The following is a 206576-nucleotide window of genomic DNA, read 5'->3' on the forward strand; positions in this document are numbered from 1 at the left end:
GCCGCGGCAAAGAAAGTAAGTGCCGCCCCGCACAGGGGCAACACCAATAGACCAATAAGATAAAGATAAGAAATGAAAAAACCCAAACACCACAGGCAAACCAAGAAAACAAAACCCGCCAAAGGCAAAAAAAACCTAAATCAAAGCCACAACCTCATCCAAAGAAGGCGCATGCCCGCCCGCATGCCGACAAGCCGCCGCGCCAGCGGCCAAAGCAAACGCGAGATGCTCCCCCCACGCTCGCTGCGGAGCAGTCATCAAGCTAAACAGCAAACCGCCAATCGACGCATCCCCAGCCCCAACCGTATCGACCACCTCGACCCGCGGCGGCCGCGCCTCAACCACCACCGCGCCGTCGATCAACATCGCCGTATCGGCACCACGCGTCACCAGCACCGTGGCAGTCGGATTCATCGCCTTCAGTTCGGCCAGCGCCGCGGCCTCATCGTCGGTCTTGAACAGCAGTCGCAAATCCTCATCCGATACCTTGATCAGATCCGCGAGCGCGGCCATCTTCCGCAAAATCGGCTCGTACCCGTGTTCCATCAGATTCCGATAATTCGGATCGAAGCTGATCTTCACTCCGCGCGAACGCAACTCGGCCGCGAGCGCCGCCAAGGTATCGCCGAGCGGCTGACGCACGAGACTGATGCAACCGAAGTGTGCCCACCTCACATGGTCGGCCCAGCCGGCCGGCAGGCGCGACGGATCGAAAGCCAGGTCGGCACTGTTCTCACCCATGAAAAAGTACGCGGGCGGATGCGTCTGATGCACCACCGCCAGCAACGGCGGACGCGCCACGCGTTGCATGAAACGCATGTCGAGACCGGCGGCGACACTCGCGTTCCACAGATCATCCGAGAAGTTGTCGACGCCGAGCGAGCCCACGCACGCCGTTGGCAGTCCGAGCCGCGCCACGCAGCGCGCCACGTTCCAGCCGGCGCCGCCCGGCACTGACAACCATTGCGCGGCGCCGGTCCGCACGAGATCGGTGAGGATGTCGCCGGCCGAAATGAAGACCGGGAATTGATTGTTCGCGCTGACGTTGCTCATTTTGCGTACTCCGCGGATTCGGACTGTGCAGCGGCGCTGTCCGGCAGCGCGTGCGCCAGCACTTCGTAACACGCGCCCATCGTGTGATAGTCGGTCTTGCCGGCCGGGCTCTTTTCGTCGTTGTACTTGCGGTTGTCGCACGTGAGGATGCGATACCACGCGCCGTACTGGTGGTCGACGAAATGCGCCCAGCTATAACGCCAGATCTCGTCGTACCAGTCCCAGAAACGCTCGTTGCCGGTGCGCTTGCCGAGCAGCGCGGCCGTCGCGAACGTCTCGGCCTGCACCCAGAAATACTTGTCGTGGTCGCACACCGTGCCGTCCGGGCCGAAGCCGTAGTACAGGCCGCCGTGATCTTCGTCCCAGGCGTGGGTCATCGCGGCGTCGAACAGTTCGATCGCGCGCGGCAGCAGCCACGGCAACGGGCGGAACCGCTCGAGAATCAGCAGCAACTTCGCCCACTCGGTCTGATGGCCGGGCTGGAAACCCCACGGGCGGAAAATGTTGGAACTGTCTTCTTCGTTGTAGTGCCAATCCACCGACCAGTCCGCGTGAAAGTGCTCCCACACGAGCCCTTGCGACAGTTTCGCCTGGCGCAGCGTGATGTTCGACGCGACCCGTTCCGCGCGATCCAGATAGACGAGGTGGCCGGTCGCCTCATGCGCGGCGAGCAGCGCCTCGGTGGTGTGCATGTTCGCGTTTTGCCCGCGATATGAATTCACGCGCCAGTCGGGCGTCGCTTCGTCGGCGTAGAGACCGGCGGCGGCGTCCCAGAAACGGTGTTCCATCAGCTCGAAGGTCGCGGCGATCATCGGCTTCGCTTCTTCGATGCCGGCCATCGCCGCATGCGAATACGCGAGCAGCACGAAGGCGAGGCCATAGCAGTGACGCGTCGCGTCGAGCGTGCGCTTGGCGCCGTCACGCCATTCGAGTTCCCAGTCGTAGCCTTCGTGCTGCGCGTCCCAATGCACTTCGCGCAGGAAACGCAAACCGTGGCGCGCGTACTCGAGATGCTGCGGATCGCCGAACTGCCGGTACGCCATTGCGTAATTGAACACGTAACGGCAACTGCTCACCAGATGCCGCGTGGTCCGGTCGTAGATCGACCCGTCGTCGCGGAAAAAATGGAAGAAGCCGCCGCTCGGATCGAACACGTTCGGCGCGTAAAAGCGCAGCGTATCCTCCACGTGCGAGAGCAGGAAATCGCGGTTGCGATAACTCTCGACGGGCGGCACGTGCGGGTTCGCGGACGGAGGGGTGGGTTGCAAAGAGTCGGATTGCGTCATGGCGTTTTCACCAAAGTACTGGCACGGGCGATGAGATGAACGGGCAGGCGGACTTCGAGTTCGGTGGGGTCGTCTTCGAGCAGCAACTCGACGCCGCGCCGGCCGAGCGTTTCCTTGTCGATGGCGATCGTCGACAGCGGCGGCGTGGCGTGAGCGGCGGCGGGAATATCGTCGAAGCCGACGATCGCAATGTCCTCGGGCACACGCAGGCCGCGCGCGAGGCACGCGCGCAGCGCGGCGAGCGCGGCGGCGTCGTTATAGGCAAACACGGCGTCGGGGCGCGGGCCCGGCGCGTCGAGCAACTGGTGCATCGCGCGCGCGGCGCCGCTGTCGGGATCGAGGCCGGCGTCGATGGTCGCCTCTAGCGATGGATCGAACAGCAAGCCGGCTTCAAAAAACGCGCGCCGGTAACCGAGCGCGCGCTGCGCGATGCTGAAATGCGCGAGCGATCCGCCGATGAACGCAATGCGCTTGCGCCCCTGTTCGAACAGATGACGCATCGCGAGCTGGGCGCCCATCGCGTTGTCGAGATTCACCGAGCGCAAGCCGGGCGCCCACAGGTCGATCAGCACGAGCGGGCGTTGCATCGCGACCAGCGTGGCCAGCGTCTCCGGTTCGACGAAGCCGGCGATCGCTATCGCATCCGGCGCATGCACGCGCATCTGCTGGATCACGTCTTCGGTCGGACCCGCGGTCAGCACGGAAGGCACGATGCCGCGTTCGCGGCACGCGTCTTCCACGCCGTGCAGCACGTGCGAGAAGAACGGACTGACCGCGAAGTTATTGTGCTGGCGATGCAGCAGGAACGTGAGACGGCGGATGCGCGGGCGCAGTTGCGCGGCGTCGTAGCCGAGTTGCCGCGCCGCTTCGACGACGCGCACACGAGTGGCCTCGGAAAGACCCGGCTGGTTTTTCAGCGCGCGTGAAACGGTGCCGATCGACACGCTGGCGGCGCGCGCGACGTCGCGGATAGTGGTGGCCATTGAAGCTGGCGGCCGCGAAGAGAGGCAACCGCACGGTGTTTGAGTTCGGGCGATTGTATAGTAAAACGCAACACAATCACCCGCTCGAACACGCGGTCGATACCCGGAGATACCCGTAGATGTTGAGGCGGGTGTGGAATTTATTTTTTAGTAAAAATTGCTAAACAGAGCCGGAGCAATGCGCCATCCTGCTTCGCGGCTAGTCCACCGGCAGTGCCGACACCTCGCTTTGTCCACGCAGCAGTTTCACGCTTTCGTCCGCGTCGATCAGCACGAAGCCGCTCGCTTCGTGCTTCGCGCGCCGCTTGGCCAGCGCCGCCACCGACGCAATTTCCTCGCTGCTGTAGAGCGACGGGCCGCCGTCCGACTCGACCCGCACGCAGCCGATCGCCATCGTCACGAAGCCGAAGAACGTCGGATTGCCGCGCCGGTCCTCGCCGTGGATGCCGCCCGCCAACCGGTCGGCCGGTGCGTAGAACCGTTGCGCGCCTTCGTTGAATACGTGAATCGCGCGGAGCACGCGCTCGCGCCAGTCTTCGCTCTGGAACAGGATCAGGAAATCGTCGCCGCCGACATGGCCGAGAAAGTCGCGCGTCGGATCGCACACGTCGGCGAGCACGGCCGCGGCGAACTTCAGCACTTCGTCGCCCTGCCAGTAGCCGTACTGGTCGTTGAAGGGTTTGAAGTGGTTCAGGTCGACGTAACACGCGTAGAAGCCCGCGTCGTTGCCGAGCAGCCGGGCAATGTGCGAGCTGATCGGGATGTTGCCCGGCAGGAAGGTCAGCGGGTTCGCGTAGCGCGCGGCTTCGATGCGCACTTCGGTCACCGCGCGCACGAGGTTCTCGCCGGTGCCGAGACCGGCGTATTTGCCGTTGTCGGTGATCACGAAACCGTCGGCGAGATAGCGCTGGTCGTCGCTCGCGAGGAGTTTGGCCATCTGCTCGACGGTCATCGATTTCTCGATGATCACCGGCGACGCGTTCGCAAACTGCAGGCACGGCCGCTTGCCGAACAGTTCGCGGTGATACGGCAGCGCGTAACGGTCCATGAAACTGCGCCGGTTGATCAGCGCGACCGGTTCGTCGTACTCGACCACCGCGACCGCGTGCAGATCGGGCAGGCGGTTGAACAGATCGAGCACGTCGTTATTGGTGGCGTGGCGCGGCAGCGCGGGCGCATGCACCAGCATTTTCGCCGACGCCATCCCGCCCGACGGCGACGCGCTGCTCACCGTGCGCGTGGTCTCCGGAAACACGGCGATGTGGCCGGCGCGCAGCGCGTCGCGGGCGTCGTCCGTCACCTCGCGGGCCGGTCGCGCATGCGGACGGCCGAAGAAAAAGCCCTGACCACATCCGATCCCCATGTCGCGCACCACGATCAGATCGGCTTCGTTCTCGATGCCCTCGGCCACCAGCCGCGCGCCGCTCGCGTTCGCGAAATGCTGCATCGCGCGCACGGCTTCGAACTTGAGCGGATCGCTGGCGATGTCGTGGATGAAGAATCGGTCGATCTTCACCACGTCCGGTTGCAGGCGCACCCACAGGTTCATGCTGGCGTTGGCCGTGCCGTAGTCGTCGAGTGCGAATTGCGCGCCGGTCGTACGCAGCATCGACACCACCGGGACGAAGCTGGCCACGTCCGGAATCGCATTCTGCTCGGTCAGCTCGATCACGATCCGTTGCGGATCGATGCCGCAATTGCGCAGCAGCGCGAGGATGTCGTTGCGGGCTTCGGCCATCTGGCGGATTGCACCCGCGCTGAAATTGAGGAACAGCTTGCCTTCGCAGTTCATCTGCCCGAACGCCTCGATGCAGGTGCGCGCGGCCGCGCGTTCGAGCGCGATGCCGCAGCCCTCGGCGAACGCCTGCGAAAACAGCGCGAACGGTGTTTCGAGCGGTGTGCCCGCCGGGCCGCGGATCAGGCCTTCGTAGCCGAGAATCGCGCCGCCGTCGAAATCGATGATGGGCTGGAACACGGCGGACAGCTCACGCCGGGCAATCAATTCCTCGATGCGCGGCGTGGCGGATCGGGAGGACGAGCTAGGTTGCATGGCAGGTAGGCGTAGCGATCGACACTCGGCATATCGGCCCGCCCTGCTTGAAGTTGAATGAAGTTTTGGTGACGCGTTGCACCGGGGTGGTGCGGTTTGGATCGGTTGGGACTGTTCCAGGAATCTCCTGGGAATCTCCTGGGAATTGCCTCGGAATCGCCCTATGTCTTCCGGCTGAGGCGACAGCGACTCGTTTTATGCGTGAAATAACAAAAAAGCCGCACGAGGCGGCTTTCTTCAAACGACGCTCAGGGAGGGCGCTTATGAATGTCCTGTTTGCATTGCGCGCGTATTTACCGGCGCGCGACGGCGGCGGCGGGCCGCTCGCGCGCGGCCGCGCGGGTTTCGCCGGAGGTGTCGCGAGCCCCCCAGCGCTGCGCGAGCGCGGCGCACACCATCAACTGGATCTGGTGGAACAGCATCAGCGGCAAGACTACGGCGCCTACCGCATGCGAGGCGAAAATCACCTTGGCCATCGGCACGCCGGCGGCAAGGCTTTTCTTCGACCCGCAGAAGATGATCGTGATCTGGTCCGCGCGGTTGAAGCCGAGCCGCTTGCTGACGACTATCGTCACAGCCAGCGCGAGCGCGAGCAGGACCGCGCTGATCAGCAGCAGGCCGCCGAGCGCGGACAGCGGAATCTGATGCCACAAGCCTTCGGTCACGGCTTCGCTGAACGCGCCGTACACCACCAGCAGAATCGACCCCTGGTCGACGAACTTCAGCACGCCGCGGTTGCGCTCGATCCACTTGCCGATCAGCGGGCGCAGCAACTGGCCGGCCACGAAGGGCACCAGCAGTTGCAGCACGATGTTGCCCACGGTGTGCCACGGCGACGCGCCGCCGCTCGCCGCCTGATTGGTGACGATGAGGCTGACGAGTGCGGGCGTGATGAAGATGCCCAGCAGGCTCGAGGCCGACGCGCTGCATACGGCAGCCGGCACATTGCCTTTGGCGATCGAAGTGAACGCGATCGACGACTGAACCGTCGACGGCAGCGTGCACAGGAAGAGGACCCCCGCATAGAGCGCCGGCGTGACAAGTGGCGAAAGGAGCGGTTTAAGCGCGAGGCCGAGCAATGGAAACAGCGCGAACGTGCTGAGCAGCACTACCAGATGAAGCCGCCAATGCGTCGCCCCCGCAACGATCGCTTCGCGTGACAGCTTGGCGCCGTGCAGGAAGAACAGCAGGCCGACCGCGACGTTCGTCACCCAGTTGAACCCGACGGCGGCCTGCCCGTGAACCGGCAGCAGGCTGGCCAGGATCACGGTGCCGATGAGGCACAAGGTGAAGTTGTCGGGAAGCAGTTTTGGGCGAGCCATGTCGGAATCTCGTTTCGATGAAGCGGAAAGCACGACGGCGCGTGCCGTTGCCTATTTGAACCGGCTATTGTTATGGAAGACCGATTGAAAATGCAAATTCATTTGCCGACTTGATTAATGAAGACTGCGCATCAAAAGCGCGCGACACGGGATAGGCAGGCGAAGAAGAGCCAAGTTCCAGTATTGGTGACGGCACCGGTTTGGTCCACTGCCGTTTCGCCGAATTCGGTGAAAGATTCGCCCTTCATTCGTCATGCTTCGCACTACATCGGTATCCTGAAAATGCCTCTGTGGTGAACGTTTTCAAGGCTTTCACGCAAGGGCTCTGTCGCAAAAAAACGTCGCAGTAACAAGGTGTTACAACACCGCCCCGGGCCTAACACTTTTTGCCTCGACACCCTTGGCCGGCACCCATAAATTACTGTCCACAGGCCATCGGGATGCCCCGCGCCGCACGTTATCCGCGGCGCCCGCGCCAGTCCCAGAACAGGTCCATCGCAGCTCGAACGGTGGGCCTCAGGCAGGTCTTCGGGCAGGTGAGTCACGGGTGAACGGGTTGTCGAGAACGAAGCACTGGGCGTTGGGCGCGGTTATCGCCGCGCTGTGCTCGTTCGCCTATGCAAAAGTGCCTGGAATGCCACATGGCGGCGGGGGCGGGGGATATGCGCATACGTCGGCGCAGGGCTTCGCCGCACGCGGATCGGTCGGCAATGAAGCGCGTTATGACGGTGCGAACGTCAGGCCGTCGCGTGGCTATGGCGGCAATGCCGTGGCAGATCGCAATGCGGCGCGTGGGGCTCGTGGTGGCGTGAACGGCGGCGCGAACCTGGGTGGCGGCTATTACGCGAACGGCTTTGGCGGCTACAACCCGGGCGCTCGTCGTGTCGCGGGTCCCGTTGGCTATTCGGGGTATCAAGGTGAAGGCCGCAGCGGCATGCAATACGCCGGCGCCATTACTCCGGTGAGCGCCGAATCGCGTTCGGTGCCCCGTCCGCCAGCCAATGCGCCGGTTCGTACCGGTTCGATTCGAGCCGACGTCGCCCGCTATAACGAAGAGCGCGGCTCGTCGCGCGTCATGCAGCGTCAAGCGGACGACCCACGTCAGCCGGACGGTTCGCCTTACCGCAATTAGCACCCGCGGCAATGCAGGTGCGCGCGAACCTCATTCGCCGTGCTGAGCATTTGTTCACTACCTCTCCTCCCTCCCGCCTTTCCAAACTGAGCGCCTGCGTACTTTGCACGTCTCCGACCTTCCCGAGCGCGCCATCAACGCGACGCGATGCGTCCCGATGTGACGTTTAGACACCACACTTTTTTGAAAAACGCTCGGCACTGAGCGGCCTCCCGTCGTCAAATTCGATCGGTTATGCGGCGGTGCGTCATCCGCATGTCATCTGAGTCGTTATCACGAGGCGGCCACGTGTTCAGTAACGCTTTGCGCGCTGAGGCGCGAATTGCTGCGGTGCGATTCAGGTGCCTGCAGGCGTGCTGTATCAGGCCGATAAGCGACAAAACTAATCAGACCGATATACCCGCAATAACCAGCGATATTTTTGTTCATAAAAATGGTCCGCAAAGATGGTCCCGCCCAGCTTGGCTCGGTCATCGAACGGACAACAACTACAGGTTCGCGCGAGCTACGTCTTTCGCACAGCCCACCCCTTTTTGACAAAGACAGGAGAACCCATGAAAACGAGCATCAGCGGTGCACTGAAAACCACCCTTAAGGCAACCACGTGCGCCGTTCTGCTGGCCAGTGCATCGTCTGCTTTTGCGCAATCGAGCGTGCAACTCTACGGTCAGGTCGACGAATGGGTCGGCGCGCAGAAATTCCCGGGGGGCAAGAGTGCGGCCGAGGTGTCCGGCGGCGGCATGTCGACCTCGTACTGGGGTTTGAAGGGAGCTGAAGATCTGGGTAACGGCTACAAGGCGATTTTTACGTTGGAAGGCTTCTTCCTCGCGCAGAACGGCCAGTACGGCCGCTTCACGGGCGACACGATGTTTTCGCGTAACGCGTATGTGGGCATCGAATCGCCGTACGGTACCGTCACGGCCGGCCGTCTGACGACGCCGCTGTTCGTGTCGACGATTCTGTTCAACCCGTTCGTCGATTCGTATCAGTTCTCGCCGATGGTCTGGCATACGTACCTCGGCCTCGGCACGTTCCCGACCTACCGGACCGATCAGGGCGTGACGGGCGACTCCGGCTGGAGCAACGCGGTGTCGTACTCGTCGCCGAACTTCAACGGTCTGTCGGCGACCGCAATGTACGCGCTTGGCAATACCACCGAAAACGGCGCGAAGAAGTGGAGCGGCCAGGTGCTGTACTTCCACGGCCCGTTCGCGGCGACGGCGGTGTACCAGTACGTGAACTTCAACAACACGCCGAGCGACCTGGGCAGCTTCGGCACCTCGGGCGTGCCGGGCCTGAAGAGCCAGAGCGTCGCGCAAGTCGGCCTGTCGTACGACCTGAAGTTCGTTAAGTTTTTCGGCCAGTACATGTACACGTACAACGACCAGCAAGTCACGAGCTGGCACGTGAACACCGCGCAGGGCGGCGCGACGGTGCCGTTCGGCCCGGGCTCGGTGATGGCCTCGTACGCCTACTCGCGCGACGGCGGCGGCTTCGACCAGACCCGTCAGACGGCCGCGCTCGGCTATGACTACCCGCTGTCCAAGCGCACCGATGTCTACGCCGCGTACATGTACGACAAGATCTCCAGCCTGTCGAGCGGCAACACGTACGGCGTCGGCCTGCGCGCGAAGTTCTAGGCCGTTGGGTCTGGGCGACACCTGGCCTAGCTTGCCCTGGGCGCAGGCAGCGCAGCGCGCCGCCATTCCACGAAATCCGCCAAGCCCGCTTTCTTACGGAAGGCGGGCTTTGTTGCGTCTGGACGATTCATCCGTGTCACTGGCCCATCTGTTTGCTGACCAGCTTTTGATAAACCCGGCAAAATGACGCGGATTGATTCCTCCAGCGAGCGATTGAGATGGACACTCTGGTCAGCATGAAAGTGTTTCGCCACGTGGTCGAAGTGGGCAGCTTCGTCGGCGCGGCCGAGCGGATGACGATGTCGGCGGCGATGGCCAGCAAGCACGTGATGCACCTCGAACAGCAACTCGGCGCGCGTCTCCTGAATCGCACCACACGGCGCGTCGCGCCGACCGAAGCAGGCCGCGAGTATTACGAGCGGCTCTCGCAGGTGCTGACCGAACTCGACGAAGCCGGGCAGGTGGTGGGCGCGGCGAGCGTCGTGCCGCAAGGGCGGTTGCGGGTGTCGTCGCTGTCGGCATTCGGTTTGAGTCACGTGATGGCGGCGGTGGCGGATTACGCCGCGCAGTATCCGCAGGTCACCGTCGACATCACCTTGTCCGACCGTGTGGTCGAGTTGATCGACGAAGGTTTCGATGTCGCGATTCGGGCCTCGCCGGGCGGGTTGAAGTCGTCGTCGCTGATTGCGCGGCAGATCGCGACCGCGCACCTGGTGCTGTGCGCGTCACCCGCTTATTTGCGGCGGCATGGCACGCCGAAGAGCGTGGCCGATCTCGCTCGTCACAACTATCTGCAATACGCGGGCGTGTCCGCACTCGAACTCGCAACCGGCGACGCCACGCCGCGTGTACGTCTCACCGGCAATCTGATCGTCAACCATCTGGAAGCGCAGCGGGTCATCGTGCTGCAAGGCGCCGGCATTGCGACGCTAGGCACCGAGGTGATCGGCACCGACCTCGCCGCGGGGCGTCTAGTGCCGTTGCTCGTGGATGAAATGCCGCCGCGCGAGTTGCCGATTCACGTGGTGTACGCGAGCCGGCGGCATCTGTCGGCGAAGGTGCGGTCGTTTGTCGACTTCTTTGCCGAGCGCTTCGCCAACGAATCGTTATGGCCGTCGCTCGAGCAGATCAAGGCGCTGGCGGTGAGGTAGATGCCGACGGGGCGACGCACCGATGCACCGGCGCGCCCCCACGCACCCCGCTCAGCGAGCGATGCCGAGCCGCGCTTTCGCGTCGTTATATTCGCGGGTCAAACGCGCAACCAGTTCGTCGACGGCCGGCACGTCGTCCATCAGGCCGACGCCCTGGCCCGCGCCCCAGATGTCTTTCCACGCCTTCGCCTTGTCGCTGCCGAAGTTCATCGCGGTCTTGTCCGATTCCGGCAGCGCGTCCGGGTCGAGCCCTGCGTTCAGAATGCTTTCGCGAATGTAGTTGCCGTGCACGCCGGTGAACAGGTTCGTGTAGATGATGTCCGACGCCGTCGAATTGACGATCGCCTGTTTGTAGCTTTCCACCGCGTGCGCCTCTTTGGTCGCGATGAAGCGCGTGCCCATATAGGCGAGGTCCGCGCCCATTGCCTGCGCGGCGAGAATCGAGCCGCCGTTGGCGATCGAGCCGGACAGCACGATCGGGCCGTCGAACATGCGCCGTACTTCGCCGACCAGCGCGAACGGCGAGGTCGTGCCCGCATGGCCGCCCGCGCCGGACGCCACCAGGATCAGACCGTCGACGCCGGCTTCAAGCGCTTTTTGCGCATGGCGCAGATTGATCACGTCGTGCAGCACGATGCCGCCGTAGCTATGCACTGCGTCGACGATCTCGCGAGCCGGCGCGCGCAGGCTCGTGATGAAGATCGGCACCTTGTGCTCGACGCACACGCGCACGTCGTGTTCGAGACGCGTATTCGACTGATGGACGATCTGATTGACGGCGATCGGCCCGATGATCGCATCGGGATGGGTCGCCTTGTGTTCGGCGAGCTGGCTCTGGAGTTGTGTGAGCCATTCGTCGAGCAACTCGGCCGGGCGTGCATTCAGCGCCGGAAACGAGCCGACGATACCGGCCTTGCATTGAGCCAGCACGAGTTCGGGATAGCTGACGATGAACATCGGCGAGGCGACGACAGGCAGCGCAAGGTTCTGCAGGACGGCGGGCAATGCCATGGTGCAAGTCTCCTGATTGAGCTAGCCGGTACGACGTTCGGGCGCCCGGCTGATGGTGTGAGTGTAGCGGCACGCTGCCTGCGCTGCGTCGCTGTCGACGATGCCAACAACGACGACGACTGGACAAGCGCTCCGGCTGCGCAGGCTGCGACACCGCGGAAGATTTAAGAACGATCGTTCGATTATAGGGGAAGCCGCGAAACGCGTCCGCTCGGATCGTCTGGAACGGTTGGAAGGAGTGTTCAGGTTCTATGCAATGCGTGGGCTATCCCACCCCGCACGGTCACATTGCGCTTTTACAATGCGGTGTCATCCCAACAACAAGAGACGTGCCATGGCCTTCGACGATTTCACGCCCTTTCGTGTCGCCGCGGGCGACGTCGATATCTTCGGAGTGAAGGGTGGAGCCGGGCCGCCGCTTCTGTTGCTGCATGGTCATCCGCAGAGCCATTTGATCTGGGCGCGCTGCGCCGCGCAACTCGCCGGGCACTTCACGGTGATCGCGACCGACCTGCGCGGTTACGGCGCATCGGACAAACCGTCGAGCGACGCCAGTCACACCCCGTATTCCAAACGCGCGATGGCCACCGATCAGGTCGCCGTGATGCGGCACTTCGGTTTCGAACGTTTTCTCGTCTGCGCACACGATCGCGGCGCGCGCGTCGCGCATCGGATGGCGCTCGACCATGCCGACGCCGTCGAACGTCTGATGCTGCTGGACATCGCACCGACTCTCGCGATGTACGAAGCCACCGACCGCACCTTCGCCACTCACTACTTTCACTGGTTCTTTCTGATCCAGCCCGAGCCGTTGCCGGAAACGCTGATCGGCGCGAATCCGTCCGCGTATGTGGACGCGGTGATGGGCAGCCGTCACGCGGGCCTCGCGCCGTTTGCGCCCGCAGCGCTCGACGCGTACCGCGAAGCGCTTGCTCAACCCGGCGCCGTGCATGCGATGTGCGAAGACTACCGGGCGTCGGCGAGCATCGATCTGGAGCACGATCGTGCGGACATCGAGCGCGGTCATAAGATCGGCTGTCCACTGCGGGTGTTGTGGGGCGACAAGGGTGTGATCGAGAAATGCTTCGACGCGCTCGCGGAATGGCGCCATGTTGCGCGCGATGTCAGCGGGCGTTCGCTGTCGTGCGGGCATTACATTCCGGAGGAGGCGCCGGACGAACTGGTCGCCGAGATGCTGTCGTTTTTCGAAGCGCTCGAGTAGTGGATCGTGTGGGCCGTTCGGTTTAAAACCCCGGCCTCGCGCGCACTCAACCCAGCGGCGGCAATCTGCGCGGCAGCGGCGTCGACTTGACGATCGCGGTGCTGGTTTCCGCGCGCTCGGTCACCTTCGTCAAAATCTCGTCGAGCTGTTCGATCGAATGCAGATACAGGCGGCAGATGAAGCAGTCGTCGCCGGTCACCTTGTCGCATTCGACGAACTCCGGAATGCGTCGGATCACGTCTTCCAGCAGATGCAATTGTCCGGGCAACGGCTTGACCCGCACGATCGCCTGCAACGTGAAGCCGAGCGCGCGCGGATCGATCTGCACAGTGAAGCGCTCGATCACGCCTTGCGCTTCGAGCCGCCGGATACGTTCCGCCGTGCTCGGCGCCGACAACCCGATCAGACGCGCGAGTTCGCTGACGGGCTGGCGCGCATCGGCTGCGAGTGCGGCGAGGAGCGCCCGGTCGGTGTCGTCGAGCGGGGTGCTGGACACAGTCGCGGACGAGGTAAGGCGTTTCGACATGATTGCCTTCGATCTTTAGGTGCTATCGCAGATAGGCTTAAGTTTAGCCATGTATTCGAGTAACCGGATTAACTAAACTGCTTGTCACGCAGAAATCAAACCGGGACTCGAATCATGGCTTCGAATGAGATTCGCCGCGGCGCGGCGGAAATGACGATGGCGATGCTGATGTCCGGCACCATCGGCTGGCTGGTGGTGTCGTCGCAGCAGAGCGCGTTCAACGTGGTGTTCTTTCGCTGCATTTTCGGCGGCGCGACGCTCGCGCTCGTGTGCGCGGTGCTCGGTCTTTTCAGACGCAAGCTGTTCTCGTGGAAGATGCTCGGCCTCGCGCTGCTTGGCGGCGCGGCGATCGTGCTCAACTGGGTGTTGCTGTTCGCCGCTTATTCGCGGGCCTCGATCTCGATGGCCACCGCTGTCTACAACACGCAGCCTTTCATGCTGGTGGCGCTCGGCGCGCTGGTGTTTCGCGAGCGCATCAGCGCGTCGACGGTGGCGTGGCTCGCTGTCGCGTTCATCGGTCTCGTGTTCGTCGTGAAGGTCGAACCGGCCGTGCTGGCGGTGCCGGGCCAGTATCTGGCCGGCGTCGCCTATGCGGTGGGCGCGGCGGCGATGTACGCGGTGTCGTCGATCATCACCAAGCGGCTGAAGGGCACGCCGCCGCATCTGATCGCGCTGATCCAGGTGTCGCTCGGCGTCGTGATGCTTGCACCGTTCGTGCATTTCGACGCATTGCCGGCCACCGGCGCGCAATGGCTCGAATTGATCGTACTCGGCGTGGTCAACACGGGGATCATGTACGTGCTCCTGTACGGCGCGATCCAGAAACTGCCGACCGCGATGACCGGCGCACTGTCGTTCATCTATCCGGTAGTGGCGATCATCGTCGACCGGGTCGCATTCGGGCAGACGCTCGCGTGGATTCAGGTGCTCGGCGCGGCGCTGATTCTGCTCGCGGCCGCGGGTGTGAATCTCGGCTGGCGGATCGTGCCGCAGAGACGGCTGCCCTCCACCTGAAGCGATGCCTATGCCACGCGTGTGGCTTAAGCGGCGGCCGTTTCCGTCGAGGCGGAGAGAGTGCAAATGCTACGGATTCCAGAACAACCGTGCGGCAGCATTATTCATAGGGACGGAAGTAAGCTTGCCCCGCGGCAATCGTCAAGAAGCGACGAAGCTGCGTCCCTCCGTCAAGCAGCGTGTAGACGGCTTTAAACCGCGCCGTCAAGGTTCTGTAGGGAAATCACCGATGCGATCAAAAAACAGGCACGCGTATCATTCACCCTGACGCTGATCACGTCCGACAGAATTTCCGCCGCTCGCCTCGATGGTCGAGCGGCTTTTTTTTTGTGGCGACGGATTCATGTGGGCCGCTCAGCGGTATCTAGCGTGCGACGATGCGCGCACCGTCGATTTCCAGCGGCCCGTTCTTCGCGGCCAGTTCCCCGACAATCTCTTGCACCAGCGCCGGCCATTCGCTGCGCGGCTTGAGCATTGCCGCCGCAGCGCCCATCACGGCGGCGTCGTCGAGCATGCGCAGCAACGTGTCGAAGCTCATCTCGCGGACTTCGAGCAGCTTGAACACAATCAGCACTTTCAACGCGTTTTTCGCATTGCGCGCCGGATCGGCACGCAACCATGCGACGCGCGAAAAAGCCCGTTCGAGCGCCTCACCGACATTCGTAAACGGCGCGCCGTGACCGGGAATCACGAGCCGCACGTCGAGCTTCGCGATCGCTTCGAGCACCGCCTGTTCTTCGGCGAAACCGCTTTCGCCTTCCAGCTCGGGAAAAATCACACCGAAGCCGTTTTCCCACAACGCATCCGCGCTGATCAGGATGCGTTCTTCCGCGCAATACAGCATCAGCGAATGCGGATCGTGGCCGGGCGCGCCGAGCACTTCCCAATCGAGCGCGCCGAGCCGCAGATGCGCGCCGGGCGCGATCGTCCCGGAGAAGCCGAAGCGCTCGCAGGTCTGGCCGGTGACGCGAAACGTCAGGCGTGCTTCGTCCCAGTTGCGCACCGCGTCGGCTTCGGATGCGGGGATCGCGGTGCGGCACGGCCACGTTGCCTGCAACAGCGCGTTGCCGCCGCAATGATCCGAATGCAGATGTGTGTTGACGATCAGATCGAGTGGCCGCGCGCCGAGCGCCTGCTGCAGCAGCGCGCGCGTTTGCGGCGCGTGCGTCGCATAGCCGGTATCGACGAGCGCGGCGCAGGCGTCGTCGGTCAACAGCACGTTGTTCGACGAGAGCCAGCCGCGCTCGAACACGCGGATCGACGCGGGTAAATGGATCATCGTGTGCCTATGGACGTGGACGCTTCCGGTTTCGGCATGACCAGAATCGTCGACGCGCCGATCAACATCGTCTCGCCGCGCTGATTCACCGCCGTGCCTTCGAGATGCGTGAGATCGCCGTTCAGGCTCGGCTTCCAGTAAGCGTCGCGCACTCGCCAGGTGAACGTGAGCGTGTCGTTCGCGTGGACCGCCTTCTTCAGCTTGATATCGAACTCAAGTCCGAGCGGCTGCGCGTAGCTCGAAAAATGCGTGGCCAGCAGCGCCATGAAATGCGCGGTCGGCTGCGTGCCGGACGCGATCAGGCCGCCGAAGCGGCTTTGCGCCGCATACGCGTCGTCGTGATGCAGCGGGTTGAAATCGTTGACCAGCGTGGCGAACGATTTCACCGACTCCGCCGACAACTCGAGCGTCGAACTGAACGTTTCGCCGACCGTCACGACGCGCGGCGCGCCGGTCATCGCGGCACCTTTGTCGGGTTCGTCGCGCGGGCTAGCGCCTGGTTCGCCATGAACTCCGCGTGGCGGACCTCGATCGCGTCCCACACCGCGCGTTTCGCGTGCGCGTCGAACGACGACCAGCCGGCGATCTCCTCGATCGTGCGCAGGCATCCTTCGCACCAGCCGGTGCTCGCGTCCATTCTGCACACGTTGATGCAGGGCGACTCCACCGCATCGTCGTGGCTGTTGTCGATGCCGGCTGTCATCGCGTCAGACCGCCTCGCGCAGCGCCACGTCGACCACCGGCGCATTCGTCAACGCAACCAGTTGCTGCGCGGTCAGATTGAACACCGCATGCGGATGACCGGCGGCGGCCCACAGGCTGTCGAGCGCGAGCAGATCGGCGTCGATCAGCGTGACAGGCTCCGTCGCGTGGCCGATCGGACAGACGCCGCCGATCGCATAGCCGGTTTTTTCGCGGACGAATTTCGCATCCGCGCGGCCGATCTCGCCGACTTGCGCAGCCACTTTCTTTTCATCGACGCGATTCGCGCCGCTCGCGACCACCAGCACCGGCGCATCGTCTTCGCGACGGCGGAACAGGATCGACTTGGCGATCTGCGCGACCGAACAGCCGAGGCCGGCCGCGGCTTCGGCGGAAGTCTTGCCGGTTTCCGGCAACATCACGATGCGGCCGGCGTGACCGCGTTCGCGCAACAACAGCGCGACGCGGCGCGCGGAATCGGGCAGCGCGGCGAGATCGTCGGTTTCGGGAGTGGCGTGGTCCGTCATCGTTCAGGTCCTGAGTAGGTTGCAGGGGTCAAGCGCAATGGGCCGCTTCGCTGCGCGCTTTGGCGAGCAGCGCCTTGCCCGCGCGCGACACGTTCGGCCGGCCGATCGACGTCGAGATGAAATCGCCGATCGCGACGACCTGCGCGAGGTCGATGCCGGTTTCGATGCCGAGGCCGTTCATCAGATACAGCACGTCTTCGGTCGCGACGTTGCCGGTCGCGCCCTTCGCATAAGGGCAGCCGCCGAGGCCCGCCACCGACGCGTGATAGATCTCGATGCCTTCCTGCAACGCCGCGTAGATATTCGCGAGCGCCTGGCCGTAGGTGTCGTGGAAATGCCCGGACAAACGCTCACGCGGAAACACCCGGGTGACCGCTTCGAACACTTCGCGCGTGCGCTTCGGTGTGCCGACGCCGATCGTATCGGCGATATCGATCTCGTCGCAGCCGAGCGCGGCGAAACGTTCGACCACGTCGACCACCGACGCCACCGCCACCTCGCCCTGATACGGACAGCCGAGCGCGCACGACACGCTGCCGCGAATCCGCACGCCATGTTCCTTCGCCGCCGCGGCGACCGGCGCGAACCGGTCGATGCTTTCCGCGATGCTGCAATTGATGTTCTTCTGCGAGAACGCCTCGCTCGCGGCGCCGAAGATCACGATCTCGTCCGCGCGCGCGGCCAGCGCGCCTTCGAAGCCGCGCAGGTTCGGCGTGAGCACCGAGTAGATCGTGCCCGGCCGGCGCGCGATGCCGGCCATCACGTCGGCGCCGTCGGCCATTTGCGGCACCCACTTGGGCGACACGAACGACGCGGCTTCGACATTGCGGAAACCGGCCGCCGACAAACGGTCGATCAGCTCGACCTTGATCGCGGTGGCGACGAATTCTTTCTCGTTCTGCAGCCCGTCACGCGGACCGACTTCGACGATTTTGACGTGTTGGGGTAAGGCCATGATGGTGTCTCCTTCCGATCGTATTCAACAGCCGTGTTCGCTTTCCTGCTCGATTCAGTATCCGCGCTCGACGTCTACCACGCCGCTCACCGTCTCGCCGCGCATCAGCGCCGCCATTTTCCGCGTGACCTGCACGACGCTTTCTTCGCGCAACGTGAGCGCGGACACGTGCGGCGTGACGGTGATGCGCGGTTCGCGCCAGAACGGATGATCCGCGGGCAACGGTTCTTCGCGGAACACGTCGAGCGTGGCGGCTGACAGTTGGCCGCTTGCGAGCGCGTCGAGCAGATCCTGCTCGACCAGATGCCCGCCGCGCGCGACGTTGACCAGGTATGCGCCTTTTGCGAGCTTCGAGAAAGTTTGTGCATTCAGCACGTCTTGCGTATCCGGCGTGTGCGGCAGCAGATTCACCAGCAGCTTCACGCCGTCGAGGAAAGCGTCGAATTGCGCGTCGCCGGCAAAGGTCGTGATGCCGCCGATCTGCCGCGCGCTGCGGCTATAACCGCGCACCGGCATGCCGAACGCCGCGAGCGTTTTCGCGACGTGCGCACCGAGCACGCCGAGGCCAAGCACGCCGACCGTAAAGGTGTCACGCGGATGCGCGTCGAGCACCTGCCAGCGGCGCTCGCTTTGCTGCGTCTGATAGTCGTCGAAACGGCGCAGGTAACGCAGTGCTGCATGCGCCACATACTCCGCCATTTGCGGCGCCATACCGGTGTCTTCGAGACGGATCAGCGGCGTGCGGCGCGGCAGCGTGCCGGGCGCGTCGTGTTCGAGCGCGAGAATCGCGTCGACGCCCGCACCGAGATTGAAGATCGCGCGCAGGTCGTCGCGGCCGGCCAGCATCTCGCGCGGCGGCCGCCACACGACCGCGAAATCGGCCGGCGCGGTATCGCCCGGTTGCCACTCGCGCAGGTTGGCCTCGGGCAGCGCGCGTGCAAAGTCGTGCAGCCAGGAGGCGGCGTCGGCGTGCGGCATGTAGAAGAGGATTTTCATGCGTTCCCTGAGATGCGCTCGGCAGCGGATTCGGATTCGTCGGCGAAGAGGACCGCCTGCGAAGGCGGCAAAGCCAGCGGCTTGCCCAATGACTCCGGGCGCACGGGGCTCCTCCTTTTATGAATAGGCTTCATTCTACTTTTTCGACGCCGATCGCGCGCGTTTGCGCACGGGCGTGCAGTTTTGTGTGCTTTCAGCACGGCGAGCCGAAGCACAACGCCGCATATGTCCGCGCATTTGTCCGCGCATTTGTCCGATAAACAAAGCACAAAAACTTCGTTCTCCCTTACAGCGCCCGGCGGGACAATGCTTTCCTGAACTCCGGCAGTGAGGGACAGACATGCTTAACTGCACCAAATCGACATGGCCGCCGCGGCTCGTCACGGTTCCCGGCCTGCATGGCAGTGAGGGCGCGCATTGGCAAACCTGGCTCGAACGGCAATTCGCGCGCTCGTTGCGCGTCGAGCAGGCCGACTGGGATGCACCGGACGTCGCCGGCTGGGCCAAGTCGCTGCGCGATCTGCTCGCACGCGAGCGCGGGCCGTTCGTGCTGGCCGCGCATAGCTTCGGTTGCCTCGCGGCCGCGCATGCATTGCAACAGGCAACCTACGCGAACGACGTGATCGGCGTGCTGTTCGTCGCGCCCGCGAGTCCGCAGAAATTCACGTTTGCCGGGCCGTTCGAGGCGCGGCGCCTCGGCGTTCCGTCGATCCTGATCGGCAGCGAAACCGACCCGTGGATGCCGCTCACCGGCGCGCGCGATCTCGCGCAGCGCCTCGGCAGCGCGTTCGTCAATCTCGGCGACGCGGGGCATATCAACACCGCGGCGGGATTCGGTCCGTGGCCGCGCGCGAAGTATTTCATCGACACGCTCGTGCATTGCGCGGCGCCGCTGCGCTTTCGCGAAGAAACGCTCGATGCCGCCCAGCATGCATTCGTGTGACCTGACGTAAGCGATCCGTTAGAATCCCGCTTCACGCTGCACCTTCGTGCGGCCACCGGTTTTCATCATCGATAGGCGGGGAAAAGATGGCAGGCAACACGGGGACATCGCGCTGGCTCGCAGCCGGCATGACGGCAATCACGCTCGCGCTCGGCGGCGTATCGACGGCGCACGCAGAGGTATCGCTGCTCAACGTGTCGTACGACGTGACACGCGAGCTGTATAAGGACATCGACGCCGGTTTCATCGCCGCGTACAAGCAGAAGAGCGGCGAGACGGTGGCGATCCGCCAGTCGCACGGCGCGTCGAGCGCGCAGGCGCTGTCGGTGCTGCAAGGCTTGCAGGCGGACGTCGTGACGATGAACCAGCCGAACGACATCGATCTGCTCGCCGAAAAGGGGCAACTGGTGCCCGCCAACTGGCGCGCCCGTCTGCCGGACGACAGCGCGCCGTACACCACCACGATGGTGTTCCTCGTGCGCAAGGGCAACCCGAAACAGATCAAGGACTGGGACGATCTCGCAAAGCCCGGCGTGCAGGTGGTGATCGCCAATCCGAAGACCTCGGGTAACGGCCGCTATGCGTATCTGGCCGCGTGGGGTTATCGCAAGCAGCACGGCGGCACTGACGCGCAGGCCATCGACTTCGAGAAAGCGATCTTCAAGAATGTGCCGGTGCTCGACACAGGCGGCCGCGGCGCGACGACCACCTTCACGCAACGCGGTATCGGCGACGTGCTGGTCACCTTCGAGAACGAAGTGGCGCTGATGGATGGCGGCGCGGGTGCGGGCAATTTCGAAGCGGTGTATCCGTCGGTGAGCCTGCTCGCGGCGCCGCCGGTGTCGATCGTCGACAAGGTGGTCGATAAGCGCGGTACGCGCAAGGAAGCGCAGGCGTATCTGGATTATCTGTGGTCGCCGGCCGCGCAGGAAATCATCGCGGAACATCATCTGCGTCCGCGCGACAAGAACGTGCTCGCGAAGCATGCTGCCGAGTTCAAGCCGATCAAGACCTTCACGGTCGAAGAAATGTTCGGCAGCTGGCAGAAGGCGCAGCAAACCCATTTCTCCGATGGCGGAACGTTCGATCAGATCATCGTCGACAAGAGGTAAGGCGCGCCCTCGAAAGTAAAAAGGCTGCCTCGATTGCGAGGCAGCCTTTTTATTACACGCAGCCCTCGCACGCTCTACCCGTCGACTCGCTCAATTCGCCGCGTGCTTATCGCAACCAGGCTCGCAACCGCTTTGATCCAGCGGCATTTGCTGCGCGGCTTCCGCGCGAATGCCGAGTCGTTCGAGCAGCTTGCGGTCCGCTTCCGCTTGCGGATTGCTGGTGGTCAGCAATTGGTCGCCGTAGAAAATCGAGTTCGCGCCGGCGAGGAAGCACAGCGCCTGCAATGCTTCGTCCATCTGTTCGCGGCCTGCCGACAGGCGCACCATCGCGCGCGGCATCGTGATCCGTGCGACGGCGATCGTGCGCACGAATTCGAACGGGTCGATGGCTTCGGTGCCGGTCAGCGGCGTGCCTTCCACTTGCACCAGATTGTTGATCGGCACCGATTCCGGATACGGGTCCATGTTCGCCAACTGCGTGATCAGGCCGGCGCGCTCGCGACGCGATTCACCCAGCCCGACGATCCCGCCGCAGCACACGTTGATGCCCGCGTCGCGCACGCGTTCGAGCGTGTCGAGACGGTCCTGATACGTGCGCGTCGAGATGATCTGGCCGTAGAACTCCGGCGACGTGTCGAGGTTGTGGTTGTAGTAGTCGAGGCCCGCGTCGCGCAACGCCTGCGCCTGATGCGTTTCGAGCATGCCGAGCGTCACGCAGGTTTCCAGACCCATCGCCTTTACGCCGCGGATCATGTCCTTGATCGGTTCGAGATGGCGGTCTTTCGGATTACGCCACGCGGCGCCCATGCAGAAACGCGTCGCGCCGTTTTCTTTCGCGACTTTGGCGGCGGCCAGCACTTCGTCGACCGGCATCAGCTTGTCGGCTTGCAGTCCCGTATCGTGATGGACCGACTGCGGGCAGTACGCGCAATCTTCTTCGCACCCGCCGGTCTTGATCGACAGCAGCGTCGACAGTTGCACGGTGTTGGCGTCGAAGTGTTCGCGATGCGTTTGCTGCGCGCGGAACATCAGGTCGTTGAACGGCAGTTCGTACAACGCGACGATGTCGGCGACGCGCCAGCGCGCGAGCGGCTGTGCGCCTTCGGTGGCGTTGAGATTGGCGTTGTTGCTGGCGGCCGCCGTGTCGGCAAGCGTCGGCGTGAGGTTCAGTTGCGTCATGGGTTCAATCCTCATGGATGGATGCGTGGGTCGATCAACGCTGCGCGTGACGCAGCGTTTGCAGAAGCCGCTCGATGTCGAGCCGGTCTGCCGCCAGTTCGGGCGAAATCGGATTCAGATGCGGCACGATGCCGAGCAAGGGCGCGTCGTGTTCGCGCGCCAGATGCTCGCGGATCGACGCGATGTTTTCGTCGGGGAAATTCATGTCCGGGTCGACGCGATTCGCGACCCAGCCGGCGAGCGTGAGTCCGCGCGCGGCGATCGCTTCCGCGGTGAGCAGCGCATGGCTGATGCAGCCGAGGCGCATGCCGACCACCAGCACCACCGGCAGTTTCAACGCGACGGCGAGATCGGCGGTGTCTTGCGTCGGCGTCAGCGGCACGCGAAATCCGCCGACACCTTCCACCACCACGACCTCCGCCTGCCGCAGCGCCTGCGCATGGCAAGCGACGATATGCGCGAGGTCGAACGTGACGTTTTCCAGCGCGGCGGCGATGTGCGGCGCGGCCGGCTCCTTCAACAGATACGGCGTACGGATAGCGGGCGGCAACAGGATGCTGGATGCCGCGTCGAGTTGATCCGCGTCTTCGTTGTGCAGCACGCCGTTCACTTCGAACGCGCCGGCTGCGATCGGCTTCATCGCCGCGGCTTGCAATCCCGCGCGGACAAAGCCGCGCAACAACGCGGCGGAAACGAAGGTCTTGCCGATCTCGGTATCGGTGCCGGTGACGAACAACGACAGCGCGTTCTGATTCGTGCCGCTCATGCTGCTTTCGCTCCGGCTTGTTGCAGACCGGCTTCGAGCCGGTCCAGGTCCGCATGCGAGTGCGCCGCCGACAACGAAATGCGCAAACGCGACGTGCCCGCGGGTACGGTCGGCGGACGGATCGCCGGTACCCACAAACCCGCGCGATCGAGCGTGGCCGCGATGTCGAGCGTCGCATCGTTCGCGCCGATGATCAGCGGCTGCACGGCGGTGTGCGAGTCGACCGGCAGCCACGGCGTGGCTTTGAGCATCGCGCGCGTGCGTTCGATCAACTGCTGAAGATGCGCGCGACGCGCGTCGCCTTCGTCGCCGCCGATGATGCGCAGACTCGCCGACACCGCATGCGCCGCCGCGGGCACCGACGCGGTGGTGAAAATATACGGACGCGCGCGTTGCACGAGCCATTCGATCACCGTTGCATGCGCGACCACGAATGCACCCGACACGCCCGCGGCCTTCCCGAGCGTGCCGATCGAAATCAGATTCGGCGAGCGCAACGCGGCTTCGGCCACTGCGCCGCGGCCTTGCGGACCGAGCACGCCGAAGCCGTGCGCGTCGTCGACGATCAGCCACGCGCCATGCCGTTCCGCAAGTTCGGAGAGCCGCGCGAGCGGCGCGACGTCGCCGTCCATGCTGAACACGGTATCGGAGACGATGACCTTCACTTCCGCGTCCGACGCGTCGAGCATCGCGCTCAACGCTTCCATATCGCAGTGCGGGTAGATCTGCACGTCGGCGCGCGACAGGCGCGCGCCGTCGATCAGCGACGCGTGATTCAGTGCGTCGGAGAACAGCGTCGTGCCGCGGCCCGCGAGCGCGGTGAGCGTCGCGAGATTCGCCATGTAGCCGGTGCTGAAGTAAAGCGCGCGCGGAGCATCGACGAAACCGCCGACGAATTCCGCGAGGTCGTCTTCGAGTTGCGCATGGGCGCGCGAATGGCCGCCGAGCAGATGCGAACCGCCGCTGCCCGCGCCGTAGCGTTGCGCGCCTTCGGCCAGTGCCGCGATCAGGTGCGGATGCGCGGCGAGGCCGAGGTAGTCGTTACTGGCGAAGCCGATGATCTCGCGGCCGTCGACCGTCATGTGCGCGGCGCACGGCGTGTCGGCGGTGCGGCGGCGACGGCGCAAACCGCGCGCGTCGATTTCCTTGAGGCCTTCAGCGAGGGTGTCGAGCAGATGCATCAGCGGGTCTCCGCGAGCGTGGCTTCGAAAGTTTCGCGCGTGCGCAATGCGAGCAGTGCGATTTCTTCGTCGTCGAGGATGTATGGCGGCATCAGATACACCGTGGTCGAAATCGGGCGCAGCAGCAGTTCGCGCTGCAACGCGTTTTCGAAGAAGCGACGTGAGAAGGTTCTTGCTTGCTGAGCGTCGTCGATCACGGCGTCGAATGCGAAGATCGTCCCGCACTGGCGCAGATTGCGCACCTGCGGGTGATCGGCGAGCGGCGCGAGCGCGGCCTTCAGTTGTGCGGATTTCTTTGCGTTGACCACTAGCACGTCGTCGCTCGCGAACAGATCGAGCGTTGCGAGCGCCGCGCGGCAGGCGAGCGGATTGCCGGTGTAAGAGTGCGAGTGCAGGAAACCGCGCGCGGTGTCGTCGTGATAGAACGCGTCGAAAATTTCATCGCGCGACAACACGATCGAAAGCGGCAAATAGCCGCCGCTGATCCCCTTGGACAGACACAGGAAATCCGGCCAGATACCGGCATGTTCGCTTGCGAAGAACGTGCCGGTGCGACCGCAACCGACAGCGATTTCATCGGCGATCAGATGCACGCCGTAGCGGTCGCACAGCGCGCGCAAGCCGGCGAGGTAGGACGCGTCGTGCATTGCCATACCGGCCGCGCATTGCACGAGCGGCTCGACGATCAGCGCGGCGATTTTCGTGGCGCGTGCTTCGAATAGCGAGCGAACGTGCTCCAACGCGCGTTCCGCGACGTCCACCGCAGATTCGCCGGGTTGCGCGAGCCGCGCATCGGGCGACGCGACGACGTGCGCGTGGCGGATCAGCGGATCGTAAGCGTCCTTGAACAGCGCGACATCGGTGACGCCGAGCGCGCCGACGGTCTCGCCGTGATAACTGTTGGCAATGCAGACGAATTCCTGCTTGTCCGCGAAACCGCGATTGCGCCACGAGTGAAAGCTCATCTTCAGCGCGATTTCGACGGCGGACGCGCCATCGGATGCGAAGAACGCGTGGCCCAACGTATTGCCGGTGAGTGCGCTCAATCGCTCGGCGAGTTCGATCGCGGGTTCGTGCGTGCAGCCGGCCAGCATCGCGTGTTCGAGCGTGTCGAGCTGGTCTTTCAATGCCGCATTGATGCGCGGATTCGCATGGCCGAACAGATTGACCCACCACGAGCTGATCGCATCCAGATAACGATTGCCGGCGCGATCGTAGAGCCACGCGCCTTGACCGCGCGCGACCGGCACGAGCGGCAGGCGCTCGTGGTGCTTCATCTGGGTGCAGGGGTGCCAGACGGCACGCAGGCTGCGGGTGATCCAGTCATCGGGTGTGTTCAATGCCATCAAAGCAACTCCATCTCAGCGCGAACCGCGTGTGCCGCGCTCTTTCCGGCGGCCGCAGCGGGTTTGTGCAGGGCGAAGCGACTTGCGGAGGACGACAAGTTCGCCATGCGGGCCGATACCGGGGAATGGAGATTAGCGCGTTATCTGGCGCATTGCACGCGCCAAATCAGCACTGTTTTTACGGGCCCGAATGCAGTTCGTGAGTGATTCAGGATGGAAAGAACTGTTCGCGCAGGATGGTCCCGAATCGACGCAGATAACGACGACAAAGTCAGGCAACCCTACGGCGGAAGAACTTGCCGCCATCGGCTCACAGTGTGTTTTTCGTAGGGTGAAATATGCGCGGAATAGGCGTGTGTCTGAAGAAGACGGCCGTTGTTGGGGTGCACGCGTTCCATGACAAAAATCTCATTTTCAAGTCATTTGCGCGGAGTTTCCTGCAATTACTCTTTGAACTGTGGCATTGGGTCGCAGACGACAAGCGCGTTCAGGGCGGTCTCTTCTGACTTATTACAAGTACTCGACGCGCTTCCGATATCCAGAGTTATAGGCAGAGGGAAGATGAACCCGCTACAGTTGAAGAAGATCAGCGTCCCAATCGTTCTGTCCGGTGGCCTGTTGTGGTCAACAGCGGCATTTTCTCAAGGCCTACTGACGGATGTTGTCGATACGCTCGGCAGCACCTTGGCGGCCGGCTTCAATATGGTGGCGGCTCCTTTTGAGGCAATCGGGAAAAAGATTTTCGAAACTGCGCTGCCTGTTCTGAAAACGCCTGTCGCCGGCGCGGTAAAGATGCTGACGGATACCGCTCAAGTACTTCCACCCGTCCGCACATTTGCCGATAACAATCCCGTGAAGGACGCGAACACCCGGTACCCAGTGATTTTTGTGCATAGTTTGACCGGATCTGAAAAATTCGTCGGCGAGCTTCCGTATTGGTTCGACATGGCAAGGGAAATCAGGATGCACCGAACGTCCACGCCCGGCGATAAATCGAGTACGACAGCTTCCTCTATTCCCAATCCTTATTTTTCAAACAATACGGAAAATAAGGGAATTTATGAGGCAAACGTTTCGGGATTCAACACCGACGAAGAGCGCGGCGAGCAATTGCTTGCGCAAATCAAGGAAGTGATGATTCGCGAGGGAGCAACCCGCGTCAATCTCATCGGCCATAGTCAGGGTGGCACCACATCTCGCTATGTCGCGGCAATACGCCCGGATCTGGTAGCGTCGATTACGACGATCTCGACACCCCATTGGGGGAGTGACTTTGCAGACTTTATCGTCCAGCAAAAAACGGATTATCCGAAAACGGCTGCTCAGGTCATGCCGTTGGTGGACTATGGGATTGGCATGCTCTGGATGAAACTGGTTGGGGCGAAGGAACTGCCGCAAGATCCGGCGGCCGCGATCAGTTTGCTCACCAGCGCGAAGGCAAAGGAATGGAACAAGCGCTATCCCTCCGCAGGTCTCGGTGACGTGAAGCTATGTACTACCGGGAAGGCGTCTGCAGATGTCGATTACGTAGACGCCAGAGGCGTGAAGCAAGTGGCGATGCAGCGCTACTACTCGATCATCGGGGAGAGCAATAAGCCTCCCAGAACGGATAACGTCTTTGGACTGATGAAGTCGGGTTTGGGGGCGCTTTCGAATCAGGTTTTCAAAGGCGTGCCCATTCTCAACAATTTTGACTTCGCGCTCGAAGATACGAGCTTGGGTGTATTGGATGCGAAGGCGTTTCTCGATCCAACCACGGTGGCGCTGGAACTCACTGGGAGCATCGTGGCCCAGCGCGTGATGGCCGCGCGAAAAGCGGATATCGGATCTGGAGGGGGAGCGCCTGATCCGAAGTTCGCCATCAATGACGGCATGGTCTCGGTGTGTAGTGCGAAGTTTGGGAAGGTCGTAGCGCAGGCCCCGTGGAATCACTTTGACGAAGTGAACCAGATGGCAGGAATCGTAGGGATGAATGCGCCTGATCCGCGCGTAATGATTCTTGACCAGGTACGGCAACTAGCGAAAGACAATCTATGAGCGCGATACGCCTGTTTCGCCTGGCCGCCCCAGTCCTGTTGTCGATCTCTGCCGTAGGACTGGTTTCCTGGTACATGCTGCTGCCGAACTCAACGTTGGTCGGCGCGCGCGATTCCCAGTCCGATCCGGATAAAAAGGCTGCGTTGCCGATGGCAATGCAGTTCAACGCCGGCTCGGACATGTCGACTACGCTCCCTCCGTCCTTGCGCGACCGACCGCTTTCCAGATTGCCCGTCGACGCACAGGGTTACATGGTTTCGTCGCCGCAAGTGGTCGAATATTTCCAGCAGTATCTGATCGCGCGAGGCGAGCTAGGCAGCGATGCCGCACTGGACGCGCTCGTGCGTCAGCAGATCACGACGCAATTGCGAGGTTTGCCGGCAAAAGACGATGCGCTGGCGATATGGAGCGCATACCGGCGCTATCTTGTCGCGTTAGCCGATGAGCCCGACCAATCGGTTGCCGATGGCGGGACGCCGGAAGCCACACTTGAAGCGCAGGTAAAACGCAAAATCCAATTACAAACGAAGTATCTCGGGGATTGGGCCGCTGGTCTGTTTGGCGAGTCCGACCGGGTCCAGATGGTGATGGCTGGGGTGATGAAAATCGAGAGCCGGCAAGATCTGGGCGAAGCCGAAAAGAAGCGGCAGCTCGACCTTTTGTATGCGTCGAACAACTATGTACCGCCGATCACTGCGGGAGTCGATTCGATTGCCAGAATGAAAAGTGCGGGGCTGTCTTCCGAGGCGGTGCGAGCGAATATCGAACAGGTTTTCGGCGAAGCGTCCGTGAAGCGCTACGACGAATTGAACCGGGAAGATCAGGCATGGACCGACAGATATCAGGCTTACAGTCAGTCCCGCAACGTGTTGATGACTCAAGGCCTCTCTGCCGACGAGCAGAATGCGCAACTTGAGCAGTTGCGTTCGAGCTATTTTGGAAATTCTGCCGATGCGGCTAGGGCAGCCGCTCTTGATCGGATCGAGAAAGCGAAGCTTGCTGGCCGATGAATCTCCGTCAGCGAGACGTCGGAGACCTGGCGGGCCCTCAATTCCGGCTCGCAATCGCCCGCTTATCCGCACCCGCGCCAGACGAATCATTCGCCGTCTGCGAAGACTGATTGCCCCACACAACCGAGTTATCCACCGCATACAGCCGGCAGGGCGCGGAGCTCTGCTTCTGGCAATTGTCGATCGCGACCGACATCGGATCGTCGCCGCCCTCGGCCCACGACCAGGCGCCGGAGTCGGAAACCGCAAAGGCGCGGCTCGGATACTGATGCAGGAAGTTGCGGTATCCATTGCGCCCGGCTTCGTCGACGAACGGCACGGCGTCCACCGCGTCGACCGCGGCAAAGTTGGTCGCCTTCGGCGCGGACGGATCCGCAACGCGATACTGAACGCCGGTAGGCATCCCGGCGCGCGCGAGGAACGCCTCGACAGCCGGCCACCACACATGCACGCCATCGCGATCGCCGACCAGACGATGCGCGTCGTTCTTGTAGTTGCCGAAGTCCACCATCTTCGCGCTCGCGCCATGCCCGGTGAACGCGGCATACATGGCGGCGACGAGCGGGGCGTTCCACACGGAATCGTTATCGCCGTACATCCACAGCGACGGCACTTTGGTCTTCTCGCCGTACGCGCCGAACGCGTGCGTCAGATTGCCTTGCCAGTTGTCGCAGGCGTCCTGCCGCAAACCGCCGGAGAAGTTGATCAGAGCCCGCACGCCGGGCGCGGCTTCGGTGCCGTAGGCCATCGTCGCAAGACCGCCGTGCGAGGTGCCGGCGACCACGATATGCGAGGCATCCACATACGGCTGCTTCGACATGTAATCGATTGTCGCGGCGACATCGCCGGCCTGGCTGATGCCGTTGCGTTCGACATCGCAGCCGTCCTGCTGATAAGTGCCGCCGGAATGGCCGAAGCCCTGGCGATTCGGCGCCACCACCACATAGCCGCGCCGCACGAATTCGCGTGCGAACGGCAGCGGGTTGCTGCGTTCCTGCGTACGCGGATCGCCGGGAATCTTGCCGTGGTTGAAGACGATCATCGGGAACGGACCTGCGCCGTCCGGCTTGTAGATCGTCGTTTCGAGGGTGACCGTGCCGGCAGCGTCGACCGGTACGCGAACGATCTGTTCGTTCAGGCCGGCAGCGGGCAGATAGGCGTCGTCGTCGAGCGCGATGCGCGGCACGTGTGCGCGTGACAGCGGCCCGAGTTGGGTGTCGGCGAGCGGGTCGGCATGCGCGAGTGCGACGGCGCACGCCGCCGTTGCACAGACCACCGCACACTTCGTCAAAATCTTGCTGAACACCATTGACGCACCTGCCTCGAAAACGAGTCTTTGCCACCGCGCTATCTGTCTGCCGAAAGTCGTTTCTGACACTTGCCTTTCACGGGCGTTTTCGACAAACAAAAACATACTCGCGTACGTAGTGCGCCAGGCGCACGCACGCTGATCGAGATCGCACGGGATGAACCCAAATGGCCGACGCGACCCCACGCGCCGATGATGAGCGCCACACGTTGCAGCCGGCCACCATCGCCAGGTCAGAACCGCTAGTGACCGGCGAGGCGCCTTCGCAAACTGCGAGACCGATATCGGCCGGTCTTCGCAACGTGGCGTCATGAACCTACGGCCTCATCCTGGCACGACAATTTTGTTTTGTGCAATCAAGGAGAACCCGCGCCGAAAAAATTGCCGCGTTCGAATTGGCGCGCAATGAGGCCGTCGCCATGCGGTGCCGGGGTGTTTGGCTGCACGAAGCAATTGCCGCGGAATCGCTTGCACAGGTGCGTTGTGGTGTAGAGCCAACACGAAAAAAAAGCCCTACTTTGAGGGCCACATGTGACGACGCGATTAAATCCGTTGCGGCGTCATCGAGTGTTTCGTGAGTGTTGGATGTAAGGCGCTGAAAGGGTTGGGCGCGGGCTCGTCTTATTCACGGATATCGCCGTCGACATAGCGCCAGTGTCCGTCGTCGCCACGTACGAAGCGGCTCAGTTCGTGCAGCCGATGTGCGCGTCCGCCGACCTTGTAACGTGCGACGAATTCGACCGTCGCGTGGTCGGGGTCCGTTTCGGCGAACGCCTTGATCTGTAGCCCGAGCCAGCGCGGCGCATCGGGTGCGCCGGGGTCGGCTTCGAGATCTGCGGGGCAAGTATGCGCGGCCCAGGTCGCGCGCAGATAGTCCGTTGCGCCCACCACGTACGCGCTATAGCGTGAGCGCATCAGTTCGAGGGCGCGGGGCGCGGGTTCGCCGCCGTCGATATAACGGCCGCAGCATTGTGCGAAGCGCGGTGCGGCGGCGGTGCTGCGCTGAGTTGGCGCGGCGCCGCCGCATGGGCAGTCGGAGGGTCGTTGCGTTGTCACCAATGGCTCATCGATCGGATGTTCGGACAATCGCGCGTGCGCAACTTCAAATGCGTCACCACTCGAGCGCCGTGCCGTCGTATTGGTAGAAGCGGCCGTTGAACGACTCGCGCGCGGCCGCGGCCTGCGCCAGCACTTCGCGCATGCCGGTGACGCTGCGGGTCGGGTCGATCGCCGCGCCCGCACCGCCCATGTCGGTGCGCACCCAGCCCGGATGCAACGACACGCAAGTGGCACGCACCGCGTCGAGCGACGCCAGCTTCAGCGCGTCGTTCAACGCTGCCTTGCTCGCGCGATACAGCCAGCCCGCGGTGCCGCTCGGATCGCTGATGCTGCCCATCTTGCTGGACAGCACCGCGAACACGCCACCCGCTTCCTCGACGAGCGGCAGCAGGATCGGGATCAACTGCATCGGACCGCGCACGTTGGTATGCATCACGTGATCGAAGTCTTCCGCGGTGATCGTTTCGATCCCTTCGGTGCGCGGGCCGTACACGCCCGAGACGAGCACCGCGGCGTCGAGCCGTTCGCCGTCGAGCTTCCAGCCGAGCGCGGCGATCTCTTCGGGCGCCGCGACGTCGAGCGAAAAGGTCTCCGCGCCGAGCGCCTTCAACGCGTCGAGCGCGGCGCCGTCGCGCGCGGTGGCGAGCACGCGCCAGCCGCTCTTCTTGTACTGCCGGACAAACTCCTGGCCGATGCCGCGCGACGCACCGACGATCAACACCGTCTTCATCAATTCACCTCAGGCTTCAAACGTTTCGATATGACGCATTAAACCAGTTCAATACCCATTGCGGTTGCTTCGCCGCCGCCGATGCACAACGTCGCGACGCCGCGCTTGCCGCCGCGCTTTTTCAGCGCGCCGATCAGCGTGACGAGAATGCGCGCGCCGGATGCGCCGATCGGATGACCGAGCGCGCAGGCGCCGCCGTTCACGTTGACCTTCTCGTGCGGCAGACGGTGTTCTTTCATCGCGGCCATCGTGACCACGGCGAAAGCTTCGTTGACCTCGTACAGATCGACTTCGTCCGCGCGCCAGCCGTTCTTTTCGAACAGCTTGCGGATTGCGCCGACCGGCGCGGTGGTGAACTTCGCCGGCTCCTGCGCGAAGGTCGAGTGACCGACCACGCGCGCGATCGGCTCGACGCCGAGGCGCTTCGCGGTCGATTCACGCATCATCACGAGCGCGGCCGCGCCGTCCGAAATCGACGACGAATTCGCCGCCGTCACCGTGCCGGTTTTGCTGAACGCGGGCTTGAGCGTCGGGATCTTGTCGAGGTTGGCCTTGAACGGCTGCTCGTCGTGATCGATCGTGACGTCGCCCTTGCGGCTTGCCACCTTCACCGGCGCGATTTCCCACGCGAACGAGCCGTCTTCGTTCGCACGCTTCGCGCGATTGAGCGACTCGACCGCGAACGCGTCCTGCGCCTCGCGCGTGAAGTCGAACGACGCCGCGCATTCTTCCGCGAACGTGCCCATCAGGCGGCCTTTTTCGTACGCGTCCTCGAGGCCGTCGTAGAACATGTGGTCGATCACCTGGCCGTGACCCATACGCATTCCGCCGCGTGCTTTCGGCAGCAGATAGGGCGCGTTCGTCATGCTCTCCATGCCGCCCGCGACGATCACGTCGACCGAACCGGCCGCCAGCATATCGTGCGCGAACATCGCCGCGCGCATGCCGGAACCGCACATCTTGTTCACCGTCGTGCTGCCGGTGCTCAACGGCAAACCGGCGCCCAACGCGGCCTGACGCGCGGGCGCCTGGCCGAGACCGGCCGGCAGCACGCAGCCCATCACCACTTCGTCGATCTGTTCGGGCTTCAGGCCCGCGCGTTGCACGGCGGCTTCGATTGCAGCCGAGCCCAATTGCGGCGCGGTCAACGAAGCGAAATCGCCCTGAAAAGCCGCCATCGGCGTGCGGGCCACACCTACGATCACGATCGGATCCGACTTTGTCTCGCTCATGTTTGCCTCACTCTCATTTATAGTTGCCGAGCTCGTCTGCTTTAATCGTACTTCACTCGTGCTTCAGCTCTTTGATCACACCTTTGACGATCGCCGGCACGTCGCCGAGTCGCGCCGCGTCCTCTGCGATCACGTCGTTGTCCGTCTTGTACGAACCGCCGGCCGTCACCGCCGCGACGCAGCTCCGATAAGTCGCATCGAGCTCCGCCGGGTCGCTGATGGTCATGCCGAGATTGCGCACCTTGCCGTCGTGCACGCCGTAGGCCCAGCCGTGCACGGTCAGTTCCTGGCCGCGCGCCCATGCATCGCTGACGATGGTGGTGCGGCACACGTTCATCACCTGCTCGATCGCATTCAGTTCGACGAGGCGCCGATGGCGCGCTTCGCCGAGCGGCCAAGCCTCGAGCAGCGCCGCGTGCTTCGCGCGCACGTCCTGCACGTGATGCAGCCAGTTGTCCGCGAGACCCACGCGACGGCCGTGCAGCGCCGCGGCGACACCCGAGCAGCCGTAGTGGCCGACCACCATGATGTGCTTGACCTTCAACAGGTCGACGGCGAACTGGATCACGGACAGGCAGTTCAGATCCGTATGCACGACGACGTTCGCGATGTTTCTATGTACGAAGACTTCGCCCGGCGGCAGACCGATGATCTGATTGGCCGGCACGCGCGAATCGGAGCAGCCGATCCACAGATACTCGGGCGTCTGCTGATGCGCGAGACGTGAGAAGTACTCGGGGTCTTCGGCCAGCTTGCGGGCGACCCACGCGTCGTTGTTGTCGAACAGATGCGCGAGCGGGTTGGGAGAAGAAGGGTCGTTTGGGTTCATGGTGAGTCTGGGCGGTTGCTCGACCGGTTGACCGGTCGATGTCGTTACATGAGGTTCGGAGCGCGAGGCTCACGCCGCGCGCACGGTGCGCGCTTCGGCCGGCGCGTTCGAGGCGGCCGCGCCGAAGCGCTCCGGATAGCGGACGCTAAAGCGCACGCTGCTGTCGTACGGAAAAAAGTCGGGCAGTTCGCCTTTCAATAGATGATCCTTGTGCCGTTGCCACAGCGCGGGATCGAAGAAGTCCGCGTGATGCTGCAAGAAGGACCGGCGCACGCGTGGGTCGCCGAGCAGAAATGTGCCGTAGGTTTCAGGGAAGATGTCGTGCGGGCCGATCGAGTACCACGGCTCGCCCGACATTTCGTCTTCCTCGTTACGTGGCGCCGGCACCGCGCGCACGTTGCAGTCGGTCAGATATTCGATTTCATCGTAGTCGTAGAACACGACGCGCCCGTGTCGCGTCACGCCGAAGTTCTTGTACAGCATGTCGCCGGGGAAGATGTTCGCCTGCATCAATTCCTTGATCGCATTGCCGTATTCGCGGATGCCGAGATCGACGTCTTCGTCCGTGCCGTTTTGCAGGAACAGGTTGAGCGGCACCATCCGGCGTTCGATATACATATGGCGAATCACCAGGTTGTCGCCGTCGTATTCGATCAGCGACGGCACTTCCTTTTCGAGTTCGCGCACGAGCGCTTCGTCGAGTCGGGATCTCGGCAACGCGACGCTCGAATATTCGAGCGTATCGGCCATGCGTCCCAGCCGATCGTGCCGTTTGACGAGCTGATACTTTTCCTGGATCTGCGCGCGCGTGGTTTCCTTCGGCGGCGGGAAATGGTCCTTGATCAGCTTGAACACGTACGGGAACGACGGCAGCGTGAACACCAGCATCACGAGCCCCTTGATCCCGGGCGCGATGATGAACGGGTCGCTCGAATGTTTCAGGTGATGCAGCAGATCGCGATAGAACAGATTCTTGCCCTGTTTCTGCAAACCCACCGACGTATAGATTTCCGCTTTCGGCTTGCCCGGCATGATGGTGCCGAGAAATTCGACATACGCGGACGGCACTTCCATATCCACCAGAAAGTACGAATGCGAAAAGCTGAAGACGATCAACAGATGGTCGCGCTTGAGCAGCACCGTATCGAGCGCGAGCAGACCGGCAGCCGCGTAACGCAGCGGCACCGCGAACGGCAGCAGCAGATCGCCGTTGATGATCCGCCCGACGATATACGCCGACTTGTTGCGAAAGAACAGCGACGACAGCACGTGAATCTGGAAGTTGGGCGCTTCGTCGAATACGCCGAACGCGTCGTGAATGGTCTGCATCACGCATTCGACGTCGCGCTTCAGATCCTCGAACGGCGGCTCCAGCTGGAAGTTCGTGACGATGCGCTCGAGCGTCGCGGCGAGGCCGTCCTTGCCCGGGTAATACGCACGATAGGTCGGTTTTGCAGCGGGTTCGTCGTTTTCGATGTATTCGGTCGAGATCGCCGGACGCACGAAAATAAAGTCGTTGTTGAAATACGAGCGGTGCAGGATCTTGCAGCACACCGAATTGAAAAACGTCTCCGCGCACTCCGGTTGACGGTGCGTGGTGAGCAGGCCGATGTAGTGCAGCTTGATCTGCTGCCAGACTTCGCCGTCGATGTTCTCCGCGTCGTATTCGTCTTCGAGCAACTCGACGCATTCCTCGACGCGTTCGTCGTACGAGGTAATGCGATCGCGTGCGAGCTTTTGCAAGCCGTGCCAGTCCGCGGTTTCGAAGAGCGTCTTGGCATGGATCGCGGCGTCGCGGAAGATCCGGTAGTGCCGATCGAAGCCTTCGAGCATCGTTTGGGCGACGTCAAAGCCGATCTGCGACGACAACAGTTTCGGAAAGTGATTCATGTCGACCGTGCATTCGTCCCATGTCGTGAAGACACCCGTGATTGTATCGTTCGGGTGGGCTCGCTCCGCCCGGCTCGGCCTCGCGCGCCACTTGGGCGTGGCCGGCCATTCGCCGAGGTTCAGACTATCTCCGTTCAATGTCCTGCTTTGGTCCGGCTTAAGCCGCGCAACTTTCGGTAAAAATATTTGCGCGAATTCTCACTGGAGCCGGCTTCTCCGCCGGCTGGATTTCACGCGGGTCGGGCTTCGCGCGAGCCGCCTTCGAGCAATGCGCGCGCTTGCGCTTCGTATTGCGCGAGGTCTTCGAGCGTCGCGTTCAGGTCTTCCAGTTGACGCTCCAGCACGTCGCGATGGCGCGCCACCGTGGCGAGAAACGCGTGCAGTTGCGGCACGGTGTCGGTTGGCGATTCGTACACGTCGAGCAGATCGCGAATCTCGGACAACGTGAAGCCGAGCCGCTTGCCGCGCAGCGTCAGCTTCAGGCGGGTGCGGTCGCGGCCAGAATACACGCGCCGCAAACCGCTCGAACCTTCACGGCTCGGCGAGAGTAAACCCTGGTCTTCATAGAAGCGGATCGCGCGCGGCGTGACATCGAATTCCCGCGCGAGCTCGGTGATCGTGTATTGCGTGTTCATCGGGGCATTCCGTGGCCGGGCAGAAAATCGGATTGAACGATAGAATCGACGTTTACGTTATCGTCAACTTGATCGGAACGCAACCCGGCGCAACCCAGTGCAATACGACGCATCACGGCGCGCTTCGTTCGCAGGCTCGCCGCAACCACGCTATCCGGCATCGCATACCTCGCCGCGTCGGACGGCCGACGGAGGAAGACACCCACAATGAATGCACTCGAACATCAACTCGATTACCCGTTCAACGACACGTTGCCCGAGGCCGGCCATGCGCTGGAAGTCGCGCCCGGCGTGTTCTGGCTGCGCATGCCGCTGCCGTTCGCACTCGACCACATCAACTTGTGGCTGCTACGCGATGAGATCGACGGGCAACAAGGCTGGACCGTGGTCGATTGCGGCATTACGTCGGACACGATCAAGGAGAACTGGGAGAAAGTGTTCGACACGGTGCTCGACGGTTTGCCGGTGTTGCGCGTGATCGTCACGCATTGCCATCCGGATCACATCGGGCTCGCACACTGGTTGTGCGCCGGCGGCGACAAACAGCGTTGGGATGTTCGCCTGTGGATGACGCTTGGCGAATATATGCAGGCTCGCGTGATGGCTGCCGGCGACGGTTCGAACGCGGGCGGCGAAGGCGCGGCGCGCCATTTTGCGCGACACGGTGTGACGGATCAGGCATCGCTCGACAAGTTGCGCAATCGTAAGAGCTACTACGCGAGTCTGGTGCCGGCGATTCCTGGCCAGTATCGGCGTTTGCGCGAAGCGGACGGCGTGACGATCGGCGGCAAGACGTGGCGCGTGGTGACGGGTTTCGGGCATTCGCCCGAGCACTGCGCGTTGTACTGCGAAGAGAGCGGCGTGCTGATTTCCGGCGATATGGTGTTGCCGCGGATTTCGACCAACGTGTCGGTGTTCGATATGGAACCGGAAGGCACGCCGCTCGCGCTGTATCTGGAGTCGCTCGGCCGCTACGAGACGATGCCGGAAGACACGCTCGTCCTGCCGTCGCACGGTAAGCCGTTTCGCGGCGTGCGCACGCGGATCCGGCAGTTGCGTGAACATCACGACGCGCGCCTGGCTGAAGTGCGTGAGGCTTGTGCGGAGAAGCCGCAGAGCGCGGCGGACATCGTGCCGCTGATGTTCAAGCGCCAACTCGATATCCATCAGATGACGTTTGCGATGGGCGAGGCGCTGGCGCATTTGCATCTGCTGTGGCTGGCGGGGGATTTGACGCGCCACCAGGATGCGGATGGGGTGATCCGGTTTTCGCCGACGTGATTGCCGGGTGGGTTGGTGTGATGTGCGGAGCCCGCGTTTGCGGGCTTTTTAGTTGGCATACCACGATGATCAGATGCGGTTATTTCTCGTCTTGTGTGTCGTCTACTTTGGTGATCTTCCAGTTGCCGTTTTGTTTGCGCAGAAAGGCAAGAATGGTTTTCTTCTCCGTCGATCCGAATGTGACGGGAACCAGCATGACATCGTCAAGCTGGATCGCAGGATGCGTCGCGATGTGCGTGAGCCAATCGTCTCGATCGTAGTCTTGCACCTTTGTGAAGTACTCTGCCTTCTCGGCAAACCTGTTTTGCTTGTATTCGGTTCTTAGAAACTCGACGGTAGATTTGGATATGTAGCGATAGATATCTTTGTCCATCAGAGCGTAGCCGTGGTCCTCCGAGTCTCGCTTGATGAACCATGTATAGAACTCTTTTGTGGCGGCTTCGGGGGTTGTCGGTTGGCGTGCTTGTGCTGTCGCAAGCGGCTGGAAATACGTGATTAAAGTAGCGGTAATCGCCGCAAGGATAACTAAGATTTTTCTGAGCGCCATATGCCTATCAAGATTGTTTGCAAGTGCAGAGTCTCATGAAGGCCTGAGCAGACCAATGAGGAGCCTTACTTCTTATTATCCATCCCCTGAACACTTTCACGAAGCACCAACAAAAAAGCCCGGCGCAAACAGCACCGGGCTTCTTCAAAAGCAGTCTTCGCGCTAACGCATTTACTGCACGGCCACCGTCGCGAAGTTTTGCCGTCCGAACGGACTCACGTGATAGCCGCTCACGTTCGTACGCGTAATCGCCGCGGCGGTCGGATAACCCAGCGGAATCCACAGCGCCTGATCATGAATGATCTGCTGCGCCTGCTCATACGCCTTCGTGCGTTTGGCCTGATCCGGCGTTGCCTTGCCTTCGGCGATCAGCTTGTCCAGATCCGGATCGCAGAAGCGCGCGAAGTTGATCCCCGACTTTACCGCGTTGCAACTGAACAGCGGCGACAAATAATTGTCCGGATCACCGTTGTCGCCGGCCCAACCCATGAACAGCGAATCATGCTGGCCTTGCTTGGCCTGCTTGATCAACTCGCCCCATTCGATCACCTTCACTTCGGCCTTCACGCCGATCTTCGCAAAGTCTGCTTGCAGCAGTTCGGCGCCGGCCTTCGGATTCGGATTCAGCACGCTGCCGTTCGGACGCACCCAGATCGTCGTTTCGAAGCCGTTCGGATAGCCCGCGTCGGCGAGCAGTTGCTTCGCCTTCACCGGATCGTACGGCCACGCCTTAACCGCCTTGTCGTAGCTCCACGTGTTCGGCGGATACGGATTGACGGCCGCAGTCGCGGTGTTGTCGAACACGGTCTTCAGATACGTAGTACGGTCGAACGCCATGTTCAGCGCGGCGCGCACCTTCTGATTGTCGAGCGGTTTCTTCTGCGTATTCAGCGCGACGAACGCGGTCATGAAAGCGGGCGTCTGCACGATCGCGAGCGACTTGTCGCTCTTCGCGTCGGCGATATCCTGCGGCTTCGGCGACAGCGCAATCTGGCATTCGCCCGCCTTCACCTTCTGCGCGCGCACCGTCGCGTCCGGCGTGATCGCATAAATCAGGCGGTCGACCTTCGGCTTCGAACCCCAGTAGGTCGGGTTCACGTCGTAGCGGATCACCGCGTCTTTCGTGTAGCTCTTCAGTTCGAACGGACCGGTGCCGATCGGCTTCGCGTTCAGATCGACCTGCTTGCCGGCCTTGAGCAATTGATCGGCGTATTCAGCCGAATAGATCGATGCGAAACCCATCGTCAGGATCGAGATGAAGGTGGCGTCCGGCGCATTCAGTTCGAACTTGACGGTGTTGTCGTCGACCTTGCTGATCGCCTTGATCAGCTTCGGCAGACCCATCGACTGCGCATGCGGAAAGCCGCTCGCGCCCGCCACCTTGTGCCACGGATTGCTGTCGTTGAGCATGCGGTCGAACGAGAAGACGACGTCGTCGGCATTCAGCGCGCGGGTGGGCTTGAAGTAGTCGGTAGTCTGGAACTGCACGTTCGGGCGCAGATGGAACGTATAGGTGAGGCCGTCGGCGCTCACTTCCCATTTGTCCGCCAGCGACGGCACGACTTTCTTCGCGGCTTCGTCGTACGAGACCAGCGAATTGAAGATCACGTCGGCCGACGCGTTGGTCGTCACGAGCGAATTGAACTGCACGACGTCGAAGCCGTCGGGGCTCGACTCGGTACAGACGGTCAGCGGTTTGGCGAGCACGAGCGCGGGCACCGTGAACAGTACGGCGGCTGCGAGCAGTTTGAAGCGCATAGGATCTCCCATAACGAGCGCAGTCCGGTACTGCGTCTGGTTGTGTGGTTTGTGTTCCGTTGACGGGCGACGGCTCTGCCGTACTGCGGTCGATGCCTGGCGTACCGCTGGGCGGGCGAGATCGTCGTCTTTATTGTGATACGTTTCCGGCGCAGGCGCAGGTTGAGCAAAATCAGCTCACACGTGTGCCGGGCTTCGCGAAAGCTTATCGAAGGGTGGTTGCCGCGACAACCACTTAATCCGAATATCCATATGGGGCATGAATGGATTGGAGTGTGGAGCGTACCGCGGCATGAGGCGACGCGCGTGAATTAGATCGATTGCACGCGCGCGTTGCTGATCGTGATTTACTCGACGACAGCCCGCGGCTTGCGCGGCGCACGCTCGAACGCGCGGTCGTAGAGCCAGCGCGGCAGCACATGCAAAAGCATCGCGGCGATGCGCATCTGCCACGGAAACACTGCGAAGGCGGTTTGCCGTTCGATCGCTCTCGCGACCTTCACCGCGAAGCGGTCGGCGTCCATCAGAAACGGCATGGTGTACGGATTGTGCTCGGTCATCGGCGTGCGGATATAGCCCGGCGCGATCGTGACCACGCCGACGCCGTGCGGCCGCATTTCGACGCGCAGCGCTTCCAGATACTTGAGCGCCGCCGACTTCGACGCGCTATACGCGCCGGAGCCCGGCAACCCGCGCACGCCGGCGACGCTGGCAATGCCGACTAGCGTGCCTCTTCTTGCGGCGACCATCGAAGCGGCGAACGGCTCGAACGTGGCGACCATCCCGAAGTAATTGATGTCCATCACTTCGCGGAAGGTGCGCAGATCGCCTTCGCCGGTCACCGCGCCGCGGCTGATCCCCGCGTTGGCGATGACGATGTCCGGCCGGCCGTGCTGCGCGGCGAACTGCGCCGCCGCTTCGGCGAGCGCCTCGGCGTCGCGCACGTCGACGGAATAGATGGAAACGGTGTTCTGCGGATGGGACTGCTGGAAGGCGGCGAGGGCGCTGCCGCGACGGGCAACGAGGCCGAGAATCGCGCCGCGCCGTGCATATTCGGTGGCGAGCGCGAGGCCGATACCGCTCGAAGCGCCGGTAATGAAGACTTTCAGGGGAGGACTCATTCCGGCGCCTCTGACATTACAGCTTCTTGGCGCGAACCTGCTGCACCAGGTAGTCGAGCACCTGAGTCGTGCCCGGCAGACTGTTGGTCGCAGCCGGACCGGTTTCATACTTGCCCTGTACGGCCAGCGTCGGCACGCCGTCGATCTTGTAGTCTTCCAGCAGCTTCTTGTCTTTCTGCAGCGCGCTTTGCGTCGAGAACGAGTTGTATGCGTCCATGTACTTCTTCGGATCGACGCCCTTCGTCGCGAGGAATTTGGCCTGGTCTTCCGGCGTCAGCAGATAGTTCTTGTTGACGTGGATTTCGTTGAAGACGGTGGGCGTGAGTTGTTGCGCGAGGCCGAGTGCGTCCAGCGCGTGGAACATTTTCGAGTGCGGAATGAAGTCGTCGCGGAAGGCGACCGGCACACGCTTGAACACGACGTCCGGACCTTGTTTCTTGACCCAGGCTTCGAGGTACGGGTCGAATTCATTGCAGTGCGGGCAGCCGTACCAGAAGAATTCGGTGACTTCGATCTTGCCGGCCGGCACGTCGGTCGGCTGCGGCGAGGCGAGGACCGTGTAGTCCTTGCCGGCAACCGGCGCCGTAGGCGAAGCGTGCGCCGTGGCGGCGACGAGACCCAGCGAGAGGAAAAGAATGCTCAGCAGCTTTTTCATGTTGTGTTGACCCAAGTAAGCGGTAAAGCGGTGGCGCCACGCAAATGCCCGTCACCGTTTGATCATCGGCGTTAGACGTTTCTGTCGTCTTCGGTGCCTGTGACACGCGCCGCGCGCCGATAGTTCGGCGGCGGCGCGTCCGGCCAGGCACCGTTTAATTATTGTTTATTGCTTGGTGAAGCGAATCACAGCGGTATCGACGCCCGCGTCCGACAGACGCTGGCGGCTCGAATTCATGTCCTCGAACTTCGAAAATGGTCCGATGCGTACGCGATAGTACGTGACGCCGCCCGCATCGCGCTGCGTGACCTTCGATTCGAAGCCCTGGAACGCGAGGCGCGCGCGCTGCTGTTCGGCGTCGGCCGAGGTCTTGTACGCGCCCACTTGCAGGAAGTAGCCGGTGTTCGCGTCGCCCGGAGCCGGCGCGGCGCTGCCCGGCTTGGCGTTCGCCGCGGTGGCGGACGACGTGCTCTTCGGCGCCGAACCTGCCGCGGTGGCGGCCGGCGCGTTGGGCGTTTGCGGCTTCTTCACCGGCGCGGCGACCGTGCCGTTATCCTGCGCGGCTTGCGGCGCGACCGCCGTGCCGTTCGCATTGCCGTTCTGCGGCGGCACTTCGACGATCTGCGGCTCTTCCAGCATGCCCGACTGCGTCTGCGAATTGGTCTGGCCGGGCGCCGTGTTCGGCGGCGCCGGTTGCGCGGCCTGCGGCACCGGCTGGCCCGGCGTCTTGCCTTGCAGCGGACGGTTCGGATCGTATTGAGGCTGGCTCGCGCCGGAGTCCGACGCCGCCGGCGGCGCGACCTTCGACACGAACGGCGTAGGCGCACGGGTGATATACAGCGCCACCACTACCGCGATCGCAAGGCCGACGATCAGGCCCAGCACGATGCCGAGAAAAGTGCCCCCGGTTTGTTTCGATTGCTTCGTTGTGCGGCGTGGTTTTGCCATCGTATGAATCACCTGCAAAAAGAATCCTGGAACGGCCGTCGATTATAACGACGGCCGCATGCATGTTGCGCCGGAGGACTTACATCTTGACGGGAGCCGAGACGCCGATCGTCGCAAGGCCGTTGGCCAGCACCTGGCGCGTGGCGGCGAGCAACGCGACGCGCGCGTTGCGCTCGGCTGCATCGTCGACCAGCACGCGTTCGGCACGGTCATTGTAGAACGAGTGGAATTCCCCGGCGAGGTCGCGCAGGTAGAACGCGACCGCGTGCGGCGCGAGTTCGTCGGCGGCGTGTTGCAGCATGTCCGGGAATTCGGCGAGCTTGTTCAGCAAGGCCATCGCGCGTTCGCTGGTGAGCGGCGACACGTCTACCCCGGCCAGCGTGGCTTCGTCCGTGCCGTAGCGCGCCTTGCTTTCGGCGATCACCGAGCAGATCCGCGCGTGCGCGTACTGCACGTAATGCACCGGATTTTCGTCGTTCTGCTTCAGCGCGAGGTCGATGTCGAACACGAATTCCGTGTCTGCCTTGCGCGAGATCAGGAAGAAGCGCACGGCGTCGCGGCCGCGGCGAATCGTTTCTTCATCGATCAGATCGACGGCGGTTTCCGAGCCCGGCGTTGCGCCGCCCGACCACTCGATCAGATCGCGCACCGTCACGTAGCTGCCCGCGCGCTTCGAGATCTTCACCTCTTCGCCGTTGCGCATCACCGTAACCATCTTGTGCAGGATGTAGTCGGGATAGCCCTTCGGAATGCCGATGCCGAGACCTTGCAGGCCGGCGCGCACCCGCGCGATCGTGCCGTGGTGGTCCGAACCCTGGATATTGATGACCTTGGTGAAGCCGCGTTCCCACTTGGCGACGTGATAGGCGACGTCCGGCACGAAGTACGTATATGTGCCGTCGCTCTTGCGCATTACGCGGTCTTTGTCGTCGCCGTCGTCGGTGGTGCGCAGCCACAGTGCGCCTTCCTGCTCGTAGGTCTTGCCGGCGGCGACCAGCGCCTCGACGGTTTTCTCGACGCGGCCTTCCTTATACAGCGACGACTCCAGATAGTACTGGTCGAACTTCACGCCGAAGGCCTGCAAGTCCATGTCCTGTTCGCGGCGCAGATACGCGACGGCGAAGCGGCGGATCGCGTCGAGGTTCTCGACGTCGCGCGCGCCGGTGACTGGCTCGCCGTCGCTCGCGGCGACGGTGACGCCGTTCAGATAGTCTTTCGCGATGTCGGCGATGTACTCGCCGTTGTACGCCGACGCGGGCCAGCCTTCGTCGCCGGGGGCGAGGCCGCGGGCGCGCGCCTGGGTCGACACGGCGAGCGTGTGGATCTGCACACCGGCGTCGTTGTAATAGAACTCGCGATGCACGTCCCAGCCTTGCGAGGCCAGCACGTTCGAAAGCGCGTCGCCGAGCGCGGCCTGACGGCCGTGGCCGACGTGCAGCGGGCCGGTCGGGTTCGCCGACACGAATTCGATCAGCACATGTTTGCCGGCGTCGCGCTGCGAGCGGCCGAACGTGTCTTGCTCCGCGAACACGGCGGCGATCACCGCCTGCTTGGCCGCGGCCGCGAGGCGCAGGTTGATGAAGCCGGGGCCGGCCACTTCGGCGGCTTCGACGAGACCCCTGGCGCCCGGCTGCGCAAGCAGCGCATCGACGATCTGTTGCGCCAGTTGGCGCGGGTTTGCGCGCAGCGGCTTCGCGAGTTGCATCGCCACATTGCAGGCGACGTCGCCATGCGCGGCGACTTTGGGACGCTCCAGCGTGATCGTGGGCGACACGAAAGCGGCTTCGCTCTCGCCTTGCGACGTTTGAGCAACCTGCTTCACCGTGTCGGCGAGCAGGGTTTCCAGAGTGTGTTTATGTGCGGGCAGCATGCTTGTTGCGAGTCCAGTGAGGCAATCCGGTGATGCGGAAGAGGCTTAAGCCGCGCGGCGGGCGCGGCCGATTCGTTAGAAGCGTGGAAAGCGGCGATGCGCCCGCCGGGATCGATCGGGTTCATCGGCGGCGCTGTCGGGCACGTTGTCTGCAATGCGTGAGGCGCCCGCGCGCGGCACAGTTTTGGCACGCTTTTCCGTCCAGACGGATTTTAGCAGGTGCTAATATGTTCAATGAGATGCTCACCCATGGGCCGTGGCCGCCGTGCCTGATCGGCGCGTCAACGTGGCGTGCGCCGGCGGTCGCTGCGAGCCGCGCGTGCGTCGATCCAACATAACGAACAAGGGAACAGTCATGCTGATTACTTTCAAGTGCCGCGCCACGCCGGACGTGATGATGCTGGAAAATCTCGCTCAGTATCTCGTCGGTATCGTCGGCAAGCGCCTCGGCGAACGCGGTGTCATCACTCACGACGAACTCGGCCCGGCGATCGAGAAACTCGAAGCGGCCGTCTCGTTCGACAAGCAGGAGCGCGCCGAGCACGACGGCCATTTCCACGAAGGGGAAGACGGCCACGAGCATCATGAGATTCCGCCGGGACTCGCGCAACGCGCGTATCCGTTCCTCGACATGCTGCGCGCGGCGCAGAAGGAAAACGCGGACATCGTCTGGGGGATTTGATTTTATTGCTGCAACGGCCGCGCGAGGCGCGTCGGCTGTCGGGCCTCAAGTTCATGTCTGGCCCGGTTTGAGGTTTGAGGTTTGACGCTTGAGGCTTGAACGCGCCAGCGCTGCCCGGCGGCGATGGTCCGGTCTTCGAGCACAAATGAAAAGAGCCCGCATCCGAGCGGGCTCTTTTCATTTTGACGACCCGGATCTCGCGGGTTGTCCGAACGATCGTTACTGGCTGGCGGCATCCGCCGGAGCCGCTGCCGGCGCCGACGCACCTTTCTTCACTTTCTTCTTCTTAGGCTTCTTGACGTGCTTCGCGACCGGCGGCGAGTAGGAACTGACCGCGCTGGAGCCGGCCGGCGCGGCGGGCTGGGCCAGCGCGACCGAGGCGCTCGCGGCAAGCGAAACAGCGGTCAATAACAGCGTCAGCTTCTTCATACGATTTTCTCCGTTGACGATTGCAATAAATAAGCCGACGCGTTTTGGCCGCGTCTGGCGGGTTGAAACCAAATTCAGTCTACAAAGCCGAAAATTACGCTGGCGCAAATATTCAGCCTACGTGGCCCGATATAGTGGGTTCCCCGCCACACGACGCTTACAGCAACGGCGCCAACGCGCGCTCGGCGTCGGTTTTCGACAGTGCCATGCGCGTTGCGTAGTCTTCCAGCTGGTCCTGGCCGATCTTGCCGACCGAGAAATAGGTGCTGTCCGGATGCGCGAGGTAGAAGCCGGAGACGCTCGCCGCCGGCAGCATCGCCAGCGATTCGGTCACGCTCATGCCGATTTCGGTGGCGTGCAGCACGTCGAACATATCGCGCTTGACCAGGTGATCCGGACAGGCCGGATAGCCCGGCGCCGGGCGGATGCCGTGGTATTTCTCCGCGATCAGGTCGTCGTTCGACAGGGTTTCGTGGTTCGCGTAGCCCCACAGATCGCGCCGCACGCGGGCGTGCAGCGCTTCGGCGAAGGCTTCGGCGAAACGGTCCGCAAGCGCCTTCAGCATGATCGCGCTGTAGTCGTCGTGATCCTTTTCGAACTGTTTTTCCTTCACGTCGACACCGAGACCCGCGGTGACCGCGAACATGCCGATGTAGTCCGCCACGCCCGATTCCTTCGGCGCGATGAAGTCGGCGAGCGAGCGGTTCGGCCGCATCACGCCGTCCACCACCGGACGCACGCTTTGCTGGCGCAGGTTGCGCCATGTGAGCGCGACTTCGCTGCGCGATTCGTCGGTATAGATTTCGATGTCGTCGTCGTTCACGGTGTTCGCGGGCAGCAGCGCGATCACGCCGTTCGCCTGCAGCCAGCGGCCCTGGATCAGACGCGAGAGCATCGACTTGCCGTCCGAGAACACGCGGCGCGCCGATTCGCCGACGATCTCGTCATTCAGAATGGCCGGATACGGACCCGCGAGGTCCCAGGTCTGGAAGAACGGACCCCAGTCGATGTAGTTCGCCAGCTCGTTCAGGTCGAAGTTCTTGAACACGCGGCGGCCGATGAACTTCGGCTTGACCGGCTGATAGCTCGCCCAATCGACTTTGGTCTTGTTCGCGCGGGCTTCGGCGAGCGTGACCATCGGCTGCGCTTTCTTGTTCGCGTGCTGATCGCGGATGCGGTCGTAGTCGGCCTTCAAATCGTCGACGTACTTCGCCGCGCCTTCGTCTGACAACAGGCTCGACGCCACCGACACCGAACGCGACGCATCCGGCACATACACCACCGGGCCTTCGTAATGCGGCGCGATCTTCACCGCGGTGTGCACGCGCGACGTGGTCGCGCCGCCGATCAGCAGCGGAATCTTCTTCACGCGGAAATAGTCGTCGCGTTGCATTTCCGACGCGACGTAGGCCATTTCTTCGAGGCTCGGCGTAATCAGCCCCGACAGACCGATGATGTCCGCGCCTTCGACTTTCGCCTTCGCGAGAATGTCGTTGCACGAAACCATCACGCCCATGTTGACCACTTCGAAGTTATTGCACTGAAGCACCACCGACACGATGTTCTTGCCGATGTCGTGCACGTCGCCCTTGACGGTGGCGATCACGATCTTGCCTTTCGCGCGCACGTCGGCGCCGGCTTCGGCCATCTGCTTCTTTTCTTCTTCGATGTACGGAATCAGATGCGCGACGGCCTGCTTCATCACGCGCGCCGACTTCACCACCTGCGGCAGGAACATCTTGCCCTGGCCGAACAGATCGCCGACCACGTTCATCCCGTCCATCAGCGGGCCTTCGATCACGTTGATCGGACGGCCGCCTGCGGCTGCGATCTTCGCGCGCACTTCCTCGGTATCTTCGACGATGAAGTTCGTGATGCCGTGCACCAGCGCATGCGCCAGACGTTTCTCGACCGGCTGGTTGCGCCACTCGAGGTTCTCCTCTTTCTTTGCTGCGCCGGTTTTGAATTTGTCGGCGATTTCGAGCAGCCGGTCGGTGGCGTCGTCGCGACGGTTCAGCACGACGTCTTCCACGCGCTCGCGCAACTCGGGGTCGAGATCGGCATACACGCCGAGCTGCCCCGCGTTGACGATGCCCATGTCCATGCCGGCCTGGATCGCGTAATAGAGGAACACGGTGTGGATCGCCTCGCGCACCGGATCGTTGCCGCGGAACGAGAACGACACGTTCGACACGCCGCCGCTGATCTTCGCGTACGGCAGGTTCTCCTTGATCCAGCGCGTGGCGTTGATGAAGTCGACCGCGTAGTTGTTGTGCTCCTCGATGCCGGTGGCCACCGCGAAGATGTTCGGGTCGAAGATGATGTCTTCCGGCGGGAAGCCGACTTCGTTCACGAGGAAGTCGTACGAGCGTTTGCAGATTTGCGTCTTGCGCTCGAACGTGTCGGCCTGGCCTTGTTCGTCGAACGCCATCACCACGGCGGCCGCGCCATAGCGGCGAATCAGGTTCGCGTGATGGCGAAACGCCTCTTCACCTTCCTTCAACGAAATCGAATTGACGATCGCCTTGCCTTGCACGCACTTCAGGCCCGCTTCGATCACTTCCCACTTCGACGAGTCGATCATGATCGGCACGCGCGCGATGTCCGGCTCCGACGCGATCAGATTCATGAAGCGCACCATGGCCGCTTTCGAATCGAGCATCGCTTCGTCCATGTTGACGTCGATGACCTGTGCGCCGTTTTCGACCTGCTGACGCGCGACTGCGATCGCGTCGTCGAACTGGTCGTTCAGGATCATTCGCGCAAATGCCTTCGAGCCGGTCACGTTGGTGCGTTCGCCGACGTTGATGAAAAGCGTCCCGGGCGTGACGTTGAACGGCTCGAGGCCGGCAAGGCGCATGGTGTGGTCGGTCATGGCGTTAGCTCGTATATTCAATGTTGGGTTGCTTCGCCTGCAGCGCAGGCAGCGTCACGATGCGGTCGTACCAGTGGCGGAAATGCGGGCATTGCGCGCGAATCCGGTCGAGGCCGATGCGAGCGGCAGCGACCGGGCCGTGGCGGACCTTACGGTAGCGTGGATTAAGCTGTTCGAGACGCTTTGAGGGCGCGGTTTGCGGCGAGTCGTTGATCCATTCGGGATCGGCGACCGCGGCTCGCGCTGCGATCAGCGGTGCGCTTTGCTGTTGCCAGCCGGGTTCGACTTCGCACAGTCGCGCGACGTCGGAGAACAGCAGCGATTCGAATTCGTGCGGCTGGACGTGCGGGATGAAGCGTTCCGGCCGGCAGGCGGCGAACGTCACGACGTCTTCATGCAGCAGTTGTTCGATTCGGGACGCGCGAGCGGCGGGTGGCTGGCCTTTGCTTTGCGCGACGCCGCGAAACGTTTTGTCGAGCCCGTAAAGGTCGAATAGCGTCGTGACGTAGGTTTCGCTGCGCTGGCGCAGCGTATGGCCGATGAACTTTCGAACGCGTTCGAAGCTCAGCGCGCCGCCGCGCTGTTCGCTTGACGTGTTGATCAGGCGCGCGCTCGCATAGATCTGGTTCGCGCCGAGTGCCGGCGCGAGCACGTCGCGCACGAACGTTTCTTCGGTCTGGCCTTCGCCGATGACGATCAATTCGACCATTACGCCGGCCTCCCGCCCAACACGTTCTGTTTCCAGAGGTCGCCGAGCGAATAGTCGTCGAGCCAGTCTTGCAGTTGCGTGGAGTCGAGACGATGGAAGGTCGAGGCGTTGTCTTTGCGGTCGACCACGATCACGTCTTCCGGCTCCAGCCGGTTCAGCAGTTCGACAGATTGCGTCGAGACGATCAGTTGTTTTTGCTCCGATGCGCGTTTGAGCAGATCGGCGAGCAGGTTGATTGCGTACGGATGCAGGCCGAGTTCCGGCTCGTCGATCAGGATCGTCGCGGGCATCAGTTCCCACGGTTGCAGCAGCAACGTGCATAGGCAGATGAAGCGTAGCGTGCCGTCGGATAGCGCATGGGCAGTGAATGGTGTATCGGGGTCGCCGCGTTCGGTCCATTCGAGTTGAATCTTCGAGGACACGTCTGCGCGGAATACGAAATCGTCGAAAAATGGAGCGACGAGGCGGATCGTGTCGACGATCTGGCGATAGCTGGCCACGTGCTCCGTTTTGAGCATGCGCAGGTAGGCGGCGAGGTTGGCGCCGTCTACTTTGAGGCGAAGCGTGTCGTTGAGCGCGTGGGCTTGCTTGACTTTGGCTTTTTCGCCGGTGTCGTGGAAGTGGTAGACGCGGGTGCCTTCGAGCGCGGCGGTGATGTGCGGAAGGCCAATGTTTTCGGCCACCCGCTTTAACTGGGATTCGGCGATAGCATTCGTTGCAAACCCGGCCAATTCTGCCCCTGGAATTGGCTCGACGCTGTTGAAAGATTCTTCGGCGTAGACCAGTCGATTGTCGTTGGTCGCAACCAGATTAAACCGGAAGGTGTATCCGCCGAACACGAACTCGGCATGAATCTCATCCGTCGTCTTCCGCGAAAAATGCATCAACGCATCCGGCCCACCCTGCTGCTGCACATACAACTGCAGCCGCCCCTCATACATTTCCGCCAGCATCCGGAACAAACCGATAAAGTTCGACTTTCCCGCACCATTGGCGCCGATCAACACGTTGAGATTGCGCAACTCGAAATCGCGCAATTCACGTATTGATTTGAAACCCGCAATTGTCAGTTTGGTGACGGCAGCCATCGATCGATCCCCGTTCAGGTACGCGCCCCGATCAAGCCGTTTCGGTATCGGTTTCCCGATAGTTTGCCCACACCCGCGGCTTCACCCCACTCAGCGCTTTCGCTATCGCCGCAATATGCTCGGGCGTCGTGCCGCAGCACCCACCGGCGATATTCACCAACCCCGCCTGCGCGAACTCCTTCAGCAAGCCCGACGTATCCGCCGGCAATTCGTCGAAGCCCGTATCGCTCATCGGATTCGGCAAACCCGCGTTCGGATAGCACGACACATAGGTGTCGCACAGCTTCGCCAGTTCGGCGACATACGGGCGCATCAACGCCGCGCCCAACGCGCAGTTCAGGCCGAACGTAAGCGGCTTCGCGTGACGCAGCGAATTCCAGAACGCTTCCACCGTTTGCCCGGACAGAATCCGGCCCGATGCATCGGTGACGGTGCCCGAAATCATGATCGGCAGAAGCTCGCCGGTATCTTCGAACAGTTCGTCCAGCGCGAATAGCGCGGCCTTCGCGTTCAGCGTGTCGAAGATCGTTTCGACGAGGAACAGATCGGCGCCGCCGTCGAGCAACGCCTTCGCCTGCTCGTAATACGCCGCGCGCAGTTCGTCGAAGGTGATGTTGCGTGCGCCCGGATCGTTCACGTCAGGGGAGATGCTCGCTGTTTTCGGCGTCGGTCCGATCGCGCCGGCGACGAAGCGCGGCTTGTCCGGCGTCGAGTATTTATCGCACGCGGCGCGCGCGAGCCTGGCCGATTCGACGTTCATCTCGATCGCAAGCTCTTCCATTCCATAGTCGGCTTGCGCCACCGTGGTCGCGCCGAAGGTGTTGGTTTCGATGATGTCCGCGCCCGCCGCGAGGTACTGCTCGTGAATCTCGCTGATGATCTGCGGCTGCGTGATCGACAGCAGTTCGTTGTTGCCCTTGATGTCGCGGCCGTAGTCTTTGAAGCGCTCGCCGCGATAGCGGGCTTCGTCGAGTTTGTAGCGCTGGATCATCGTGCCCATTGCGCCGTCCAGGATCAGGATGCGCGACTTGAGCAGCGCGGGCAGCGTCGCGCCACGCGTATAGGCGGCGTCGGGACGGGCTGGCTTGGCGGTTTGAGCAGGCTGGTTCATGGCGGACAAGGGCTTGCGCCGGCTTTTTCGGGTTTCGGGAAACCTGTCATTGTAGCCGCAGCGGCGCGGATGCGCCGGGCCCGCTGGGGCAGGTGGCGCTGTGCTTTTGGGCCGCGCCGTGGCAGGGAAAGGATGCGGGAAAGCGAGCGGGAAAGAAAACGGCCCAGCGAGGCAAGTGCCTGCTGGGCCGTCTAATGCTGCGGACCGCCTTCTGATGACCGCCAGCGGAGCCGGGCGGTGCGGTCGATATACGTCGCCAAACGTGCTGCGGGGTGTTGCGTGAACTAAAACCCTACGATCAGTGAAGAATCACCGGTTGATGCATCAGGCTGTCGAACTGGCCGAGGAATTCGTCGACCTCGTCCAGCGACGGTTCTTCTTCAATCAGCTTCTGTACGTGCTCGCGAAAGCGCGCCGCCATTGCGCCGTCAATGTAGATTTCGCGCTGCATGTTTTTGTCGACGATCTCGTAGCCACCCGATTTCATGGCCAGCGGACCTTCCTGCGGCGGAAATTCGACGACACAGTAGTTGGGGCTGTTGTAGATCATTTGCATGGCGACACTCCTTATTTCCGTTGGCTCCCTGGCCAGTCCTGCGCCATATCTGGAGCTTGTGGTGTGGAATTCAAGGGGTGGGTCCGGATTGACGCTTGTAAAAGTTCCGAACCTACCGGTTAGACCGGCCTTTCAAGAAACGTTTCAAGCAGCGCAGCAAAACGGTGAGATTGCTCGATTGGCGCAAGATGAGCGGCATCGAGCAGTTCGAATCGGGCGCCTTCGATGGCGTCCGCTATCGCCTGCGTATCAGCAGGTGGCGTGCCCGTGTCGTGGCGGCCCGCCACCGCCAATGTCGGACAACGAATGCCTGTCAGCTTACTGCGTACATCGAAATCGCGCAGCGCTTCGCATCCCATTGCGTATCCTTCCGGCAACGTATGGCTCAGTACTTCACGAATTTGCTCGACAGCCTCGGGATGGGCAGCCTGAAAATCCGGCGTCAACCAGCGGTCCAACGTGGCGGCCACGAGCGACGCGATTCCGTCCGAGCGTGCTGCCGCGGCGCGCTGATCCCAGAGTGCGCGGCGTTCGGGCAACGTGCCGGCCGAGGTATCGGCAAGCGTCAGCGAGTCATTCACTTGCATGCGGGCTCCTTGAAGAGGAACGCAGTGGAAAGAGCCGTTCGCGCGGGGTCCGGTTTGTTCCGCTTCACGAAGATATACGCGGAGAGCGGGCGAACGGTTGCAACTCCTCGTGCGAGTGGACCTGGCCGTGGAAGTTTCGTCAATGGCCTCGAAACCTTGTTCGCCTTCAGGGTTTTAACGGCACATTGGCGGGGTTAGTTGAATCGACCGGCGGGGCGGGCGGGGTGCCAGGCGTGAATGTCGAAGCGGCCGGCGCTGCGTTATTGCCGATATCGTCGTTCGCGCCGCTGTTGGCCGGGCCAGCGGCATCCGCGTCGAGTTTGCCTCGCCACACCAGTTCGATCTGCGTGCCGTTCGGTTCGGTCTGCATGATGCGCGCGGGCAACCAGCCCAGCGACGGCGCGAGCCACACGTCGATGCGGCGCAGGTCGCCGTCGTGGCGCGGCAGGCGTTTGAAATGGCGTGTCTCCAGATAGCCTTGCGCAGTGCGGATGGTTTCGTCGCCGATCGTCTCGACGGGCCAGTTCTCGCCGCTGTCGCTATCGATCACGAAGAATTGCCGCGTCACGCCAGGTTTGTACACGCCGGGGTCGCCGCGCACGAGACTCGCAAGCTGCATGACCATGCTGAAACGGTCCTGTGCGCCGTCGGGCAGCGGCAGAGTGGACGGTGTGCGGGTGAAGGCGATCTGTTTGTCGGCGCGGTTGAAGATCGCGATGTCTTCCGCGCGACGGCCGCGCTTTTCGATGTACTGATCCGGCGCGAGGCCGAATGCATCGATGCGGCCATGGCTCGAATACGTGAATGTGCCGACGAACGGTAGCGGTATCGACACGACCATCTCATAGCTGTGCGCGCTGCTGGTCCAGTGGATCGTGCCGGGCTGATTGCGCACGCCGTTGTAGAACGTGTCGTATTGCAATTCGCCGGACGGCGGCACCGAGAACTTGACGCCCGTTGCCGCTTGCGGCGCGCTGCCGGCGGACGGCGCGCTGGCAGCGCCCGTGCCTGACGCGGTGGCAGTGGTGTTTGTGCTGGCGGCATTGCTCGCGGCAGTGGCTGTGCCTGCGGCGATTGCGTCCGATACGGCCGCAGGCGCGACTGCCGGCGCCTGTTTCGCGGGCTGCGTCGCCGTCAGCACATGCTCGCGCGGCTTTGCCGGCGCCGCCGGCTTACGCGCGGGGGCCGGCGCCGCCGCGGCTTGCTGGGCAGCGCTTTCAGGTTTGCGCTCGATACGTTCGGGCGTCAACAAGGCGACCTGCACGGGCACGCGTTCGGCGTCGCGCGCATTGAGGTTGGCGCGGTTGCGCTCGACCCACTGCGCGGCGATCCAATGCACGATGGCCACGACCAGCAGCGCGGCGAGCCAGCGCCCTACGTGCGTGGCGGGCGGCGTGCTCGACGCCCACGACTCACCGCGGCGCCGCACTATACCCAAGCTCATAAGAAAGCTTTTGCGCGCACTCACGCAACGCCGTATCGACTTCACCGCCCCAGCGTATATCGAACGCGCCTTCATGACCCAGCGCGATCAGCCCGAGTGCGAGATCGCCGGTCGAATCGAACACCGGCATGGAGAACGCGTGGATGGTCGGCAGCAACATGCCTTCCACGCGAGCCGCTTCGTGCTGTCGTACTTCAGCGAGCACCCGTTCGACTTCTTCGCGCGTACGCGGTCCGCCCCCATGCGACGAGCGCCGCGAATCGGCGAGTTCCCGTTCGAGCATCGCGGCCGTCTTGCCCGGCGGCAGATACGCGGCAAACAGCAAACCGGTCGCGGAGCTGAGTAACGGCATCACATCGCCGAGTTTCAGCGACGCCTTGGCCGGATGACTCGACTCCATCCAATGCACCATTGTCGGCCCCTGATTGCCCCACACGGCGATGCCCACCGTGAGATCGAGCCGGTCGCGCAATTCGGCCAGCGCGATGCGCGCGAGCTTCACGCCGTCGACGCGCGCAAGCCGTGCGAGCCCCAACTGCAATGCGAACCCGCCGAGCTCGTAGCGGCCCGACAGCGGATCCTGCGCGACGACCCCGAGGCGCAGGAAGCTCACCAGATAGCGATGCGCCTTCGCCGGACTCATGCCGGCGCGCTGCGCCAGGTCGCGCAGCATCATCGCGCGCGGTTCGTGGGTCAGCACCTCCAGCAGACGAAAGCCCACTTCGATCGACTGGATGCCCGAGCGCAGTTTTTCTTCGCCGGCTTCCGTGCTCTCGACGGCTTCGTCGTCGGACTCGGCGGTGTCAGCGGTGTCGGCGGTGCCGGGCGATTCGACAGGATCGGCGTCGGTACGGATCGCGCCGGAGCGGGCAGTTGGAGGCATGAGCGAGGCGCACGGAGCGCGTTCATAAGACAGTGGAAAGGACACTTGCGGCGCGTTGTTTCCGGTTCGTCCCGGATTGCTCGCCGAGGTTCCAAACCGGTCGCTGCGCCCTTGCACTTGGGCCGCGCCGATTCACCATCGTAGAATAGATTCCTTCTATCGTCACCCACCGTCACCGACACGGTTCACTTCTCTATGAAACTTGCCACGCTGAAGGACGGCACGCGCGACGGTCAACTGATCGTCGTGTCCCGCGACCTGCACACCGCGGCGATTGCCGATGCGATCGCGCCCACCATGCAGCGCGCGCTCGACGACTGGACCTTCTACGCGCCGCAACTACAGGACCTGTACGACTCGCTCAATCAGGGGCGCGCCCGCCACACCTTCCCGTTCGATCAGAAAGAATGCATGGCGCCGTTGCCACGCGCGTTCCAGTGGGCCGACGGTTCGTCGTACGTGAATCACGTCGAACTGGTGCGGCGCGCGCGCGGCGCCGACATGCCGCCGGAATTCTGGACCGATCCGCTGATGTATCAGGGCGGCAGCGACGACTTCATCGGTCCGAAAGACGACGTGCTGTGCGCGTCGGAGGAATACGGGATCGACTTCGAGGCCGAAGTCGCGGTGATCACCACCGATGTGCCGGCCGGCGCCACGCCCGACCAGGCGCTCAGACGCGTGCGTTTGATCACGCTCGTGAACGACGTGTCGCTGCGCAATCTGATCCCGGCCGAACTCGCGAAAGGCTTCGGCTTTTTCCAGAGCAAACCGGCCACGTCGTTCGCGCCGGTCGCGGTGACGCCGGACGAACTCGGCGAACACTGGCATGAAGGCCGCGTGCACCGGCCGATGATCGTCCACTGGAACAACCGGAAAGTCGGCCAGCCCGACGCCGGCACCGACATGGTGTTTAACTTCGGCCAACTGATCTCGCACGCGGCGAAAACGCGCAACCTGCGCGCCGGTGCGATCGTCGGGTCGGGCACGGTGTCGAACAAGGACGCGAAGCGCGGCTACTGTTGCATCGCCGAGAAGCGCTGCCTCGAAACCATCGAACACGGCGCGCCGCAAACCGAGTTCATGAAGTACGGCGATACGGTGCGGATCGAAATGTTCGACGAGGCAGGCAAGTCGATTTTCGGTTCGATCGACCAGGGCATCGCGCCGCTGGATTGACGCGAGCGTCGATTTCAACAATCACGCGCCTCGCCTGACGAAAGGGTTTCGCCCGATGCCGCCGCCCCGGTGCGCCGCTACACTGACTGGCGCGGCGGCGCGCCCGGGGTGGGCAGCCGTCGCTTCACCGGAAAGCCGACGGCAGAGCCGACGTTTGGCAACACGCACAGCAGCACCTCGGCAGACCATCAAAACGAAAAACCGACGCGAGGAGACAGCATGTCGCGATTTGAGTCGTTTCAACCTGGAAGCGCAACGGCGTGCGGGCAAGCGCGCGAGAATCGATCGAAACTGAAGCCCGCGCGTGCCGCAGCGGCGTTATGTCCAGCGCTGTTTGTCGCGCTGTTTGCCACATTCCCCGCGCTGGCCCTCGCGCAAGTCAAAATCGGCCTCGTGCTTTCGCTAACCGGACCGGCCGCGTCGCTCGGCATTCCGGCGCGCGACACCGCCACGCTGCTGCCGAAACAGATCGGCGGCCAGAACGTCGAATACATCGTGCTCGACGATGCATCCGACACCACGCAAGCCGTGCAGGACACCAAAAAGCTGATCTCCGAGAATCACGTCGACGCGATCATCGGCTCGTCGATCACGCCGAATTCGCTGTCGATGATCGACGTGGTCGCCGATGGTGAGACGCCGATGATCTCGCTCGCGTCGTCGGCGAAAATCATCGAACCCGTGGATGCGAAACGCCACTGGGTGTTCAAGACGCCGCAAACCGACGCGATGATGGCGTCCGCGATCGCCGAGCATGCGAGCGCGCACAACGTCAAGACGATCGCGTTCATCGGTCAGGCCGATGCGCTCGGCGAGACCTTCTACACCGAGGTTGCGAAGTTCGCGCAATTGCATCACATCAACATGGTGGCGAGCGAACGCTTCAATCGCACCGATCCGAGCGTGACCGGCCAGGTCCTGAAGATTCTCGCGACGCATCCGGATGCGGTGGTGGTCGGCGCGGCCGGCACGCCCGCTGCATTGCCGCCGAAGACGCTCAGGGAACGCGGCTACAAAGGGCTGATCTATCACAATCACGGGGTCGGCAATAACGACTTCCTGCGCGTGTGCGGCGCCGATTGCAACGGCACTTTCCTGCCCGCGAGCCCGGTGCTGGTCGCCGCGCAATTGCCGGCGGATCATCCGGCGAAGCGTCTTGCGCTCGACTACATCGCGCGCTTCGAGGCGCTACGCGGACCGGGCAGCGTGTCGGCGTTCGGCTCGTACACATGGGACGCGGGCCTGCTGCTCGGCCACGCGGTGCCGATCGCGCTCAAAACGGGCGCGCCCGGCACGCCGGAATTCCGCCGTGCGTTGCGCGATGCGCTCGAAGCGACCCGCGGTCTCGCGGACACCAACGGCGTCGTCAACATGAGCGCCACCGATCACCTCGGGCTCGATCAGCGCGCGCGCGTGATGGTCGAAATACGCAATGCGAAGTGGGTTTACCAACCGCGCTGAACGCACCTCGCGGGCAGCGCGGTTTCAACAGACAGACGGATAGACGGATAGACGGATCGCTCACCATGTCTCATGCACCACACAGTAACGACGCGTTCTACGCGCACTACCAGTCGCTGCAACTGCACCGGCATCCGCACGGCGTGCTCGAAGTCGTGATGAGCGGCGAAGGCGCGAACAGAAGCGGACTCGCCACGGCCAACGCGCGGATGCATTGCGAGCTCGCCGAAATCTGGCGCGACATCGATCGGGATCCCGAAACACGTGTCGCGATCATTCGCGGTGAAGGCAAGGGCTTTTCGGCGGGTGGCGACCTGCAACTGGTCGAAGACATGGCGACCGATTTCGATGTGCGCGCGCGCGTCTGGCGCGAGGCGCGCGATCTCGTCTACAACGTGATCAACTGCAGCAAGCCGATCGTCTCGGCGATGCACGGGCCGGCGGTCGGCGCGGGGCTCGTCGCCGGTTTGCTCGCCGACATCTCGATTGCGACGAAGGGCGCACGCATCATCGACGGTCATACGCGTCTCGGCGTTGCCGCCGGCGATCACGCGGCGATTGTCTGGCCGCTGTTGTGCGGAATGGCGAAAGCGAAGTATTACCTGCTGCTGTGCGAGCCGGTGAGCGGCGAGGAGGCGGAGCGGATCGGCCTCGTCTCGCTCGCCGTCGACGAAAACGATCTGCTGCCCAAGGCATTCGAAGTCGCGCACAAACTCGCACACGGCTCGCAAACGGCCATTCGCTGGACCAAGTACGCGTTGAACAACTGGTTGCGCTCGGCGGGACCGGCGTTCGATACGTCGCTGGCGCTGGAATTCATGGGCTTTGCCGGACCGGACGTGCGCGAAGGCGTGAACTCGCTGCGCGAGCGCCGCGCGCCCGACTTCGGCGGCGCCGACCCGTGGCGGGACAAGCCGCCCCGCGCGGTATGATCGAAACCGATGCGCGCGCGATCGCGCGCTTTCCTTCTCTTGATGCAGCGAGGCGACACGCATGACCGATACATCTGGCACCACGCCGCCGTTCCCGGGCTTCCCCGGCTTTCCTCCTGCTGAAATGCTCGAACGCATGTGGGGCATGATGCGCATGTCGCCGTTCGGCTCGGCGTTTTCGGGCGGGCAGGCGGGCGGCGGCGTCGCGCCGTCGCTGTCGATGATGTCCGACATGATGGCGCCGCTCACCAACGTCGAAGAACTCGACAAGCGCATCACCGACATGCGCGCGGTCGAGCAATGGCTCAAGCTGAATCTGAGCATGTTGCAGTCCGCGATTCAGGCGCTCGAAGTGCAGCGGGCGACGCTCGCCACGTTGCGCGCGTTCGGCGCGTTCGCGCAGCAGTCGATGCAGCAACCGTCGGCGGCCGCGCCGAGTCCGGCGCCCAAGACCGGTTGGCCGCATCCGGAGCCGGCGGCTTCGGGTAGCACCGCTTCGGCGGCTCGTGCCGAACCGGAAAGCGGAGAGGGCCAAAAAGACAAAGACGACAAAGAGGGCGACGCAACGCCGCCGTTCGACGCGTCCGCGTGGTGGAATCTCCTGCAAACGCAATTCAACCAGATCGCCCAGTTCGCGATGACGCAGCCGGCAGTGGCCGCCGCGGCAACAGGGATGGGCACGAGCGGCGCGGCGCAAGAGGCGGCGGCGAGTGCGTCATCGTCTGATCAATCACCCGACGACGCGAAAGAGGAGCCCGCCGAAGGCGCGGCGTCCGCGACCAGGCGGCCCGCAGCGAAGCGATCGGCGTCGGCTTCTGCGTCGGCTTCGACTTCAGCGAAACGCGCGAGCCCACGGCCTGCGAAAAAGTCTGTTTAAAAGTCTGTTTAACAGCGGGAATGAACGGGGCGGGATGGTTCGGCGACCAGGGCGGCGCCCGCAAGTGCGAGAGCGCCGCCTGTCACGGATTTGACCGCGACGGTCGGCGATACTCGGAGAAGCACGTTTTTTGTTGAGAGACGTCAAGCAGGCACCGCAATTGCGTCTGTCACAACGAGGGTTCAGTAAAGTCAGCGTGCTATGATCGTGTAAGATTTTTCTGGTTTTTGGGCGTGCACTGAAAACAACCAATCCAGCCGCCCTCGATTCGAAAGCCGCCGGCACAACCGGCGCAGGGCTGGATGGTGCGCTTTTCGTCGCAAACTGGCTCGACCTCAGGCACAGGGTATCCCTCACCCACGGTTGGCCGCGCAGGCGCGTATTTTGTGGTTAGACGCGTCGCGCAAACGCCCGGACTTCTTTACTGTCCGGTGCATCTGGGCAGCCGATTACCGCGTAAAATTGAATGCTTGGCTGATGAATGGCGCACCCACGTTGCGTTTCGTTCGTCACGGGCAAGAGTGCTACACGTAATAGTTACAGACACAGACAGTATGCGCAGAACAGGGGTGGGACTATGAACACCATGCTTTATCCGGAACTTTATAAATCGCTCGAATCCGTTCGATGGGACATGGAGAAAGACATTCCCTGGGACAAGTTCGATGCATCGCTATTGACCGACGAGCAGGCCGCGACGATCAAGATGAACGCGATCACCGAATGGTCGGCGTTGCCCGCCACGGAAATGTTTCTGCGTGACAACCATCACGACAGCGATTTCTCCGCGTTCATGAGCGTGTGGTTCTTCGAAGAACAAAAACACTCGCTGGTGCTGATGGAGTATCTGCGCCGTTTCAAACCGGAAATGTGCCCGACCGAAGAAGAACTGCACGCCGTGCGCTTCGAATTCGATCCGGCGCCTCCGCTCGAAACGCTGATGCTGCACTTCTGCGGCGAGATCCGCCTGAATCACTGGTATCGCCGTGCGGCAGAATGGCATAGCGAGCCGGTCATCAAGCACATCTATGAAACTATTTCGCGCGACGAAGCGCGGCATGGCGGCGCCTACCTGCGCTACATGAAGAAAGCGATGGTGCAAACCGGCGACATCGCGCGCGCCGCGTTCGCAAAGATCGGCGTACTGATGGCTTCGGCGCGCCGCACGGAAAAGCCGCTGCATCCTACCAATCTGCACGTGAATCAGGCGCTGTTCCCGCGCGACACGATTCAATCGCGTTTGCCGGATCCGGAATGGCTCGAGCGCTGGCTCGACGAGCAGATCCGTTTCGACGACGGCTGGGAAAAGAAGGTGGTCGAACGGATTCTGCACAACCTGTCGCTGCTGTTCGAGCGCACGTTCAATACCGCACAGGAATTGAACCGCTATCGCAAGGAAGTGGTCGCGCGGTTGCAGGCGGAGCAGAAGTCGGCGGAACAGCCGGCTTAAGTTTGAATTCGAGCGGCGCGGCGTGCGAGCTTTAGTCGGTGCGCTGTATCGTCCGCTTCGAAGAACGGCCCGGCAGGCGTGAGCTTGCCGGGCCGTTTTGCTTCAGGCCGTTCTGACGTACCAGTGCGAGTCTGCGTGTATCGTGGTTCAACTTTTCTCTTCTGATTCCGTCATGGCTGCTACTTTTGAACGCAAGATCTTTACGCGTGACGCGCTGGTCGACCTGCGTGCTTCGATGCCCGCGCCGGTCGTTTTCACCAATGGCGTGTTCGACATCCTGCATCGCGGGCATGTGACTTATCTAGCCGACGCGAGGGCGTTGGGCGCGTGTCTGATCGTCGGCGTGAATAGCGATGCGTCGGTGCGGATGCTCGGCAAAGGCGACGATCGGCCGATCAACAACGAGGCCGACCGGATGGCCTTGCTCGCGGCGCTCGAGAGCGTCGACTACGTGGTGTGTTTCGGTGAGCAGACGCCGGTCGAATTGATCTCGGCGTTGCGGCCGGATGTGCTCGTCAAGGGCGGCGACTACGATATGGACGCGTTGCCGGAATCGACGATCGTGCGCGGCTGGGGTGGCCGCGCGTTAGCGATTCCGTTCGAACATGATCGTTCGACGACGAAGCTGCTGAAGAAGGTGAGGGCGCAAAGCTAAGCCGGTTTCTTCCGGCGGCGTGCTTACTGCGGCAGCGCCGATGCCGCGACCGCTGCCGCCGGCGCCGGGCCACCGACCACCGGCTGATCCGCAGCTTCAGCCGGACTAAGGGGCTGAACCCGCAGCCAGTCCGCGTGAACCTGGCGATTCAGATGATTCGGCTCACGGCCGCCGGCAGTTGGCGTCGGGCCGAACACGCCGCGCACCGCGACGAATGCCAGCAGATTGGCAAGAAACAATATGGCGATCAGCCAGCGCAGCATCGTTAGTTTTCTCCATCCACAAGTTCAACCGCTCCTGGCGATCCCCGCGGTCTGACGCAGCCTGTTTAAGGCTGCCGCGTTCAGGTGCCGTGCCCCGTGGTGTCTCCGCTCGCGATCAGCGCCAGCCCGGAAAGCACCAGTGAATCGTGGCGAGTATGCGGCACTTTCAGCGCGCTTGTCACTTCATCCACGGCACCGCCGCTCACCACCAGACGCACCGGCACCTGCCATTCGTGCTGCAGGTCGTGCCACATCCGCTCGATCAAACCGGCTTGCGCCAGCGTGCAACCCGCGGACAGCGAACGAGGCGTGTCGGTCGCGAAGAACGGGCCGCGGCGCGCGCCTTCGTGAGCGCCGCCGGTGTCCAGCAAGCCGCGCGCCGCGCCGGCGTCGAGCGTCGGCAGTTGGGCGGTGTGCTCGCCGAGCGAGCGCATCATCAAGGTCCAACCCGGCGCGATCAATCCGCCGACAAAGCAGCCATCCGCGCGCAATGCCTCCAGCGTGGTCGCGGTGCCGAACGTCGCGATCAGCAGATGCTCGCCCGGAAAGGCGGCATGCGCGCCGATCAGGCCCGCCCAGCGATCGCTGCCGAGCGTATCCGGCGTCGTATAGCTATTGGTGACGCCGCATTGCCGCGCGCTGGCGCGGATCGTCGTGCGCGGCAGGTGCGGCCAGTGCGCGTCCAGCAGTGCGGCAATGCGCGCAGCGACCGTCTGGCCGGCCACGTTCGAGATCCACACGCTGCGAGGCGTGGGCAAATCGGCCCAGCCGGGCTCGTCCGAGCCGTCGTGAGCGAGCACGCCCGCTACGCTTTGTGTACCATCCGCCTGCACCAGCGCCCACTTGATGCGGCTATTGCCCGCGTCGATCAGCAGATACGGCGCACTGCTCGTCATGCGGCACCGTCGGCGAGACGCAGCGACACGTCGCCGGTCGCAACGCTCAGCCGTCCTGCGGCTGTGTCGAGCAGCAACTGGCCGCGTTCGTCGACGCCTCGTGCGACGCCGCGCGCCAGTTCGTTGCCCTGTTCCAGCAGCACGACTTCGCGGCCCGCGTACGCGTGCACCGCGTTCCAGCGAGCCTGGAACGGCGCGAAGCCTTCCGCGCCGAAGCGCTGCAATGCGGGTTCGAGCGCGTTCAGTTCGGCGGCCAGCGTGTCGGTGAGATTGGCATTGGGCAGCGCGCGTTGCAGCGCGGTCGGTACCGAGCCGCGCGCTTGCGGCGGCGTATCGGCGTTCAGTGCGCCGAGCCGGGTCGCGAGTTCGTCCGCGCCCTTCACATTGGTGCCGATGCCGATCACGACGGCGCTCGCGTCGTCGGTGCTCCACGCGGTTTCGATCAGGATGCCGGCCAGCTTGTCGCCTTCGAGCAGCACGTCGTTCGGCCACTTCAGCGCGATCTGGCCGGGACCGGCGACCGGCAGCGAGCGCAATCCGTCGACCAGTGCGACGCCGACCGCGAGACTCAGACCCGCGAGTCCTTCGAGCGGCCGCGGCAGCACGCACGCGACCGAAAACAGCAGCGCATTGCCAGGCTCCGCATACCACGGACGGCCGCGCCGGCCGCGCCCGGCGGTTTGCAGATACGCGACCCGCACGATCGGCCGCGGCAGCGCGCCGGCCTGGCGCGGCAGCGCTTTGACGCGGGTCATCAGGTCGGCGTTGGTCGAACCGGTTTCTTCGACGATTTCGATCGGCCAGTCATGCGCATGTGGGCCGAACAGGGCGACGGCGCGCTCGCGATCGATGCGCCAGTCGGCCGCCGCAGCGGGCTGAGATGGGGTCTTGGAAGCATTCATGTCTCATATTGTAGCGATACAGCGAACCCGGCGACCCCGTCGAGGCCGCATGCAGGGCCTATCCGCCGCGCGTTCGTTACAATGGCCGCTAATCCGATAACCAGCTTCCAGCGATCCTTGAACTACGACACTCCGCCCGGCCTCGAAGTCGCGGCAGGCAGCCAAGGCAAGATCGTCCGGCTCTCGGGCCAGTGGACGGCGCTTGCGCTCGCGCGCGACCGCGCCACAGGACATGTGATTCCGCAGTTGCGCGCGCTGATCGGCGCGCCGGGCATCGCACAGTGGGATCTATCGCGCATCAACCGGATGGATCACGTCGGCGGCCAGGCGCTGTGGCGCGTGTGGGGCCACAAGATGCCCGCGGACACCACGCTCACCGACACGCAGCGCGATATCTTCGAGCGCATCGCCTTGCTCGACACGGTGCGCGAGAAAGCCGAACCGGTGGTGAGATTCGATCCGTTCACGCGCCTCGGCCTCGCGATCTTTTCGTTCTTCGAGCATCTGTACGGCGGCGTCGGCATGCTCGGTCGCGTGGTGCTCGATCTGCTCGCGATCGTGCGCAAGCCGAAAATCGCACCGTGGACCGAAATCTCCGCGAACGTCTACAACGCCGGCGCCAAGGCGTTGCCGATCACCGCGCTGGTCGCGTTCCTGATCGGCATCGTGCTCAGCTATCTGTCCGCGCAACAACTGCGGCTGTTCGGCGCGAACCAGTACATCGTCAATATTCTCGGACTCTCGGTGATTCGCGAGCTTGGGCCGGTGCTGTCGGCGATTCTGGTCGCGGGGCGCTCGGGCTCGGCGATCACCGCGCAGATCGGCGTGATGCGCGTCACCGAAGAACTCGACGCAATGCGCGTGATGGGCATCCCGCATGGACTGCGCCTGATCCTGCCGCGCGTGGTCGCGCTCGGCGTGGCGATGCCGCTGCTCGTCATGTGGACCAACATCGTCGCGCTGACGGGCGGCGCGCTCGCCGCCAAGGTGGTGCTCGGCATCGACATGAGCTACTTTGCGCGCGCGTTGCCCAGTGTGGTGCCGGTCGCGAATCTGTGGATCGGCCTCGGCAAGGGCGTCGCGTTCGGCATGCTGATCGCGATCGTCGGCTGTCATTTCGGTTTCCGTATCAAGGCCAATTCGCAAAGTCTCGGCGAAGGCACGACGACCTCGGTGGTGACCTCGATCACCATCGTGATTCTCGCGGACGCGGTGTTCGCGATCCTCTTTCAGAACGTGGGGCTCGGATGATCGCGACGCTCACCCAGGCCGTACGCGGTCAGCCGATGCCGGAGATCGCCGAGCCGGTGATCGAAGTGATCGACGTGACCAAACGCTACGGTCGCAACATCGTGCTTCAGCATCTGAATCTGGAGGTGCGGCGCGGCGAAATCATGTCGATCGTCGGCGGATCGGGGTCGGGCAAGACCACGCTGGTGCGGCACATGCTCGGACTCGAGAGCCCGTCGTCCGGCACCATCAAACTGTTCGGCGAAGACCTCGCGACGATCTCGCCGGAAACCGCATTGCTGATGCGCAGCCGCTCCGGCATGCTGTTTCAGCGCGGCGCGCTGTTCTCGTCGCTGTCGGTGTTCGACAACATCGCACAGCCGGTGCGCGAACTCGGCAAGGTGCCCGAAGACCTGCTGCGCGACATCGTGATGCTCAAGCTCGAGATGGTCGGGCTGCCGTGCAAGCACGCGTCGAAAATGCCGTCGGCGCTGTCGGGCGGCATGGTCAAGCGCGTCGGCATCGCGCGCGCGATCGCGCTCGAACCCGAACTGCTGTTTCTCGACGAACCGACCGCCGGCCTCGATCCGCAGGCGTCCGACGAATTCGTCGAACTGATTTCCGCGCTGCATCGCGCGCTCGGCCTGACCGTGGTGATGGTCACGCACGATCTCGACACGATGATCGCGCTGTCCACCCGCGTGGCCGTGCTCGCCGAGCGCCGCGTGCTGGTCGCCGCACCGGTCGAGGAGGCGGCGGGCGTCGATCATCCTTTCATCCGCGAATATTTTCTCGGCCTGCGCGGGCGTCGCGCGTTGCAGGCGCTGCCGCCGGAACGCCGTGCGAAGTTGCCGCGCGCCGCGCTCGAATCGGCATCGTCCGAATTGCCGCTGTGAACCAGGGAACCTGAGAATGGAAAACAAATCACATGCCTTCTGGGCTGGCCTATTCACGGTGGCGCTGCTGGTGGCGATCGCGCTCGCGGCATTTTTGTTCAATGTCGACCGCTCGGTGCGCGTGCCGTACGATCTGATTGCGCGCACCAACGTCACGGGGCTTTTTACCGACGCGGCGGTCCGCTATCGCGGGCTCGACGTCGGCAAGGTGCAGTCGATCAAATTCGACCGGGAGCATCCCGGGCAGATTCTGATCCGCATTCTCGTCGACACGCACGCGCCGATTACGCATTCCACTTTCGGCAGCCTCGGTTTTCAGGGCGTGACCGGGATAGCCTTCATCCAGCTGGATGACAATGGGCGCGACACGTCGCCGCTGCCGTCGTCGGCCACGAATGTCGCGCAGTTGCCGATGCGTCCGGGCTTGCTCGATCAGTTGCAGCAACGCGGCGACGTGCTGCTGCGCAAACTCGAAAAGGTCACCGACGACGTCGACAATCTGTTGTCGCCGCAAATGGTCGGGCAATTGCAGGGCACGGCGGCGAGCATCCAGAAAGCGGCGGACGGCGTCGCCACGCTGACGCAGCAGATGGCGCCGGCCGCCGGCAAGCTGCCCGCGACGATCAACCAGCTCGACAAGACACTGGCGTCGACGAATCAGTTGATCACCGGTCTGAATCGTCCGGACGGCCCGTTCGAGACCAATCTGAACAAGGTCGGCACGGCGGCGCAGCAGGCGGGCGACGCGCTGGTGTCGATGGATAGCTCGATCCAGGAGTTGTCGGCGCGGGTGGGTTACGACACGCTGCCGCGTGTCAATTCGCTCGCCGACGACGTGCGTTCGGCGGCGCGTTCGGTGGATCGCGCGGCCGACCAGTTCAGCTCCAATCCGCGCAGCGTGCTGTTCGGCGCAGCGCCGTCGGCGCCGGGTCCGGGCGAGGCCGGCTTCACGTGGCCCGCCGCGCGCGCCGCGGCGGCCGCCGGGAAATGATTGGCAGATTCGATTCGCAGATTCGCGGTTTTTTTGCAGGTCTTGCAGGTTTTGTAGAGGAAAGAAACTCATGCCAAGTTCGATTCACCGATTGTTGTCCTCGAGCGCCACGCTGGCGGTGCTGCTCGCGTTCGGCGCACTGGCGGCGGGTTGCGCGGGCACGCCCGCGGCGCTCTCGGACATCCGCTACGACCTCGGTCCGCCGGGGCCGGCCGCGTCGGCGGGTTCGATGCCGCCGGTCAAGATCCTCGACGTGACCGCGCCGGACACGCTCGAGTCCGACAAGCTGATCTACCGGCTCAATTACGCCGATGCACAGCAGATGGCGTCGTATGCGAATAGCCACTGGACCATGGCGCCGTCGCAATTGCTCACGCAGCGTCTGCGCAATGCGCTCAGTTCGCGCGGCATCGTGCTGACGGGCGCCGACGGCGTGCGCGCGCCGGTGCTGAAGGTCGAGTTGAACGAGTTCGAACAGGTCTTCGACAGCCGCTCGGAGAGCCACGGCGCGATCACCGCGCGCGCCACGCTGACGCAGAACGGCAAGGTGATCGGTCAGCGCACCTTCATTGCCCGCGCTCCGGCCAGTTCGGCGGACGCGGCCGGCGGCGCGCAGGCGCTCGCCGCCGCCAGCGACGATCTCGTCGCGCAACTCAGCGCATGGCTCGGCGTGCAGGCGCTGGTCGCCGCGCAATGACCGGCGCGCAGCGCACGCAACGGGGCGCTGCATGAGTGTGAAACCATGGGCGCGCCGGCCTTCGGCGCTCGCCCGCCAGGCGGCGCTGCTGTATGCCGCGCTGATCGTCTACGGTTCGTGGTATCCGTTTTCCGGCTGGCGCTCGCTCGGCCTCGCGCCGTTCGCTTATCTGTTCGATCCGATGCCGCAGTACCTGACGGCGTTCGACGTCGTCACCAACGTGCTCGGCTACATGCCGTTCGGCGCGCTGGTGGTGCTCGCGGTCTATCCGCGCTGGCGCGGCACGCTGGCCGTCGCGGTGGCGTTCGTACTGGGCGGCCTGCTGTCGGGCGTGATGGAGGCGGTCCAGACTTATCTGCCGACGCGCGTCGCGTCCAATCTCGATCTCGCCGCCAATGCGCTCGGCGCGCTGCTCGGCGCAGCGATGATCTCGCCCGCCACCGGCGCGCTGCTCGATCGCGGCCTGTTGCGGCGCTTGCGCCTGCTGTGGTTCGAACGCGATCGGGCGGCGCTCGCATGCCTCGTCGCGTTGTGGCCGTTCGCGACGATGTATCCCGCGCCGCGTCTGTTCGGGCTCGGCAACTGGCCGCGCGAGCTCTGGCTGCGTTTCGATTCGACCACTCAGGACGCGTTGCTCGCGTGGACGCCGGCGGGCTGGCATGTCGCCGCGTGGCCGTCGCTGGCCGCCGGCTGGTTTCCCGATGACGTCTGGGAAGCCGTCATCACCACGCTGAATCTGTTCGCCGCGCTCGCGCTGGCGTCGTTGTCGATTCGCCGTCATGCGCCGTGCGTGCGTCTGCTGTTCGCGTTCATCGTCGCGACGTTGTGCGTGAAGGTGGGCGCGACGTTCCTGCAATCGCAAGCGGGCCTCGCTTTCTACTGGGCGACGCCCGGTGCGCTCACCGGTCTCGTGTGCGGGACGGCCGCCGCGCTGCTGGCGTTGCGCGTGCGGCGCCGGCCGCGCGCGGCGCTTGCCGCCGTTGCGCTCGGCGTGTCGCTGGTGTTCGTCAATCTGCTGCCGGTGAATCCGTATTTCGATGCGGTGCTCGCCGACTGGCGGCAAGGCCGGTATCTGCATTTCAACGGGCTGGCGCACTGGATCGCGTGGATCTGGCCGTATGCGGCGCTGGTGTGGCTGGCTTATGTCGTCGAGCAGACGTGGCTCAAGGGGCGCGCCGGGCGCGTGTGAGTGCGCCGGTGTTCGCGGGCGTGAGTCCGCGGGTCGGCGCGAGCCCGTCCAGGTCTTGCCGGCCTTCCTGGCTTTCGGGCCGGCGGCCCGGCGAGCGTCAGTGCCGCTCGCTATAATCGTCCGCACAACAAAGGCGCGCTGGGGCAGTTCGCGCGCCGTTCCCCACTCATACAGCCTCGCTCCCCGGACATCATGGACTCCTTCTACAAGTACCACGTCTTCTTCTGCCTCAATCAGCGCGAGGCCGGCGCCGAGCGTCCCAGTTGCGCGAATTGCAACGCGCAGGAGATGCAGGAGCACGCGAAAAAGCGCGTGAAGAAACTCGGCCTTGCCGGTCCCGGCCAGGTGCGCATCAACAAGGCCGGCTGTCTGGATCGCTGCGAACTGGGCCCGGCGCTCGTGGTGTATCCGGAAGGCGTCTGGTACACGTATGTCGACGAGAACGACATCGATGAAATCGTCGACTCGCATCTCGCGAACGGCAAGATCGTCGAGCGTCTGAAAATCGATCAATAAGTCACGCGATGAATTCAAATACGAAGAAATATCTGATCGACGGCCCGGTCGGCAAGATCGAGGTTGCGCTGGATCTGCCCGACGACGTGCGCGAGAACGGCGCCGCGCCGCGCGGCATCGCGCTCGTCGCGCATCCGCATCCGCTGTTCGGCGGCACGATGGACAACAAGGTCGCGCAAACCCTCGCGCGCACGCTCGTGCAGTTGAACTACGTGACGTATCGCTCGAATTTTCGCGGCGTCGGCGAAACGCAGGGTGAGCACGACGCGGGCATCGGCGAGCGCGACGATCTGCGCGCGGTGCTCGATCACATGCGCGCGCAAACCGGGCACGGCGATCTGCCCCTCGTCCTCGCGGGCTTTTCGTTCGGCACCGTCGTGCTGTCGCACGTGGCGGCCAAACTTCGCGAGGAAGGGCAGGAGATCGAGCGCATGGTGTTCGTCGGTACCGCGACAAGCCGCTGGGACGTGGCGCCGGTGCCGGAAAACACGCTGCTGATTCACGGCGAAACCGACGACACCGTCCCCATTCAATCCGTGTTCGACTGGGCGCGGCCGCAGGAATTGCCGGTGGTCGTGATTCCGGGCGCGGAACACTTTCTGCATCGCAAGCTGCATATCCTGAAGCGGATCATCGTCGACGCATGGCGCTGAAAACGCGCGCGTTGCACGTTTTCGGGGTACAGGTACGCGCAAACGATGATTAATCACCGGCCATTGCGCGAAGTTACCAGGATAGCGCGCGTATAATGAGCGCTCTTTTTTGGGCGCAGCACCGCCCACCCGGCAGTTCGCGCGACGCGTAGCCTGTTTCTCGCGCGCAGCGGTGCCGGATGCGAGGCGTGCTGCGCGAACCGATCGCGTAGCCGGAAGTCCAATGGGCGCCGCGCCGTTTTTACGGCCGGCCGCTCGCCGACCGGCTCCTCCAAACAATGCGCGTTGCGCGCGCTGTATTTTTCTGCACGAACCGACCCTATGCGTTTCTCCACTTCCGGCCGCACGTCATTCCCTTCAGTCGCTTCCTTCGTTCCCGCTTCGCTCAATCGCGCCGTCGCGCTCGGCGTCGTGCTGCCCGCCACGCTCGTGGCCAGCACGGCGTTCGCGCAAGTGCCGCCGCCCGCGGTGAACGCGCGTTCGTGGGTGCTCGTCGACGCAACCAGCAATCAGGTGCTCGCGTCGGGCAATGCGGATGAGCGCGTCGAGCCGGCCTCGCTCACCAAGCTGATGACCGCGTACCTCGTCTTCGAAGCACTGCAGACGAAGAAGATCACGATGGACCAGACGGTGATGCCGAGTGAAGCGGTGCGTCGCGTGAAAACCGACGAATCGCGTATGTTCATCGAGGCGAACAAGCCGGTCACCGTGCACGATCTGGTGTACGGCATGATCATCCAGTCGGGTAACGACGCGGCGATCGCGCTGGCCGAACTGGTCGGCGGCAGCGAGGCTCAGTTCGTCAACATGATGAACGCCGAAGCGGCGCGCCTCGGCATGAAGAACACCCATTTCGCCGACGTGAACGGCATGCCCGACCCGCAGCACTACACGACGGCCGGCGACCTCGCGATCCTGTCGGCGCGCCTGATTCGCGATTATCCCGATTACTACAACATCTTCTCGGTCAAGGAATTCACGTACAACAAGATCAAGCAGCCGAACCGCAATCGTCTGCTGTGGATCGACCCGACGGTCGACGGTCTGAAGACCGGCCACACGCAAGCGGCCGGCTACTGCCTGATCGCGAGCGCGAAGCGTTCACTGCCGGGCACGCAGGACGCGTCGCGCCGCCTCGTTTCGGTGATGATGGGCGAGACCAAGGAACACGACCGCGTGCAGGACAGCCTGAAGATGCTGAACTACGGCTACACCGCGTATGACACGGTGCGTCTGTACAAGGCGAATCAGGTGGTCGGCACGCCGCGCGTGTACAAGGGCGCGCAGGACAGCGTGCAGATCGGCGTGAAGAACGATCAGTACATCACCGTGCCGAAGGGCATGGGCGACAAGGTGAAGCCGCAGATCGAGCAGATCGATCCGCTGATCGCGCCGATCGCGAACGGTCAGCAGGTCGGCACGGCGAAACTGGTTGCCGACGGCAAGGTGCTCGCGCAGTTCCCGGTGGTCGCATTGCAGGCGGTGCCGCAAGCGGGCGTGGTGGGCCGCGTGTGGGACTCGCTGATGCTGATGTTCAACAAGAAGAAGTAAGAGCCTGATTCAAGAGGCCCGATTCAAGAGCCCGGCTTTAAAGCCCGACATGAGAGCCCGATTGCGATGACCGCTGTTTCCGATGTTTCGCCCGACCCGATCGTCTTTTTGAATGGCGAGCTGGTGCCCTTGTCCGAGGCTCGCGTTCCTGTGCTGGATCGCGGCTTCATCTTCGGCGACGGCATTTACGAAGTCGCGCCGCTGTATCCGCATGCGGGCGGCGGACGTACCGCGTTCCGCTTCAGGCAGCATCTGGCTCGCCTCGCGCGTTCGTTGGACAAGATCGGCATCGCCAATCCGTTCGACGACGCGGGCTGGCGCGAGCTGATCGATCGCGTGGTCGCGGCCAATGAAGCGGACGCCGGCTTGTCCACGAATCAGGACGCAATTGCCTACATTCAGGTGACGCGCGGCGTGGCGAAACGCGGACACGCATTTCCGGCCGGCATAAAGCCGACCGTATTCGTGATGGTGAGCCCGCTGCATCTGCCGGGCGAAGCACAACGCGCGCAAGGCGTGCGCTGTGTCACGGCCGAAGACCGTCGCTGGCTCAATTGCGACATCAAATCGGTATCGCTGCTCGGCAATGTGCTGATGGCGCAGTACGCGGCGGAAAACGGCGCGTTCGAAACGATCCAGTTCCGCGACGGTGTGTTGACCGAAGGTTCGTCGTCGAATGTGTGGATGGTGAAAGACGGCGCGTTGTATGCGCCGCCGCGCAGCAACAAGATCCTCGAAGGGATTCGCTACGGCTTGATCGAAGAGCTCGCGAGCGAATGCGGCATCTGTTTCGAAGCGCGCGAGATCGCCGAGGCGGAACTGCGCGACGCCGACGAGATCGTGGTCAGCTCGGCCACCAAAGAAGTGCTGCCGGTCACGCAGCTCGACGGCCGGCCGGTTGGCACGGGCAAACCGGGCGCGGTGTTCGCGGCGCTGTACGCGGCCTATCAGCGCGCGAAGACAAAAGAAGCGCACGAGGCGCAACAAGGATTAGAGAATGAGTCCCGAGAACGAATCACTGCTTGAATTTCCGTGCGATTTCCCAATCAAGGTGATGGGCAAATCGCATCCCGAGTTTGCCGAGACGATCGTCACGGTGGTCCGCCAATTCGATAGCGAAGTCGATCCCGAGCGGATCGAGACACGGCCGTCCAGCGGCGGCAATTACACTGGTTTGACCGTCACGGTGCGGGCCACGAGCCGTGCGCAACTCGACGATATCTATCGTGCGCTCACCGGTCATCCGATGGTGAAGGTGGTGCTGTAAAGCGCACGCTCCATGCAACGTATTACGGTGCGACGTGCAATGCGTCCGCCGCCGGACCGGGCGCTGTGCCCGGTCCAGTCTCGCAGGCCTGATCGAACAGCTGCTTGAACCGTCCCACTTCGTCGAACACCCAGTCGCGAAACGCTTTCACCCGCGCGGCTTCGAGCATGTGCGGCAAACAGATGAAGTAGTACTGCCACGGGCTCGGCCCATCCACATCGAACAGGCGCACGAGGCGCCCCGCTGCGATCTCGTGCATCGCGAGCGAGCGGCGCGTGAGCGCGACGCCCTGGCCGTCGATGGCCGCCTGCAGCAGATTCGACGAATCCTGATAAAGCACGCCGCGCTTGGGCTCCGGCCAGTCGGTGAGGCCGGCGGCGTCGAACCACGGGCGCCAGAGTTCGTCGTCGGAGCGCAGGAGCGGCACCTTGGCGAGGTCGGCCGGCGTTTGCGGCAACTTGCCGCCGTTGAAATTCGGCGAGCAGGCGGGGAAGAAAATCTCCTCGAGCAGCAATTCCGAGTGCAACCCTGGATATTTGCCGAAGCCGAAGCGGATCGCCACGTCCACGTCGTCGCGCACGAAGTCGGTGAGTGCATTGGTGGACAGCAGTTCGAGGTCCCACTGCGGATGTTCCTCGATGAAACTGCCGATGCGCGGCGTCACCCAGCGCGCCGCGAACGACGACAACATCGACACCACCAGACGCCGCTCGCGGTCGCCGGCGCGGATTTCGCGCGTGGCGTCGGCGAGCGCCATCAGCGCGGCGCGCACGTGGGCGGCGTAGCGGCGGCCGGTATCGGTGAGCCGCACGCGTTTGCCGTCGCGCGCGAACAGCGCCACGCCCAACTCCGCCTCGAGCGCGCGGATCTGGTGGCTGACGGCGCCGTGCGTGACGAAAAGCTCATCGGCCGCGCGCGAAAAACTCTCGTGACGGGCCGCGGCCTCGAAGGCCTTGATCGCGTTCAACGCGGGTAATTGACGGAGGTCCATCGCAACATTTCTCACATAGAGGTGAAAATAGATCGTTTTGCGTAAACCCTTGCTGCGCCTACGATTGTAGCCATGAAACGATTTTTGGCGAGGGCATCATGCGAGAAATTTCCTCTAGTATCGCGTTTGAAATCCGTAGCGGCGAAACCATTCCCATGAAGGTAGCACGCAGCACGAAGTTGGTCGTGCACGGTGGCGCGATCTGGGTGACGCGCAGCGACGACGTTGAAGATTACTGGCTGCAACCCGGCCACACGCTGCATTTGCGGCGCGGCGAGCGGCTTTGGCTGAGCGCGGAAGGCGGCGCGCAGGCGAAAATTACGTTCTCGGTGCCGACGCGCTGCGATCAACGCGCGCTGAACTGGTTCGCGCGGGTCGGCGAACGGCTGACGATGCGGCTGCGTGGAGGCTGGCGTACTGTTTGACGGAGTGCTGAGCGCTAGCGCGGATCTGGCCGGTAGGGGCATCCGGCGGTTTTCCCCGGATTTCGGTAAACTATCGGGACCATGTCCGCCACTACGGTTTCTCCGTCTCCCTTGCCTCGCACGGCGCCGGCCGCTGTGCCACCCGCGGTGTCGCCTATTTCGTCAGTTACGCTGCGCTGGCGCGGCAGCGAACCGTACGAAGCCAGTTTCGACGCGATGCGCGCGTTCACCGACGCACGCACCGCCGACACGCCCGACGAAATCTGGCTCGTCGAACATCCCCCTGTCTTCACGCTCGGGCAGGCCGGTGACCCGGCGCATCTGCTGGCCGCCGACAGCGGCATTCCACTGGTGAAAGTCGACCGGGGCGGTCAGATCACCTACCACGGGCCCGGCCAGGTGGTGGCCTACCTGCTGCTGGACCTGCGCCGCCGCAAGCTGATGGTGCGCGAGATGGTCACGCGGATCGAACAGGCCGTGATCGACACCCTCGCGGCGTATAATCTCGCCGGAGAACGCAAGGCGGGCGCCCCAGGCATCTATGTGGCGCCAGTGCCGGAAGCCGGGCTGCATGCCGGCGCCAAGATCGCCGCGTTGGGGCTGAAAATCCGCAACGGCTGCAGCTATCACGGCGTGAGCCTCAACGTGAGCATGGACTTGCGGCCGTTTCTGGCCATCAATCCATGCGGCTACGCTGGGCTCGAAACAGTCGATATGGCGACGCTGGGCGTCACCGCCGGCTGGGACGACGTGGCCCGTACCCTCGCAACATGCCTCACCGCAAACCTCGACGGCAGTCCCGCGGCCGTCGCCCAACCGCAGGCCGGTGCTCTCACCGCCTGACTGGACCGAAGAATGACTGACGTTACCGCGAACCTCGCAGGCTCCCCCACCACCGACGCCGTGCCGGCATCCGCCGCCGCGTATGACGCCACCGCGAAGCAGAAGGCGCAAGCCAAAACCGCGCGCATTCCGATCAAGATCATCCCGATCGAAAAACTGAAGAAGCCGGACTGGATTCGCGTGAAGGCGGCCACCGGCAATTCGCGTTTCTACGAGATCAAGCAGATTCTGCGCGAGCACAACCTGCACACCGTGTGCGAAGAAGCGAGCTGCCCGAACATCGGCGAATGCTTCGGCAAGGGCACCGCGACCTTCATGATCATGGGCGACAAGTGCACGCGCCGTTGCCCTTTCTGCGACGTGGGCCATGGCCGCCCCGATCCGCTCGACGTCGACGAGCCGGGCAATCTGGCGCGTACCATCGCCGCGCTGAAGCTGAAGTACGTGGTGATCACCAGCGTCGATCGTGACGATCTGCGCGACGGTGGCGCGGCGCACTTCGTGGAATGTATCCGTCAGACGCGCGAGTTGTCGCCGGACACGCGCATCGAAATTCTGACGCCGGACTTCCGCGGCCGTCTGGATCGCGCGATCGGCATTCTGAACGCCGCTCCGCCCGATGTGATGAATCACAATCTCGAAACGGTGCCGCGTCTGTACAAGGAAGCGCGTCCGGGTTCCGACTACGCGCATTCGCTGAAGCTGCTGAAGGACTTCAAGGCGCTGCATCCGCATGTCGCGACGAAATCCGGGCTGATGGTCGGCCTCGGCGAAACCGAAGAAGAAATCCTACAAGTCATGCGCGATCTGCGTGATCACGACGTGGACATGCTGACGATCGGCCAGTATCTGCAACCGTCGGAACACCATCTGCCGGTGCGCTCGTATGTGCATCCCGATACGTTCAAGATGTACGAAGAAGAAGCGTACAAAATGGGCTTCACGCATGCTGCGGTGGGCGCGATGGTCCGTTCGAGCTACCACGCCGATGTGCAGGCGCATGGAGCTGGCGTGGTCTGAACGTTTGGTTTGCTGGTGGTTTGATTCTGCAAAGCCCGCACGTGTTGCGGGCTTTGTTGTTTTGGGGCGCGGGAGAGGGGAGTGCCGTCGTGGCTTGGTTTAGCGATAGTGACGTGCGAGCAGGCTGCACGTGATAGATATGATGCCGCCGATGATCGTGAACGGATAGAAAAAAAGAATAATGCGATGGCGAAATGAGCGGTCGCCGATGATGCGATCGATGAGATTAGGCATGAGGTTTCCTTGTGACGTCAGGCAAAAAATTATAATCCAGCGAGCTTAAATTTAGTTAGGTAAACGAATAATGAGACGCGAAGAACGAAGCCGCGACGACAGCGGTGACAAGTATGGACAGCCACATCAGCCATCTATTGGGCTCTTCCCCGCTAGCATTGCGCGCTAACCGATCCGCTGCATCCGCTGATCCGATGCATACCAGTATCGACGCCGCGACGATAACGAGTACATACCAGAGAAGTGCGGCCAGCAAGAGCGGCAGGTTGCTGCGCGTAGAGGCATCAGTTATGAGGCCGCCAATCTCATAACACGCACTGGCGCACATCGAAATAACAACCCAGAAAAGCTGTCCATCCTGAATAGACCTCCGCGCAATGCCTTGTGCTACATGCCGGTAGTAGCGCGAAAAGTGCAGCAACGGAAGCAACGCAACCGGCGCAAAAACAGGCACACCGATATTGAACAGCAACCAGCTCGAGCGGCTCAGAAAATCGACCATAGGAATGCGAAGTGAAGGCAATCCGTCGATCATGCCGCCGCCGCATGAACACGACAATTAGCCGAACGGCCAGCTTGCGCTAAGGTGCTCTGGCGCGTCATCATCCGTTCGAACCGACCTATCGCCCACCACAGCAGAGATATCTATCCAGCCGAACGTGAAAAGCAATGTTCAAACAGCGTGATTAGCTATCGTGGATTAATTAGAACCGCCCGCGGGCAAACTCCCTATAGTCGAAAGCCTCCCATATCACACCCACTAGAGGGGCTTTCCGATGAACCGTTTCCTCCGCCCGCTGGCCTCGTTTGCAGCGCTGCTCGCGCTTTCGGCGCCGTTTGCTTCGGTCGCGCACGCCGACACCAAGGAAGTCGTGATCGCGTACCAGGACATGGTCGTGCCGTGGCGTTATGCGCAGGCTACCGGTGAAGTCGAGAAGGCAACTGGCTACAAGGTCACGTATCGCAAGCTCGGCAGCGGCGCCGACGTGGTTCGCGCGCTGGCTTCCGGTTCCGTGCAACTCGGCGAAGCGGGGTCGAGCCCGATCGCAGCCGGGCTGTCGCAAGGCGTGGATATCTCGTTGTTCTGGATTCTCGACAACATCAACGACGCCGAAGCGCTGGTCGTGCGCGACGGCTCGAATGTGACCAGCATCGCGGGCCTGAAGGGCAAGAAGATCGGCGTGCCGTTCGTGTCGACGTCGCACTTTCACACGCTGGTCGCGCTGCAGAACGCCGGTGTGAATCCGTCGGACGTGAAGATCGTCAATCTGCGCCCGCCTGAAGTCGCCGCGGCATGGGCGCGCGGCGACATCGACGCGACCTACATCTGGGACCCGGTGCTGGCGCAGGTCAAGAAGAACGGCAAGGTGTTGATCACGTCGGGCCAGGTGGCGCAGCAAACAGGTAAGGCAACGTTTGACGGCTTCGTGGTCGACCGCAAGTTCGCCAGTCAGAACGCCGATTTTGTCGCACGCTTCGTGAAGGTGCTCGCGGCGACCGACGCAAGCTATCGCGACCACACATCCGCATGGACGGCAACCTCGCCGCAGGTCGCGGCGGTGGCGAAGGAGTCGGGCGCAACCGCGCAGGACGTGCCGGCAAGCCTCGCGCTGTATGCGTTTCCGACGCCGGCGCAGCAGGCGTCGACGGCATGGCTCGGCGGCGGCGCGCAATCGGGCGCGGCGAAATCGCTGGCCGCGACGGCCGCGTTTCTGAAAACGCAGGGCACGATTCAGAACGTGCTGGCCGATTACTCGGTCGGCGTCGATCCGCAGTTCGTTCAGCGCGCGGCGCATTGAGCGTGGCGTTCATGGGTCAGCAGCAGCGTGAGGTCCGGCGATGAGCGGTCTTGAAATCCGGCGCTTGCAGGTCGCCTACGAAGGCGCACGCGGCGCGGCGCCGCATGTCGCGCTGGCCGACGTCGATCTGAGCATCGAGCCGGGCGAGTTTGTCGTCGCGCTCGGCGCGTCGGGTTGCGGCAAGACCACGTTGCTGAACTGCATCGCGGGTTTCATTCAGCCGACCGAAGGCGACGTGCGCCTGAACGGCGAGCCTGTGCGCGGACCGGGCGCGGACCGTGGCGTTGTGTTCCAGAAGTACGCACTGATGCCGTGGCTCGACGTGCTCGAGAACGTCGCGCTCGGGCTGCGCTTTCAGCACGTGCCGAAGGCGCGGCGTGAGCAGATAGCGTTGCAGATGCTGGCGCTGGTCGGGCTGGAAAAACACGCGCGTTCGCAGGTCTATGCGTTGTCGGGTGGGATGCAGCAGCGTGTCGGCATCGCGCGCGCGTTGGCGAGCGATCCGCAAGTGCTGCTGATGGACGAGCCGATGGGCGCACTCGATGCGATGACGCGCGAGTCGATGCAGGAACTGGTGCTCGACGTGTGGGGCCGCACGGGCAAGACGGTATTTTTTATCACGCATAGCGTGGAAGAAGCGCTGTTTCTGGCAACCCGTCTGGTCGTCATGACGCCGGGCCCGGGACGTATCGCCGATAGCTACGACCTGCCGTTCGCGCGACGTTTTCTCGAAACACGCGATGCGCGCGCCGTGAAGTCGGCAGCGGATTTCATCGAATGGCGCGAGCGTCTCGTGCGCCGTCTGCATCAACGCGACGAAGTGGAGGTGGTGGGATGACCGCGTCGCATGAATCGTTGAACCCGGTGCCGCTGACGCAAGCCGCCAAGCCGCCGCGCACCCGCGCGCGGCCGGTGCGCGGCTGGCGTATGCCGGGAGAAGGGCCGACGGCCGCGTTGAGCGCAGTGTCGGTGACGACGCTCGCCGCGCTATGGTGGCTCGCCACCCATTTGCACTGGCTGCCGCCGTTATTTTTGCCGACGCCGGAAGCCGTCTGGGCCGCGTTTCTCGACGCGTGGCACGGGCGCATTCAAGGCGGCTTGCCGCTTTCGGAGCATCTTGCCTGGAGCGCGCTGCGGGTATTCGGCGCTTTCGCGCTGGCGGCCGTCACCGCGGTGCCGGTCGGCATTCTGATGGGCGTGAGCCGGATCGCGCGCGGCTTGCTCGATCCGCCGCTCGAGTTTTACCGGCCGCTGCCGCCGCTCGCGTATTTGCCGCTGGTGGTGATCTGGTTCGGCATCGACGAAACCGCGAAGATCGTCGTGATCTATCTCGCCTGTTTTGCGCCGATCGCGATGGCCGCGCGTGCCGGGGCGCGCAGTGCGACCATCGAACAGATTCACGCCGCGTATTCGCTCGGCGGCCGCTTTTCGCAGGTCGTGCGTCATGTCGTGTTGCCGGCGGCGCTGCCGGAGATCCTGACCGGCTTGCGGATCGCGATCGGCTTCGGCTGGACGACGCTGGTCGCAGCCGAGATGGTGGCCGCCACGGCGGGTCTCGGTCAGATGGTGCTCAATGCGTCGAGCTTTCTGCGCACCGACGTTGTGGTGATGGGCATCGTGCTGATCGGCCTGATCGCATGGCTCTTCGATCTCGGCATGCGCGCGCTGGAGCGGCGACTCGTGCCGTGGAAGGGGCGCGTCTAGAACAACTCGATCACCGGCCAGCCGCGTTCCGTGGCGAGCGCGAGCAGTCGCGGATCGGGGTTGGTCGCGACCGGATGCGTGACGCGCTCCATCAACGGTACGTCGTTGATCGAATCGCTGTAGAAGTAGCTTTGCGGAAAATCCTGCAGGCGATGGCCGAGCGAAGCGAGCCAGCTCTCGGTGCGCGTGATCTTGCCCTCGCGGAAAGTCGGCACGCCGAGCGCCGTGCCCGTGTAGCGCGCGAGCGGGTCGCCGCCCTCGGTGTCGAGTTCGATCCCCAGCAGATGGTCGAAGCCGAGCGCCTTGCCGATCGGTTGCGTGATGAACACATTGGTCGCGGTGACGATGCAGCACAAGTCGCCCGCGTCCCGATGACGTTGCACGAGTTCGAGCGCGGCCGGCAGGATCGCCGGCGTGATCACGTCGCGCATGAATTGCACGTGCCACGTGTCGAGCTGTTCGCGCGAATGGCGCGCGAGCAACGCCAGCGTGTGCTTCAGATAACCGGCCATGTCGAGTTCGCCGGCCGCGTATAGCCGGTAGTAAGCGTCGGTTTCCTCGGCGTGCCGCGCCGCGTCTTCTATTCCCAGTCCCGCAATGAAATGGGCCCATGCCTGATCGCTATCCAGCGGCAGCAGCGTGTGATCCAGGTCGAACAGCGCAAGATTGCGGCTCATCCAGAGTCCTCGTGAGTTAAGTGGGCGAGCGAACACGCGACGACCCACGGTCGGTACACCGTCATTCGCAGCTTGCGCGAGCGTATATTTAAAAGCACAAAATTACAATATGGCAAAAATGTGCAACACTACTGTCATAAAAAGTCCGGTGACCGTTCGTGCGGCACGCGGTTCGGGTTACGGCAGCAGGAACTGATGAGTAGTGCGTTATGTTGATCCTTCTTAACCTTTTAGCGGGTGTCGCGCTCCTCGTATGGGGCTCGCACATCGTGCGCACCGGCATTCTGCGGGTGCTCGGCGCCGATCTGCGCGGCGTGCTCGGGCGCAGCACCAGCAGCCGCTGGCGCGCTTTCGCGGCGGGCGTGGGCGTGACGAGCCTCGTGCAGAGCAGCAACGCCACCGCGGTCATCGTCACGTCGTTTGCCGCGCAGGGTTTGTTGCCGCTCACCAGCGGCCTCGCGATCATGCTCGGCGCCGACGTCGGCACCGCCTTGATGGCGCGCGTGCTGACGCTCGATCTTTCCTGGCTGTCGCCGATCCTGATCCTCGTCGGCGTGCCGCTCTTCCTGTCGCGCAAGCAAACGCGGGTGGGCCAGGCGGGCCGCACGCTGACCGGCCTCGGGCTGATTCTGCTGGCGTTGCATCTGATCGTGGAGGCGGTTCAGCCGATGATGCAGGGCGCCGGCGTGCGCGTGATGTTCGGCGCGCTGACCGGCGACACGATGCTCGACGCGCTGGTCGGCGCCGCCTTCGCGATACTGTCCTATTCGAGTCTCGCGGCTGTGCTGCTGACCGCCACGCTCGCGTCGTCGGGCGTCATTTCATTGAAGGTGGCGTTGTGTCTCGTGATCGGCGCGAATCTCGGCAGCGGTCTGCTCGCGTTGCTCGGCGCCGTCGCCCAGAACCCGGCGGCGCGGCGCCTCGCGTTGGGCAGCTTCGCGTTCAAGCTGGCCGGCGCGCTGCTGATTCTGCCGTTCGCGCCGCTGCTGGCGCGTGGCCTGCCGGTGTTGATTGCGAATCCGCGCGAGGCGACGGTGGGTTTTCACCTGATCTACAACACGCTGCGTTGCTGCGCGTGTCTGTCGCTGATCGATCCTGTCGCGCGCATCTGCACGCGCGTGCTGCCGAACCGGGCGCTGCCGAACGGCGAACTGCGGCCGCTGCATCTGGATCCCGCCGCGCTGTCCACGCCGACGCTTGCGCTCGCGCATGCCGCCCGTGAAGTATTGCGCATCGGCGATATCGTACGCACGATGCTCGATAACGTGACCGAGCTGATTCACGACAACAATCTCGACAAGGCGCGCGAAACGGTCCGCATGGACGACGACGTGGACGAACTCTACGCGGCGGTCAAAAGCTACCTGACGCTGATCTCGCGGGAGCAACTCGACGAGGCCGATAGCCGCCGCTGGACCGACATCATTTCGCTGACGATCAACCTGGAGCACGCGGGCGACATCATCGAGCGGATCGTCCGCGATATCGAGGAAAAGAAGATCGCGCACCGCCTGGCGTTTTCGGAGGAAGGACTCGGCGAACTCGAAGATCTGCAGACGCGGCTCGTCAGCAATCTGCAACTCGGGCTCTCGGTATTCCTCAACAACGACCTGCGTTGCGCCGAGCGTCTGCTTGCCGAGAAAGAGCGCTTCCGCGATCTGGAGCGTGCCTATTCCTATGCGCATCTCGACCGGCTTGCCGGTCAGACACTGCGCAGCATCGAGACCAGCGCATTGCATCTGGACCTGATCAGCGACATGAAGCGGTTGAACTCGCTGTTCTGCTCGACGGCCTATCCGGTGCTCGACGCGGCCGGCGCGCTGCACGACACGCGTCTGCGCAAGCGAGCGCTCGACACGATGTACGTGAAAGAGTAAAAAGCCGGCGCTATGCCAGCACGATCTCTTCCAGCTTCTTTTTCAGCGCGTTGAAATCGGCGGCTTCGGCCGCCTTTTTGTTGGTGACGAGCACATCGATCCTGTCGACCGGGCAGTACGAAATCCGGCTGCGTTGACCGATCTTGCTGTAGTCGGCGAGGATCACGACACGGTCCGCGTTGGCCACCATCGCGCGCGCCACTTCGGTTTCCGCGTGATCGTAGTTGGTCGCGCCATGCCGGTGGTCGATGCCGACCGGCGACAACAGCGCAATGTCCGCGCGAAAGCGCTGGATGTCGAGCACGGTGGTCGCGCCGGTGGTCGCCATTGCGCGGTCGCTGATCGAACCGCCGAGCAGAATCACCTCGTTGGCCGCTTCCGATTGTTCGACCGCGCCGCGCAGTTTCATCGCGACGTCGATCGAGTTGGTGACGATCGTCAGGTTCGCCAGTTTCGCGAGTTCTTCAGCGAGCGCTGCAGTGGTGGTGCCCGCGTCGATAAACAGCGTCTGGCCGCTCGCGATCAGACCGGTGGCCGCCTTGGCAATCGACGTTTTCGATTTGACGCGCATGTGCGCGCGCTCGGCGATCGGCGCTTCGTCGGCGGGCTTGATCGCGCCGCCATGCACGCGCCGCAATTCCCCCAGCGCTTCGAGGTCCAGCAGATCGCGCCGCACCGTTTCGCGCGATACCCCGAGGTCCGCCATGATCCGTTCGGTCGACACGCGCTGCAGCGTAGACAGCAACGCGCGAATTCTCTGATGACGGTCTTCCTGCCACATGCAATTTTCCCTGGATGCAAACACGCATTCACGCGGCTTGTTCTGTGTGCAACATCGTGGACACGAATGTGTGTCCGCAGCATGTCAAGCGTACTACTTTAGCCCGATTGTGTTGTATTTTTTTGGCAGCTTGCAACTTTGTGTATTTGAATTTAGCCTTCGCAAATCGAAGCGCGGCGCCTGTTTCGAACATCAAATGTTCGAAAAGGAATTGAAATGTCTGATTTCGAACATTCCTCGGCGCTTTTTGGCAGTTGGGCCGCACGGTGGCGTGGCCATAATAGATTCTGGGCGTGGCTGGCCAATAGCGCGATACTACGCGCGGGGCTCGCGCGCGGCGGTTGTACGAAAGGCATCGGGCGGTATCGCAACGGTGGCGATCGGGTACGTGTCGAGAGCATCTTCTATCTGCTCTATCTGAAAGGTAACGGGACGTGGCAAACGTAGGAAATGGGATCGATCGCGCTTCATCCGCAGACTGGCCGTATGCGCAACTGGTTGCGCATCGTTGCGGCGGCAAGCTGGCGCCGGAGAACACGCTGGCCGGCTTCGACGCGTGTGTGCGCTACGGCTATCGCATGGTCGAATTCGACGCCAAGCTATCCGCCGACAATCAGCTCTTTCTGCTTCACGACGACACGCTCGAGCGCACCACCAACGGTCACGGCGCAGCGGCCGAGCACACGTGGCAGCAATTGAGCTCGCTCGACGCCGGCGCGTGGTTCGGGCCGGACTTCGTCGGCACGCGCTTGCCGACGCTCGCCGAAGCCGCTGAGCGTTGCGCGCGCGACGGCATCGCAGCCAACATCGAAATCAAACCGTGTCCGGGGCGTGATGAGATCACCGGGCGTCTGGTGGCCGGCGGCGCTCTGGATCTTTGGCAAGGGCAAACGCCGCCGCTGTTGTCGTCGTTCTCGTTCGAAGCGCTGGCGGCCGCGCGCGACGCGGCGCCTTCGTTGCCGCGCGGGATGCTGTTCGAGGAAGTGCCGGCGGACTGGTTGCGTATCGTGCGCGAACTGGACTGCGTGTCCTTGCATGCAAGTCACCGCTATCTGAGCGAAGCGCTGGTCGCCGAGATTCGCGCGGCCGGCTTGCGAGTGCTGGTCTACACGGTGAACGATCCGGCGCAGGCGCGCGTGCTCGCGCAGTGGGGCGTCGACATGATCTGCACGGATCGCATCGACACGCTCACGCACGACATGTTTTCTGGCGCGCCAAATCCGGGCTGAGCGCGCGGAGTGAGCGCAATGGCAGGCGGGCGCGGGAAACATCGGTGAGCACACGTTCGAAGCATACGAATTAGAAATTTTCCAAACGTAGCAATTTCGGCAGAGGATGGGGAACACCATGAACCGCACCGCTTTAGCCCGCATATTTACGCTGTCGGCCGTGGCCGGCGCCGCCGCAGTCTGCGTGAACAGCGCGTCGGCCGCGCCGCTCGACGCGCTGATCGCCGCTGCCAAACAGGAAGGTCAGCTCACTGTGATCGCGTTGCCGCACGACTGGTGCAACTACGGTCAACTGGTGGCCGGCTTTCAGAAGAAGTACGGCATCAAGATCAACGAACTGAATCCGGATGCGGGTTCGGGCGACGAAATCGAAGCGATCAAGGCGAACAAGGGCAACAAGGGCCCGCAGGCGCCGGACGTGATCGATGTCGGTTTGTCGTTCGGTCCGAGCGCGAAGGCCGAAGGTTTGCTGCAACCGTACAAGGTCGCGTCGTGGAACTCGATTCCTAAAGATTCGAAAGACGCCGACGGCTACTGGTACGGCGACTACTACGGCGTGCTGTCGTTCGAAGTGAACGCCGATATGATCGACAAGGCACCCGCCGACTGGAGCGATCTGCTCAAGCCCGATTACAAGAACGCGGTGTCGCTGGCCGGCGACCCGCGCTCGGCGAACCAGGCGATCCAGGCGGTGTTCGCGGCGGGCCTGTCGCAAAGCAAGGGCGACGCGAGCAAGGCCGACAAGGCCGGTCTCCAGTATTTCGCGACCCTGAACAAGAACGGCAACTTCGTGCCGGTGATCGGCAAGGCTGCGTCGCTCGCGCAAGGCACTACGCCGATCGTCGTGCGCTGGGACTACAACGCACTGGCCGACCGCGACACGCTGAAGGGCAATCCGAAGGTGCAGGTGGTGATTCCGAAGACGGGCGTGGTCGCCGGCGTCTACGTGCAGGCGATCAGCGCTTACGCGCCGCACCCGAATGCCGCGAAGCTGTGGATGGAATACCTGTACTCGGACGAAGGCCAGATCGGCTGGCTGACCGGCTATTGCCATCCGATGCGCTACAACGAACTGGTCGCCGGGAAGAAGGTCCCGCAGGCGCTGCTCGACAAGCTGCCGCCGCCGTCGGCGTACAAGAATGTGGTGTTCCCGACGCTGTCCCAGCAGGACGCCTATAAGGACACCATCACCAAGCACTGGGACGAAGCGGTCGGCGCGAACGTCAAGTAAGCGCACGCGAGAAAGCAGGCGCGGCATTCATGCCGCTCGCGATGCGGGTCGATCGCGAACTGCCTGCACGCCGAGCCTGTCGATCGCAATCTTTGCAACGTATCGATTCAACGCCGGCGCGCTGCCCGACCTGAGCGGCGCGTCGGGCGTCAGCCATTGCCGCAAGGGTGAGCTATGAGCGCTTCATCGGAAACTGGATTGGTGCACACGGAGCTGCCGGCTCCGACTGCGCCCACGCCAACGCCGCGCGTGAACGGTCCGGACCGCACCGCGCAGATTCTCAGCTGGATCGGCGTGGTGCCGTTCTTCACGTTCGCGCTGCTGTTCCTGATTTTGCCGACCGGCTTTCTGATGGTCGGCGCATTCCAGGATTCGCAAGGCCACTTCACGCTCGCCAATTTCCGCGATCTGCTCCAGCCGACCGTGCTGGACGCGTACTGGATCAGTTTCAAGGTCAGCGCCGCATCGGCGCTCGGCGGCGCGCTGATCGGCTCGCTGCTCGCATGGGCCGCGGTGCAAGGCAAACTGCCCGGCTGGATTCGCCCGACCTTGATGACGTTTTCCGGCGTCGCGTCGAACTTCGCCGGCGTACCGCTCGCGTTCGCGTTCATCTGCACGCTGGGGCGCGTCGGGCTCGTCACCGTGTTGCTGAAAAAGTATCTCGGCTTCAATCTGTACTCGACCGGCTTCAGCGTGCTGAGCTTCTCGGGTTTGACGCTGACTTACCTGTACTTCCAGATTCCGCTGATGGTGCTGATCGTCACGCCCGCGCTCGACGGCCTGAAGCGCGAATGGCGCGAAGCCTGCGATTGCCTCGGCGGCACGGCTTTCCAATACTGGCGTCACGTCGCGTTGCCGGTGCTATGGCCGAGCGTGCTCGGCGCGACGCTGCTGCTGTTCGCCAACTCGTTCGGCGCGGTTGCGACGGCTTATGCGTTGACCGGCAGTTCGCTGAACATCGTCACGATCCTGCTGTACGCGCAAATTCGCGGCGACGTGATGCACAACCAGAACCTCGGCTACGCGCTCGCGCTCGGCATGGTGCTGGTGACGGGCCTCTCGAACGGCGGCTACATCTGGTTGCGCTCGCGCGCTGAAAGGGGACGTCGATGAAAAGCCAGTCGCGTGTGGGGGCGTGGACCGCGATGATCGTCGGTTCGCTGTATTTTCTGATTCCGTTGATCGCCACGTTCGAGTTCAGTCTGCGGATGAAGCGCGGTACTTACAGCTTCGAGGCGTACAGCGTCGTGCTGTCCGATCCGCGGTTTCAGGCGTCGTTCGGCTATTCGATGCTGATGGCGGTGCTGACGATCGTCGTCGGCGTGTTGCTGGTGGTGCCGACCGCGTACTGGGTGCAATTGCGGCTGCCGCGGTTGCGGCCGATCGTCGAGTTCATCACGCTGCTGCCGCTCGTCGTGCCGGCGATCGTGATCGTGTTCGGCTATCTGCGCATCTACAACAGCAGCTCGATTCTGCCGCTCACCGGCAACGAACGCGCGACCGACGTGCTGCTCGTGTTCGGCTACGTGACGCTGTCGCTGCCGTACATGTACCGCGCGGTGGATGCCGGTTTGCGCGCCGTCGACGTGCGCTCGCTCACCGAAGCCGCCGAATGCCTCGGCGCGGGATGGCCGACGATTCTGTTCAAAGTGATCTTTCCGAACATCCGCTCGGGCATCCTGTCGGGCGCGTTTCTCACGTTCGCGGTGGTGATCGGCGAGTTCACGTTGGCGAGCCTGCTCGACCGGCCCGCGTTCGGTCCGTATCTGCAACTGATCGGCGCGAATCGCGCGTATGAACCGTCGGCGCTGGCGATCATCGCGTTCGTGATCACGTGGGCATCGATGGGCTTGATTCAGGTATTCGGTTCGGCCCGCGCGTTGAGCGGCCAAAAAATCTGACGGACTCGTTTGACTGATTAAGGCGGCGAATCATGGCATTTCTCGAAATCGAAAATCTGCATAAGTCCTTCGGGGCGAACACCGCGCTGCATCACTTCGACATGAAAATCGAGCGTGGTGAATTCATCACGTTCCTCGGACCGTCGGGCTGCGGCAAGACCACCGTGCTGCGGATGATCGCCGGCTTCGAAACGCCGACACGCGGCGTGATCCGCCTCGACAACAAGGACGTCACGAATCTGCGCACGCGGCAGCGCAAGGTCGGCATGGTGTTCCAGTCGTACGCGCTGTTTCCTAACATGACGGTGGCGGACAACATCGGTTTCGGCCTGAAGATCACGCATCGTCCGCAGGCGGAAATCCAGAAGCGTGTCGAGGACATGCTGCAGTTGATCAAGCTGCCGCATCTCGGCGAGCGTTATCCGTGGCAGTTGTCGGGCGGCCAGCAGCAGCGCGTGGCGCTCGCACGGGCGCTAGCCGGCAAGCCGCAAGTGTTGTTGCTCGACGAGCCGCTTTCCGCGCTCGACGCGAAAATCCGCATCTCGTTGCGCCAGGATATCCGCGCGTTGCAGCGCGAACTCGGCATCACGTCGATTTTCGTCACGCACGACCAGGAAGAAGCGCTGTCGATTTCCGATCGCATCGTCGTGATGAACGAGGGGCGTGTCGAGCAGATCGGCTCGCCGTCCGAGATCTACAACTATCCGCGCACGCGCTTTGTCGCGTCGTTCGTCGGCACGCTGAACATCCTGGCGGGGCAGGTGGTCGATCCGAAGACCGGCAAGATGGTCGTCGACGGCCAGGAACTCACCACGACGCAAGCCTTGCCGGCGGGCGACGCGGGCCGGCAGCGCATGCTCGCGCTGCGGCCGGAAGCGATCGTGCTCGAACCGGCCGCGCCGGGCCGCAACACGTTGCAGGCGACCGTCGAAGAAGTGAATTTTCTCGGCGCGGTGGTGCGCATCCGCACGCGCGTGAAAGACGCGGTCATTTCGCTCGACATCTTCAACGACCCGAATCGCGGTTTGCCCGAGCGCGGGCAACCGGTGTCGCTCGGGTTCTCGCATGAGAATCTGCTGGTGCTGGAAGAAAGCGGCGCATAAAAACCCGCGAGCATGACGGCGACGCGAGACCTCGCCTGAAACCGGAAAGCCACGGCCTGCAAGGCTCTCCGGGTTTTCCCGAGGTTTTGACGCAGGCCGATTCCCGATTTCCCGACGGCCTTCGTCCGGATTTCTGGAATCCCGGACGGCGCGCGCCGTAGCACGCCAAAAAAGCCCGAGAAATCAAAGCGTTCAGACATTTCTCAAGCTGGCATCGACCTTGCAAATAAGAATGCGCGGCCGCAACGGTCCGACAACTAAAGCAAGGAGACAACGATGTCCGATTTCCCTTCCCGGTATTTCTGAATTCGTCGTCTTGTCGCGGCCTAATGCCGTGCACAGGCGTGACGAGTCTTCGTTCGCATGATGCGCAGCGTGGCAGGCCTTGAGCTCATCCACATCGCAGGAAACATCGTGAAGAAACCTATCCATAAAGTGCTGTACGTCCAGGTGATCGTGGCGATCATCATCGGCATCGCGCTCGGACATTACTACCCGAACCTGGCCGTCGACATGAAGCCGCTCGGCGACGGCTTCATCAAGCTGATCAAGATGGTGATCGGGCCGATCATCTTCTGTACGGTGGTGACCGGCATCGCCGGCATGGAAGACATGAAGAAGGTCGGGCGCGTCGGCGGCAAGGCGCTGCTGTACTTCGAAGTCGTCTCGACGTTCGCACTGGTGCTCGGCCTGATCGCGACGCACGTGCTGAAGCCGGGCGTCGGCTTCAACATCGATCCGGCGACGCTCGACGGCAAGGCAGTCGCGTCGTACGCCGCGAAGGCGCACGGCCAGACCACCGTCGACTTCCTGATGCACATCATTCCGGACACGATCTCGTCGGCGTTCGCGCAGGGTGAAATCCTGCAGATCCTGCTGGTCGCGCTGCTGTTCGGCGCAGTGCTCGCAACGGCGGGCGAGAAGGGCAAGGTCGTGACGAACTTCATCGACGGCCTCTCGCATGTGCTGTTCGGCGTCGTGCGCATCATCACGAAGCTTGCGCCGATCGGCGCGTTCGGCGCGATGGCGTTCACGATCGGCAAGTACGGCATCGGCTCGCTGCTGCCGATGCTCAAGCTGATCGGCACGTTCTATCTGACCTCGATCGTGTTCGTGGTGGTCGTGCTCGGCATCATCGCGCGCGCGGTGGGCTTCAACATTCTTCGCTTCGTCGGCTACATCAAGGAAGAGATGCTGATCGTGCTGGGCACGAGCTCGTCGGAAGCGGCGCTGCCGCAACTGATGCTGAAGCTCGAAAAGCTCGGCTGCTCGCGCTCGGTGGTGGGCCTCGTGGTGCCGACCGGCTATTCGTTCAACCTCGACGGCACCAACATCTATATGACGATGGCCGTGCTGTTCATCGCTCAGGCTACCAACACCGACCTCACGTGGACGCAACAGCTCACGCTGCTGGCGGTGACGATGCTGACCTCGAAGGGCGCAAGCGGCGTGACCGGCGCGGGCTTCATCACGCTGGCGGCAACGCTCGCGGTGGTGCCGACCATTCCGCTGTCGGGCATGGTGCTGATTCTCGGCATCGACCGCTTCATGAGCGAATGCCGCGCGCTGACCAACATCGTCGGCAACGGCGTGGCGACGGTCGTGGTGTCGGCTTGGGAAAAGGAACTGGACCGCAACAAGCTGAACGCCGCGCTGGGCGGCCGTGTGGCGGTCAAAGAAACGGCCGGCGTCTGAGCCGGATCGTGGCCGCGGGGCGGCGCGCATGAAGCCGGCAGCAGCACGCCGATCCGTCGCACCGCCTGCCGGCCAGGCCGGCGCCGGGCATGACTCCGGGCGCCACCTCCGGCACGACTCCGGGCACGACGCGGCGGCGCCGTATGCCACAATAGCTGATCCCCACCGATCGGATATTGCCAACGTGACGCGCCGCCTGCTGATCCTCTTCGTGCTCGTTGCCGGGCTCGTCGCAGCGTGCGGGCTCACGTACACATTTGCATGGCAACGCGGGATCGACAGCTTGCGGCGCAACGCGTCGGTGCGCGTCGATCGCACCACCAACGCGCTGAAGAGCACGCTCGAGCGCTACGAATCGCTGCCTTATCTGCTCGCCGAGCATCCGATCGTTCAGGACGTGCTGGTCGATCCGAGTCCGGCCAACGTTCACCGCGCCAATCTCTATCTCGAAGACCTCAACCGCCACGCGCGGGCCACGGTCACCTACATCATTCCGCTCGACGGTTATTGCGTGGCCGCGAGCAACTGGGACGGACCAGGCAGCTTCATCGGCGCGGGCTACCAATTCCGGCCGTATTTCGTCGATGCGATGAAGGGCGGCGTGGGCCGTTTCTTCGGCATCGGCACGATCTCGCAAGCGCCCGGCTATTACGTGTCGCAGCCGGTGCGGCGCGACGACCGGATTGTCGGCGTGGCGGTGGTCAAACTCGATCTCGAATGGTTTCAGGGCGCGGACGCGTCCGAACCGCTCGTCGTTACCGACGACCACGGCGTGATCTTTCTTTCCTCAGTGCCGGCGTGGAAATATCACACGATCCGGCCGCTCTCGGGCCAGGTCGCCGATTCGATCTACCAGGCGCGTCAGTACGCACAGCAGCCGATCCCGCCGCTGCCGGTGACGATCGAACGCACGCTCGAAGGCAATGCGCAAATCGTGCGGATCGGCGGCGGCCGCTATGCGCCGCGCTATCTCGCTTCGCGGCGCGGGATGGGCGAGCCCGACTGGCATCTGCTCACCATGTCGCCCGTCGATCCGGTCGACGCCGACGCCCGTTACGCGACCATCGTCACCGCGTTCGGCTATGTGTCGCTTGCGTTGCTTGCGTTCTACTGGCGCATGCGCCGCGCGCGAGTGCGCGAAGTGATGAAGAGCCGCACGCTGCTGCAGAAGGCCTATGCGGAACTGAACCGGCGGGTGGCCGAACGCACCGCGGATCTGTCGGAGGCGAACGAGCAGTTGCAACGGGAGGTGGCCGAACGCACGCGCGCGGAACAGGAACTGCGCGCCGCGCACGACGAACTGATCCAGGCCAGCAAGCTCGCCGCGCTCGGCCAGATGGCGGCCGGCATCACGCATGAACTGAATCAGCCGCTCGCGGCGCTGCGCGGTTTTTCGGACAACACACGCGTGCTGCTGGAGCGAGGCGATCAGGCGTCGGCGCGAGACAATCTCGAAGCGATCGCGGCGCTCACCGAGCGCATGGGCAAGATCACCAATCAACTGAAGCTTTTCGTCGGCCGGGCGCGGCCGCGCAGTGCGCGCGCGCCGATCGTGCGTGCGCTGCGCAACGTGCTCGCGCTGCTGCAAAAACGGCTGCAAGGCGTCGAGGTCGAATTCACTTTGTTCGATGCGCAAACCGGTGCGCGCACGCCGCTGAATCTCGCCGACGACCATCCGCAACTGACCGCCAACTGCGACGATCTGCGGCTCGAACAGGTGCTGATCAATCTGTTCGGCAACGCGCTGGACGCCACTGCGGGCATCACGCCGCCGCGCATCTCGATCGACGTCGAAGTTGCCGGCGCGACCCTGTCCATCGCCGTGCGCGACAACGGCCCCGGCATTCCCGACGACGTGCTGCCGCGTCTGTTCGAACCGTTCTTCACGACGAAGGAAATGGGCCAGGGGCTGGGCCTCGGCCTTGCGATTTCGTCGTCGATCGCGCGCGATTGCGGCGGTACGCTGGTTGCGCGCAACGCGGCGGACGGCGGCGCATTATTCGTGTTGACGCTGCGCCGCGCGCGCGTGCCGACAAGCCCTACCTCGGACCCGCTCACCACGGGCTCCTGAATCACACGAGAACGACATGCTGAACCACGGCCTGCAAGTGCTGTATATCGAAGACGACGAACTGGTGCGGCGCGCCAGCGTGCAGAGCTTGCAACTGGCGGGCTTCGACGTGATCGGCCACCCGTCCGCGGAAGCCGCGGCGAAAATGATCACCGCCGATTTCTCCGGGGTGATCGTCAGCGATATCCGCTTGCCGGGCGCGAGCGGACTCGAACTGCTCGCGCAATGCCACGAACGCGCGCCCGATGTGCCGGTGATTCTGGTGACCGGTCACGGCGACATCTCGATGGCCGTGCAAGCCATGCGTGACGGCGCTTATGACTTCATCGAAAAGCCCTTTGCATCTGAACGTCTGATCGAGACCGTGCGGCGAGCGTTGGAGCGCCGCAAGCTGGTGCTCGAAAACCTCGCGCTGCGCCGCGAGTTCGCCGAGCAGAATTCGGTGGCGCCGCGGATTATCGGTCGCAGCCCGGCGATCGAGCAGGTGCGACGGCTGATCGCGAATGTCGCGCCGACGGATGCGTCGGTGCTGATCAACGGCGATACCGGCGCGGGCAAGGAACTGATTGCGCGCAGTCTGCATGAAATGTCGCCGCGGCGGGACAAGCCGTTTATCGCGGTGAACTGCGGTGCGTTGCCCGAGCCGATGTTCGAGTCGGAAATGTTCGGCTATGAACCGGGCGCATTCACCGGGGCGGCGAAACGCCGGATCGGCAAGCTCGAACATGCGTCGGGCGGCACACTGTTCCTCGACGAAATCGAAAGCATGCCGCTCGCGTTGCAGGTGAAGTTGCTGCGCGTGTTGCAGGACGGTGTGCTCGAGCGGCTCGGCTCGAATCAGCCGATTCGCGTGAATTGCCGCGTGGTTGCCGCTGCGAAGGGCGATATGGCCGAGCATGTCGCGGATGGCTCGTTTCGCCGCGATTTGCTGTACCGGCTGAACGTGGTGACGATCGCGCTGCCGCCGTTGGGCGAACGGCGTGAAGACATCGTGCCGCTGTTCGAGCATTTCCTGCTGGACGCGGCTGTGCGTTACCAGCGCCCCGCGCCGATTCTTACCGACCGTCAGCGTGCGGGCCTGATGCAGCGCGACTGGCCGGGCAACGTGCGGGAATTGCGCAATGCCGCCGATCGTTTCGTGCTCGGTGTCGCGGACGATCCGGTCATGTCGTTCTCTGAAGAAGGCGCGGTCGCGCAACCCTTGAAAGAGCGCGTCGAGCAATTCGAACGGGCGGTGATCGCGGAAGCGTTGGAGCAGACCGGCGGTGTCGTCGCGGTGGCCGCGGACAAACTGCAACTCGGCAAAGCCACGCTCTACGAGAAGATCAAGCGATATGGCCTTGCGGCCAAAGGGGAAGGGGAGCGGTGAGGTTTTGACGCGCCGGCGGCGAAGCGGCGTTTTGCCGCTGCCACCGGGGTGTTTCGAGACTGGTGATTCTTGTGATTCTTTTGACGCAGATCGGATTGCGCGCCGGGGCGCTCGGTTTCAGCGTCAGGCGGCGTTCAACGCCTTTTCCAGCAACTGGTCGAGTTCCGCGAATTGCGGCTCGCCCACGTAGCGCTTGAGAATTTTGCCGTCTTTATCCACAAGGAACGTGGTTGGCGTGAGCTGGACGTTGCCGAACTGCTTGGCAGCCGAGCCGTCGTCCATTGCGACCTTGAACGGCAACTGGCGCGTTTGCGTGTAGTTGGTCACGTACATCGGCGCGTCGTAATTCATTGCCACTGCGACGAATTCCAGACCTTTGCCCTTGAAGCGGTTATAGGTCTGAACCATTTGCGGCATTTCCTTCATGCAGGTGTCGCAACTCGTCGCCCAGAAGTTGACGAGATAGACCTTGCCTTTCAGGTCGGCGGTCGAGACTTTCTGGCCGGACAGCAACGTGAAGGTCGCATCGGGCACGCGCTGCTGGCCGGCAAACGCGAAATAACCGGCCACGGCGAGCGCGACGGCGACAACGGCCATCACGATGTAGCGGATCGGATTCGCGCGACGGGCGGCGGTAGACGAAGTGGAGCTCATGAACAGAACCTCGGGAGTCGCGCCAGATGCGCGGGACAGTGCGTTGGTTGGGGCTTTGCGCCCGGTGTTGCACAGCGTCGCTATTGTAGCCTCATTCCGCTGGCGCGGCAGCGCGGGGGGCCTGAAGCGGATAATGGCGTTTTACGTTCCTGTTAGTCCGATCTCGCGCCGCCATGCTCCGAACTGCTTTCCGTACTTTGCGTCTTCTTTTTCGTCATTCGTTTTGCCATCTGCTGGTCCAATCCGCCGTTAGCCGTCGCGCTGCCGGGCGCTTCACGCGTGCGGCAAGCTGTTTTCGCTTCCCATCCGATTCGCGACCGCCAGCGGGTCGCGTCGGCGGTCGCGCTGCCGGTGCAGCGGCGCGGCCGCAGCGCATGCTCGCGTCGCTCGCCGGCGTGGTCGGCCTCGTGGTGCTCGGCGGCGCGCTGACCGCGTGTTCGCCGACCTACGACTGGCGCACCGTCATGAATAACGACAACGGCTACACTGTCGATTTGCCGGCCAAGCCCGGCAACGACCAGCGCGCAGTGCAGATCGCCGGCGCGCCAATGCAGATGGCGATGCAGACAGCCGAAGCCGGCGACGCCGTATTTGCCGTCGGCACCGTGATGCTGCCGAGCGACGACCCGGCGACGCAGCGGGCCGCGCTCGACTTCCTGCGCAACGGCCTTGCCCGCAACGTCGGCGCTGCGCCCGACGCCCACGCGGTGCAAATTCCACTGGCGGCCGGCGGTCAGGTGCTGGGCCTGGAGATGAAATTGAGCGGCGCAGCAGGTTCGCAGCATGAGGCGCGCACCGTCTACGCCCGACTGGTGGTGCGCGGCCGGCATGCTTACCAGGCGGCGATCATTGCGTCCAAGCCGCTGCCTCAGGAACAGATCGATCAATTTTTTTCGTCGTTCCAGCTGTATTAAAAGCGGTAGTTTTGGCCGGCATGGCGTGCGACAAAATGCGCCCCACAGTGAAAGTTCCTTCGCAGCATCGCGTGCTAATTGCCGGTTTACGTTGAGATTTTCAGTTTCCTCGCCGCGCCTGTGGATAACTCTGTTGAGAAGTCTGCTTTTTTTGCCGCAGATGCCCCATCCGGCGGGCTTCCTGTCAGGTTCGTCGCAATCGGGGTCATTTAAAAAGATCAATAAAATCAATGGCTTTGAAGTTTCAGGCTACGCGGGCCTTTCAGTTGTTTCAAAATTTATCAAAAGTGGGCGTGTGTGCATAAGTCAAGTCTTGACAGTTAATTTTTCCACTTATCCTGAACTGAAAGCGCGCCGGTACTGAACCGCTTCTCCGACCTGGGCAACGCTCGGTGTCGCCGCGCCGGCGAGGTCGGCGATCGTGCGTGCCACCTTCAAAACGCGGTAGTAAGCGCGCGCCGACCAGCCGAAGCGCTCGCCGGCTTCGCGTAACAGCGATTCGCCTGCGGCGTCGGGGCGGCAAACTTCGTCGACTTCGCGCCCGGCCAGTTCCCGATTCGTTTTGCCTTGCCGCGTCAGTTGCCGATCGCGAGCCGCGCTGACCCGGCGTGCGATCGCCGCGCTCGTTTCTCCGGTGACGCTCGAGCGCGCTGACAACTCCGCGGGAGTCAGTGCGGGAATCTCGATCTGGATGTCGATCCGGTCGAGCAGCGGACCGGACAGCTTGCGCAAATAGCGCGTCGCGATCTCCGGTGTGCAGCGGCAACGGCCATTGGGGTCTCCACGCCACCCGCAAGGGCATGGGTTCATCGCGGCGATCAACTGGCAGGCGGCGGGAAAATCCGCCTGCAACGCAGCGCGAGAAATGGTGATGCGGCCGGCTTCGAGCGGCTCACGCAGTGTTTCCAGCACATTGCGTTCGAATTCCGGCAGTTCGTCGAGGAACAGCACGCCCAGATGCGCGAGTGTGATTTCGCCGGGCTGCGGCGGATTGCGTCCGCCGACCAATGCCGCCGCGCTCGACGAATGGTGCGGCGCGCGAAACGGCCGCTGGCGCCAGCGCGACGGCGTGAAACCGGCCCGGCTCGCGGACAGCAACGCCGCGGACGTGAGCGCTTCGTCGTCCGTCATCGGCGGCAACAGGCCCGGCAGGCGGGCCGCGAGCATCGATTTGCCGGCACCGGGCGGCCCGACCATCAACACGTGGTGTCCGCCTGCCGCGGCGACTTCGAGGGCACGGCGTGCGCCACGTTGGCCGATCACGTCGGACATGTCCGGAACGAGCGCGGGCGCCGCTTCGGCGAGATCCGGGGCTGCCATCGGATAAAGCCGGCCGTCGGTGGCGCCGGCGAGATGAGCGCACAGTGCCGGCAAATCGGCGGCGCCATAGACATCGACGCCAGGCACGAGCGCCGCTTCCGCCGCACTGGCGGCCGGCAGATAAAGCTGTGGCGTGCGCTGGGCCGACGCTTCGTGGTCATGCGCGGGCGCCGATGAGGAAAGACCTCCGAACGTTCCGCCATGAGACGCCGCGCTGCGTGCCGTGCCACATGCCATTGCGAAAGCGCCGCGCATCGGGCGCAGCGCGCCCGTCAGCGAGAGTTCGCCGGCGAATTCGCGATGGAGGAGCGATTCCGCTGGAATCTGTCCGCTCGCCGCCAGAATGCCCAGCGCGATTGGCAGGTCGAAGCGGCCGGACTCTTTCGGCAGATCGGCGGGCGCGAGATTGACGGTGATGCGCCGGACCGGGAAATCGAAGTCGCAGTTCTGCAGCGCCGCGCGCACGCGTTCGCGGCTTTCGCGCACTTCGAGATCGGGGAGGCCGACGATCGAAAAAGAGGGTAATCCGTTGGCGAGGTGAACCTCGACGGTTACTTCAGGCGCGCGGCCAGAGGCCGGCGCGCGACTGCGCACCACGGCAAGCGACATGTTTTCTCCCGTCGGACAGCGCGCCTGAACGCGCGCGGGTCCCCTAAAACGCTGATGACGTCACGGCTCGCTTGCCAGTGATGTGCAGCTAAAGCGCAACTGATGCAGCGCTATGCAATTCGCTGCGAGCTAGGCCTTATGCCTCAAGACGTTTGCGTCGTGACCGGCAGCTTCTGTTCGAGTTCGGCGACGCGACGCTCCAGCTCTTCGAGGCGCGCGCGGGTGCGCACCAGCACCTGGGTCTGCGTGTCGAATTCCTCGCGCGTGACCAGGTCGAGCCGGGAAAAGCCCTGCGACAGCATCGCCTTGACGTTGCGTTCGACATCTTTGGCCGGTGAGTTCTTGAAGAGCTCGCTCATGCGGGCCTGAAAATCGTTGAAGACATCGTTAGGTTGTTTCATGGTGTTCCTCATGGCGCACAAAAAATGTGCATGTTTCGTTGCGTTTGTGCTTTGCTAAGGCGAATGGGCCTTCTTGGTGCATGAGCGGGTGGCCGGTACCGCGGTATGAGCCCCTTTGGTGCGCGGGTCCGGTGTCAAAGCGTTCGAACACTCTAGCAACGATCCATAAGCCGCGCCAGCACGCCCCGTCAACGTTAGCCATCCGGCCAGGGCCGCTCGCGCGCCTTTGGCGGCGTGCCCTAGCCGAAGTCTGACACAACATGGCATGCGAGTTGCTGTTACTGCCCGGCGCGCACTGCCGGCCGCTTTTCCGGCAGCGGAACGAGACCACACGAATGGGTTACGGGTACGCAGTCGGGTTACGCAACGGGTATGCAAACGGGTACGCAACGGGTTACGCAACTTAAGCGAGGGATGTCATGAAACTCATTACCGCAATCATCAAGCCGTTCAAGCTCGATGAGGCGCGCGAAGCCTTGTCGGCCATCGGCGTCTCCGGCATCACGGTGACGGAAGTCAAGGGCTTTGGCCGCCAGAAAGGCCACACGGAGCTGTATCGCGGCGCCGAATACGTCGTCGATTTTCTGCCGAAGGTGAAGATCGAGGCCGCGGTCTCCGACGACATCGTCGATCAGGCGATCGAGGCGCTGGAACGCGCGGCACGCACCGGCAAGATCGGCGACGGCAAGATTTTTGTCACGCCGATCGAGCAGGTGATTCGGATTCGCACCGGGGAGACCGGCGCGGACGCTCTGTAACACCAAAAGATAGCGACACAGATAGCGACAAGAGGAAACGAAGATGCGTAAATTATTGATGTCCTTGCTGATGGCCGGTTCGCTGCTTGCGGGCGGTATCGGCGCCGCCCTCGCGGACGACGCTTCCGCCCCCGCAGCCGCTTCGGCCGCTGCTTCCGATACGACGGCGAGCGCGCCGGCGCCGGACGCCTCGGCAGCCCCTGCCGCGGCAGCAGCTTCGGCACCGGCCGCAGACGCATCCGCTGCTCCGGCTGCCAGCGCCGCGGCCGCCGCTCCGGCAGCTTCAGACGCAGCCCCTGCCGCACCGACCGCGCCGTTCTCGGTCGATTCGTCGAAGATCAATTCGGGCGACACCGCCTGGATGCTGACCTCCACCGCGCTCGTGCTGTTCATGACGATCCCCGGTCTGGCGCTGTTCTACGGCGGCATGGTCCGCAAGAAGAACGTGCTCGCGATCCTGATGCAAAGCTTCGCGATCACCTGCCTCGTGTCGATCATCTGGGTGGTGGTGGGCTATACGCTCGCGTTCACGCCGGGTAACTCGTTCATCGGCGGCTTCTCGCGCTTCTTCATGGCCGGCATGAACTACATCAAGGGCGATAAGGCCACGACGCTGACCGTCAGCCACCTCGCGCCGACGATCCCGGAAACGGTCTATGTCGTCTATCAGATGACGTTCGCGATCATCACCCCGGCGCTGATCACGGGCGCGTTTGCCGATCGTATGAAGTTCTCGGCAATGCTGGTGTTCATGACGCTGTGGTCGATCATCGTCTACTCGCCGATCGCGCACATGGTCTGGGAACCGACCGGCTGGCTGGCGACGGCAGGCATCCTCGACTTCGCGGGCGGCACGGTGGTGCACATCAACGCCGGTATCGCGGCGCTGGTCTGCGCGCTGGTGCTCGGCAAGCGTGTCGGCTACGGCAAGGAAGCGATGGCTCCGCACAACCTGACGCTCACGCTGGTCGGTGGCGCAATGCTGTGGGTGGGCTGGTTCGGCTTCAACGCGGGTTCGGCAGTGGCGGCAGACGGCCGTGCCGGTTTCGCGATGTTCGCTACGCAAGTGGCAACGGCAGCCGCAGCGCTCGCATGGATGTTCGCCGAATGGGCGGCCAAGGGTAAGCCGTCGGTGCTCGGTATCGTGTCGGGCGCCGTGGCGGGTCTGGTGGCGATTACGCCGGCTTCGGGCTTTGTCGGTATGACGGGTTCGCTGGTGATCGGCATTGCGGCAGGCGTGATCTGCTTCTGGTCGGCCACGTGGCTCAAGCACAAGCTCGGTTACGACGACTCGCTCGACGCGTTCGGCGTGCACTGCATCGGCGGTATCGTGGGTGCGTTGCTGACCGGCGTGTTCGCGGTCAAGGACATCGGCGGCGCGGACGGCAGCGTCATTCTGCAAGCGAAGGGCGTGCTGACGACGCTGGTCTACAGCGGCGTGGTGAGCTACATCCTGCTGAAGGTCATCGACATGGTGATGGGCATCCGCGTGACGGAAGAACAGGAACGCGAAGGTCTGGACGTGACGCTGCACGGCGAACACGTCGAATAAAGGAATTTCGCCGCAAGCTCCACGCTTGCGGACCAGAAATAAGCGCAGCGATTTTGGCCCGCCTTCATGGCGGGCTTTTTTCTTGCTGCTTATCCTGGAAACGGTAGATTTCCCCGCCTATCGACTCGATAGCGAGAATGCATTCGCGTCCGCTTGCGAATGGAGAAACCGTCCCCAAATGGACAAAGCATTTGCTCTACAATCTTTTTTCTCCAGTCTGCGAGTGATCAATGGTTCCGCACCTAGTTACGGCGTTAAACGGCCCGCTGCTCGACCTCGAGCGGAAGATCCTCGACGCTACTCCCGCTATCGAACGCTGGTTCCGCCTCGAGTGGCAGGAGCACACGCCGCCGTTCTACTGTTCGGTCGACTTGCGTAACGCGGGCTTCAAGCTCGCGCCGGTCGACACCAACCTGTTTCCCGGCGCGTTCAACAACCTGCCGCAGGAAGTGCTGCCGCTCGCCGTGCAGGCCGCGATGGCGTCGATCGAAAAGATCTGCCCGGACGCGAAGAATCTGCTGGTGATCCCCGAGCGCCACACACGCAACGCGTTTTATCTCGAGAATGTCGCCCGTCTGGCCGCGATCATGCGCCAGGCCGGCCTGAATGTGCGTTTCGGCACGCTCGACGAAAGCATCGTCGGGCCGGTCACGATCGCGCTGTCCGACGGTCAGAAGCTCGTGCTCGAACCGCTCGAGCGCTCGCAGCGCCGGCTTGGTCTGAAGAATTTCGACCCGTGCTCGATCCTGCTGAACAACGATCTCTCGGGCGGCATTCCGCCCATCCTCGAAAATCTGCATGAGCAGTATCTGCTGCCGCCGTTGCATGCGGGCTGGGCGGTTCGTCGCAAATCGACGCATTTCTCCTGCTATGACGACGTCGCGAAGAAGTTCGCGAAGATGGTCGAGATCGACCCGTGGATGATCAATCCGTATTTCGCGCACGTGGAAGGCGTCGATTTCCAGGAACGCACGGGTGAAGAAGCGCTGGCGGACGCGATCGACGGCGTGCTCAAGAAGATCGCCAAGAAGTATCGCGAGTACGGCATCTCCGAGAAACCGTATGTCGTGATCAAGTCGGACGCGGGCACTTACGGGATGGGCGTGATGACCGTGCACGACGCGTCGGAAGTGGCCGCGCTCACCAAGCGCGAACGCGCGAAGATGGCCGCCACCAAAGACGGTCTCGAAGTGCACGACGTGATCGTGCAGGAAGGCGTGTACACGTTCGAGCGAATTGGTGAGGAAGTCGCCGAGCCGGTCGTGTACATGATCGACCGCTACGTGGTGGGCGGCTTCTACCGCGTGCACGGCAGCCGCGAGCGCGATCAGAACCTGAACGCGCCCGGCATGCACTTCGTGCCGCTCGGCTTCGAGCACACCGCGCTGCCGGATGCGCACGCGAAGCCCGGCGCGGCGGTGCCGAACCGCTTCTATATGTACGGGGTGGTGGCGCGGCTTGGTTTGCTGGCTGCATCGGTCGAGCTGGAAAAGACCGATCCGGAAGCGATTCAGGTTTAAGCGGGCGGCGTGGCTAGGCGCGCCGCGCCTCGCCTCGCCTCGCCTCGCCTTGCTGTGCCGCGAGTTTCGCTGCGCCGCACCCGCTGCCGACACCGACTCTATTTACGATCAATGCCAAGCCCTAAGGGCGCACCGGAATCTCCATGGACATTCTTTTCATCGCCGATCCGCTTACGCAGTTCAAGATCTACAAAGACTCGACTTACTCGATGATGGCCGAGGCCGCGCGCCGCGGTCATACGGTCTACACCTGCGAGCCGAAGCATCTCGCGTGGACCGGCGGCGACGTCGAGGCGAACGTGCAGCGTTTTGCGATCGTCGGCGATACGACCGACCTGCATCGCGACACGTGGTACGCGGCCGATGCCGCCACGCCGCGCTCGCTGAAGAGCTTCAGCGCCGTGGTGATGCGCAAGGACCCGCCGTTCGACATGGAATACGTGACGTCCACGTGGCTGCTGGAACTGGCCGAACGCGGCGGCGCGCGCATCTTCAACAAGCCGCAGGCGATTCGCGACCACTCCGAGAAGCTCGCGATCGGCGAGTTCGCGCAATTCGTCACCCCCACGCTGGTGACGCGCGACGCAGCGCGTCTGCGCGCGTTCCACGAACAGCACGGCGACGTGATCCTGAAGCCGCTCGACGGCATGGGCGGCATGGGCGTGTTCCGCGTGAAGGCCGACGGCATGAACCTCGGTTCGATCATCGAAATGCTGAGCCATGACGGCGCGCGCTCGGTGATGGCGCAAAAGTTCATCCCCGACATTAAAGACGGCGACAAGCGCATTCTGCTGATCGGCGGCGAAGCGGTGCCGTTTTCGCTCGCGCGTATTCCTCAAGGCAATGAGGTGCGCGGCAACCTGGCGGCCGGCGGCCTGGGCGTCGCGCGTGCGCTCACCGAACACGACCGCAAGATCGCCGACACGCTCGCGCCGGTGCTCGCCGCGCGCGGTTTGCTGCTGGTCGGGTTGGACGCGATCGGCGACTGGCTGACCGAAGTGAACGTGACGAGCCCGACGTGTTTCCGCGAGATCATGGATCAGACCGGCTTCGACGTCGCCGCGATGTTCATCGACGCACTGGAGCGCGCAGCGGCCTGAGCCCAGGATAAGACCTTGAATGACTGCCATCGCCCCCAAACTGTGTAGTAAATCCGCATCAAGCGACACACCGGCTTTGGCGCGAAAATGAGCCTGCTACAATGCCCGCTCTCCCGCGCCTGAGCTGAATCGCTGGCGTCTGCCGGACGCCACGGGCAAGGATCGCGGACTGTGAACGAGCAGTTTTCCGCCGGCGCCTCCCGCTGTATCGAGCGCCGCGGCCCACTGCTCAAATGGTGCGTTCCGGCCCTTACGACCCACGGCCGGCCGAGGGCTCTTGTGAACCGGGATATGTCCCGTTCCCACGGTTCGAGGCCGTTTTTTTGCAGTAAGGCTGACATGGCAGGCATTCTGATCATCGCGCACGCTCCGTTCGCCACCGCGTTGCGCGATTGTATTTCGCACATTTACGGCGGCTTACCGGCTCGCATCGGCGTGATCGACGTATCGCCGGATTGCGATCCCGCGCAGCAGGTAGCGTTCGCGAACTCCGAGATCGAGCGGCTCAAGGAAGAAAACGGCGCGCTGGTGCTCACCGACATGTTCGGTGCCACACCGGCGAATATCGCCGGGCGGCTCGCGGCGTTGCCGAACGTGCGGGTGCTGTGCGGCGTCAATTTGCCGATGCTGGTGCGCGCGGTCTGTTATCGCGCGACCCCGCTCGACACGCTGGTCGACAAGGCGCTCGCCGGCGCCACCAAGGGCGTGCACGCGATCGGGCCCGCCACGCCGGCGCCGGTCGCGCCCGCCGCAGGTTCCGGCGACTGTTTGCCCGCTTTGCCGCCCGATGCCGCGCCCGGCGACTGTCTGCCGACCTTGCCGGCCGGCGCCGATCTGACGCAGAAGGTCGGGTCGACCGGGTTGTGAGCCGGGCGGACGCTACGCTGCGGGCCGTATAGGTGCCCGAAGGTTTGGGTGCCGCGACGCTTCAATCGGCTATGGATCGATGGGGCGTCGACTCGCTTGAATCGCATTGCAACTTGCTGGCAGTTTCACCTTTCACTACAACACTTACCCGCGCTTCGGACCATCACATGCTGCAACAGGAAACGACTATTGTGAACAAGCTGGGGCTGCACGCGCGCGCGTCGGCCAAGTTGACGCAACTCGCGGGCAACTACCAGGCGGAAATCTGGATGAGCCGTAACGGCCGCCGTATCAATGCCAAGAGCATCATGGGCGTGATGATGCTGGCTGCGGGCATCGGCAGTACGGTGCTGATCGAAACCGAAGGCGCTGACGAAAAAGAAGCGATGGACGCATTGTTGAAACTGATTGCCGATAAATTCGGCGAGGGTCAGTGAATCGCGAGCCTCCGTTGCCTGATAAGGAAAACGCCGCGGCTGTCCGCGGCGTTTTTTTTAGCGCGTGACAATGGACGTGGATGAGGCTGGCGGCAAAAAGAGACCCATGCAAGCGTCGCTGGACTGCAAGTTTGCGCAGGCGTGTTGTCGCGATGCTTACGGCAAATCGTGCTGCGCTGCACACAGCCCTGGCGTACCTGCAAAGGTCGCGGAATTTATAATGACGACGCGAGTCTGAGAGCACTGCAGCGGTTTGCCGCGGCATCACACAACTAGAGGAGGTGCGCGTGTCCTTCACGCTGCATGGAATTCCCGTGTCACGCGGTATCGCCATCGGGCGGGCTTATCTGATCGCCCCGGCTGCACTCGACGTAGACCACTACCTGATTGAACCCGCGCAGATCGAAGGCGAGGTCGAACGCTTTCGCGCGGCCCAGCAACATGTGCATCAGGAGCTCGACGCGTTGCGCGCCGATCTCGCTGCGGACGCGCCGAGCGAAATGGGCGCGTTCATCAACGTTCATTCAATGATCCTGAACGATGCGATGCTCGTGCAGGAAACCATCGACCTGATCCGCACGCGCCGCTACAACGTCGAGTGGGCGCTGACCGAACAGCTCGAGCGTCTGTCGCGCCATTTCGACGACATCGAAGACGAATACCTGCGCGAGCGCAAAGCCGACATCGAACAGGTGGTGGAGCGTGTGCTGAAGGCGCTCGCCGGCGCGTCGGTGGGTTTGGGCGACGGCGTGCACGGCACCTGTGACGAGATGATCGTGGTCGCACACGACATCGCGCCGGCCGACATGATGCAGTTCAAAACGCAAACATTTCAGGGTTTCGTCACGGATCTCGGCGGCCGCACTTCGCATACCGCGATCGTCGCGCGCAGTCTCGGCATTCCCGCGGCGGTCGGCGTGCAGCATGCGAGCGCGCTGATTCGCCAGGACGACCTGATCATCGTCGACGGCGATCATGGGATCGTGATCGTCGATCCGGCGCCGATCGTCCTCGAAGAATATTCGTATCGGCAGAGCGAGAAAGCACTCGAGCAGCGCAAGCTACAGCGCCTGAAATTTTCGCCGACACAAACGCTGTGCGGCACGCGCATCGAGTTGTGCGCGAACATCGAGTTGCCGGACGACGCGCGCGCCGCGCTCGATTCGGGCGCGACCGGCGTGGGCCTGTTTCGCACCGAGTTTCTGTTCATGAACCACAAGGATCGGCTGCCGGAAGAGGAAGAGCAGTTCGGCGCGTATCGTCGCGCGGTCGAGTTGATGAACGGCCTGCCGGTGACGATCCGCACGATCGACGTGGGCGCCGACAAGCCGCTCGATTCGATGGGCGGCGGCGACGGTTATGAAACGGCTGCCAATCCCGCGCTTGGGCTGCGGGCGATTCGCTGGAGTTTGTCCGAGCCGCAAATGTTCCTGACACAATTGCGCGCAATCCTGCGTGCTTCGGCGTTCGGCACGGTGAAGATCCTGATTCCGATGCTCGCGCATGCGCAGGAGATCGATCAGACGCTCGATCTGATTCGCGAAGCCAAGCGTCAGCTGGATGACGCAGGCATGGCCTACGATCCGAACGTGCAGGTCGGCGCGATGATCGAGATTCCAGCCGCGGCGATCGCGTTGCCCTTGTTCCTGAAGCGGCTCGATTTCCTGTCGATCGGCACCAACGATCTGATCCAGTACACGCTCGCGATCGACCGCGCGGATAACGCGGTCGCGCATCTGTACGATCCGCTGCATCCGGCGGTGCTGCATCTGATTGCGTTCACGCTGCGCGAGGCTAAGCGCGCGGGCGTGCCGGTGTCGGTATGCGGCGAAATGGCGGGCGATCCGACGTTGACGCGCCTGTTGCTCGGCATGGGGCTCACCGAGTTTTCGATGCATCCGAGTCAGTTGCTGGTAGTCAAGCAGGAAGTTCTGCGCTCGCATCTGAAGACGCTTGAGAAGCCGGTGGCGGATGTGCTGGCTTCGTTCGAACCGGAAGAAGTGCAGGCGGCGCTGAAGAGGGTGGCGTTAGTGTGACGTTTCTTCAAGTCGGGTTCGATGGTCTTGGCCCGACTGTGAAGAGCGCAGACTCACTCGCTGCGACCTGATCTTCGTCTCGCTCTGAGACCTTCGATCAGGTCGAGCAGCGGGCTCTATTGCTTTGGCTGAGTCACGACAATGCGAGCTCTTGCTTGTTCTGCCGTTTCCCCTTCGCGAACGCCGGCCTCTTTCCTATGTCTTTCGGCGGCCTGCGCGGAGGTTTCGTCGGAATTTCTCTGTGCGGAATAGACCTTCCGATTAAATTCTTGCATCGCCTCGTCGGACGAAGTATCGCCGGCGGCCGCTTGTGCTCCGGGAAGAAGGCAGGTTAATAAAGTTACGGCCAGAAGCAGATGTTTTTTCATGGCAATAATATCCAGATGATTATGTGAAAATTCGTGTAAAGATTTGGACGGGCAGGTTTTTCTGCGGTTATTGCGCTCCGTACATGTGCAGGTAGCTCAGCGCGGCCCAGTAACTTGGGTAAGGAATGGCTGTGGCGGAAATGGCGAGATATTTTGCTGCGGCGCTATTTTCGATTATTTCAGAATTGGCGAGCGCGGCATAAGGGTTTGCGCCTTGATTAACGATTTTATAATTATTCCATTCCAGAAAAAGGAATTTCTGTGAGTCTGATCGCGTTTGAGATGTGGATTGTCGAGTGCCGCACCTGTTATTCTGGCCGGGAAAATAAACATCGGTGTCGCAAACCGAAAATTTCAGATTCCGCTTTTCTGATGGTTCGCCGTAGGTGACAAGATTCGACCAGCTATCCAGAGTGACCGGTTGGGAATTTAATGCGGGATCAAGAACGTAGACCGTAGATTTTCCATCTGCCTCTACGGTGCGTGCTACCGGTGCGACGTGGTATCCCCAATTAACACGGCCCGCCTTCACATTATTGCTCTGGGCCGTCAGATTGCCCCAGACGAACAGTTTCTTTAAATGTGTGCTCAGAAGCTGTGGCGAGACGCTCTTATCCTGCAGACTGGAACGCGTGATGGAGCCGATCAGCATGGCTGCTCGGAGGTAGCACCCGTCTACCGGATACGTCCAGGTTATCCTGCGAGAAACAGTGACTGGCGTTGATCCATAGGGCACGTCTCCATTCGACCAGTTATAAACGAATTTATCCTGCAGATTGAACATCCGGTTGATCTGATCCATTGTCGACACAGGAATCGAACTAATATCCAGTTCGTTTGCAGTTGCATTTTCGGTTTTCGATGGCGGCGTTGGTCGGGCCTGTATAGACGCAACGGATAATGATAGAAGAATCGCTGCATAATATTTGACGAACGAGATGTGTTTTTTGCACATGTTTCAACCCGGAAATATTAAAAATTCGTGTGATTGATTAAATTTCTCTCGATGAAGTGATTGATGCTTGTGCGCTCTGAGGAGTGCGCAATTACTCATTGCAAACTCTATGCCGGATGAAAATAAAATGACATTTTTAAAAGATCTATAACTTCCTGGGCGTAGGGAATTTAAATTTCTTAAAAAAGGCTATAGGGATTTTAGGGCTTGCGTTGCAGTGGAATTCAAGCGCGGCAAGGAGCTGGCGAAAATGTAAAATCATCATCGATGATGATGGCCAGATATTGATTCCGCATGAGGCGATGCCCCTGTTTTGAATGAGTTAATTAACGTTCGTTAATTAACTCATTCCCCGTTATGGGCGCAATTGGCACCATGCCAAAGCGACTCATGCACAATCAAAGTGACGAGGGGAAATAAAAAATTCCACTGTGGGCGCGCGACGGCCCCGCCGCTGGTCAGGAACCAGTGCGAGTCGACGTTGAGTCAATCAGTTGTGACTTTATTCACGAATGGCCGAGCGGCCTGAATTAACGAAGCGCGCGGTAGATCGCTTCCGCTTAACGGCGATGCGTTGCGCCGCACACGGGGCAATCCGCTTGTCGCGCAATCCGCATCGTGTTCCATTCCATGCGCAACGAATCGAGCATGCTCAGGCGTCCCACCAGCGGCGTACCGATCGCGCCGATCACTTTCAACGCTTCGGCCGCCTGCATCGACCCGATGATGCCGACCGTCGGCGCGAACACCCCCATGGTCGAACACGCGACTTCCTCGAACGGTTGGTCTTCGGGAAACACGCACGCGTAGCAGGGCGACGCCGGGTCGCGAAAATCGAACGTGCTGATCTGGCCGTCGAAGCGCAACGCCGCGCCCGACACCAGCGGCACGCCGTGCTTCACGCATGCGCGGTTGATCGCGTGGCGCGTTGCGAAGTTGTCCGTGCAGTCGAGCACGACGCTCGCGCGCGGCACTTCACGATCGAGCCATGCATCGTCGATGCGCTCGGCCACCGCGTTCACGACGACTTCGGGATTGATCTGCGCGAGTGCATCGCGTCCCGACTCCACCTTCTTGCGCCCGACCGAAGCCGTGACATGCAGAATCTGCCGCTGCAGGTTGGTGAGATCGACCGTATCCGAATCGACCAGCGTCAGTCTGCCGACACCCGCCGCCGCCAGATACATCGCGGCCGGCGAACCCAGGCCGCCTGCGCCGACGACGATCGCGTGAGCATCGATAAAACGCTGCTGCGCCTCGATACCGATTTCGTCGACGAGGATATGGCGGGAATAGCGAAGGAGTTGATCGTCGTTCATGGCAGTGCGCGTGAGGTTCGGTCGCGCAGTGTGAGGCAGGCGGTGATGAGCCTGCGGTGCGCTGGGTCGTTGGGCTTATTTTAATCGCGCACGAAAGATCAGGCTGAACAGCGGAACTGAACTGCGTGTCTTCGCAGCACGACTGGCTGCGAAGACATGTCAGGTTTTACTGCTTACTTGGCCGGAGCGGCAGTCGGGGCCGACGCGGGAGCCGGCGACGACGCACCCGGCACCGGTTGCGTCGGCTTCACCGCCACCGGCGCGGAGGCCGACGTACCCGGCTTGTTCTGCGCCAAACGACGCTCGCTCAGCGACTTCGATTCCTGCACCGGCTTGCCTTCCAGCTTGTTCAAAGCCTGTTGCAGCATGAAGTCGTCGGCCGAACCGAACTCGACCGGCTTGCGCTCACGATCCTTCTGACGCTGTTCCGGCGTCTTCTTGTCGTTCTGCTCTTCGAGCACGCGCAGTTGTTCCATGCGATCCGCTTCGCGTTGTTCCGCTTCCTTCTTCTCGTTCGGATCCTGCGTGTTCGCAAGGTGGTTCGAGTAGTCGACTTCGCGGGTGACGAGCGCGTCGTCCGGATCGCCCTCTGCGTACTGATCGACCGCGATGTCAGGACGGATGCCCTTGTTCTGGATCGAACGGCCGCTCGGCGTGTAGTAGTACGCGGTGGTCAGACGCAGCGCGGTGTCCGCGGTCATCGGACGGACGGTTTGCACCGAGCCCTTGCCGAAGGTGGTCTTGCCGACGATCAGCGCACGATGCTGATCCTGCAGCGCGCCCGCGACGATTTCCGACGCCGACGCCGAGTATGCGTTGGTCAGCACGATCATCGGCACGGTTTTGAAGATCGGCGCTTCGTCTTTCAGCGGATCGCTGTCGAAGGATTGCAGGCGGTAGTTGTCGTACGTATCGCGGTAGACCTGCTTCGAATCCGGAATCTGGCCGTTGGTGGACACCACAACCGAATTCGGCGGCAGGAACGCGCCGGCCACGCCGACCGCGCTTTGCAGCAGACCGCCGCCGTTATTGCGCAGATCGAGCACGAGGCCCTTCAGGTTCGGCTGCTGACGCGCGATGTCCTGCAGACGCGCGGCGAGGTCAGGCGTGGTGCGTTCCTGGAAGCTCGTGATGCGCACATAGGCGTAGCCCGGCGCGAGAATCTTCATCTTCACCGACTGGACCTTGATGATCGCGCGCGTCACCGTGAGCGGGAACGTGCGGTCGTCGGTCTTGCGGAAAATCGTGAGCGTGACCTTGGTGCCCGGGTCGCCGCGCATCTGCTTGACGGCCTGATCGAGCGTCATGCCGCGCACGGGCTTGTCATTGATGCGGGTGATCAGGTCGCCCGGACGGATGCCGGCGCGGAACGCGGGCGTGTCTTCGATCGGCGAGATCACCTTGATCAGGCCGTCTTCCGACGAAATTTCGATGCCGAGACCCGCGAAGCGACCTTTGGTCTGCTCCTGCAGTTCTTCGTAATCGGTTTTGTCCAGATACGACGAGTGCGGGTCGAGGCTCGACACCATGCCCTTGATGGCGGCGGTGAGCAGCTTTTTATCGTCGACCGGTTCGACGTACTCATGCTTGATCTGCCCGAACACTTCGGCAAAGAGCCTGAGTTGGTCCAGCGGCAGCGGGGTGGCTGTGCTGGCGCTAGCGGGTTGCTGGGCCGAGGCGGAAAGTTGCAGGGTGGCAAATACGCCGGTAGCAAGGCCCGCGGCAATCAGGCCGATATTTTTCAGGTTCTTTCGCATAGAGTCTGTTGCGGTCGGAAGCGCGTGGCAGCGTCGATAGAGATAGGGACGGACAAGTATAACTGCACACCCGGCAAGTCAGGGGGCAGCGCGGGCAATCGTGATTCGACAGCACGGGCCGGGCCTGGTTCGGGCGTTCGGGCCTCTGTACTCAAAGTAATGTGCGGTAACAGGCGGCCGCCCGGCATACGCGGACGCCGCATGCGGACGCCATATGACGAAACGGGCCGCGCGCACCGGCGGGAAAACCGGTGCGCGCGGCCCGTTCGCCGCATCAGGCCTGGCAAGCGCTTCAGCCCGCCTTGCCTTGTTTCGCAACCGCGGCCTGCGCCTTGGCGATCGCGTCCTGGTCGCCCAGATAGTAGTGCTTGATCGGCTTCAGGTCCGCGTCGAGTTCATAGACGAGCGGCACGCCGTTCGGGATGTTCAGACCGACGATGTCGTTGTCCGAAATGTTGTCGAGGTATTTGACCAGCGCGCGGATCGAATTGCCGTGCGCGGCGATCACCACCTTGCGGCCGCCCTTGATGGCCGGCGCAATCGACTCGTTCCACAACGGCAGAACGCGCGCGACGGTGTCCTTCAGGCATTCGGTGAGCGGCAACTGTTCGCGCGGCACTTTTGCGTAGCGCGGATCGTCGTACGGCGCGCGTTCGTCCGACGCTTCCAGCGCCGGCGGCGGCGTGTCGTAGCTGCGGCGCCAGATCAGCACCTGCTCGTCGCCGAACTTTGCCGCGGTTTCGGCCTTGTTCAATCCCGACAGCGCGCCATAGTGACGTTCGTTCAGGCGCCACGAGTGGACCACCGGCAGATACATCAGATCCATCTGATCCTGCACGTGCCACAACGTGCGGATCGCGCGCTTGAGCACCGACGTGTACGCGATATCGAACGTGTAGCCCGATTCCTTGAGCAGCACGCCCGCCTGCTGCGCTTCACGATTGCCCTGTTCGGTCAGGTCGACGTCGACCCAGCCGGTGAAGCGGTTTTCCTTGTTCCACGTCGATTCGCCGTGGCGGATGAGCACGAGTTTGTACATGAGATTGCCGGTCGGTAGTAAGGAAGCGGTAAAGCGCTGCGAGGGTCCTGTGAAGGAGCGCCGCCATCGCGTCAGACGGATATTTTATAATGGCTCGATTGCCCTTTTCGATTTCTCTCTTTTTCGGCGGATTTTCCGTGAAGTTTTTCACTGATTACACAAACCTTGTCCTGATCGCGATCGTCCTCATCTCCGGTGGGTTGCTGCTGTGGCCGACGATCAGCCGGCGCGGCCGCGGTGGCCTGTCGGCCGCTGAAGCCACGCAACTGATCAACCGCCGCAACGCGGCTGTCATCGATCTGCGCCCGTCCGCCGACTTCGCCAAAGGGCATCTGCCCGCGGCACGGCACCTCGAATTTGCCGAGTTGCAGGCGAAAGTCGCGCAGTTGGTGAAGAATAAGACCAACCCGGTGCTGCTGGTCTGCCAGACCGGCCAGCAATCTAACAAGGCCGCGCGTATCGTGCAGGATGCAGGGTATGCCGAAGTCCACGTTCTCGAAGGCGGTGTCGACGCCTGGCAGAAGGCCGGCATGCCGGTTGTGAAACAAGGAGTAGCCAAGTGAACAAAGTGATCATGTACAGCACGCAGGTGTGCCCGTATTGCCAGATGGCCGAACGTCTTTTAAAGTCGCGCGGCGTCGAGCACGTTGAAAAGGTACTGATCGACAAAGACCCGGCCCGTCGTGAAGAAATGATGACCCGGACCGGTCGTCGCACGGTGCCGCAGGTGTTCATCGGCGAGACGCATGTCGGCGGGTACGATGACCTCTCCGCGCTCGATCGCGCGGGCGGTCTGATGCCTCTGCTCGAAGAAGCTGCCTGAATCCGCGCGCCACACGGCGCGTGAGCAGGCGGACGAAATAACAAGCCGGCGCGTTTGCCCGCCTCTTCAAGGGCGGGCAACGCGCCGCAACGATCTGGCGGCTCATGCAGTCATGAGCCGCCGCCATGCATACCTATCAGGGAATCACTCAATCATGTCCGACGAGAATAACCAGCCGTTCTTCAACATCCAGCGCATCTACCTGAAGGACATGTCGCTCGAGCAGCCGAATTCGCCGGCCATCTTCCTCGAACAGGAAATGCCGTCGGTCGAAGTGGAAGTCGACGTGAAGGCCGAGCGCCTCGCCGACACCGTGTTCGAAATCCTCGTCACGGGCACGGTCACGGCCAAGGTGTCGGACAAGGTCGCATTCCTGATCGAAGCCAAGCAAGCCGGCATTTTCGACATCCGCAACATCCCGGCCGAGCAGATCGACCCGCTGGTCGGCATCGCGTGCCCGACCATCCTGTTCCCGTACCTGCGCTCGAATATCGCCGACGCGATCACCCGCGCGGGCTTCCCGCCGATCCACCTCGCCGAAATCAACTTCCAGGCACTGTACGAGCAACGTCTCGCGCAACTGGGCAGCCAGGAAGGCGCGGCGCAAAACGGCGTCACGCACTAAGGTGTCGCAAGCGGTGCCGGCTATGAAGGTTGCTGTTCTCGGCGCCGGCGCATGGGGCACCGCCCTCGCCGGCCATCTGGCCGCGCGGCACGATACGGTGTTGTGGGCGCGCGAGCCCGCGCTCGTCGCCGAGCTTTCCGCTTCGCACGAAAACGCCCGCTATCTGGCGGGCGTTGCTTTGCCTGCGGCGCTTCGCTATGAAGCGGATCTGAACGCGGCGCTCGACCACGCGCTCGCCGACCACGCGTTATGCGTCGTGGCCACGCCCGTGGCCGGTCTGCGCGGTCTGTTCCGGGCGATGCGCGACGCGGGCCGGGTGCCGGCTCACGTGGTCTGGTTGTGCAAGGGCTTCGAAGCCGACTCGCAGTTGTTGCCGCATCAGGTGGTCGCGGCGGAATTGCCGGGGCACGGCAGTAACGGCGTGTTGTCGGGGCCGAGCTTCGCGCGAGAGGTCGGCCAGGGTCTGCCGGTCGCGCTGACGATCGCGAGCGCGTCGGCGGCATGCCGCGAGCGCACGGTGGCCGCGTTTCATCACGGCGCGATGCGCATCTATACCGGCGACGACATCGTCGGCGTGGAAGTGGGCGGCGCGGTGAAGAACGTGCTGGCGATCGCCACGGGCATCGCCGACGGCCTCGGCCTCGGTCTCAATGCACGCGCTGCGTTGATCACGCGCGGTCTTGCGGAAATGTCGCGGCTCGGCGTGACGCTCGGCGGCCGGGCGGAAACGTTCACCGGTTTGACCGGCCTCGGCGATCTGATCCTGACCGCAACCGGCGATCTGTCGCGCAACCGGACGGTCGGCGTGCAACTTGCCGCGGGCCGCACGCTCGACGACATCCTCGGCGGTCTCGGTCACGTGGCCGAGGGCGTGCGCTGCGCCCGGGCGGTGTTGGCGATCGCGCGCACGCATGCCATCGAGATGCCGATCACGCAGGCGGTGTGCGCGGTGCTGTTCGACGGCGTGGCGCCGCGCGACGCGGTGAGCGCGCTGCTGCGGCGCGACTCCAGGGCCGAATAAATCCTGTCTGTTCAGCCGTTTGGCGCACGATGCGCTGAACGGCTGCCAGCCTTGGCTGTCCACGTTTTTATCGACGCTTCGGATCAGCGAGGTTCCCATGCTCACTTTCAATCGTTGCACGCTTGAAGCCCGCGTGGTCGACATCACCACGCTCGCGCTCGACGCGATCGTGAATGCCGCGAATACGTCGTTGCTGGGCGGCGGCGGGGTGGATGGCGCGATCCATCGCGCGGCGGGCAAAGACTTGCTGCGGGAATGTGAAACGCTCGGCGGCTGCGCGACCGGCGACGCGAAAATCACCCGCGGCTACAACCTGCCGGCAAAACACGTGATTCACGCGGTCGGCCCGGTCTGGCAGGGCGGCTCGCGCGGCGAAGCGGACCTGCTCGCTTCGTGCTATCAGCGCGCGCTGGAAGTGGCGCACCAGGCGCGCTGCCGGAGCATCGCCTTTCCGGCGATCAGTTGCGGCATCTACCATTTTCCCGCTTTCGAAGCCGTGCAGATTGCCGTCGGCACCGTGCTCGAAACGCTGCCGCGCACATCGGCGATCGAACAGGTGGTTTTCGCCTGTTTCGACGACACCATGCTCGCGCGCTACGAAGCCGAATTGACACGCCGTCAGGCACCGCCTTCGAAGCCGGTCTGACGCCACGCTTCGAACACCACGACGGCAACGGTATTCGACAGATTCAGGCTGCGGTTGCCGGGCCGCATCGGCAGACGCACGCGCTGCTCATTGGCGAAGTGGTCGAGCACCGTGTCGGGCAAGCCGCGTGTCTCTGCGCCGAACACGAACCAGTCGCCGGCTTCGAACGCGTGCTCGTGGAAGCGGCCCGAACCGCGCGTGGTGAACGCAAACATGCGCGCTGGATCAGGCGACTCTTTCGCGACGAACGCTGACCAGTCGGCGTGCACGTTCATCTGCGCGTATTCGTGATAGTCGAGACCGGCGCGACGCAGTTTGGCGTCGTCGAGTGGAAAGCCGAGCGGCTCGATCAGATGGAGCCGTGCGCCGGTGTTCGCGCACAGACGGATGACGTTGCCGGTGTTCGGCGGAATTTCGGGTTCGACGAGAACGACATTGAACATGATGAGGCCAGGTAGATGACTAGTTTTTCGGCGTGCGCAGCGCGACGAAATTGGTCACGCGCCGCGCACCGGCGGCTTTGAGCGTACGCGCGAGCGCTTCGAGCGTCGCGCCGGTCGTCATCACATCGTCGACGATGCCGACGTGCAGACCGTGCACCGGTTTCGCGACCCGGAACGCGCGGCCGACGTTCTGGCGGCGTGCGTCGAGATCGAGCCGCGACTGCGGCGCCGTGTGGATCACCCGCTTCAGCAAGGTTGCGTCGCCGCGCACGTTCAGCGCGCGCGCCAGCGGCCACGCGATCTGCCATGCCTGGTTGTAGCCGCGCTCGATGAGCCGCCGGTCCGCCAGCGGCACGGGTGCGATCACGTCGGGCCGTTCCGATACGTCGTGCAACGAGTCTTGCGCGAGACGCGCGAGCCGTTGCGCAAACTCGCGCGCCAGCATCAGGCGCGCGCGAAATTTCAGGCCGAGCGCGAGCGCATCGAGTGGCTGGCGATAGTCGGCGAGCGCGAACGTCGCGTCGAATGGCGGCGGCTCGCCGATGCAATCCGCACAGCGGTAGCGCGAGCGGGCCGCCGATCGCGTGCCGGACAACGGCACCGCACAGACCGGGCAGCGCAAGTGAGCTTCGTTCCAATACGCTTCGTCGCAACCGGCGCACAGCGTGTTATGCGACAAATTGCCGCATAACACGCACAAGTTCGGCAATCCTGCGTGCAACACGCGCGGCCAGGCCGAATGCAAGCGGCGAGTAAGCCGCGCAAACCGGCTGCCGGAAGACGACCAAAATGTTCGGATTGGCATAACTGGACCGCCCGCGAGAACCTTTCACGCTGAATGCCAGGAAGCGAGCGAGTATACTTCGTGCTCTTCGCCAGTACGACACCCATGCCCCCAACTTCCGCTCAATCTGGCCGTCCGGCCTATGATTCCCGGCGTCTCAGGCGGATTTTCGACCGCCGCGCGGCGACCTTCGACGACGTAGCCTTCCTGCCGCGCGAAATCGCGCAGCGCATGCGCGAGCGTCTCGATTACATCAAGGTGACGCCGGCAAGCGTGCTCGACGCGGGCTGCGGAGCGGGCGAGGACCTTCCCGGTTTGCGCGAGCGTTTTCCCGAGGCGCCGGTGTTCGGCACCGATCTGTCGCACGGGATGCTCGTGCGCGCGGTACAGCACGACGCTGGCGACACGAGCTGGCGGCGCTTTCTGCCTGCCACGCTCGGCAAGGCGCTCGGCGCGCGCGGTCCGCGCTTCGCGCAGGCTGACTTTTCGGCGTTGCCGTTCGCGGCCGGCGCGTTCGAATTCATCTGGTCCAATCTCGCACTGCACTGGCATTCCCGGCCCGATCTCGTGTTTCCCGAATGGCAGCGCGTGCTGAAGGTCGGCGGCCTGTTGATGTTCAGCACGCTCGGCCCCGATTCGCTGAAGGAGTTGCGCGGCGCCTACGCCGAGGTCGAGGCCGCGCACGGCGTCGCCTCGCGCAAGCATGTGATCGACTTCGTCGATATGCATGATCTCGGCGATATGCTGGTCGAAAGCGGATTCGAGATTCCCGTGATGGACCAGGAAACGCTCACCATCACCTACAAGTCACCCGAATCGCTGCTCGCGGACGTGCGTCGCTGGGGCGCGTATCCGTTCGAGCGCGACGCGGCGTCGAATGCGACCGCGCGCCGTCTGCACAAGGCGTTGCTGGGCGCACTCGAAGCTCGCCGGCGCGCTGACGGCACCCTCGCGCTGACCTTCGAGGTGATCTATGGACACGCGTGGAAAGCGGTGCCGCGCACCACCGCCGACGGTCATGGAATCGTGCGGATCGAGGACATCGGACGAGGTTCATCGCGGAATCGGTGAGTCGGTAAAGAGGGCATCTGTTATGTCTGAAATTACCGATTCAGGAGACCCGCAAAAGGTGCGGCAAAACGGCGCGGAGGCTTGTCGCGCCGGGCTTCCGGGCCGATAGAGGCTTGCTTGTGGATGCTATGGATCGCGCCTATAATGCGTCAGTTTGTCGCCCAGAGTTCCCACATTTTTGGGGCGGCAGGCCCGAGGCGCTGGGCTGTGCATATCAGTAACGCGGAGGCATTCGAGCCGCTGCGCGCAGGTGGTCGGAAGCCTCGGCCGCAAGCGCAGGCAGCGGGCGGCGACTGGCAGGAGACAGCGATGAATGCATCAGATCTGCTGGCGGATTCAGAACCGGTTCTGAAGGACTGGACAATGAAACGCAACTGCTCGATATCGCCGCGGCAGTTCGTATTTTTCTACGTGTCGCTTGCGTCGTTCTCGTTGGCAATTGCTTTCATGCTGGTTCTGGTCGGCGCCTGGCTGGTGTTGCCGTTCACCGGTATCGAATTGCTGGCGGTGGGCATCGCGTTTGCCATCTATGCGCGTCATGCTGTGGATTACGAACGGATCCGGCTGTTTCCGAACCGGCTGGTGATCGAGCAGGTGAGCGCTGAGAGGCTCACGCAGTTCGAATTCAATCCGCGCTGGGTGCGGATCGAGCCGGGTGCAACGCCGCGTGACCAGATCAAACTGGTCTCGCGGGGCCAGACGATCATGATCGGGCAACATCTCGCGCAGTATCGGCGCGCACAGTTCGCAGGCGAATTGCGGATGTGGCTCACACGGTGTTAGACGTGTCAGGGCGCGCGGCGATCACGGGGAGCGGGAGACAGCCTTCCAGCGGGGTCGAGGGTTTGAATGGAAAATTTGGGTAAGGAAGCTATGAAAACAATCAAGCGAGCCCTCATGGGTCTGCTGGCGACAAGCGGACTGCTTTTCGCCGGTGCGGCCCTGGCAGTGGGCGATGTTCCGGGCGGCCCCGCCGTCAACGAGATCAATCTCCAGCCGCCCGCGACAAAAATAGCTGAGGAGCTCTTCAGCCTCCACATGTTCATGCTGGTTCTTTGCCTGGTGATCTTCGTCGGCGTGTTCGGCGTGATGTTCTATTCGATCTTTGCGCACCGCAAATCGAAAGGTCACAAGGCGTCGAATTTTCACGAAAGCACCACCGTCGAAATCATCTGGACGATTGTCCCGTTCATCATCGTCGTGCTGATGGCGCTGCCCGCCACCAAGACCGTCGTCGCGATGAAAGACACCACGAACGCCGACCTCACCGTCAAGGTCACCGGCTACCAGTGGAAGTGGGGCTACGACTACGTGAAGGGTCCGGGCGAAGGCATCAACTTCCTGTCCACGCTGGCCACGCCGCGTGCCGAAACAGACGGCCGCGAGCCGATTTCCACGACGTATCTCCAGGAAGTCGACAATCCGCTGGTCGTCCCGGTCGACAAGAAAATCCGCATCATCACCACCGCGAACGACGTGGTCCACTCCTGGTACGTGCCGGCCTTCGGCGTGAAGCAGGACGCGATTCCGGGCTTCGTGCGCGACACGTGGTTCAAGGCCGACAAGACCGGCACGTTCCGCGGCTTCTGTACTGAACTGTGCGGCAAGGAACACGCGTTCATGCCGGTGGTGGTCGAAGTGCTGTCGGCAGACGACTATGCGAAGTGGGTCGATACGCAGAAGAAGAAAATGGCCGCTGGCCAGGACGACCCGAACAAGACCTACACGATGGCCGAGCTGATGGAGCGCGGCGGCAAGGTCTACGCGGCTAACTGCGCGGTTTGCCACCAGCCGACCGGCAAGGGCGCGGGCGCATTCCCGGCGCTCGACGGCAGCAAGATCGCCAACGGTCCGATCGCCGAGCACGTGAGCCTGGTGTTGAAGGGCAAGAACGCGATGCCTTCATGGGCGCCGACGCTGAACGACGTCGAGATCGCGTCGGTGATCACGTACGAACGTAATTCGTGGGGCAATCACACCGGCGACATTCTCCAGCCGAAGCAGATTCTCGATGCCCGCAACGGCAAGCTGCCGGAAGGCGGCAACCATCTCGCCGACGCAGGGGCGGCCGCGAGCGGCGCGCAAGCGGCTTCGGGTGCATCGGCCCCGCAAGCCGCCGCAGCAGGTTCGGACAGTGCGGCAGCTTCGGCCGCACTCCCGGCGAGCATTTACTTCGACACCGGCAAGAGCACGCTGCCGGCCGACGCGCAAGCGGCGGTCGACGCGGCCGCGGCCTACGCTAAAGCGCATCCGGACGCGAAATTCACGCTGTCGGGCTTCACCGACGCCACAGGTTCCGCCGATCTCAACGCGAAGCTCGCGAAGACTCGTGCGGAAGCTGTGCGCGACGCGCTGAAAGCAGCCGGCATTGCCGAAGACCATATTATTTTAAAGAAGCCGGAAACGATCACGGATGGCAGCGACGCGAAAGAAGCCAGGCGTGTTCAGATCAGCCCGGCCGCCTGACGTGTTCATGGTCAGCATCGCAGTAATCGCATTAGGAGATTGTCATGTCTAGCATCGGACACGATGTAACCGCGGGCCACGAGCACGTACACGGCGACCATGCCCACGAAACGCCGCACGGCTGGCGTCGGTGGCTGTTCGCGACCAATCACAAGGACATCGGTACGCTGTACCTGATCTTTTCGTTCACCATGTTCCTCTCCGGGGGCGTGATGGCGCTGATGATCCGTGCCGAACTGTTCGAGCCGGGCCTGCAGATCATGCGCCCCGAGTTCTTCAACCAGTTGACCACCATGCACGGCCTGATCATGGTGTTCGGCGCGATCATGCCGGCCTTCGTCGGTTTTGCGAACTGGATGGTGCCGCTGCAGATCGGCGCATCGGACATGGCTTTTGCGCGGATGAACAACTTCAGCTTCTGGCTGTTGCCGGTGGCCGCGGTGTTGCTGGTCGGTTCGTTCTTCGCACCGGGCGGCGCGACCGCCGCGGGCTGGACGCTGTACGCGCCGTTGTCGACGCAAATGGGCCCGGGCATGGACTTCGCGATTTTCGCGGTCCACTTGATGGGCGCGTCGTCGATCATGGGCGGGATCAACATCGTCGTGACGATCCTGAACATGCGCGCACCCGGCCTCACGCTGATGAAGATGCCGATGTTCGTGTGGACCTGGCTGATCACCGCGTACCTGCTGATCGCCGTGATGCCGGTTCTGGCCGGCGCGATCACGATGGTGCTGTTCGATCGCCACTTCGGCACGTCGTTCTTCAACGCGGCCGGCGGCGGCGACCCGGTGATGTACCAGCATATCTTCTGGTTCTTCGGGCACCCCGAGGTGTACATCATGATCTTGCCGGCGTTCGGGATCGTGTCGCAGGTGATCCCGGCGTTCTCGCGCAAGCCGCTGTTCGGCTATAGCTCGATGGTGTACGCAACGTCGTCGATCGCGATTCTGTCGTTCATGGTGTGGGCGCACCACATGTTCGCAACCGGCATGCCGGTGACGGGCCAGCTGTTCTTCATGTACGCGACGATGCTGATCGCGGTGCCGACCGGCGTGAAGGTGTTCAACTGGGTCGCGACGATGTGGCGCGGTTCGCTGACCTTCGAAACGCCTATGCTGTTCGCGGTGGGTTTCCTGCTGGTGTTCACGTTCGGCGGTCTGTCGGGCCTGATGCTTGCGATGGCGCCGCTCGATATCCAGTATCACGGCACTTATTTCGTGGTCGCGCACTTCCACTACGTGCTGGTCGCGGGTTCGCTGTTCGCGCTGTTCTCCGGGTGGTACTACTGGGCGCCGAAGTGGACCGGCTGGATGTACAACGAAACGCGCGGCAAGATCCACTTCTGGGCGTCGATGTTCTTCTTCAACCTCGCGTTCCTGCCGATGCACTTCGTCGGTCTCGCCGGCATGCCGCGTCGTTATGCTGACTATCCGGCGCAGTTCACCGACTGGAATCAGGTGATCTCGATCGGCGCGTTCGGCTTCGGTCTGGCACAGGTCTACTTCCTGTTCGCGGTCGCGCTGCCGGCATACCGTGGCGGCGGCGAACTCGAAAAGGCCGGCGACAAGCCATGGGACGGCGCAACGGGCCTCGAATGGACCGTGCCGAGCCCGGCTCCGTTCCACACGTTCGAAAACCCGCCGACCGTCGAATAGCGGCAGCCGGCGAGGTTGCCGGCATCGGCGGCGCAGCAGATCGCCGCCGGTGCCGGCAGCAACGAAACAGCAGAGCAGCAACGTGGCGGCATCCGTAGTCACGAAAAGTATCCAGAAACTCGAGCATGACGCGCAATCCTCAAGAAAGACGTACGCCCGAGCAGGTTCGCGCGGGCAACCGGCGGATCGGTATCGTGATGTTTGTCATCGCCGCGGCCTTTTTTGCGAGCGTGATCATTCACCAGAAGTGGTTCACCTGACGCGGTAGTGCGACGTAGTTCGAGTGTTGCCGCAGGTCAGGTTTGTTGAGGATTGAGATGTCGACGCAACCGCCGGTTCAGGCCGATCGCTCTTTTAACCGTTCGATGCTGATCAAGCTGTTCGTCGTCGCGTTGATGATGTTCGGCTTTGGTTTCGCGCTGGTGCCGATGTACCGCGCGATCTGCCAGATCACCGGCATCAACAACCTCGTGCAGCGCGACGCCACCGCGCGCGAGGCGAAGAACACGCAGGTGGACATGAGCCGCACGATTTCGATCGAGTTCGATGCGAACGCGCGCGGTCCGCTCGGTTTCAAGCCGGAGCAGCGCAGTCTCGACGTGCATCCGGGCGAAGTGACGACGGTGATGTACGAGGTCAGCAACGAACAGGCGCGCACGATTCAGGCGCAGGCCATTCCGAGCTACGCGCCGAAACAGGCCACCGAGTACTTCAAGAAGATCGAGTGCTTTTGCTTTACGCAGCAGACGTTGACGGCGAATCAGACGAGGCGCATGCCGGTGGTGTTCGTCGTCGATCCAAAGTTGCCGAAGGATGTGAAAACGATCACGTTGTCGTACACGTTCTTCGAGCTGAATACGCCGGCAACGGCGAAGGTCGGAAGCGCGGCGCCTCCGGCCAATCCGGCGGCAACCGCCGCCGACCCCGCCTGACGGCATCGGCCGCAGACGAAGGACGAGAAGACGAGATGAGCGATAACAGCGGCAGTCCGCGCAAGAGCAGTTTTGGTCAGTCGATGCGTGCTGTGTTCTGGTCGTTTTTTGGCGTACGCAAGCGCCGCGATCTCGAAGCGGATGCGGCGCAGTTGAACCCGCTGCATGTGATCGCAGCAGCGCTGATCAGCGCTGCGATTTTCATCGTCGTGTTGATTCTGGTTGTGCGGGCGGTCGTAGGTTGAGCGGGTGGGATTGCGAAGAGGCGAGCGCACGAGGCGAAACGCCAGCGCCATCGGGCAAAACAGCGTCCACGAATGAGAGCGAAATTAGAGCAAAACGGTGCGGTATCGACGTGCCGTCGAAGATACAGCCGGAGATTCCGGGACAACTGGACTGAAGTGGAGAATCAAGAATGAGCGGTCAAAACGAGAGCCCGTACTATTTCGTACCGCATCCGTCGCGGCATCCGATCAGCGCCGCGACCGGATTGCTGGTGATGCTCGGATCGCTTGCGGCCTGGATCAACGACCACGAACTGGCGCCGATCGGCGTCGTAGTGGGGCTTTTGTGGCTGCTCTACACGTTGTGGCACTGGTTCGGCGACGCGATCGCGGAGTCCGAAGGCGGCATGTACGGCAAGAATGTCGACAAGTCGTACCGCTGGAGCATGAGCTGGTTCATCTTCTCCGAAGTGATGTTCTTCGGCGCATTCTTCGGCGCGTTGTTCTACGCGCGCGAGATCGCGCTACATCAACTCGGCAGTCTCGACTACAAGCTGATCTGGCCGGACTTCTCGGCGGTGTGGCCGAACAACGGTCCGGCAGCACTGGTCTCGACCTTCAAGTCGATGCAACCGTGGCCGGTGCCGACCATCAACACGGCGCTGCTGCTTTCTTCCGGCGCCACGCTGACGGTCTCGCACCACGCGCTGCGCGAAGATCATCGCAAGAAGGCGATCATCTGGCTGGCTGCGACGCTCGTGCTCGGCGTGTGCTTCCTGTTCCTGCAGGGCTTCGAATACTTCCATGCGTACAACGAACTGAACCTGACGCTGTCCTCCGGTGTGTACGGTTCGACCTTCTTCCTGCTGACGGGCTTCCACGGTTTCCACGTGTTTCTCGGCGGCACGATGCTGGCGGTGGTGCTGGCGCGGCTGATTCGCGGCCACTTCACGGCGGAGCATCACTTCGCATTCGAAGGCGCTGCGTGGTATTGGCACTTTGTGGACGTCGTGTGGCTGGGTCTGTACGTTGTCGTCTACTGGCTGTAACGCGGTCTGGCCTGCGCCGTAACAATGGAGGCAGGCCGTTCGCGCGGCGCTTTTCATAAGCGCGCCGAACGAGCATTAACGTGCAATAGCCTGGAAAGGACTTGAAGCAGCGCCGCCCTCGACCCTGTCAGGGCGGCGTTTTGCTTGATGGGGTGAAGCAGGGAAACCGCGAGGCCGGGCTCAACGCCCGTAAGGGATGCCGGTGGACTGAATCCAGCCCATCCAGTGTGCGAACAGGATGAACAGGAACAGCGAGATCGACAGGCCCACCCGTGTGGCGAGCGACCAGACCATCCGTTTGGTTTTGCCCTTGTCGTGCATCATGAAGTACAGCGCCGACACCATGCTGGCGATGATCAGGACGAAGGCGATGGGAACGAGAATGTGCATGGATCCGACCGAAACCAGAAAGCGCAGAGGCAAGACACTTATTATCGCACCGCGCGTTGGGCTCTGCCGCGGGTTCCAGACGGTGTCGCAAGCGCTGCAAGCATCACGGACGTCAGGTACGGAGCACGGTCGATGAAATTCCGCCTGCTTCCCGCGATAGTGATTCTGCTGGTGATGGCAGTCACGCTACGGCTCGGCTTCTGGCAGCGCGACCGCGCGCATCAGAAAGAAGCACTCGAGGCGCACATCACGCAGTTCGAAAACGCGCCCGCGCAGCCGGTGAGCGGCGCGCCGGTCGATCTGAAGGACATCGAATTTCATCGCGTGAAAGCGCGCGGCAGTTTCGTCGCGGATAGGGTCGTGTATCTGGATAATCGTCCGTATAACGATCAGCCCGGGTTTTACGTCGTGATGCCTTTTAAACTGGCCGGCGGCGGTTATGTGCTGGTCAACCGTGGCTGGTTGCCGCGCAACACGAGCAATCGCGAGACCATCGCGCCTTACACCACGCCGCAAGGCGACATCGAGATCGAAGGCATTGCGCGCGCCGATGCGTCGCGCGCATTCGAGTTGGGGCAGGGCGGCTCGGCCGCGCATCAGCTGATTCGCCAGAATCTCGATACCGCCGCGTATGCCGCGGAAACCGGCTTGCCGCTGCAGTCGTTCGTGATCCAGCAACTGAGCGACGACGGCGACAAACTGGTGCGCGACTGGCCGGCGCCCGCCAACGGCGTCGAGCGCAATTACGGCTACATGTTCCAATGGTGGGGCATGGCGGCCGCGGCGCTGGTGTTCGGCCTGTATGCTGCGCGGCGTGCCGCGAAGAAAGAGCACGCGCCGGGCGTGTAATGCATCGAAAGCGCGCAGCAAGCGCATCGCCAGCGGCTCCCCGCCCAATTCAGGGTTGAAGCCGCGCAATCATCGAAAGAGGTCCTGTAGTGTCGACGCAATCTCCCCGTTCGCCGCAAGCCGGCAAACCCGCCGTCCCGAAAGCGATGCCCGGCCAACCCAACGGCAAAGGCTCGTGGGAGCGCGGCCGCTGGATGCTGTTGCTGCTGGCCGTGATTTGCGCGGCGCCGATCGTCGTGTCCTATCTGGCCTACTACGTGATCAAGCCGACCGGCGGAACCACGAGCTACGGCACGCTGGTCGAGCCGCAGCGGCCGATTCCCGATGCGCTGGTCGTGACCGGCGAAGACGGCAAGCCGGTCAAGCTCGCATCGCTGCGCGGCCGCTGGCTGATGATCTCGGTCGATAACTCGGCGTGCGACAAAGCCTGCGTCACCAAGCTCTATTTCATGCGGCAAATCCGCGCAGCTCAGGGCCCGGAACGCGAGCGCGTCGTGGAAGTGTGGTTGCGCACCGATGCAGGCAAGGTCGCGGACGTGATACAAAGCGCCTATCCCGACACCGACATGATGATCGCCGACCCGGCGCAGGTGTCCGCGTGGCTGCCCGCCGATACGGGCACCAGAATCACCGACCACATCTACATGGTCGATCCGAACGGCAATCTGATGATGCGTTTCCCGAAAGATCCGAACCCGAGCAAGATCAAGGGCGACGTGACCAAGCTGCTCAAATGGTCGAGCATCGGCTGATGCCGCACACAGGGTAAGAAAGATGTTCGTACTGCAACTGGCCCTGATCGGCTTGTGTATCGCGTTGCTGCCGCTGTCCTACGTATGGGTCAAGGCCGACGACAACAAATTCCGCAAGCTGGTCTGGCTCACCACCTTCCTGACACTGGATCTCGTGATGTTCGGCGGCTTTACCCGCCTCACCGATTCAGGCCTCGGCTGCCCGGACTGGCCGGGCTGCTATGGCACGTCGTCGCCGTTCATCGCACATGCGGCTATCGCGGCCGCGCATCAGGCGATGCCCACCGGCCCGGTCAGCATGACAAAGGCCTGGATCGAGATGATCCACCGTTACTTCGCAATGGCGATCGGCGTGCTGATCATCGCGCAGACGATCATTGCGTGGACGGCGCGCATCAAGCGTCGGCCGCTGCACGTGTCGCCGTGGTGGCCCACTTCGCTGCTGCTGCTGATTCTCGTGCAAGGCGCATTCGGCGCGTGGACGGTCACGATGAAGCTGCAGCCGATCATCGTGACGACCCATCTGTTGCTCGGTCTCGCGCTGCTCGGCACGCTCGGCTGGTTGGCCGCGCGGCAAACGCCGTTGCCGGCTGACGAGCCGGAAGCCGCGCGCTGGCGCGCTGCGGCGCTTGCCGGTCTGATTCTGCTGATCGTGCAGATCGCGCTGGGCGGCTGGGTCAGCACCAATTACGCGGTGCTCGCCTGCACGGATTTTCCGACCTGCAACGGCCAATGGGTTCCGCCGATGGATTTCGCGCACGGCTTCCACCTGTGGCGCGCGCTCGGCATGACCGGCGACGGCGACATGATCACGCAGGACGCACTGGTCGCGATTCACTGGACGCACCGCACCTTTGCGATCGTCGTGGTCGCCTATCTGGTGTGGTTCGCGTTGAAACTGCGCCGTTTCGAGTCGCTGCGGCGGCCGGCGAACGGCGTGCTGCTGGTGGTGCTGATCCAGTTCATCACCGGCCTGTCGAATATCGTTCTGCAATGGCCGTTGCCCATTGCGGTCGCGCATAACGGCGGGGCCGCGATCCTGCTGCTTTTGCTCGTTATGTTAAACTTTCGGATCGCTTATAGCCGTCCCGGCCGCGCCGCGTTGCCTGCGCGCGATGCCGCGCCAGCGTGACCCCACATGGACAGCACAACTCTCTCCCAAACACCCGGTAGCCGGGTCTCCCAGTACATCGCGCTGACCAAGCCGCGCGTCACTCAACTGGCGGTTTTCTGCGCAGTAATCGGCATGTTCCTGTCCACGCCGGGCATGGTGCCGTGGACCCCGCTGATCGGCGGCACGGTCGGCATCTGGCTGCTCGCCGGTGCGGCCTTTGCCATCAATTGCCTCGTCGAACAGAAAATCGACGCGAAAATGCGCCGTACTTCGTGGCGGCCGTCGGCCCGCGGCGAGATCACCACCGCGCAAATTCTGCTGTTTTCGGCGGTGCTTGGCGGCCTCGGCATGTGGACGCTGTACACGTACGCCAACCCGCTCACGATGTGGCTCACGCTCGCCACGTTCGTTGGTTATGCGGTGATCTACACGCTGCTGCTCAAGCCGGCAACGCCGCAGAACATCGTGATCGGCGGTGCGTCGGGCGCGATGCCGCCGGCGCTCGGCTGGGCTGCGGTCACCGGTCACGTGCCGGGCGACGCATGGATTCTGGTGCTGATCATTTTCGTGTGGACGCCGCCGCATTTCTGGGCGCTCGCGCTGTATCGCCGCAAAGATTATGAAAACGCCGGCTTGCCGATGCTGCCGAACACGCATGGCGAGAAGTACACGCGTTTGCATATCCTGCTCTACACGGTGATTCTTTTCGCAGTCACGATGATGCCGTTCATCTCCGGCATGAGCGGCATCTTCTATCTCGCGTCTGCGGTTCTGTTGGGCGCCGTGTTCCTCGCGTATGCGTGGAAAATTTATCGGGAATATTCCGACGACCTGGCGCGTAAAACCTTCCGTTATTCGATCGTCTATCTGTCGCTGCTGTTTATTGCGCTGTTGATCGACCACTATGCGCGCGTCGTGATCGGCGCGTAATACCTCATGCTCAAAGACCGCTTTGCACGCACGGCGCGTGCCGCTGTACGCGCCGCAGTGATCGCCTGCGCCCTCGGCGGCGCCGTCCTCGTGGCGGGCTGCAGCAAACAGCCGCCCGCGTTCCAGAACCTCGACATCACCGGCAACACGCAATTCGCGAATAACTTCTCGCTGCCCGATACGTCCGGCAAGCTCCGCTCGATGGCGGACTACAAGGGCAAAGTGGTGGTGCTGTTCTTCGGCTACACGCATTGCCCGGACGTTTGCCCGACCACGATGGCCGAGCTCTCGCAAGCGCTCCAGCAACTCGGCCCGGACGAAGCGAAACGCGTGCAAGTGCTGTTCGTCACCGTCGATCCAGATCGCGACACCGCGCCTTTGCTGGGGCAGTATGTCGAGGCGTTCAACCCGACGTTCGTCGGTTTGCGTCCGGCTGACGAGGCGCAGCTCACCAAGGTCACCAAAGACTTCCGCGTCTATTACGCGAAGGTGCCGGGCAAGACGCCGGATAGCTATACGATGGATCACACGGCCGCGAGCTATGTGCTGGATGCGGACGGCAAGCTGCGTCTGTTCGTCCGTGACGGCCAGGGCGCGACGCCCTGGGTGCACGATCTGAAGCTGTTGCTCGGCTGATAAAGCTACGAAGGCGAGCGCGTTCGTCGCTCGCGAGAATCTCATCGTCTCCGGGCTTAACCATGCCCGTTCGAGGTGCATAACCATATGCAATCGCGGTATTTCCCATCGCGTCGGGCGTATGAGACCATTTGCGGTCCAGTTGGCGGCAAGTCCACAAGACGGGTCCCGCCGGCTTCCACCCGAATCTGACATCGATCAGAGAAAGAGAGATCACATGCAGCGTAGAAACATCCTGAAAGCCATTTCCGCCGTGGTCGCGAGCGCCGCGATCGTCACCAGCTTCGGCGCGCACGCCGACGACAAGGTCATCAAGGTCGGCACGATCGGCGGGCCGGACGCGCAAATCTGGGAAGTCGTCACGAAAGTGGCGAAGCGTGAAGGCCTGAACGTGAAGGTCGTCGAGTTCAACGATTATGTGCAGCCGAACGCCGCGCTCGACGCAGGCGATCTCGACGCGAACAGCTTCCAGCATCAACCGTATCTGGACAGCCAGATCCAGCAACGCGGCTATAAGATCGTCGATGCCGGTCTCACGTACATTTCGCCGCTCGGCATCTACTCGAAGAAGCTGAAATCGCTGAAGGACCTGCCGCAAGGCGCGAAGGTCGCGGTGCCGAACGATCCGTCGAACGAGAATCGCGCGTTGCTGCTGTTGCAGGCGCAGGGCGTGATCAAGCTGAAGGACGGCGCGGGCACGAAGGGCAGCAACGCCACGCCGCTGGATATCGCCGACAACCCGAAGAAGATCAAGCTGGTCGAACTCGACGCCGCGCAACTGCCGCGCTCGCTGTCCGACGTCGACGCCGCCGCGATCAACACGAACTTCGCGCTGGCTGCCAATCTGCAACCGGCCAAAGACGCGATCGCGCTCGAAGACATCCGCAGCCCGTACGCGAACCTGATCGCCGTGCGCACGCAGGACAAGGACAAGCCGTGGGTGAAGAAGCTGGTGGCTGCGTATCAGTCGGAAGACGTGCGCCAGTTCATCAAGACGCAATTCAAGGGCTCGGTGGTGCCGTCGTTCTAAGCGACCGCGCTTCACGCCAGCTTCACGCCAGCCTCGAAACGAAAACGCCACGGTGACGAACCGTGGCGTTTTTGTATATGCGCGGCGGTTTATAACTCGAGTTCCCACCGCTCGATCGTCAGATCCTTGCCGAAGCGGCGTTCCGCAGTCGTGCCGGCGAGTTTGAAACCCGCGCGTTCGCACAAACGCCGCGGTTCGCCGAGCGTAGCGGCGGTGGTGAGTGTGAGCTTGGTGTACCCGGCGCGCCGCGCAAAACGCACGCTTTCACCCAGCAGTTGCGTGCCGATGCCGAGGCGCTGCACGTTCGGCTCGACCCACAGCAGCCGCACCCCCGCCACTGTCGTCGAAACGGCGACGATGCACACCGAGCCCACCACCATCCCTTTCTGATCGGCGATACAACACATCTCGCGCACGGAATCGCGCCGTTGCGCGTAATCGGCGACGAAGCGCGCGAGCAAGCCCTCGAAGGTTTGATCCCAGCCGTGCTGCGCCGCGAACCACTGCGCCTGCCGATGCACGAGCCATGAACATTCGCCGGCGCGCGGCTGCCGAAGCGTCACGAGTTCATGCTTCGGTTGGTCGCCAAGAAGCCGTTCGATCAGTTTCATCGACGCGATCAACTGGTCCTGATCGAGCGGCGCGAGGCTATCGAGCAGCACGCACACTTCGCCGATGGCCGCGGTATCGAGCGGTGCGTAGGCGGCGTGACCGACATCGGTCAGCGAGATCAGCGACTGACGCGCGTCGAGTTCGGACGGCCGCCGCGTGATCAGGTTGCGTCGTTCGAAACTGGTCAGGAGACGACTCAGATAACCGCTGTCGAGGCCGAGATTGCGTCCGAGCGCGGAGGCCGTCTGCGCGCGGCCGCGAAACAGCTCGTTCAGCACGCGCACTTCCGTCAGCGAAAACGCGCTCTTTGCCAGGTGCTCATGCAGTGCGCCGATGTGCTGCGTATAGAAGCGGTTGAAATGGCGGACGGCCTGAGCGCGCTGCAGCGCCTCGGAATCTGTCAATGCGGCTCCCCGGGAGTCTTTGTAGTGGGTACACAGCACTATATTGGAAGCTTTTCTTTTAAAAAAGCCGCCCGCTCTCGATGTCGGTGAAGTGGTGCCAGAAAGGTATCGAGTCTGACGTTGCAGTGACGCTGAACAGATACCACTTCGAGCCATTTGCATGGGCTCTGCAGCCCGGGATACGGGTAAATCCTGGTCTGCGAATGTGACCGGAATGGATCGTGCAAACCCGCTATAACGCCCGCCGGACAAGGCTTCCAAGCATTCGATACCAGCATGGGACCAGTTTATTGACTGGTATTATGTTGGTTATATAATGGGCTCTCATTTTGGTCGGCCGTATCTCTCCAGACGTCGCCGGAGCCCCATGGAAACTCGCTGGTCCGCATTGATGCCTGACGCCCGCAACGTCACGCCGCTCTATCTGCAGCTCGCGCGCAATCTGGCGACGGCGATTCACTGCGGCGTATGGTCGGCGGGCGAAGCGCTGCCTTCGGAGCGCACCCTTTCCGACGCGATCGGCGTATCGCGCATCACCGCGCGCAAGGCGATCGAACTGCTGGTCGAGCAAGGTCTGATCCGCCGCGCACGAGGCGCGGGCAGCTTCATTACGCCGCGCGTCGAAGATCCGTTGTCGCGGCTCACCGGTTTCACGAAGAAGATGCAACAGCGCGGCTTCCGGCCGGATTCGGTGTGGCTCGAGCGCGATATCCGCGCCGCCAACCGCGACGAGCTGGTGCACCTCGGCCTGTCGCCCGGCGCCGCGGTCGCGAGCTTGCGGCGTCTGCGCCGCGCGGACGGCATCGTGATGGCGGTCGAACATTCGGCGCTGCCGGCCGCGATCGTGCCCGATCCGCAAGCGATTGGCGTGTCGCTCTACAGCTACCTCGAACAAAGCGGCGCGGCCGTCGTGCGCGCGCTGCAGCACTTTCGCGCGGTCAACGCGTCGAGCGAGATCGCTTCGCTGATGGACATCGAACCGCGCACGGCATTGCTGGTCATTACCCGTATCGGCTATAGCGCGGACCAGCGCGCGATCGAACTCACCGACACCTATTGCCGCGACGACTACTACGACTTCGTCGCTGAATTGCGCACCTGAACGGCGCGCCCGAAGCCGCGCCCGCGAGCGCATTCGGAACCCACAGTATTACGCCTGACCAGAGAGAATCATGCTGACCGGAAACATACTCACCACCGATGGGTGGATTCACGGCTCGCTCGAATACGAAAACGGCCGCATCACGGCGCTCACCGGCGAGCGCGCCGATCCGTCGAGCAACGACGCGCCGTACATCCTGCCGGGCTTCATCGATCTGCACGTGCATGGCGGCGGCGGTGCCGACGTAATGGAAGGCGACGACGCGATCGAAACCATCACCCGCACGCATGCGCGCTACGGCACGACCAGCCTGCTCGCCACCACGATGACCGCGCCGCGCGACGAACTGATGAGCGTCGTCGCGGGGCTCGGCAACAACGCGCGGATTCGCACGCCGGGCGGCGCGCGCGTGCTCGGCGTGCATCTCGAAGGTCCGTACATCAACCCCGGCAAACTCGGCGCGCAACCCGACGCGGCAGTCTCCGCGGTGATGGACGAAGTGCTGAAGTATCTGTCGATTGCGCCGATCCGCGTGGTGACGCTCGCGCCGGAAATTGCCGGTCACATGGAGATCATCTCCGAGATGGCGGCGCGCGGCGTGCGCGTGCAACTCGGCCATTCGCTCGGCACCTACGACGACGCCGTCGCCGCGCTCAAGCACGGCGCGTGCGGCTTCACGCATCTGTTCAACGCGATGTCGCCGCTGCATCACCGCAATCCTGGGCTGGTGGGCGCCGCGCTCGCGCATGCCGAATTCGCCGAAATCATTCCCGACCTGCTGCACGTGCATCCGGGCGCGATCCGCGCCGCGTTGCGCGCGATTCCGCGTCTGTACGTGGTGACGGACAGCACGTCGGCCACCGGCATGCCCGACGGCGAATACCGCCTCGGCAGCCAGCACGTGACCAAGTGCCTCGGCGGCGTGCGTCTCGCCGACGGCACGCTCGCCGGCAGCACCCTGACGATGGATCAGGCGCTGCGCAATCTCGTCTCGATCGGCTTGCCGATCGCCGATGTATCAAACCGTTTGTCGCGCTACGCCGCCGACTACCTCGGCATCGAAGACCGCGGCCGTATCGCGCGCGGCGCGTGGGCCGACGTGGTCGTGTTCGATCGTGAACTGGCGTTGACCGCGACTTACGTCGAAGGAGAATCAATTGTCGAATATGCTTAAAGAGGCGCTGGCGTCCGCTGAAACGGTCGCCGCGCAACTCGCTGACACCTCGCACGTCGAGGCGCTCGCCGCGAAGCTCGCCGAACAGCCGCGCCATGTCGCGTTGACGGTCGCGCGCGGCAGCTCGGACCACGCGGCGAGCTACTTCGCCAGCCTGACGATGAGCCGCATCGGCGTGCCGGTCGCGTCGCTGCCGATGTCCGTCGCGACCCTTCAGCAAGCGCCGCTGCAAGTGCGCGATCAGCTCGCGCTGGCGTTCTCGCAATCGGGCAAGAGTCCTGACCTGGTCGGCACGATGGAAGCATTGCGCCAAGCAGGCGCGCTGACCGTCGCCGCGGTGAACGCGCCCAACTCGCCTTTGGCCGACGCGTGCGAATTCCAGTTGCCGCTCGTCGCCGGTCCCGAGTTGAGCGTCGCGGCCACGAAGAGCTATATCGCGATGCTGTCGATTTCCGCGCAACTGGTCGCGCATTGGCAGAAGGACGACGCATTGCTCGCCGCGTTGAGCACGCTGCCGGACGCATTGCGCAGCGCGGGCAAACTCGACTGGTCGAACGCCATCGAGGAATTGCGCGGCGTCGAACGGATGATCGTGATCGGCCGCGGCCTGGGTCTCGCGATCGCGCAGGAAGCCGCGCTCAAACTGAAGGAAACCTCCGGCATTCAGGCCGAAGCGTTTTCGAGCGCGGAAGTGCGTCACGGTCCGATGGAACTGATCGATCGCGACTACCCGCTGCTGGTGTTCGCACCGCGCGGTCCTGAGCAGGCCGGCTTGCTGCAACTCGCGAGCGACATGCAGGCGCGCGGCGCGCGCGTGCTGCTCGCCGCGCCGGCCGACATCCCCGCGGCCACTTTGCCGCTCGCCACCACCGCTCATGCCGCGCTCGACCCGATCGCCGCAATCCTGTCCTTTTACGTGATGGCCGCTGGCCTTGCCGCCGCACGCGGGCGCAATCCCGACGCGCCGCGCCATCTCAACAAAGTCACCGAAACTCACTGATCGAGAATTCAGATGCGACGTGTCGAGGAGTCCCGTTTAATGAGCCATTCTGAAGGCCATATTGTTTTGCTCGCGCCGATGACCGGTCCGGTCGTGCCGCTCGCGAACGTGCCCGACCCTGTGTTTTCGGGCGGCATGTTCGGCGACGGGATCGGCGTGGATCCGCTCGAAGGCCGGCTCGTCGCACCGTGCGACGGCATCGTCACGCATCTCGCGCGTACTGGCCACGCCGTTACGCTGGCGACCGCGGAAGGCGCGGAGATCCTGCTGCACATCGGTATCGATACGGTCGAGCTGAACGGCAAAGGCTTTGCGCCGATGGTCGAGCAGGGCGCGCATGTGCGTGCCGGCGACGTGCTGATCGAGTTCGACCAGGACCAGATCGCGCTGAATGCGCCGAGTCTCATTTCGGTGATCGCGATCGCCAATTCGGATGCGTTCGAAATCGTCGAGCGCGTGCAAGGCGGAATGCTGAAGGCGGGCGTCACGCCGCTGCTGATGCTGCGTGCGCGTGCCGGCGAAGCAGCGCATGCGTCGCGCGAGGCGAGCGCCACCAACATCACCGAAGAAGCGCGTCAGCAAGTCACGCTCGTCCACGCCGGCGGCTTGCATGCGCGGCCGGCGGCGCGCGCACGTGAAGCCGCGCGCGGTTTCGACGCACGCGTTGAAGTGCGTTATGAAGGACGCAAGGCGGCGATCGAAAGCGTGGTCGGTTTGCTCGGGCTGGGCGCGGGTGAAGGCGCGAGCGTCGAATTGCTCGGCGTCGGTCCGCAAGCGAAAGAAGCGGTCGCAGCGATCGCTCATGAATTGACACGCGAAGCGCACGGCGAAGTCGAAGAGAAGCCCGCGCGTCAAAGCTCGCCTGCGCCGCAAGCAGCGGTGCGCGCGGCGAACGAAACGCTCGCACCGAATACGCTTGCCGGCGTGTGTGCAGCGCCGGGCGTCGCGGTCGGCAAGCTGGTGCGTTGGGACGACGCGGATATCGATCCGCCGGAAAAGGCGAACGGCACGTCGGCGGCCGAGAGCCGTCTTCTGGATAAAGCGATCGCTACCGTCGATACCGATCTCGGCACGACTGTGCGCGATGCGTCGCAACGCGGCGCGGTCGGCGAAGCGGGGATTTTCGCGGTGCATCGCGTGCTGCTCGAAGACCCGACGCTGCTCGACGCCGCGCGCGATCTGATCAGCCTCGGCAAGAGCGCGGGTTTTGCGTGGCGCGAAGCGATTCGCGCGCAGATCGCGATCCTCGCCAAAATCGAGGACGCGTTGCTCGCCGAACGTGCGGCCGATCTGCGCGACATCGAAAAGCGCGTGTTGCGCGCGTTGGGTTACACGAACGCGGCGGCGCGCACGCTGCCGGAAGAAGCCGTGCTCGCGGCTGAGGAATTCACGCCTTCGGATCTGTCGTCGCTGGACCGGTCGCGCGTGACCGCGTTGGTGATGGCGCGCGGCGGCGCCACGTCGCATGCGGCAATTCTCGCGCGGCAAGCCGGGATTCCCGCGCTGGTCGCGATCGGCGACGCGTTGCATGCGATCCCCGATGGCACCGAAGTGGTGGTGAACGCCACCAACGGCCGACTCGAATTCGCGCCGACCGAACTCGACGTCGAACGCGCGCGCCACGAGCGTTCGCGCCTCGCTGACGCGCGCGAAGCGAACCGCCGCACGTCGCAACAAGCCGCCGTTACCGCGGATGGCCGCGCGATCGAAGTCGCCGCGAACATCGCCACACTCGACGACGCGAAAACCGCCGTCGACAACGGCGCCGATTCCGTCGGCCTGTTGCGCACCGAACTGCTGTTCATTCACCGCGCGGCGGCGCCGACCACGGACGAGCATCGTCAGAGCTACCAGGCAATCGTCGATGCATTGAGCGGGCGCACCGCGATCATCCGCACGCTGGATGTCGGCGCGGACAAAGAGGTCGATTATCTGACGCTGCCGCCGGAACCGAACCCGGCGCTCGGCCTGCGCGGCATCCGTCTCGCGCAAGTGCGCCCGGATCTGCTCGACGACCAGCTGCGCGGACTGCTGGCCGTGCAGCCGCTCGGTGCCGTGCGCATCCTGCTGCCGATGGTCACCGATGTCGGCGAGCTGATCGGCATCCGCAAACGTATCGACGAATTCTCGCGCGAGGCGGGGCGTACCGAGCCGATCGAAGTCGGTGTGATGATCGAAGTGCCGTCGGCGGCGTTGCTCGCCGATCAACTGGCGCAGCACGCGGATTTCCTGTCGATCGGCACCAACGATCTGACGCAATACACGCTGGCGATGGATCGCTGCCAGGCCGATCTCGCCGCGCAGGCCGACGGCTTGCATCCGGCGGTGCTGCGTCTGATCGCGGCGACCGTGCAGGGCGCGGCGAAGCACGGCAAATGGGTCGGCGTATGCGGCGCGCTCGCGGGCGATCCGCTTGCGATGCCGCTTCTCGTCGGCCTCGGCGTGACCGAGCTTTCGGTGGATCCGGTGTCGGTGCCGGGCATCAAGGCGCGTGTGCGCAACCTCGATTATCAGTTGTGCCGCCAGCGCGCCCAGGATGCCCTGGCGCTCGAATCGGCGCAGGCGGTAAGAGCAGTAAGCCGCGAAACCTGGCCTTTGGACTGAACCCCACACAGTCGACAGCCAGCTTCGCTCAAGTAAAAACGCAGAGCTACACACTCAACAACGAGACAAGGATTGGAGGTGTCAATGGATGGGAATCCGTTTCTGAAGATTCAGCAGCTAGGACGCGCGCTGATGCTGCCGATCGCGGTGCTGCCGGTTGCCGGCCTGCTGCTGCGCCTCGGCCAGCCCGATGTGTTCAACATCAAGATGATCGCCGACGCCGGCGGCGCGATCTTCGACAACCTGCCGCTACTGTTCGCGATCGGCGTGGCGGTCGGCTTTGCGAAGGACAACAACGGCGTCGCGGGTCTCGCCGGCGCGATCGGTTATCTGATCGAAGTCGCGGTGATGAAGGACATCAACGACAAGCTCAACATGGGCGTGTTGTCCGGGATCGTGGCGGGTATCGTCGCGGGCTTGCTGTACAACCGGTACAAGGACATCAAGCTGCCCGACTACCTCGCGTTCTTCGGAGGGAAACGCTTCGTGCCGATTGTCACGGGCGTGGTCTGCGTGGTGCTCGGCATCGTGTTCGGCTATGTGTGGCAGCCGGTGCAGGCCGTCATCGACCTGGCCGGGCAGTGGCTGACCACCGCGGGCGCGCTCGGCGCATTCGTGTTTGGCGTGCTGAACCGTTTGCTGCTCGTCACGGGCTTGCATCACATCCTCAATTCGCTGACGTGGTTCGTGTTCGGCAGCTTCACGCCGCCGGGCGGCGCTGCGGTGACCGGCGATCTGCATCGCTTCTTCGCCGGCGACCCGACGGCCGGAACCTTCATGACGGGTTTCTTCCCGATCATGATGTTCGGCCTGCCGGCCGCGTGTCTGGCGATGTTCCATGAAGCGCCGAAGGAGCGCCGCGCGGTGGTCGGCGGCCTGCTGTTCTCGATGGCGCTCACCTCGTTCCTGACGGGCGTGACCGAGCCGATCGAATTCAGCTTCATGTTCCTCGCACCGGTGCTGTATGTGATTCACGCGTTGTTGACCGGCTTGTCGCTGGCGATCTGTTCGGCGCTCGGCATTCACCTCGGCTTCACGTTCTCCGCGGGCGCGATCGACTACGTGCTGAACTACGGGCTGTCCACGCGCGGCTGGTGGGCGATTCCGATCGGCCTCGTGTACATGGTTCTGTACTACGGTCTGTTCCGCTTCTTCATCCGCAAGTTCAACATGGCGACGCCGGGCCGCGAACCCGCGGCCGCCGACGAACAGGTCGAGTCGTTCGCGGCAGGCGGTTTCGTGTCGCCGGTAGCGGGTGCTGCCGTGCCGCGCGCGCAGCGCTATATCGCCGCGTTGGGCGGTGCCGCGAATCTGTCGGTGGTGGATGCTTGCACGACGCGTCTGCGTTTGTCGGTGGTGGATTCGAACAAGGTCTCGGAAAACGAGCTGAAGACGATCGGCGCACGCGGCGTGCTCAAACGCGGCGCGGGCAATGTGCAGGTGATCATCGGGCCGGAAGCGGACATCATCGCCGATGAAATCCGTACGGTGATCGCGCAGGGCGGGGGCGATGCGGTGAAGCCGGCTGCGGTTGCCGCTGCTGCACCGGTTGCTGCCGTTGCCGCGGCTGCGCCTGTCGCGTCTGCTGGCGGCGCTCAAGGCGGTCCGCTCGATCCGGATCCGCTGCGCTGGCTCGCCGTGTTCGGCGGCGCGGGCAACGTGGTGTCGCTCGATGCGGTGGCGACGACGCGTTTGCGCATCGTCGTGCGCGATCCGTCGGCGGTCGATCGTCAACGCCTGGCGACGCTCGATACCGCGTGGGTCTCGGCGGATACGTTCCATATCGTCGTGGGCGACGCGGCGCAGCGTTACGCCGCGCAATTGGCGACGCGTCTGTCGCCGCCCGCGAGCGGCGGCGCGGCGCCTCAGCCTGCTTGAGTTCAGTGAGATCAGTGAGCACGTGAAGTCGAGCTGACGGAGCGGCCAACGCTGCTCCACTGCCGGTAAGGCTGCAATAAAAAAGCGGCGCCTTGAATTCAAGGTGCCGCTTTTGCATTCATGGACGCGTCGATACGCGCCGCTGAAACGATCTCAACGCGACTTCGGCTTGCCCGCTTCCACCTCGCGCCGCGATTCCAGCCACATCACGTTGATGATGCCGAACGCCAGCGCCACGCCGATACCGAGAAACCAGCTGAAATACCACATCATGAACTCCTGTTTTCCGTAATCCTGATCAATACATCGTATGGTGATTTTCTTCGAGCGCGGCAGCGGTCACCTTGCCGCGCATCACGCGATACACCCAGCTCGTGTAGATCAGGATGAGCGGCAGGAAAATGACCACGGCAACCAGCATGATCTGCAGCGTCAGGCGGCTCGACGTGGAATCCCATACGGTGAGGCTGCTGCGGCCGTCGAGCGACGAAGGCATGATGAACGGAAACATCGAGAAGCCCGCCGTGAGAATCACGCCGATCAGCAGCAGCGAGGTCGACAGGAACGCGCTCTTTTCGAATCGCGAGCGCGCCAGCAGCAACGCCAGTACGCCGCCGACCACACCGGCCACCGGCGCGATCACCATCCACGGATAGGTCGCGTAATTGGTGAGCCACAGGCCGGGCGCGCCGATCACGCTCTTCATCAGCGGATTGGCGACCGTATCGAGCGGCGCGGAGTCCACGACCTGATAGCCGCCGATCATCGTGGCGACGAGGGCGCCCGCAATCAGGAACAGCACCACCGCGACGAGCGACGCGATCCGCAGCGCCAGTGAAGCGCGCTGCGCAACGATACCGTCCGCCTTCATCTTCACGAAGGCCGCGCCGTGCGCGGCCAGCATCGACACGCTGACGAGCCCGCACAACACCGCGAACGGATTCAGCAGCCCGAAGAACCCGCCGTGATAGGTCACGCGCAGATCGGTGTCGAACGAGAACGGCACGCCTTGCAGCAGGTTGCCGAACGCAACGCCGAACACCAGCGCCGGCACGAAACCGCCGACAAACAGCGCCCAGTCCCACGCGCTGCGCCAGCGCGGGTCTTCACGCTTGCTGCGGTAATCGAAGCCGACCGGCCGGAAGAACAGCGCGAACAGCACCAGCAGCATCGCGAAGTAAAACCCCGAGAACGACGCCGCGTACACCAGCGGCCACGCGGCGAACATCGCGCCGCCGGCGGTGATGAACCACACCTGATTGCCTTCCCACGTCGCGCCGACCGTGTTCACGACGATGCGCCGTTCGGCATCCGTCTTGCCGATGAACGGCAGCAGAATCGCGGCGCCCATGTCGAAGCCGTCGGTGAGCGCGAAGCCGATCAGCAGCACGCCGATCAACACCCACCAGATCAGTTTGAGGGTTGCGTAATCCATGATGATCTTTCCTTGAAACGCAGTGGCGGCGAATCATGCGGCCGTGTTGGTCGGCAGCGTTTGATCCAGCGGCTGGGGTTGTTCGTGGTGGTATCGCCCGGTATGCAGCGACGAAGGCCCGAGCCGCGCGTACTTGAACATCAGCATGATTTCGATGATGAACAGCACGGTGTAGAACACCACGAAGCCCGCGATACTCAGATACAGGTCGCCCGGCGTCAGACTCGACGCGGACAGCGCTGTCGGCAAAATCCCGGCGATGGTCCACGGCTGACGGCCCACTTCGGCGACGATCCAGCCGAACTCCGCGGCGAGCCACGGCAACGGAATCGCCCACACGGCCCAACGCAGGAACCAGCGGCGTTTTTCGAGCAGCAGCGAGCGTTGCGCGCAGAACCAGAATGCCAGCACGAAGGTCGCGAGGAACAGGATCCCTAAGCCGACCATCAGCCGGAACGAGAAGAACACGGGCGCGACCGGCGGAATCGTCTTCTTCGCGGCCTGTGCGATCTGGTCCGGCGTGGCGTCGACCACGTTCGGCGTGAACTGCTTGAGCATCAGGCCGTAGCCGAGGTCTTTCTTGTGCGCGTCGAAGGCGGCTTTGGCGTCGTCGGTCGCGTCGCCCTGCTTGAGCTTTTGCAGCGCGGCGTAAGCGAGCATGCCGTTCTTGATGCGTACTTCGTTTTGCGCCATCAGGTCTTTCAGGCCGAGCACCGGTTCGTCGATCGAGCGGGTCGCGATCAGGCCGAGCGCATAGGGAATGCGGATCGCGTAATCCGTGCGCTCTTCTTTCTGGTTCGGAATCCCGATGATCGTGAACGGTGCGGGCGCGGGCGACGTTTCCCATTCGGATTCGATCGCCGCGAGTTTCACCTGCTGAACTTCGCCGGTGCGATAGCCGGATTCGTCACCGAGCACGATCACGCACAACGTGGACGCGAGACCGAAACCGGCGGCGATCGCGAACGAGCGCAACGCGAATTCGGTGTCGCGGCGCTTGAGCAGATACCACGACGACACGCCGAGCACGAACATCGAAGCGGTCACATAACCGGCCGATACGGTATGCACGAACTTCACCTGTGCGACCGGGTTGAACAGCACGGAGAAGATGCTGTCGAGTTCCATGCGCATGGTCTGATAGTTGAAGCTTGCGCCGACCGGATTGTTCATCCAGCCGTTGGCCACCAGAATCCACAGCGCCGACAGATTCGAGCCCAGCGCGACCAGGAACGTGACGATCACGTGCTGCACTCTCGAGAGCCGCTTCCAGCCGAAAAAGAACAGCCCCACGAAGGTCGATTCGAGGAAAAACGCCATCAGTCCTTCGACGGCCAGCGGCACGCCGAAAATGTCGCCGACGTAATGTGAGTAGTACGACCAGTTGGTGCCGAACTGAAATTCGAGCGTCAGACCCGTGGTGACGCCCATTGCAAAGTTGATGCCGAACAGCTTGCCCCAGAACTGGGTCATGTCCTTGTAGATCTGCTTGCCTGTCATCACATAGACGGACTCCATGATGACCAGCAGCCACGACAGGCCGAGCGTGAGCGGTACGAACAGAAAGTGATAGAGCGCCGTGATGGCGAACTGGAGGCGCGAGAGTTCTACGACTTCGCTAACGGGCATGTTGATCACCTTGTGACGGATGCGAAGCAGGCACGGACAGCAACGCCTGCGCGACTTGCTCAGGCGGCAACGACATGTGCTCTGCCTGTGGATGATTGAAGAACGCGTACTTGAGCGCCATCAGCAGTGCGAACTTGATGGCGAGGACGATGGCGATATCCCGCGCCAGCGTCGGACCGCGCGCCCAGCGGGCGAAGCGCTTACGTAAGCTGAGCCGGGGCGTGCTATGGCGATTGAGGGCTAGGGTCATGATCGGTCGAAGGTAACTTCGCGCCGGTGGCTCCGGCTGGAACCACGAGCGAGCGCTCTGGTGAGTGCATCTCGATATTAAGACGGAGTGCCTGGCGCATGAGTCGGCGCGCTGCGGCATTAGGTCGCGAACTTTGCTCCGTTTGAACAGTATTGCTATCTGGTTTGTGTTACGTCAAGAAACGTGTGCCGGGGGCGGCTGCTTCGAGCGAGTGTGACCGCACGCGAATGCGTGACGGCGCAGCGCAGAAAAAAGCCCTGCCGTCTTGCGAGGGCAGGGCTTTGCAGTGCAACTGATGCGTGCCGGATAAACCGGCACGCTGCGGGCTTTTACGCCTTATGCATATTCGGCGAGGGCGCCGCGCATCTTTTTCATCGCGCTAGCTTCGATCTGGCGAATCCGTTCGGCCGACACGCCGAATTCGTCGGCGAGTTCGTGCAGCGTCGAGCCGCCCGAACCGTCGTCTTCCACCTTCAGCCAGCGGGCCTCGATGATGCGGCGGCTGCGTGCATCCAGCGCATCCAGCGCGCTGGCGATGCCGTCGCTTTGCAGCTTGTCGCGCTGACGCGAAGCCAGCACGGCGGTCGGCTCGCTGTGCGAGTCGGCCAGATAGGCGATCGGCGCGTAGGACTCTTCGCCGTCTTCGACCTGACCTTCAAGCGCGATATCGCCGCCCGACAGGCGCGTTTCCATTTCGGCCACTTCTTCGCGCTTCACGTTCAGTTCCTGAGCGAGACCTTCGATCTCGTCCGGCGTGAACGCGCCCAGCCCTTGCTTGTGGCTGCGCAGGTTGAAGAACAGCTTGCGCTGCGCCTTGGTGGTGGCGACTTTCACCATCCGCCAGTTGCGCAGGATGTATTCGTGGATCTCGGCCTTGATCCAGTGCATCGCGTACGACACGAGGCGCACGTTCTGCTCCGGATCGAAGCGCTTCACGGCCTTCATCAGGCCGATATTGCCTTCCTGGATCAGGTCGGCGTGCGGCAGTCCATAGCCCAGATAGTTGCGCGCGATCGACACGACCAGCCGCAGGTGCGACAGGACGAGACGGCGCGCAGAAGCCAGGTTGTCCTGCTCGCGAAATTCGGTGGCGAACTGGCGTTCTTCCGCCGGCGTCAGCATCGGAATCCGATTTACGGCCTGGATGTAGGCGTCGATATTGCCCAGTTGACCGGGCAGCAGCGAGGAATGCGAGAGCGCCAGCGCACCTGCCGAAGCGGCCTTAGCCGACGACGGGCTCAGAGTACTCGGAAGGGTCATTGCATGGCTCACGTAGGAAACTCCTTTGGAATCAGACAAAAGCTTGTTCAGTTAACGACTCCAGCGACGGATGTTAGCACTCTGATTTACCGAGTGCTAATACTTAGAGGGCGTAGGGTCATCCAAGTTCCGAAAAATCCTATTGAAATCTAGATTTTGATAGCCATCATACGCCTCTTGTCTTAACCCAGTATGAAACGTAGAAATTACCTGACAATAGGCTTTCGTGCATATAAATGCCCGAATTTCCGAAGATTCGACGTGACTAATTCCAGGAAATAGGGATTCCTCAGACGATCCAAGAAATTAAAAATGTCATTAGAATGGGTGGCACACGGCAAGGTAATCAACGTTCGGCTAGCTCGGGTGTTCGATGAACAACAAAAAAAACGTTTTGCGTGGTCTGGCTCTAAAAGGAGTGTGTACGGCAGTACTGATCGGCGCGGCGGGATCGGCTTCGGCCGACCAGTTCGGCGTTCAGTTTGCCGTCGGAACCGGTGACCATCATTTCAAGAAATACGATCTCGGCCTGGTCTGGGATCCAAACCTCACATGGTGGCAGATCGGCGACTGGCACTTCGCGCTGATCGGCGAGGCGCATGCGGCCTTGTGGCATACCGACGAAGCCAACATCCACAAGAACATCGGCGAATTCGGCGTGACGCCGATCATCCGCTTCATCAAGGGAACGGGCGCGGTCCGTCCTTTTGTCGAAGTTGGCGCGGGAGTGCGTCTGTTGACGAGTCCCACGGTATCGTCCGACTACAACTACGCGACGGCGTTCCAGTTCACGCCGATGGCGGGTGTCGGTGTGCAGATCGGCAGCCATCAACAATATCAGGTCGGCTACCGCTTCCAGCATATTTCCAACGGCGGTATCAAAGAGCCGAATCCTGGTATAAATTTCCACCAGCTATATTTGCAATATAACTTCTGACGACCGTGGCCTCGTTCGGCTGACCGGTGCAAGGGGCTGAGCGATGGCGGCAAAGATAATCGAAGCGATTCGCGGACTCGAGCGAGAGCGCTTTCGCGCGATGGTCGACGGCGACGGGTCGTCGCTCGACACGCTGCTCGCGGACAACGTGAGCTATGTGCACACGAACGGCAAACGCGAGACGAAGCGGCAGTTCATCGACGGCATTACGGGCGGGCGGCGCCGTTACCGGCAGATCGAAGTGCAATCGCAGGACGTGCTGCCGGTGGGCCGCGAGACGTGCGTGGTGACCGGCCGCGCGTTGATCGAAATGGAGGCGAATAACGGTGCGTTGCTGTTCCCGATCGCTTACACGGCGATCCATACTCAGGAAGACGGGCAATGGCGTCTGATCGCGTGGCAGGCGACGCGTTGCGCGATCGAGTGAGTGGCCGAATGAGCGGTCGGCGAGCCTTGTGAGCTCGCCGGGTTCGGGTTGTCGTCGCCGGCTTGCGCGTTGTGAGCGGCCGGCAATCTGAAGCGGAGGATGAGTCGCTTCAGACTATTTTTCACATCTGTTTGCGGCGTTTCGCGTTCCGTAAAAGATGCGTCATGCCGCGACGCGCTCGGACGTTTCGGTCGACGGTACGACCCTCTGCTCTTCCATTGCGCCGGCCCCGCTCTCCACCGACCGATGCACGCCCGCATAAGGATGACGCGGATGCACCGCAATCCGGTTGCAGCGCTCGACCACACTCCGCACCGAATCCATCGCCGAAAAATCGAGGCCGGAAGCGACGCCCTGTGCGTCCAGATTCATCGCGAGTGTGACGAGATCCACATTGCCGGTGCGCTCGCCGCTGCCGAACAGGCAGCCTTCGACACGGTCCGCGCCTGCCAGCAGCGCCAGTTCAGCCGCGGCGACCGCGGTGCCGCGATCGTTATGCGGATGCACCGACAGCACGATGCTGTCGCGATACCCGAGATTGCGGTCCATCCACTCGATCTGATCCGCGAACACATTGGGCGTGGCGGCCTCGACGCTGGCGGGCAAATTGAGAATCATCTTGTGATCGCGCGTCGGACGCCATGTTTGCGCAACCGCGTCGCACACTTCGCGCGCGAACGGCAATTCGGTCGTGTTGAAGGTTTCGGGCGAATACTGAAACGTCCACCGCGTGCCGGGCCGCGCCTGCGCATGTTCCTTGATCACGCGCGTGCCCTCCACGGCCAGCGCCTTGATTTCTTCTTTCGACTGATTAAACACGATCCGGCGAAACGACGGACAGATCGCGCTGTAGAGATGAACGATCGCGCGCTGCGCGCCGTCGAGCGACTCGAATGTACGCGCGATCAGTTCGGCGCGCGCGGGCACGAACACTTCGATGGTCACGTCGCCCGGAATGCGGTTTTCGTCGATCAGTTTGCGCACGAAATCGAAGTCGGTTTGCGAGGCAGACGGAAAGCCGACCTCGATTTCCTTGAAGCCGATCGCCACCAGCGTCTCGAAGAACTCGAGCTTTTGCGTGGCGCTCATCGGCTCGATCAGCGACTGATTGCCGTCACGCAAATCGGTGCTCATCCAGACCGGCGCGTGGTCGATCGTGCGGCTGGGCCATTTGCGGCCACTCAGGCGCACGGTGGGGAAGGGTCGGTATTTCATGGCTGGATTGGACAACATGGTGAGCCTCGTTCGTTGAGTCGCATGCGAAGGGGGGTGGCCTCGAGCGGCTGGCGGGCTGCCACGAATGCACGGTGCGCGAGCCGCAACGTGCATTTGATCCTCGCGATTCGTCCGAACGGTAAACGGACGAATGCAAACGGCTACAGGTTGTGAAGAACTACGGGTTGGGGTGATGCGGGACAGCAGGAACTGCTTTGAGGACCGCGCTCGGGGCAGGTGAGTTGCCCGATACGCGGCGCTACGTCAGGCTTACGCTAGACGTAGCGATAGGGGCCGCGCCAGGCGGCCCGAAGTAATTCGGAGGGTGTTCGGAAGGGAACGCATGGATCGACTGTATGACGCCGCGGCGCGCCGTGTCAACCCACGACGTTGAACTTAAGCGTAGCTGACGCTCGCATTCGAGCGAAGTGCAGGTGCGCGAGACATGCGTTAAGCGGGCATTAAGCGGGCGTCTTCGCGACGTCCACGATCAATTCGACTTGCCGTTCAATTGCGCTCGGCACGGGCGCTTCGCCGCGCAATACCGCGTCGATCCACGCGGCGGTGGTAGCGGCATCGCGCGCTTCAGGCAGATCGACTTCGGGCGCATCCGGCGACGAGCGCTCGTGCGGCACGCGCGTTTCGCAGAGGCCGTCATGCAGCCAGTCCACCTGCACCTGGCGCCGCGTATCGGCCACCGCTTCGCCTTCGGTGCCGCGCGCGAGCAGCGCGCCACCGGCGGCCGCGTCCGGATGGGTGTTGAACAGTTGCGTGAGACTGTCGCGATACGGCGGATGCGTGTAGTTCACGAGCCGCAGTCCGGCCGGCGCGAACGGCTGCAAGATTTTCACGAGCGTGTGGGTCGAATTGCGCACGCCCATACGCCGACGCAGCAACAACAGACGCGCGAGCTTCGGCGCGAGTACGTCGATCGGCGCGAACGAGAGCCGGTGCTCGGCGAGGCCGTCCTCGATATCGGCGTGCGACTGCGCGTGCGCAATATGCAGATGCGTGAAGATTTCCGCGCTCGTTACGCGGCCCGGGTCTTCGGTGACGCCGTGCACCAGCACCGGCACGCCTTCACGCGCGAGCAGCAGCGCGAGCAGCGGCACCAGGTTCGGCTGTTTGCGCGCGCCGTTGTAGCTCGGGATCGACACCGGCCGAAACTCGCCATGCGGCAGGTGCACCGGCTCGAAAGATGCGTGTGCGCCGGCCAGCATCGCCGCGAGTTCGTCGGCGGTTTCGCCTTTCACGCGATACGCGAGCAGCACCGCGCCGAGTTCGAGTTCGGCCACCCGGCCGTCGAGCATTGCGCTGTAAAGCGCGCGCGTGTCGTCGGCGGTCAGCGCGCGAGCGCCGTTCGGCCCGCGGCCGATTTCCTTGATGAAGCGGGCGCAGGGGAACAGGGCAGCGGTATCGGCGGAGTCGGTCATGGGTGCAATCTGGCGGGCGGCGTGCCGTCTTGCGACGGCCGTCACTGTATTCAAGGGACGCTATCTGTCGTGAGTATCGCATTTAAGACGAATCGGCGAAGGACAACGCGGTGAGACTTCGCAGCCGGACAGGCGGTAACGCGCGCGCTACCCACTTGCCGCGCGCGGCGCTTTGTCGCGCGTTACACTCGAAGTTTGAGTGCCGCATGAGCGGCACATTCCAGATACGGAGAACGGGATGAGTTACGTATTTGCACCCGCACCGCAAGTCGCGGTGCCGGTCGTGGGGTCGAGCGAGCAATTCGCGGTGCGTCGCATTTATTGCGTGGGTCGTAACTACGAGGCGCATGCGCGCGAGATGGGACACGATCCGGACCGCGAGCCGCCGTTCTTCTTCGCCAAACCGGCCGATGCGATCGTGTACGTCGCGCCGGGTGCGACCGGCGAGTTTCCTTATCCGTCGCAATCGAAGAATGTGCATTTCGAAATGGAGCTGGTCGCGGCAATCGGCAAGGCGGGTAAGGACATTCCGGTCGAAAGCGCGCTCGATTACGTTTACGGCTACGCGCTCGGTCTCGACATGACGCGCCGCGACCTGCAAGCCGAGGCGAAAAAGCTGGGCCGTCCGTGGGACACCGGCAAGGGCTTCGATCATTCGGCGCCGCTCGGCCCGATTCATCCGGTGACAACCGTCGGCCATGTCGGCAAAGGTGCGATCTGGTTGTCCGTGAACGGCGAAGAGAAGCAGAATTCCGATGTCTCGCAACTGATCTGGTCGGTGGCCGAGACCGTCGCGTATTTGTCGACATTGTTCGAACTGCGGCCTGGCGACCTGATTTTCACCGGCACGCCGGAAGGTGTCGGCGCGGTGGTGCAGGGCGATCTGATGAAGGGCGGCGTCGACGGTCTGGGCGAGTTGAGCGTCCGCGTGGTCTGAAGCGGGCCTGGAGGAGACACACACAATGAAGCTCTATAGCTATTTCCGCAGTTCGGCGTCGTATCGCGTGCGCATTGCGCTGAACGTGAAGAATCTGCCGTACGACTATGTGCCGGTGCACCTCGTGCGAGACGGCGGCGAGCAACTGAAACCCGAATATCGCAAGGTGAATCTGGACGGCATCGTGCCCACGTTCGTCGACGGCAGCGAGGTGATGCCGCAGTCGCTGGCGATCATCGAGTATCTGGAGGAAACGCACCCGGAGCCGCCGCTGTTGCCCGGCACGCCGGCCGACCGCGCGTATGTGCGTGCGGTTGCGTTACAGGTGGCGTGCGAGATTCATCCGATCAACAATCTGCGCGTGCTGAAGTACCTGAAACACACGCTGCTCGTCGACGACGACGCGAAAGACGCGTGGTACAAGCATTGGATCGAAGCCGGCTTTGCGACGCTCGAAGCGCATCTGGCGAGCAATCCGCGCACCGGCAAGCTGTGTTTCGGCGATACGCCGACGCTGGCCGACGCGTGCCTGATTCCGCAGGTATTCAACGCGCAGCGCTTCAAGGTCGATACGGCCAGGTTTCCGACGATCCAGCGGATTTACGATTACGCGACGCAGCTCGACGAGTTCGCGCGCGCTGCACCTGGCGCGCAGCCCGACGCGGAGTGAGGTGGGGTTCGAATGAAAAAAGGGCGCTTTTTCGGAGCGCCCTTTTTCTTGTCCGGCATACGGAAGCGCAGCCCCGGTGTGCTCAACCGCCTAGCAGCGCGTCCGAGAACTCTTCCGCGCTGAACGGCTGCAGATCTTCCACCTTTTCGCCGACGCCGATGAAATACACCGGAATCGGACGTTGGCGCGCGATCGCCGCAAGAATGCCACCCTTCGCGGTGCCGTCCAGTTTGGTGACGATCAGGCCGGTGAGGCGGAGCGCGTCGTCGAACGCCTTGACCTGCGTGAGCGCGTTCTGGCCGGTGTTTGCGTCGATGACGAGCAGCACTTCGTGCGGCGCGCCGTCCTGCGCCTTGCCGATCACGCGCTTCACCTTGCGCAGTTCTTCCATCAGATGCAGCTGGGTCGGCAGACGGCCGGCCGTATCGGCCATCATCACGTCGATTTTGCGGGCTCGCGCGGCGCCTACCGCATCGAAAATCACCGCAGCGGGGTCGCCGCTTTCCTGCGACACCACCGTCACATTGTTGCGCTGGCCCCAGATCGCCAACTGCTCGCGCGCGGCCGCGCGGAAAGTATCGCCCGCTGCCAGCAGCACCGATTGATCGAAGCTTTGCAGATGTTTGGCGAGCTTGCCGATGCTGGTGGTTTTACCCGCACCGTTGACGCCCGCGATCATCATCACGAGCGGTTGCGCGCGGCCGAGCATCAGTGATTTTTCGAGCGGCTTGAGCAGGTCGATCAGCAGCGTGCGCAGTGCGGCCTTGACCTGTTGCGGATCGGTGAGACGCTCGGCGCGAACTTTCTCACGCAAGGATTCGAGCAGAAATTCGGTCGCATCGACGCCCGCGTCGGACATCAGCAGCGCGGTTTCGAGTTCTTCGTAGAGATCCTCGTCGATCTTCGCGCCGACGAAAATGCCGGTCAGGCTAGAACTGGTTTTCGACAGCCCGGTTTTCAGGCGCGTGAGCCATGAGCGCTTCGCGCCGGCGTCCTGAGTGGGCGGCGGGACGATTTCGACGGATTCGGGTGCGAGGTCTTCGGACTGCGCTTCCGGTTCGTCCAGAACCGGCGGCGCGGATACGGGCACGGGCTGCGTGGCTACGGGCGCGCGCGTTTCTTCCCGCACCGGGGCCGGCGTTTCGGCGGCCGCTACGGGCGTCTCGATCGCGGCCTCGGACGCCCCCTGCGATTCTTCTGGCGCGTTATCGGACTCTTTCGAACCCTTGAATCGTTTGAAAAAGCTGAACATGATCTGGTGTGATGAGAGCGCGCGACGATGCGCGCGGCCGGTACAGCACCGGCGGGAACAGCAGACAGCAATGCGATGCGGGATGCAAGGCGCTGGAAGCCGCACATTTTATCAGGCGCGCCGCTCACCGTCGTATCGGCCGAACGGCCAGGCTGGACGCGGCGCGCCCCTGTGGTAACGTTGGCGCTCCGACCCGCACGCATCGGCGTAGCGGGCGCCTCTTCAACGTAATCGAAACTGCATGCCCCGTTCCGCACCTTCACGCGCCCACGGCGCTTCGTCCAAAGGCGGCAAAGCTCACGCCATCCGTATCATCGGCGGCGACTGGAAACGCACTCCTTTGCCCGTGCTCGACCTCGACGGGCTGCGGCCTACGCCGGATCGCGTGCGCGAAACGCTGTTCAACTGGCTCGGTCAACGGCTGGACGGCCAGCGTTGTCTCGATCTGTTCGCAGGCAGCGGCGCGCTGGGCTTCGAGGCGGCTTCGCGCGGCGCGGCGCGGGTCCTGATGGTGGAGCGTAATGCGCGGGCGGCGAGCCAGTTGCGTGCAAACCAGCAACGCCTTTCGGCGCGCACGATCGAGATCGCCGAGGCGGACGGCTTGCGACTGGCTGCGAGCCTTGCGCCCGGATCGTTCGACGTGGTGTTCCTCGATCCGCCGTTCGGCGCCGATCTGCTCGACAAGGCGCTCGCGCTGGCCGTGCCGTTGCTGGGTGCGGAAGGTTTTCTGTATGTCGAGGCCGGCGAGGCGCTCGAACTCGAAGGGAACGAGACGCTCGCAGGTTGGCAAATCGCGCGGCAAGGCAAAGCGGGCGCTGTCCACTTTCATTTGCTGCAGCGCGAAAATGAGGAATAATGCGCGTTCCAAAACAAGCGCCGGGCGGTTTGCCGTCACGCGCGCGGTCGGTACCAATTTGCGTCGCGTGGACGCTTTGACGTGCCCATTTGTCTGAAGAGAGGAGAAGTCTCATGGTAGTCGCCGTGTACCCGGGTACGTTCGACCCGCTGACGCGCGGTCACGAAGACCTCGTTCGGCGCGCGTCGAGCATTTTCGACACGCTGGTGGTGGGCGTTGCCGACAGCCGTAACAAAAAGCCGTTCTTCACGCTCACGGAGCGCCTCGACATCGCGCATGAGGTGCTCGGGCACTATCCGAACGTCCAGGTGATGAGCTTCAAAGGGCTGCTCAAGGATTTTGTGCGCAGCAACAATGCACGCGTGATCGTGCGCGGTTTGCGCGCTGTTTCGGACTTCGAATACGAATTTCAGATGGCTGGGATGAACCGCTATCTGCTGCCGGACGTCGAGACGATGTTCATGACCCCGTCGGACCAATATCAGTTCATTTCGGGGACGATCGTGCGCGAAATAGCCCAGTTGGGCGGCGATGTCAGCAAATTCGTGTTCCCGTCGGTCGAGAAGTGGCTGAAGGAGAAGGTCGCCGCGCTGGATCCGAACGGCGCTGGTTCGGCAGGGCAACCGTAAGCAGCGTAAACTGGCGGTTTGACGGAACAGAGCCGGCTTCGGCCGGCGTGAAGTGAGAGAAGTATGGCCTTGATGATTACCGACGAGTGCATCAATTGCGACGTGTGCGAGCCCGAGTGCCCGAACGACGCGATTTCGATGGGCCCGGAAATCTATGTGATCGACCCGAAGAAGTGCACCGAGTGCGTCGGCCATTTCGACGAGCCGCAATGCATTCAGGTGTGTCCGGTGGAGTGTATTCCGCGCGACCCGGAGCATCTGGAGACGCCGGACGGGTTGATGGCGAAGTACCACGCGCTACAGGCGGCAAAGGGCACGAGATGAAAAAACGGCGAGGTGTGGACCTCGCCGTTTTTTTGTTCTTCTTTTTCTAGCGTGCAGTATCGCTTTAGTCTCATCAGCCCACGTAAGCGCTGATAATTTCTCGCAGCGCGTTGAGCAGAATGTCGCATTCGGCGTCCGTGCCGATCGAGACGCGCAAATGCTGGTCGATTCTCGGCGCTTTGAAGTGGCGCACAAAAATTTCCTTTTCCCTTAGCCGCGCCGCGAGCATGCCTGCGTCGTAGGCTTCGTGGCGTGCGAACAGCAGATTCGCCGCCGACGGCACCACCTCGAAGCCCTGCGCCGTCAATCCGGCGGCCAGCCGCTCCCGGCTGGCGATCACCTTTGCGCAATTGTCGCGGAACCACGCGTCGTCTTCGTAGGCGGCGGTGGCCGCGACTTGTGCGAGGCGGTCGAGCGGATACGAGTTGAAACTGTCCTTCACGCGGTTCAGCGCGTCGATCAATTCGGGATTGCCGAACGCGAAGCCGACGCGCATTCCGGCAAGCGAGCGCGATTTCGACACCGTCTGGATCACCAGCAGATTCGGATAGCGGTCGATCAGTGCGATCGCAGATTCGGCGCCGAAATCGACATAGGCTTCGTCGATCACGACCACGGAGCTGGCGTGGCGCACCACCAGACGCTCGATGTCGGCCAGCGGCAAAGGACGGCCGGTCGGCGCGTTCGGGTTCGGGAACAGCACGCCGCCGTTGGGCGTGGCGTAGTCGTCGATGTTGATGGCGAAGCTGTCGTCCAGCGCGATCGTCCGGTAGTCGACTTCGAAAAGCCGCGCGTAGGTCGGATAGAAGCTGTAGGTGATGTCCGGGAACAGCAGCGGTTTGTCGTGCTTGAGGAGTGCCTGAAACGCGAGTGCGAGTACCTCGTCCGAACCGTTGCCGGCAAAAATCTGGTCGGCGCGAATGCCGTGATAGGCGGCGACTGTCTCGCGCAAAACGCGCGCCGTCGGATCGGGATAACGACGCAAGGATTCGGCCGTATTGCCGAGTTCGTCGCGGATCGCTTCGAGCACGCGCGGCGACGGCGGATACGGGTTCTCGTTGGTGTTCAGCTTCACCGGATGGGCGAGCGCGGGCTGTTCGCCCGGCACATAAGGCGTCAAGCGGTGGACGATGTCACTCCAGTAGCGGCTCAAGCGGTTCTCCTGATGAGGGGGAAACGGCGAAACGGGCGTCGAAACGCCTTTACGGATTCCGATGCAGTTGCATCATCGCGCGCTCGAGTTCGCCTTTGATGACCTGCGGCATCACGGCAAGCGCACGCTCGATCGACGCATCGATCACGTCCTGCTCTTCTCGCCGCGGCGGCTTCAGCACGTAATTGGCGACGTCCGGCTTGGCGCCGGCCCGCGCACTTTCAGGAATCAGATCACGCGGATGGCCGATGCCGATCCGCAGCCGCCAATACTGTTGCGACGACAGATGCGCGGTGATGTCCTTCAGCCCGTTATGGCCGCCGCTGCCGCCGCCGAGCTTCAGCTTGACGCTGCCGGGCGGCAGGTCGAGTTCATCGTGCGCGACGAGAATCTCGTCGGGCAGAATTTTGAAGAACTGCGCCACGGCCACGACCGATTGACCCGAGCGGTTCATGTAAGTCTGCGGCTCCAGCAGATGCACTTCTTCGCCATGAAGCCGTGCTTTTGCATAGAAGCCGTGGAAGCGCCGCTCGTCGCGCAGCGTCGTGCCGGCTTCGCGTGCGAGTTGGTCGACCAGCCAGAAGCCGGCGTTGTGGCGCGTCGCGGTGTATTCGGCGCCCGGATTGCCGAGCCCGACAATCAGCTTGATCATGGTTGCGTGGGTCCATCGGGCCCGGGCGCCGCACGCGGCCGAGCCAAAAAACGAAAAAAAACCCGCCGGGGAAAACCTCGGCGGGTCACGTCGACCGTTTCATGGAAACGGTTCGAGAGGATTGCTCGCTCAGTGCAGCTTAGGCAGCCGGCGTTTCGCCTTCGCCTGCAGCAGCAGCGTCGCCTTCAGCGATTGCTCCAGCCGGGATCGTTGCAGCTGCGACCACCGGGTTTTCTGCTTCCACGTGAGCAACCAGCGACACGCCTGCCGGCAGCTTCAGGTCCTTCGCGTGAACCGAGTGACCTGCTTCGATCGTCGCGAGGTCGACTTCGATGAATTCCGGCAGTGCCGACGGCAGGCACTCGATTTCCAGTTCATTGATGACGTGCGAGATCACTGCGCTCGACAGCTTGACTGCCGGGTTGGATTCCTGGTTCAGGAAGTGCAGCGGCACCTTGGTGTGCAGCTTCTTCTTCGCGTCGACGCGTTGGAAGTCCACGTGCAGCACGAGCTGACGGAACGGATGGTATTGCACGTCGCGCAGCAGAACCTGTTGCGACTTGCCAGCGACTTCCAGGTCGAGAATCGACGAGTGGAAAACTTCTTTCTTCAGCGCGTGCCAGAGTGCGTTGTGGTCCAGTTCGACCAATTGCGTTTCAGCACCAGCGCCATATACGATGCCCGGGGTCTTGCCCGAGATACGCAGGCGGCGGCTCGCACCCGTACCTTGCAAAGAACGCTCGAAAGCGACTACTTTCATGTTGAATCTCCAATGCACTGCCCGCGACCAGGCAGTAAAAACGGGGCCTCCAAGCCAAAACGGCTGAGGCCCCAGAGCGACGGCACGAACCTTCGTCCGTTCATGCCGATTACGCAAAAGCGCGGCGTGCATAACACGCCGCGCCTTCGCAAATACTTAACTTTCGGCGAACAGCGACATCACCGAATCGCCGCGACGAATTCGCGAGAACGTTTCGGCAAGCAGGCCGGCGCTGGTCAACGAACGGATTTTTGCGCACGAGCGGGCTTCTTCGCCGAGCGGAATCGTGTCGGTGACAACGAGTTCGTCGAGTGCCGAAGCCGCGATACGCTCGCCTGCACCGCCCGACAGAACCGGGTGGGTAGCGTAAGCGAACACCTGCTTCGCACCGCGTTCCTTCAAAACCTGAGCTGCCTTGCAGAGCGTGCCCGCGGTGTCGACCATGTCGTCCATGATCACGCAGGTGCGGCCTTCGACTTCACCGATGATGTTCATCACTTCGGCGACGTTCGCCTTCGGACGGCGTTTGTCGATGATCGCGAGATCGCAATTCAGTTGCTTCGCCAACGCCCGTGCGCGCACCACGCCGCCGACGTCCGGCGACACGACCAGCAGATTCTCGTAGTTCTGCTTGCGCAGATCGCCGAGCAGCACGGGCGTAGCGTAGATATTGTCGACCGGGATGTCGAAGAAACCTTGAATCTGGTCGGCGTGCAGGTCCATCGTGATGATCCGCTCGACGCCGGCGATTTCCAGCATGTTCGCGACGATCTTCGCCGAGATGGCGACGCGCGCCGAACGCGGGCGTCGATCCTGACGGGCATAACCGAAATAGGGGATGGCTGCGGTGATCCGGCCAGCGGATGCGCGCTTGAGCGCATCGACCATGATCATCAGTTCCATCAGATTGTCATTCGCCGGCGCGCAGGTGGATTGCAGGACGAAGACATCCTTGCCACGCACGTTTTCCTGAATCTCGACTTGGATTTCACCGTCCGAGAAACGGCTAACCATTGCTTTGCCGAGGGGAATACCGAGGATTTTGACGACTTCCTGTGCAAGCGCCGGATTTGCGTTGCCAGTAAAAACCATCAGGCCGTCATGGCTGCTCATCGTGCACCTACTTCAGGCTGGGGGCGAGGGGAAATGCGAGAATTTTTGGCAGGGGAGGAAGGAGTCGAACCTTCGAATGCCGGAATCAAAATCCGGTGCCTTAACCAACTTGGCGACTCCCCTACACTAACTTTGAGCTTCACCGAACGTGGAGTTTCGTTCGACGATGCAAAACTTATGACGCGAAAGTAAAGAGTGGGTGCTGATCGAGACCTGCGGTTACTGCGCTGTTCCATTCGCCTGGCAGTTTGGCTTGCACCGCTTCTGCTTCAGCTTTACTACGGAACGCTGCAAAAACACTTGCACCTGATCCAGACATCCGCGCTGGCGCGACGTTTTCAAACCATCGCAGCACTTGCGCTACTTCCGCGTATTTTCCTACGACAACCTGCTGCATGTCATTACGGCCAAAACTTTCCGGCCATTCAGTGTTGCAGCTAAGTTCTGCAGGAAAGTCCGTAATCATGAGGGGCTTTGAATCTCTTGTCAACGCTTTTTCGGAAAAAATCGCTGCAGTCGGAACATGAACCCTCGGCGTTACAACCAGAAAATGCCGCGGCGGCAATTGTACAACGTCCAAAGCCTCTCCGACACCCTGCGCAAACGCATTTTTTCCAAAAACGAAGAAGGGCACGTCGGCGCCGAGCTTCAGTGCGAGCGCCTGCAATTCGAGGCGCGGCAAATCGAGTTTCCAGAGACGGTTCAGCGCAAGCAGCGTGGTGGCCGCGTCCGAGCTGCCGCCGCCGAGACCCGCGCCCATCGGCAGACGTTTCTCGATCCCGATGTCGACGCCTTCGGGCGAACCGGTATGCGTCTTCAGCAAGGTGGCTGCACGCACGGTGAGGTCGTGTTCCGGCGGCACGTCGGCGATTTCGGTACTACGCGTGATGAGGCCGTCGTCACGCCGCGTGAAGTGCAGCGTGTCGCCCCAATCGAGCAACTGGAAGACCGTTTGCAGCGTGTGATAACCGTCCGGCCGACGGCCGGTGATATGCAGGAAGAGGTTGAGTTTCGCTGGCGCGGGACAGTCGCGCAGCGAATCGGTCGTTTCGATCATGATTCCGGATGCATGCGCCAAAGCGGCGCCGAAGAAGCGGCAACGCCGCGCGGGTTACTGATCCAGCACGAGCTTGATGTCGAGCGGCGGTTCCGAACGGCTCAGGTTCAAACGCTTCACGCCGCTTGCCGGCGCGTCCGCATAAGCCAGATAGTCGATCGTCCAGCCGTCCTGCGTGATCTGCTTGAGCCGCGACGGTTGTTCAGGATCTTTCTCGGTTTTCGCGCGCGATGTAGGCGCCGGCGAAGGCTGCAGCCAGTAACGCAATCCTTCGACCGGCAGCGCGAAGCCGAGCGCGTTCTGCATCAGCGTGGACACGTTGTCCGCGGTGATCGGTTGACGGTTCGGCAACTCGAGCGTGGCCGAAGCCGGCGACGACGTCACGATAGCCAGCGTCTGGCCGAGCGGATTGCGCAATTGCAGGGTGACGGTGTCGCCGGTTTCCTGCCACGTGAAGTTGCCGTATGCATTGCGCTGCTGACCGTTCTGATCGTTGTACTGGATCGCGAAGCGGCCCTGATACGAGCGGCTGGTCTGCGCAGTGACCGAAGTGGCGGCGTTCGACGTGGACGGCCCTTGTGGCTTCACCGAAGCACAACCGGCCAGCACGACAACCGCTGCCGCGGCGAACCCGAGCACCGCGCCACGCGGCGCCCGGGGATAAGAGATCAAGCGGGAAAGACGCATCAAAGATCGTTCACCTGAAGACGTTGCAGCGTTTTGACGAGCGTGTCGTTGTCCGGTTCGAGCTTGCGTGCGTCGCGGAAAGCGGCGCGCGCTTCGGCCTGGTCGCCGGTCTTCCACAACACTTCGCCGAGATGCGCGCCGATTTCGGCGTTCGGCTGAAGGTCGTACGCCTTGCGCAGCAGCTTGATCGCGTCCGACGTATCGCCCATCCGGTATTTGACCCAGCCCACGCTGTCCATGATGAACGCGTCGTTAGGCGCGAGCGACGAGGCCTTCTCGACCAGCTTGTCCGCTTCCGGGAGACGCTGGTTGCGGTCCGCGAGCGAATAGCCGAGCGCGTTATAGGCCTGCGGATTGTCCGGCTGCGTTTGGATCAGCTTGCGCAACTGCGCTTCCATCACGTCGTAGTGGCCGGTCTTTTCCGCGGACATCGCGTAGTCGTAGGTCAGATCCGGATCGTCCGGGAACGCGGCCGTGGCCTGCTGCAACGCACTTTCAGCTTCCGGATAGCGTTTCGCGTCGAACAGGATCGCTGCGTCGGTACGGGCGATCAGCGCCTGGTCGCGCGGATCGGGCGCTTGCAGGCTGGCGAGCAGCTTGCGTGCGTCGTCCGTTTTGCCCTGCTTGGCGAGCAATTGCGCGCGCGTGATCTGCGCCGGCACGAATTGCTGGCTCGACGGCGAAACCTTGTTCAGCCAGTCGCTCGCTGCCGCTTCGTTCTTCTGTTCCAGCGACAACTGCGCCAGATAGATGTAAGCCTGACCCGGATCGGCGCCCGGCGTCTTTTCCGCCTGCTGCGCGTATTGCGTGAGGTAGGTCTGCGCTTCGGTGAAATTCTTCTGCTGGATCTTGATCAGCGCGAGCGCCATCAGCGGCGTGAGGTCGTTCGCGTTGTCCTTGTGCATGATCTCGAACTGCTTTTGCGCGTCGTCGAGACGGTCGCTTGCGAGATACATTTGCGCAAGCGCGAGTCGCGCGTCATGCGACTTGGGATTCTGCTGCACATATTTTTCGAGCGACGCGATGCCTTCCTTGCGCTCTTCCGGGCCCATCTGCGACAGCATCAGCGCGGCCGGCAGATAGTCCGGCTTTAGCGTGAGAGCCTGTTCGAGCGACTTGCGCGCGCCCGGCGCGTCGTCCGACACGAGCTGCTGACGGGCGATCGCGAGTTGCGCCTCCGGGCGGTTCATGTCGTTCTTCAGCAGGTCTTGCAGCACGTGCAAACCGCCGATGCGGTTCGGACCGCGCGAGAGCAGCAACTGCAATGCGAGGACCGCGCTGCCGCGATTGTCCGCCGGCACGCGCGCGAGTTCGCGGGCGAGGATCGGCGCGGCGTCGTCAGGTTTGCCGGACAGCACGAGCAGCGATGCGTCGAGTTGCGCGGCGCGTTCGGAGTTCGGCGCATACTGCTGCCACAACTGCGCAGCCGCCAGCGCGTCCGACGGGCTCTGCGCGGCCAGCGCGATTTCCGTTGCGCGTTGCGCCATGCGCGGATCGTGCGTGTCGCGGGCCAGCGCGAGATAGGTTTGATAAGCGGGCGCCGGCTGATCGCGTTGCAACGCGACTTCGGCGGCCAGCACCTGGAAGACGATCTGACTCGACAACTGAATGTTCGGCAGAGCCTTCTGGTCTTCCGCCGACGCGGGGCCGAGCGGGTCCGGCAGGGTGACGGATGTGTCATCCGAATCCGGCGCGGCGTCCTGCGCGTGCGCGGGCATGGCGGCCAGCGCCCAGACTGCAAGCGCTGCGGCACCGAGCATCCGGCGGGCGGACACGGTATGCGGTACACGGGATGCGCTAGCCGGGCGCTTCGAAAACAGCTTCACGAAGGACAAGTTCATGGAAATCCGTTCAATGTTTCGGTCGATTGTAACGCGCTCGCTACAATACGCGCACAACCACTCACGCAAGTTGCAGACCAGTTAGACATGCCAGAGTTGCCAGAAGTTGAGGTTACCCGACGGGGAATCGAACCGTATGTGTCCGGACGCAAGGTGGAGCGCGTCGATGTGCGCACGCCCGCGCTGCGTTGGCCGATTCCCGCCGACCTTGCGAAAACCTTGCGCGGTCACGTGGTTCGCAAGGTCGAACGGCGCGGCAAGTATCTTCTGTTCGAGCTCGACGCCGGCTGGTTCATCGTGCATCTTGGCATGACTGGGACGTTGCGCGTGCTGCGCCATGTGCCGCACCCACCGGCCGCGGCGAAACACGATCACGTCGACTGGATTTTCGACGACTTCATTTTGCGCTATCGCGATCCACGCCGCTTCGGCGCGATCCTGTGGCATCCGCGCGATTCGGGCGACGTGCTCGAGCATCCGTTGCTCGCGAGTCTCGGCGTCGAGCCGTTCTCGCCGGCATTTTCCGGCGCGCTGATGCATCGGCTCACGCGCGGGCGGAAAGTGTCGGTGAAGCAGGCGTTGCTGGCCGGTGAAATCGTGGTCGGCGTGGGCAATATCTATGCGTCCGAAAGCCTGTTTCGCGCGGGCATCCGGCCCACTACGGCAGCGGGCCGCGTGTCGCTCGTGCGCTACGAGCTGCTCGCCGACGCCGTGCGCGTGACGCTCGCCGCCGCGATCGAGAAGGGCGGCAGCACGCTGCGGGATTTCGTCGGCAGTAACGGCGAGAGCGGTTACTTCCAGCTCGACTATTTCGTCTATGATCGCGCGGGGCTGCCATGCCGCGTGTGTGGAACGCCGATCAAACAGATCGTGCAGGGGCAGCGTTCAACTTACTTCTGTCCCACCTGTCAGCGCTAAATTTTTAATGCCTTCTCGTTTAACTCCGTCAGCCGCAGCCAAAGCATCTCCTTCGCCGGTCATGGCCAATTTCTCGGTGCGGCTGATTGCGTGGCAGCGCAAGCACGGTCGTCACGACTTGCCGTGGCAGAACACGCGCGACGCCTATCGGATCTGGTTGTCGGAAATCATGCTGCAGCAGACGCAGGTGTCGACCGTGATTCCCTACTACGCGAAGTTCCTCGCGCGGTTTCCGGATGTCGCCGCGCTGGCGGCCGCTCCCGTCGACGACGTAATGGCGCTGTGGGCGGGCCTCGGCTACTACACGCGCGCGCGCAATCTGCATCGCTGCGCGCAGACGGTGGTCGAGCAGCATGGCGGCGCGTTTCCGGCATCGGTCGAGGAGCTCGCGGAGTTGCCGGGGATCGGCCGTTCGACGGCGGCGGCGATCGCGTCGTTCGCATTCGGCGCACGCGCGACGATTCTCGACGGCAACGTGAAGCGCGTGTTGGCGCGCGTGTTCGGTGTTGAGGGTTTTCCGGGCGAAAAGAAAGTCGAGAATGCGATGTGGACGCTGGCCGAGTCGCTGCTGCCGTCCAATGCATCGGACAACGAGGTCAGCGCGTACACGCAAGGTTTGATGGACCTCGGCGCGACGCTGTGCGTGCGCGGCAAGCCGGACTGTTTGCGCTGTCCGTTCGCGGTCGACTGCGTTGCGAACGTCACCGGACGTCAGCGCGCATTGCCTGCCGCTCGTCCGAAAAAAGCAGTGCCGACGCGCCGCACATGGATGCTGGTTTTGCGCGACGGCAACGCGGTGATGCTGGAGAAGCGTCCGCCGTCAGGAATCTGGGGTGGTCTGTGGAGTTTGCCCGAAGCGCCCGACGAAGCGGCGCTCGCCGCGCGTGCGCGCGACTTCGGCAGCGACGGCACAGTTTCGCCGCTCGCGCCGCTCACGCATGTGTTCACGCATTTCAAACTGGATATCGAGCCGCGTATCGCGGAACTCGATCGCGGCGTGGGCGCGCTCGCAGCATTGGGCGATGCGGACACCGCGTGGGTCGCGCTCAGCGATCTGGACTCGTTCGGCGTGCCGGCACCGGTGCGCAAACTGCTGGACAGTCTGCACGGCTCGCTGCTGTAAAAACGCCCGCGCCTAAAGCAGTTGATGTTGCTGCATATAGTGATGAACCACGTCGATACGTGCGCCGGCGTCCTGCAATTCCATTAGTTTCTGCCGTGCGCGTAGCGCAATCGGCAGCACTTCCGCGAGCCGGTTGGACACCCATGACGGATCTTCGAGTCTGAACGGCTCGGCGAACGGCAGGCTGTCCGGATCGCGTTCGCGGATCGTCGCGATGATCCGTTCGAGCACTTCCGCGCAGGCGCCGAACTTGGCCAACAGTTCGTTGCCTTCGAGCGGCAGGTCGTCGCCGAGATGCTCGGCCATGCCGACCAGCAAACCGCTGCTCTCCACACGGTGCGACAGCAAGCGAAAGCGCCGCGTGCCTCGCGCGCGAATCAGCAGCATGCCGAAGGCTTCGACATCGCATTCGTCGATCTCGGCGAGGCAGCCGATCGATTCGGGCACCGAAGGCTCTTCCGCGCGCGCTACTTCAGCGCCGCTTTTCAGCAGGCACACGCCGAACGGCGTCTTTTCCCGCAGACACTCGCGTGCCATGTCGAGATAGCGCGCCTCGAAGATTTTCAGCGGCAATAAGCCGTCCGGAAACAGCACCGTATGCAGCGGAAACAGCGGCAAATCGGCAAGCACAGGAGAAGTAGAAGACATGGCGCAACGCTTCGAGTTGAGGCCGCGCGATGCGGCCGGTTAAGCCACTAACTTCGATGATTGGTCGGCGTCGACCGGCGCATCGCGATGCCGCACAATCACATTGGCCTCACTTGCGAGACGCGCGGCAAGCGTCTCCGCAATGAACACCGAACGGTGTTGGCCGCCTGTGCAACCGATCGCGACGGTCAGATAACTGCGGTTGTCGTCGCGGAAATGGGGCAGCCATTTGGCAAGAAACTTCTCGATGTCGTCGATCATTTCATGCACGACCGGCAGCGCATCGAGAAAATCCACCACCGGTTTGTCGAGGCCCGTGAGCGGCCGCAATTCGTGATCGTAATACGGGTTCGGCAGCGTGCGGACGTCGAACACGAAATCGGCGTCGAGCGGCACGCCGCGTTTGAAGCCGAACGATTCGAACATCAGCACGAGGCCCGAATCCTTGTGTTCGATGAAGCGCTTGACCCATGCGCGCAGCACGTTCGCGCGCAGATTGCTGGTGTCGATCTGATGGCCGAATTCCGCGAGGCCCGCCACGAGTTCGCGCTCGCGCTCGATCGCTTCGGCGAGCGACGTTAGGAGGCCGACGTCCGCGTCGTGCGCGGTCGAGCCGGACAGCGGGTGACGGCGACGCGTCTCGGAGAAGCGCTGAATCAGCGACTGGGTGCTGGCGTTGAGGAACAGCACGCGCACATCGTGGGCGCGTGACAGGTCGCGGATCATCGCGGGCATTTCGTCGAGCGAAGCGCTCGAGCGCGCGTCGATTGCGACCGCCAGACGTTCTTGTCCGTCCTCGGCGAGGTAGTGGGCGAGTTCCGGCAGGAAGCGCGGCGGCAGATTGTCGACGCAGTAATAACCCGCGTCTTCAAGCGCGTTCAGGGCTACGGACTTGCCGGAGCCGGATATGCCGGTGATCAGGATTATGCGCATGGAGTCGTGAAATCCGTACAGTTCATCATAGCATCTGGTCCCCGTGCGCGTACCCGCGGCCTGCTGGCGGCCGGGGTGCGGCAGTGCGGCTGGGTTAGATCAATGCTTCAGATCAATTTGCCGGGAAACTGGCTGTCGGGGTCCTGCATCGCGAGGCGTTGACGATCCATGAAGTCGCGCAACGTATCGATGCCGCGCAATTGCAGGATCGTGTTGCGTACCGCGGCTTCGACCAGCACCGCGAGGTTGCGGCCGGCCGCCACCTGAATCGTGACCTTGCTGATCGGCAGGCCGAGCACGTCGACGGTCTGGCTTTCGAGCGGCAGGCGCTGGAATTCGCCGTCAGGGCGACGCACCAGTTGCACGATCAATTTGAGCTTCATTTTGCGGCGGACCGCGGTTTCTCCGAAGATCGTCTTGATGTCGAGCAGGCCGAGGCCGCGCACTTCAAGCAGATTTTGCAGCAGCGGCGGGCAACGTCCTTCGACGAAATCCGGGCCGAGGCGCACGAAGTCCACCGCGTCGTCGGCGACGAGCCCGTGGCCGCGGCTGATCAGTTCCAGCCCGAGTTCGCTCTTGCCGAGGCCCGAGTCGCCGGTGAGCAGCACGCCCATCCCGAGGATGTCGAGAAACACGCCGTGCAGCGTGGCGCGCGGCGCCAGAATGCGCGACATGTAAAGGCGCAGGCTGTCGATCACCGCCGCGGCCGACATCGGCGTGGTGAACAGCGGCGTGGACGAGCGCGTGCAGCGAAGCACCAGTTCCGGCGGTGCGGCAACGCCGCCCGCCACCACCAGAAACGGCGGCTCCAACGCAATCAGCTCGGCCATGTGGCGCGAGCGGTCTTCGTCGGTTTGGCGCTTGTAGTAGTCGATTTCGGCGTCGCCGAGCACCTGGATCCGGTTCGGATGGATCAGGTTCAAGTGGCCGACGAGGTCGGCGCTCGAGGTGGCGTTGGCGACGGATTCCGAGGAAAAGCCGCGCTCCCAGCCTTCATGCCCCGTCAGCCAGCTCAGCTTCAGCGTGGCTGCGTTGTCGTCGAAAATGCTTTGGGCGTTGATGCTGGACGTATCCATGAGTCAGTGACTCCAGTGTGGACCGCTTGCCCGGTGAGGACGCGGCCACGCTAACGCGCGACGCGTACCTCGCCCAGGCCAAACCCGCACGCAGCGGGTCACCGGCGTGCGGATAACCGCCGATGCATCAAGGTTGCCACTGAGTGAGCAGGCGATGCAACGCTTCGCGGTTTTCTTCCGTGTGCAGGCGCTCGCGAGTTTCGCGATCGGATAGCAACTGGGCAATTTCCGAAAGAATTTCGAGGTGCTGCTGAGTGGCCTGTTCGGGGACTAGCAGGAAGATCAGCAGCGAGACCGGCTGACCGTCGGGCGATTCGAATGGAATGGGTTCGGCAAGACGGACGAAGGCGGCGAGGGGTTGCTTCAAGCCTTTGATCCGGCCATGCGGAATCGCGACGCCTTCACCAAGCCCTGTCGATCCGAGGCGCTCGCGCGCGAACAGATTGTCAGTGACCGTGCTACGGGCGATGCCGTTCTGGTTCTCGAAGATCAGGCCTGCTTGCTCGAACACCCGTTTCTTGCTGGTGACCGATAGTCCGACGACGACGTTCTCGAGGGGAAGAAATTTGGCTAAACGATTCATGTTGACAGGCGAAAACGTGGCCTGGGTTCTCCTCGCAGGGGCATTTGAGTGGCGTTCCATTCGTTTGATGCTCACGGTGGCATGCGTTGGAGTCCGAAAGCGCAGCACTCCGGCAGACCGCTTGCATTAGAGCTTGCTTGACCCGATGGTAACCGGAACATTATAGAACAGGGTAGCCACCGATGGTGCAGCGCGCCATTCATGCGCTATGGGTTTGTGGCAGTTTTTCGCGAAACGGCGATTCAGGTTGCGTTGCAAGGCGTAAAGAACACCGCCTATAACGAAAAACCGCCCGATGCAGGGCGGTTTGCTGGTCAACGGAAAGCAGGGAAGACCGTGTGAATTCCCTTATTGCGGCGGCACGTCCAGTAGCGGTGCCGGCTGATACTTGATCGCGTCATGCTGATGGCCTTGCAGGCGATCCTTGTGACGGATCACTTGTCGGTCAAGCTTGTCGATCATCAGATCGATCGCAGCGTAAAGGTCGCTGTCACAGCTCTCGACAAAGATGTCCTTGCCCTTCAGATGGAGGTTGATTTCCACCTTTTGACGCTTGTCCTTTTCCTTATGGTTGTCGACCGAGAGGACCACACTGCCGTCGATGACCTGATCGAAATGTCTTAGCACCCTATCCAGTTTGGTGATCACGTATTCGCGCAACGCAGGCGTTACTTCGAGGTGGTGTCCACTGATCTGCAGATTCATAGTGCTTCTCCAAGCTAATGGCCGCTTGGTCCGCACGATGACGTAGGTCCGGTCGATCTGTCGGCTTGCCTGAGTCGTCCCCCGGTGACTGACTTCTGGCAGGTCGCATCGGCCGGCCTGTCCGCCAACTGCGGAGCGGCCGGTAAATGCCCGACGCAGGAAGCGACGGGCTACAGAGACTTGCGCAGGTTGACTGCCGGAATCTTGAGTGCTTCGCGATATTTCGCCACGGTACGCCGTGCGACCACGAAGCCCTGTTCCGCCAGCAGTTCGGCTATGCGGCTGTCTGAGAGAGGCGATTTCGGGTTTTCCGCTCCTATCAGTTGCTTGATGAGCGCACGGATCGCCGTGGAGGACGCCGCGCCGCCTGTGTCGGTTGAAACGTGTGATCCAAAGAAGTACTTAAATTCAAGCGTCCCGAATGGGGTCAGCATGTATTTACCGGTTGTCACACGCGAGACAGTTGACTCGTGTAGGCCCAGCGTATCAGCAATTTCCCGCAAAACCAAGGGGCGCATGGCAATTTCGCCGTGCACAAAAAAGCTCTTTTGACGCTCGACAATAGCCTGCGCAACGCGCAGGATCGTCTCGAAACGTTGCTGGATATTCTTGATCAGCCAGCGTGCTTCCTGCAGTTGCTGGCGCAACGATCCGCTACCCGGATCGCCGCGGTTATTGCGCAGAATATTCGCGTACAGATGGTTGATGCGCAGCTTCGGCACGACTTCCGGGTTGAGTTCGGCCTGCCATCCCTGCGCCGTTTTGCGCACCATGATGTCCGGCACGACGTAGTCCGCTTCGGCCTTGCCGTATGCAGCGCCGGGAAACGGCTCGAGCGAGCGGATCAGCACGTGAGCGTCGCGCAGGTCGTCGTCGTTGGCCTTCAGGTGTTTGCGCAGACGCGTGAAATCGCGCGCCGCGAGCAGTTCCAGATGGTGCGCGACAATTTCGAGCGCAAGCGTGCGGGTCGCGGAAGAGGGCAGCCGCAGCAGTTGCAGCTTCAGACACTCGGACGCGGAACGCGCGCCGACCCCGGCCGGGTCGAAGCTATGCAGCAGCGCGAGCGCCGCGTTCATTTCGTCGAGGTCGACTTCGAGTTCTTCCGGCAGATCGGTCAGCACTTCTTCGAGCGTGGCGGCGAGGTAGCCGTCGTCGTCGAGCGATTCGATCAGGAAGGTGATCAGCGCCCGGTCGCGCTGGCTTGCCTGGGTGACGCGCAATTGCGCCATCAGGTGATCGCGCAGCGAGGTGCTCGATTCGTGGATTTGCAGCGGCGGCAGATCGTCGTCGTCCGACGCGTTGCCGGAGCGGCCATAGTCGTCGAGGTTCCACTGCGATGCGTCGCCGTTGCTGTCGCCGGACATCCCGTTGTATTCGTCGACGCCTTGTGGCTCGCCGTTTTCGGCGCGCTCGCTGCTGCTGGACGACGAAGACGACGAGTTGCCGCCCATCTGATCCAGCGGTGGCGACGAGTTGGGCGCCTGAGCGATCAGCGAGCCGTCCGCCGCCACACGCAAGGGGCTCGCGATCCAGTCGTCCTCGTTCTCGAGGAGCGGATTCTGCGAGATCGCCATTGCGACTTCCTGCTGCAGTTCGAGCGTAGACAACTGTAGCAGCCGGATGGACTGCTGCAGTTGCGGGGTCAGCGCAAGATGCTGCGATAGGCGGAGTTGGAGGCTGGCTTTCATGGCAAGTTGAGATTCATTGTAGAGAGTTTGCCACGACCGCGATACCTTGCGACACCCGCAAAAACGCGCGCGCCCTTTTTAGGCGGCGCAAAGCGGGCCGGTGCCGGTCAAAAGTGCGGATGTGCGCCTGCCGCAAGGAAGCCGGTGGATGCGTGCTCGCATCGCCGGCATTCCTTGGTGCGCTTACATGCGGAAGTGTTCGCCGAGATAGACTCGCCGCACGCTTTCGTTTTCGATGATTTCGCTGGGCGCGCCGGAGGCCAGCACGCTGCCGTCGCTGATGATGTACGCGTGATCGCAGATGCCGAGTGTTTCGCGCACGTTGTGATCGGTGATCAGCACGCCGATATTGCGTTGCTTCAGGAACTTGACGATCTTCTGGATTTCCAGCACCGCGATCGGATCGACGCCCGCGAACGGTTCGTCGAGCAGAATGAAGCTCGGATTGGTAGCGAGCGCGCGGGCGATTTCAACCCGCCGGCGTTCGCCGCCCGACAGCGACAGCGCCGGATTCTCGCGCAGGTGAGCGATCTGCAGTTCGTCGAGCAACGCCTCGGTGCGGCTCGTGATCGCGTCTTTGCCGAGCCGCTTGCCGTTGTCTTCGTGCTGCAATTCCAGCACCGCGCGAATGTTTTCTTCGACGGTGAGCTTGCGGAACACCGACGCTTCCTGCGGCAGATACGACAAACCCAGCGATGCGCGTTTGTGGATCGGCAGCAGGCTGATCGATTTGCCGTCCAGATCGATTTCGCCCGCGTCGAGCGGCACGAGGCCGACGATCATGTAGAACGAGGTGGTTTTGCCGGCGCCGTTGGGTCCGAGCAGTCCGACCACTTCGCCGCTTTTCACGTCGAGCGAGACGTCTTTGACGACCGTGCGCGAACCGTAGCGCTTCTTCAGGTTGCGCACCACCAGCGAACTGCTGGTGCCGGCCGGCTTGCGATTGGGGAGAGACGCGGAGGTGCTCACTGGTTCGGCGCTCCCTGGATCGTCGTGGACGGCGCGAGCGTGGCCGACGCACCGGTGAGCGGCGCCGCGCCGCCGTTGCGCGGCGCCAGCATCGCGCGCACGCGGCCGGTGGGGTTGCCCGGACCGGCGACATCCTTGCCTGCCTTCGCCGTGTAGAAGTCGTTCTGGCCGTCGTATGTGATCACGCTGCCGTGCACCTGGTCCATCACGGTCGAGAGGCCTTGCAGGCGTTTGACGGTGGCATTGGTGGTGAGCGTGGTGAGATCCTGCTTGCCGTCGTAGTCGATACGGACTGCCGTGCCTTCGATGTATTCGTCGAGACCTTCGCGTTTCTGGCGGAAATACGACAGATTGCCGCCGGTCGAGGTGCCGGTCGCGTACTGATAGCCCTGCGGGTCTTGCGTCACTTCGACGCGATCGGCCTTGATCACGATCGTGCCTTTGGTGGCGACCACGTGGCCGGTGAAAATGTTGACCTGTTTCAGGTCGTCGTAAGTCATGTTGTCCGCTTCGACGTTCAGCGGCTTGTCCTTGTCGGCACGGTCCGCGTGCGCGAGCGGCGCGAAGCCGGCGAGCGGCAATGCGACGAGCAGCGCAGCGAGTCCGGCGCGGCACGCGGACAGGGTGCGCGAGCGGCCGGTATCAAAACGGGGGAACGATTCGTTCATGCAGTCACGCCTGGAATGGATTACCCGGGTTGCTTGGGCGAGCTGACTGCGCCTTCGGAAGCGGCGATGGAGCCCTTCACGTTGCCGAACAGCTGCATCACCCGGGTGACGTTGTTGTAGTTCATGCCGCTGGCAGTCATCACCGACATGCCGCGCTGAAGTTTAACCGGCTTTTCGGTCTCGATCACATCGTCGTTGACCAGCACCCTAAAATGCTGCGAATCCGCTTGCATCTGCGGATCGCCGTAGCCGGCGGCGCGCAAAATGCGCGCATTGTCGTACAGATCGACGATCGACGCGTCGCCGTTCACCTTGCCGGTGTCGCCGGTCGCGGTGACGATCGGCTTGCCGGGCTGGAACGCGCGCATGGCCGGCTTGACCAGATCGCTGAGTTCGTCGTCTTCGTAGTGAATCAGCGATTTGGCGGTCAGGCGGTATTGCGTCGAGCCCGATTGATCGAGTTCGGAAACCGAGAAGTTGTCCGCGAAATAATCGGGCGTGTGCTCCTTCGGGCGCACCAGGCCTTCGTTCTGTCGCGGCAAGGTGGCTTGCAACAGCCACCATGTGATACCGGCGAGCGCCGCCATCGCGACGAGCGGAATCAGCGAGGTCAGGCGAAACTGGTTCATCCGACGAGGCCTCGCTGCTCACCGCTGCATGCCGCCGCGAGCAATGCTTCGTATTTGTTCTGCGCGCGCAGCAGCGTGTCGACTAGTTCGCGCGCCGCGCCGTGGCCGCCGCGTGCTTCGCTGACCCAATGGGCGCGCGCGATCACTTCCGGATGCGAATTGGCCGGCGCCGCCGCGAAGCCGACCTTCAGCATCACACCGAGGTCGACCCAGTCGTCGCCCATGTAGCCGCATTGTTCCGCGGTCAGTCCGGTTTGCTCGAGCAGCTCCGCGAACGCCTTGGGTTTGTCCTGCACGCCCTGATAGACGTGGCTCACATTCAGGTCCTTCACCCGGGTCGCGACGATGCCCGACTTGCGCCCGGTGATGATTGCCGTGTCGATGCCGGCCTCGCGCAGCAGCTTCATGCCGTGGCCGTCCATCGAGTTGAACGCTTTCATCGTGTCGCCTTCCGCCGTGAACAGCAGGCCGCCGTCGGTCAGCACGCCGTCGACGTCGAAAATCATCAGCTTCACGCGGCTCGCGCGTTCAGTGGCGGTAGGGGAGACAGAAGCGGAAGCGGGCGCGGCAGCCATCAGATCACCTTCTTCGAGAACAGGTCGTGCATGTTGAGTGCGCCGATCAGCTTGCCTGCTTCGTCGACGACCAGCATCTGATTGATGCGGTGGCGCTCCATCAGTTCCACGGCTTCGACGGCGAGCTGGTCCGGACCGATGGTGCGTGGGCCCGAGGTCATCACCGAGCCGATCGGTAGATTGCGGAAATCGCCGTCGCGTTCGAGCACGCGGCGCAGGTCGCCGTCGGTGAAAATTCCGCTCACGCGGTCTTCAGGATCGACGATCGCCGTCATGCCCATGCGCTTGGCGGTCAACTGGAACAGTGCGTCGCGTACGGTGGCCTCGGCGGTGACTTTCGGCACCTGCTCGCCGGTGCGCATCACGTCGCGCACGTAAGTCAGCAGACGCCGGCCGAGCGCGCCGCCCGGATGCGAGCGCGCGAAATCGTCGCGGCCGAAGCCGCGTGCTTCGAGCACGACGACCGCAAGCGCGTCGCCGAGCGCGAGCGCGGCGGTGGTGCTGGCGGTGGGCGCGAGATTCATCGGGCAGGCTTCTTTCGCGACCGCGGAATTCAGATGCACGTCGGCCAGTTGTGCGAGACTCGACGACGGACGGCCTGTCATTGCAATCAGCTTCGCGCCGAGCCGCTTGATCAGCGGCAGGATCGCGACGAGTTCTTCGGTTTCACCGGAATTGGACAGCGCGACGAACACGTCGTCCGAGGTGACCATGCCGAGATCGCCGTGACTGGCTTCCGCCGGATGGACGAAGAAAGCGGGAGTGCCGGTGCTGGCGAGCGTGGCCGCCAGCTTGCGCGCGACGTGGCCGGACTTGCCGATGCCGGAAACGACCACGCGCCCACGGCAACCCAAGATGAAATCGACCGCCCCGACGAAACCCTCGTCGAGTTGATCGCGAAGCGCGCGCACGGCGTCCGCTTCGATGTCGAGCACGTCGCGAGCGAGCTCGAGTGCCCGGTCGCCATTGATTTTCGCTATCATTCGCGGAGTATAGCAAAGGCGCTTGTTCGCCGCGCCGGGCCTGCTGTGCCAAGCCGCTGCTTTTGTCGCTGCCTTTATTGCGCGCCTCATCGCGCTTTTTACCGGCCCCTCAACCTTGTCGCACAACGCTTTTCGTGCGCGGTTCCGCTGACGAACGAGGACGCTTCACCCATGCGTGTTTGCCGATGATTTCCCCGCTCGAAATGACGCTATTCCTGCTGCTGGCTTCAGTGGCAGGCGTCGTGCTGTTTCGCTTTCTGAATCTTCCGCCGATGCTCGGCTACCTGACGGTCGGCATCGTCGTCGGGCCGCACGCGTTCGGTCTGATTCCCGATTCCGCGGGCGCGCAGAACCTCGCCGAATTCGGCGTCGTGTTCCTGATGTTCTCGATCGGTCTCGAGTTTTCGCTGTCCAAGCTGCGCTCGATGCGCCGGCTCGTGTTCGGCCTCGGCCTGTTGCAGGTGATCGGCACGATTGCGGTGGCGGTCTCGCTAGGCTTCGTGCTCGAGCGCTGGGTGCACATCACGTGGCAGGCGAGCGTCGCGCTGGGCGGCGCGCTCGCAATGTCGTCGACGGCGATCGTCAGCAAGATGCTCGCGGAGCGGCTCGAGATCGAGACGGAGCACGGCCGCAATATTTTCGGCGTGCTGCTGTTCCAGGATCTGGCGGTGGTGCCGCTCCTGATCGTGATCGCGGCGCTTGGCGGCGATTCGAAAGACCTCGTCAGCGCGTTGGGCGTGGCGGCGATCAAGATCGTGGTGGCGTTGGCGCTGCTGCTGATCGTCGGGCAGCGCTTCATGACGCGCTGGTTCAACGTGGTCGCGCGGCGCCGTTCGCAGGAACTGTTCATTCTGAATCTGTTGCTGGTGACGCTCGGCGCCGCGTTCATCACCGACAAATTCGGCTTGTCGCTCGCGCTCGGCGCGTTTATCGCCGGCATGCTGATCGCCGAGACGCCTTACCGGCATCAGGTGGAAGAGGACATCAAGCCGTTTCGCGACGTGCTGCTCGGGCTCTTCTTCATCACGACCGGCATGCTGCTGAATCCGCGCGTGATCTGGGAGCATCCGTTTATCGTGCTCGGTTTCCTCGTCGGCCCGATCGTGTTGAAGGCGGTGATGGTGACGGCGCTGTCGCGTCTGTTCGGCGCGTCGCCGGGCGTTGCGATGCGCACCGGTATCGGTCTCGCGCAAGCCGGCGAATTCGGCTTCGTGCTGCTGAATCTGATTCTCGACAAGCATCTCGTCGACGCCACGCTCCTGCAGGCGATTCTCGCCGCGATGCTGTTGTCGATGCTGGCCGCGCCGTTCATGATCCAGAACGCCGATCGGATCGTGCTGCGTTTGTCGTCGACTGAATGGATGATGCAGTCGTTGCAAATGACGCGGATCGCGACGCAAAGCCTGAAGCAGAGCGGTCACGTGATCATTTGCGGTTACGGCCGGGCCGGACAGAATCTGGCGCGCATGCTCGAACACGAAGGGCTGTCGTACGTCGCGCTCGACCTCGATCCCGATCGCGTGCAGGCGGCCGCCGCTGCCGGCGAATCGGTGGTGTTCGGCGATGCCGGCCGGCGCGAATCGCTGCTCGCCGCCGGGATTCACCGCGCGGCGGCGATCGCGATCACGTACGCGAATACGCCGTCCGCGCTGCGCGTGCTGCACAACATTCACGAGATGGAGCCCACGCTGCCGGTGATCGTGCGTACCGTCGACGATGCCGATCTGGAAAAGCTGCTGGCCGCCGGCGCGACCGAAGTGATTCCGGAAATCGTCGAGGGCAGCCTGATGCTGGCGTCGCACACGCTGGTGGTGATGGGCGTGCCGATGCGGCGCGTGGTGCGGCGGGTCGAGGAAATGCGCGACGAGCGCTATGCGCTGTTGCGCGGCTATTTTCACGGCGCGGACGACGTCGACGACGACGACAGTCACGAACAGGTGCGGCTACAATCGGTGCCGGTCGACGTCAATGCGGACGCCGTGGGCCGGACGCTGGCCGAGCTGGGCCTGTTCGATCTCGGTCTGGAGGTGACGGCGATTCGCCGCCACGGCATTCGCGGCGTCGAGCCCGATCCGTCGACCAAGCTGCGCGCGAGCGACATCGTCGTGCTGCGCGGGCTGCCCGAACAGCTGGCCGAAGCCGAAGAGTTGCTCTCAAAACATCGCCGTGCGGGCGCCGCCGCGGCTTAACGCATCACCTGAGCATCACCCGATGCCGATCCGGAGACATCATGTCCAACGCGCTCCAGAGCGCGCCGCTCGATGCGGCCGACTACGTCAAAAGCCATATCCGCACGGTGCCCGACTGGCCGCAACCGGGCGTGCAGTTTCGCGACATCACGCCACTTCTGCGGGAGCCGAAGTCGCTGCGCGTGCTGATCGATCTGTTCGTGCAGCGCTATATCGACGCGAAGCTCGACTACATCGCCGGGCTGGACGCGCGCGGTTTCATCATCGGGCCGATTCTCGCGTATGAACTGAACCTCGGCTTCATTCCGATCCGCAAAGAAGGCAAGCTGCCGTACAAGCGGCTCGCGCAATCGTACGACCTCGAATACGGCACCGCGACGGTCGAGATTCACGAGGACGCCTGCAAGCCCGGCGACCGCGTGGTGATCGTCGACGATCTGATCGCGACCGGCGGCACGATGATGGCCGGCAAGATACTGCTCGAGCGGCTCGGCGCGGAGGTGGTCGAGGGCGCGGCGATCATCGATCTGCCCGAGCTCGGCGGCTCGAAACTGCTGCGCGACGCAGGTTTGCAGCTTTATACGGTGACCGGATTCGAAGGTCATTGAGCCGCGCATTTCTTCTTGGACACCGGTAGAAGGTAACAACGATGCCGAACTTCCTGCTGTTTCTCGCCACCTCGATCGCCATCACGATGGCGCCCGGCCCCGACAATCTGCAAGTGCTCGCGCGCGGTATCTCGCAGGGCCGCGCGGCGGGACTCGTTGCCGCGCTCGGCTTTGCCGCCGGCATTACGTTTCACACCACGCTGGCCGCGCTAGGTGTCGCCGCGTTGCTGCGTTCCTCGCCGCTCGCGTTCGAAGCGATCAAGCTCGCGGGCGCCGCGTATCTGATCTGGATCGGCATCAAGGCGCTGCGCAGCCAGGGGCTCGCCACCGCGCACGAGCGCGCGCCGCAACCGTTGATGGCGGTGTTCCGTCAGAGCGTGCTCGGCAATCTGCTGAATCCGAAGGTCACGCTGTTCTTTGTCGTATTCCTGCCGCAGTTCGTGCAGCCGCATGGTTCGCAAAGCGTCACGCTGCAGATGCTCGAACTCGGCGTGCTGTTCATGCTGCAAACCGTGGTGGTGTTTTCGCTGTTCGGCGTGTGCGCGGGAATGATCGGCGGCTGGTTGAAGCGCCGGCCGCGCGTGGGCGTGTGGCTTGACCGGCTCGCCGGCGCGACCTTCATTGCGATCGGGATTCGCGTGGCTTTGCGTGATTGACGCGTTTTGGGCGCGTGTCGGGGCGTGTCTGGACGTGTCTGTGCTCGCGGCCGAAGAAGAACAGTTTGGAGTTTTGAATGACTTTGCCTTGCATCACCGCCGCGCGCCGCTTCGACGTTCACGCGCATCTGCCGTTCTGGATCGAAGGCGAGCAGGTCGGCTGGATCCGTTCGGCCGATGTGCGCCTGCTCGCGCGCTGGCCCGATGTGTTCGACATCGACGCGGCCCGCGTGATGCTCGCCGCGGCGTTCGACACCGTCGATCTGCGTAGCGCGGCGCTCGGCTCGGTGATCGGTGCGCTCGCTGCCGAGGGGCGCATCCCCGGCTGGCGCAACGAGACCTACGCGATCCGCAACGCGTTCGATGCGCCGCCGCTCGCGTACATCGAACGCGCGGCTTCGCGTTTCTTCGGCACGCTGACCTACGCGGTGCATCTGAACGGCGTCGTAGAATACGCCGACGGCGCGCCGCAATTGTGGATCGCGCGCCGCAGCGACACCAAGGCGACCGACCCCGGTATGCTCGACAATGTCGTCGCGGGCGGGATCGGCTGGGGCTTCGGCATCGAGGCGACGATTGTCAAGGAGTGCTGGGAAGAAGCCGGTATTCCCGAGGAGATTGCCGCGCGCGTGGTGGCAGGCCGCACGGCGCATGTGCTGCAATCGCTGCCGGAGGGGACGCAGGCCGAACAGATCTTCATCTACGACCTCGCGCTGCCGGCCGATTTTGCGCCGCGTAATCAGGACGGCGAAGTGGGTGAGCACCGGCTTGCGCGCATCGACGAAGTGGCACGCTGGATCGAAGAAGGCGCCATGACGGTGGATGCGAGTCTCGCCACGCTGGATTGTCTGCTACGCCGCCGCTGGATCGACGACGACGCGTGCGCAGGCATCGAGCCGCTGTTTGCGCCGCCCGCGTCGGCTTGATTGAACATCGGTCAGACGCGGGGAATTCGCGGCACGTTGCATCGAACGCTACACACCGAACACATCACGCATTGAAGAAGGGAGTCATCCAGGTCATGTCGACCGATCACAGCTTTATTCTCAAACTGTCGTGCGCCGACCGGCCCGGCATCGTCCACGCGGTGTCGGGCTTTCTGTTCGAGCTCGGCAGCAATATTCTCGACTCCGCGCAATTCGGCGACAGCGGCACCGGCGAGTTTTTCATGCGCGTGCATTTTCAGCAGGTAGGCGGCGACCCGGGGCTGGACGTGCTGCGCACGTCGTTCACAGGGCTCGCCGAGCAGTTCGGCATGCGCTGGGAAATGCACGATGCGTCGGTGAAGCCGCGCGTCGTGATCATGGTGTCGAAGATCGGCCATTGCCTGAACGATCTGCTGTTCCGCTACCGTACCGGCCAGTTGGGTATCGAGATCGCCGCGATCATCTCGAACCACAAGACGTTCTATCAGCTCGCCGCGAGCTACGACGTTCCGTTCCATCACTTCCCGCTGCTCGGCGCCACGCCCGACGCGAAGGCCGCGCAGGAAGCGCGCGTGCTCGAAGTGATCGACGAACATCAGGCCGATCTGGTGGTGCTCGCGCGCTACATGCAGATTCTGTCGCCGAAGCTGTGCGAAGCGCTCGCTGGGCGCGCGATCAACATTCATCACTCGTTCCTGCCGAGCTTCAAGGGAGCGAAGCCGTACTATCAGGCGTTCGACCGCGGCGTGAAGCTGATCGGCGCAACCGCTCACTACGTGACCACGGATCTCGACGAAGGCCCGATCATCGAGCAGGAAGTGGAACGGGTCGACCACAGCATGACGCCGGAGCAACTGACGGCGATCGGCCGCGACGTCGAATGCGTGACGCTGGCGCGCGCGGTGAAGTGGCACGTCGAGCATCGCGTCGTGTTGAACGGTAGCAAGACGGTGGTGTTCAGGTAGGTGTAGCGGATTTTCGCGGTTCAGCCGCGGCCGCCGGATCGATCCGGTGGCCGCGCGCCAACTCAGGACCGGGCCGCGGAGCTGCTAGCGTCGCGCGTCAGATTCGCGTTTTGCGCCGAGCGGCGGCGCGCATTCAGTTTCCTCAGCCAGATCAGCAGTCCCGTCGCACTCAGCACGGCGACCGCGATACCCACCGCGCTCATCAGAATCCGTCCGCCCAGGCCGAGGATGCGTCCCGAGTGCAACGGGAACTGCACCTGCATGAAGATATCGGCGGCGCTCCCCTTGCCGGGGATCGACGCGCCCAGCGGCTTGCCGGTTGCGGCGTCCCAATACATCCACGGGTTGCCGAGGCCCATGTCGCCGTGATCGTTGCCCGGCGCGTAGTAACCGACGCCATACGCGTGCACGAACTCCGCGTAATAGATGCCGCCGGGCGGCACCGTCAGATTCCGCGCTTTGCCCGCCTCTTCAGCCAGTTGCACGATGCGCTCGCGGCTCAGCACCTGGTCGCCCGGTTGCGGCGCGCGCAGGATTTCGGGGTTGTTGAGCGGGTCTGGCGTGAACTTCGAAAATAGCGAGACGACCGGCCGCACGACTGGGCCGGACAGGTTCATCGAGATCGATGTCAGCGCAACGATCATCAGCAGGCCCCAGATCCACACGCCGCCCGAACGATGCAGATCGAACGTGAGTGCATAGCCGCCGCGCTTTACACGAAACGCGAACGACTTGCGCCACGCCTTGAAGCTCGGAAACGACAGCCACAGCGCGATCATGCTGTCGAACAGCCAGACAATGCCGACGATCCCCATCAGCCACGTGCCGGTATCGATCCCGCCGACAAACGGCAGGTGCAGCGTGTAGTGAAGCTTGTAGATGAACGGGATCAGATTGAGCCGCGCGAGCGAGACGGCGCCCCATTCGCGGCGCCCCTGGATCTCACCGGTGGCCGGGTCGACGGCGATCTGATTGAAGTCGAGCGAGTACGGTTGCTTCGTGGCGGGATCGGTCCGCGGCAGCACCATCATTTGCAGCGTGTGGCCGGGTTCGGCGGTGAGCGGCAGGTAGGTGACCTGGAGCCGTGGATCGGCCGCTTCGACGCGGCGCGCCAGTGCCAAGCCGGACAGCGCCGGGCCGTCGGTACGGGCTTTGAAGAAGCTCGGATTGAGCGCGGCGTCGAGTTCGTGATCCCACGCGATGATCGCGCCCGTCAGACCGGCGACGAATAGAAACAGGGCAATGGCGATACCGAACCAGCGGTGCAGACGAACGAACTGCTGTCTCATGCGCGAACCAGCGGCAGCAGACGGGACGACGGAAGGCGGGTCACAGGAAAATGGCCGTGCAAATAGGAATAATTCTCAATATTATTGATTCATGCGATTCACTGCAAGTTTTCTGTAAAGCGGGCGCGTTGTCGCGAAAAAAAACGGCACCGCGGTGCCGTTTTCCTGATACTGCGTCGCGGAGCCCGAATTCACACCAGCCGCAGATAAATCAGCTCCCGCTTGATATACGCATAGAAAATCGGCGCCGCGATCACACCGGGGATGCCGAACGCGGCCTCCATCACGAGCATCGCGATCAGCAGTTCCCACGCGCGCGCCTCTATCTGACCGCCGACGATGCGCGCGTTCAGGAAGTATTCGAGCTTGTGAATCAGGATCAGGAAGATCAGCGACATGATCGCCGCCGGGAAGCTCACCGAGAGCGCGACCGCGACGATGATCGTGTTCGAGATCAGATTGCCGATCACCGGCAGTAGACCGACGATGAACGTCACCAGCACCAGCGTCTTGGAGAGTGGCAGCGTGTCGTGAAAGATCGGCAGTATCCCAAGCAGGAAGATGCCGGTGAAGACCGCGTTGATCGCGGAGATCTTCACCTGCGCGAACACGATGCGGCGGAATGCATCGGCGAAACGGGTTACGCGCGTGACGAACGCGGTGGACAGCGGCAGCCGCTGCATATGCTTCTGCGCGCCGACCGCGACAATCGCGCCGATGATCATGCCGATCAGAATATGCGTGAACGCGCGCGCTACCGTCTTGCCGCTCTGTTGCAGCATGTTGGCGTGCGTCTGCATCAGTTCGGTGGCCTTGGTCTTCATCTGCTCGGTGTCGACCGGCAGATACGCGGCGATGAATTGCGGGATCCGGCCGCGCGCTTCGTCGATCAGTTGCATCGCCTGGTCGAGCAGTTTCTGCACGCTCGGCACGTCGTTCTCGAAATGCTCGATGATGCCGAGCGTGAGCCCGGTCAGCGCCCCCACGATCACCACCGACAGGATCACCACCGACAGCCAGCGCGCCCGCTTGCTCGACATGTGTTTCTCGATGCGCGGCGCGATCGTATGCACGAGTTGGTACACCAGCAGCCCGGCGAGCAACGCGCCGAGCAGCTTGAGTTCGATCACCGCCCACATGCCGAGCAGCATGACAATGTAGCTGCCGATTTCGACTGCCGACAGCTTCGGCAGGCTCATGTCGCTAGTCAGCCTGACCGGGCGTGGGCGTAGGTCCTGCACTTGCCCGTCGTCGCGCGCCTGATTCCGCTTGGCCATGGCTTATCCCGTTTCACCCGTGTTGTGCAGCGTTACTTTCTACTGGCGTCGCGCTTCAGAAGAGGCGCCAGATACTTGCCGGTAAAACTTGCCTTCGACTTCGCCACCTGTTCCGGCGTGCCCTGCGCGATGATCTGACCGCCGCCGGCGCCGCCTTCCGGGCCGAGATCGATCACCCAGTCAGCAGTCTTTATTACATCGAGATTATGCTCGATGATCACGACGGTATTGCCCTGATCTCGCAAACGATGGATCACTTCCAGCAGCAGCGCGATGTCGTGAAAGTGCAGCCCGGTGGTCGGCTCGTCGAGAATGTATAGAGTGCGACCGGTGTCGCGCTTGCTCAGTTCCAAAGAGAGTTTGACGCGCTGCGCCTCGCCGCCCGACAGCGTGGTGGCCGACTGGCCCAGCCGGATATAGCCGAGACCCACGTCCAGCAAGGTTTTCAGCTTGCGCGCGACGACCGGCACCGGCTTGAAGAACTCATAGGCGTTCTCCACCGTCATGTCGAGCACTTCGCTGATGTTTTTACCTTTGTATTGCACGTCCAGCGTTTCGCGGTTGTAGCGCTTGCCGTGGCAGACGTCGCAAGGCACGTAGACGTCCGGCAAGAAGTGCATCTCCACTTTCAGTACGCCGTCGCCCTGACACGATTCGCAGCGGCCGCCCTTTACGTTGAACGAGAAGCGGCCGGCTTCGTAGCCGCGTTCTTTTGCCGCAGGCACGCCCGCGAACAGTTCGCGGATCGGCGTGAAGAGGCCGGTGTAGGTGGCCGGATTCGAGCGCGGCGTGCGGCCGATCGGCGACTGGTCCACGTTGATCACCTTGTCGAAATGTTCGAGGCCTTCGATCGATTCGTACGGCGCCGGCTCGGCGGCCGAACCGTACAGGTGATGCGCGACCGCGTGATACAGCGTGTCGTTGATCAATGTCGACTTGCCCGAGCCGGACACGCCGGTCACGCAGGTCAGCAGGCCGACCGGCAGATCCAGCGACACGCGCTGCAGATTGTTGCCGTACGCCTCGACGATGCGCAGACGCCGCTCGTCCGGTTCCTTGCGCTCATCGGGATATTCGATGTTGCGCGCGCCGGACATGTACTGGCCGGTCATCGACGCCGCGTTCGCCTGCACCTGTTTGGGCGTGCCCTCGGCGATCACCATGCCGCCGTGTTCGCCCGCGCCCGGTCCCATGTCGACCACGTAGTCGGCCATGCGGATCATGTCCTCGTCGTGTTCGACGACGATCACCGAGTTGCCCAGGTCGCGCAGATGCTTGAGCGTGGCGATCAGCCGGTCGTTGTCGCGCTGATGCAGACCGATCGACGGTTCGTCCAGCACGTACATCACGCCGGTCAGGCCCGAGCCGATCTGCGACGCGAGGCGAATCCGCTGCGCTTCGCCGCCCGACAGCGTTTCCGCGCTGCGTTCCAGCGACAGGTAATCGAGCCCGACGTTGTTCAGGAACATCAAACGCGCGACGATTTCCTTGACCACCTTATCGGCGATCTCGCGCTTCGAGCCTTCGAGCCGCAGCGTCTGGAAGTAACCGAGCGCATCGCGCAACGGCCAGCCGCTGATTTCGTAGATGCCGCGCGCATCGCCGTCCGTGCCGATCCGCACGAAGCGCGCTTCGCGGCGCAACCGCGTGCCGGCACAGTGCGGGCACGGCTGGTTGTTCTGATACTTGGCGAGCTCTTCGCGCACCGCGACCGAGTCGGTCTCGCGGTAACGGCGCTCCAGATTCGGGATGATCCCTTCGAACACATGCTCGCGCACCGATGTGCGGCCGCGTTCGTTGATGTACGAGAACGGAATCTCCTGCTTGCCCGATCCGAACAGCAGGATCTTGCGGACTTTTTCCGGCAGATCTTCGACTGCGGTGTCGATATCGAACTCGTAGAACGCCGCGAGGCTTTGCAGCATCTGGAAGTAGAACTGGTTGCGCCGGTCCCAGCCTTTCACCGCGCCCGCCGCGAGCGACAGCGACGGATGCGCGACCACCCGCTTCGGATCGAAGAAGGTGATCTGGCCGAGGCCGTCGCACTCCGGGCACGCGCCCATCGGGTTGTTGAACGAGAAGAGGCGCGGCTCCAGTTCCTGCAGCGAGTAAGAGCAAATTGGGCACGCGAACTTCGAGCTGAACAGATGCTCTTTGTCGGTATCCATTTCCAGCGCGATCGCGCGGCCGTCGGCGAGACGCAGTGCGGTTTCGAACGATTCGGCCAGACGCTGCTTCATATCGCCGCGGACCTTGAGCCGGTCGACGACTACGTCGATCGTGTGCTTGTCGTTCTTTTTCAGCTTCGGCAGCGAGTCGATCTCGTAGATTTTCGCGACGCCCTCGTTGGCCGTGCCGCCGCCCGAGCGCACCCGAAAGCGGATGAAACCTTGTGCCTGCATCTCCTCGAACAACTCGACGTGCTCGCCTTTGCGGTTCGCGACGACCGGCGCGAGAATCATCAGCTTGGTTTCTTCGGGCAGTGCAAGTGCCGCGTCGACCATTTGCGAGACGCTTTGCGCCTGCAGCGGAATTTCGTGATCCGGACAGTAGGGCGTGCCCACCCGCGCGAACAGCAGCCGCAAATAATCGTGGATTTCGGTGACGGTGCCGACCGTCGAGCGCGGATTGTGCGAGGTGGCCTTCTGCTCGATCGAGATGGCCGGCGACAGGCCTTCGATCAGATCGACATCGGGCTTCTCCATCAATTGCAGGAACTGCCGCGCATAAGCGGACAGACTTTCGACGTAGCGCCGCTGTCCTTCCGCATAGAGCGTGTCGAACGCGAGCGAGGATTTACCCGAGCCGGAAAGGCCCGTAATCACGACGAGCTTGTGACGGGGAAGATCGAGATTGACGTTCTTCAGATTGTGGGTGCGAGCCCCACGGATACGGATTTGTTCCACGCGTTATTCCATCACCTGGCCATTAGCTGGCGGAAAGAGGAAGCGGCTAAACCTGCTACTATAACGACTTTTCAAGACCGCCGTTACGGCTTCCTGACGGCCTGAACGGGCGCGAGAGCAAGCTGTAAGACGACGGTCCAGCGCCGCGGAGAATAGGCCTAACTTGGGCCGTTTTTCGCGAGTACAAGGCGCCGCGAGGTTCGATGCGAGAGACCCGCGAGAGCCGCCGGCTTCTGCGTCGCGCCGGGTGTGCCGCTTGGTGCCGCTTGGTGCCGTTTGGTGCCGCTCGTTACCGCTTTCATTGCCGCCGTCCTGTCTTTCCGTGGTGAGCCGGGCGCCTTGACCGTGGCGTCGGGCCGGCCGCCAGCGGTTTGCCGCCAGATCATTCAAAGAACGCTTCCGATGTCCAATCCGTCCGCCACATCCTCACGCATGAGCGCGCCTGAACTGCGCGCGACCGTGTCGCTCGCCGCGATCTTCGCGCTGCGCATGCTCGGTCTGTTCATGATCATGCCGGTGTTCTCTATCTACGCGAAAACCATCCCGGGTGGCGACAACGTGTTGCTGGTCGGCATCGCGCTCGGCGCGTACGGCGTCACGCAATCGATGCTGTACATCTTCTACGGCTGGGTCTCCGACAAGATCGGCCGCAAGCCGGTGATCGCCACCGGGCTCCTGATCTTCGCGCTCGGCAGCTTCGTTGCGGCGGGCGCGCACGACATGACGTGGATCATCGTCGGCCGGGTGATTCAGGGGATGGGCGCGGTGTCGTCCGCGGTGATCGCGTTCATCGCCGATCTGACGGCCGAAGAGCATCGCACCAAGGCGATGGCGATGGTCGGCGGAAGTATCGGCGTGTCCTTTGCCGTGGCGATCGTCGGTGCGCCGATCGTGTTTCAGTGGGTCGGCATGAGCGGGCTCTTCACGCTGGTCGGGATTTTCTCGATTCTGGCCGTCGGCGTGGTGCTGTGGATCGTGCCCGATGCGCCGAAGCCGGTGCATGTGCGCGCACCGTTCGCCGAGGTGCTGCATAACGTGGAATTGCTGCGTCTGAATTTCGGCGTGCTCGTGCTGCATGCCACGCAAACCGCATTGTTCCTCGTCGTGCCGCGCATTCTGGAAGGCGGTGGGCTGCCGGTTGCGTCGCACTGGAAAATTTATTTGCCGGTGATGGGCCTTTCGTTCGTGATGATGGTCCCGGCGATCATCGCCGCGGAGAAGCGCGGAAAAATGAAAATCGTGCTGCTGTCCGCGATCGGTCTTATCCTGATTGGCCAGTTGTTGTTGGGCGCCGCACCGCATACGATTCTGAGTGTGGCGGCGATCCTCTTCGTGTACTTTCTGGGCTTCAATATTCTCGAGGCCTCGCAGCCTTCGCTGGTGTCGAAACTGGCGCCCGGCACGCGCAAGGGAGCGGCGGCGGGCGTGTACAACACCACGCAGTCGATCGGTCTCGCGCTGGGCGGCGTGGTCGGCGGCTGGCTGCTGAAGGTGGACGGGCAGAGCGCCGTGTTTTTCACCTGCTCGGGCCTGGTATTCTGCTGGCTTATAATCGCCGCACAAATGAAACAGCCGCCGCGCAGGTCGTAGTAGAGCGCACTTGGCGCGCACCCAGAACTCGCTGGCGGCGGGCTCGCGCGCAGTTCCGGTCTCAGGCCGCATGCCTGAAACGTGAACCGCGTGTCGCCGCGCCGCCCGCAACGGAATCAACAGGAGAAACTCATGGCATCCGTGAACAAGGTAATTCTCGTCGGCAATCTCGGAGCCGATCCGGAAGTCCGTTATCTTCCGAGCGGCGACGCAGTGGCGAACATCCGCCTTGCTACGACGGATCGGTACAAGGACAAGGCGTCCGGCGAATTCAAGGAAGCAACCGAATGGCACCGCGTGTCGTTCTTCGGCCGCCTCGCTGAAATCGTGTCGGAGTATCTGAAGAAGGGATCGTCGGTGTATATCGAAGGGCGCATTCGCACCCGTAAGTATCAGGCGCAAGACGGCACGGATCGTTACTCGACGGAAATCGTCGCAGACCAGATGCAAATGCTCGGCGGCCGTAGCGGCGGCGGCATGGGTGGTGGTGATGAAGGCGGTGGCGGTTATAGCCGTGGTGAGTCGTCGGAGCGTGGCGGCGGTGGTGGCGGCCGTGCTGTGGCGGGTGGTGGCGCGTCGCGTGGCGGTAGTGGCGGTGGCGGTGCGAGCCGTCCGAGCGCGCCGGCCGGCGGCGGCTTCGATGAGATGGATGACGATATTCCGTTCTGAAACTGACTAACCGTCTTCAGGTTGGTGACAGCCCGCCCTCCATTCGAGCGCGGGCTTTTTCTTTGGCGAGCGCCGCGAATTTCGCGGCGTTTGTCTTTGAGCCTCCTGCGCCTCAAAGCAATGCTGTCAGGTGAAATTCTTCAAGCGTGTTGGTCGCCTGTGTGATTGCACTATTAAGTGCTGTAGCTGATGGGAAAGGACGCAAGAGATCATGATAATGTCATGTATATGTGACATTGAGCGATAGTTTTGCATTAATGTTCGCTATATGAAACATTACTGGCAATTCAGATGTGTTCGATATACGATGCGTTAACTAAGGAAATTTACCTAACGTACCGTATACAGAACATGAACCTTGCCGAGCTTGGTGAAACGTTTCGTCAGGGCCGCCTGGCGGCGAACCTTACCCAACAGGAAGTCGCGAGGCGGAGCGGTGTGCCGCGTGGGCGAATCAGCCTGTTCGAGACCGGCGCCCTGCCCGAACTGGGGGCCGTCAAGATGATCAGCCTCTTTGACGCAGTCGGGCTCGAGATCCTCGCGCGTCGGCGCGGCCATCAGCGAACGCTCGACGACGTTTCCATCGACGAAATTCTCACCGACCCTGAAGAGCCGGACTTAGCGGGGCCCGCGCCCATGCGATTGCGCGCCACGCGAAGCCTGAAGGCAACAAGGGGCAAGCCATGAATCGAGCTCCCCTCGATGTCTACGTCGGCGGTCAGAGGGTCGGCACCCTCGCGGAAGAAACTCGCCAGTACGTTTTCACCTACCTTCCGGACGTAGCATCGGCGAATCTCGTCTCGCTACTGATGCCCGTGCGCGCCGAATCGTATGTCTGGCCGCGCCTACATCCATTTTTCCAGCAGAACCTTCCAGAGGGCATCAAAAAGGAAGTCATCATCCGAAACCTAGGTCCCCACACCGACGTGGGCGATTTCGGCCTGCTCGCACTCACTGGCGCAGACACGATCGGGCGCGTTCAGGTCGTGCCGCACGGTGCGACGCTCGCGACGGCAGCGGACAAAGCCGACATGGCGCAGTTGCTCGCTTCGCCCGACTCGCGCGATAACCTTCTGCGCCTGCTCGAGGTCGGTACGGCCGAGGGGGTGTCGGGGGTCATGCCCAAGGCGCTGGTGCAATCGGTCGTCAAGGCCACGCTCTGGACCGACGACTACATCCTGAAGACGGGCTTCGACGACTTGCCGGGCGTGGCGATCAACGAGTTCCTATGTCTCGAAGTCGCACGCCATGCCGGACTCGAAGTCCCTCGCGCGCAACTGTCGGACGACGGGCAGGTGTTGGCCGTGCAACGCTTCGACCGCGTCGCGGATGGCTCGAAACTCGCGGTGGAGGATTACTGCGCCCTGAAAGGTCTCGACGCCGTCAGAAAATACGAGGGTTCGCTCGAGGCCCTGGCAATGCTGACCACGAGCTACATACCGCGCGCCGCTCTAAAAGAAAATGCGCGGCGTCTGTTCACTCTGATATTGCTGAACTACGCCATTCGAAACGCGGATGCCCATCTGAAAAATTTCGCGCTCGTCTACACCGATGCGGCCGACGTGCGACTCGCCCCGGTCTTCGATGTCCTGAGCGGCACTGTCTATCCGAAGTACGCGACCAGTCTCCCGGCACTGACCCTGCGGGGCAAAAAAGTGTGGGCAGCCGGAGCCATGCTTGCTGCCTACGGCGGCTCACGGCTGGGTCTGAGTAAAACTGATATGGGGGAGGCCGTCGAGCGCGTCACGGCCGCGGTGCACCAGGTGACGACCAGGGTGTCGGAATACGCGCACCGATACCCTATGTTCCGGGAGGTTGCGAAGCGCATGCTGGACGCCTGGGCGTGCGGTCTGGAAGACATCAAGCCCGACGCAAAGCCAGGTAAGAGCACGCCGGCGCCGCTACGTGAGCAGATGGGCATGTCGGACCCCGATGGGCCCGTCACGCGCAAAGAGGCGAACCCTTATGCAAATCCCGATGGGGCGTTCAGCCACAAATCGAGATAGCTCCGTCCTCACCGTCCGCCCCGCCCAAAGTGATCCAACGCATCCCTCATCGGCATACTGGAAATCACGATCGGCCCGGTAAACGGCGTATCCAGATCGACGATCACATAGATCGCCGACGCGATCGAAACCGCCCCCAACGTAATGGTGACGAGCGCCAGCGCATTGCGAGGCGCGATCAGCCCGAAGCTGAGAAAGATCACGCATAGCCAGAAAGTCAGCGTCTTGAAGAACGGCTGCGAAATCGAACTATGCGCTTCCTCGATGATTTTCCAGCGAGCGTCCACCGCGCGGCGGTACTGCGTGAGCGCATCGTCGAGCGCGCGTTGCTGCAGCGGATCGTGCGCATGCAGTTGCCGCAGTTGCCTCCCCACCTCGGTGAGCATGTCGCCTAGCCGCGCGTTTTCCATCGAGTTCGAATTGTCCGGGGTCCCAAGGTCTTTCGGATAGTCGCCCGGGGGCGCCGCTTCGCGCGGCCATGTCGAGGCAATGGCCGCCGCTGTATAGGTGCGTAGCAGTTGCCGGGCCGCGTCCGTATCGCGGCCGTACTCCTGCAATGTCGTATCGAATTCGATCAGGTCGGCCGCGTAGGTGCGCAAGTCGTTCGACGCCGTATCGAAACTGGCTTTCGCCGACGCCGTCATCAACCCCAGCACCAGCGCGGCAAACGTCACCAGCATGCCGATCACCAACTGGATCAGTTGCACGGTTTCATGCGCCTTGTGTTCCTCGGGCAGCAACGGCCGTACCGACACGCCCACGCCGGTCGCGATCAGCAAAAAGGCGAAAACCAGCAGAGCCGAACCTATTTCGGACATTCGAGATGCTCCGGAAACACGCCTCGTCACTTTCTACCAACCGCCGGTCGCCGAAAACCCGGGTAGTCCCGCAAACGCGGGGACGAACCGGCGCGTCACCTGCGTCAGTATCCTGATGTAAGGCAAACGGTTGCGCGACCACCATAAAGTTTTCCGAGATAGCGCCGTAGACCCTCTATGTGGCATTCGCTTAAGTTTTGTAAAGTTGCGGACCTGGCCGAAGGGCTTGGGCGCAGCACGCGTGACCGAAGACAAATTTCAACTATTCGCGAATGTTCGCGAATATTTCGGTCAGGCAGCCCAAATGGAGACAAGCCCAATGCTGAAAAATCTGTCGATTCGTACCTGCCTGACCTTAATGATCGTGTTTTTCGGCATCGTGCTGCTGTTTGGCGCGGCTGCCGGCCTGCTGTCGCTGCGTTCGAGCAATGCGTCGCTGCAGCAGATGTACACCGTGGACACGCCGGCGGTCGCCGACCTCGAAGGCAGCGCAGGGCAATTGCTGCGGCTGCGCCTGGCGCTGGCGACGTATGCGTCGCTGGTCGATCTGAACGATCAGGACGGCGCGAACGCCGTGCTCAAGCGCTTCGATCAGTACCAGAAAGGATCCAACGACCGTCTTGCTCACTTCGTGAGCCGCGCGAGCGCGGATGCCGACGAGCAGCGTCTGATCAAGGACATGCAGGACAAGCGCGATACCTTCCTGCACGACGGCGTCGAGCCGGCGCTTGCCGCGCTGAAGGCCGGTGACAAAACCGCGTTCCAGCAATTGCAGGCGCATAAGCTGCCGTCGCTCTATAGCGCGTTTGAAAAAGCCATGCTCACGCTCGAGCAGTTGCAGCTCGATCACGGCGCGCAACGCTACCAGGATGCTCAGGACCTGTTCTTCGCGATCAGCATTGCGGTGGCGATCGGCATGGTGGTGTCGCTGCTGGGTTCGCTGATCGGCCGCGCGGTGCTGGTGCGGGCGATCGTGAGTCCCGTCGACGCGACCATCGCGCAGTTCCAGCGCATTGCCAATGGCGACTTGACCAGCCGCATCGACGTGACGAGCGACAACGAAATGGGCCGTCTCGCCGCGGCGCTGCGCAAGATGCAGGATTCGCTGATCGCGACCGTGAACTCGGTCCGCCAGGGGACGGAGTCGATCGATAGCGGCGTGAGCGAGATCGCAGCGGGCAATACCGATCTGTCGCAGCGCACCGAGGAGCAGGCGGCGTCGCTCGAAGAAACGGCGGCGAGCATCGAGCAACTGACTTCCACGGTCAAGCAGACCGCCGACAACGCGAAGGAGGCGAGCTCGCTCGCGCAAGGTGCGTCGACGCTGGCCGCGCAGGGCGGCGATCTGACCGAGCAGGTGGTGGGCACGATGCACGGCATCGTCGACGACTCGCGGCGGATTGCGGACATCGTCGGCGTGATCGAAGGGATTGCGTTCCAGACCAATATTCTGGCGCTCAACGCGGCTGTCGAAGCGGCGCGCGCGGGTGAGCAGGGACGCGGCTTCGCGGTGGTGGCGAGCGAAGTGCGCTCGCTGGCGCAGCGTAGCGCGGCTGCGGCCAAGGAGATCAAGGGCTTGATCGATGCGTCGACGGCGCGGGTGCAGGCCGGCTCGCAACTGGTCGAACGCTCGGGCTCGACGATGACCGAGATCGTCGATTCGATTTCGCGCGTGAGTTCGATCATGAGCGAGATCGCGTCTGCGGCGCTCGAACAGAGCACCGGGATCGATCAGGTGAATCTCGCCGTCGCGCAAATGGATGAAGTCACCCAGCAGAATGCCGCGCTCGTCGAGCAGGCCGCGGCGGCCGCGAGTTCGCTCGAGGAGCAGGCGCGGCGGTTGACGTCGGCGGTGGCGGTGTTTCAGACCGGCAGCGGCGCGTCTGCGTCGAGCGGAGCACGTACCAGCCCGGCTGCTGCGTCGAGCGGAGCACGTACCAGCCCGGCTGCTGCGACGGCGCGCAATGAAAGGACGCTCGTCGCCGCTTGAGCGACGCGTTAATTGAAGAGCCGCAGCAACGCCGTACGGGCGTTGCTGACGCGTTCGCTCTCGCCGATCCGCCCCGGCAGCAGATGAAACTCGACGGTCGGCAACGTCGGTAGTCCGACGCCCGGCCCACACGCCACCACGCCCCCGCCGATCGACGACTCGTTCAGGCAGGAAATGCCCAGCCCCGCCTTCAACGCCAGTTGCAGGCCCGCGACACCCGACGCGGAATGCGACACCAGATACGGCACTTTGTGCTCGTCCAGCAGCTTCACCACAAAGCGCTGCAACTGGCAGGTCGAAGGCAGCAGCACCAGCGAATACGGCGATGCGGGCGGCGGGCTGGCATCGGTTGAACGCACCCACAGCAGTTTCTCGCGCCGCACCACCGTGCTCGGCGCACCGGCGCGCCGGCTGCTCGCACGTGTGTTTCCGGTCACGAGCCGCAGCGACAGGCCGATGTCGAACGACGCGTCGTCGCCCGCGCTACCGTCGATCACCGCGCTCGGCAACACGGTGACGTGCAGTTTCAGACGCGGGTGCTGCTCCGAAAACAGCTTGAGAATGCGCGCGATGTCATGCGGCCGGTAGTAGTCCGTGATCGCGATCCGCAGTTCGCCGTCGAGCGAGCGGCCTTGCAGGTCTTCGAACGCGGCCTCGCTCATCGCGATAATGCGCCGAGCATGCTCCAGCAGGCGGCCGCCGGCCGGTGTCGCGGTGACGCCCTGCTTGCCGCGCACGAAAAGCGGCTGACCGGCACGCTCCTCCAGTTTCTTCAACTGCTCGCTCACCGACGATTGCGACAGAAACACCCGCTCCGCGCCCGCCGAAACGCTGCCCGATTCGGCGACGGCGACGAAGGTCCGCAACTGCGTCAGGTCGAATCCTCGTTGGCTCATGATTCGGTATATCCGATGGAAGTCATCTGAAATTCCGGCTTTTCCGATGGTTTGCCCAGCCGTAGGATACCTCCAATCTATTCATCGCACGAGGTGGGGTATGGCAAACGGATCGATTGCATTCACGCAGACCGCGAGCGTTCGCGCGGCGAGTCATCGATGGAAAGTGCTGGGCGTCGGCTTTGCGGCGAATGCGAGTTTTTCGGCCGCGTTTTCAGGAATTCCGACGACGGCGGTGTTCCTGCGTTCGGGTTACCACCTCGGCAACGAAGGACTCGGGCTGGTGCTCGGCATGCTCGGACTCGGCATCGCGGTCAGCGAGTTGCCGTGGGGACTGCTCACCGACCGTTGGGGCGACCGTCGCGTGCTGCTGCTCGGTTTGCTGTCGACCGCCGCGGCGCTCGCGGGTCTCGCTTTGTTCGTGGTGCCGTCGGGCGCGCATGTGCCGGGCGTCACGACGCTCGCGCTCGGCCTGCTGCTGGTCGGACTGCTGGGCGGTAGCGTCAACGGGTCGAGCGGACGCGCGGTAATGGCGTGGTTTCGCGAGGGCGAACGCGGACTCGCGATGAGTATTCGCCAGACTGCGGTGCCGGCGGGCGGCGGCCTCGGCGCGCTGGTGCTGCCGGTGCTCGCGGCGCACTTCGGTTTTGCGAGCGCGTACGGTGTGCTCGCGTTGGCGTGCGCGATCACCGCCGGTTTTGCGTGGCGATGGTTGCACGAACCGACGCACACCCCGCCGGCAGACGCGGCTCATCGCACCGCGCAGGGCCGTGCCGCCGTCAGCGCCGCGCCGCCGAAAGTCTCGCCGTTGCGCGACATCGGCATCTGGCGCGTGGCGCTCGGCGCCGGCGCATTGTGCGTGCCGCAGCTTGCTGTAGTGACCTTCGGCACAGTCTTTCTGCATGACTTCAGCCGGGCCGGCGTGCTGGCGATCAGCGTGACGATGGCAGCGGTGCAAACGGGCGCGGCGATCGCGCGGGTCTGGAGCGGCGGCTGGACCGATCGGCGCGGCAACCGGCGCGCTTACATGCGCGTCTGCAGTCTGCTGACGGCCGTGCTGTTCGCGTCGCTCGCGTTGATGACGGGCCTCGCCGGAATGCACCACGCGTCGATGACGGCGGTATTCGCGCTGATGATCGTAGTCGGCGGCGTGTGTGCGTCGGCGTGGCACGGTGTCGCGTTCACGGAACTCGCGACGCTCGCAGGCACGAGTCGCGCAGGGACCGCGCTGGCGATCGGCAATACCTGCGTGTTTCTGTCGCTGTTTCTGACACCGCTCGCGATTCCGCCGCTGTTGTCGGTGGGCTCGTGGCCGATGGTGTGGGCGGTAGCCAGCGTGTGCGCGTTGATCGCATTGCCGATATTTCCGCGTGCGACGCGGGCCGGCAGTCTGAGTGCAACACGACCCTGCGATGCCCCGGTAATTGGGCAACGCTGAACGGCAGCGCAGTCCTTCTTCGACGGATTCGGAACGCTCCTATTCTCGCCAGTTTCCCGCGATGTTTTTATAGCCGCCCTGGTGCGCTCGTCTTAAACGAGGAAAGCCGTGAGAGCGTCACGACGCAGACGGCTTTTTCCTACGCGCACGCCGATTACAGCTACAGGAAGCGGGAAAAAACATCGTGGAACTTCGAGTGATTCTGGCGGACGATCATCCTTTCGTTCTACTCGGCCTACGCGTCGCGCTGGAAAAGCATGCCGGCGTGAGCGTTGTCGGCGAAGCGTCGACGCCGACTTCGCTGATCGAGCTGTTGCAGCGCGTGCGCTGCGATTTGCTCGTGACGGATCTATCCATGCCGGACGCATCCGGCGCGACCGAGGACGGCCTGAATCTCGTCAAGCGGATCCAGTATGACTGGCCGTTGTTGCGCATCGTCGTGATGACGGCGCTGACGAACAGTGCGATTGTGCGCGCGCTCGTGTCGGATTGTGCGATCAGCACGCTCAGCAAAATGGAATCGATGGACGATCTCTGGCAAGCGATCGTGGCGAGCACGAACGGTGGGACTTACGTTGGACGCTCGCTCATCGGCGTGCTGGCTGAACAACGCGACGAACCGGTCGAATTGCCCACGATTCCACGTTTTTCCAAAACTCACGCCGAAGTCATAAGACGATTCGTAGACGGTCAGTCGATCTCTGAGATCGCGATCGCATGTGGCTGCCATCCTCGCACCGTGAACCGGAAGAAACGCGAAGCGATGGCCCGGCTCGGCGTCGCTAACGATCCGGGGCTTTTCGCCTATGTGCGCGCCAACGGCATCGGTGGCATTTAAATCGTATAGCTAAATAATGAATATGCTGTGTGAGTGCTGGATTTAAGAGCGATCTTATGTCTAGGCGCGACGGAATGTTCAATCATCGGGAGAGGGCCAGTTGCTCCACAGAGAGCAGCGGAAAGTCTAGAAAACGGGGGAGAAAATAACGATGAACGACACCGCGGACATAAGCATAAGCACACCCGTTCGAGCCATCATTGCAGACGATCATCCTCTCGTTTTGCTCGCGATCGAAAATCTGATGGCCGGCTATCCGAACGTGCAAGTCGTCGGCCGAGCCACCGATTCAACCGAACTGTTCAGGGAAGTCGATCGCACCTCCTGCGACATCGTCCTCATGGACCTCTACATGCCGGGAGATTTCTACGGCGACGCGTTTGAAGCGCTTCGGCAGTTCAAGGCGCGCTATCCCGGCGTCGTGCTTATCGTCCTCACCATGGAGACTGAAGCGAGCGTCCTGCAAAAAGTCATTTCGCTCGGCGTGGATGGTTTGATCAGCAAGCGCGACCGGATCGATCTGATCCACGTGGCCCTGGTGACAGCGCTCGCGCACGAGTGCTATCTGGGGCCGGCGGTGCGCTCGGCGATCACCGATGCGACGACGGCGCGCCGACTCGACTTCGTCAGGGAAATGTTGTCGCGCCGCGAACTCGAGGTGTTTACGCACTATGCGTCTGGTCTCGGCGTCACGGAAATTGCCGCGCAGTTGGGGCGTAGCGTGAAGACGATCAGCGCGCAGAAATGCACGGCCATGCGCAAGCTCGCGCTGCATACCGACGCAGATGTATTCCGCTTCGCGATCGAGCACGGCGTGATTGCCGAAGAGCGCGTACAGAAGCGGGGCTGAGCCCATGAGGCGTCGCGCCACCGAGGCGGCGCGGCGAACTGAACATGCACTGGTATCGCCCGGGGATGCACGTCGCGTGCAGGGAATGCCAGTCGACAACACAACAAAAAATGACACAAAAAATTCGCGTCATCGTGGCGGACGATCACGTGTGCGTTCGCGTCGGCGTTCTGGGCTTGCTGCAACGCGTGCCGCACATCGAGATTGTCGGCGAGGCGGCCGACACCGAAGGGCTGGCCGGCTTACTCGACAGTTTTGCTTGCGACGTCGTCGTCTCCGATATCGGGATGGCGGGCATTCATGGCGGCAGCAACGCCGTGTCGTTCCTGCGCCGGTTGTTGCGGGCGCGCTCGCATCCCAGCGTCATCGTACTGACGATGATCTGCCATGCTCATTTGTTGTCAGGCCTGTTGCATATCGGCGTGGCGGGAATCGTCGATAAGCGCGACACCGCCAACGCTTTGATCGACGCGATCGAAGCCGCCATCGCGGGTAAGGTTTATCTGTCGGAGCAGGTGCGCCACGCGATCGAATCCTTCGACGCCCCACCGCAGCCGCGCGCAGGTGTGCTGAGCGTGCGCGAATGGGAGGTCTTCCAGTTGTATGTGCAGGGCCTTGCCGTCCACGAGATCGCGGTGCGTTTGCAGCGCAGCGGCAAGACCATCAGCACGCAAAAGCGCAGCGCGATGCGCAAGCTAGGACTCGAAACGGAAAACGACCTCATCGATTACGCGCGACAGATAGGACTTGCCTGACAGCGCTGTGAGCGTCGCATCGCACTACTAGCCTGCACTTGTCGGAATTTCGGATTCTTCCGATTGGTCCGTCGACTTTTCCACTCCATAGTCCTGCGTTGGCTGCGGCTCCGCTTCCTGTTTTCGCATCGCGATAGCAATTTATTCGTCATGCTGAATAGATCGAGTCGCCCAACTTCAGGCAGAGGTTCGATGGCCCGGATCGGGCGCCGTCTGCCGCGAGCATAAATATACGGACGAGGTGGGCATGGTAGCGCTAGGTAAGCGATTGTTGGCGGAGGGGGTGGGTACCGGGTGGGTGGTGTTCGTCGGGTGCGGGAGCATCGTGTTGAATACCAGCGTGGCTCAGCAGGGCTACGGTGTGCTTGAAGTGTCGATCGCGTTCGGCCTTGCGCTTGCCACCGCGAGCTATGTATTCGGCGGTTTGTCGGGCGGCCATTTCAATCCCGCGGTGACGGTCGGCTTTGCGGTCGCGCAACGTTTTCCGGTCAGAGATCTGGTGCCGTATATCGCGGCCCAGATTCTCGGCGCGATCACGGCGGCGGCGCTGCTCGCTTATGTGGCGAGCGGCCGGCCGGGGTTCGAGTTGTTGGGCAGTGAATTCGCGGCAAACGGTTTCGGCGACCATTCTCCCGCCGACTATCCACTTCATTCGGCTCTCGTCGTCGAACTCGCGCTGTCGTTCGTGTTCGTGCTCGTCAGTCTCATGGCAACCTGCCGGCGCAGTTCGAGGCCGATCGCGCCGCTGTTCGTCGGCGCCTGTCTGATGCTTGTCTACCTCGTGTCGACGCCGGTCACCAACGGCTCGATCAATCCCGCCCGCTCCACCGGGCAGGCGCTGTTCGTCGGCGACTGGGCGCTGGATCAGTTGTGGTTGTTCTGGGCGGCGCCGATGTTGGGCGGCGTCGTCGCCGGTGCGCTGTTTTCATTGCTGCACGGCAAGTCGGACCGACATCGCGCGACACTCGTCCACGAGCATGGCGAGATCGCGTGAGCGTGGTCCGCAGTCCTCTCTTCTGGTGTTCCTTATGACGATTCAACATGGTGTTGCGCTGAAGCTCGGGCTTCGGCGCATATTTCAGTGGCTTTTGCTGGCGTTGCTGATTGTCGTCGCGCCGAATTTGCCGGCGATGGAGCGGGCGCTCGCGGGCTCGTCAGGACAGGTCGCAGCCGGTGCTTTTCCCGCCAGGATTGTCGTAGGTGTGCTGGCTAATGGCTGGATGCCGTTCGAAGCATTTCAGGATGGTCAGCTAACCGGCTTGAGCGCCGATTATTTGCGCGCGCTGGTAGGGCCGAACGTCGCGCTCGAAGTCAAGGCGTTTCCCGATATGTCGCAACTCCTCGCGGGCGCATGCGCGGGCGAGGTCGATCTCGTGATGAGCATCGCGCGTACGCCGCGGCGCGAACGCTGCTTCAATTTCAGCACGCCGTATTTGCGCGGCTCGGCGTCGGTCGTCACGCGCCGGGAGGGCGTCGCGTATGTCGCCGCTTCCCAGCTTGCTCAAGCTCGCGTCGCGGTCGAAAAGGGCTTCGCTCTTGAACGTTCGTTGCGTGAGCGCTTTCCGCACGCTCACATCGAGACGTTTCCGAGCACGCATTCGGCACTGCTGGCGGTGGCGCACGGCGACGCGGACGCGTATCTCGGTTTCACACCGGCGGTTCAATATGCGCTCGGCACGGAAGAATTCCGCGGCTTGCGAGTCGCATTCGAGGAAAGCGGCCGTATTGCCGATTTGCGTTTCGCGGTATCGCGCAATGCAAGCGCGTTGCGCGACCAGCTCGATCGCGCGCTGGCGTCGATGAATCCGGCCGACGCTGCTGCGATTCGCGTGCGTTGGCTCTCCGGCAGCTTCGATGCCCAGGCCGCCTCGGCTGCGCGGCGCCTCGTGTTGACGCCGGAGGAGCAGGCGTGGCTGCGCGCATTGCCGCCGCTGCAGGTAGGCTTCGACAACGGCTGGCCGCCGTTCAGTTATGCCGACGACTCCGGACACCCCGCCGGCATCGCCGCGGATTATCTGGACTATCTGAGCCGGGCGCTGGGCGTGGAGTTCACCCGCGCGCACATGGCGGACTGGCCGGCGACTATCCAGGCTTTCCAGCGCGGCGAACTCGCGATGCTCGCTACGTCGTCGAGCAAAGACCCACGTCTGACGAATGCGCGGCACACTCGCGCGTACGAAAGCTATCCGCTCGTGATCGTCGGTCGCGAAAATGAACCCGCGGCGCGTGCGCTCGACGATTTCGCGTCACGGCGCATCGTCGTTTCGTCGCACAGCGCCGGCGTGGGGCAACTCATGCTCAGCACCATTCCAGCGGATCACATTGTCGTCGCAGCGAGTCTGGACGACGGGCTGAAGATGGTGGAGAACGGTCAGGCCGACGTGCTGGTCGGCAACGTGGCCGCCATCGACATCCTGCTCAACGACCGTTACACAGGCGTTCTCAAAATTCTCGGCTCGGTGGGCGGAACCGACGCGCTGGGCTTCGCCGTGCGTCCTGACCTGAGTCCGCTCGCCGGTCTGATCGACCGCGCGCTGTTGGCGATGCCGCCGTCCGAAAAGCAGCTCATCCGGCAAAAATGGGTCACCGGCAGCACGCGCGACATCGGCACGTGGAGCATTACCGCAGTGCGGCTATTGCCCGTGCTGATCGGCATCGGCATCGCACTGCTGGTGACGTTGCGCGCCTATCTGGTGCTTCAGCGCGAGGTCAGGCTGCGCAAGCAGACCGAGCTTGAACTTGCGCTGCAGCTCAATTTTCAGGAAACCATGATGGAGATGGTGCCGTACCCCCTCGTGGTGAGAGAACTGGACGGGCGGTACATCGCCGTCAATCAGGCCTATGAAGATGCGTGCGGACTGAAGCGCGCGGCGGTCGTCGGACGCTCCGGATGGGAAGTCGAGGCGTGGGGCGAGTCCAACAGTCGCGTGCTGCGCGAGCTGACGAACAAAATGCTGGTTACCGACGAGCCGGCGCAAGTGGAGCTCCAGTTCGAGCACGCGTCGGGCGATTGGCGGCATGGTCTGTTCTGGAGCCGCATCTGCCATACCGCGGATGGCAATCCGAGCTGCGTGCTCGCCACGATGGTCGACATTACGGATATCCGCCGCGCGGAAATGCGTGCGCGCGAAACCGAACGGCGTCTGTTCGACGTCACGCGGTCGTTGCCGGCGGTGGTGTTTCAGTTGCGTCGCAGTATCGACGGCGCTTACTAGTTTCCCTACGTCGGCGGCGACACGCAACATCTTCTGGGCAGAAGCGGCGCGTCGCTGATGAACCGCGATCAGATCGATTTCCAGCGAATCTGCGCAGAAGACCGTCCCCTCGTGTTGCGCGAACTGGAGTGTTCGGCGCGCTGGGAATCGCCGATCCACATGGAGTTCCGTTTCGAAGCCGACCACGAGCTCAAGTGGGCTCGCGCAGAACTGGTGCCGCGCCGCGAGCCGGGCGGCAGCGTCGTGTGGAGCGGATATTGGGTCGACGCGAGCATCGAACATGCGCGCTCGGAGGAACTGGCGCGAGCGCGCGACGTGGCCGAAGCGGCGTCGCGCGCCAAAGACGATTTCTTCGCAATGATGAGCCATGAAATCCGTACGCCGATGAACGGTGTGCTCGGTCTCGTCGAGGTGCTGGAGCGCACGCCGCTCAACGCGGATCAGGGCGAAATGCTGGGCATGATCCACGAGTCGGCGGGCGCGCTGTTGCAGATTCTGGACGACCTCCTCGACTACTCGAAAATCGAAGCGGGACGGCTGACGATCGAGGCGGAGCCGATCGACATTCGCGAACTGGTCGACAACGCGGTCGGTTTGCTCGCCGGCCGCGCCCATGAGAAGGGGCTGAAAGTGCGCGTGGACATCTCACCCGAAGTCGCCGCCACGCTGCGAGGCGATAGCGTGCGGCTGCGTCAGATCCTGTTCAACCTGCTTGGCAACGCGATCAAGTTCACGCCGAACGGCGAAGTCGACGTGCGCGTCGCGGCCGTCGAGCAGCACGGCGACCGGCAGGTGCTCGAAATGACTGTCGAAGATACCGGCATCGGGATCGAGCCTGACGTGCAGGCGAGCCTCTTCGAGCCGTTCGTGCAAGCGGAGTCGTCGACCACCCGGCGCTTCGGCGGCACGGGTTTGGGGTTGACGATCTGCCGCAAGCTGATCGAGCTGATGAGCGGTGCGCTCAGGCTGCATAGCGAACCCGGAGTCGGCACGCGAATGACAGTACGGCTCACGATGCCGGTGGAATCGCTGCGTTATTCGGTGAGTGGATTGCGCGGCAAACGCGGCATGGTGACAACCGGGGACGCGCGCGTCGCGCAGGCGCTGATGCATTTCGGTCAGGCGCTGGGTCTCGATTTGCGCTGCGTGTCGCCGAACGCGCCGGAGTTCGAAAACGCCGAAGCCTTCACCGGCATGGATATGATTTTCGTCGGCGAAGACGTCGTGTTGCCCGCGGAACTCGCGCCGTCCGCGCGAATCATCAACCTGACCGAAAAGCCGAAACCGACCGGCTATCGCATCCTCGAGAACAAAGTGCGTGTCAGCGTCAACCCGATTTCATGGCGCGGCCTCGGCGTGGCTTGCGCCGCCGCGATGACCGGTTTGCCGTCCGTTGCGCCGCGCTCGACCGGCAGGCCGCGCGCGCCCGAGGGCGCCACCGTGCCGCCGGACCGCGAACGCGCCATCGGCAGCGGCCGGCTGATTCTGGTCGCGGAAGATCACCCGGTCAATCAGGAACTGATCCGTCATCAACTCGCGTTGCTCGGCTTCGCGTGCGACGTGACGAACGACGGCGTCGAGGCGTTGGCCGCGCTCGAACACACGAGCTACGGATGTCTGATTACCGATTGCCATATGCCGAACCTGTCCGGCTACGAACTCGCGCGCCGCATCCGCGAGCGCGAGCAGGGCGGCGCGTATCGTCTGCCGATTCTCGGCATCACCGCGAACACCGCACCCGAAGATTTGAACCTGTGCCGCAACGCAGGCATGGACGACAGTCTGGTGAAACCGACCCGGCTTGCCACATTGCGCGATTACCTGAGCCGTTGGTTCGGGCCCGACAGTACATGGCAGGCGGCTGCAGCGCTCGCGGAGCCGGTCAGCGCGCAACCGGCAGACGCACCGGAATCACGCGGTGGCGCGGAACCGTTTGTCCCGGTCGATCTCAGTCATATGACGCAACTGTGGGGCAGCGAGTCGACGGTCAAGGCGTTGCTGGATTCGTTCGTGTCGTCGGTGCGCGACGACGTTCAAGCGTTGTTGCCGCTGCTCGAACAAACCGAACTCTCGCGTCTGCGCGAATGGCATCATCGCGTGACGGGGGCCGCGAGCGTGCTGCAATATCCGCCACTGGTCAAACTGCTGGACGATTATCGGCGGGATATCGATACCAAACCGCTCGAATGGCTACGCATCGACGGATTTTTGCTGGTGCAAAAATGCAATGCGATGCTCAACGGCATCGAGGAGCAAGCTGCGATGCTCGCATAGGCAAAAAAAAACGCGGCCGGAGCCGCGTTGAAGATTGGAGACGTCCTTCGATGAAGGAGTCACTTCTCGCAGGCGGAAGCATAACTGGGACTGTGTAAAAGATTCATTACGAAATGCACAATTCACTGTTTGAAAATTTCAAGGAAAGCACCGCGCCGCGGTGCTTTTTCGTTTGCAGATGTGATTGATTGCGATTGCAACCGGACTCGACGTCGGCCGAACAGGGCGGCGGATTTGCACTAGTATGTGTTTGCCCCGCGCGCAGCCGACCTTTCGGTGCGGCGGTGCATCACAGTCCGGAGAAGACCATGATTGCATTTCGAAAACTGAATCTCGCGGTGGTGTTGTGGGCGTTGGCGTCGGGTGTTGCCTTTGCGGACACGGTGGCGCTGAAGGCAGACCTCGAGCCGTCGAGCGAGGTGCCGCCGCGGGTGAGTCACGGGCACGGCATGCTGAACGCGACGTTCGACACGTCGACCAAATCGCTGCAATGGACGGTGAACTACGAAGGCTTGAGCGGTCCGGCTACGGCCGCTCACTTCCACGGTCCCGCACCGGTCGGACAGAACGCGAAGGTTCAGGTGCCGATCGACAAAGCCGCGCTCGCCACGCCGATCAAAGGCTCGGCCGCGCTCACCGATCAGCAGGTGACGGATCTGATGGCGGGGCAGTGGTACTTCAACGTGCATACCGCGCAGAATCCGACGGGTGAGATTCGCGGGCAGGTTTTGCCGGCGAACTAGGCGAACCAGGAGGCGCCCGCTGACGCGGGCGCTTTTTCAAGATTAGAAGCCGTCGTCCACTGACGCGCGGAAGAACGCACTTACCATAACGGGACACAATCGAAGGAGCGTGTCCCGATGAGTTGGCAAAGCGCACTCGCGTGCTGGTATCTGCGCAGGCAGTTTCGACCGGAAACCCTCAAGCCACGAATCAACGTCGAGAGGGCGCGCGCGCTGACCGCGAAACGCGCGTGGGCGCCGCGGGTGCCCGACGGTTGGCAATTGCGCGAACTGTATGGAGTCGCCGATCAGCCGTTGCACGGCGAGTGGCTCGAACGGACCGGCGGCATGTCGGTTGGCGGCCCGGTCGTGCTGTATTGCCATGGCGGCGGCTACTACTTCTGTTCGCCACGCACGCATCGCTCGATCGTTTTTCCTCTTGCCACGCGCGCCGACGCGCCGGTCTTTTCACTCGACTACCGTCTCGCACCCGAGCATCGTTTTCCGGCCGCGCTGGAGGACGCGACCGCGGCCTATCGTCAGTTGCTCGCGGACGGCATCGCGCCGGAGTCGATCGTGATGGCGGGCGATTCGGCGGGCGGCGGCCTCGCGCTCGCCACGCTGCTCGCTTTGCGCGACGCCGGCACGCCGTTGCCGGCCGGCTGTCTGCTGTTTTCGCCATGGACCGATCTGGCCGCGTCCGGCGCGACCATCAGCAGCAACGACGGTCTCGATCCGATGTTCAGCGGCGCGGCGATTGCCCTTGCCGCGAAGCTCTATCTCGGCGACACACCGGCCGACCATCCGTTGGCTTCGCCGGTGTATGCCGATCTGCGCGGCTTGCCGCCGCTCTTCATTATGGCGGGCAGCACGGAGGTATTGCTCGACGACTCGCGCAGGATCGCGGACAACGCTCGCGCAGCGGGCGTCGAGTGCGAATTCGAGGTGTGGAAGAAGATGCCGCACGTGTGGCCGCTGTTCGCGCCGTTCATCCCCGAAGCAAATCGCGCGCTGGAGCGCGCCGCCACTTTCGTGCGACGGGTGACGAGCGCGCGACAGCCGGCTCAGCCATCGAGCGCGATGTCGATCGTCTGATAGGCGGCTTCGACAGTTTGCTGGCCGTACTGCCGCTCCAGTCTGCGCACGGTGAAGTGGCCGTGCGCGACCTGCTGGAAGTGATCGATGAATACGGTGTTGACCATCGCGCCGAGCACCGCGCCGATCGCCGGAATCGATTTGGCCGCGATCTGTTCGCTCACCTGCACCGAAAAGCGCGCGGCGATCGTGTTCAGGAGCCGCAGCAACGCCGCCGACCCATGCGCGGTGAAACCCTTCGTCGCAATCTCCGACGATGCCTTCGACACCGCCTGAGCCAGCGCGCCGCGCATGATGAAATAGCCGAAGTCGGCGTCGTCGTCGGCTTTCGAGGTGCCGCCCATGCCGAGTACCGTCAGACACTGCAACTGCGTGTCGATCGAACTCAGGTCCTCGCCTTCGCTGCGCGCGATATCGCAGATCGAGCGGAACATCAGCGTGGTCGTGACCGGCAACTCGACGGGCAACGCGAACAGGCCGAATGCGCCGCCCGCCGCGCCGGTGGTCGCCACGGCGAACTTGTGCAGCAGGTTGCTCGGTTTGTCCGGCACGATCAGCGGCGTGGCGCCGTCCTGGCGCCCGAGTGTGCGCAGCGCGATCGACAGACATTTGCGCAGCGCCAGTTCCGTCGCATCCGTGACCTTCTGATTGGCGAAAGCCGGCATGCGCGCGAGCAGCTTTTCGAGCGGCGAGCCGACGATGCTCGCGAGTTTCATCGTCAGCGCGGGGCTTTCCAGTTCATGTTTGGCGCGCCGTAGCGCGAGCAGGTCTTCGTCCGATAAAGCGGGTGCTGCAAGCGAACTCGGCTCCATGTGCCTCCCTGGCGTCATGTGTGTTCTTTCTTCAGTCGATTGACCACGCATTGCGTTGTCCCGATGTGTGCAGTTTAGAGCCCGACATCGTGCTATGATTCATTATTGTTTGACGAGTCAACTGTTGCGTTATCAAAAATGGCTGTCCATACTGCGGCTCACCACTCGAGTGGGCAAGTTTTACCTTTCCGTGAATCGCTACTGGCGATGCTCGGCATCTCCTTCGTTACGATGCTGGTCGCGCTCGACCAGACCGTGGTCGGCACCGCGCTGCCCACGATCGTCTCCGAACTGAAGGGTTTCGAGCTGTACGCGTGGGTGGCCACGTCGTATCTGCTGACCTCCGTGATCACCGTGCCGATCTTCGGCCGCCTCGGCGATTACTACGGGCGCAAGCCATTCGTCATCGCGTCGATCATCGTGTTCACGGCGGCTTCCGTGTTGTGCGGCGTCGCCAATAACATGCTGTTCCTCGTGCTCGCGCGCGGCCTGCAGGGCATCGGCGGCGGGATGCTGGTCGGCACCGCGTTCGCCTGCATTCCCGATCTTTTCCCCGACTCCGTCGTGCGCCTGCGCTGGCAGGTGCTGATGAGCTCCGCGTTCGGCATCGCGAATGCGGTGGGGCCGTCGCTCGGCGGCTTTCTCACGCAGTACTACGGCTGGCGCTCGGTGTTCTACGTGAATCTGCCGGTCGGCTTGCTTTCGCTGTTCTTCGTCTGGCGGTTTCTGCCGCATCTGCGGCACGTCGCGCACAAAGGCAAAATGCGGCTCGACTGGCCCGGTGCGTTGCTGATCGCGGTTGCGCTCGGCTCGCTGCAGTTGTTCGTCGAGTTGCTGCCGAAGCATGGCGTCACGCTGAGCGCCGCCGCGCTGCTCGCACTGAGCGCCGCTTGCGGCTACGCGCTGTGGCAGTGGGAAAAGCGTTGCCCGACTGCGATCCTGCCGGTCGATATGTTCCGCAATCGCAGCCTGGCCGCGCTCTTCACGCTCGCCGTGCTGGGCGGCTTCACGATGTTCTCGCTGCTGTTCTACGCGCCGTTGCTGTTTCAGGGCGGCTTCGGCATGTCGCCGAAAGACGCCGGGCTCGTCATCACGCCGCTCGTCGTGTTCATCACGATCGGCAGCATTGCGAACGGGCGCATCGTGTCGCGCGTGAGCAATCCGAATCTGATGCTGTACATCGGCTTTACGCTGGTGGCGCTGGCGTGTCTCGGCGTGGTCGTCGCCACGCGTTCTATGCCGCAATGGATGCTGATGTCGTTCATGGTGCTCGGCGGCCTCGGCCTCGGTTTCGTGATGCCGAACCTGACCATCTTCGCGCAGCAGACTGCCGGCCGCGAACACCTCGGCATCGCAACGGCGCTGCTGCAATCGCTGCGGATGATCGGCGGGATGATTGGCACGGCGCTCACCGGCACGCTGATCAGCCATATGTACGCGAGCGGCGTGCGCAGTGCGCTGGAAAACGATCACGCGTCGCAATGGTTCGCCGATCTCGGCGACCCGCAAATCCTGATCAATCACAGCGCGCAGAACACGCTGCTGGAGCAGTTGACGCACGCGGGCCATAACGGCGTGATGCTGCTCGAAAGCGCGCGCGAATCGCTCGTCGCGGCGATTCATCTGGGGCTTGCGCTCGCGGCGGTCATCGCGGTGGTGTCGGTGTGGCAAAGCCGCCGCGTGCCGCCGATCAAGTTGCAGCGCAAGCTCGAACCGGTGATTCACGCCGACTGATTTTCAGACATACCGCTTTATTGAAGTCTTATAGAACCATCATGGAAGAACAGGATCGCGTCGCCGTCTTGCAGCAGTTCGGCCGCACTTATCGGGCGTTCATGTCCGCCTTCGAGGCGCAAGTCGGCCATCCGTTGCCGCGCTGGCGCATTTTGCTGGCGCTGCACGATCAGAATGGCGAGTCGTCGCAGAAACGCCTGGTCGAGCGCCTGCGTGTCGATCCGGGCGCGCTCACGCGGCAATTGAAAACGCTGGAAGGTTTGGGCTGGATCGCGCGCAGCATGGATGCGCGCGATAACCGCGTGACCAACGTGCGCCTGACGGAAGCCGGGCAGTCGGCCATCGAGTTGAGTCTGCCGCGTCGCAATGAATTCCTGCACGACACGATTGCTGCGCTGCCGGACGATACGCTGAGCGCGCTGTCCGGTGCGTTGACGATGCTCGAAGTGCGGATCGGTGAAGTGGCGGCGGCACCGCCAGCGGTCGGTGCGGAAAAAGATCGGCCCTGAACAAGACGGGCACAGGTTCGCCGACCGCCTGGACGGCGGCGCGCCTGGCTACCGCAATGCGCGCCGCGGTTCATCAAAACAGAATCGGAATCAGAAGAACGTTTCGATCACTTCGGTGACGCGATACGACGGATCGACCACCAGCACCTGACGCCACTTATCGAACGTCAGACAGGGATGCGAGATGTCGAACGCGATCATGTCGCCCACTTTCAGATCGGCGCCGGCGGGAATCCGCAGATACGCGTGCTGATCCATCAGGCCGAAAATTTCCCAGCCCTCGCTCGCGGCGATATCGCGCGGCGCCTCGTTGCCCGGACGATAATGGCGCGCCGGTTCGGGCATGCCCGCGTCGAACGCGGAGTCGCGTTTGCCGAGACCGATGATCGCGCGATCCGGCTCGGGGATCGACTGCACATACGCCCACAATTGCAGCGCCGGCAACAAGCCTTCGCCCATTTTCTTCGCGACCGGGTTGCGCGCGAAGATGTCCGTCTGCGCCTTCCGATAAACGCCGACGTCATGCGTCAGATAGCAGCCCGGACGCAGCACGACTTCGACCTTGCCGGTCTCGGACGCCTTCGAGAATTCTTCCGCGACCACGTCGTACCACGCCGAGCCGGCGCCTGACAGAACGGCCGGCGTGCGCGCAAAACGGCCTTCTTCGACGAGCGTGCGCGTAACCGCCACTGCGCTTTGCAGAAACTCGCGCACTTCGTGTTCTTCTTTCAATACGCCTTCATACAATTCGACGCCCGCGAGCTTCAACACATCCGGATAGCGCGCGATCGCGTCGAGCACCGCGTTGCGTTGCGCCGCGTCGCGCACGCCGGTGCGACCGCCGGACACGCCCAGTTCGAGCAGCACTTGCAGCGGCTTTTTCACCGACGTGAAAAATTCACCCAGTTGCTCGACGCCTTCGACCGAATCGACGAGGCAGAAAAATTCGAACTCGTGATCGCTCAGCAACTCGGCGATCATCATCATGTTGTGACGGCCGACCAGCTGATTGGCCATCAACACCCGCTGTACGCCGCCGTGATAAGCCGCGCGCACCTGATGCGCGGTGGCGAGCGTGATGCCCCAGGCGCCAGTTTCGAGTTGCCGGCGAAACAGTTGCGGCGCCATGGTGGTCTTGCCGTGCGGCGCGAGCTTCACACCGTATTCGGCGACAAATGCCTGCATCCACTTCAGATTGTGTTCCACGCGATCCGCATACAGAACGGCGGCGGGCAGGCTCACGTCTTCATTCAGCAGATTCCATTCGAGACGCGGCGCGTCCGTTAGCTGGATGCTGGCGCCCGGAACCATGCCCAAGCCCTTGCTATAAGGATCAATCGTTGCGCCCTGATAGTTTGTAACTTTCATGTCACCCAGCTCCATCGTCCAGTTAAATTGAATCAAAGTTGACTTTATCATGTTACAGAAAGTACGATGGATGGAGAAATGTTATTTAGTACCACGGCTTGCCGGAGGCTCTTTGTAAGCCTCTGCGCGGCCTCTCACCGCCCGCAATGAACTCAGCCGCTGAACCGCTTGCTTTCGATATCGTCGCGCGCATCGCCGAGTGCGCGCCCGAACTGCGCTCGGCCGAACGCAAAGTCGCCGCGTTGATTCTCGACGATCTGACGAGCGCCTCGCGCGCGAGCATCGGCGCGCTCGCGCAGCAAGCCGAGGTCAGTGTCGCGACGGTCACGCGCTTTGCCAAGGCAGTGGGTTGCCGCGACGTGCGCGAGTTGAAGTTGCGTCTCGCGCAAGCGGCTGCGGTCGGGCAGCGCTTTCTGCAAACCGGCGGCGCGCCGGATGCGCCTGAGCCGATCGCCACGCGCGTGTTCGACGAATTGCAGACCGCGCTCGCGCATAACCATCAATTGCTGCGCCAGGCGCCGTTGAGCGAAGCCGCCGCGGCGCTGCGCGGTGCGCGGATGATCTACGTGTTCGGCATGGGCGGCGGTTCGACCGCGCTTGCCGACGAAATGCGCTTCCGGCTCGTGCGCCTCGGCCGGCCGGTCGCGACGTACCAGGACGGCTTGCTGCAGCGCATGGTGGCGAGCACCGTGTCGCGCGAATGCGCGGTGATCGCGTTGTCGACGACCGGGCGCGTGCCCGAGATGGTCGAGAACTGCAAGATCGCGCGCAGCTACGGCGCGACCGTGATTGCGTTGACCGCGCCGGCGTCGCCTTTGGCCAAACTGGCCGATTGGGTGATTCCGATCGTCGCGTTCGAAACCGATTTCATTTACAAACCGTCGTCGTCGCGTTACGCGATGATGATGGCGCTCGACGTGCTCGTTACCGAACTCGCCGTCAGTCAGGGCGACGAGAGCCGCGAATTGCTGCGCCGCATGAAGCACGCGCTGGACACGCACCGTGGCGGCGGCGATCGACAACCATTAGGAGACTGATCCATGCACTCGCATCCCGAAGCCGCCGACACGCTGATCGTCGGCGCGCAACTGTACGACGGCACGGGCGCGCCGCCGGTCGAGCGCGATGTCGCGATTCGCGCCGGGCGGATCGTCGCGATCGGCAATCTGTCGAACTGGCTTGCCGAAGAAGTGATCGAGGCCGAGGGCCGCGCACTCGCGCCGGGCTTCATCGACGTCCATACCCACGACGACACCCACGTGATCCGTTCGCCGCAGATGCTGCCGAAGATCACGCAGGGCGTGACGACGGTGATCGTCGGCAACTGTGGGATCAGCGCGTCGCCGGTGGCGCTGAAGGGCGATCCGCCCGATCCGATGAATCTGCTCGGCGAGCGCGACGCGTTCAGGTATCCGACCTTCGCCGCTTATGTCGACGCGGTGAACGCCGCGCATCCCGCGGTGAATGTCGGTGCGCTGATCGGCCATACCGCATTGCGCAGCAACCAGATGGACCGGCTCGACCGCGCGGCGACGCCTGAGGAAATCGACGGCATGCGTGCGCAACTCGAAGAAGCGCTTGCGCACGGCGCGTTGGGTTTGAGTTCCGGGCTGGCTTATAGCTCCGCGTTTGCCGCGCCGACCGAAGAGGTGATGGCGCTGGCCGAGCCGCTCGCCGCTGCCGGCGCGTTGTACACCACGCACATGCGCACCGAGTTCGACGCGATTCTCGACGCGATGGACGAGGCGTACCGTGTCGGGCGTCACGCGCACGTGCCGGTGGTGATTTCGCATCTGAAGTGCGCGGGGCCGTCGAACTGGGGGCGCAGTGAAGAGGTGCTGAAGTCGCTGGAAGGCGCGCGTCGCTTGCAGCCGATCGGGTGCGACTGCTATCCGTACAACCGCAGTTCGTCGACGCTGGATCTGAAGCAGGTGACGGGCGACATCGACATTACGATTACGTGGTCCGAGCCGCATCCGGAGATGTCGGGCAAGCTGGTGAAGGACATTGCCGCCGAGTGGGGCGTGACGCAGCAGGAGGCGGGCAAGCGTTTGCAGCCGGCGGGCGCGGTGTATCACAACATGTCCGAGGACGACGTGCGGCGGATTCTGTCGCATCCCGCGACGATGGTCGGCTCCGATGGATTGCCGAACGATCCGCTGCCGCATCCGCGCTTGTGGGGGGCGTTTCCGCGTGTGCTTGGGCATTACGCGCGCGACGCGAAGCTGCTGCCGCTCGAAGAGGCGGTGCGCAAGATGACGAGTTTGTCGGCGCGTCGGTTTGGTCTTGTGGAGCGCGGCGAGGTGCATATCGGTTACCACGCCGATCTGGTGTTGTTCGACCCGGCGAAGGTGCGCGACGCGGCGACGTTCGAAAAACCGCAGCAGGCCGCGGACGGGATCGACGCGGTGTGGGTGAATGGCGTGTTGTCTTACCGCGATGGCCAGGTGACGGGCGAGCGGGCGGGGCGGTTCGTGGCGCGTGGCGCGGCGTCGAAGGGGGATGCGCACGGCGCGTTTTGATTTTTTGTTTTCTGATTTTCTGATTAATTGCCGCGTATGGCGATTTTGCACGGCGTGCGCTGGACTTTTTAAGGAGTTGAATGATGAAGCGATATGGCGTTGAGGGTGGGAAGGGGACGGGCGGTCAGCATATGCCGTTTGCGCGGGCTGTCGAAGCGGATGGGTGGTTGTTCGTTTCCGGACAGACGCCGATGGAGAATGGCGAAGTGATCAATGGCGGGATTGTTGAGCAATCGCACAAGGCGATTCAGAATGTTTTTGCGATTCTGAAGGAAGCCGGTTATGGGGCTGAGGACGTTGTCCGGTGTGGGGTTTGGCTCGACGATCCGCGGGATTTTGCTTCGTTTAATAAGGTTTTTCGTGAGTATTTTGGGGAGAATCCGCCTGCGCGGGCTTGTGTGGTTTCTTCTATGGTGATTGATTGTCGGGTTGAGGTTGATTGCGTCGCTTATAAAAAACCGGTGGTTTGATTTTTTTGCCTACGGTGGTTTTGGGTTTCTTCATTTCATTTCTTATCTTATTGGTCTATTCGTGTTGCCCCTGTGCGGGGCGGCACTTACTTTCTTTGCCGCGGCAAAGAAAGATAAGCAAAGAAAGCCGCTCACACCGCCAGTG

General features: G+C 62.9%; 196 protein-coding genes, 1 tRNA gene and 3 pseudogenes. 106 read left to right on the forward strand and 94 right to left on the reverse strand.

Annotated elements, in window-relative coordinates:
* Positions 1-135 precede the first annotated feature (135 nt).
* The 5 genes from PQQ51_RS13535 to PQQ51_RS13555 all read right to left on the reverse strand — a co-directional run bounded on the left by PQQ51_RS13535 (position 136) and on the right by PQQ51_RS13555 (position 6694).
* Positions 136-1053, reverse strand: coding sequence for a carbohydrate kinase family protein (locus PQQ51_RS13535; protein ID WP_408497295.1), 918 nt, complete (start codon positions 1051-1053; stop codon positions 136-138).
* A complete protein-coding gene (locus tag PQQ51_RS13540) occupies positions 1050-2339 on the reverse strand; it encodes an AGE family epimerase/isomerase (RefSeq protein WP_408497296.1) in 1290 nt (429 codons plus the stop codon). The genes PQQ51_RS13535 and PQQ51_RS13540 overlap by 4 nt, the downstream gene beginning before the upstream one ends.
* On the reverse strand, positions 2336-3322 hold the full coding sequence (locus tag PQQ51_RS13545) for a LacI family DNA-binding transcriptional regulator (protein ID WP_408497297.1): 987 nt from the start codon (positions 3320-3322) through the stop codon (positions 2336-2338). Before PQQ51_RS13545 ends, PQQ51_RS13540 begins: the two co-directional genes overlap by 4 nt.
* A 199-nt stretch (positions 3323-3521) precedes the next feature.
* Positions 3522-5372 carry an EAL domain-containing protein gene (locus PQQ51_RS13550; RefSeq protein WP_408497298.1) on the reverse strand — a complete coding sequence of 617 codons (1851 nt, stop codon included), beginning with the start codon at positions 5370-5372 and terminating at the stop codon, positions 3522-3524.
* A 293-nt stretch (positions 5373-5665) separates the two neighbouring features.
* Positions 5666-6694 carry a bile acid:sodium symporter family protein gene (locus PQQ51_RS13555; RefSeq protein ID WP_408497299.1) on the reverse strand — a complete coding sequence of 343 codons (1029 nt, stop codon included), beginning with the start codon at positions 6692-6694 and terminating at the stop codon, positions 5666-5668.
* Positions 6695-7241: 547 nt separating this feature from the next.
* On the opposite strand from PQQ51_RS13555, the gene PQQ51_RS13560 reads away from it, so the two are divergent.
* Positions 7242-7826: a hypothetical protein gene (locus PQQ51_RS13560; RefSeq protein WP_408497300.1), complete on the forward strand. Its 585-nt coding sequence runs from the start codon at positions 7242-7244 to the stop codon at positions 7824-7826.
* Positions 7827-8099: 273 nt separating this feature from the next.
* On the opposite strand, the gene PQQ51_RS13565 is transcribed toward PQQ51_RS13560, so the two are convergent.
* Positions 8100-8255 (reverse strand): hypothetical protein, encoded by a 156-nt coding sequence (locus tag PQQ51_RS13565; protein ID WP_408497301.1) that lies wholly within the window; start codon positions 8253-8255, stop codon positions 8100-8102.
* A 125-nt stretch (positions 8256-8380) separates the two neighbouring features.
* Between PQQ51_RS13565 and PQQ51_RS13570 the strand changes: the two genes are divergently transcribed.
* A complete protein-coding gene (locus PQQ51_RS13570; protein ID WP_408497302.1) occupies positions 8381-9466 on the forward strand; it encodes a porin in 1086 nt (361 codons plus the stop codon).
* Between the two features lie 218 nt (positions 9467-9684).
* Positions 9685-10617, forward strand: coding sequence for a LysR family transcriptional regulator (locus PQQ51_RS13575; RefSeq protein WP_408497303.1), 933 nt, complete (start codon positions 9685-9687; stop codon positions 10615-10617).
* A gap of 51 nt (positions 10618-10668) precedes the next feature.
* On the opposite strand, the gene PQQ51_RS13580 is transcribed toward PQQ51_RS13575, so the two are convergent.
* Positions 10669-11628: an NAD(P)H-dependent flavin oxidoreductase gene (locus PQQ51_RS13580; RefSeq protein WP_408497304.1), complete on the reverse strand. Its 960-nt coding sequence runs from the start codon at positions 11626-11628 to the stop codon at positions 10669-10671.
* Between the two features lie 334 nt (positions 11629-11962).
* On the opposite strand from PQQ51_RS13580, the gene PQQ51_RS13585 reads away from it, so the two are divergent.
* On the forward strand, positions 11963-12850 hold the full coding sequence (locus PQQ51_RS13585) for an alpha/beta fold hydrolase (RefSeq protein ID WP_408497305.1): 888 nt from the start codon (positions 11963-11965) through the stop codon (positions 12848-12850).
* Positions 12851-12896: 46 nt separating this feature from the next.
* On the opposite strand, the gene PQQ51_RS13590 is transcribed toward PQQ51_RS13585, so the two are convergent.
* Entirely contained in the window at positions 12897-13376 is a 480-nt protein-coding gene (locus tag PQQ51_RS13590) for an Lrp/AsnC family transcriptional regulator (protein WP_408497306.1), read from the reverse strand.
* A gap of 114 nt (positions 13377-13490) precedes the next feature.
* Here PQQ51_RS13590 and PQQ51_RS13595 point away from each other — a divergent pair, with 114 nt between their 5' ends.
* Positions 13491-14390, forward strand: a complete 900-nt coding sequence (locus PQQ51_RS13595; RefSeq protein ID WP_408497307.1) for a DMT family transporter — start codon at positions 13491-13493, stop codon at positions 14388-14390.
* 364 nt (positions 14391-14754) lie between these two features.
* Here the strand turns inward: PQQ51_RS13595 and PQQ51_RS13600 are convergent, their stop codons facing one another.
* From PQQ51_RS13600 to PQQ51_RS13625, 6 genes are read right to left on the reverse strand one after another with little or no spacing between them, the layout of a single operon-like run.
* Entirely contained in the window at positions 14755-15669 is a 915-nt protein-coding gene (locus tag PQQ51_RS13600) for an MBL fold metallo-hydrolase (RefSeq protein WP_408497308.1), read from the reverse strand.
* Positions 15666-16127 (reverse strand): MaoC family dehydratase, encoded by a 462-nt coding sequence (locus PQQ51_RS13605; protein ID WP_408497309.1) that lies wholly within the window; start codon positions 16125-16127, stop codon positions 15666-15668. The genes PQQ51_RS13600 and PQQ51_RS13605 overlap by 4 nt, the downstream gene beginning before the upstream one ends.
* Positions 16124-16372 (reverse strand): DUF1289 domain-containing protein, encoded by a 249-nt coding sequence (locus tag PQQ51_RS13610; RefSeq protein WP_408497310.1) that lies wholly within the window; start codon positions 16370-16372, stop codon positions 16124-16126. The genes PQQ51_RS13605 and PQQ51_RS13610 overlap by 4 nt, the downstream gene beginning before the upstream one ends.
* A gap of 4 nt (positions 16373-16376) precedes the next feature.
* Complete coding sequence (locus tag PQQ51_RS13615; protein ID WP_408497311.1) at positions 16377-16898, reverse strand: YbaK/EbsC family protein; 522 nt, start codon at positions 16896-16898, stop codon at positions 16377-16379.
* Positions 16899-16926: 28 nt separating this feature from the next.
* Entirely contained in the window at positions 16927-17853 is a 927-nt protein-coding gene (locus PQQ51_RS13620) for a hydroxymethylglutaryl-CoA lyase (RefSeq protein ID WP_408497312.1), read from the reverse strand.
* Between the two features lie 54 nt (positions 17854-17907).
* A complete protein-coding gene (locus PQQ51_RS13625) occupies positions 17908-18849 on the reverse strand; it encodes a 2-hydroxyacid dehydrogenase (protein WP_408497313.1) in 942 nt (313 codons plus the stop codon).
* A 340-nt stretch (positions 18850-19189) separates the two neighbouring features.
* Between PQQ51_RS13625 and PQQ51_RS13630 the strand changes: the two genes are divergently transcribed.
* Positions 19190-19792 carry an RBBP9/YdeN family alpha/beta hydrolase gene (locus tag PQQ51_RS13630; RefSeq protein WP_408497314.1) on the forward strand — a complete coding sequence of 201 codons (603 nt, stop codon included), beginning with the start codon at positions 19190-19192 and terminating at the stop codon, positions 19790-19792.
* A gap of 86 nt (positions 19793-19878) precedes the next feature.
* Positions 19879-20904, forward strand: coding sequence for a sulfate ABC transporter substrate-binding protein (locus PQQ51_RS13635; protein WP_408497315.1), 1026 nt, complete (start codon positions 19879-19881; stop codon positions 20902-20904).
* A gap of 90 nt (positions 20905-20994) precedes the next feature.
* Here PQQ51_RS13635 and bioB read toward each other — a convergent pair whose 3' ends face one another.
* From bioB to bioA, 4 genes are read right to left on the reverse strand one after another with little or no spacing between them, the layout of a single operon-like run.
* Positions 20995-22083, reverse strand: a complete 1089-nt coding sequence (bioB, locus tag PQQ51_RS13640; protein ID WP_408497316.1) for a biotin synthase BioB — start codon at positions 22081-22083, stop codon at positions 20995-20997.
* A 34-nt stretch (positions 22084-22117) separates the two neighbouring features.
* On the reverse strand, positions 22118-22849 hold the full coding sequence (gene bioD, locus PQQ51_RS13645; protein ID WP_408497317.1) for a dethiobiotin synthase: 732 nt from the start codon (positions 22847-22849) through the stop codon (positions 22118-22120).
* Positions 22846-24030, reverse strand: coding sequence for an 8-amino-7-oxononanoate synthase (gene bioF / locus PQQ51_RS13650; RefSeq protein ID WP_408497318.1), 1185 nt, complete (start codon positions 24028-24030; stop codon positions 22846-22848). Before bioF ends, bioD begins: the two co-directional genes overlap by 4 nt.
* Positions 24030-25376 carry an adenosylmethionine--8-amino-7-oxononanoate transaminase gene (gene bioA / locus PQQ51_RS13655; RefSeq protein WP_408497319.1) on the reverse strand — a complete coding sequence of 449 codons (1347 nt, stop codon included), beginning with the start codon at positions 25374-25376 and terminating at the stop codon, positions 24030-24032. The genes bioF and bioA overlap by 1 nt, the downstream gene beginning before the upstream one ends.
* 561 nt (positions 25377-25937) lie before the next feature.
* Between bioA and PQQ51_RS13660 the strand changes: the two genes are divergently transcribed.
* The gene (locus PQQ51_RS13660; protein ID WP_408497320.1) at positions 25938-27413 is read left to right on the forward strand and encodes an esterase/lipase family protein; all 1476 of its coding nucleotides are present in this window, start codon (positions 25938-25940) and stop codon (positions 27411-27413) included.
* Positions 27410-28423, forward strand: coding sequence for a lipase secretion chaperone (locus PQQ51_RS13665; protein ID WP_408497321.1), 1014 nt, complete (start codon positions 27410-27412; stop codon positions 28421-28423). The genes PQQ51_RS13660 and PQQ51_RS13665 overlap by 4 nt, the downstream gene beginning before the upstream one ends.
* Positions 28424-28460: 37 nt before the next feature.
* Here PQQ51_RS13665 and PQQ51_RS13670 read toward each other — a convergent pair whose 3' ends face one another.
* From PQQ51_RS13670 to PQQ51_RS13700, 7 genes are all read right to left on the reverse strand, one after another.
* Positions 28461-29732 carry a dienelactone hydrolase family protein gene (locus tag PQQ51_RS13670; protein WP_408497322.1) on the reverse strand — a complete coding sequence of 424 codons (1272 nt, stop codon included), beginning with the start codon at positions 29730-29732 and terminating at the stop codon, positions 28461-28463.
* Between the two features lie 621 nt (positions 29733-30353).
* Positions 30354-30788 carry a YchJ family protein gene (locus PQQ51_RS13675; RefSeq protein ID WP_408497323.1) on the reverse strand — a complete coding sequence of 145 codons (435 nt, stop codon included), beginning with the start codon at positions 30786-30788 and terminating at the stop codon, positions 30354-30356.
* Positions 30789-30843: 55 nt separating this feature from the next.
* A complete protein-coding gene (locus tag PQQ51_RS13680) occupies positions 30844-31521 on the reverse strand; it encodes an SDR family oxidoreductase (protein ID WP_408497324.1) in 678 nt (225 codons plus the stop codon).
* 38 nt (positions 31522-31559) lie between these two features.
* Complete coding sequence (locus tag PQQ51_RS13685; protein ID WP_408497325.1) at positions 31560-32753, reverse strand: acetyl-CoA C-acetyltransferase; 1194 nt, start codon at positions 32751-32753, stop codon at positions 31560-31562.
* 52 nt (positions 32754-32805) lie between these two features.
* Complete coding sequence (gene can, locus PQQ51_RS13690) at positions 32806-33582, reverse strand: carbonate dehydratase (protein ID WP_408497326.1); 777 nt, start codon at positions 33580-33582, stop codon at positions 32806-32808.
* Between the two features lie 69 nt (positions 33583-33651).
* Positions 33652-35472, reverse strand: a complete 1821-nt coding sequence (aceK, locus tag PQQ51_RS13695) for a bifunctional isocitrate dehydrogenase kinase/phosphatase (RefSeq protein WP_408497475.1) — start codon at positions 35470-35472, stop codon at positions 33652-33654.
* Between the two features lie 230 nt (positions 35473-35702).
* Complete coding sequence (locus tag PQQ51_RS13700) at positions 35703-36107, reverse strand: MerR family transcriptional regulator (protein WP_408497327.1); 405 nt, start codon at positions 36105-36107, stop codon at positions 35703-35705.
* Positions 36108-36314: 207 nt separating this feature from the next.
* Between PQQ51_RS13700 and PQQ51_RS13705 the strand changes: the two genes are divergently transcribed.
* Entirely contained in the window at positions 36315-37388 is a 1074-nt protein-coding gene (locus tag PQQ51_RS13705) for an MBL fold metallo-hydrolase (RefSeq protein WP_408497328.1), read from the forward strand.
* Positions 37389-37467: 79 nt separating this feature from the next.
* Here PQQ51_RS13705 and PQQ51_RS13710 read toward each other — a convergent pair whose 3' ends face one another.
* From PQQ51_RS13710 to argS, 6 genes are all read right to left on the reverse strand, one after another.
* Positions 37468-37935, reverse strand: a complete 468-nt coding sequence (locus PQQ51_RS13710) for a DUF3828 domain-containing protein (RefSeq protein WP_408497329.1) — start codon at positions 37933-37935, stop codon at positions 37468-37470.
* A gap of 171 nt (positions 37936-38106) precedes the next feature.
* The gene (locus PQQ51_RS13715) at positions 38107-39693 is read right to left on the reverse strand and encodes an ABC transporter substrate-binding protein (RefSeq protein ID WP_408497330.1); all 1587 of its coding nucleotides are present in this window, start codon (positions 39691-39693) and stop codon (positions 38107-38109) included.
* A 347-nt stretch (positions 39694-40040) separates the two neighbouring features.
* On the reverse strand, positions 40041-40814 hold the full coding sequence (locus tag PQQ51_RS13720; protein ID WP_408497331.1) for an SDR family oxidoreductase: 774 nt from the start codon (positions 40812-40814) through the stop codon (positions 40041-40043).
* A 16-nt stretch (positions 40815-40830) separates the two neighbouring features.
* Positions 40831-41469: a thiol:disulfide interchange protein DsbA/DsbL gene (locus PQQ51_RS13725; RefSeq protein ID WP_408497332.1), complete on the reverse strand. Its 639-nt coding sequence runs from the start codon at positions 41467-41469 to the stop codon at positions 40831-40833.
* Between the two features lie 165 nt (positions 41470-41634).
* Positions 41635-42435, reverse strand: a complete 801-nt coding sequence (locus PQQ51_RS13730; protein ID WP_408497333.1) for an SPOR domain-containing protein — start codon at positions 42433-42435, stop codon at positions 41635-41637.
* A gap of 61 nt (positions 42436-42496) precedes the next feature.
* Positions 42497-44287 carry an arginine--tRNA ligase gene (argS, locus tag PQQ51_RS13735; RefSeq protein ID WP_408497334.1) on the reverse strand — a complete coding sequence of 597 codons (1791 nt, stop codon included), beginning with the start codon at positions 44285-44287 and terminating at the stop codon, positions 42497-42499.
* Between the two features lie 355 nt (positions 44288-44642).
* On the opposite strand from argS, the gene PQQ51_RS13740 reads away from it, so the two are divergent.
* A complete protein-coding gene (locus PQQ51_RS13740) occupies positions 44643-44969 on the forward strand; it encodes a DUF1840 domain-containing protein (RefSeq protein WP_408497335.1) in 327 nt (108 codons plus the stop codon).
* 219 nt (positions 44970-45188) lie between these two features.
* On the opposite strand, the gene PQQ51_RS13745 is transcribed toward PQQ51_RS13740, so the two are convergent.
* The 9 genes and pseudogenes from PQQ51_RS13745 to PQQ51_RS13785 form a co-directional block, all read right to left on the reverse strand.
* Positions 45189-45398: an acid-shock protein gene (locus PQQ51_RS13745; RefSeq protein WP_408497336.1), complete on the reverse strand. Its 210-nt coding sequence runs from the start codon at positions 45396-45398 to the stop codon at positions 45189-45191.
* 157 nt (positions 45399-45555) lie between these two features.
* Entirely contained in the window at positions 45556-48273 is a 2718-nt protein-coding gene (gene metH / locus PQQ51_RS13750; protein WP_408497337.1) for a methionine synthase, read from the reverse strand.
* A gap of 4 nt (positions 48274-48277) precedes the next feature.
* Complete coding sequence (locus PQQ51_RS13755; protein WP_408497338.1) at positions 48278-48982, reverse strand: DUF4276 family protein; 705 nt, start codon at positions 48980-48982, stop codon at positions 48278-48280.
* A complete protein-coding gene (locus PQQ51_RS13760; protein ID WP_408497339.1) occupies positions 48982-50070 on the reverse strand; it encodes an AAA family ATPase in 1089 nt (362 codons plus the stop codon). Before PQQ51_RS13760 ends, PQQ51_RS13755 begins: the two co-directional genes overlap by 1 nt.
* Before the next feature lie 31 nt (positions 50071-50101).
* Positions 50102-51181, reverse strand: coding sequence for a homocysteine S-methyltransferase family protein (locus tag PQQ51_RS13765; protein WP_408497476.1), 1080 nt, complete (start codon positions 51179-51181; stop codon positions 50102-50104).
* Between the two features lie 298 nt (positions 51182-51479).
* On the reverse strand, positions 51480-51737 hold the full coding sequence (locus PQQ51_RS13770) for a BTH_I0359 family protein (protein ID WP_007179533.1): 258 nt from the start codon (positions 51735-51737) through the stop codon (positions 51480-51482).
* Positions 51738-51856: 119 nt separating this feature from the next.
* Positions 51857-52312 (reverse strand): annotated as a pseudogene (locus PQQ51_RS13775) (alpha/beta hydrolase); the annotation flags it as partial.
* A 178-nt stretch (positions 52313-52490) separates the two neighbouring features.
* A complete protein-coding gene (locus PQQ51_RS13780; protein ID WP_408497340.1) occupies positions 52491-53768 on the reverse strand; it encodes a DUF3108 domain-containing protein in 1278 nt (425 codons plus the stop codon).
* Positions 53737-54651, reverse strand: a complete 915-nt coding sequence (locus tag PQQ51_RS13785) for an IclR family transcriptional regulator (RefSeq protein ID WP_408497341.1) — start codon at positions 54649-54651, stop codon at positions 53737-53739. The genes PQQ51_RS13780 and PQQ51_RS13785 overlap by 32 nt, the downstream gene beginning before the upstream one ends.
* Positions 54652-54846: 195 nt before the next feature.
* On the opposite strand from PQQ51_RS13785, the gene PQQ51_RS13790 reads away from it, so the two are divergent.
* From PQQ51_RS13790 to rfaE2, 6 genes are all read left to right on the forward strand, one after another.
* Complete coding sequence (locus tag PQQ51_RS13790; protein ID WP_408497342.1) at positions 54847-55830, forward strand: fumarylacetoacetate hydrolase family protein; 984 nt, start codon at positions 54847-54849, stop codon at positions 55828-55830.
* Between the two features lie 219 nt (positions 55831-56049).
* Positions 56050-57291, forward strand: coding sequence for an ABC transporter substrate-binding protein (locus PQQ51_RS13795; protein ID WP_408497343.1), 1242 nt, complete (start codon positions 56050-56052; stop codon positions 57289-57291).
* Positions 57292-57356: 65 nt separating this feature from the next.
* Positions 57357-58223 carry an enoyl-CoA hydratase/isomerase family protein gene (locus PQQ51_RS13800; RefSeq protein WP_408497344.1) on the forward strand — a complete coding sequence of 289 codons (867 nt, stop codon included), beginning with the start codon at positions 57357-57359 and terminating at the stop codon, positions 58221-58223.
* A gap of 61 nt (positions 58224-58284) precedes the next feature.
* Positions 58285-59100 (forward strand): PhaM family polyhydroxyalkanoate granule multifunctional regulatory protein, encoded by an 816-nt coding sequence (locus PQQ51_RS13805; protein ID WP_408497345.1) that lies wholly within the window; start codon positions 58285-58287, stop codon positions 59098-59100.
* Positions 59101-59677: 577 nt separating this feature from the next.
* Positions 59678-60550 (forward strand): ferritin family protein, encoded by an 873-nt coding sequence (locus tag PQQ51_RS13810; RefSeq protein ID WP_408497346.1) that lies wholly within the window; start codon positions 59678-59680, stop codon positions 60548-60550.
* 172 nt (positions 60551-60722) lie between these two features.
* On the forward strand, positions 60723-61205 hold the full coding sequence (rfaE2, locus tag PQQ51_RS13815) for a D-glycero-beta-D-manno-heptose 1-phosphate adenylyltransferase (protein WP_408497347.1): 483 nt from the start codon (positions 60723-60725) through the stop codon (positions 61203-61205).
* A gap of 23 nt (positions 61206-61228) precedes the next feature.
* On the opposite strand, the gene PQQ51_RS13820 is transcribed toward rfaE2, so the two are convergent.
* The 3 genes from PQQ51_RS13820 to PQQ51_RS13830 form a co-directional block, all read right to left on the reverse strand.
* Positions 61229-61468 (reverse strand): hypothetical protein, encoded by a 240-nt coding sequence (locus PQQ51_RS13820; protein ID WP_408497348.1) that lies wholly within the window; start codon positions 61466-61468, stop codon positions 61229-61231.
* Positions 61469-61548: 80 nt separating this feature from the next.
* Positions 61549-62364, reverse strand: coding sequence for a type III pantothenate kinase (locus PQQ51_RS13825; RefSeq protein WP_408497349.1), 816 nt, complete (start codon positions 62362-62364; stop codon positions 61549-61551).
* Complete coding sequence (locus tag PQQ51_RS13830; protein ID WP_408497350.1) at positions 62361-63266, reverse strand: biotin--[acetyl-CoA-carboxylase] ligase; 906 nt, start codon at positions 63264-63266, stop codon at positions 62361-62363. The genes PQQ51_RS13825 and PQQ51_RS13830 overlap by 4 nt, the downstream gene beginning before the upstream one ends.
* A gap of 117 nt (positions 63267-63383) precedes the next feature.
* On the opposite strand from PQQ51_RS13830, the gene PQQ51_RS13835 reads away from it, so the two are divergent.
* From PQQ51_RS13835 to PQQ51_RS13880, 10 genes are all read left to right on the forward strand, one after another.
* Positions 63384-64517 carry an MlaE family ABC transporter permease gene (locus PQQ51_RS13835; RefSeq protein WP_408497351.1) on the forward strand — a complete coding sequence of 378 codons (1134 nt, stop codon included), beginning with the start codon at positions 63384-63386 and terminating at the stop codon, positions 64515-64517.
* Complete coding sequence (locus PQQ51_RS13840; RefSeq protein ID WP_408497352.1) at positions 64514-65392, forward strand: ABC transporter ATP-binding protein; 879 nt, start codon at positions 64514-64516, stop codon at positions 65390-65392. Before PQQ51_RS13835 ends, PQQ51_RS13840 begins: the two co-directional genes overlap by 4 nt.
* A gap of 16 nt (positions 65393-65408) precedes the next feature.
* Positions 65409-66383 carry an MlaD family protein gene (locus PQQ51_RS13845; protein ID WP_408497353.1) on the forward strand — a complete coding sequence of 325 codons (975 nt, stop codon included), beginning with the start codon at positions 65409-65411 and terminating at the stop codon, positions 66381-66383.
* A gap of 70 nt (positions 66384-66453) precedes the next feature.
* On the forward strand, positions 66454-67080 hold the full coding sequence (locus PQQ51_RS13850; protein WP_408497354.1) for an ABC-type transport auxiliary lipoprotein family protein: 627 nt from the start codon (positions 66454-66456) through the stop codon (positions 67078-67080).
* Between the two features lie 31 nt (positions 67081-67111).
* Positions 67112-68269, forward strand: a complete 1158-nt coding sequence (locus PQQ51_RS13855) for a VanZ family protein (protein WP_408497355.1) — start codon at positions 67112-67114, stop codon at positions 68267-68269.
* A 192-nt stretch (positions 68270-68461) separates the two neighbouring features.
* The gene (locus tag PQQ51_RS13860; protein WP_408497356.1) at positions 68462-68785 is read left to right on the forward strand and encodes a (2Fe-2S) ferredoxin domain-containing protein; all 324 of its coding nucleotides are present in this window, start codon (positions 68462-68464) and stop codon (positions 68783-68785) included.
* An 8-nt stretch (positions 68786-68793) separates the two neighbouring features.
* Positions 68794-69438, forward strand: coding sequence for an alpha/beta hydrolase (locus PQQ51_RS13865; protein ID WP_408497357.1), 645 nt, complete (start codon positions 68794-68796; stop codon positions 69436-69438).
* Positions 69439-69759: 321 nt separating this feature from the next.
* On the forward strand, positions 69760-70989 hold the full coding sequence (locus PQQ51_RS13870; protein ID WP_408497358.1) for a D-alanyl-D-alanine carboxypeptidase family protein: 1230 nt from the start codon (positions 69760-69762) through the stop codon (positions 70987-70989).
* Positions 70990-71055: 66 nt separating this feature from the next.
* Entirely contained in the window at positions 71056-72015 is a 960-nt protein-coding gene (locus PQQ51_RS13875) for a D-amino acid aminotransferase (RefSeq protein WP_408497359.1), read from the forward strand.
* Positions 71987-72256 (forward strand): DUF493 family protein, encoded by a 270-nt coding sequence (locus tag PQQ51_RS13880; protein ID WP_408497360.1) that lies wholly within the window; start codon positions 71987-71989, stop codon positions 72254-72256. Before PQQ51_RS13875 ends, PQQ51_RS13880 begins: the two co-directional genes overlap by 29 nt.
* A 22-nt stretch (positions 72257-72278) precedes the next feature.
* Here the strand turns inward: PQQ51_RS13880 and gcvA are convergent, their stop codons facing one another.
* A complete protein-coding gene (gene gcvA / locus PQQ51_RS13885) occupies positions 72279-73247 on the reverse strand; it encodes a transcriptional regulator GcvA (protein ID WP_408497361.1) in 969 nt (322 codons plus the stop codon).
* A 98-nt stretch (positions 73248-73345) separates the two neighbouring features.
* Here gcvA and PQQ51_RS13890 point away from each other — a divergent pair, with 98 nt between their 5' ends.
* The 3 genes from PQQ51_RS13890 to lipA all read left to right on the forward strand — a co-directional run bounded on the left by PQQ51_RS13890 (position 73346) and on the right by lipA (position 75535).
* The gene (locus PQQ51_RS13890) at positions 73346-73672 is read left to right on the forward strand and encodes a DUF2917 domain-containing protein (RefSeq protein WP_408497362.1); all 327 of its coding nucleotides are present in this window, start codon (positions 73346-73348) and stop codon (positions 73670-73672) included.
* 81 nt (positions 73673-73753) lie between these two features.
* Positions 73754-74515 (forward strand): lipoyl(octanoyl) transferase LipB, encoded by a 762-nt coding sequence (gene lipB, locus PQQ51_RS13895; RefSeq protein WP_408497363.1) that lies wholly within the window; start codon positions 73754-73756, stop codon positions 74513-74515.
* Between the two features lie 12 nt (positions 74516-74527).
* Positions 74528-75535, forward strand: coding sequence for a lipoyl synthase (lipA, locus tag PQQ51_RS13900; RefSeq protein ID WP_408497364.1), 1008 nt, complete (start codon positions 74528-74530; stop codon positions 75533-75535).
* Between the two features lie 99 nt (positions 75536-75634).
* Here lipA and PQQ51_RS13905 read toward each other — a convergent pair whose 3' ends face one another.
* Both PQQ51_RS13905 and PQQ51_RS13910 read right to left on the reverse strand, forming a co-directional pair.
* Positions 75635-75769 (reverse strand): hypothetical protein, encoded by a 135-nt coding sequence (locus tag PQQ51_RS13905; protein WP_408497365.1) that lies wholly within the window; start codon positions 75767-75769, stop codon positions 75635-75637.
* Between the two features lie 55 nt (positions 75770-75824).
* Entirely contained in the window at positions 75825-76304 is a 480-nt protein-coding gene (locus PQQ51_RS13910; protein ID WP_408497366.1) for a hypothetical protein, read from the reverse strand.
* 241 nt (positions 76305-76545) lie between these two features.
* On the opposite strand from PQQ51_RS13910, the gene tauA reads away from it, so the two are divergent.
* From tauA to PQQ51_RS13925, 3 genes are read left to right on the forward strand one after another with little or no spacing between them, the layout of a single operon-like run.
* Positions 76546-77568 (forward strand): taurine ABC transporter substrate-binding protein, encoded by a 1023-nt coding sequence (tauA, locus tag PQQ51_RS13915; protein WP_408497367.1) that lies wholly within the window; start codon positions 76546-76548, stop codon positions 77566-77568.
* 40 nt (positions 77569-77608) lie between these two features.
* Positions 77609-78406: a taurine ABC transporter ATP-binding protein gene (locus tag PQQ51_RS13920; protein ID WP_408497368.1), complete on the forward strand. Its 798-nt coding sequence runs from the start codon at positions 77609-77611 to the stop codon at positions 78404-78406.
* Positions 78403-79272: an ABC transporter permease subunit gene (locus PQQ51_RS13925; protein ID WP_408497369.1), complete on the forward strand. Its 870-nt coding sequence runs from the start codon at positions 78403-78405 to the stop codon at positions 79270-79272. The genes PQQ51_RS13920 and PQQ51_RS13925 overlap by 4 nt, the downstream gene beginning before the upstream one ends.
* On the opposite strand, the gene PQQ51_RS13930 is transcribed toward PQQ51_RS13925, so the two are convergent.
* The gene (locus tag PQQ51_RS13930) at positions 79269-79949 is read right to left on the reverse strand and encodes a histidinol-phosphatase (protein ID WP_408497370.1); all 681 of its coding nucleotides are present in this window, start codon (positions 79947-79949) and stop codon (positions 79269-79271) included. The genes PQQ51_RS13925 and PQQ51_RS13930 overlap by 4 nt on opposite strands.
* 209 nt (positions 79950-80158) lie before the next feature.
* Between PQQ51_RS13930 and PQQ51_RS13935 the strand changes: the two genes are divergently transcribed.
* Positions 80159-81826, forward strand: coding sequence for a Na/Pi cotransporter family protein (locus PQQ51_RS13935; protein ID WP_408497371.1), 1668 nt, complete (start codon positions 80159-80161; stop codon positions 81824-81826).
* A 10-nt stretch (positions 81827-81836) separates the two neighbouring features.
* Here the strand turns inward: PQQ51_RS13935 and PQQ51_RS13940 are convergent, their stop codons facing one another.
* Positions 81837-82607 (reverse strand): DeoR/GlpR family DNA-binding transcription regulator, encoded by a 771-nt coding sequence (locus tag PQQ51_RS13940; protein WP_408497372.1) that lies wholly within the window; start codon positions 82605-82607, stop codon positions 81837-81839.
* A gap of 434 nt (positions 82608-83041) precedes the next feature.
* Between PQQ51_RS13940 and ugpQ the strand changes: the two genes are divergently transcribed.
* The 8 genes from ugpQ (at position 83042) to PQQ51_RS13980 (ending at position 93206) form a co-directional block, all read left to right on the forward strand.
* A complete protein-coding gene (ugpQ, locus tag PQQ51_RS13945; protein ID WP_408497373.1) occupies positions 83042-83836 on the forward strand; it encodes a glycerophosphodiester phosphodiesterase in 795 nt (264 codons plus the stop codon).
* A 118-nt stretch (positions 83837-83954) separates the two neighbouring features.
* Positions 83955-85067 (forward strand): ABC transporter substrate-binding protein, encoded by a 1113-nt coding sequence (locus tag PQQ51_RS13950; protein ID WP_408497374.1) that lies wholly within the window; start codon positions 83955-83957, stop codon positions 85065-85067.
* Between the two features lie 174 nt (positions 85068-85241).
* The gene (locus PQQ51_RS13955) at positions 85242-86180 is read left to right on the forward strand and encodes an ABC transporter permease (RefSeq protein ID WP_408497375.1); all 939 of its coding nucleotides are present in this window, start codon (positions 85242-85244) and stop codon (positions 86178-86180) included.
* The gene (locus PQQ51_RS13960; protein ID WP_408497376.1) at positions 86177-86968 is read left to right on the forward strand and encodes an ABC transporter permease; all 792 of its coding nucleotides are present in this window, start codon (positions 86177-86179) and stop codon (positions 86966-86968) included. The genes PQQ51_RS13955 and PQQ51_RS13960 overlap by 4 nt, the downstream gene beginning before the upstream one ends.
* A 32-nt stretch (positions 86969-87000) precedes the next feature.
* Positions 87001-88071: an ABC transporter ATP-binding protein gene (locus tag PQQ51_RS13965; RefSeq protein WP_408497377.1), complete on the forward strand. Its 1071-nt coding sequence runs from the start codon at positions 87001-87003 to the stop codon at positions 88069-88071.
* A 414-nt stretch (positions 88072-88485) separates the two neighbouring features.
* Positions 88486-89766 carry a dicarboxylate/amino acid:cation symporter gene (locus PQQ51_RS13970; RefSeq protein WP_408497378.1) on the forward strand — a complete coding sequence of 427 codons (1281 nt, stop codon included), beginning with the start codon at positions 88486-88488 and terminating at the stop codon, positions 89764-89766.
* A gap of 28 nt (positions 89767-89794) precedes the next feature.
* Positions 89795-91837, forward strand: coding sequence for a sensor histidine kinase (locus tag PQQ51_RS13975; protein WP_408497379.1), 2043 nt, complete (start codon positions 89795-89797; stop codon positions 91835-91837).
* Between the two features lie 16 nt (positions 91838-91853).
* Complete coding sequence (locus PQQ51_RS13980) at positions 91854-93206, forward strand: sigma-54-dependent transcriptional regulator (protein ID WP_408497380.1); 1353 nt, start codon at positions 91854-91856, stop codon at positions 93204-93206.
* A 123-nt stretch (positions 93207-93329) separates the two neighbouring features.
* Here the strand turns inward: PQQ51_RS13980 and PQQ51_RS13985 are convergent, their stop codons facing one another.
* Entirely contained in the window at positions 93330-93860 is a 531-nt protein-coding gene (locus PQQ51_RS13985) for a TlpA disulfide reductase family protein (RefSeq protein ID WP_408497381.1), read from the reverse strand.
* 374 nt (positions 93861-94234) lie between these two features.
* Here PQQ51_RS13985 and PQQ51_RS13990 point away from each other — a divergent pair, with 374 nt between their 5' ends.
* The gene (locus tag PQQ51_RS13990) at positions 94235-94774 is read left to right on the forward strand and encodes a hypothetical protein (RefSeq protein ID WP_408497382.1); all 540 of its coding nucleotides are present in this window, start codon (positions 94235-94237) and stop codon (positions 94772-94774) included.
* A 333-nt stretch (positions 94775-95107) separates the two neighbouring features.
* On the opposite strand, the gene PQQ51_RS13995 is transcribed toward PQQ51_RS13990, so the two are convergent.
* Both PQQ51_RS13995 and PQQ51_RS14000 read right to left on the reverse strand, forming a co-directional pair.
* Positions 95108-96703, reverse strand: a complete 1596-nt coding sequence (locus tag PQQ51_RS13995) for a YifB family Mg chelatase-like AAA ATPase (protein ID WP_408497383.1) — start codon at positions 96701-96703, stop codon at positions 95108-95110.
* A gap of 143 nt (positions 96704-96846) precedes the next feature.
* Entirely contained in the window at positions 96847-97104 is a 258-nt protein-coding gene (locus PQQ51_RS14000) for an accessory factor UbiK family protein (protein WP_408497384.1), read from the reverse strand.
* A gap of 419 nt (positions 97105-97523) precedes the next feature.
* On the opposite strand from PQQ51_RS14000, the gene PQQ51_RS14005 reads away from it, so the two are divergent.
* The 7 genes from PQQ51_RS14005 (at position 97524) to ptsP (PQQ51_RS14035) (ending at position 105374) form a co-directional block, all read left to right on the forward strand.
* Positions 97524-97862 (forward strand): P-II family nitrogen regulator, encoded by a 339-nt coding sequence (locus PQQ51_RS14005; RefSeq protein ID WP_006048089.1) that lies wholly within the window; start codon positions 97524-97526, stop codon positions 97860-97862.
* Positions 97863-97905: 43 nt separating this feature from the next.
* A complete protein-coding gene (locus PQQ51_RS14010; protein ID WP_408497385.1) occupies positions 97906-99414 on the forward strand; it encodes an ammonium transporter in 1509 nt (502 codons plus the stop codon).
* 230 nt (positions 99415-99644) lie between these two features.
* A complete protein-coding gene (gshA, locus tag PQQ51_RS14015) occupies positions 99645-100934 on the forward strand; it encodes a glutamate--cysteine ligase (protein ID WP_074285565.1) in 1290 nt (429 codons plus the stop codon).
* Positions 100935-101077: 143 nt separating this feature from the next.
* The gene (gshB, locus tag PQQ51_RS14020) at positions 101078-102034 is read left to right on the forward strand and encodes a glutathione synthase (protein WP_408497386.1); all 957 of its coding nucleotides are present in this window, start codon (positions 101078-101080) and stop codon (positions 102032-102034) included.
* A gap of 339 nt (positions 102035-102373) precedes the next feature.
* The gene (locus tag PQQ51_RS14025) at positions 102374-102901 is read left to right on the forward strand and encodes a PTS sugar transporter subunit IIA (protein ID WP_408497387.1); all 528 of its coding nucleotides are present in this window, start codon (positions 102374-102376) and stop codon (positions 102899-102901) included.
* 167 nt (positions 102902-103068) lie between these two features.
* On the forward strand, positions 103069-103338 hold the full coding sequence (locus tag PQQ51_RS14030) for an HPr family phosphocarrier protein (RefSeq protein ID WP_007179472.1): 270 nt from the start codon (positions 103069-103071) through the stop codon (positions 103336-103338).
* 287 nt (positions 103339-103625) lie between these two features.
* Positions 103626-105374 carry a phosphoenolpyruvate--protein phosphotransferase gene (gene ptsP, locus PQQ51_RS14035; RefSeq protein WP_408497388.1) on the forward strand — a complete coding sequence of 583 codons (1749 nt, stop codon included), beginning with the start codon at positions 103626-103628 and terminating at the stop codon, positions 105372-105374.
* Positions 105375-105490: 116 nt separating this feature from the next.
* Here the strand turns inward: ptsP (PQQ51_RS14035) and PQQ51_RS14040 are convergent, their stop codons facing one another.
* From PQQ51_RS14040 to gpmA, 5 genes are all read right to left on the reverse strand, one after another.
* On the reverse strand, positions 105491-105742 hold the full coding sequence (locus PQQ51_RS14040) for a hypothetical protein (RefSeq protein WP_408497389.1): 252 nt from the start codon (positions 105740-105742) through the stop codon (positions 105491-105493).
* A 67-nt stretch (positions 105743-105809) separates the two neighbouring features.
* Positions 105810-106697 carry a protein-glutamine glutaminase family protein gene (locus PQQ51_RS14045; protein ID WP_408497390.1) on the reverse strand — a complete coding sequence of 296 codons (888 nt, stop codon included), beginning with the start codon at positions 106695-106697 and terminating at the stop codon, positions 105810-105812.
* A gap of 560 nt (positions 106698-107257) precedes the next feature.
* Positions 107258-108016 (reverse strand): HesA/MoeB/ThiF family protein, encoded by a 759-nt coding sequence (locus PQQ51_RS14050; RefSeq protein WP_408497391.1) that lies wholly within the window; start codon positions 108014-108016, stop codon positions 107258-107260.
* A gap of 173 nt (positions 108017-108189) precedes the next feature.
* On the reverse strand, positions 108190-109773 hold the full coding sequence (gene ctpA / locus PQQ51_RS14055; RefSeq protein WP_408497392.1) for a carboxyl-terminal processing protease CtpA: 1584 nt from the start codon (positions 109771-109773) through the stop codon (positions 108190-108192).
* Between the two features lie 292 nt (positions 109774-110065).
* The gene (gene gpmA, locus PQQ51_RS14060) at positions 110066-110812 is read right to left on the reverse strand and encodes a 2,3-diphosphoglycerate-dependent phosphoglycerate mutase (RefSeq protein ID WP_408497393.1); all 747 of its coding nucleotides are present in this window, start codon (positions 110810-110812) and stop codon (positions 110066-110068) included.
* A gap of 137 nt (positions 110813-110949) precedes the next feature.
* On the opposite strand from gpmA, the gene PQQ51_RS14065 reads away from it, so the two are divergent.
* The 5 genes from PQQ51_RS14065 to PQQ51_RS14085 all read left to right on the forward strand — a co-directional run bounded on the left by PQQ51_RS14065 (position 110950) and on the right by PQQ51_RS14085 (position 113927).
* Positions 110950-111375, forward strand: a complete 426-nt coding sequence (locus PQQ51_RS14065) for a rhodanese-like domain-containing protein (protein WP_011486658.1) — start codon at positions 110950-110952, stop codon at positions 111373-111375.
* Positions 111372-111635 carry a glutaredoxin 3 gene (gene grxC / locus PQQ51_RS14070; RefSeq protein ID WP_073429364.1) on the forward strand — a complete coding sequence of 88 codons (264 nt, stop codon included), beginning with the start codon at positions 111372-111374 and terminating at the stop codon, positions 111633-111635. Before PQQ51_RS14065 ends, grxC begins: the two co-directional genes overlap by 4 nt.
* Before the next feature lie 154 nt (positions 111636-111789).
* Positions 111790-112260, forward strand: a complete 471-nt coding sequence (gene secB, locus PQQ51_RS14075) for a protein-export chaperone SecB (RefSeq protein WP_042328727.1) — start codon at positions 111790-111792, stop codon at positions 112258-112260.
* 22 nt (positions 112261-112282) lie between these two features.
* On the forward strand, positions 112283-113281 hold the full coding sequence (locus PQQ51_RS14080; RefSeq protein WP_408497394.1) for an NAD(P)H-dependent glycerol-3-phosphate dehydrogenase: 999 nt from the start codon (positions 112283-112285) through the stop codon (positions 113279-113281).
* 97 nt (positions 113282-113378) lie between these two features.
* Positions 113379-113927 carry an O-acetyl-ADP-ribose deacetylase gene (locus PQQ51_RS14085; RefSeq protein WP_408497395.1) on the forward strand — a complete coding sequence of 183 codons (549 nt, stop codon included), beginning with the start codon at positions 113379-113381 and terminating at the stop codon, positions 113925-113927.
* Here the strand turns inward: PQQ51_RS14085 and trmL are convergent.
* Both trmL and PQQ51_RS14095 read right to left on the reverse strand, forming a co-directional pair.
* On the reverse strand, positions 113900-114370 hold the full coding sequence (trmL, locus tag PQQ51_RS14090; protein WP_408497396.1) for a tRNA (uridine(34)/cytosine(34)/5-carboxymethylaminomethyluridine(34)-2'-O)-methyltransferase TrmL: 471 nt from the start codon (positions 114368-114370) through the stop codon (positions 113900-113902). The genes PQQ51_RS14085 and trmL overlap by 28 nt on opposite strands.
* 19 nt (positions 114371-114389) lie before the next feature.
* Complete coding sequence (locus PQQ51_RS14095; protein WP_408497397.1) at positions 114390-115175, reverse strand: phosphoribosyltransferase family protein; 786 nt, start codon at positions 115173-115175, stop codon at positions 114390-114392.
* An 84-nt stretch (positions 115176-115259) separates the two neighbouring features.
* On the opposite strand from PQQ51_RS14095, the gene PQQ51_RS14100 reads away from it, so the two are divergent.
* The 8 genes from PQQ51_RS14100 to PQQ51_RS14135 all read left to right on the forward strand — a co-directional run bounded on the left by PQQ51_RS14100 (position 115260) and on the right by PQQ51_RS14135 (position 122554).
* Complete coding sequence (locus PQQ51_RS14100; RefSeq protein ID WP_408497398.1) at positions 115260-116225, forward strand: methyltransferase domain-containing protein; 966 nt, start codon at positions 115260-115262, stop codon at positions 116223-116225.
* A 309-nt stretch (positions 116226-116534) separates the two neighbouring features.
* Entirely contained in the window at positions 116535-117008 is a 474-nt protein-coding gene (locus tag PQQ51_RS14105; RefSeq protein WP_408497399.1) for a DUF2244 domain-containing protein, read from the forward strand.
* Between the two features lie 66 nt (positions 117009-117074).
* Positions 117075-118691, forward strand: a complete 1617-nt coding sequence (gene coxB, locus PQQ51_RS14110) for a cytochrome c oxidase subunit II (RefSeq protein ID WP_408497400.1) — start codon at positions 117075-117077, stop codon at positions 118689-118691.
* 44 nt (positions 118692-118735) lie between these two features.
* Positions 118736-120349: a cytochrome c oxidase subunit I gene (gene ctaD, locus PQQ51_RS14115; RefSeq protein WP_408497401.1), complete on the forward strand. Its 1614-nt coding sequence runs from the start codon at positions 118736-118738 to the stop codon at positions 120347-120349.
* 125 nt (positions 120350-120474) lie between these two features.
* Complete coding sequence (locus PQQ51_RS14120; RefSeq protein ID WP_211607278.1) at positions 120475-120609, forward strand: cytochrome oxidase small assembly protein; 135 nt, start codon at positions 120475-120477, stop codon at positions 120607-120609.
* A gap of 57 nt (positions 120610-120666) precedes the next feature.
* A complete protein-coding gene (locus PQQ51_RS14125; protein WP_408497402.1) occupies positions 120667-121281 on the forward strand; it encodes a cytochrome c oxidase assembly protein in 615 nt (204 codons plus the stop codon).
* A gap of 35 nt (positions 121282-121316) precedes the next feature.
* Positions 121317-121526 carry a DUF2970 domain-containing protein gene (locus tag PQQ51_RS14130; protein ID WP_408497403.1) on the forward strand — a complete coding sequence of 70 codons (210 nt, stop codon included), beginning with the start codon at positions 121317-121319 and terminating at the stop codon, positions 121524-121526.
* Between the two features lie 170 nt (positions 121527-121696).
* A complete protein-coding gene (locus tag PQQ51_RS14135) occupies positions 121697-122554 on the forward strand; it encodes a cytochrome c oxidase subunit 3 (RefSeq protein ID WP_408497404.1) in 858 nt (285 codons plus the stop codon).
* A 180-nt stretch (positions 122555-122734) separates the two neighbouring features.
* Here PQQ51_RS14135 and PQQ51_RS14140 read toward each other — a convergent pair whose 3' ends face one another.
* Positions 122735-122944, reverse strand: coding sequence for a twin transmembrane helix small protein (locus PQQ51_RS14140; protein WP_007179452.1), 210 nt, complete (start codon positions 122942-122944; stop codon positions 122735-122737).
* Between the two features lie 132 nt (positions 122945-123076).
* Here PQQ51_RS14140 and PQQ51_RS14145 point away from each other — a divergent pair, with 132 nt between their 5' ends.
* The 6 genes from PQQ51_RS14145 (at position 123077) to PQQ51_RS14170 (ending at position 128255) form a co-directional block, all read left to right on the forward strand.
* The gene (locus tag PQQ51_RS14145) at positions 123077-123793 is read left to right on the forward strand and encodes an SURF1 family protein (RefSeq protein ID WP_408497405.1); all 717 of its coding nucleotides are present in this window, start codon (positions 123077-123079) and stop codon (positions 123791-123793) included.
* Positions 123794-123882: 89 nt separating this feature from the next.
* On the forward strand, positions 123883-124545 hold the full coding sequence (locus PQQ51_RS14150; protein WP_408497406.1) for an SCO family protein: 663 nt from the start codon (positions 123883-123885) through the stop codon (positions 124543-124545).
* 22 nt (positions 124546-124567) lie between these two features.
* On the forward strand, positions 124568-125677 hold the full coding sequence (locus PQQ51_RS14155; protein WP_408497407.1) for a COX15/CtaA family protein: 1110 nt from the start codon (positions 124568-124570) through the stop codon (positions 125675-125677).
* 6 nt (positions 125678-125683) lie between these two features.
* Positions 125684-126589: a heme o synthase gene (gene cyoE / locus PQQ51_RS14160; RefSeq protein ID WP_408497408.1), complete on the forward strand. Its 906-nt coding sequence runs from the start codon at positions 125684-125686 to the stop codon at positions 126587-126589.
* Positions 126590-126595: 6 nt separating this feature from the next.
* Entirely contained in the window at positions 126596-127225 is a 630-nt protein-coding gene (locus tag PQQ51_RS14165; protein ID WP_408497409.1) for an SCO family protein, read from the forward strand.
* Positions 127226-127442: 217 nt separating this feature from the next.
* On the forward strand, positions 127443-128255 hold the full coding sequence (locus PQQ51_RS14170) for a MetQ/NlpA family ABC transporter substrate-binding protein (protein WP_408497410.1): 813 nt from the start codon (positions 127443-127445) through the stop codon (positions 128253-128255).
* Positions 128256-128344: 89 nt separating this feature from the next.
* Here the strand turns inward: PQQ51_RS14170 and PQQ51_RS14175 are convergent, their stop codons facing one another.
* Entirely contained in the window at positions 128345-129271 is a 927-nt protein-coding gene (locus PQQ51_RS14175; protein ID WP_408497411.1) for a GNAT family N-acetyltransferase, read from the reverse strand.
* Positions 129272-129638: 367 nt separating this feature from the next.
* Here PQQ51_RS14175 and PQQ51_RS14180 point away from each other — a divergent pair, with 367 nt between their 5' ends.
* The 5 genes from PQQ51_RS14180 to nagE all read left to right on the forward strand — a co-directional run bounded on the left by PQQ51_RS14180 (position 129639) and on the right by nagE (position 137029).
* On the forward strand, positions 129639-130373 hold the full coding sequence (locus tag PQQ51_RS14180; protein ID WP_408497412.1) for a GntR family transcriptional regulator: 735 nt from the start codon (positions 129639-129641) through the stop codon (positions 130371-130373).
* 70 nt (positions 130374-130443) lie between these two features.
* A complete protein-coding gene (gene nagA / locus PQQ51_RS14185) occupies positions 130444-131547 on the forward strand; it encodes an N-acetylglucosamine-6-phosphate deacetylase (protein ID WP_408497413.1) in 1104 nt (367 codons plus the stop codon).
* A complete protein-coding gene (locus PQQ51_RS14190) occupies positions 131531-132547 on the forward strand; it encodes an SIS domain-containing protein (protein WP_408497414.1) in 1017 nt (338 codons plus the stop codon). The genes nagA and PQQ51_RS14190 overlap by 17 nt, the downstream gene beginning before the upstream one ends.
* A gap of 12 nt (positions 132548-132559) precedes the next feature.
* Positions 132560-135151: a phosphoenolpyruvate--protein phosphotransferase gene (ptsP, locus tag PQQ51_RS14195; protein WP_408497415.1), complete on the forward strand. Its 2592-nt coding sequence runs from the start codon at positions 132560-132562 to the stop codon at positions 135149-135151.
* Between the two features lie 84 nt (positions 135152-135235).
* Positions 135236-137029 carry an N-acetylglucosamine-specific PTS transporter subunit IIBC gene (gene nagE / locus PQQ51_RS14200; protein ID WP_408497416.1) on the forward strand — a complete coding sequence of 598 codons (1794 nt, stop codon included), beginning with the start codon at positions 135236-135238 and terminating at the stop codon, positions 137027-137029.
* 153 nt (positions 137030-137182) lie between these two features.
* On the opposite strand, the gene cydX is transcribed toward nagE, so the two are convergent.
* The 5 genes from cydX to rpoH all read right to left on the reverse strand — a co-directional run bounded on the left by cydX (position 137183) and on the right by rpoH (position 141615).
* Positions 137183-137299: a cytochrome bd-I oxidase subunit CydX gene (cydX, locus tag PQQ51_RS14205; protein WP_408497477.1), complete on the reverse strand. Its 117-nt coding sequence runs from the start codon at positions 137297-137299 to the stop codon at positions 137183-137185.
* 28 nt (positions 137300-137327) lie between these two features.
* Complete coding sequence (cydB, locus tag PQQ51_RS14210; RefSeq protein WP_408497417.1) at positions 137328-138464, reverse strand: cytochrome d ubiquinol oxidase subunit II; 1137 nt, start codon at positions 138462-138464, stop codon at positions 137328-137330.
* A gap of 33 nt (positions 138465-138497) precedes the next feature.
* Positions 138498-140093 (reverse strand): cytochrome ubiquinol oxidase subunit I, encoded by a 1596-nt coding sequence (locus PQQ51_RS14215; RefSeq protein ID WP_408497418.1) that lies wholly within the window; start codon positions 140091-140093, stop codon positions 138498-138500.
* A complete protein-coding gene (cydP, locus tag PQQ51_RS14220) occupies positions 140083-140343 on the reverse strand; it encodes a cytochrome oxidase putative small subunit CydP (RefSeq protein WP_408497419.1) in 261 nt (86 codons plus the stop codon). The genes PQQ51_RS14215 and cydP overlap by 11 nt, the downstream gene beginning before the upstream one ends.
* A gap of 336 nt (positions 140344-140679) precedes the next feature.
* Positions 140680-141615: an RNA polymerase sigma factor RpoH gene (rpoH, locus tag PQQ51_RS14225; RefSeq protein ID WP_408497420.1), complete on the reverse strand. Its 936-nt coding sequence runs from the start codon at positions 141613-141615 to the stop codon at positions 140680-140682.
* 361 nt (positions 141616-141976) lie between these two features.
* On the opposite strand from rpoH, the gene PQQ51_RS14230 reads away from it, so the two are divergent.
* Together PQQ51_RS14230 and PQQ51_RS14235 are read left to right on the forward strand one after the other, a co-directional pair.
* The gene (locus PQQ51_RS14230) at positions 141977-142540 is read left to right on the forward strand and encodes an acyloxyacyl hydrolase (protein WP_408497421.1); all 564 of its coding nucleotides are present in this window, start codon (positions 141977-141979) and stop codon (positions 142538-142540) included.
* A gap of 43 nt (positions 142541-142583) precedes the next feature.
* The gene (locus PQQ51_RS14235; RefSeq protein ID WP_408497422.1) at positions 142584-142967 is read left to right on the forward strand and encodes a nuclear transport factor 2 family protein; all 384 of its coding nucleotides are present in this window, start codon (positions 142584-142586) and stop codon (positions 142965-142967) included.
* Between the two features lie 252 nt (positions 142968-143219).
* Here PQQ51_RS14235 and PQQ51_RS14240 read toward each other — a convergent pair.
* Together PQQ51_RS14240 and ybiB are read right to left on the reverse strand one after the other, a co-directional pair.
* Positions 143220-144200, reverse strand: a pseudogene (locus PQQ51_RS14240) (2-isopropylmalate synthase); the annotation flags it as partial.
* Positions 144201-144643: 443 nt separating this feature from the next.
* On the reverse strand, positions 144644-145615 hold the full coding sequence (ybiB, locus tag PQQ51_RS14245; RefSeq protein ID WP_408497423.1) for a DNA-binding protein YbiB: 972 nt from the start codon (positions 145613-145615) through the stop codon (positions 144644-144646).
* 238 nt (positions 145616-145853) lie between these two features.
* On the opposite strand from ybiB, the gene PQQ51_RS14250 reads away from it, so the two are divergent.
* Positions 145854-146552, forward strand: a complete 699-nt coding sequence (locus PQQ51_RS14250; RefSeq protein ID WP_408497424.1) for a fumarylacetoacetate hydrolase family protein — start codon at positions 145854-145856, stop codon at positions 146550-146552.
* Positions 146553-146577: 25 nt separating this feature from the next.
* Complete coding sequence (maiA, locus tag PQQ51_RS14255; protein WP_408497425.1) at positions 146578-147222, forward strand: maleylacetoacetate isomerase; 645 nt, start codon at positions 146578-146580, stop codon at positions 147220-147222.
* An 82-nt stretch (positions 147223-147304) separates the two neighbouring features.
* Here maiA and ftsY read toward each other — a convergent pair whose 3' ends face one another.
* The gene (gene ftsY, locus PQQ51_RS14260; protein WP_408497426.1) at positions 147305-148474 is read right to left on the reverse strand and encodes a signal recognition particle-docking protein FtsY; all 1170 of its coding nucleotides are present in this window, start codon (positions 148472-148474) and stop codon (positions 147305-147307) included.
* Between the two features lie 241 nt (positions 148475-148715).
* Here ftsY and rsmD point away from each other — a divergent pair, with 241 nt between their 5' ends.
* The 3 genes from rsmD (at position 148716) to PQQ51_RS14275 (ending at position 150283) form a co-directional block, all read left to right on the forward strand.
* Positions 148716-149330: a 16S rRNA (guanine(966)-N(2))-methyltransferase RsmD gene (gene rsmD, locus PQQ51_RS14265; protein ID WP_408497427.1), complete on the forward strand. Its 615-nt coding sequence runs from the start codon at positions 148716-148718 to the stop codon at positions 149328-149330.
* Between the two features lie 113 nt (positions 149331-149443).
* Positions 149444-149959, forward strand: coding sequence for a pantetheine-phosphate adenylyltransferase (gene coaD, locus PQQ51_RS14270; RefSeq protein WP_408497428.1), 516 nt, complete (start codon positions 149444-149446; stop codon positions 149957-149959).
* A gap of 63 nt (positions 149960-150022) precedes the next feature.
* Positions 150023-150283, forward strand: coding sequence for a YfhL family 4Fe-4S dicluster ferredoxin (locus PQQ51_RS14275; protein WP_408497429.1), 261 nt, complete (start codon positions 150023-150025; stop codon positions 150281-150283).
* A 73-nt stretch (positions 150284-150356) separates the two neighbouring features.
* On the opposite strand, the gene hisC is transcribed toward PQQ51_RS14275, so the two are convergent.
* From hisC to PQQ51_RS14315, 8 genes are all read right to left on the reverse strand, one after another.
* Positions 150357-151436 carry a histidinol-phosphate transaminase gene (gene hisC / locus PQQ51_RS14280; protein WP_408497430.1) on the reverse strand — a complete coding sequence of 360 codons (1080 nt, stop codon included), beginning with the start codon at positions 151434-151436 and terminating at the stop codon, positions 150357-150359.
* 49 nt (positions 151437-151485) lie between these two features.
* Complete coding sequence (pth, locus tag PQQ51_RS14285; RefSeq protein WP_408497431.1) at positions 151486-152088, reverse strand: aminoacyl-tRNA hydrolase; 603 nt, start codon at positions 152086-152088, stop codon at positions 151486-151488.
* A gap of 139 nt (positions 152089-152227) precedes the next feature.
* A complete protein-coding gene (locus tag PQQ51_RS14290; protein ID WP_408497432.1) occupies positions 152228-152848 on the reverse strand; it encodes a 50S ribosomal protein L25/general stress protein Ctc in 621 nt (206 codons plus the stop codon).
* A 156-nt stretch (positions 152849-153004) separates the two neighbouring features.
* Positions 153005-153961, reverse strand: a complete 957-nt coding sequence (locus PQQ51_RS14295) for a ribose-phosphate pyrophosphokinase (protein ID WP_006048037.1) — start codon at positions 153959-153961, stop codon at positions 153005-153007.
* A 46-nt stretch (positions 153962-154007) separates the two neighbouring features.
* Positions 154008-154084, reverse strand: a tRNA-Gln gene (locus tag PQQ51_RS14300).
* Between the two features lie 52 nt (positions 154085-154136).
* Positions 154137-155018: a 4-(cytidine 5'-diphospho)-2-C-methyl-D-erythritol kinase gene (gene ispE / locus PQQ51_RS14305; protein ID WP_408497433.1), complete on the reverse strand. Its 882-nt coding sequence runs from the start codon at positions 155016-155018 to the stop codon at positions 154137-154139.
* A 54-nt stretch (positions 155019-155072) separates the two neighbouring features.
* The gene (lolB, locus tag PQQ51_RS14310) at positions 155073-155705 is read right to left on the reverse strand and encodes a lipoprotein insertase outer membrane protein LolB (protein WP_408497434.1); all 633 of its coding nucleotides are present in this window, start codon (positions 155703-155705) and stop codon (positions 155073-155075) included.
* Entirely contained in the window at positions 155705-157546 is a 1842-nt protein-coding gene (locus PQQ51_RS14315) for a tetratricopeptide repeat protein (RefSeq protein WP_408497435.1), read from the reverse strand. The genes lolB and PQQ51_RS14315 overlap by 1 nt, the downstream gene beginning before the upstream one ends.
* Before the next feature lie 87 nt (positions 157547-157633).
* Between PQQ51_RS14315 and mutM the strand changes: the two genes are divergently transcribed.
* Together mutM and mutY are read left to right on the forward strand one after the other, a co-directional pair.
* Positions 157634-158464, forward strand: a complete 831-nt coding sequence (gene mutM / locus PQQ51_RS14320) for a bifunctional DNA-formamidopyrimidine glycosylase/DNA-(apurinic or apyrimidinic site) lyase (RefSeq protein ID WP_408497436.1) — start codon at positions 157634-157636, stop codon at positions 158462-158464.
* Between the two features lie 7 nt (positions 158465-158471).
* Positions 158472-159587, forward strand: a complete 1116-nt coding sequence (gene mutY / locus PQQ51_RS14325) for an A/G-specific adenine glycosylase (RefSeq protein WP_408497437.1) — start codon at positions 158472-158474, stop codon at positions 159585-159587.
* A gap of 12 nt (positions 159588-159599) precedes the next feature.
* Here mutY and PQQ51_RS14330 read toward each other — a convergent pair whose 3' ends face one another.
* From PQQ51_RS14330 to kdsD, 11 genes are all read right to left on the reverse strand, one after another.
* Positions 159600-160235 carry an LON peptidase substrate-binding domain-containing protein gene (locus tag PQQ51_RS14330; protein ID WP_408497438.1) on the reverse strand — a complete coding sequence of 212 codons (636 nt, stop codon included), beginning with the start codon at positions 160233-160235 and terminating at the stop codon, positions 159600-159602.
* Between the two features lie 39 nt (positions 160236-160274).
* Positions 160275-161168 carry an RNase adapter RapZ gene (gene rapZ / locus PQQ51_RS14335; RefSeq protein ID WP_408497439.1) on the reverse strand — a complete coding sequence of 298 codons (894 nt, stop codon included), beginning with the start codon at positions 161166-161168 and terminating at the stop codon, positions 160275-160277.
* 107 nt (positions 161169-161275) lie between these two features.
* On the reverse strand, positions 161276-162244 hold the full coding sequence (gene hprK, locus PQQ51_RS14340) for an HPr(Ser) kinase/phosphatase (RefSeq protein ID WP_007179412.1): 969 nt from the start codon (positions 162242-162244) through the stop codon (positions 161276-161278).
* A 127-nt stretch (positions 162245-162371) separates the two neighbouring features.
* The gene (gene ptsN, locus PQQ51_RS14345; protein WP_408497478.1) at positions 162372-162887 is read right to left on the reverse strand and encodes a PTS IIA-like nitrogen regulatory protein PtsN; all 516 of its coding nucleotides are present in this window, start codon (positions 162885-162887) and stop codon (positions 162372-162374) included.
* 288 nt (positions 162888-163175) lie between these two features.
* The gene (hpf, locus tag PQQ51_RS14350) at positions 163176-163532 is read right to left on the reverse strand and encodes a ribosome hibernation-promoting factor, HPF/YfiA family (RefSeq protein WP_408497440.1); all 357 of its coding nucleotides are present in this window, start codon (positions 163530-163532) and stop codon (positions 163176-163178) included.
* A gap of 170 nt (positions 163533-163702) precedes the next feature.
* Entirely contained in the window at positions 163703-165220 is a 1518-nt protein-coding gene (locus tag PQQ51_RS14355) for an RNA polymerase factor sigma-54 (RefSeq protein WP_408497441.1), read from the reverse strand.
* A gap of 183 nt (positions 165221-165403) precedes the next feature.
* Positions 165404-166189 carry an LPS export ABC transporter ATP-binding protein gene (lptB, locus tag PQQ51_RS14360; protein WP_408497442.1) on the reverse strand — a complete coding sequence of 262 codons (786 nt, stop codon included), beginning with the start codon at positions 166187-166189 and terminating at the stop codon, positions 165404-165406.
* Positions 166186-166857, reverse strand: coding sequence for a lipopolysaccharide transport periplasmic protein LptA (lptA, locus tag PQQ51_RS14365; protein ID WP_408497443.1), 672 nt, complete (start codon positions 166855-166857; stop codon positions 166186-166188). Before lptA ends, lptB begins: the two co-directional genes overlap by 4 nt.
* A gap of 20 nt (positions 166858-166877) precedes the next feature.
* Positions 166878-167486: an LPS export ABC transporter periplasmic protein LptC gene (gene lptC, locus PQQ51_RS14370; protein ID WP_408497444.1), complete on the reverse strand. Its 609-nt coding sequence runs from the start codon at positions 167484-167486 to the stop codon at positions 166878-166880.
* Complete coding sequence (locus PQQ51_RS14375) at positions 167483-168061, reverse strand: KdsC family phosphatase (protein ID WP_408497445.1); 579 nt, start codon at positions 168059-168061, stop codon at positions 167483-167485. The genes lptC and PQQ51_RS14375 overlap by 4 nt, the downstream gene beginning before the upstream one ends.
* Positions 168061-169044, reverse strand: a complete 984-nt coding sequence (gene kdsD / locus PQQ51_RS14380) for an arabinose 5-phosphate isomerase KdsD (protein ID WP_408497446.1) — start codon at positions 169042-169044, stop codon at positions 168061-168063. Before kdsD ends, PQQ51_RS14375 begins: the two co-directional genes overlap by 1 nt.
* 185 nt (positions 169045-169229) lie before the next feature.
* On the opposite strand from kdsD, the gene PQQ51_RS14385 reads away from it, so the two are divergent.
* From PQQ51_RS14385 to purU, 5 genes are all read left to right on the forward strand, one after another.
* Complete coding sequence (locus PQQ51_RS14385) at positions 169230-171233, forward strand: monovalent cation:proton antiporter family protein (protein WP_408497447.1); 2004 nt, start codon at positions 169230-169232, stop codon at positions 171231-171233.
* Positions 171234-171274: 41 nt separating this feature from the next.
* Complete coding sequence (locus tag PQQ51_RS14390; RefSeq protein WP_408497448.1) at positions 171275-171841, forward strand: adenine phosphoribosyltransferase; 567 nt, start codon at positions 171275-171277, stop codon at positions 171839-171841.
* Positions 171842-171882: 41 nt separating this feature from the next.
* The gene (locus PQQ51_RS14395) at positions 171883-172497 is read left to right on the forward strand and encodes a LysE family translocator (protein WP_408497449.1); all 615 of its coding nucleotides are present in this window, start codon (positions 171883-171885) and stop codon (positions 172495-172497) included.
* 77 nt (positions 172498-172574) lie between these two features.
* Complete coding sequence (locus tag PQQ51_RS14400) at positions 172575-173423, forward strand: NUDIX hydrolase (RefSeq protein WP_408497450.1); 849 nt, start codon at positions 172575-172577, stop codon at positions 173421-173423.
* Between the two features lie 95 nt (positions 173424-173518).
* On the forward strand, positions 173519-174388 hold the full coding sequence (gene purU / locus PQQ51_RS14405; RefSeq protein ID WP_408497451.1) for a formyltetrahydrofolate deformylase: 870 nt from the start codon (positions 173519-173521) through the stop codon (positions 174386-174388).
* A 62-nt stretch (positions 174389-174450) separates the two neighbouring features.
* On the opposite strand, the gene PQQ51_RS14410 is transcribed toward purU, so the two are convergent.
* From PQQ51_RS14410 to uvrA, 3 genes are all read right to left on the reverse strand, one after another.
* Positions 174451-175677, reverse strand: coding sequence for a PepSY-associated TM helix domain-containing protein (locus PQQ51_RS14410; RefSeq protein ID WP_408497452.1), 1227 nt, complete (start codon positions 175675-175677; stop codon positions 174451-174453).
* 191 nt (positions 175678-175868) lie between these two features.
* Positions 175869-176954, reverse strand: a complete 1086-nt coding sequence (locus PQQ51_RS14415; RefSeq protein WP_408497453.1) for an AI-2E family transporter — start codon at positions 176952-176954, stop codon at positions 175869-175871.
* 32 nt (positions 176955-176986) lie between these two features.
* Positions 176987-179860: an excinuclease ABC subunit UvrA gene (gene uvrA, locus PQQ51_RS14420; protein WP_408497454.1), complete on the reverse strand. Its 2874-nt coding sequence runs from the start codon at positions 179858-179860 to the stop codon at positions 176987-176989.
* A gap of 402 nt (positions 179861-180262) precedes the next feature.
* On the opposite strand from uvrA, the gene PQQ51_RS14425 reads away from it, so the two are divergent.
* From PQQ51_RS14425 to PQQ51_RS14440, 4 genes are all read left to right on the forward strand, one after another.
* Positions 180263-181450 (forward strand): MFS transporter, encoded by a 1188-nt coding sequence (locus tag PQQ51_RS14425; RefSeq protein WP_408497455.1) that lies wholly within the window; start codon positions 180263-180265, stop codon positions 181448-181450.
* A gap of 132 nt (positions 181451-181582) precedes the next feature.
* Positions 181583-182119: a single-stranded DNA-binding protein gene (locus PQQ51_RS14430; protein ID WP_408497456.1), complete on the forward strand. Its 537-nt coding sequence runs from the start codon at positions 181583-181585 to the stop codon at positions 182117-182119.
* 351 nt (positions 182120-182470) lie between these two features.
* Positions 182471-182806 (forward strand): helix-turn-helix domain-containing protein, encoded by a 336-nt coding sequence (locus tag PQQ51_RS14435; protein WP_408497457.1) that lies wholly within the window; start codon positions 182471-182473, stop codon positions 182804-182806.
* Entirely contained in the window at positions 182803-184125 is a 1323-nt protein-coding gene (locus tag PQQ51_RS14440) for a type II toxin-antitoxin system HipA family toxin (RefSeq protein ID WP_408497458.1), read from the forward strand. Before PQQ51_RS14435 ends, PQQ51_RS14440 begins: the two co-directional genes overlap by 4 nt.
* Positions 184126-184133: 8 nt before the next feature.
* On the opposite strand, the gene PQQ51_RS14445 is transcribed toward PQQ51_RS14440, so the two are convergent.
* The gene (locus PQQ51_RS14445; protein ID WP_408497459.1) at positions 184134-184943 is read right to left on the reverse strand and encodes a bestrophin-like domain; all 810 of its coding nucleotides are present in this window, start codon (positions 184941-184943) and stop codon (positions 184134-184136) included.
* Between the two features lie 319 nt (positions 184944-185262).
* Between PQQ51_RS14445 and PQQ51_RS14450 the strand changes: the two genes are divergently transcribed.
* Entirely contained in the window at positions 185263-186933 is a 1671-nt protein-coding gene (locus PQQ51_RS14450) for a methyl-accepting chemotaxis protein (protein WP_408497460.1), read from the forward strand.
* 8 nt (positions 186934-186941) lie between these two features.
* Here PQQ51_RS14450 and PQQ51_RS14455 read toward each other — a convergent pair whose 3' ends face one another.
* Positions 186942-187829: a LysR family transcriptional regulator gene (locus PQQ51_RS14455; protein WP_408497461.1), complete on the reverse strand. Its 888-nt coding sequence runs from the start codon at positions 187827-187829 to the stop codon at positions 186942-186944.
* 100 nt (positions 187830-187929) lie between these two features.
* On the opposite strand from PQQ51_RS14455, the gene PQQ51_RS14460 reads away from it, so the two are divergent.
* The 8 genes and pseudogenes from PQQ51_RS14460 to PQQ51_RS14495 all read left to right on the forward strand — a co-directional run bounded on the left by PQQ51_RS14460 (position 187930) and on the right by PQQ51_RS14495 (position 199016).
* Positions 187930-189267 (forward strand): MFS transporter, encoded by a 1338-nt coding sequence (locus tag PQQ51_RS14460; RefSeq protein ID WP_408497462.1) that lies wholly within the window; start codon positions 187930-187932, stop codon positions 189265-189267.
* Between the two features lie 184 nt (positions 189268-189451).
* Positions 189452-190105: a response regulator gene (locus tag PQQ51_RS14465; protein WP_408497463.1), complete on the forward strand. Its 654-nt coding sequence runs from the start codon at positions 189452-189454 to the stop codon at positions 190103-190105.
* A 151-nt stretch (positions 190106-190256) separates the two neighbouring features.
* Positions 190257-190955 (forward strand): response regulator, encoded by a 699-nt coding sequence (locus PQQ51_RS14470; RefSeq protein WP_408497464.1) that lies wholly within the window; start codon positions 190257-190259, stop codon positions 190953-190955.
* Positions 190956-191065: 110 nt separating this feature from the next.
* Positions 191066-191710 carry a LuxR C-terminal-related transcriptional regulator gene (locus PQQ51_RS14475; RefSeq protein ID WP_408497479.1) on the forward strand — a complete coding sequence of 215 codons (645 nt, stop codon included), beginning with the start codon at positions 191066-191068 and terminating at the stop codon, positions 191708-191710.
* A gap of 247 nt (positions 191711-191957) precedes the next feature.
* Positions 191958-192704, forward strand: a complete 747-nt coding sequence (gene aqpZ / locus PQQ51_RS14480; protein ID WP_408497465.1) for an aquaporin Z — start codon at positions 191958-191960, stop codon at positions 192702-192704.
* Positions 192705-192840: 136 nt separating this feature from the next.
* A pseudogene (locus tag PQQ51_RS14485) lies at positions 192841-197199 on the forward strand (ATP-binding protein).
* A 308-nt stretch (positions 197200-197507) separates the two neighbouring features.
* A complete protein-coding gene (locus PQQ51_RS14490; protein ID WP_408497466.1) occupies positions 197508-197942 on the forward strand; it encodes a CHRD domain-containing protein in 435 nt (144 codons plus the stop codon).
* A gap of 117 nt (positions 197943-198059) precedes the next feature.
* On the forward strand, positions 198060-199016 hold the full coding sequence (locus PQQ51_RS14495) for an alpha/beta hydrolase (RefSeq protein ID WP_408497467.1): 957 nt from the start codon (positions 198060-198062) through the stop codon (positions 199014-199016).
* Here the strand turns inward: PQQ51_RS14495 and PQQ51_RS14500 are convergent.
* A complete protein-coding gene (locus tag PQQ51_RS14500) occupies positions 198986-199828 on the reverse strand; it encodes an EcsC family protein (protein ID WP_408497468.1) in 843 nt (280 codons plus the stop codon). The genes PQQ51_RS14495 and PQQ51_RS14500 overlap by 31 nt on opposite strands.
* Positions 199829-199966: 138 nt before the next feature.
* On the opposite strand from PQQ51_RS14500, the gene PQQ51_RS14505 reads away from it, so the two are divergent.
* Entirely contained in the window at positions 199967-201562 is a 1596-nt protein-coding gene (locus tag PQQ51_RS14505; RefSeq protein WP_408497469.1) for an MDR family MFS transporter, read from the forward strand.
* Between the two features lie 41 nt (positions 201563-201603).
* A complete protein-coding gene (locus tag PQQ51_RS14510) occupies positions 201604-202071 on the forward strand; it encodes a MarR family winged helix-turn-helix transcriptional regulator (protein WP_408497470.1) in 468 nt (155 codons plus the stop codon).
* Between the two features lie 90 nt (positions 202072-202161).
* Here the strand turns inward: PQQ51_RS14510 and PQQ51_RS14515 are convergent, their stop codons facing one another.
* Positions 202162-203439, reverse strand: coding sequence for an amino acid deaminase (locus PQQ51_RS14515; protein WP_408497471.1), 1278 nt, complete (start codon positions 203437-203439; stop codon positions 202162-202164).
* A 146-nt stretch (positions 203440-203585) separates the two neighbouring features.
* Between PQQ51_RS14515 and PQQ51_RS14520 the strand changes: the two genes are divergently transcribed.
* The 3 genes from PQQ51_RS14520 to PQQ51_RS14530 all read left to right on the forward strand — a co-directional run bounded on the left by PQQ51_RS14520 (position 203586) and on the right by PQQ51_RS14530 (position 206431).
* Positions 203586-204476 carry a MurR/RpiR family transcriptional regulator gene (locus tag PQQ51_RS14520; RefSeq protein ID WP_408497472.1) on the forward strand — a complete coding sequence of 297 codons (891 nt, stop codon included), beginning with the start codon at positions 203586-203588 and terminating at the stop codon, positions 204474-204476.
* A gap of 3 nt (positions 204477-204479) precedes the next feature.
* Positions 204480-205961, forward strand: coding sequence for an N-acyl-D-amino-acid deacylase family protein (locus PQQ51_RS14525; RefSeq protein ID WP_408497473.1), 1482 nt, complete (start codon positions 204480-204482; stop codon positions 205959-205961).
* Positions 205962-206044: 83 nt separating this feature from the next.
* Positions 206045-206431, forward strand: a complete 387-nt coding sequence (locus PQQ51_RS14530; RefSeq protein ID WP_408497474.1) for a RidA family protein — start codon at positions 206045-206047, stop codon at positions 206429-206431.
* The last annotated feature ends 145 nt before the right edge of the window (positions 206432-206576 follow it).

The sequence above is a fragment of the Paraburkholderia xenovorans genome (genome assembly GCF_046030735.1).
In the GTDB taxonomy this organism is placed as follows: domain Bacteria; phylum Pseudomonadota; class Gammaproteobacteria; order Burkholderiales; family Burkholderiaceae; genus Paraburkholderia; species Paraburkholderia xenovorans_A.

What these genes read in the sequence shown, in the direction of transcription:
- PQQ51_RS13535 (WP_408497295.1), bottom strand. Translation starts at nt 1,053, where the DNA reads ATGAGCAACGTCAGCGCGAACAATCAATTCCCGGTCTTCATTTCGGCC.
- PQQ51_RS13540 (WP_408497296.1), bottom strand. Translation starts at nt 2,339, where the DNA reads ATGACGCAATCCGACTCTTTGCAACCCACCCCTCCGTCCGCGAACCCG.
- PQQ51_RS13545 (WP_408497297.1), bottom strand. Translation starts at nt 3,322, where the DNA reads ATGGCCACCACTATCCGCGACGTCGCGCGCGCCGCCAGCGTGTCGATC.
- PQQ51_RS13550 (WP_408497298.1), bottom strand. Translation starts at nt 5,372, where the DNA reads ATGCAACCTAGCTCGTCCTCCCGATCCGCCACGCCGCGCATCGAGGAA.
- PQQ51_RS13555 (WP_408497299.1), bottom strand. Translation starts at nt 6,694, where the DNA reads ATGGCTCGCCCAAAACTGCTTCCCGACAACTTCACCTTGTGCCTCATC.
- PQQ51_RS13565 (WP_408497301.1), bottom strand. Translation starts at nt 8,255, where the DNA reads ATGAACAAAAATATCGCTGGTTATTGCGGGTATATCGGTCTGATTAGT.
- PQQ51_RS13570 (WP_408497302.1), top strand. Translation starts at nt 8,381, where the DNA reads ATGAAAACGAGCATCAGCGGTGCACTGAAAACCACCCTTAAGGCAACC.
- PQQ51_RS13575 (WP_408497303.1), top strand. Translation starts at nt 9,685, where the DNA reads ATGGACACTCTGGTCAGCATGAAAGTGTTTCGCCACGTGGTCGAAGTG.
- PQQ51_RS13580 (WP_408497304.1), bottom strand. Translation starts at nt 11,628, where the DNA reads ATGGCATTGCCCGCCGTCCTGCAGAACCTTGCGCTGCCTGTCGTCGCC.
- PQQ51_RS13585 (WP_408497305.1), top strand. Translation starts at nt 11,963, where the DNA reads ATGGCCTTCGACGATTTCACGCCCTTTCGTGTCGCCGCGGGCGACGTC.
- PQQ51_RS13590 (WP_408497306.1), bottom strand. Translation starts at nt 13,376, where the DNA reads ATGTCGAAACGCCTTACCTCGTCCGCGACTGTGTCCAGCACCCCGCTC.
- PQQ51_RS13595 (WP_408497307.1), top strand. Translation starts at nt 13,491, where the DNA reads ATGGCTTCGAATGAGATTCGCCGCGGCGCGGCGGAAATGACGATGGCG.
- PQQ51_RS13600 (WP_408497308.1), bottom strand. Translation starts at nt 15,669, where the DNA reads ATGATCCATTTACCCGCGTCGATCCGCGTGTTCGAGCGCGGCTGGCTC.
- PQQ51_RS13605 (WP_408497309.1), bottom strand. Translation starts at nt 16,127, where the DNA reads ATGACCGGCGCGCCGCGCGTCGTGACGGTCGGCGAAACGTTCAGTTCG.
- PQQ51_RS13610 (WP_408497310.1), bottom strand. Translation starts at nt 16,372, where the DNA reads ATGACAGCCGGCATCGACAACAGCCACGACGATGCGGTGGAGTCGCCC.
- PQQ51_RS13615 (WP_408497311.1), bottom strand. Translation starts at nt 16,898, where the DNA reads ATGACGGACCACGCCACTCCCGAAACCGACGATCTCGCCGCGCTGCCC.
- PQQ51_RS13620 (WP_408497312.1), bottom strand. Translation starts at nt 17,853, where the DNA reads ATGGCCTTACCCCAACACGTCAAAATCGTCGAAGTCGGTCCGCGTGAC.
- PQQ51_RS13625 (WP_408497313.1), bottom strand. Translation starts at nt 18,849, where the DNA reads ATGAAAATCCTCTTCTACATGCCGCACGCCGACGCCGCCTCCTGGCTG.
- PQQ51_RS13630 (WP_408497314.1), top strand. Translation starts at nt 19,190, where the DNA reads ATGCTTAACTGCACCAAATCGACATGGCCGCCGCGGCTCGTCACGGTT.
- PQQ51_RS13635 (WP_408497315.1), top strand. Translation starts at nt 19,879, where the DNA reads ATGGCAGGCAACACGGGGACATCGCGCTGGCTCGCAGCCGGCATGACG.
- bioB (WP_408497316.1), bottom strand. Translation starts at nt 22,083, where the DNA reads ATGACGCAACTGAACCTCACGCCGACGCTTGCCGACACGGCGGCCGCC.
- bioD (WP_408497317.1), bottom strand. Translation starts at nt 22,849, where the DNA reads ATGAGCGGCACGAATCAGAACGCGCTGTCGTTGTTCGTCACCGGCACC.
- bioF (WP_408497318.1), bottom strand. Translation starts at nt 24,030, where the DNA reads ATGCATCTGCTCGACACCCTCGCTGAAGGCCTCAAGGAAATCGACGCG.
- bioA (WP_408497319.1), bottom strand. Translation starts at nt 25,376, where the DNA reads ATGGCATTGAACACACCCGATGACTGGATCACCCGCAGCCTGCGTGCC.
- PQQ51_RS13660 (WP_408497320.1), top strand. Translation starts at nt 25,938, where the DNA reads ATGAACCCGCTACAGTTGAAGAAGATCAGCGTCCCAATCGTTCTGTCC.
- PQQ51_RS13665 (WP_408497321.1), top strand. Translation starts at nt 27,410, where the DNA reads ATGAGCGCGATACGCCTGTTTCGCCTGGCCGCCCCAGTCCTGTTGTCG.
- PQQ51_RS13670 (WP_408497322.1), bottom strand. Translation starts at nt 29,732, where the DNA reads ATGGTGTTCAGCAAGATTTTGACGAAGTGTGCGGTGGTCTGTGCAACG.
- PQQ51_RS13680 (WP_408497324.1), bottom strand. Translation starts at nt 31,521, where the DNA reads ATGAAGACGGTGTTGATCGTCGGTGCGTCGCGCGGCATCGGCCAGGAG.
- PQQ51_RS13685 (WP_408497325.1), bottom strand. Translation starts at nt 32,753, where the DNA reads ATGAGCGAGACAAAGTCGGATCCGATCGTGATCGTAGGTGTGGCCCGC.
- can (WP_408497326.1), bottom strand. Translation starts at nt 33,582, where the DNA reads ATGAACCCAAACGACCCTTCTTCTCCCAACCCGCTCGCGCATCTGTTC.
- aceK (WP_408497475.1), bottom strand. Translation starts at nt 35,472, where the DNA reads ATGAATCACTTTCCGAAACTGTTGTCGTCGCAGATCGGCTTTGACGTC.
- PQQ51_RS13700 (WP_408497327.1), bottom strand. Translation starts at nt 36,107, where the DNA reads ATGAACACGCAATACACGATCACCGAGCTCGCGCGGGAATTCGATGTC.
- PQQ51_RS13705 (WP_408497328.1), top strand. Translation starts at nt 36,315, where the DNA reads ATGAATGCACTCGAACATCAACTCGATTACCCGTTCAACGACACGTTG.
- PQQ51_RS13710 (WP_408497329.1), bottom strand. Translation starts at nt 37,935, where the DNA reads ATGGCGCTCAGAAAAATCTTAGTTATCCTTGCGGCGATTACCGCTACT.
- PQQ51_RS13715 (WP_408497330.1), bottom strand. Translation starts at nt 39,693, where the DNA reads ATGCGCTTCAAACTGCTCGCAGCCGCCGTACTGTTCACGGTGCCCGCG.
- PQQ51_RS13720 (WP_408497331.1), bottom strand. Translation starts at nt 40,814, where the DNA reads ATGAGTCCTCCCCTGAAAGTCTTCATTACCGGCGCTTCGAGCGGTATC.
- PQQ51_RS13725 (WP_408497332.1), bottom strand. Translation starts at nt 41,469, where the DNA reads ATGAAAAAGCTGCTGAGCATTCTTTTCCTCTCGCTGGGTCTCGTCGCC.
- argS (WP_408497334.1), bottom strand. Translation starts at nt 44,287, where the DNA reads ATGCTGCCCGCACATAAACACACTCTGGAAACCCTGCTCGCCGACACG.
- PQQ51_RS13740 (WP_408497335.1), top strand. Translation starts at nt 44,643, where the DNA reads ATGCTGATTACTTTCAAGTGCCGCGCCACGCCGGACGTGATGATGCTG.
- PQQ51_RS13745 (WP_408497336.1), bottom strand. Translation starts at nt 45,398, where the DNA reads ATGAAGAAGCTGACGCTGTTATTGACCGCTGTTTCGCTTGCCGCGAGC.
- metH (WP_408497337.1), bottom strand. Translation starts at nt 48,273, where the DNA reads ATGACCGACCACACCATGCGCCTTGCCGGCCTCGAGCCGTTCAACGTC.
- PQQ51_RS13755 (WP_408497338.1), bottom strand. Translation starts at nt 48,982, where the DNA reads ATGGTCGAATTGATCGTCATCGGCGAAGGCCAGACCGAAGAAACGTTC.
- PQQ51_RS13760 (WP_408497339.1), bottom strand. Translation starts at nt 50,070, where the DNA reads ATGGCTGCCGTCACCAAACTGACAATTGCGGGTTTCAAATCAATACGT.
- PQQ51_RS13765 (WP_408497476.1), bottom strand. Translation starts at nt 51,181, where the DNA reads ATGAACCAGCCTGCTCAAACCGCCAAGCCAGCCCGTCCCGACGCCGCC.
- PQQ51_RS13770 (WP_007179533.1), bottom strand. Translation starts at nt 51,737, where the DNA reads ATGCAAATGATCTACAACAGCCCCAACTACTGTGTCGTCGAATTTCCG.
- PQQ51_RS13780 (WP_408497340.1), bottom strand. Translation starts at nt 53,768, where the DNA reads ATGAGCTTGGGTATAGTGCGGCGCCGCGGTGAGTCGTGGGCGTCGAGC.
- PQQ51_RS13785 (WP_408497341.1), bottom strand. Translation starts at nt 54,651, where the DNA reads ATGCCTCCAACTGCCCGCTCCGGCGCGATCCGTACCGACGCCGATCCT.
- PQQ51_RS13790 (WP_408497342.1), top strand. Translation starts at nt 54,847, where the DNA reads ATGAAACTTGCCACGCTGAAGGACGGCACGCGCGACGGTCAACTGATC.
- PQQ51_RS13795 (WP_408497343.1), top strand. Translation starts at nt 56,050, where the DNA reads ATGTCGCGATTTGAGTCGTTTCAACCTGGAAGCGCAACGGCGTGCGGG.
- PQQ51_RS13800 (WP_408497344.1), top strand. Translation starts at nt 57,357, where the DNA reads ATGTCTCATGCACCACACAGTAACGACGCGTTCTACGCGCACTACCAG.
- PQQ51_RS13805 (WP_408497345.1), top strand. Translation starts at nt 58,285, where the DNA reads ATGACCGATACATCTGGCACCACGCCGCCGTTCCCGGGCTTCCCCGGC.
- PQQ51_RS13810 (WP_408497346.1), top strand. Translation starts at nt 59,678, where the DNA reads ATGAACACCATGCTTTATCCGGAACTTTATAAATCGCTCGAATCCGTT.
- rfaE2 (WP_408497347.1), top strand. Translation starts at nt 60,723, where the DNA reads ATGGCTGCTACTTTTGAACGCAAGATCTTTACGCGTGACGCGCTGGTC.
- PQQ51_RS13820 (WP_408497348.1), bottom strand. Translation starts at nt 61,468, where the DNA reads ATGCTGCGCTGGCTGATCGCCATATTGTTTCTTGCCAATCTGCTGGCA.
- PQQ51_RS13825 (WP_408497349.1), bottom strand. Translation starts at nt 62,364, where the DNA reads ATGACGAGCAGTGCGCCGTATCTGCTGATCGACGCGGGCAATAGCCGC.
- PQQ51_RS13830 (WP_408497350.1), bottom strand. Translation starts at nt 63,266, where the DNA reads ATGAATGCTTCCAAGACCCCATCTCAGCCCGCTGCGGCGGCCGACTGG.
- PQQ51_RS13840 (WP_408497352.1), top strand. Translation starts at nt 64,514, where the DNA reads ATGATCGCGACGCTCACCCAGGCCGTACGCGGTCAGCCGATGCCGGAG.
- PQQ51_RS13845 (WP_408497353.1), top strand. Translation starts at nt 65,409, where the DNA reads ATGGAAAACAAATCACATGCCTTCTGGGCTGGCCTATTCACGGTGGCG.
- PQQ51_RS13850 (WP_408497354.1), top strand. Translation starts at nt 66,454, where the DNA reads ATGCCAAGTTCGATTCACCGATTGTTGTCCTCGAGCGCCACGCTGGCG.
- PQQ51_RS13855 (WP_408497355.1), top strand. Translation starts at nt 67,112, where the DNA reads ATGAGTGTGAAACCATGGGCGCGCCGGCCTTCGGCGCTCGCCCGCCAG.
- PQQ51_RS13860 (WP_408497356.1), top strand. Translation starts at nt 68,462, where the DNA reads ATGGACTCCTTCTACAAGTACCACGTCTTCTTCTGCCTCAATCAGCGC.
- PQQ51_RS13865 (WP_408497357.1), top strand. Translation starts at nt 68,794, where the DNA reads ATGAATTCAAATACGAAGAAATATCTGATCGACGGCCCGGTCGGCAAG.
- PQQ51_RS13870 (WP_408497358.1), top strand. Translation starts at nt 69,760, where the DNA reads ATGCGTTTCTCCACTTCCGGCCGCACGTCATTCCCTTCAGTCGCTTCC.
- PQQ51_RS13875 (WP_408497359.1), top strand. Translation starts at nt 71,056, where the DNA reads ATGACCGCTGTTTCCGATGTTTCGCCCGACCCGATCGTCTTTTTGAAT.
- PQQ51_RS13880 (WP_408497360.1), top strand. Translation starts at nt 71,987, where the DNA reads ATGAGTCCCGAGAACGAATCACTGCTTGAATTTCCGTGCGATTTCCCA.
- gcvA (WP_408497361.1), bottom strand. Translation starts at nt 73,247, where the DNA reads ATGGACCTCCGTCAATTACCCGCGTTGAACGCGATCAAGGCCTTCGAG.
- PQQ51_RS13890 (WP_408497362.1), top strand. Translation starts at nt 73,346, where the DNA reads ATGCGAGAAATTTCCTCTAGTATCGCGTTTGAAATCCGTAGCGGCGAA.
- lipB (WP_408497363.1), top strand. Translation starts at nt 73,754, where the DNA reads ATGTCCGCCACTACGGTTTCTCCGTCTCCCTTGCCTCGCACGGCGCCG.
- lipA (WP_408497364.1), top strand. Translation starts at nt 74,528, where the DNA reads ATGACTGACGTTACCGCGAACCTCGCAGGCTCCCCCACCACCGACGCC.
- PQQ51_RS13905 (WP_408497365.1), bottom strand. Translation starts at nt 75,769, where the DNA reads ATGCCTAATCTCATCGATCGCATCATCGGCGACCGCTCATTTCGCCAT.
- PQQ51_RS13910 (WP_408497366.1), bottom strand. Translation starts at nt 76,304, where the DNA reads ATGATCGACGGATTGCCTTCACTTCGCATTCCTATGGTCGATTTTCTG.
- tauA (WP_408497367.1), top strand. Translation starts at nt 76,546, where the DNA reads ATGAACCGTTTCCTCCGCCCGCTGGCCTCGTTTGCAGCGCTGCTCGCG.
- PQQ51_RS13920 (WP_408497368.1), top strand. Translation starts at nt 77,609, where the DNA reads ATGAGCGGTCTTGAAATCCGGCGCTTGCAGGTCGCCTACGAAGGCGCA.
- PQQ51_RS13925 (WP_408497369.1), top strand. Translation starts at nt 78,403, where the DNA reads ATGACCGCGTCGCATGAATCGTTGAACCCGGTGCCGCTGACGCAAGCC.
- PQQ51_RS13930 (WP_408497370.1), bottom strand. Translation starts at nt 79,949, where the DNA reads ATGAGCCGCAATCTTGCGCTGTTCGACCTGGATCACACGCTGCTGCCG.
- PQQ51_RS13935 (WP_408497371.1), top strand. Translation starts at nt 80,159, where the DNA reads ATGTTGATCCTTCTTAACCTTTTAGCGGGTGTCGCGCTCCTCGTATGG.
- PQQ51_RS13940 (WP_408497372.1), bottom strand. Translation starts at nt 82,607, where the DNA reads ATGTGGCAGGAAGACCGTCATCAGAGAATTCGCGCGTTGCTGTCTACG.
- PQQ51_RS13950 (WP_408497374.1), top strand. Translation starts at nt 83,955, where the DNA reads ATGAACCGCACCGCTTTAGCCCGCATATTTACGCTGTCGGCCGTGGCC.
- PQQ51_RS13955 (WP_408497375.1), top strand. Translation starts at nt 85,242, where the DNA reads ATGAGCGCTTCATCGGAAACTGGATTGGTGCACACGGAGCTGCCGGCT.
- PQQ51_RS13960 (WP_408497376.1), top strand. Translation starts at nt 86,177, where the DNA reads ATGAAAAGCCAGTCGCGTGTGGGGGCGTGGACCGCGATGATCGTCGGT.
- PQQ51_RS13965 (WP_408497377.1), top strand. Translation starts at nt 87,001, where the DNA reads ATGGCATTTCTCGAAATCGAAAATCTGCATAAGTCCTTCGGGGCGAAC.
- PQQ51_RS13975 (WP_408497379.1), top strand. Translation starts at nt 89,795, where the DNA reads ATGAAGCCGGCAGCAGCACGCCGATCCGTCGCACCGCCTGCCGGCCAG.
- PQQ51_RS13980 (WP_408497380.1), top strand. Translation starts at nt 91,854, where the DNA reads ATGCTGAACCACGGCCTGCAAGTGCTGTATATCGAAGACGACGAACTG.
- PQQ51_RS13985 (WP_408497381.1), bottom strand. Translation starts at nt 93,860, where the DNA reads ATGAGCTCCACTTCGTCTACCGCCGCCCGTCGCGCGAATCCGATCCGC.
- PQQ51_RS13990 (WP_408497382.1), top strand. Translation starts at nt 94,235, where the DNA reads ATGCTCGCGTCGCTCGCCGGCGTGGTCGGCCTCGTGGTGCTCGGCGGC.
- PQQ51_RS13995 (WP_408497383.1), bottom strand. Translation starts at nt 96,703, where the DNA reads ATGTCGCTTGCCGTGGTGCGCAGTCGCGCGCCGGCCTCTGGCCGCGCG.
- PQQ51_RS14000 (WP_408497384.1), bottom strand. Translation starts at nt 97,104, where the DNA reads ATGAAACAACCTAACGATGTCTTCAACGATTTTCAGGCCCGCATGAGC.
- PQQ51_RS14005 (WP_006048089.1), top strand. Translation starts at nt 97,524, where the DNA reads ATGAAACTCATTACCGCAATCATCAAGCCGTTCAAGCTCGATGAGGCG.
- PQQ51_RS14010 (WP_408497385.1), top strand. Translation starts at nt 97,906, where the DNA reads ATGCGTAAATTATTGATGTCCTTGCTGATGGCCGGTTCGCTGCTTGCG.
- gshA (WP_074285565.1), top strand. Translation starts at nt 99,645, where the DNA reads ATGGTTCCGCACCTAGTTACGGCGTTAAACGGCCCGCTGCTCGACCTC.
- gshB (WP_408497386.1), top strand. Translation starts at nt 101,078, where the DNA reads ATGGACATTCTTTTCATCGCCGATCCGCTTACGCAGTTCAAGATCTAC.
- PQQ51_RS14025 (WP_408497387.1), top strand. Translation starts at nt 102,374, where the DNA reads ATGGCAGGCATTCTGATCATCGCGCACGCTCCGTTCGCCACCGCGTTG.
- PQQ51_RS14030 (WP_007179472.1), top strand. Translation starts at nt 103,069, where the DNA reads ATGCTGCAACAGGAAACGACTATTGTGAACAAGCTGGGGCTGCACGCG.
- PQQ51_RS14040 (WP_408497389.1), bottom strand. Translation starts at nt 105,742, where the DNA reads ATGAAAAAACATCTGCTTCTGGCCGTAACTTTATTAACCTGCCTTCTT.
- PQQ51_RS14045 (WP_408497390.1), bottom strand. Translation starts at nt 106,697, where the DNA reads ATGTGCAAAAAACACATCTCGTTCGTCAAATATTATGCAGCGATTCTT.
- PQQ51_RS14050 (WP_408497391.1), bottom strand. Translation starts at nt 108,016, where the DNA reads ATGAACGACGATCAACTCCTTCGCTATTCCCGCCATATCCTCGTCGAC.
- ctpA (WP_408497392.1), bottom strand. Translation starts at nt 109,773, where the DNA reads ATGCGAAAGAACCTGAAAAATATCGGCCTGATTGCCGCGGGCCTTGCT.
- gpmA (WP_408497393.1), bottom strand. Translation starts at nt 110,812, where the DNA reads ATGTACAAACTCGTGCTCATCCGCCACGGCGAATCGACGTGGAACAAG.
- secB (WP_042328727.1), top strand. Translation starts at nt 111,790, where the DNA reads ATGTCCGACGAGAATAACCAGCCGTTCTTCAACATCCAGCGCATCTAC.
- PQQ51_RS14080 (WP_408497394.1), top strand. Translation starts at nt 112,283, where the DNA reads ATGAAGGTTGCTGTTCTCGGCGCCGGCGCATGGGGCACCGCCCTCGCC.
- PQQ51_RS14085 (WP_408497395.1), top strand. Translation starts at nt 113,379, where the DNA reads ATGCTCACTTTCAATCGTTGCACGCTTGAAGCCCGCGTGGTCGACATC.
- trmL (WP_408497396.1), bottom strand. Translation starts at nt 114,370, where the DNA reads ATGTTCAATGTCGTTCTCGTCGAACCCGAAATTCCGCCGAACACCGGC.
- PQQ51_RS14095 (WP_408497397.1), bottom strand. Translation starts at nt 115,175, where the DNA reads ATGCCAATCCGAACATTTTGGTCGTCTTCCGGCAGCCGGTTTGCGCGG.
- PQQ51_RS14100 (WP_408497398.1), top strand. Translation starts at nt 115,260, where the DNA reads ATGCCCCCAACTTCCGCTCAATCTGGCCGTCCGGCCTATGATTCCCGG.
- PQQ51_RS14105 (WP_408497399.1), top strand. Translation starts at nt 116,535, where the DNA reads ATGAATGCATCAGATCTGCTGGCGGATTCAGAACCGGTTCTGAAGGAC.
- coxB (WP_408497400.1), top strand. Translation starts at nt 117,075, where the DNA reads ATGGAAAATTTGGGTAAGGAAGCTATGAAAACAATCAAGCGAGCCCTC.
- ctaD (WP_408497401.1), top strand. Translation starts at nt 118,736, where the DNA reads ATGTCTAGCATCGGACACGATGTAACCGCGGGCCACGAGCACGTACAC.
- PQQ51_RS14120 (WP_211607278.1), top strand. Translation starts at nt 120,475, where the DNA reads ATGACGCGCAATCCTCAAGAAAGACGTACGCCCGAGCAGGTTCGCGCG.
- PQQ51_RS14125 (WP_408497402.1), top strand. Translation starts at nt 120,667, where the DNA reads ATGTCGACGCAACCGCCGGTTCAGGCCGATCGCTCTTTTAACCGTTCG.
- PQQ51_RS14130 (WP_408497403.1), top strand. Translation starts at nt 121,317, where the DNA reads ATGAGCGATAACAGCGGCAGTCCGCGCAAGAGCAGTTTTGGTCAGTCG.
- PQQ51_RS14135 (WP_408497404.1), top strand. Translation starts at nt 121,697, where the DNA reads ATGAGCGGTCAAAACGAGAGCCCGTACTATTTCGTACCGCATCCGTCG.
- PQQ51_RS14140 (WP_007179452.1), bottom strand. Translation starts at nt 122,944, where the DNA reads ATGCACATTCTCGTTCCCATCGCCTTCGTCCTGATCATCGCCAGCATG.
- PQQ51_RS14145 (WP_408497405.1), top strand. Translation starts at nt 123,077, where the DNA reads ATGAAATTCCGCCTGCTTCCCGCGATAGTGATTCTGCTGGTGATGGCA.
- PQQ51_RS14155 (WP_408497407.1), top strand. Translation starts at nt 124,568, where the DNA reads ATGTTCGTACTGCAACTGGCCCTGATCGGCTTGTGTATCGCGTTGCTG.
- cyoE (WP_408497408.1), top strand. Translation starts at nt 125,684, where the DNA reads ATGGACAGCACAACTCTCTCCCAAACACCCGGTAGCCGGGTCTCCCAG.
- PQQ51_RS14165 (WP_408497409.1), top strand. Translation starts at nt 126,596, where the DNA reads ATGCTCAAAGACCGCTTTGCACGCACGGCGCGTGCCGCTGTACGCGCC.
- PQQ51_RS14170 (WP_408497410.1), top strand. Translation starts at nt 127,443, where the DNA reads ATGCAGCGTAGAAACATCCTGAAAGCCATTTCCGCCGTGGTCGCGAGC.
- PQQ51_RS14180 (WP_408497412.1), top strand. Translation starts at nt 129,639, where the DNA reads ATGGAAACTCGCTGGTCCGCATTGATGCCTGACGCCCGCAACGTCACG.
- nagA (WP_408497413.1), top strand. Translation starts at nt 130,444, where the DNA reads ATGCTGACCGGAAACATACTCACCACCGATGGGTGGATTCACGGCTCG.
- ptsP (WP_408497415.1), top strand. Translation starts at nt 132,560, where the DNA reads ATGCGACGTGTCGAGGAGTCCCGTTTAATGAGCCATTCTGAAGGCCAT.
- nagE (WP_408497416.1), top strand. Translation starts at nt 135,236, where the DNA reads ATGGATGGGAATCCGTTTCTGAAGATTCAGCAGCTAGGACGCGCGCTG.
- cydX (WP_408497477.1), bottom strand. Translation starts at nt 137,299, where the DNA reads ATGTGGTATTTCAGCTGGTTTCTCGGTATCGGCGTGGCGCTGGCGTTC.
- cydB (WP_408497417.1), bottom strand. Translation starts at nt 138,464, where the DNA reads ATGGATTACGCAACCCTCAAACTGATCTGGTGGGTGTTGATCGGCGTG.
- PQQ51_RS14215 (WP_408497418.1), bottom strand. Translation starts at nt 140,093, where the DNA reads ATGCCCGTTAGCGAAGTCGTAGAACTCTCGCGCCTCCAGTTCGCCATC.
- cydP (WP_408497419.1), bottom strand. Translation starts at nt 140,343, where the DNA reads ATGACCCTAGCCCTCAATCGCCATAGCACGCCCCGGCTCAGCTTACGT.
- PQQ51_RS14230 (WP_408497421.1), top strand. Translation starts at nt 141,977, where the DNA reads ATGAACAACAAAAAAAACGTTTTGCGTGGTCTGGCTCTAAAAGGAGTG.
- PQQ51_RS14235 (WP_408497422.1), top strand. Translation starts at nt 142,584, where the DNA reads ATGGCGGCAAAGATAATCGAAGCGATTCGCGGACTCGAGCGAGAGCGC.
- ybiB (WP_408497423.1), bottom strand. Translation starts at nt 145,615, where the DNA reads ATGACCGACTCCGCCGATACCGCTGCCCTGTTCCCCTGCGCCCGCTTC.
- PQQ51_RS14250 (WP_408497424.1), top strand. Translation starts at nt 145,854, where the DNA reads ATGAGTTACGTATTTGCACCCGCACCGCAAGTCGCGGTGCCGGTCGTG.
- maiA (WP_408497425.1), top strand. Translation starts at nt 146,578, where the DNA reads ATGAAGCTCTATAGCTATTTCCGCAGTTCGGCGTCGTATCGCGTGCGC.
- ftsY (WP_408497426.1), bottom strand. Translation starts at nt 148,474, where the DNA reads ATGTTCAGCTTTTTCAAACGATTCAAGGGTTCGAAAGAGTCCGATAAC.
- rsmD (WP_408497427.1), top strand. Translation starts at nt 148,716, where the DNA reads ATGCCCCGTTCCGCACCTTCACGCGCCCACGGCGCTTCGTCCAAAGGC.
- coaD (WP_408497428.1), top strand. Translation starts at nt 149,444, where the DNA reads ATGGTAGTCGCCGTGTACCCGGGTACGTTCGACCCGCTGACGCGCGGT.
- PQQ51_RS14275 (WP_408497429.1), top strand. Translation starts at nt 150,023, where the DNA reads ATGGCCTTGATGATTACCGACGAGTGCATCAATTGCGACGTGTGCGAG.
- pth (WP_408497431.1), bottom strand. Translation starts at nt 152,088, where the DNA reads ATGATCAAGCTGATTGTCGGGCTCGGCAATCCGGGCGCCGAATACACC.
- PQQ51_RS14290 (WP_408497432.1), bottom strand. Translation starts at nt 152,848, where the DNA reads ATGAAAGTAGTCGCTTTCGAGCGTTCTTTGCAAGGTACGGGTGCGAGC.
- PQQ51_RS14295 (WP_006048037.1), bottom strand. Translation starts at nt 153,961, where the DNA reads ATGAGCAGCCATGACGGCCTGATGGTTTTTACTGGCAACGCAAATCCG.
- ispE (WP_408497433.1), bottom strand. Translation starts at nt 155,018, where the DNA reads ATGATCGAAACGACCGATTCGCTGCGCGACTGTCCCGCGCCAGCGAAA.
- lolB (WP_408497434.1), bottom strand. Translation starts at nt 155,705, where the DNA reads ATGCGTCTTTCCCGCTTGATCTCTTATCCCCGGGCGCCGCGTGGCGCG.
- PQQ51_RS14315 (WP_408497435.1), bottom strand. Translation starts at nt 157,546, where the DNA reads ATGAACTTGTCCTTCGTGAAGCTGTTTTCGAAGCGCCCGGCTAGCGCA.
- mutM (WP_408497436.1), top strand. Translation starts at nt 157,634, where the DNA reads ATGCCAGAGTTGCCAGAAGTTGAGGTTACCCGACGGGGAATCGAACCG.
- mutY (WP_408497437.1), top strand. Translation starts at nt 158,472, where the DNA reads ATGCCTTCTCGTTTAACTCCGTCAGCCGCAGCCAAAGCATCTCCTTCG.
- PQQ51_RS14330 (WP_408497438.1), bottom strand. Translation starts at nt 160,235, where the DNA reads ATGTCTTCTACTTCTCCTGTGCTTGCCGATTTGCCGCTGTTTCCGCTG.
- rapZ (WP_408497439.1), bottom strand. Translation starts at nt 161,168, where the DNA reads ATGCGCATAATCCTGATCACCGGCATATCCGGCTCCGGCAAGTCCGTA.
- hprK (WP_007179412.1), bottom strand. Translation starts at nt 162,244, where the DNA reads ATGGATACGTCCAGCATCAACGCCCAAAGCATTTTCGACGACAACGCA.
- ptsN (WP_408497478.1), bottom strand. Translation starts at nt 162,887, where the DNA reads ATGGAACGCCACTCAAATGCCCCTGCGAGGAGAACCCAGGCCACGTTT.
- hpf (WP_408497440.1), bottom strand. Translation starts at nt 163,532, where the DNA reads ATGAATCTGCAGATCAGTGGACACCACCTCGAAGTAACGCCTGCGTTG.
- PQQ51_RS14355 (WP_408497441.1), bottom strand. Translation starts at nt 165,220, where the DNA reads ATGAAAGCCAGCCTCCAACTCCGCCTATCGCAGCATCTTGCGCTGACC.
- lptA (WP_408497443.1), bottom strand. Translation starts at nt 166,857, where the DNA reads ATGAACGAATCGTTCCCCCGTTTTGATACCGGCCGCTCGCGCACCCTG.
- lptC (WP_408497444.1), bottom strand. Translation starts at nt 167,486, where the DNA reads ATGAACCAGTTTCGCCTGACCTCGCTGATTCCGCTCGTCGCGATGGCG.
- PQQ51_RS14375 (WP_408497445.1), bottom strand. Translation starts at nt 168,061, where the DNA reads ATGGCTGCCGCGCCCGCTTCCGCTTCTGTCTCCCCTACCGCCACTGAA.
- kdsD (WP_408497446.1), bottom strand. Translation starts at nt 169,044, where the DNA reads ATGATAGCGAAAATCAATGGCGACCGGGCACTCGAGCTCGCTCGCGAC.
- PQQ51_RS14385 (WP_408497447.1), top strand. Translation starts at nt 169,230, where the DNA reads ATGATTTCCCCGCTCGAAATGACGCTATTCCTGCTGCTGGCTTCAGTG.
- PQQ51_RS14390 (WP_408497448.1), top strand. Translation starts at nt 171,275, where the DNA reads ATGTCCAACGCGCTCCAGAGCGCGCCGCTCGATGCGGCCGACTACGTC.
- PQQ51_RS14395 (WP_408497449.1), top strand. Translation starts at nt 171,883, where the DNA reads ATGCCGAACTTCCTGCTGTTTCTCGCCACCTCGATCGCCATCACGATG.
- PQQ51_RS14400 (WP_408497450.1), top strand. Translation starts at nt 172,575, where the DNA reads ATGACTTTGCCTTGCATCACCGCCGCGCGCCGCTTCGACGTTCACGCG.
- purU (WP_408497451.1), top strand. Translation starts at nt 173,519, where the DNA reads ATGTCGACCGATCACAGCTTTATTCTCAAACTGTCGTGCGCCGACCGG.
- PQQ51_RS14410 (WP_408497452.1), bottom strand. Translation starts at nt 175,677, where the DNA reads ATGAGACAGCAGTTCGTTCGTCTGCACCGCTGGTTCGGTATCGCCATT.
- PQQ51_RS14415 (WP_408497453.1), bottom strand. Translation starts at nt 176,954, where the DNA reads ATGGCCAAGCGGAATCAGGCGCGCGACGACGGGCAAGTGCAGGACCTA.
- PQQ51_RS14425 (WP_408497455.1), top strand. Translation starts at nt 180,263, where the DNA reads ATGTCCAATCCGTCCGCCACATCCTCACGCATGAGCGCGCCTGAACTG.
- PQQ51_RS14430 (WP_408497456.1), top strand. Translation starts at nt 181,583, where the DNA reads ATGGCATCCGTGAACAAGGTAATTCTCGTCGGCAATCTCGGAGCCGAT.
- PQQ51_RS14435 (WP_408497457.1), top strand. Translation starts at nt 182,471, where the DNA reads ATGAACCTTGCCGAGCTTGGTGAAACGTTTCGTCAGGGCCGCCTGGCG.
- PQQ51_RS14440 (WP_408497458.1), top strand. Translation starts at nt 182,803, where the DNA reads ATGAATCGAGCTCCCCTCGATGTCTACGTCGGCGGTCAGAGGGTCGGC.
- PQQ51_RS14445 (WP_408497459.1), bottom strand. Translation starts at nt 184,943, where the DNA reads ATGTCCGAAATAGGTTCGGCTCTGCTGGTTTTCGCCTTTTTGCTGATC.
- PQQ51_RS14450 (WP_408497460.1), top strand. Translation starts at nt 185,263, where the DNA reads ATGCTGAAAAATCTGTCGATTCGTACCTGCCTGACCTTAATGATCGTG.
- PQQ51_RS14455 (WP_408497461.1), bottom strand. Translation starts at nt 187,829, where the DNA reads ATGAGCCAACGAGGATTCGACCTGACGCAGTTGCGGACCTTCGTCGCC.
- PQQ51_RS14460 (WP_408497462.1), top strand. Translation starts at nt 187,930, where the DNA reads ATGGCAAACGGATCGATTGCATTCACGCAGACCGCGAGCGTTCGCGCG.
- PQQ51_RS14470 (WP_408497464.1), top strand. Translation starts at nt 190,257, where the DNA reads ATGAACGACACCGCGGACATAAGCATAAGCACACCCGTTCGAGCCATC.
- PQQ51_RS14475 (WP_408497479.1), top strand. Translation starts at nt 191,066, where the DNA reads ATGACACAAAAAATTCGCGTCATCGTGGCGGACGATCACGTGTGCGTT.
- aqpZ (WP_408497465.1), top strand. Translation starts at nt 191,958, where the DNA reads ATGGTAGCGCTAGGTAAGCGATTGTTGGCGGAGGGGGTGGGTACCGGG.
- PQQ51_RS14490 (WP_408497466.1), top strand. Translation starts at nt 197,508, where the DNA reads ATGATTGCATTTCGAAAACTGAATCTCGCGGTGGTGTTGTGGGCGTTG.
- PQQ51_RS14495 (WP_408497467.1), top strand. Translation starts at nt 198,060, where the DNA reads ATGAGTTGGCAAAGCGCACTCGCGTGCTGGTATCTGCGCAGGCAGTTT.
- PQQ51_RS14500 (WP_408497468.1), bottom strand. Translation starts at nt 199,828, where the DNA reads ATGGAGCCGAGTTCGCTTGCAGCACCCGCTTTATCGGACGAAGACCTG.
- PQQ51_RS14505 (WP_408497469.1), top strand. Translation starts at nt 199,967, where the DNA reads ATGGCTGTCCATACTGCGGCTCACCACTCGAGTGGGCAAGTTTTACCT.
- PQQ51_RS14510 (WP_408497470.1), top strand. Translation starts at nt 201,604, where the DNA reads ATGGAAGAACAGGATCGCGTCGCCGTCTTGCAGCAGTTCGGCCGCACT.
- PQQ51_RS14515 (WP_408497471.1), bottom strand. Translation starts at nt 203,439, where the DNA reads ATGAAAGTTACAAACTATCAGGGCGCAACGATTGATCCTTATAGCAAG.
- PQQ51_RS14520 (WP_408497472.1), top strand. Translation starts at nt 203,586, where the DNA reads ATGAACTCAGCCGCTGAACCGCTTGCTTTCGATATCGTCGCGCGCATC.
- PQQ51_RS14525 (WP_408497473.1), top strand. Translation starts at nt 204,480, where the DNA reads ATGCACTCGCATCCCGAAGCCGCCGACACGCTGATCGTCGGCGCGCAA.
- PQQ51_RS14530 (WP_408497474.1), top strand. Translation starts at nt 206,045, where the DNA reads ATGAAGCGATATGGCGTTGAGGGTGGGAAGGGGACGGGCGGTCAGCAT.